Genomic DNA, 228,358 nt, shown 5'->3' on the forward strand with positions numbered 1-228,358 from the left:
TTCTTTTTTTTGTTGGTGGTTTTTTTTTTTTTTTTTTTTTTGGGGGGGGGGGGGGGGGGGGGGGGGGGGGGGGGGCGGCGCCCCCCCCCCCCCCCCCCCCCCCACCCCCGCGCACGCGCGGTGTCTACTTGTTCAGACCCGGGTACAGCGGGTGCTTGTCGGCCAGGGCCTTCACCCGGGCCTTGAGGGCTTCGGCGTCGTAGGACGGCTTCAGCGCCTCGGCGATCACGTCCGCGACCTCGGCGAAGTCCTCGGCCGTGAAGCCGCGGGTCGCCAGGGCCGGCGTACCGATGCGCAGACCGGAGGTCACCATCGGCGGACGCGGGTCGTTCGGGACGGCGTTGCGGTTGACCGTGATGCCGACCTCGTGGAGACGGTCCTCGGCCTGCTGGCCGTCCAGCTCGGAGTCGCGCAGGTCGACCAGGACCAGGTGGACGTCCGTGCCGCCGGTCAGGACGGAGACGCCCGCCGCCTTCGCGTCGTCCCGCACCAGGCGCTCGGCGAGGATGCGGGCACCCTCCAGCGTACGGCCCTGGCGCTCCTTGAAGTCCTCGCTCGCGGCGACCTTGAAGGCGACGGCCTTCGCGGCCACCACGTGCTCCAGCGGGCCACCCTGCTGACCGGGGAAGACGGCGGAGTTGATCTTCTTGGCGAGCTCGGCAGTGGAGAGGATCACACCGCCGCGCGGGCCGCCCAGCGTCTTGTGTGTGGTGGTGGTCACGACGTGGGCGTGCGGGACCGGGTTCGGGTGCAGGCCCGCCGCGACCAGACCGGCGAAGTGCGCCATGTCGACCATCAGGTACGCGCCGACCTCGTCCGCGACCTTGCGGAACGCGGCGAAGTCCAGCTGCCTCGGGTACGCCGACCAGCCGGCCACGATCAGCTTCGGCTTGGTCTCCTTGGCGAGGCGCTCCACCTCGGCCATGTCGACCTGGCCGTCCTCGCCCACGTGGTAGGGGACGACGTTGTAGAGCTTGCCGGAGAAGTTGATCTTCATGCCGTGGGTCAGGTGCCCGCCGTGGGCGAGGTTCAGACCCATGATCGTGTCGCCCGGCTTGAGCAGCGCGAACATCGCCGCCGCGTTGGCCTGGGCGCCCGAGTGCGGCTGCACGTTGGCGTGCTCGGCGCCGAAGAGCGCCTTGACCCGGTCGATGGCGATCTGCTCGACCACGTCGACGTGCTCGCAGCCGCCGTAGTAGCGGCGGCCCGGGTAGCCCTCGGCGTACTTGTTGGTGAGGACCGAGCCCTGGGCCTCCATGACCGCGACCGGAGCGAAGTTCTCCGAGGCGATCATCTCCAGGGTGGACTGCTGGCGGTCCAGCTCGGCGTCGACGGCGGCGGCGACGTCGGGGTCGAGCTCGTGCAGGGGTGTGTTCAGAAGCGACATGCGGTCCGTGTCTCCTCAGCCGGCGGTGAAGGCGGTGTACTCGTCGGCCGAGAGCAGGTCGGCCGGCTCGTCGGTGACCCGCACCTTGAACAGCCAGCCGCCCTCGAAGGGCGCGGAGTTCACCAGCGACGGGTCGTTGACGACGTCCTCGTTGACCTCGGTGATCTCGCCGGAGACGGGGGAGTACAGGTCGGAGACCGACTTGGTGGACTCCAGTTCGCCGCAGGTCTCGCCCGCGGTCACCGAGTCGCCGACCTCGGGGAGCTGGACGAAGACGACGTCACCGAGCGCGTTGGCCGCGTGCTCCGTGATGCCGACCGTCGAGGCGCCGTCCTCGGCGGCCGACAGCCACTCGTGCTCCTTGCTGTAACGCAGCTGCTGGGGGTTGCTCATGGCCTGAATTCTCCTGTACGCGGGGGAGTGCTGATGAAGGGGGGGACTACGGAAACCGCTGGTGATCAGCGAGAACGTGCGCGGGACGGCGAAGGTCCCGCCGCCCAGTGTCTACTTCTGGCGCTTGTAGAACGGCAGCGCCACGACCTCGTACGGCTCGTGGCTGCCCCGGATGTCCACGCCGACACCCTCGGTGCCCGGCGCCGCGTGCGCGGGGTCGACGTACGCCATGGCGATCGGCTTGCCCAGCGTCGGGGACGGCGCGCCGGAGGTGACCTCGCCGACGACCTCGCCGCCGGCGACGACCTGGTACCCGGCGCGCGGGACCCGGCGGCCCTCGGCGACCAGGCCGACCAGGACGCGGGGCGGGTTCTGCTCGGCCCGGGAAGCGGCCTCGGTCAGCGCGGCGCGCCCCACGAAGTCGCCCTCCTTCTCGAACTTCACCACCCGGCCGAGCCCGGCGTCGAAGGGCGTCAGCTCGGTCGTCAGCTCGTGCCCGTACAGCGGCATGCCCGCCTCCAGGCGGAGCGTGTCCCGGCAGGACAGACCGCAGGGGACCAGCCCGGCGCCCTCGCCCGCCTTGGTCAGCGCCTGCCACAGCTCCACGGCGTGCTCGGGCTTCACGAACAGCTCGAAGCCGTCCTCGCCGGTGTAGCCGGTGCGCGCGATGAGCGCCGGGACGCCCGCGACGGTGCCGGGCAGCCCGGCGTAGTACTTCAGGCCGTCCAGGTCGGCGTCGGTGAGCGAGGCGAGGATGCCCGGGGACTCGGGCCCCTGCACCGCCAGCAGCGCGTACGCGTCCCGGTCGTCGCGCACCTCGGCGTCGAAGCCGGCGGCCCGCTCGGTCAGCGCGCCGAGCACCACCTGGGCGTTGGAGGCGTTGGCGACGACCATGTACTCGGTCTCGCCCAGCCGGTAGACGATCAGGTCGTCCAGGATGCCGCCGTCCTCGCGGCAGATCATGGTGTAGCGGGCGCGGCCCGGCTTCACGCTGCCGATGTTGCCGACCAGCGCGAAGTTCAGCAGGTCGGCGGCCTGGGGGCCGGTGACCGTGATCTCGCCCATGTGCGAGAGGTCGAAGAGCCCGGCCCGGGTACGCACCGCGACGTGCTCGTCGCGCTCGGAGCCGTAGCGCAGGGGCATGTCCCAGCCGGCGAAGTCGGTCATCGTCGCGCCCAGCGCGCGATGCGTGGCATCGAGCGCGGTACGGCGGAGTTCTGTGCTGCTCATCGGTCGGTCGTCTCCCAGGACAGGACGGCACGGGCGAGGTCGTTCCTCCCCATCTGTCATCGGAACCTGAGAGGTTCGCCACGACCACCGGAGTACGGCGATCAGGGCTTGCACCTTGGGTGGGGCCGCCGTCGGGGGCGGCCCGCTTTTCAGATGTGCCTCGCCCGCGCGGTAACGGTGCCTGAGAGATTCAAGGGAGGGACTTGCTCCTTCGGCGCCCCGGCGCGGCCGGGGACTCTCCCGCGCGGATTCAAACGGCCGGTATGCAGTTGGCGCCGCCATCATTGCACGCCCCGCCGATCCGTGGCAGACCGTGATCTGTAACCGGCCTGTGGCAGTAAGCGCACGAAAACGCGAGACCTGCGCATTACCTTCTCTTTACACTCGACGGGGATGGGAACTCGTGAACCGCCCCAGGGGAGGACGATCACGGTGAACAGGACCACGGCGTACGCCACCACCTCGGGTCTCGCGCTGCCCAAACAGCCCGTCGCCCCGGCCCCGGAGGCGTGCGCCGAACTGCCCGCACCCGTCGTCCGCGACCTGAGGGACCGCGGCGGCCGCAGCCCGCACGCCCTGCTCTTCGGACCCCGGGACCTGGTGGTGATCACCGGCCTGCCCGGCAGCGGCAAGTCCACGCTGATGGAGCGCACCGTACGCGGCCGGCGCATCGACTCCCAGGACACCCGCGACCGCTGGGACCGCCGCATGCCGCGCTTCCTGCCCTACGCCCTCTACCGCCCCCTCGTCCGCCTCGCCCACTACGCCGGACTGCGCGAGGCGCTGCGCTCCGGCGAGGGCGTCGTCGTGCACGACTGCGGCACCCAGTCCTGGGTGCGTGCCTGGCTGGCCCGCGAGGCCCGCCGCCGCGAGGGCACCCTGCACCTGCTGCTCCTCGACGTCGACGCCGACGAGGCGCTGGCCGGCCAGCGGGAGCGCGGCCGGGGCGTGTCGCGGTACGCGTTCCGGCGGCACCGGGCGGCCAACACCCGTCTGCTGCGCGCGGTGACCGAGGGCACCCTGCCCGCGGGCTGTACCTCGGCCGTCCTGCTGGACCGGGCCGCGGCCGACACCCTGCACCGGATCGCGTTCACCGGGTGACGCACCACAGGGCGGCGCACCCGAAAGGGTTAGCCTTTTCAGCCACAGCAGCGGTACCAGGCAGGCGGTAGGCGGACAGATGGACTTCCCGGCACAGGCGCACCCCCACCCGCACGGCGGATGGCCCGGCAACGAGCTGGAGGAGGTGCTGTCCGCCTCCCTCGGCGTCCCGTCGGCCGGCGGACGGATCGTGGAGGTGCTCGGCCGCAGCTTCCTGTGGATACCCCTGCCGAACGGCGGCGGCCCGCACAGCGGCCCCCTCGACCTGCCCTCGCTGGAGATCGACGGCCAGGCCTACGTCCCGGTGTTCAGCTCCGAGGAGCAGTTCCGCCAGGTCGCCGGCGCGCAGATGGCGTACACCATCGCCCCGGCCGTGGAGTTCGCCCGGGGCCTGCCCCCGCAGGTCGGCATCGCCGTCAACCCGGACGGCATGGTCGGCATCCCGCTGCCGCCGCCCGCCGTGGCCGAGCTGTGCCGGGCCGGCCGCACCCCGCTGGACGGGCCCGCGTCCGGCGGCCGGGTCCGTCTCTTCGAGCCGGACTGGCAGGACGACCCGGTGGACTTCCTGGCCGCCGCCTCCGCCGAGTTCGCCGCGACCGGCGTCGTCCGCACCGCCCGCCGCTGCATGGCCGCCATCGAGACCGCCGACCCGGTGGTCTTCGTGGGCGTCGAACTCACCCACTGGGAGGGCGACGCCCGCGCCCTCCCCCTGGACGCCCTCGGCCGGGCCCTCACCAAGGCCCCCTTGAAGACCCAGGTCAACCTGGTCCTCCTGGAGGCGGCCCAGGACCCGGTCTGCGACTGGATGCGGGCGAACGTTCTTCCCTTCTACAACCGCGACTTGTCATCACCGGGCAGGGAAACGCACCCCAGGGGCGCGGGGCTGTGACATATGCGGCTCCGCCGCGCGGGCGCGCCCAGCCACAACGCACCCGCACCCGCCAACGCACACGGCACCCCGAGCTCATAGGCGCCCCCCGCCCGGCGGAGCCTTAAGCTGGTTTCACAACCCGGGAACTTTTCGAAGGGGCGATACGCGTGAGCGCCAGCGGCACCACGACCGGACAGGTCGAGCACATGCTGCGCCAGGTGACCCCCGGGCGCTACGACGCCTACGAGGCCTTGCTCCGCGCGCTCGCCACCCCCACCTCCGGCCAGGTCTGGATGCTGCTCTGGCACGGCCAGGCCGGCTCCCCGGACGCCCAGTACGGGAACATGGAGGTCGACGGCTACGGGTACGCGCCCTGCGTCACCTCCGCCCAGGAACTGTCGGCCAGTGGCTGGAACCGGTCGTACGAGGTGGTCGACGGTCTGGAGGCGGCCCGCGCCCTCTACCCCGACCACTACGGCCTGTGGCTCAACCCGCACGCCCCCGGCGGCGGCGTCGGCATCCCCTGGCTCGACCTGCGCCGCATCGCCTCCGGCCTGGACCGCCAGCCCGCCGGCCCCCTGCGGCTGTCCGAACCCGCCATCGAGATCCCGCAGTTCTACGCCCTGCTCGCGCAGAACGCCCACCGCACACCCGCGGTCCGCGCGCTCCGCCGCGCCTGGGTGCAGCCGGCGCTCGGGGCGCCCTACCTCGCCATCGGTCTCGACGTGTACGACACCTCCCCGCCGGCCGTCGACGCGGTGCGCGCCATGATGCAGCAGTCGGTCGGCGCGGTCCCGGACGGGCTGCCCGTGTCGACCGTCGCGATGACCGACGCCCACGACCCGGTCGCCATGTGGCTGCGTGCCAACGCCCGCCCGTTCTACGACCGCGAGGCCCACGCGGCCGCCCCCGCACAGGCACCGGTGGGCGGGTACGGATACCCTCCGGCGCAGGGCCGGTACTGACCGCCCGGCGGCTCCTCCCGTCCGCGGTGGGCGGACATCTTCGCGCGTAGACGAGGACGTATGGCACCACTGTGCCGCCGATGCCCCAACTCGTCCGCGTCCGGCCCCCGTTACCCACTGTCCGGATAACGGAACACCTCGAACAGCATCACGGTTGCGCATCCATTCCCCGTCAAGTCTGGCTACAGATCGCCAAAGCGTTGAAGACTCCCGCACCAAGGGGTGGTTGTTCGCCCTTGTGTACGACGGACTGATCACGCCGCTACAGCGGCAAGTGCGGGCCGGCTACCGCCGGTTGAGAGGGGTCCCTGCCAGATGACGGCACCATTGCACGAGCCGACCGCGGAGGCGGCCCCGAGCGCGGCCGAGGAAGCGGCGGTTGCCGGCACCGAGGCCAAGGCGGTTCAGGGGCGTTCCCTCGGCCGCATCGCCTGGGAGCGCCTGAAGCGGGACAAGCTGGCCCTCGCGGGCGGCATCGTCGTGCTCTTCCTCATCGTCGTCGCGATCCTCGCGCCCCTGATCACCTCGCTCTACGGCCAGGACCCCAACGAGTTCCACGAGGACCTGATCGACCCGCTGTTCGGTACGCCCACCGGCTCCCTGGGGGGCATGAGCGGTGAGCACTGGCTGGGCGTCGAGCCGGTCAACGGCCGCGACATCTTCGCCCGCATCGTCCACGGCGCCCGGATCTCGCTGCTCGTCGGCTTCCTGTCCGCGATCGTGGCCGTGATCATCGGTACCGTCCTCGGCGTCCTGGCCGGCTTCTTCGGCGGCTGGGTCGACGCCCTCATCAGCCGGATCATGGACGGCCTGCTGGCCTTCCCGCAGCTGCTCTTCATCATCGCCCTGGTCTCGGTCATGCCGGACAGCATGCTCGGCCTCAGCGGCACCGGCGTCCGCCTGCTCATGATGATCCTGGTCATCGGCTTCTTCGGCTGGCCCTACATCGGCCGTGTGGTCCGCGGCCAGACCCTCTCCATGCGCGAGCGGGAGTACGTCGAGGCCGCCCGGTCCCTGGGCGCCGGACGCTTCTACATCCTGTTCAAGGAACTGCTGCCCAACCTGGTGGCGCCGATCATCGTCTACACGACGATGATGATCCCGACCAACATCCTCACCGAGGCCGCACTCAGCTTCCTGGGCGTGGGCGTCAAGCCGCCCACCTCGTCCTGGGGGCAGATGCTGTCGAGCGCGATCGACTACTACAAGTCGGATCCCATGTACATGGTGATCCCGGGTGTGGCGATCTTCATCACCGTTCTTGCCTTCAACCTCTTCGGTGACGGCGTACGCGACGCGCTGGACCCGAAGGGCTCCCGCTGACCTGCCGTTCCCCAAAGCGACCCGTGGCACCTGCACGGGGTCTCTCATCTAATCCGGAGGATCCGAGATCGTGACTACCCAACGCACCAAAGGGCGGCGCAAGCAGGCTTTGGCCGCTGCCGCAGTGGTCGCCGCGCTGCTGACCACGGCGGCGTGCGGCGGCGGAGGCGACGACAGCAACGGCGGCTCGAAGAACGGCGCGCCCGGCTTCGACGCGGCCAACAACAAGGTCGCCCAGGCCTCCGCGGCCAAGAAGGGCGGCACCCTGAAGTTCGCGAGCACGCAGGACGCCGACTCGTGGGACACCACGCGCGGCTACTACGGCTTCATGTGGAACTTCTCCCGCTACTACAGCCGCCAGCTCGTCACGAACAAGACCGAGCCGGGTTCGGCGGGCGCCGAGGTCACCCCCGACCTCGCCACCGGTCTCGCCAAGGTCTCCGACGACGGCAAGACGTACACGTACACCCTGCGTGACGGCGTCACCTGGGAGGACGGCAAGCCGATCACCTCCAAGGACGTCAAGTACGGCATCGAGCGCGTCTGGGCGCAGGACGTGCTGTCGGGCGGTCCGACGTACCTCAAGGAGGTGCTCGACCCCAAGGACGAGTACCCGGGTCCGTACAAGGACAAGTCCGCGGACAAGCTGGGTCTGAAGGCGATCGAGACGCCGGACGACAAGACCATCGTCTTCAAGCTGCCGAAGGCCAACTCGGACTTCGAGGAGATGCTGGCGCTGACCTCTGCGTCCCCGGTCCGCCAGGACAAGGACACCAAGTCCAAGTACGGCCTGCGCCCGTTCTCCTCGGGCCCGTACAAGTTCGAGTCCTACAACCCCGGCAAGGACCTCACCCTGGTCCGCAACACCGAGTGGAACCAGGAGTCGGACCCGGTCCGCAAGGCGTACCCGGACAAGATCACGATCAAGTTCTTCTCCAACGCCAACGACCTGGACGCCCGTCTCGTCGCGGGTGACTACGACCTGGACCTCGCCCAGACCGGTCTGTCCCCGCAGGGCCGCACCACCGCCCTGAAGGAGCACAAGGAGAACCTGGACAACCCGGTCTCCGGCTACATCCGCTACGCGACCTTCGCGACGAACGTGAAGCCGTTCGACAACATCCACTGCCGCAAGGCCATGATCTACGGCGCCGACCACGTCTCGCTGCAGACCGCGCGCGGCGGCCCGGTGGCCGGCGGTGACATCGGCACCAACATGCTGCCGCCGTCCGTCCCGGGTTCCGAGGGCCAGAAGTACGACCCGTACGAGATCGCCGGTGCCAACAAGAAGGGCAACGTCGAGAAGGCCAAGGAAGAGCTGAAGGCCTGCGGCCAGCCCAACGGCTTCAAGAGCAAGATCGCCGTCCGCAACAACAAGCCGGTCGAGGTTGCCACGGCCGAGTCGATGCAGGCGTCGCTGAAGAAGGTCGGCATCGACCTGGAGATCGAGCAGTACGACGGCTCGCAGTACGCCAGCGTCGTCGGCAGCCCCTCGAACGTGGCCAAGAAGGGCTACGGCGTCATCATCATGGGCTGGGGCCCGGACTTCCCGTCCGTCCAGGGCTACGGTCTGCCGCTGTGGCACAGCGACTACATCCTCGAGAGCGCCAACAACAACTTCGCGCTGATCAAGGACAAGGAGATCGACGGCCTGTTCGCCGACTACCTGACCGAGCTGGACGACGCCGGCAAGGCCAAGATCGCCACGGAGATCAACCACAAGGTGATGGAGGGCGCGTACTACCTGCCCTTCGTCTTCGAGAAGTTCATCAACTGGCGCTCGGACAACCTGGCGAACGTGTACACCACCGACGGCTACAGCGGTATGTACGACTTCGTCAACCTCGGTCTGAAGAACCCGAAGAAGTAACCGGCACACCCGCCGTACGGCACGAAAGGCAGGTGAAGGCCGGCGCGGCGTGACCGCGGGCCCGGGACGATCTCCCGGGCCCGCGGTCCGCGGCGGGCCGCACGCTGTGCTCGCTTACCTCATCAGGCGGCTGTTCGCCGCCGCAGTGATGCTGGTGGTCATCATCCTGGTGGTCTTCTGCATCTTCTTCCTCGTCCCCAAGTGGGCGGGCGTCGACATCGCCCTGAACTACGTGGGCAAGCAGGCCGGCCCCGACGCCGTCGAGGCCGTGCGGCAGAAGCTGAGCCTCGACGATCCGGTCGTCGTCCAGGCCTGGGAGTTCATCAAGGGCATCTTCGTGGGGCGCACCTACGCCTCCGGCGGCGACGTGACCAACTGCACCGCGCCGTGCTTCGGGTACTCCTTCAAGACCGAGCAGGCCGTCTGGCCGGTGCTGACCGAGCGTTTCCCGGTGACCCTGGCCCTCGCTCTCGGTGCCGCCGTGCTCTGGCTGATCTTCGGCCTCGCCGCCGGTGTGCTCTCCGCGCTCAAGCGGGGCACCCTGTGGGACCGCGGCGCGATGATCGTCGCGCTCGCGGGCGTCTCCCTCCCCATCTACTTCACCGGTCTGCTCAGCCTGGCGATCTTCTCCTACGGCCTGGGCTGGATCGACGGTGAGTTCGTGCCCCTGGAGGACAGTCTCACCGGCTGGCTCGGCGGCATGATCCTGCCCTGGGTCACCCTGGCCTTCCTCTACGCCGCGATGTACGCCCGGATCACCCGGGCCACCATGATGGAGATCCTCGGCGAGGACTACATCCGCACCGCGCGCGCCAAGGGCCTGAGGGAACCGGTCGTCATCCGCAAGCACGCCATGCGGTCGACGCTGACCCCGCTGCTCACCATGCTCGGCATGGACCTCGGCGCCCTCATGGGCGGCGCGATCCTCACCGAGACGACGTTCAGCCTCCCCGGTCTCGGCCAGAAGGTCCTGGACGCGATCCAGAACAACGACCTGCCGTTTATCCTGGGCGTCACCCTGATCACTTCTCTCGCGGTGCTGATCGCCAACCTCGTGGTGGACGTCCTGTACGCCGTGATCGACCCCCGAGTGAGGCTCGCATGACCGAACTCAGCAAGAGCGGAGCAGCCGTGGGCGAGCCCACCGGCAGCTCGCCCGCGCCGAACGCCTTCCTGGAAGTACGCGACCTGAAGGTGCACTTCCCGACCGACGACGGCCTGGTCAAGTCCGTCGACGGGCTCAGCTTCCAGCTGGAGCGGGGCAAGACCCTCGGCATCGTCGGGGAGTCCGGCTCCGGCAAGTCGGTGACCTCGCTCGGCATCATGGGCCTGCACACCGCCGGCCAGTACGGCAAGCGCAAGGCGCAGATCTCCGGCGAGATCTGGCTGGACGGCACCGAGCTGCTCTCCGCCGACCCGGACCACGTGCGCAAGCTGCGCGGCCGCGAGATGGCGATGATCTTCCAGGACCCGCTGTCCGCGCTGCACCCGTACTACACGATCGGGCAGCAGATCGTGGAGGCGTACCGCATCCACCACGACGTGGACAAGAAGACCGCCAAGCGCCGGGCGGTGGAGATGCTCGACCGCGTCGGCATCCCGCAGCCGGACAAGCGGGTGGACAGCTACCCGCACGAGTTCTCCGGCGGTATGCGCCAGCGCGCGATGATCGCGATGTCGCTGGTCAACAACCCCGAGCTGCTCATCGCGGACGAGCCGACCACCGCCCTGGACGTGACCGTCCAGGCGCAGATCCTCGACCTCATCCGGGACCTGCAGAAGGAGTTCGGCTCCGCGGTCATCGTCATCACCCACGACCTGGGCGTCGTCGCCGAGCTGGCCGACGACCTCCTGGTGATGTACGGCGGCCGGTGCGTCGAGCGGGGACCGGCGGAGAAGGTGTTCTACGAGCCCCGGCACCCCTACACCTGGGGCCTGCTCGGCTCGATGCCGCGGCTCGACCGCGACCAGCAGGAGCGCCTCATCCCGGTCAAGGGCTCCCCGCCCTCCCTGATCAACCTCCCGTCCGGCTGCGCCTTCAATCCGCGCTGCCCGTACGCCGACGTGCCCAAGGACGACGTCACCCGCACGGTCCGCCCCGAGCTGACCGAGGTCGGCAGCAAGCACTGGGCCGCCTGCCACATGTCGCAGGAACAGCGGGAGCGGATCTGGACCGAAGAGATTGCGCCGAAGCTGTGAGCGACGAAGCAAAGGCAAAGGCAGAGGACGAAGCGGTGACCATCCCCGCACAGAGCGACGGCTCGGCAGGCACTGCCACCCTCACCAAGGGCGCCGCCCGCGGCGAGACCCTGCTGAAGGTGACCGGGCTGCAGAAGCACTTCCCGATCAAGAAGGGCCTGCTGCAGCGCCAGGTCGGCGCGGTGCGCGCCGTCGACGGCATCGACTTCGAGGTCCGCTCCGGAGAAACCCTCGGTGTCGTGGGCGAGTCGGGCTGCGGCAAGTCGACCATGGGCCGGCTGATCACCCGGCTGCTGGAGCCGACGGCCGGCAAGGTCGAGTTCGAGGGCAAGGACATCACCCACCTCGGGGTCGGCGGCATGCGCCCGCTGCGCCGCGACGTGCAGATGATCTTCCAGGACCCGTACTCGTCGCTGAACCCGCGCCACACCATCGGCACCATCGTCAGCGCGCCCTTCAAGCTGCAGGGCGTCCAGCCCGAGGGCGGGGTGAAGAAGGAGGTCCAGCGGCTGCTGTCGGTGGTCGGTCTCAACCCCGAGCACTACAACCGCTACCCGCACGAATTCTCCGGCGGTCAGCGCCAGCGCATCGGCATCGCCCGCGCGCTCGCGCTCAACCCCAAGCTGGTCGTCGCCGACGAGCCGGTCTCCGCGCTCGACGTGTCGATCCAGGCCCAGGTCGTCAACCTCCTCGACGACCTCCAGCAGGAGCTGGGCCTGACGTACGTGATCATCGCGCACGACCTGTCCGTGGTCCGGCACGTCTCGGACCGCATCGCGGTGATGTACCTCGGCAAGATCATGGAGCTGGCCGACCGCGACCTGCTCTACAAGTCGCCGATGCACCCGTACACCAAGGCGCTGATGTCGGCGGTCCCGATCCCGGACCCGGCGCGGCGCGGCGCCAAGAGCGAGCGCATCCTGCTCAAGGGCGACGTGCCCTCGCCGATCTCCCCGCCGAGCGGCTGCCGCTTCCACACCCGGTGCTGGAAGGCGACGGAGGTCTGCAGGACGACCGAACCGCCGCTGAAGGAACTGCGGCCCGGTCAGCAGGTCGCCTGCCACCACCCGGAGAACTTCGAGGACCAGGCCCCGCAGGACGTCGTCCTGCTCTCCGACGCCAAGGAGGCGGTGGAGCTGGTGGCCGAGGACGCGCTCGCGGAGTCGGCCCGGACCTCGGCGGCGGTGGCCGCGGAGGTGGAGGCTCCGGAGGCCGAGGCTCCCGAGGCCGGGGACCCGGAGGCCGAGGCCCCCGGGACGGACCCGAAGGACGCCAAGGCCGGCAAGGACGCCGGGGACGGCAAGGACGCCGAGGACGCCGACGAGGAGCCTCCCGCCAAGAAGAAGTGACCCCGCGGCCCCCTGCCGCACTGCCGGTGAGCCCCCGCCTTCGTTTGCAAGGCGGGGGCTCACCGGCAGGTGAGAATGGCAGGGTGTACGAGCAACTCTTCACCCCCACCGTCCAGCACACGCTCGACCTGGTCGGCATCTTCGTCTTCGCCATCTCCGGCGCGCTGCTGGCCGTACGCAAGAACTTCGACGTGTTCGGCATCGCGGTCCTCGCCGAGGTCACCGCGCTGGGCGGGGGACTGTTCCGGGACCTCGTCATCGGCGCCGTACCGCCCGCCGCCTTCACGGACCTGGGGTACTTCGTCACCCCGCTGTTCGCCACCGCGCTGGTCTTCTTCCTCCACCCGCACGTGGAGCGCCTCCAGACCGGCGTGAACGTCTTCGACGCGGCGGGCCTCGGCCTGTTCTGCGTCGCCGGCACCACCAAGGCCTATGACTACGGGCTGGGCCTGACCGCCTCCGCCTGCCTGGGCCTGGCCACCGCCGTGGGAGGCGGCGTGCTGCGGGACGTCCTCGCCAACGAGGTGCCCTCGCTGCTGCGCTGGGACCGCGACCTGTACGCCGTCCCCGCGATCGTCGGCGCCACCATGGTCGCCCTCTGCATCCGCTACGAGGCCCTCACCCCGTTCACCACCGGGCTCGCGGTGGTCACCGCCTTCGTCCTGCGCCTGCTCGCCCTGCGCTTCCACTGGCGGGCACCGCGCGCCTGGAACCGGCGGTCGGGTGTGGTGGAGGGGGAGTGAGTCACGGGCGGCGCGGGAGGTCCTTGCCCGGCAGGTCCTTGATGAAAACCACGCCGTCGATCGTGGGCAGGTGGTCCGGGGCGAGCGGCGCGTAGCCGAACCAGGGGGACTCGCGGGGAGCGGGCGCCGGGTCGCCGAGGGCGGCGGCCAGCCGGGCTGCGTCGACGAGGCAGCGGTCCTGAGGGAGCGCGTACAGGAGCCCTTCCAGGGTGTCCGGCGGCGGGGTGTCCACGCCCCGGTGCCGGATGGTGCCGAGGGCCGTGGCGACGAAGGCGTACTCCCCGCCGAGCCGCGCGCTCACCAGCGCACCGGCACCCCACCACTCCACCGGCCCCTGCCACATCCGCATGCCGCTCTTCTCCCGCTGGAGGTGGGCGTTCTGCGCGTGGACGAGCACCGGGCCCCGGTCCGCGAGCGCCAGCAGGTTGTCCGCCATCATCCGGTCGCGCAGGCTCAGCAGCCGGTTCATGCGGGCCGGCGAGGGGTCGGCCACCCAGGAGTGGTAACGCAGCAGGCCGGTGGCGGTACGTCCGTACAGGCGCGCCCGCTCCAGGCCCTCCCGCGAGTCCGCCGCGAGCAGCCGGGGCGTCTGCTCGTCGAGCAGCGACACCAGGTCGTCGGCGAGCAGTCGCAGCTCCCGGGCCTCGGCCGACCGCCCCACCGACCGGGCCGGGTCCGTCATCGCGGCGGGTTCCGTCCACTGTTCGTCCGTGCCCAGGAGACGGTCCAGCGTCTCCCGTGTGCAGGGGAGCAGGCCGGTGTCCACCCGGTCCGCGAGGCAGGCGTGCAGTGCGGTGAGGGCCCGCCTCGGGCTCTCGGCGTGGGTGATCTCCAGCGGGCCGTCGAAGCCGGCGAAGCGGACGCGTTCGGGGGCGGGCCGGTCCTCGTTGTACGCCCGCATCCAGCGCACCAGGTCGCGATTGGCCGCGGACGCGCCCCAACCGTGGCTGAAGCCGCGTTCCACGGCCTCGTCGAGCGTGCCCCTGCCCGAGGTGACGTAGCCGTCGACGACCAGTCCCGTCAGGCAGTCGCTCTCGATCGCGATCGTCCGGTAGCCCTCCTCCTCGACCAGTTGCCGGAACAGCTCGTTGCGCACCTCGAGCAGCAGCTCCTCGCCGTGGGTCGGCTCGCCCAGCGCGAGCATCCGGGGCCGGCCCGGCAGCAGCTCCATGAGGGCGGCGGCCTCGACGGCACGGGCGGTGTCCTTTATGCCGGTAATCATGCGCTCAACGGTATCGTTGAACTTTCGGTGGAAACTTTTCAGCGTTAGCGTCGGTCTCGTGGTGCGAAACCTTCAAACCGACGGACAGCTGAGGCCGGTGGACCTGGCGCGCGGCCACGGTCTGTCCACGCAGGCCGTCCGGAACTACGAGGAGGCCGGCATCCTCCCGGTCGCCGGTCGCACGGCCAGCGGATACCGGGCCTACACCCCGCTGCACGCGTGCGCCCTCGGCGCCTTCCTCGCCCTGGTGCCGGGGCACGGCCACCAGACCGCGGCGTCGATCATGCGGGCGGTGAACCGGGACGCGCAGGGGGAGGCGTTCCGGCTCATCGACGAGAGCCACGCCCAGCTGCTCGCCGACCGGCGGACCCTCCGGGCGGTGGAGCGCGCGCTGCGCGACCTGGCGTCCGCGCCCGTCGCGGAAGCGCCCGGCCGGGGTGGCGTGTTCGTGGGGCCGCTGGCACGGGAGCTCGGCATCCGGCCCGCGACGCTGCGGAAGTGGGAGAGCGCCGGTCTGGTGCACCCGCGCCGCGACCCGCTGACCGGGTACCGCGTGTACGGCGAGACGGACGTCCGGGACGCCCGGCTGGTCCACCAGCTGCGGCGGGGCGGCTATCTGCTGGAGCAGATCGCCCCCGTGATCGCCCAGGTGCGGGGGGCCGGCGGCCCGGAACCGCTGGAGGCCGCCCTGCGGGACTGGTACGGCAGGGTTTCCGCCCGTGGACGGGCGATGCTCACGGGCGCCGCCGAACTGGAGGCATACCTGCGGGAGCGCGCTCGGCGAATTCCGGGCCATCCCTAAAAGCTACCGCTTAGTAATTGCGTGTTGTACCGTACAGCCATGCCAGAAGCAGCCTCCGCAGCGGCCACGCGGGCCACCATCGGCGACAGCGAGTTCGACCGGGACACCGCCGTTTCCCGGCGCGCCCCCGGCGTCTACGACATCGACCTCTCCGCCGGCTGGACGATCATCAACGCGGTCAACGGCGGCTACCTGCTGGCCGTCCTGGGCCGCGCCCTAGGGGACGCCCTCCCCCACACCGACCCCTTCACCGTCTCGGCGCACTACCTCACCGCCTCCCAGCCGGGCCCGGCGGTCGTGCGGACCGAGACGGTACGGACCGGGCGCACCCTCTCCACCGGCCAGGCCTCCCTCTTCCAGTACGACGACGAGGGCAACGAGGTCGAGCGCATCCGGGTCCTCGCCTCCTACGGCGACCTCGACGCGCTGCCCGACGACGTCCGCACCTCGGCGAAGCCGCCCGCCATCCCGCCGGTGGACCAGTGCTTCGGCCCGGAGGACGGCCCCGCCCCCGTCGACGGCAGTTCGGCCATCGCCGACCGCCTGATGCTCAAGCTGGACCCCGCCACGCTGGGGTGGGCGCTCGGGCAGCCCTCCGGCCGGGGGGAGATGCGCGCCTGGTTCGGCCTCGCCGACGGCCGTGACGCCGACCCCCTCTCGCTGCTCCTCGCGGTGGACGCGCTGCCGCCCACCGCCTTCGAGCTCGGGCTGAAGGGCTGGGTGCCGACGGTCGAGCTGACCGTGCACGTGCGCTGCCGCCCGGCCCCGGGCCCGCTGCGCGTCTCCATCACCACCCGCAACCTCGCCGGCGGCTTCCTGGAGGAGGACGCCGAGGTCTGGGACAGCGCCGACCGCCTGGTCGCCCAGTCCCGCCAGCTCGCCCGGGTCCGCCTCGGCTGACCGGTTCCGCCTCGCCGTGCCGGGGCCGCCTCGCCGGGCCGAGACCGTCGCACGCCGCCGGCGCCGGGAGTCAGTCCAGCCAGTGCCGGCGGCCGACGCTGATCAGCCGCATCTGACGCGTCGCGGTGTCCGCCGCGTGCCGGCGCTCCCCCTCCGGCGCCTCCAGCGTCTCCAGGAACAACGAGGCCGTGGCCAGCATCTGGTCGACGTACAGGCCCGCGAGCATCAGCAGGTCGGCCTCGCTCCAGCCCGCCGACACCCGGTCCTTGGCCAGCTCGTCCTTCACCTCCCCGGAGAACCGGGCCAGTTGCTCCCGTATCGCCTCCCGTACCGGCCGCACCCCGCCGTGTCGCTCGCGCGCCACGAAACGCACGTGCGCGGGATGGGCGGCCACATGCCCGGCGATCAACTCCACCGCCCGCGCGATGCGTTCCTCGCTGCCCCCGTCCGGTGACACCGTGGCCCGGATCATCGGATGCAGGCTCCCCAGCGCCTCCTCGACCAGCGCCACGCCCAGGTCGGCCGTGGAGCGGAAGTGGCGGTAGAAGGCGGTCGGCGCGACGCCCACCGCGCGGGTGACCTCCCGCAGGCCCAGGCTGCTCAGGCTCTGGTCCTCCAGCAGCACGAGCGCCGCGTCCAGCAGTGCCTGCCGGGTCTTCTGCTTCTGGGCCTGACGAGCGCCGGAGGTGTGACTCATGCCATGCAGTTAACAACTGTTCTCTGTAATTGGAAAGCGGTGCGGCGCGCTAGACTGGGAAGTCAGTGAACAAGTGTAACTACAGTCGTTCACCGAAGGTTGGGAGATCCGCTCCATGCTGTTTCTCGTCGCCGCCCTCCTGCTCCTCGGCGTGGTCCTGGGCACCGTCGCCCACGCGCCGCTGACCTTCTCCGTCGCCGCCGGCCTGGTCATCGCCGTCTGGCTCGGCATCTTCGCGATCCGCGAACGGCACGGCCGCCGACGGAGCACCTCCGCCCACTGACGCACGGTTCACCGACGCACGGCAGGGAGAACACCATGCAGCTCACCGCACCGGCCACCCGCCGGACCGGCATCCGCGACACCGACGGCATGGCCGTCGCCTCCTTCGTCCTCGGCCTGCTCGGCCTGCTCGTCCTCAACGTCTTCCTCGGCCCGATCGCCATCGCCCTGGCGAGCGTCGCCCTCTGGCGCGGCACCGCGCGCCCCGGCCGGGCCTTCCTCGGCCTCGGCCTGGGCGTCGCCGACCTGCTCGTCCTGGCCGCGTTCATGTCCGCGGACGGCACGATGTCCTGGAGCCTGTGAGCCGCGGGGGTCCGACGAGGCCAACCTTGCTCTGAGGCCGGGCGGGACCGCCCCGTAGAATCGGCCACACCATGGCTTACCTCGACCACGCCGCGACGACCCCGATGCTTCCCGAGGCAGTCGAGGCACTCACCGCGCACCTGAGCGCCACCGGCAACGCCTCCTCCCTCCACGCGTCCGGCCGCCGCGCACGGCGCACCGTCGAGGAGGCCCGCGAGACCCTCGCCGAGGCCCTCGGTGCCCGGCCCAGCGAGGTGGTCCTCACCTCCGGCGGCACCGAGGCCGACAACCTCGCGGTCAAGGGCCTGTACTGGGCCCGCCGCGACGCCGACCCGACCCGCACCCGGGTCCTGGCCAGCCCCGTCGAGCACCACGCGGTCCTCGACGCCGTGCACTGGCTCGGCGAGCACGAGGGCGCCACCGTCGAGTACCTGCCCGTCGACACCCACGGCCGCGTCCACCCCGAGGCGCTGCGCGAGGCCATCGCCCGAAACCCCGGCGACGTGGCCCTCGCCACCGTCATGTGGGCCAACAACGAGATCGGCACGATCATGCCGGTCCGTGAACTCGCCGACGTGGCAGCCGAGTTCGGCGTGCCGCTGCACGCCGACGCGGTCCAGGCGGTCGGTCAGCTCCCGGTCGACTTCGCCGCCTCCGGGCTCGCCGCGATGACGGTTTCCGGCCACAAGATCGGCGGCCCCTACGGCATCGGCGCGCTGCTGCTGGGCCGCGAGTACAGCCCCGTACCGGTCCTGCACGGCGGTGGCCAGGAACGCCACGTCCGCTCCGGCACCCTCGACGTCCCCGCCATCGCCTCCTTCGCCGTCGCCGGGCGCCTCGCCGCCGGACAGCGCGAGTGGTTCGCCCGCGAGATCGGCGCCCTGCGCGACGACCTGGTCGACGCGGTCCGTACGGCTGTCCCGGACGCGATCCTCGGCGGCGACCCGGCACCGGAGGGCCGCCTGCCCGCCAACGCCCACTTCACCTTCCCGGGCTGCGAGGGCGACTCCCTCCTCCTCCTGCTCGACGCACAGGGCATCGAGTGCTCCACCGGCTCCGCCTGCACCGCGGGGGTCGCCCAGCCCAGCCACGTCCTGCTCGCCGCCGGCACCGACCCCGACCTGGCCCGGGGCACCCTGCGCTTCTCCCTCGGCCACACCTCCACCGAGGCGGACGTGGAGGCGCTCGCCAAGGCGATCGGCCCGGCGGTGGAGCGGGCACGGGCGGCCGGGCTGAGTTAGCCGGAGCCGGTGTCAGGCGCTCTGCGAGGCGCCGGGGGAGGGGGCACTCGTCGCCGCCCGCCGCACCAGCTCCATGTACCGGTCCCAGTCCCAGTGGGGCCCCGGATCGGTGTGGTCGGTGCCCGGCACCTCCACGTGACCGATGATGTGCTCACGGTCCAGCGGTATGTCGTACCGCGCGCAGATCCCCGCCGTCAGCCGCGCCGAGGCGGCGTACATCGCGTCGGTGAAGTCCTGCGGGCGGTCCACGAAACCCTCGTGCTCGATGCCGACACTGCGCTCGTTGTAGTCGCGGTCGCCCGCGTGGTAGGCCACGTCCAGCTCGCGGATCATCTGGGTGACGCGGCCGTCCTGCCCCACGATGTAGTGCGTGGCCGCCTTGTGCGCCGGGTCCTGGAAGGCCCGCACCGCGCTGGCGAAGCTGCCCTGCGTGACATGGACGATCACCATGTCGACGCCGAAGTCGTCCGGCCGGTCGGCACGCCGCCAGTTCTCGTCCGAGGCCGCCACCCAGCGGGCCGCCGCGTAGTCGACCGCACCCTCCTCGCGGGGCCGCTCCACGCCCGGAACGCGCCACCACAGGCGGGCCAGCTCGTCGCGCGCCAGCACGGCGGTGCCCACGGCCGCCGCGGTGCCGCCGACAAGCAGCGCCCGCCGGCCGATGCGCCGGTCCCCGTCCTTGGACCCGCCGCCGGATGCGCCTGTGGATTCGTGCTTCGCCCCCATGTGATCGTGAACGCATAGTCGCGCGCTCCGGTTCCCGCCTCCCCGTACCCTGGAAGGGTTATGACTGACACCCCGCAGCGCACCCGCCCCCTCCGCGTCCTCGCCGCCATGTCGGGCGGAGTCGACTCCGCCGTCGCCGCCGCCCGCGCCGCCGAGGCCGGGCACGACGTGACCGGCGTCCACCTCGCGCTCTCCGCGAACCCGCAGTCCTTCCGCACCGGCGCGCGGGGCTGTTGCACCATCGAGGACTCGAGGGACGCCCGCCGCGCCGCGGACGTCATCGGCATCCCCTTCTACGTGTGGGACCTCGCCGACCGCTTCCGGGAGGACGTGGTCGAGGACTTCGTCGCCGAGTACGAGGCCGGCCGCACCCCGAACCCGTGCCTGCGCTGCAACGAGAAGATCAAGTTCGCCGCGCTGCTCGACAAGGCGCTGGCGCTCGGCTTCGACGCCGTCTGCACCGGCCACTACGCCCAGGTGATCCTCCGCGAGGACGGCACCCGCGAGCTGCACCGCGCCTCCGACATGGCCAAGGACCAGAGCTACGTCCTCGGCGTGCTCGACGACCGCCAGCTCGCCCACGCGATGTTCCCCCTCGGCGACACGGTCACCACCAAGGAGGAGATCCGCGCGGAGGCCGAGCGCAGGGGGCTGGCTGTCGCCAAGAAGCCCGACTCGCACGACATCTGCTTCATCGCCGACGGCGACACCCAGGGCTTCCTGGCCGGCCGGCTGGGCAAGGCGGAGGGCGACATCGTCGACGAGGCGGGCAACCGGCTCGGCACCCACGAGGGCGCCTACGGGTACACCATCGGCCAGCGCAAGGGCCTCAGGATCGGCACCCCGGCCCCCGACGGCAAGCCCCGCTACGTCCTGGACATCTCCCCGGTCGACAACACCGTCACCGTGGGCCCCGCGGAGGCCCTGGACGTCGACGCCCTGCGCGCGGTCAAGCCCCGCTGGTGCGGCGCCGCCCCCGCAGGCCCCGGCACCTACACCGCCCAGCTGCGCGCCCACGGCGGCGAGACCGAGGTGCGCGCGGAACTGGTCGACGGCGCCCTTGAGGTGACGTTCACCGAGCCGGTGCGCGGCGTCGCCCCCGGCCAGGCGATCGTGCTGTACGACGGCACGCGCGTGGTGGGGTCGGCGACGATCGCGTCCACCACGCGCGCGCGGGCGGGCGCGGCCTGAGCGGGGGCGGCACCGGGCGGGCCCTGACCTCCGCCCCGGTCACCGCCCGAAGAACTCCGTCAGCACCGGCGCCAGCATCACCGGCTCCACCATGTGGGTCTGCCGCTCGACGGTGCCGTACGTGCCGTCGGCAGCCGCCTCGGCGACCGCGCGTGCCGCGTCGTGCCACCACGCGTCGCTCGCGCCGCCCGCCAGGGCCAGCACGGGACAGCCGACGGAGGCGATCGAGGACCGGGGCACCCGGTTGTCGCCCATCACCGCGGCGTCGTGGGCCAGACTCGGCGCGACCGACTCCATGCCCGCCCACATGGGTGACTCGCGGGCGCCCCGGATCATGTCCTCGCCCAGGCCGGCCAGCCGCAGGAACAGCTCCACCGCGTCCCCGCGCCGGCCCTGCCCGAGCGCCTCGGACAACCGCTCGCGGTACTCCGCGCCCGCCCGCACCGCCGCGTCGTCCATGGCGTACGGCACCTCGTACACGGCGACCCGGCGCACCGGAAGCCCGCTCGCCGCCGCCCGGAGCGCCAGCGCGCCGCCCGACGAGATGCCGTACAACGACGCCTCGCCACCCACCGCCTCGATCAGCGCCGCCAGGTCCTCGACCTCGCGCTCCACGGCGTAGGGCGCCGTGTCGCCGCTCTCGCCGCGCCCTCTGCGGTCGTAGACGGTGACGTCGAAGCGGCCCGACAGCTCGGCGGCCAGCGGCGCCATCGTGGCGCCCGTCGACATGGCGCCGCTGACGAGCACGACCGCCGGCCCCCGCCCCGAGCGTTCGTACGCGATCCGGGTGCCGTCACGTGAAACAGTCGTCTTCTCCATGCTGGTGCAGACTGCCGCACGGCACGCGATTCATCGGTCAGGACACCTCGACGTCGTAGAAGCAGAAGTGCCCCTTGATCTCCGCCACCTCCGGCTTCGGGTCCGGGTACGCCCAGACCAGGTCCGCCGCGTCCGGCAGCGACCAGTAGGACGCGTCGCCCTTGAAGGGGCAGTGAGTGGTCGTGGCGGACGGCGTCAGCAGGTCGGTCCGCACGTCCCCGACCGGGATGTAGTACCGGTCCGGACAGCCCGTCTCGTGCAGCACCAGCGCCGCGTCGCTCTCCGCCAGCACCTGCCCGCCGTGCACCACGCGCACGTGCCGGTCGCTGGGCTCGACGGTGATGCGGTGTCCCTTGAGTCCCTTGGTCACGATCGTCCTCCTGGTGGCAGTGGTGTCCGTCACTACAGCGTGCCGGGAGGCCGGGTTCTTCCCCTCCGGGCCGCGCCGTACGGTGGAGACCATGAACATCTGCGTCTTCCTCTCCGCCGCCGACCTCGACGAGCGCTACACGCGCCCCGCGCGGGAGTTCGCCGAACTGCTGGGCAAGGGCGGTCACACCCTCGTCTGGGGCGGTTCCGACGTCGGCCTGATGAAGGTCGTCGCCGACGGCGTGCAGGAGGCCGGAGGGCGCCTGCTCGGGGTCTCGGTCGACTTCCTGGCGGCCAAGGCGCGCGAGGGCGCCGACGAGATGGTCGTCACGCGGGACCTCGCCGAGCGCAAGCGGCTGCTGCTGGAGAAGGCCGACGCCGTGGTGATCATGGTGGGCGGCACCGGCACGCTGGACGAGGCGACCGAGATCCTGGAGCTCAAGAAGCACGGGCACACCGACAAGCCCGTCGTCCTGCTCAACACGGCGGGCTTCTACGACGGTCTCAAGGAGCAGTTCCGCCGCATGGAGGACGAGGGGTTCCTGCCCCGCCCCCTCACCGAGCTGGTGTTCTTCGCCGAGGAGCCGGTCGGCGCGCTCGCCTACCTGGAGGAGAGCCAGGGCATCGAGTGAGGCGCCGGTGATGCGAGCATGGCGGGCATGGCTACACATGTGATCACCGGAGCGGGCTCCGGCATCGGCGCGGCCGTCGCCCGCCGCCTGCACGAACGCGGCGACGAGATCGTGCTGCACGCGCGCGACGCGGGCCGCGCGAAGGAACTGGCGGCGGCGCTTCCCGGCGCGAGGACACTGGTCGGTGACCTGGCGGACCCGGACAAGCTCTCCTGGGCCTTCTCCCACCAGACGCTGCCCGACCGCGTGGACTCGCTGCTGCACATCGCCGGCGTCGTCGACCTCGGTGCGGTCGGCGACCTCACCCCGAAGACCTGGCGCAACCAGCTCAACGTCAACCTGGTCGCCCCGGCCGAGCTGACCCGCCTCTTCCTGCCCCAGCTCCGCGTCGCCCAGGGCCACGTGCTGTTCGTGAACTCCGGTTCCGGCCTCAACGCCCACGCCGGCTGGTCCGCGTACGCGGCCTCCAAGCACGGCCTGAAGGCCCTCGCCGACTCCCTCCGCCACGAGGAGCACGCCAACGGCGTCCGCGTCACCTCGGTCTACCCGGGCCGCACCGCCAGCCCCATGCAGGCCAAGGTCCACCGGCAGGAGGGCAAGGAGTACGACCCCGCGCGGTGGATCGACCCCGAGTCGGTGGCCACGACGATCCTGATGGCCCTGGACCTCCCGAGGGACGCGGAGGTCAACGACCTGACGGTGCGTCCGGGAAGGTAAGCAGCGGTTGTCCAGCCCGTCCGGCGGGGCGGGAAGGGCAGGGGGCGGCTGGGGCGAAACTCTTCTCACCACACTGCGTACGCTTCCCTCTGTGAACGACAACCTGCGCTTCGGCCCCGCCACCGGCATCGGCTCCCTGCCGGGCCAGGACGCCCGCGAGGCCGCCAAGACCGCCACCGGCACCTTCGAGGACTTCCCCTTCCTCCCCGAGCTGCCCGCCCGCGGCCCCGGCGCCGACATGATCGGCCGCACCGCCGGCCTGCTGGTCGAGCTGTACGCGCGCGTGGAGCCCAGCGGCTGGCGCCTCGGCGACCGCCCGGGCCGGGACACCAAACGGGCCCGTGCGTGGCTCGGGGAGGACCTCGACGCCCTGGAGGAGTTCACCCAGGGCCATGAAGGGCCGCTCAAGGTCCAGGCCGTCGGCCCCTGGACCCTCGCCGCCGCCCTGGAACTGCGCAACGGCGAGGCCGTCCTGTCCGACGCCGGCGCCTGTCGCGACCTCGCCGCCTCGCTGGCCGAGGGCCTGCGCCTCCACCTGGCCGAGGTGCGGCGCCGCGTGCCCGGCGCCCGCATCGTCCTCCAGCTCGACGAGCCGTCCCTCACCGCCGTCCTGCGCGGCCAGGTGCGCACCGCCAGCGGCTACCGCACCCACCGCGCCGTCGACCGGCAGGTCGCCGAGTCCGCCCTGCGCGACCTCGTCGCCGTCCACGCCGACGGCCCGGCCGTCGTCCACTCCTGCGCCCCCGACGTGCCCTTCGCCCTGCTGCGCCGGGCGGGCGTCGCCGGTGTCTCCTTCGACTTCTCGCTCCTCACCGAGCGTGACGACGAGGCGATCGGCGAAGCGGTCGAGGGCGGCACCCGCCTGTTCGCCGGTGTCGTCCCGGGCACGGACACCGCATTGTCAGACCCTGCCGGTAGCGTCATGGGTGTCAGAACGCTGTGGCGCAGGCTGGGGCTGCATCCGGGGCTTCTCGCGGAGGCGGTCACCGTCACGCCGTCGTGCGGACTCGCGGGCGCGTCCCCCGAGTACGCCCGCCGGGCCCTCGCCCACTGCGTCCGGGCGGCGAGATCCCTCGCGGACAACCCAGAGTAACGGGAGGACAACACGGTGGCCGGCGACAAGCAAGCGGAGACGACGAACGTGCCCGCCGAGGCGCGGGAGAAGCACGTGCAGCTCGCTGAGCAGATCGAGGAGCACCGCTTCCGGTACTACGTGAACGACGCCCCCGTCGTCAGCGACGCGGACTTCGACCGGCTGCTGCGCTCCCTGGAGGAGCTGGAGGAGCGGTACCCGGAACTGCGCACCCCGGACTCCCCGACCCAGAAGGTCGCCGGCTCCTACGAGACGGAGTTCACGGCCGTCGAGCACCGCTCCCGGATGCTCTCCCTCGACAACACCTTCAACGACGAGGAGATGGCCGCCTGGACCGAGCGCATCGCCAAGGAGCTGGGCGAGCAGGAGTACCACTTCCTGTGCGAGCTGAAGGTCGACGGACTCGCCGTCAACCTCACCTACGAGCGCGGCCGCCTCGTCCGCGCCGCCACCCGCGGCGACGGCCGCACCGGCGAGGACATCACCCCCAACGTCCGCACCATCGCCGAGATCCCGGACCGCCTGAAGGGCGACGAGGTCCCCGACCTCGTGGAGATCCGCGGTGAGGTCTACTTCCCGATGGAGAAGTTCCAGGAGCTCAACGCCCGGTTGAACGAGGCGGGGGACAAGCCCTTCGCCAACCCGCGCAACGCGGCGGCCGGTTCGCTGCGCCAGAAGGACCCGCGCGTCACCGCCACCCGCCCGCTGCACATGGTGGTCCACGGAATCGGCGTCCTGGAGGGGTACAAGGGCATGACCCGCCTCTCCCAGGCCTACGACCTGCTCAAGACCTGGGGCCTGCCCACCTCCCCGCACAACAGGGTGGTCGACGGCCTCGACGGCGTACGCCAGTTCATCGCCCACTACGGCGAGAACCGGCACTCGGTGGCCCACGAGATCGACGGCGTCGTCGTCAAGCTCGACGAGATCCGCCTCCAGGGACGGCTCGGCTCCACGGCCCGCGCGCCCCGCTGGGCCATCGCGTACAAGTACGCGCCGGAGGAGGTCAACACCAAGCTCATCGACATCAAGGTCGGTGTCGGCCGCACCGGCCGCGTCACGCCGTACGCGCAGGTCGAGCCGGTCACCGTGGCCGGCAGCGAGGTGGAGTTCGCCACGCTGCACAACCAGGAGGTCGTCAAGGCCAAGGGCGTCCTCATCGGCGACACCGTGGTGCTGCGCAAGGCCGGTGACGTCATCCCGGAGATCCTCGGCCCGGTCGCCGACCTGCGGGACGGCAGCGAGCGGGAGTTCGTGATGCCGGCCCAGTGCCCCGAGTGCGGGACGCCGCTGCGGGCCATGAAGGAGGGCGACATCGACCTCCGCTGCCCCAACGCCCGCACGTGCCCGGCCCAGTTGCGCGAGCGCGTCGCCTACCTCGCCGGCCGTGAGTGCCTGGACATCGAGCACTTCGGCGGTGTCGTGGCGGCCGCGCTGACCGGACCGCTGGAGCCGGCCGACCCGCCGCTGGTGGACGAGGGCGACCTCTTCGACCTCACCGTCGAGAAACTGCTGCCGATCAAGGCCTACGTCCTCGACCCGGACAGCGGACTGCCCAAGCGCGACCCCAGGACGGGCGAGGAGAAGATCGCCACGGTCTTCGCCAACAAGGAGGGCGAGCCGAAGAAGAACACCCTCGCCCTGCTCAAGTACATCGAGGAGGCCAAGACCCGCCCGCTGGCCCGCTTCATCAACGGCCTCTCCATCCGGTACGTGGGGCCGGTGGCCGCCCAGGCGCTGGCCCGGGAGTTCCGCTCCATCGACCGGATCGAGCAGGCCACCGAGGAGGAGCTGGCGCTCGCGGACGGAGTGGGCGGTACCATCGCCGCCGCCGTCAAGGAGTGGTTCGCCGAGGACTGGCACCGCGAGATCGTCCGCAAGTGGAAGGCGGCCGGAGTCCCGCTGGAGGAGCAGTCGACCGGCGAGGACGAGGGCCCGCGCCCGCTCGAAGGACTCACCGTCGTCGTCACCGGCACCCTGGAGAACTTCACCCGGGACGGAGCGAAGGACGCCCTGCAGAGCAGGGGCGCCAAGGTGACCGGATCGGTCTCCAAGAAGACCTCGTTCGTGGTGGTCGGTGACAACCCGGGGTCCAAATACGACAAGGCCGTGCAACTGAAGGTGCCGGTTCTGAACGAGGACGGTTTCACCGTCCTGCTCGACCGGGGACCCGAGGCGGCGGCCGAAGTCGCGCTTTCGGCCGAGGAATAGCGGTTGAAGGCCACCCGATCGGCGCATACCAGATGCATACGGGAGGCCGGGTCGCATTCGGGCAACCGTCGACGACCGGTGCCCCTGGAAGCCTTCCGCGGCCTACTGTTGAGGTGTGCGCCTGCCGTGCCCAGCTGCGGTCGGGGCATCCCCCTGCGCCTGAGGGGCGGAGGGAAGGGTTCTCCAACGCGGAACCGTTGAGGGTGGTCGAGGCGGGGGCCGCGTGGTGTGGGCACCGCCGGCTGTGAGAGGGACGGGAATGGAACCGACCGAGAGCGCCGCCGAGGGCTCACGGCTGCGCCTGCGCCGCATGGTGGGCGCGTGGCCCGTGAGCCGGTGGTTCGGGCAGCGGAGCGGTGGCGCACCGCGCCCCGCGGCGGACGCCCGTGCCTCCGCGCCGCCGCCCGGCCGCGGCCGGGCGTGGTCGGCCGACGGCCACGGCTCGGGAGGGACGGCCGACGTCCCCGGCCCGGCGTCCCATGTCCCCGGCCCCGGCCCCGGCTCCGCACCGTCGCGCCCCGGCCACGCCCCCGCGCTCACCGGCCCCGACCCGGACGGGGAACGGCACCTGTCCTGGCCCGCGTTGCCCTCGGCGGTCGTCGCGGCCGCCGCCTTCGTGCTGGGCGCCGGCTTCTACCGGGCGTTCACCGGCGGACACGCGCTCTTCCCGTCCGGCACCGCCGGCTGGGCGCTGGCCGTGCTGACCGGCGTCGTCGTCGGCCACCTGGTCATGCTCGGCCGCTCCCGCTGGTGGGGCGGCACCGGCTCCGGCGCCGCCCTCACCCTCGCCGTCCTGCTGCTGTACGGCTGGGTTCCGGCCGGCATGGTCAGCCTCACCGTCGTCGTCCTGGTCGGCATAGCCCGGCGGGGCCGCTGGCGGCACGGCGTCCTGCACGGCGCGGTGGACATCCTCGGCATCGCCGCGGGGGCGGTGCTGCTCGGTGTCTGCGGCTCCGTGCCGTCCGTGGAGGAACCCTGGGACCCGGACACCTGGGGGGTGTACGCGGCGCCCAAGGTGGTGCTCGTCGCCGTCGCGTACCTCGCCGTCACCCGGGCCCTGCTGTGGTACCTGCAGACACCGCGCGCCGGCCTGCCCACCGTCGCCCGCACCGCCCTGGTCAGACAGGGCCTGGTCGCCGTCGCGCTGCTCGGCATCGCCCCGCTGGTCTGCGTGGTGGCCGTCGCCAAGCCGCTGCTGCTGCCGCTGTTCGCCATTCCGCTGATCGCCCTCGACTACACCCTGTGGATCGCCCGCGCCCGCGCCGAGGAGCAGCTGCGCGACCCGCTCACCGGACTGCCCAACCGGCAGTGGCTGCTGGAGCGCACCTGGACCGCGCTGGACGACGCCGAGCGCATCGGCGCCCGCGCCGCCCTGATGCTGATCGACCTGGACCGCTTCCGTTCGGTCAACGACACCCTCGGACACCTCGCCGGCGACCGGCTGCTGCTGCAGACCGCCGACCGGCTGCGGCAGGCCCTGCCGCGCGGGGCGGAGGCCGCGCGGCTCGGCGGCGACGAGTTCGCCGTCTTACTGCCCGTCGCCGATTCGACCACGTCGGCGACCCGGATCGCCCGGGGACTGGTCGGCGCGCTCAGCTCCCCGATGGACCTGGACGGGCTCACCCTCGTCCTGGAGGCCAGCGCCGGTGTCGCCGTCTTCCCCGACCACGCGCTGGACGCCGAGGGGCTGCTGCGCCGCGCGGACGTGGCGATGTACCAGGCGAAGCGGGACCGCACGGGCGTGGAGGTCTACGAGTCCAAGCGGGACTCCAACACCCCGGACCGGCTCGGCCTGCTCGGCGACCTGCGCCGCGCCCTGGACGCCCACGAGGTGCAGCTGCACTACCAGCCCAAGGTCCGCTTCGACGGGCACGTGGCCGGTCTGGAGGCGCTGGTGCGGTGGGTGCACCCCGAGCGGGGCAAGGTGCCGCCGGACGAGTTCATAGCGATCGCCGAGTCGTCCGGGCTGATGCCCCACCTCACCGAGTACGTACTGGAGACGGCGCTCGAACAGGTCGCCCACTGGCGCTCCCAGGGCCTGTTCGTGCCCGTCGCGGTCAACGTCTCCCCGCGCGACGTGCACACCCCCGGCTTCGCCGGCTCGGTCGCCGCCCGGCTCGCCCGGCACGGCGTCCCGGCCGGAGCCCTCCAACTGGAGATCACCGAGCACGTCCTCCTGGAGGACCCGCAGCGCGCCGCCGACACCCTCAACGCCCTGACCGGACACGGCGTCAAGATGTCCCTGGACGACTTCGGCACCGGGTACTCCTCCCTGGTCCACCTGCGCCGCCTCCCTGTCAGCGAGCTGAAGATCGACCGCTCGTTCGTGGCCCGGCTGGCCATCGACAACGAGGACGCCGAGATCGTGCGCTGCACCGTCGACCTCGCGCACTCCCTCGGCCTGCTGGTCGTCGCCGAGGGCGTGGAGGACGACGAGACCTGGGAACGCCTGCGCGACCTCGGCTGCGACGCCGTACAGGGCTGGCTGGTCGCCGCCGCGATGCCGCCGGAGGAGACCACCGCCTGGCTGCTGGCCCGTGGCGCCCGCGGCTGGCAGCGGCCCGCCGCCGCGCTCCCCGCGGCGGCGGGGGACGACCCGGGCCGGGTCGGCTGACGCTCCGCACCGGGCCCGGGGCGCCCGGGGCACCCCCGCGGGACCCGGCACGCGCGGCGGGCCGAGCGGACGGCGGGGGAAACCGTTTCACGGGCACGGGGCGCCGCCCCATAGGATTGGGCCGAACCGACTTGCCAAAGCCGATTTGCCCCAACCACACACTCACCCCAGAGGAACGCTGCATGCCTGGCATCACGCGCGAGGAGGTCGCCCACCTCGCCCGGCTGGCGCGTCTGGAGCTGAAGCCCGAAGAGCTCGATCACTTCGCGGGACAGCTGGACGACATCATCGGCGCGGTCGCCCGCGTCAGTGAGGTCGCCGACCAAGACGTACCGCCGACCTCGCACCCGCTCCCGCTGACGAACGTCATGCGGCCGGACGAGGTCCGTCCGTCGCTCACGCCCGAGCAGGCGCTCTCCGGCGCCCCGGCCCAGGAGCAGCAGCGTTTCAAGGTGCCGCAGATCCTGGGGGAGGAGTAACGCCATGAGCGACATCATCAAGCTCACCGCGGCCGAGATCGCCGAGAAGATCGCCTCCGGCGAGCTGACCGCGGTCGAGGTCACCGAGGCCCACCTGGCCCGCATCGAGGCCGTCGACGAGAAGGTGCACGCCTTCCTGCACGTGGACCGCGAGGGCGCCCTGGCCCAGGCCCGCGCCGTGGACGCCAAGCGCGAGCGCGGCGAGAAGCTCGGCCCGCTGGCCGGCGTGCCGCTCGCGCTCAAGGACATCTTCACCACCGAGGGCGTGCCCACGACCGTCGGCTCGAAGATCCTCGAAGGCTGGATCCCGCCGTACGACGCGACCGTCACCAAGCGCCTCAAGGACGCCGACGTCGTCATCCTCGGCAAGACCAACATGGACGAGTTCGCCATGGGGTCCTCCACCGAGAACAGCGCCTACGGCCCGACCGGCAACCCCTGGGACCTCACCAAGATCCCCGGTGGCTCCGGCGGCGGCTCCTCCGCCGCCCTCGCGGCCTTCCAGGCCCCGCTCGCCATCGGCACCGACACCGGCGGCTCCATCCGCCAGCCCGCGGCCGTCACCGGCACGGTCGGCGTCAAGCCGACCTACGGCGGCGTCTCCCGCTACGGCATGGTGGCGTTCTCCTCCTCCCTCGACCAGGGCGGCCCCTGCGCCCGCACGGTCCTGGACGCGGCCCTGCTGCACGAGGTGATCGCCGGGCACGACCCGATGGACTCCACCTCCATCGACGCCCCGGTCCCCGCGGTCGTCGAGGCCGCCCGCAACGGCAGCGTCCAGGGCATGCGCGTCGGTGTCGTCAAGCAGTTCCGCGGCGAGGGCTACCAGGCCGGTGTCGTCCAGCGCTTCGACGAGTCCGTCGAGCTGCTGAAGGAGCTGGGCGCCGAGATCGTCGAGCTGGACTGCCCGTCCTTCGACCTCGCGCTCTCCGCGTACTACCTGATCGCGCCATCGGAGTGCTCCTCCAACCTCGCCCGCTTCGACGGCCTGCGCTACGGCCTCAGGACCGGCGACGACGGCACCCACTCCGCCGAGGAGGTCACCTCCCTGACCCGCGAGGCCGGCTTCGGTCCCGAGGTCAAGCGCCGCGTCATGCTCGGCACGTACGCCCTGTCGAGCGGCTACTACGACGCGTACTACGGCAGCGCCCAGAAGGTCCGCACCCTGATCAAGCAGGAGTTCGAGCAGGCCTTCGAGCAGGTCGACGTGATCGTCTCCCCGACGACGCCGACCACCGCCTTCCCGATCGGCGAGCGCGCCGACGACCCGATGGCGATGTACCTGGCCGACCTGTGCACCATCCCCACCAACCTGGCGGGCAACGCGGCCATGTCGCTGCCCTGCGGCCTCGCGCCGGAGGACAACCTGCCGGTGGGGCTGCAGATCATCGCCCCCGCCATGAAGGACGACCGGCTCTACAAGGTCGGCGCCGCCGTCGAGGCCGCCTTCGTGGAAAAGTGGGGCCACCCGCTGATCGAGGAGGCACCGTCGCTGTGAGCGCACTGTCCAAGGCCAAGGGCTTCAAGAAGTCCAAGTCCGGTACGTACATGTCCATGGCCGCCACCGCGTTCGGCGCGATCGGCGTGGCCAAGCAGATCAAGAAGGCCCGCGTGGAGAACGACACGCTGCGCCTCGCCGACGCCGTCGTCACCGCGGCCGGCGTCGTCACCGGCCTCGCCCTGCTCTACCGCGAGCTGAAGCGCCTGGGCGACGACGACGTCCTGCTGGGCTGAGAGGGAAGTTACACCGTGACCACCACGACCGACCTGGTGTCGTACGAGGACGCGCTGGCGTCGTACGACCCCGTCATGGGCCTCGAGGTCCATGTCGAACTCGGCACCAAGACCAAGATGTTCTGCGGCTGTTCGACCGCGCTCGGCGCCGACCCGAACACCCAGACCTGCCCCGTCTGCCTCGGCATGCCCGGCGCGCTCCCGGTCGTCAACGCGACCGGCGTCGAGTCGGCGATCAAGATCGGTCTCGCGCTGAACTGCGAGATCGCCGAATGGTGCCGCTTCGCCCGGAAGAACTACTTCTATCCGGACATGCCGAAGAACTTCCAGACCTCCCAGTACGACGAGCCGATCGCCTTCGACGGCTACCTCGACGTGCAGCTGGAGGACGGGGAGACCTTCCGCGTCCAGATCGAGCGCGCCCACATGGAGGAGGACACCGGCAAGTCGACGCACGTCGGTGGCGCGACGGGCCGTATCCACGGCGCCTCGCACTCCCTCCTCGACTACAACCGCGCCGGCATCCCGCTCATCGAGATCGTGACCAAGCCGATCGAGGGCGCGGGCGAGCGCGCCCCCGAGGTCGCCCGGGCCTACGTCCGTGAGCTGCGCGAGCTCATCCGTGCCCTCGGCGTCTCCGAGGCCCGCATGGAGATGGGCCAGATGCGCTGCGACGTGAACCTGTCGCTGCGCCCGCACGGCACCGAGAAGTTCGGCACCCGCAGCGAGACGAAGAACGTCAACTCGCTGCGCTCCGTCGAGCGCGCGGCCCGCTTCGAGATCCAGCGCCACGCGGCGGTGCTCAGCGGCGGCGGCACGATCATCCAGGAGACCCGCCACTTCCACGAGGACACGGGGTCCACGACCTCCGGCCGCGTGAAGGAGGAGGCGGAGGACTACCGGTACTTCCCGGAGCCCGACCTGGTGCCGGTCGCCCCGTCCCGCGAGTGGGTGGAGGAGATCCGTTCCGCCCTGCCCGAGCTGCCGCTGGTGCGCCGCAACCGGCTCCGCGAGGAGTGGGGGATCACCGGCACCGACATGCAGTCGATCCTCAACGCCGGCGCGCTGGACCCGATCGTCGCCACGATCGACGCCGGCGCCGACGCGGCCTCCGCCCGCAAGTGGTGGATGGGCGAGCTGGCCCGCGCCGCCAACGAGTCCGGCAAGGCGCTGGACGAGCTGGCGATCACGCCGGCCCAGGTGGCCCGGGTCGCCGAGCTGGTCACCAAGGGCGACCTGAACGACAAGCTGGCCCGCCAGGTCATCGAGGGCGTCCTCGCCGGTGAGGGCACCCCGGACGAGGTCGTCGACAAGCGCGGACTGAAGGTCGTCTCCGACGAGGGCGCGCTCACCACCGCCGTCGACGAGGCCATCGCCGGCAACCCGGCCATCGCCGACAAGATCCGCGGCGGCAAGGTGGCCGCGGCCGGTGCCCTGGTCGGCGCCGTCATGAAGGCGACCCGGGGACAGGCGGACGCGGCCCGCGTCAAGGAGCTGATCCTGGAGAAGCTGGGCGTGTCCGAGGGCTGAGCACCCGGCACTCCCGCCGCCCGGCACCGATGGCCCTGGGGAACGCGTCACCACGACGAGTTCCCCAGGGCCACTGTTGTGAATAAGCCCACTAAGTCGGCAAACGATCACTTTCGCCTGCAAGAGTGACTTCGCATTGCTCATGCGTTCTTTGCGGGCGGTTCACACCAAGGAAGACTGTTCCCGGTCAAAGATCCACAATCAGACACCTGGGAGCACGTTCGTGGCAGCCCTCGCACGCTGGTGTGTTCGACGTCGTCTCGTCACCGTCCTGCTCTGGCTCCTCGCCTTCGGCGGGGTCGCCGCGGCCGCCGGCGTCGCGGGATCGGCGTACTCCAACGACTACGGCGTGCCCGGCACCGACTCCGACCGTGCCTCCCGGCTGCTCACCTCCGGCTTCCCCGGCCTGGGTGGCGACAGTGACACGATCGTCTGGCACACGACGACCGACACCGTGCGCGCCACCGACGTCGAACAGACGATGACCCGCACCCTGGACCGCGTCGCGGACCTCCCGGGCGTGGCCTCGGTGACCAACCCCTACGACGACGCCGACTCGCCGCGGATCAGCGAGAACGCCCACACGGCCTACGCCTCGGTCACCTTCGAGGACGCCTCCCAGGACGTCGACCCGGCCGAGGCGCGGGCCGTCGTCGACACCGCGAAGGCGGCCGGGACCGACGGGCTCCAGGTCGAGCTGGGCGGCAGCGCCGTCGCGCTCACCGAGGCGCCGGACGGCCACCTCGCCGAGGCCGTCGGCGTGGCCGTCGCCGCCGTCGTCCTCTTCCTCGCCTTCGGCTCCCTTGCCGCCTCCCTGCTGCCCATCGCCACCGCGCTGGTCTCCGTCGGCACCGCCTACGCCGGCATCACCCTGCTCGGCCACGCCATGACCGTCGCCGACTTCGCGCCCATGCTGGGCACCCTCATCGGACTCGGCGTCGGCATCGACTACGCGCTCTTCATCGTCACCAGACACCGGCGCGGGCTGAAGCGCGGCCTCACGGTCGCCGAGGCCGCCGAGAACGCCGTCGCGACCACCGGACGGGCGGTCGCCTTCGCGGGTGCCACCGTTTGCATCGCGCTGCTGGGCATGCTGATCCTCCGGCTCAGCTTCCTGAACGGCGTGGCCATCGCCGCCTCGCTCACCGTCGTCCTCACCGTCGCCGCCTCCGTGACGCTGCTGCCGGCGCTGCTGTCGTACATCGGCCCGCGCGCCCTGAGCCGGCGGGAGCGGCGCCGGCTCGCGGAGCACGGGCCCGAGCCCGAGCTGCCGACCGGGTTCGCCGCCCGCTGGTCGGCGTTCGTGGAACGCCACCCCAAGCTGCTCGGCGCCCTCGCGCTCGTCGTCATCACCGTCCTCGCCCTGCCCACCCTCGGCCTGCGCCTGGGCACCTCCGACCAGGGCAACGACCCCCGGAGCAGCACGACCCGCCAGGCCTACGACCTCCTCGCCGAGGGCTTCGGCCCCGGTGTGAACGGCCCCCTCACCCTGGTCACCGAGGTCGGCGGCGCCGAGGACCGGCTCGCCCTGGACAACCTTGACGCCGGCCTGCGCACCACCGAGGGCGTCTCCTCGGTGACCCCGGTGTCGTACAACTCGGCCGGCGACACCGCGTACCTCACCGTCGTCCCCGAGTCCTCCCCGCAGTCCCCGGACACCAGCGAGCTGGTCGAGCGGCTGCGCTCCGAGGTGCTGCCGCGCGCGGAGAACGGCACCGCGCTCGACGTGCACGTCGGCGGCGTGACGGCCGGCTACGACGACTTCGCCGACGTCATCGTCGGCAAGCTGCCCCTCTTCGTCGGCGTCGTCGTGGGCCTCGGCTGCCTGCTGCTCCTGCTGGCCTTCCGCTCGATCGGCATCCCGGTCAAGGCCGCCGCGATGAACGTCGCCGCCGTCGCCGCGTCCTTCGGCGTCGTCGTGGCGATCTTCCAGTGGGGCTGGGGGAGCGAGCTGCTGGGCCTGGGCAGCGCCGGCCCGATCGAACCCTTCCTCCCCGTGATCATGGTGTCGGTGCTCTTCGGCCTCTCCATGGACTACCAGGTCTTCCTGGTCAGCCGGATGTACGAGGAGTGGCTGGAGACCGGCGACAACCGCCGCGCCGTCCGGGTCGGCCTCGCCGAGACCAGCCGGGTGATCAACTCCGCCGCGGTCATCATGATCTCGGTCTTCCTCGCCTTCGTCCTCAGCGGCGACCGGGTCATCGCCATGTTCGGCATCGCGCTGGCCGCAGCCGTGGCCCTGGACGCCTTCGTCCTGCGCACCCTCCTGGTACCGGCCCTGATGCACCTGCTCGGCGGCGCCAACTGGTGGCTGCCGCGCCGCCTGGACAAGCTCCTGCCCCGCATCAGCATCGAGCCGCCCGAGTGCCGCCTCGCCCATGAGAGGCTGGCCGCGGCGACGGACGCCGAGGTGGCGGACGTCCTTGCGGAGGAGGAGCGACACCGGGATGTACGCGATACCACTGGGTGACGACGGAGCCGAACTGCGCCCCCTGGAGACCTGGCACGCCGAGGAGTTCCTGGCCCACCTGGAGCGGGGCAGGGAGTTCATCACGCAGCACATCCCCTTCGGCGCCAAGGCCACCGACGTGGCCTCCGCCCGGGAGATCCTCCAGGCCTACGCCGACCGGCACGCCGCCGACAGCGGCTTCCTGCACGGACTGTGGCTGGACGGCAAGCTCGTCGGCGGACTGCTCTTCCGGGTCTTCGACGCCGCCACCGGCGTCTGCGAGATCGGCTGCTGGCTGGAGCCTGCTGGAACGGGCCGGGGCCTGGTCGCACGCGGTGCCCGGGTCCTGATCGACTGGGCGTTCGACGAGCGCGGCATGCACCGCGTGGAATGGCACGCCTCGTCCGCCAACACCCCGAGTGTCAACGCCGCCCGGCGACTCGGCATGATGCGTGAGGGCGTGCTGCGCGAAAGCTCCCTCCACCGGGGTGTCCGCCAGGACATCGAGGTGTGGGCCGTGCTCGCGCCCGAGTGGCGTGCGGCACGTGAGGCACGCGCGCGTGCCTCTCAGAAGGATCATTAAGGGACCTCTCAGACAGCGTCCGTACGGTGCGAGACATGGGAACGAAGACAGTGGACGAGACCGGCGTGAAGACCGACGAGCACAAGACGGACGAGGCGGCGGAGGCTCCCGAGACCACGGAGGTCGAGAAGGAGGAAGGCGCGGACGTCACGCCGGACGATGTCGAGTCGTCCACCTCGGAGAACGAGGGACCCACCGGCGTCGGCCAGGGAGCGGGTGCTGTCGTTTCCGCGGGGCTCGGCATTGTTTCGCTGACGGGAAGCTGGGTCGGCACCGTGGCCAACAGTCGTCAGTCGCTCATCGGGCAGTTGGAGGGAACCGCCTCCTCGAACGCGCAGACCGTGCTCGAGAAGGGTTACGGCGACGCCTGGCAGGCCACAGCTCTGTGGGGCGGGGGCTTCGCTTTGATCGCGCTGATCGTCGGCGTGGTGGTGCTGGTCCGGCCCGCGTTCGGCGCGCCCGGCAAGCCGCAGGCCGCGTGGATCAAGTCGGTTTCCTGGGCCGGCGTCGCGCTCGGCGTGCTCGGCCTGGTCCTGGCCGTGCTCAAGTACACCGACCTCATTCTGTCCCTGCCGTCCATGGGCTGACGTATCCGGGCCCGTGAGGGGTCTTAGGGCATCCACGCGCCCCGGGCGCACGCCCTAAGACCCCTCACGCACGTCTAAGGCCCCGCGCGGTGGCGAAGATGCGGAACTTACCCGATGTGGCGGACCCCCCTGGGAGACGAAGGTTGAGGCATCGCAGTCAGCGAAGCAGCAACCGGCCTCACCACAGGAGACACACCGTGTTCGAGTACGAGATCCAGCAGACCCGCGCCGCCGAACTGATCCGCCGCGCCGACGAGGCCCGGCTGGCCCGCGAGGCCGTCCGCGCCCACCGCGCGGCCCGCCGGGACGCCCGCCGCGCAGCCGCGCCGGAGGAGAGCCATAGCCGGCGCCCGCGCAGGCACCGGTTCGCCCGGGCGGCGTGAACGGGGGAAACGGGGAGGGCGGCCGCACGGCCGCCCTCCCCGCCGCCGTACCGCCCGCCGTCCACCTGCCGAAAACAGCTGCGCCGCTGTCGGACCCCCGTGCGATGCTCGCTTCCGTGGAGACCAGGTCCGTCAGTCCCGTGTTCGTCGGCCGCGCCGCCGAACTGGCCACCTTGAACGACGCGTTCGTCCGCGCCGCCGCCGCCGAGCCGCAGGCGCTGCTGCTCGGCGGCGAGGCAGGCGTGGGCAAGACCCGCCTCGTCGAGGAGTTCGCCGACGCCGCACGCCGGCGGGGCGCCGTCGTCGCGCTGGGCGGCTGCGTCGAGATCGGCGCCGACGGGCTGCCCTTCGCGCCCTTCTCCACCGCCCTGCGCGCCCTGCGCCGCCAACTGCCCGGGGAACTGGCGGACGCCGCCGCCGGACAGGAGGAGGAGCTGGCCCGGCTGCTGCCCGAACTGGGCGAGGGCACCCCGGTCACCGGCGGCGGCCGGCACGACGAGGAGAGCATGGCCCGCCTCTTCGAGCTCACCGCCCGCCTGCTGGAGCGCGTGGCCGCCCGGCACACCGTCGTCCTCGTCCTGGAGGACCTGCACTGGGCCGACGCCTCCACCCGCCACCTGATCGCCTACCTCGTCCGCACCCTGCGCACCGGCCGCCTCGTCGTCCTGGCCACCTACCGCTCCGACGACATCCACCGCCGCCACCCGCTGCGCCCCCTGCTCGCCGAACTCGACCGGCTGCGCACCGTCCGCCGCATCGAGCTGGGCCGCTTCACCCGCGACGAGGTGGGCCGGCAGATCGCCGGCATCCTCGCGTACGAACCCGACCCGCTCCAGGTCGACGAGATCTTCGAACGCTCCGACGGCAACGCCTTCTTCGTCGAGGAACTGGCCGTCGCCGCCCACGAGGGCTGCTGCACCGGCCTCACCGACTCCCTGCGCGACCTGCTCCTGGTCCGCGTCGAGGCCCTGTCGGAGAGTGCCCAGCGGGTCGCCCGGACCGTCGCCGAGGGCGGTTCCACCGTCGAGTACCGGCTGCTCGCCGCCGTCGCCTCCCTCGCCGAGGACGACCTCATCGAGGCGCTGCGCGCCGCCGTCGGCGCCAACATCCTGCTGCCCGCGCCCGACGGGGACGGCTACCGCTTCCGGCACTCCCTGGTCCGCGAGGCCGTCGCCGACGACCTGCTCCCCGGCGAGCGCTCCCGCCTCAACCGCCGCTACGCCGAGGCCCTGGACGCCGACCCCACGCTGGTGCCGGCGGCCGAGCGCGTGATGCGCCTGGCCAGCTACTGGTACCACGCCCACGACCCCGCCCGGGCCCTGCCCGCCGTACTGGACGCCTCCGTCGAGGCCCGCCGCCGTCACGCCTACTCCGAGCAACTGAGGCTCCTGGAACGCGCCATGGAGCTGTGGGACTCCGTCCCCGACGACGTCCGCGCCACCCTGCGCCCCGTCGACTACACCGAGGTCTACCCTCCCTGCGGCTGCGATCCGCAGACCACGCCCCTGCGCTACCTCGACCTCATGGCGGAGGCCGCCGTCGCCGGCCGGCTGTGCGGGGAGCGGGAACGCGCCCTGAAGATCACCAAGCGGGCGCTGCGGCTGCTGGAGGAGGAGCAGGAGGCGGGCGCGGGCATGCCCGAGAGCGGCCGGGACCCCCAGCGCGCCGCCTGGTTCTGGACGCAGCGCTCCCTGCTGGTCCAGGCCCAGGGACGCGGCGACGGCTGGCGGGAGCTCGGCATCGCCCAGGAACTGGTCCGCGGCCTGCCGCCCTCCCAGGTGCACGCCGAGGTGCTGGCCATGGCCGCGAACTGGTCGATGCTCCACGACCCGGGCCCCGACGCGGTCGTCGCCGCCGAACGGGCCGTCGAGTACGCGCGCATGGTCGGCGCCGACGACATCGAGCTCAACGCCCGGCTCACCCTGGGCGGCCTGATGGTCGACGCGGGCCACATCGACGCCGGGCTCGCCGAGATGTACCAGGTCAGGGACCTGGTGGTGGCGCAGGGGCGGTCTGCCGTGGTGGCCCGCAGCCACGTCAACCTGCCGTCCGTCCTGGAGAGCGTCGGCCGTTCCGAGGAGGCGCTCGGCATCCTGCGCGAGGGCGTCGAGCTGACCCGGCGGATGGGGCTGCTGGAGTCCGAGGCCTGGGTGTGGGGCAATCTCTCCGAGTCGCTGATCTCGCTCGGCCGCTGGGACGAGGCACTGGAGGCCGCGGCGCGGGCCTCGGCCCCGGGCCGCGGCCCCGCGCCACGCGGTGGCGCCGCCCTCAAGCGGGCCTTCGTCGCCCTCGCCCGCGGCGGGACGGCCGAGGCCGCCGGGCTGCTCGCCGAGGCCCGTGCCGCCTACGGCACGCACGACCCGATGCCGCAGTACCGCCTCCCGCTGGCCGCCCTCGCCATCGGCATCGCCGCCGCCGAGGGCCGCGTCGCGGACGTCCGCGCCGAACTCGGCCGGGCCCTGGACGCGGGCCTGCCGCCCGGCACCCAGCGCTACGGCTGGCCGCTGCTGCTGTCCGCCGCCCAGGCAGAGGCCGACGCCCGCGGACTGCCGGCCGCAGCGGAAGGACGGGCCGATGCCCTGGAACGGCTCGCCGGCACCGCCAAGTCGCTCACCACCGGCGCACCGGTCTGGCTCGCCCACGAGAAGTGGCTCCGTGCCGAACTCCACCGGGCCGAGGGCCGGGACACCCCGGCGCTCTGGACGGAGGCGGTCACCGCCTTCGAGCGCCTGGAGCGACCCTACGAACTCGCCCGGGTCCGGCACCGGCTCGCCGCCGCCCTCCTGGACACCGGCGGTGAGGACGAGCGCGCCCGCGCCACGGAGCTGCTCCGCCTGGCCGGCACCGTCGCCCGGCACCTCAGCGCCCGTCCGCTGGCCGACGCGGTCGACCTGCTCGGCCGGCGCGCCCGCCTCCCCCTGGGCCGCGCCGCCGGACCCGAGCGCGTCCCCGCCGACCCGGCCGAGGCCCTGGGACTCACCAGCCGGGAACGCGACGTGCTGCGCCTGGTCTCCGACGGCCGCACCAACCGCCAGATAGCGGAGGAACTCTTCATCTCCCCGAAGACCGCCAGCGTCCACGTCTCCAACATCCTGGCCAAACTCGGCGTCTCCGGCCGCGGCGAGGCGGCGGCGGTCGCCCACCGGCTGGCCCTCTTCCCGGCCGACCCGCTCATGTCCGGTTCGGCCGAGTGAGGCTTACGCTGTAAAGGACGCCGACGGACGGAGGCTTTGTGTTCAACGCATTCGAGGAACTGTTCTCCCCCGGCCGCAAGCACACCCGCGACGAGCAGAACCGACTGGAACTGACCCGCGAGGACGTCGGCGACGGCGATCCCGGCCACGGCCCGATAGACCTCTCGTCGGGGAAGGTCGTCGTCCACGTCCCGCGCCCCGCCGAGGCGGCCGACGACTGACGGCGCCCCGGGAGGTTCTAGCCGATCCGCAGCTCCAGGATCCGGTCGTCGTCCTCCTCGGCGTCGCCCCGGCCGTCCGTGTTGCTCGTCACCAGCCACAGCCGGTCACCGCCCGCCGCCACGACCGTGCGCAGCCGCCCGTACTCGCCCTCCAGGAAGGCCTGCGGGTCGGCCGCCGCCTCCGTCCCCTTCAACGGCACCCGCCACAGCCGCTCACCACGCAGGCCCGCCATCCACACCGAACCCTCGGCGAAGGCGACACCGCTCGGGGAGGCCTCGTCGGTGCTCCACTGGGCGAGCGGATCGTGGAAGCCGGAGCCGCCGCCCTTGCCCTCGGCCTCGGGCCAGCCGTAGTTGTCGCCCGGCTTGACCGCGTTCAGCTCGTCCCAGGTGTCCTGCCCGAACTCCGCGGCGAACAGCCGCTGCTCGTCGTCCCAGGCCAGCCCCTGCACGTTCCGGTGGCCGTACGAGTACACGACGGAGTCGGGGAAGGGATTGCCCGGCGCCGGCTCGCCGTCCGGCGTCATCCGCAGGATCTTGCCGCCGAGGGACTCCTTGTCCTGGGACAGGCCCGTGTCACCGCTCTCGCCGGTGCCCGCGTAGAGCATCTTGTCGGGGCCGAAGGCGATCCGCCCGCCGTTGTGGATCACACCCTTGGGGATGCCCCGGAAGACCGTGTCCGGCTCCCCCAGCTGCTCACCGGACGGCTTCTTCCCGTCGTACCGCATGCGCACGATCCGGTTGTCCGAGGCCGAGGTGAAGTACGCGTAGACCATCTGGTCCGAGGCGTAGTCGGGGGAGAGCGCGATGCCGAGCAGACCGCCCTCGCCGGACGCGGCCACCCCGGGCACCTCGCCCAGCTCCGTCTTCTCGCCGGTCTTCTCGTCGACCCGCGTGATCGTGGCCTCGTCCCGGGAGGAGACCAGCAGGCCGCCGCCGGGCAGCGGCGCCAGGCCCCAAGGGCTCTTCAGGCCGGTGGCGACCGTGCGGACCACCTCCACGGAGCCCTTCGCGGGCGGCGTCCGTTCGGCGGCCGGCCCCGAGGGCGACGACTGGGCCGCGGTAGGGCTCGCGGAGGGGCCGCCGTCCGCGCCCGACGGCTCCCCGTCGCCGGAGGAGCAGCCGGCCGTCAGCAGCAGGGCGGCGGCCAATACGGCCGGCACGGCTCGACGTTGCACGATCATGGTCGACGGGTCCCTTCGACGCGGCGGGTTCTCCTTGTCATACACCGCACGCGCCCTCCAAGTTCCCGATCGCCGAATCCCGAACCCGGCGATCGCGCGCGTCACTCCCACGAGCCCTGGGCCGCCGGCAGCCGGCGCACCTCCGCCAGGTCCTCCTCGGTCAGCCGCAGACCGGCCGCCCCCGCGTTCTCGCTCACCCAGCGTTCCCGTTTGGTGCCCGGCACCGGCACCACGTGCGGCCCTTGTGCCAGCACCCAGGCCAGCGCCACCTGCGCGGGTGTGACCGAGTCGCCGTGCCGGGCCGCGATCCTGCGCAGGCCCGCCACGATCGGCTGGTTGGCGGCCATCATCTCGGCGGTGAAGCGGGGGTGCCGGGCGCGCAGGTCCTCCGGTTCGAAGCCCTGCCCGGGCGTCAGCGTGCCGGTCAGGAAACCGTTGCCGAGCGGCATCGCGGCGAGGAAGCCGACGCCGCGCGTCACGCACCACGGCAGCAGCGTCCGCAGCGCCTCCGGCGACCACACCGACAGCTCGGCCTCGACCGCGCTCACCGGGAACACCTGCTGCACCCGCTCCAGCTGCCGGACCGTGGCGTCGTGCAGCCGCGCCCCCGGCCGACGGGCCGACCGCGCGCCGACCGCGCAGAGCCCGAGCGCCCGCACCTTCCCGGCCCGCACCAGCTCCGCCATCGCACCCCAGGTCTCCTCGACGGGCACCTCGGGGTCGGCACGGTGCAGCTGGTAGAGGTCGATGACGTCCGTCTGGAGCCGGCGCAGGGACGCGTCGCAGGCACGTTTCACATAGCCGGGGCGGCCGTTGGCCACGATGTGCTGGTCGCCCACCAGCAGGCCGACCTTGGTCGACACGAAGGCGTCCGACCGCCGCTCCTTCAACACCCGTCCCAGCAGCAGCTCGTTGGTGAACGGGCCGTACATGTCCGCCGTGTCCAGCAGCGAGACACCCAGGTCGAGGGCCCGGTGCACCGCCCTGACCGACTCCTCGCCGCGCTGCCGCGACGCGCTGTACGCCCAGTTCATCGGCATGCACCCCAGTCCGACGGCCCCCACCGCGAGTGCCGTCGCGCCGATCGTCCTGCGCTCCACCGGTCGTGACCCTCCCTCGTCAGGCCACCCAACCTAACCTCTGCCCTTCCGCACCCCTGACATAGCCTCCTGACCATGACTGCTGACGTGTGGCTGCCCATCCCGCCGGACGAGATCGAGGGCCTTCCCGAGGGCCCCGCCTACCGCTACTGGAACGGCGAGGACTCCTTCCCCGCCGACCCGGCCGACTGCGCGTACTACGTCGTCCCCTACATGAAGCCCAGCGGCGTCGGCACCCGCCCGCTGCCCCAGATGCGCTCCGTCCAGGTCGTCCAGACGCTCTCCGCCGGCATCGACCACGTGGAGCCCGGTCTGCGGCACCTGCCCGCGGGCGTCCGGCTGTGCAACGCGCGCGGTGTGCACGAGGCCAGCACCGCGGAACTCACGCTGACTTTGATCCTCTCCTCCCTGCGTGGCGTCCCCGACTTCGTCCGGGCGCAGGACCGCGGCGAGTGGCTGGGCGGTTTCCGGCCCGCGCTCGCCGACCGGAAGGTGCTCATCGTCGGGTACGGATCGATCGGCGCCGCGATCGAGGACCGGCTTGTGCCGTTCGAGGTCGCGCCGGTCGTGCGCGTCGCGCGCTCCGCCCGCACCACGGCACGCGGCCCGGTGCACCCGCTCACCGAACTGCCCTCCCTGCTCCCGGAGGCGGACGTCGTCGTCCTGTCGACGCCGCTCACCGAGGAGACCCGCGGGCTGGCGGACGCGGAGTTCCTGGGCCGCATGAAGGACGGCGCCCTGCTCGTCAACGTCGCCCGCGGACCCGTCGTCGACACGAAGGCGTTGCTCACCGAACTGGAGAGCGGACGCATCACCGCCGCCCTCGACGTGACCGACCCCGAACCGCTGCCGCCCGGTCACCCCCTGTGGCATGCTCCCGGCATACTCGTCAGCCCGCACGCCGGGGGCCCGACCTCCGCCTTCCTGCCGCGCGCCAAGCGGCTGCTGGTGGACCAGTTGAGCCGTTTCGTGAACCGGGAGCCGCTGCGCAACGTGATCCTGACGACGGGCGCGTAATCCGTTTCGGGTACCCTCCGCGACTCTCCGGACGCGGTGGGTGTGCGCATATCCGCTGGTCGTCACGGAGCGTAGAGAACCTATGTCCCTGAGTGACGATCCTGGTGTATCGTCCGACAGGGGACGCGCCGCGCACCGGTCGGCGCCGGGGATGGATCTCAGACTGTGAGGGGGGCGACGGGCGATGCACGGCCTATGGACGAACGACCCGACGCGGCGGAGCCGCCGCCGGCGACCCTGGCGCACGACCGCGACCGCGCGCGGGCGAGACCGGTCCGGCCACGACGGTCCGTCCTGCCCTCACCGGCACCGGCACCGCGGTCGCAGGAAGCAGGCACCGCCCCTCCCGCGGGGCGCGCGGGCCGCGGGACCGGCGCGGACCGGGAGGCCCCGGTGAGTCCGCCGACCCCCGTACCCACGCTGGACGGCGCGCCGAGGGCACAGCCCTCGCCCGGACCGCTGCCGTCCCGGCCGTCGGCCGCCACCGGCGGACCGACCCTCGTCCGCCAGCTCGTCCTGGCCCTGGTCTGCGCGGGATACGCCGTCGGTTCGGCGTTCGGCTGGGGCTCCGACCACGTCGCCAAGATCATGGGTGACTTCGGGCTGAGCGCGGCCGCGGCCGCCGCCGCGGTCTCCTGCTTCGTCTACGCCCGTGGACGCCGGGTCCGTTTCCGGCCCGCCTGGCTGCTGTTCGCCCTCTCGTCGGCGATGGCATCCCTGGGCAACGCCGTCTGGGGGTGGTACGAGGTCGTCCTGCGGCAGCCCGTGCCCAGCCCGAGCTACGCGGACCTGTTCTTCCTGTGCTTCGCGCCGCCCGCCATCGTGGGGCTGCTGGTGCTGGCCAAGCGGCCCGTGACGAAGGCGGGCTGGATCTGCCTGGGCCTGGACGCCTGGCTGATCGGCGGTTCGCTGCTGACCCTGGCGTGGAGCCTCGCGCTGGCCCAGGCGGCGAAGGCCGGGGGCGGTTCCAGTGTGGCGCACGGCGCGCTGTCCGTGGCGTACCCGCTGCTCGACATCGCCCTGGTCAGCATGGTGCTCGCGCTCCACTTCAGGCGGTCGCCCGTCTGCCGTTCCGCGGTCAACACCGCCATCGGCGGACTCGCCCTGACGGTGATGTGCGACGCCCTGTTCACCTCGCCGCTGCTGCACAACAACTACCGCTCCGGCCAACTGCTCGACGCCGGCTGGTTCGCCGGTTCGCTGCTGCTCGCCTACGCCCCCTGGGCCGCGTCCCGGCGCGGGGGGCCGGCGGACGAGGAGCCGACCGGCGGGCACACACGCGTGGTGCGTGAGCACGTGCCCGGCCAGCGCGGCACCACCGGCCACCACCCGGCGTCCGCGTCCGCAGCCGTGCCCGGACCCGGCCCGGGGGGCGAGCGCGGGCGCTATCCGGCCGCCCGGCCCATCGCCGGTTCCCTGGCCGCGCTCACGCCCTACCTCGCCGCCGCCGTCTGCACCCTGGGCATCCTCTACAACGTCCTCAACGGCCGCAGCGTCGACCGCGTGGTGCTGCTGACCGGCGGCACCGTGGTGCTCGCGCTCGTCGTGCGCCAGGGCATCATGCTGCTCGACAACATCACCCTCACCCAGGAACTGGCCCAGAAGGAGAACCACTTCCGCTCCCTGGTCCAGGGCTCCAGCGACGTCATCATGATCGCCGCGCCCAACGGCATCCTCCGCTACGTCTCCCCGGCCGCCGCCGGGGTCTACGGACGCCCGGCCGAAGAACTGGTCGGCAGCGAACTGGCCGGTCTCATCCACCCGGAGGACCTCGGCTGCGTGGTGCACGAGGTGCGCCGGTTCCTCGCCGCCAGCCCGGTGGAGGAGCCCACCACGCGCATCGAATGCCGCTTCCGTTCCGGGGAGGGCGGCTGGCTCAACGTGGAGTCCACCGTCAACCGCCACCACGGCGGCCTGATCTTCAACAGCCGGGACGTGACCGAGAGAGTGCGCCTGCAGGCGCAGCTCCAGCACAACGCCGAACACGACCCGCTCACCGACCTGCCCAACCGGGCCCTGTTCACCCGGCGGGTCCAGCAGGCCCTGTCCGGCCGCCGCGCCAGTGACCGGGGTGCCGCCCTGCGCGGCACGGCGGTGCTCTTCATCGACCTCGACGGCTTCAAGGCGGTCAACGACACCATCGGGCACCAGGCCGGCGACGAGCTGCTCGTCCAGGCCGCCCGCAGACTCCAGGAGACCGTCCGCAAGAGCGACACCGCCTCCCGGCTGGGTGGCGACGAGTTCGCGGCCCTCATCGTCGGGGACGGCGCCACCCGGGAGCGGGCGGCCCGCGAGCGGCACATCCTGGAACTCGCCGACCGTCTCAGGGTGACCCTCTCGCAGCCCTACCTCATCGACGGGAACGACGTCCGCGTCAACGCCTCCATCGGAGTCGCCTTCGCCGAAGCCGGCCTCGGGGCAGGTGAGTTGCTGCGCAACGCCGACCTCGCGATGTACCGGGCCAAGGCGGGCGGCAAGGGCCGCGTCGAGCTGTACAGACCGCAGATGCAGCAGGACGTCGTACGCAAGGCCGAGCTGGCCACGCGGTTGCGGGCCGCCCTCCAGGACGGAGAGTTCGCGCTGCTGCACCAGCCGGTGGTCTCCCTCACCGACGGCCGGATCGCGTCGGTCTGCGCCCAGCCGCGCTGGCGCTCCTCCCAGGGCGTGCTGTTCACCCCCGCGGAGTTCCTGCGCGTGAGCGAGGACGGCGACAAGACCGCCGAGCTGGACCGCTGGGTGCTCCAGGAGGCCGTGGAGCAGGCCGCCGAGCGCGCGGCGGCCGGGCTCCCGGCGGCCGTGGCCATACGCATCGGTGCCCGCCGGCTGCTGGACCGCTCCATGCCGCTGGGGACCGTGGAGGCCCTGCTGACCCGGCACGGACTTCCCCCCGGCGCCCTTGTGATCGAGCTGTCGGACATCGACCCACGGGTCGGCCTGGACGAGCTGGACCGCCGGCTGAACGCCCTGCGCAGGGTCGGCGTCCGCATCGCCCTGGACGGCTTCGGCAGCGGCTACGCGACGATCACCGCACTGCGGCGCCTGCCCGTGGACGTCCTCAAGCTCGAACGTGGCCTGGTCGAAGGCGTCGTGGAGTCGGCACGGCTGCACAAGATCACCAGCGGTCTGCTGCGCATCGCCACCGACCTCGGGCTGAAGTCCGTGGCGGACGGGGTCGACCTGCCCGAGCAGATCGTCGCCCTGCGCGCGATGGGCTGTACGCACGGACAGGGCATGGCGTTCTCCGGTCCGCTCGACGAGTACCGGCTGCGCAGAGCGCTCGGAACCGGCCACTACCCGGTGCCGCACGGACCGGCCGAACCCGCCTTCGCGGGCGGTGTCACGGCCGGGCTGCCCGCCGTCCTGCGTGGTGGCACGGCCCTCCGCTCACATAATGAGACTCCCGTCCCACCCACTTGACAGTGGGTGTGTGCCGGGTGGAGGGTCAGTGCCATGCGCACCCGAATTCTCGTACTTGGAAAGCGCGTCGGCTGAGCAGGTGACGTCCGGACCGTTCCGGACTCCCGGCGACCCACACCCGGCGCGCTCCCCTCGCTTGCCTTTTGGCACGAGGGGTTTTTTGTTGCACCAGCACCCCTGGGCAACAGCCGCACACCGCCTAAATCTCGCAAAAACCTCAGCATCAAAACCCTCAGCATCGAGAAGAGAATGCCGATGACCGAGCAGGCCACCGGGGCCCATCACCCGCAGCCCCGGCCCCGATCCGGAGGACAGTCCGCCCCCGAGCACGTCACGGGTGCGCAGTCCCTCATCCGCTCCCTCGAGGAGGTCGGAGTCGACACGGTATTCGGCATTCCCGGCGGCACCATCCTCCCGGCGTACGACCCGCTGATGGACTCCACCAAGGTGCGCCACGTCCTGGTCCGCCACGAGCAGGGCGCCGGCCACGCGGCCACCGGCTACGCGCAGGCCACCGGCAAGGTGGGCGTCTGCATGGCGACCTCGGGACCCGGCGCCACCAACCTGGTCACGCCGATCGCCGACGCGCACATGGACTCCGTGCCGCTGGTCGCGATCACCGGCCAGGTGGTGTCCTCCGCGATCGGTACGGACGCCTTCCAGGAGGCGGACATCGTCGGCATCACCATGCCGGTCACCAAGCACAGCTTCCTGGTCACCAAGGCCGAGGACATCCCCCGGGTGATCGCGCAGGCGTTCCACATCGCCTCCACCGGCCGCCCCGGCCCGGTTCTGGTCGACATCCCCAAGGACATCCTCCAGAAGAAGACCACCTTCGCCTGGCCCCCGGTCATGGACCTGCCCGGCTACCGCCCGGTCACCAAGCCGCACGCCAAGCAGATCCGCGAGGCCGCCAAGCTCATCACCGCCGCCAAGCGGCCGGTCCTCTACGTCGGCGGCGGCGTGCTCAAGGCGCAGGCCACCGCCGAGCTGAAGGTCCTCGCCGAACTCACCGGAGCGCCCGTCACCACCACCCTGATGGCGCTCGGCGCGTTCCCCGACAGCCACCCGCTGCACGTGGGGATGCCGGGCATGCACGGCGCGGTCACCGCTGTCACCGCGCTGCAGAAGGCCGACCTGATCGTCGCCCTCGGCGCCCGCTTCGACGACCGCGTCACCGGCAAGCTGGACAGCTTCGCCCCGTACGCCAAGATCGTCCACGCCGACATCGACCCGGCCGAGATCGGCAAGAACCGCGCCGCCGACGTGCCGATCGTGGGCGACGCCCGCGAGGTCATCGCCGACCTCGTGCAGGCCGTCCAGAAGGAGCACAGCGAGGGCAACACGGGCGACTACAGCGCCTGGTGGAAGGACCTCAGCCGCTGGCGCGACACCTACCCCCTGGGCTACGACCAGCCCGAGGACGGTTCGCTCTCCCCGCAGCAGGTCATCGAGCGCATCGGGCAGCTCGCGCCCGAGGGCACGGTCTTCGCGGCCGGCGTCGGCCAGCACCAGATGTGGGCCGCGCACTTCGTCCAGTACGAGCAGCCCGCCACCTGGCTGAACTCCGGCGGTGCCGGAACCATGGGCTACGCCGTGCCCGCCGCCATGGGTGCCAAGGCCGGCGTCCCCGACCGGACCGTCTGGGCGATCGACGGCGACGGCTGCTTCCAGATGACCAACCAGGAACTGACCACCTGCGCCCTGAACAACATCCCGATCAAGGTCGCCGTCATCAACAACGGCGCCCTCGGGATGGTCCGCCAGTGGCAGACGCTGTTCTACAACCAGCGGTACTCCAACACGGTGCTGCACTCCGGACCCGAGGACATCAACCCGCAGGCCCGCGGCACCCGCGTCCCCGACTTCGTGAAGCTGTCGGAGGCCATGGGCTGCTACGCCATCCGCTGCGAGGACCCGGCCGACCTCGACAAGGTCATCGAGGAGGCCAACTCCATCAACGACCGCCCGGTCGTCGTGGACTTCATCGTCCACGAGGACGCGATGGTCTGGCCGATGGTCGCCGCCGGCACCTCCAACGACGAGATCATGGCCGCCCGGGACGTCCGCCCCGACTTCGGCGACAACGAAGACGACTGAGCGAGAGAGACCGAAGAGACCATGTCCAAGCACACGCTCTCCGTCCTGGTGGAGAACACCCCCGGCGTCCTGGCGCGGATCACCGCCCTCTTCTCCCGCCGCGGCTTCAACATCGACTCCCTCGCCGTCGGCGTCACCGAGCACCCCGACATCTCCCGCATCACCATCGTGGTGAGCGTCGAGGACTTCCCGCTGGAGCAGGTCACCAAGCAGCTGAACAAGCTGGTGAACGTGCTCAAGATCGTCGAGCTGGAGCCGACCCAGGCCGTCCAGCGCGAACTCGTTCTGGTGAAGGTGCGCTCCGACAACGAGACGCGTTCCCAGATCGTCGAGATCGTCCAGCTCTTCCGCGCCAAGACCGTCGACGTCTCCCCGGAGGCCGTCACCATCGAGGCCACCGGCAGCAGCGACAAGCTGTCCGCCATGCTCCGGATGCTGGAACCGTACGGCATCAAGGAACTCGTCCAGTCCGGCACGATCGCCATCGGCCGCGGCGCCCGTTCGATCACGGACCGCTCGCTGCGCGCACTCGACCGGTCCGCATAACAACGGAACCCGCCGCACAACGACGGAAACGGGCGGCCGCGGACACCACCGGCCGCCCGCATTCCGAGACCCCGAGACTTCCCTTCCCCCCACCGGCATACGGTGGGACGCAACACCTGCACACAAGGAGAGAACCCAGTGGCCGAGCTGTTCTACGACGCCGACGCCGACCTGTCCATCATCCAGGGCCGCAAGGTCGCGGTCATCGGGTACGGCAGCCAGGGCCACGCCCACGCCCTGTCGCTGCGCGACTCCGGCGTCGACGTGCGCGTCGGTCTGCACGAGGGCTCCAAGTCCAAGGCCAAGGCCGAGGAACAGGGCCTGCGCGTGGTGAGCCCGTCCGAGGCCGCCGCCGAGGCCGACGTCATCATGATCCTGGTCCCGGACCCGATCCAGGCCGAGGTCTACGAGAAGCACATCAAGGACAACCTGAAGGACGGCGACGCCCTGTTCTTCGGCCACGGCCTGAACATCCGCTACGGCTTCATCAAGCCCCCGGCCGGCGTGGACGTCTGCATGGTCGCCCCCAAGGGCCCGGGCCACCTGGTGCGCCGTCAGTACGAGGAGGGCCGCGGCGTTCCCTGCATCGCCGCCGTCGAGCAGGACGCCTCCGGCAACGCCTTCGCGCTGGCCCTGTCGTACGCGAAGGGCATCGGCGGCACCCGCGCCGGCGTCATCAAGACGACGTTCACCGAGGAGACCGAGACCGACCTCTTCGGCGAGCAGGCCGTCCTCTGCGGTGGCACGGCCGCGCTGGTCAAGGCGGGCTTCGAGACCCTGACCGAGGCCGGCTACCAGCCGGAGATCGCCTACTTCGAGTGCCTGCACGAGCTGAAGCTGATCGTGGACCTCATGTACGAGGGCGGCCTGGAGAAGATGCGCTGGTCGATCTCCGAGACCGCCGAGTGGGGCGACTACGTCACCGGCCCGCGGATCATCACCGACGCCACCAAGGCCGAGATGAAGAAGGTCCTCGCCGAGATCCAGGACGGCACCTTCGCCAAGAACTGGATGGACGAGTACCACGGCGGCCTGAAGAAGTACAACGAGTACAAGCAGCAGGACTCCGAGCACCTGCTGGAGACCACCGGCAAGGAGCTGCGCAAGCTCATGAGCTGGGTCGACGAGGAGGCGTAAGCCTCACTGCCGGGGGCCGGGGCGACGCCGCTCCGGCCCCTTCGGCGAACCCGGGGTAACGTCGGAGGCACGGCGTTGTCCAACCCGTCCAGCCACGGACGGGTGATCCTTCCGCAGAGGCGCAGGACGACCCGCGTCACGCCACTAGACTGCTGCACAACATACGCGTCAGGCCCACAGCGTCGTGCGTCTTCCACGCGGCTCAGCGACACCGAATGCGGCCGTCGGGACGGCCGTCCGCATTGGACTTGTGAGGACTCACGTGAGCTCGAAACCCGTCGTACTCATCGCCGAAGAGCTGTCGCCCGCGACCGTGGACGCGCTCGGCCCCGACTTCGAGATCCGCCAGTGCAACGGCGCGGACCGGGCCGAACTGCTCCCCGCCATCGCCGACGTGGACGCCATCCTGGTCCGCTCCGCGACCAAGGTCGACGCCGAGGCCATCGCCGCCGCCAAGAAGCTGAAGGTCGTCGCCCGCGCCGGTGTCGGCCTGGACAACGTGGACGTCTCCGCCGCCACCAAGGCCGGCGTCATGGTGGTCAACGCCCCGACCTCCAACATCGTGACCGCCGCCGAGCTGGCCTGCGGCCTGATCGTCGCGACGGCCCGCAACATCCCGCAGGCCAACGCCGCGCTCAAGAACGGCGAGTGGAAGCGCAGCAAGTACACCGGTGTCGAGCTGGCCGAGAAGACCCTCGGCGTGGTCGGCCTCGGCCGCATCGGCGCCCTCGTCGCGCAGCGCATGTCGGCCTTCGGCATGAAGGTCGTCGCCTACGACCCCTACGTGCAGCCCGCGCGGGCCGCACAGATGGGCGTCAAGGTGCTGTCGCTGGACGAGCTGCTGGAGGTCTCCGACTTCATCACCGTCCACCTCCCGAAGACGCCCGAGACCCTCGGCCTGATCGGCGACGAGGCGCTGCGCAAGGTCAAGCCGAGCGTCCGCATCGTCAACGCCGCGCGCGGCGGCATCGTCGACGAGGAGGCGCTGTACGCGGCGCTCAAGGAGGGCCGCGTCGCCGGCGCCGGCCTCGACGTGTACGCCAAGGAGCCCTGCACCGACTCGCCGCTGTTCGAGTTCGACCAGGTCGTCTGCACCCCGCACCTCGGCGCCTCCACCGACGAGGCGCAGGAGAAGGCCGGCATCGCCGTCGCCAAGTCGGTCCGCCTCGCCCTCGCCGGCGAGCTGGTCCCCGACGCGGTCAACGTCCAGGGCGGCGTCATCGCCGAGGACGTCAAGCCGGGCCTGCCGCTCGCCGAGCGCCTCGGCCGCATCTTCACCGCGCTCGCCGGCGAGGTCGCCGTCCGCCTCGACGTCGAGGTCTACGGCGAGATCACCCAGCACGACGTGAAGGTGCTGGAGCTGTCCGCCCTCAAGGGCGTCTTCGAGGACGTCGTCGACGAGACCGTCTCCTACGTCAACGCCCCGCTGTTCGCCCAGGAGCGCGGCGTCGAGGTCCGCCTGACCACCAGCTCGGAGTCCCCGGAGCACCGCAACGTGGTCACCGTGCGCGGCACCCTCGCGGACGGCGAGGAGGTGTCGGTCTCCGGCACGCTGGCCGGCCCGAAGCACCTCCAGAAGATCGTCGCCGTCGGCGAGTACGACGTGGACCTGGCCCTCGCCGACCACATGCTCGTCCTGCGCTACGAGGACCGTCCCGGTGTCGTCGGCACCGTCGGCCGCGTGATCGGCGAGGCCGGCATCAACATCGCCGGCATGCAGGTCGCCCGCGCGACGGTCGGCGGTGAGGCGCTGGCCGTGCTGACCGTCGACGACACGGTGCCCTCCGGGGTGCTGGCGGAGGTCGCGGCGGAGATCGGCGCGACGTCGGCCCGGTCGGTGAACCTGGTCTGAGGCGACCGTCCCGGGGGCTGCCGCCCCCGGGACCCCCGCTTCGGCCCTGAACGGGCCTCGTCCTCAAACGCCGGACGGGCTGACTTGATCAGCCTGTCCGGCGTTTTCCGTGCAGGGCTCCTCGCGCACCCGCACCCTCCGCAGCGTCACCGACGCCAGGACCGCCGCCCCGGCCAGCACCACCGCGCCCGCGATCGCCGCCGCGTGCATCCCGCTGGTGAACGCCTCCCGCGCCGCCGTCGCCAGGGCGTCCCCCGCGCGCCCCGGCAACTGCCCGGCGACGGCCAGCGCCCCGCCCAGCGTCTCCTGCGCCACCGCCGGCACCGAGTCCGGCATCTCCTGCCGGTAGACCGCCGTGCCGATGGAACCGAGCACCGCCATCCCCAGCGCCCCGCCGAACTCCGCGCCGGTCTCCATCAACGAGGAAGCGGAGCCGGCCCGCTCCACCGGGGCGGCACTCAGCGCCAGGTCCATGATCTGGGACATCACCATGGTGACGCCGGAGGCGAGGACACCGCAGGCCACCAGCCCGAGCGCCAGCGCGTCCGTGTCCACCAGCGTCAGCAGCGCGTAGCCGCACGCGGCCAGACCGAAGCCCGCGGAGACCACGTGGGCGCGGTTGACGCCGCCCCGCACCAGACGGGCGGCGAGCGGGGCCGCGAAGCCGATCGGCACCGAGGGCAGCAGCGCCCACAGGGCGGCCTCCAGCGCGCTCTTGCCCAGCACCGACTGGATGTACTGCGTGGTGAAGAACGCCGAGCCCATCATCGCGAACATCGTGACCAGGTTGAGGACGACGGCGGGGGCGAAACCGTGCCCGCGGAAGAGGGCGGGGGAGACCATCGGCGAGGCGGTGGTCCGCTGCCGGTGCACGAACAGCGCCGCGAACAGCAGGCCCACGGTGACCGCCATGACGTAACGGACGTGCCAGCCCTCGGACGCGATCTCCTTGAGGCCGTAGACGACCGGGAGCACCGCGGCCGTCGACAGCGGGATGCTCACCCAGTCGAAGCGGCCCGGCGCCGGGTCCTTCGACTCCGGCAGCAGAAGCGGGCCCAGGAGCAGGAGCAGGGCCATCGCCGGCAGGTTCACCAGGAAGACCGACCCCCACCAGAAGAATTCCACCAGCACCCCGCTGAGCACCGAGCCCAGTGCCACGCCGGCCGTCATCACGCCGGACCAGATCGCGATGGCCTGCGCCCGCTGCCCGGGGTCGGTGAAGAGCGAGCGGACCAGGGCCAGCGTCGACGGCATCAGCGTGGCGCCGCCGATACCGAGCAGCGCGCGGGCCGCGATGAGCATCTCGGCGCTGTTCGCGTAGGCCGCCGCCAGCGAGGCGGCACCGAAGGCGACGGCGCCGATCAGCAGCAGCCTGCGGCGGCCGACGCGGTCGCCGAGCGAGCCCATGGTGATGAGCAGGCCGGCCACGGCGAAGGCGTAGACGTCGAAGATCCACAACTGCTGGGTGCCGCTCGGAGCCAGGTCGGCGTTGATCGCCGGGATCGCGAAGTACAGGACCGACACGTCCATGGAGACCAGCAGCAGCGGAAGCATCAGCACGGCGAGCGCGGACCACTCGCGGCGGCCGGCGCGGGGCGGGTTGGGTGTCATGCAGGTGACTATACGTCCGTCTTATACAGACGTCTATGACGGTCGTATAAGACGGACGTATGGACCCGGCGATAGGGTGGGGCCATGGGACACCGCGAAGACCTGCTCGAAGGTGCCAAGCGCAGCCTGCTGCGGAAGGGGTTCGCGCGGACGACCGCGCGGGACATCGTCAAGGAGTCGGGCACCAACCTGGCCTCGATCGGCTACCACTACGGCTCGAAGGACGCGCTGCTCGCACAGGCCTACATCGAGCTCATCGAGGCGATGTCCGGCGCCTTCGAGGGCGACGCCGGGGCCGACCTGCCCGGTGAGCCCGGCTCGATGGAGCGGTTCACGGCGGTGTACGCGAACATCATCGGCACGATGCGCGATCCGGGATCGCTGTGGCGGCTCAGCATGGAGATCGTGGCCCTGGGTGACGAACTCCCCGAGGTGCGGGATCACCTGGCACGTGCTCAGCGGGAGGGGGCGCGCGGCCTCGTGACGCTCTTCATGGGCGGCCGGGAGGAAGACGTTCCGGAGGAGACCGTCGACACGCTCGGCGGCTTCTACGTCACGCTGCTGATGGGCCTGATGGTCCAGTGGTCGTTCGGCCCGCAGTACGCCCCCGAGGCCGACCGGCTCGCCGAGGGGCTGCGCCAGGTGGTCGAGGGCGTCCGGAAGGGCTGAGCACGCTCACAGCCGTGCGGCCTTCAGGGCCATGTGCAGCAGCAGCCGGTCCTCCCCGTCGTCCAGATCCAGGCCCGTCAGCTGCTCCACGCGGGACAGGCGGTAGTACAGGGTCTGGCGGTGGACGCCCAGTTCGGCGGCGGTACGGCCGGCCTGGCCCGCGCAGTCCAGGTAGACCTCGGCGGTGCGGGCCAGTTCGCGGTGCGCGGGGGAGAGCAGCACCCGTACGGCGGGGTCGTCGGCCGACCGGGGCGGCAGCGCGGTCAGCAGCCGGAACGCCCCGATGGACGTCCACTCGGCGACCGGCCCGAACCGGCTCTCGGCGCGTGCCGCCCGGGCCGCCGCCGATGCCTCCTGCCAGGCTGCCCCGAGCTCCGCCAGGCCGGTGCGCGGGGCGGAGACCCCCGCCGCCGTCCCCGCGCCCGTCCGGGCCGCCGCCACCGCCCCGGCCGCCGGCCCGGTCGCCCCGGCCGCCGTGCCCCGCGCCCGTTCCAGCAGCCGTCCCGCCGCCGAGGCCGCCGGGGTCAGCACGTCCGCCGACCGCAGCCGCACCAGCAGCGCCAGCGACTGGGCCGAGGCGCCCCACGGCACGGTGCACAGCGCCGTCGCCCCCGGCACCGTACGGACCGACGGGGCGTCGTCGGGATCGGCCGACGGCCAGGGCGCCACGCACACCACCGCGTGCGGGGTGTCCGCGCGGGCGCCGAGCGCGGTGCGCAGTTCGGCCACCGCCATGTCCCGCTGCCAGTCGCGCTCGGCGGTCAGCACCGCCCGCAGCTCCCGGCTCAGGTCGGCGCCGTGCTGCGCCTCGTCCGCGAGCAGCGCGCCGATCCGGCCGGTCACCTCCATGGCGGCCGCCAGCTGCCGATCGGTCGGGACGGGGTCGGTGTCCAGCAGCCACACGTAGCCGAGGACGACACCCCGATGGCGTACCGGCAGGCAGGTGCGGCCGCGGTAGACCCCCGCCTCCGGGGTCGGCGGGATGCGGACCGGGCCCTTGGCGCGGGTGATGCCGAAGCCCTCGAACCAGGCCCGGACGGCGGCGGTGGAGCGCCGGGTCAGGATCGAGCGGGTGCGCACCGGGTCCAGGACGGAGGGATCGAGGTCGCCCTCGCTGTCGTAGGCGCCGAAGGCGATCAGCTCGAAGTCGCGGTTCTCCAGGGTCGCGGGGGCGCCCAGCAGCTCGGAGATCTCGTCGATCAGCTCCTGGTAGTCGCCACTGGTACCACCGGAGCCTGCGGAAGCTCTGGAATCCGACGTCACCCGGGCATTCTGCCGCATTTGTGCGCCGCCTTCATACATCTGTCTGAGATCCGCGGCACGGATGCGTGACAGCTGTCGATGGCCCACGATCGGGGTCATCCTTAGATTTCACGGTGGTTCTCCGTGCCGTTCCCGAAACGTCGGGTGGACGGCCCTGTGTTGGTTGGTAAGTGGAGGTGCCCCGTGCTGGGTCCCGTGATTCTCGCCGCGTCGCGCAGCGACCGGATGCGTCGGCTGGTTTCCGCCGCGCCCGTGACCAAGCCGGTCGTCGACCGGTTCATCCCCGGCGAGACGGTCGATCAGATCGTTCCGATCGTCCAGGAGCTGACCGATCGGGGCCTGGAGCTGACGATGGACGTCGTCGGCGAGGACATCACCACCCCCGCGCAGGCCGAGGCCGCCCGCGACGCGTACCTGGAGCTGGTCGACCGGCTCAAGCCGCTGGACCTCGGCACCCGCGCCGAGATGTCGGTGAAGCTGTCGATGTTCGGCCAGGCGCTGGACGGCGGCCACGAGCTGGCCCTCGCCAACGTCCGCCCGGTCGTCGAGGCCGCCGCCGAGATCGGCACCACCGTCACCCTCGACGCCGAGGACCACACCACCCTCGACTCGATGTTCGCCATCCACGAGGAGCTGCGGAAGGACTTCCCGCAGACCGGCTGCGTCATCCAGGCGTACCTCTTCCGCACCGAGGCCGACGCGCGCCGGCTCGCCGACAACGGCTCTCGCGTACGGTTGGTGAAGGGCGCCTACAAGGAGCCCGCCGAGGTCGCGTACCAGCAGCGCCACGAGATCGACAAGGCGTACGTGCGCATTCTGCGGACGCTGATGGAGGGCGAGGGCTACCCGATGATCGGGTCGCACGACCCGCGTCTGATCTCCATCGCGCAGGAGCTGGCCCGGACCGCCGGGCGCAAGCTCGACGAGTACGAGTTCCAGATGCTGTACGGCATCCGCGGCGACGAGCACCTGCGGCTCGCCGCCGAGGGCCACCGCATGCGCGTGTACACCGCCTACGGCACCGACTGGTACGGCTACTTCATGCGCCGTCTGGCGGAGAAGCCGGCCAACCTCCGGTTCTTCGCCCGCTCGATGGTCAGCAAGGGCTGAGCCCACCCGCTCGCAAGACCGCTCAGTTAAAGGAGTTACGGAACCCATGGACGCTGTGACCCAGGTCCCCACCCCCGTCAACGAGCCGGTGCACGGCTACGCCCCCGGCTCGCCCGAGCGTGCCCGTCTGGAGGCCAAGCTCAAGGAGCTGGCCGACAACCCGGTCGACCTGCCCTGCACCATCGGCGGCGTGAAGCGGATGGGCGGCGGCGAGCGCTTCGACGTCGTGCAGCCGCACAACCACAAGGCGCGCCTGGGCACGTACGCGAACGCCACCCAGCAGGACGCCCAGGACGCGATCGACGCCGCCCTGGCCGCCGCCCCGGCCTGGCGCGCGATGTCCTTCGACGACCGCGCGGCGATCATCCTGCGCGCCGCCGAGCTGCTGTCCGGCCCGTGGCGCGAGACCATCGCCGCCTCCACGATGCTCGGCCAGTCCAAGACGGCCCAGCAGGCCGAGATCGACAGCCCCTGCGAGCTGATCGACTTCTGGCGCTTCAACGTCCACTACGCCCGCAACATCCTGGCCGAGCAGCCCCCGGCCAACTCCCAGGGCGTGTGGAACCGCATGGACCACCGCCCGCTGGAGGGCTTCGTCTACGCGATCACGCCGTTCAACTTCAGCGCGATCGCGGCCAACCTGCCCACCGCCCCGGCCCTGATGGGCAACGTGGTGGTCTGGAAGCCGTCCCCGACCCAGACGCACGCCGCCGTGCTGCTGATGCAGCTCCTGGAGGAGGCCGGGCTGCCCAAGGGCGTCATCAACCTGGTCACCGGCGACGGCATCGCGGTCTCCGAGGTCGCCCTGGAGCACCGGGACCTCGCGGGCATCCACTTCACCGGCTCGACCAAGACCTTCCAGCACCTGTGGAAGACGGTCGGCAACAACATCGAGAAGTACCGCACCTACCCGCGCCTGGTCGGCGAGACCGGCGGCAAGGACTTCCTCGTCGCCCACCCGAGCGCCGACCGCGCCGTGCTGAAGACCGCCCTGACCCGCGGTGCCTTCGAGTACCAGGGCCAGAAGTGCAGCGCCACCTCCCGCGCGTACATCCCGGCGTCCATCTGGAACGACGGCTTCAAGGAGGAGTTCGCCGCCGAGGTCGACTACCTCACCATGGGCGACGTCACCGACCTGTCGAACTTCATCGGCGCCGTCATCGACGAGCGGTCCTTCGCCAAGAACAAGGCCGCCATCGACCGCGCCAAGGAGGACGACGCCTGCACGATCGTGGCGGGCGGCTCCTACGACGACTCGGTCGGCTACTTCGTCCGCCCGACCGTCATCGAGTGCACCGACCCGGAGAACGAGGTCTTCCGCACCGAGTACTTCGGCCCGATCCTCGCCGTGTACGTCTACGAGGACGACAAGTACGACGAGATGCTGACCCAGATGGAGTCGGTGTCCGACTACGCGCTCACCGGGTCGGTCATCTCCAACGACCGCGCCGCGGCGGCGTACACGATGGAGAAGCTGCGCTACGCGGCCGGCAACTTCTACATCAACGACAAGTCGACCGGCGCCGTCGTCGGCCAGCAGCCCTTCGGCGGCGGCCGTGCCTCCGGCACCAACGACAAGGCCGGTGCCCCGCAGAACCTGATGCGCTGGACCCTGACCCGCGCCATCAAGGAGACGCTGGTCGCCCCGACCGACTACGCGTACCCGCACATGGGCTGACGCCTCCTCGGTACGCCCGCCGACGGGCCAGGTCACGCGACCTGGCCCGTCGGCGTTTTCGCAGGTCAGCGCGGTGTGGTCGAGGCCACTGTCTCAGATAGTAGGAAGTCCGAGTAATTGTGGAGACAGACGCTCCGTGCTCCCTTAGCTTTGTAGGAGCCGAACGTCCCGCTCGATCGAGCGAAGGGCGGTCGTGAGCCGGGCCCCGTGCAGGCAACCCCTGCGGCGCCGCGCTCCCCGCCCCTTCCGGCCTCTCGCAATCCCCCTTTCTCCGCACCCCCGTGTGCTGTGCCGAAGGAGTCGATTCCCATGGCCGAGACCACCGTCCGCCGCCGAGTCCGCCACCTCTCCCGTACCAGCGACTCCGACCGCAAGAACGCAGCCGCCGCCCTCCAGCGCGCCCTCGACCGCCGTGACAACGGCGGCGCCACCGGTCACTGAGCCGCGCGGACGGCGCGCGGACGACAGCGGCGTCCGCATGCCGGACGCCTCATGTCATCCCGTGGGACGAGGAGTAGGGTGCCGTCATGTCTCCCAGCATCAAACTCGCAGTGATTCCCGGTGACGGCATCGGCCAGGAGGTCGTGGCCGAAGGTCTGAAGGTCCTCTCCGCCGTCCTTCCCCAGGATGTGAAGCTGGAGACCAAGGAGTTCGACTTCGGCGCCCGGCGCTACCACGCCACCGGTGAGACCCTCACCGACGCCGACCTCGACGCCCTCAAGGCACACGACGCCATCCTGCTCGGCGCGATCGGCGACCCCTCGGTGCCGTCCGGCGTCCTGGAGCGCGGCTTCCTGCTCAAGCTCCGCTTCGCCTTCGACCACCACGTCAACCTGCGGCCGAGCAAGCTCCTGCCCGGAGTCGCCACCCCGCTCGCCGGGCAGCCGGAGATCGACTTCGTCGTCGTCCGCGAGGGCACCGAGGGCCCGTACACCGGCAACGGCGGCACCATCCGCAAGGGCACCGAGCACGAGGTCGCCACCGAGGTCTCCGTCAACACGGCCTACGGTGTCGAGCGCGTCGTGCGCGACGCCTTCGCCCGCGCGCAGGCCCGCCCGCGCAAGAAGCTGGCGCTGATCCACAAGAACAACGTGCTGACCTTCGCCGGTCACCTGTGGACGAACGTCTTCAACAAGGTGGCCGAGGAGTACCCCGAGGTCACCACCGAGTACATGCACGTCGACGCGGCGACCATCTACCTGGTCACCCAGCCCGAACGCTTCGACGTCATCGTCACCGACAACCTCTTCGGCGACATCATCACCGACCTCGCCGCGGCCGTCTCCGGCGGCATCGGCGTCGCCGCGAGCGGGAACATCAACCCGTCCGGCGAGTTCCCCTCGATGTTCGAGCCGGTCCACGGTTCCGCGCCCGACATCGCCGGCCAGGGCAAGGCCGACCCCACCGCCACGGTGCTGTCCGTCGCCCTGCTGCTGCGCCACCTCGGCTACGAGGCCGAGGCCGCCCGCATCGAGGACGCGGTCTCGGCCGACCTCGGCGAGCGCGCGGACAAGCCCGGCCGCTCCACCTCGGAGATCGGCGACGCGCTCGCCGTACGAGTAGCCGGCTGACTCGGCGCACTCGAAAACCAACCTCTGGAAGCCGCCGGGTCCGAAAAACAAGGCACCCGGCGGCTTTCACCTGCGTCCGCCAGGTGCGACCATCGAACCCTGGGCCGCATTCACCCCGTTTCATCCGTCACGGGCCACGCGCGATAATCGAACGCGAAGCCGCGACATGAGGGAATGCTCGGACGTCCTAGCACCGGCCACCGGCCGTACGGGCGTGACAGCGGCCCGTCACAATCAAACCGGTGAAGGACATCAACCCATGACGACGCCCACGATCGAGCTCAAGCCCTCCGCCAACCCGCTCTCCGACGCAGAGCGCCAGGCGATCCTGGCCAACCCCGGGTTCGGCCGCCACTTCACCGATCACATGGTGACGATCAAGTGGACCGAGGGCCGCGGCTGGCACGACGGTCAGCTCGTGCCGTACGCCCCGCTCTCCCTCGACCCGGCCACCATGGTCCTGCACTACGCGCAGGAGATCTTCGAGGGACTGAAGGCCTACCGCCGGCCCGACGGCTCCGTCGCCACCTTCCGTCCGGAGAAGAACGGCGCCCGCTTCCAGGCCTCGTCGCGCCGCCTGGGCATGCCCGAGCTCCCGGTCGACACCTTCATCGAGGCGTGCGACGCGCTGGTGAAGCAGGACGAGAAGTGGGTCCCCGCGCACGGCGGTGAGGAGTCCCTCTACCTGCGTCCGTTCATGATCGCGACCGAGGTCGGCCTGGGCGTGAAGCCCGCCAACGAGTATCTCTTCCTCGTCATCGCCTCCCCGGCGGGCGCCTACTTCCCGGGCGGCGTCAAGCCGGTCTCCATCTGGGTCTCCGAGGACCGCGTCCGCGCCGTCCCCGGCGGCATGGGCGACGCCAAGACCGGCGGCAACTACGCGGCGTCGCTGCTCGCGCAGGCCGAGGCGGCGGCCAAGGGCTGCGACCAGGTCTGCTACCTCGACGCGGTCGAGCACAAGTGGGTCGAGGAACTGGGCGGCATGAACCTGTACTTCGTCTACGGCGACAAGATCGTCACGCCCACCCTCACCGGCTCCATCCTCGAGGGCGTCACCCGCGACTCCCTCCTCACCGTCGCCCGCGACCTCGGCTACGAGGCCGAGGAGGGCCGCGTCTCCGTCGACCAGTGGCAGCGCGACTCGGAGAACGGCACGCTCACCGAGGTCTTCGCCTGCGGTACGGCGGCCGTGATCACGCCGGTCGGCACGGTGAAGCGCGCCGGAGCGCAGTGGCAGCAGAGCGGGGGCGAGCCCGGTGAGGTGACGCGGCGGCTCCGCGACGCGCTGCTGGACATCCAGCGGGGTACCGCCGAGGACAAGCACGGCTGGATGCACCGGCTGGTCTGAGGCCCCGCTGCAGGGGCGGGCCGCACTGGGGGCTGCCGCCCCCAGACCCCCGCTTCGGCCTAAACGGCCTCGTCCTCGAGCTCCCCCAGAGGGGGCGCCCCCAAGCGGGCTGCTTCGGCCACCCCCGGGCTCTGCCGAGTGCGAGCCCGGGGCTGCGGCAGGAGCAGGTACACCACCCCGCCCACCAGCCCCGACAGCAGGAAGCTGCAATCCACCCCGCCGGTGAAGGCCAGCAGCGGACCCTCGTACGACGGCAGGGACACCGCCAGCACGCCGACCACCGCGCCCGCCGCCCAGGCCGCCGTGGCCGGGACGTTCCAGCCGGCGCGGTACCAGTAGGCCCCGCCCCGCGCCCGGCGGTTGAAGACCTGGAGCGCGTCGGCGTCGTACTCCCCGCCGCAGCGCACGAAGCCGATCATCGTGACGACCGCCCACGGGGTGCCGATCGCCGTCAGCAGCAGCACGAAGGACGTCATCGCCGACTGCGCGTCCCACGCGTAGTGCCCGGCGAAGACGCAGGCCGTGGCGACCACCGCGACCGCGCAGGTGGCCCGGGCGCGGGAGGCGCGCGGCAGGATGGCGTCCAGGTCCAGACCCATGGAGTACAGCATCAGCCCCGCGTTGCCGACCGAGCCGGCGGAGGCGGCGAGCAGCAGCGGCACCAGATACCAGGTGGGCGCCGCGTCGACCAGCGGGCCCGCGTAGTCCAGGGCGGCGCGGGCGGCGTACGAGGTGAAGGTGCCGAAGAGCTGCGGCACCAGCAGACCCAGCATCAGCCCGAGCCAGGTGGCGTGCAGCACCCGGCGGGAGGAGAAGCGGGCCGGGGAGATGTAGCGGGTGTAGTCGCCGAGCAGCGTGATGAAGGCGATCGGTCCGGACAGTCCCGCGGCCACGGCGGCCAGCAGCCAGGTCGGCCAGAACCCGCCCAGCAGGTAGCCGCCCGCCTCCGGCAGCGCGGCGGTGGTGAAGTCGGGGGCGTAGGCGATCACGCCGAGGACCAGCAGGGCGGTCATGGCGAACGCCAGCAGCCGGGACATGGCGAGCAGCACCCGGTAGCCGTAGACCGCGCCGGCGACGGTCGCCGCGGCGAGCAGCCCGTAGACGACGGCGTACGCGGCTTGGCCCTGCGGCAGGCCGAAGAGCCGGCCGAGCACACCCATCATCACGTCCCCGCCGATCCACACGGTCAGCGCGGTGTAGCCGAGGGCCAGGAGGAGCCCGACCACCGAGCCGACCAGCCGTCCGCGCACGCCGAACTGGGCGCCGGACGACGTGGACAGGTTGGTGCCGGTGCGCAGGGAGACCAGGGCCAGCGGTGCCGTGAACAGGGTGCCGACGACCGTGCCCGCCACCACCGAGGTGACCGACGCCCACCAGCCCAGGCCGAAGGACGGCGGCAGCCAGCCGAAGACGATCACGCCGAGGCAGAGATTGGAGCCCAGCAGGATCGAGACGAGGTCCCGCGGCCCGCTGGTGCGTTCCTCCTCGGGGATGGTGTCGACTCCGCGCTGTTCGATCGGCATGGCTGGTCTCCTTCGACGGCGGCCACGGTTTAGAGCGACGCTCAATGTGACGTCTGCCCCGACCGTCCGTCAATGGTTCCGTCGTGGGGAATCGATGTTTAGAGTGATGCTCTAATCTGTGGACGGCAAGGAGGTGCCACGTCGTGAGACTGACTCCCACGGAACGTGACCGGCTGCTGCTCTTCGGGGCGGCCGAGCTGGCCCGGGCCCGCCGTGCCCGTGGACTCCGGCTCAACGTGCCGGAGGCGACCGCGCTGATAGCGGACACCGTGTGCGAGGCCGCCCGGGACGGCGCCCGGCTCGCGGAGGCGATCGAGAGCGCCCGGTCGGTGCTGGGTCCGGACGACGTGCTGCCGGGCGTCGCGGACGTGGTCACCGAGGTGCACGTGGAGGCCGTCTTCGACGACGGGTCCCGGCTCGCCGTCGTCTCCGACCCCATCGGGGGCGGGCTGGGCCGGGAGGCGCCGGGTGCCCTGCTGCCCGGGCCCGACCACGCCGAGCCCGAGGCGGCGGTGCGCCTGCCCGTCACCAACACGGCGACCGTGCCCGTCTCCGTGACCTCCCACTTCCACTTCTTCGAGGCCAACCCGCGCCTCGACTTCGACCGCGAACGGGCCTACGGCATGCGTCTCGCCGTCCCCGCCGGGTCCTCGGTCCGCTTCGGGCCCGGTCAGAGCGCCGAGGTCGGTCTCGTGCCCATCGGCGGGCGGCGGATCGCGGTCGGCTTCGCCGGCCTGGTCGACGGTCCGCTGGACGCGCCGGGCGCGAAGGAGGAGGCGCTGCGGCGGGCCGCGGCCTGCGGCTACCTGGGGATCACCACACCGGAAGGAGGCGGGCGATGAGCCGCTCGAAGGGACGCGAGATCAGCGAGTCGGTCCACGTCGACCCGCACGCCTACGCCGCCACCCACGGCCCCCGCGCCGGCGACCGGGTCCGGCTCGGCGACTCGGGGCTGGTCATCCGCGTCGAGTCCGACAGCCAGCTGCCCGGCGACGAGTTCCTCGCCGGCTTCGGCAAGACCGCCCGCGACGGACTGCACCTCAAGGCCGCCGCCGTCCGCGAGACCTGCGACGTCGTGATCAGCAACGTCGTCGTGATCGACGCCGTCCAGGGCATCAGGAAGGTGTCGATCGGCATCCGCGAGGGGCGGATCAGCGGCATCGGACGGGCCGGCAACCCCGACACCCTCGACGGGGTCGACGTCGTGGTCGGCACCGGCACCACCATCGTGTCCGGCGAAGGGCTCATCGCCACCGCCGGAGCCGTCGACACCCACGTCCACCTGCTCTCCCCGCGCATCATGGAGGCGTCCCTCGCCTCCGGCGTGACGACGGTCATCGGGCAGGAGTTCGGCCCGGTGTGGGGCGTCGGCGTCAACTCGCCCTGGGCGCTGAAGCACGCGTTCGGCGCCTTCGACGCCTGGCCGGTCAACATCGGCTTCCTCGGCCGGGGTTCCTCGTCCCACGAGGCGCCGCTGATCGAGGCCCTCGCCGAGGGCGGGGCGAGCGGCTTCAAGGTGCACGAGGACATGGGCGCCCACACCCGGGCCCTCGACACCGCCCTGCGCGTCGCCGAGGAGCACGACGTCCAGGTCGCCCTGCACAGCGACGGACTGAACGAGTGCCTCTCCGTCGAGGACACCCTCCGCGTCCTGGAGGGCCGCACCATCCACGCCTTCCACATCGAGGGCTGCGGCGGCGGACACGTCCCGAACGTGCTGAAGATGGCCGGCGTGCCCAACGTCATCGGCTCCTCCACCAACCCCACACTGCCCTTCGGCCGGGACGCGGTCGCCGAGCACTACGGCATGATCGTCTCCGTCCACGACCTCAAGACCGACCTGCCCGGCGACGCCGCCATGGCCCGCGACCGCATCCGCGCCGGGACCATGGGCGCCGAGGACGTGCTGCACGACCTGGGCGCCATCGGCATCACGTCGTCGGACGCGCAGGGCATGGGGCGGGCCGGTGAGACGGTCCGCCGCACCTTCGCCATGGCCGGGAAGATGAAGGCCCAGTTCGGCGCCGACGGGGACGACGACAACGAGCGCGTCCTGCGTTACATGGCCAAGCTGACCGTCAACCCCGCCATCGCCCACGGCCTGTCCCACGAGGTCGGCTCGATCGAGGTGGGCAAGCTGGCCGACATCGTGCTCTGGCGCCCGGACCACTTCGGCGCCAAGCCCCAGCTCGTCCTCAAGTCGGGCTTCCCGGCGTACGGCGTGGTCGGCGACCCGAACGCGGCCACCGACACCTGCGAACCGCTCGTCCTGGGTCCGCAGTTCGGCGCCCACGGTGCCACGCCGGCCGAGATATCGGTGGCCTTCGTCGCGCAGGCCGCCCTCGACCAGGGCAACGACACCATGCCGACCCGGCGGCGCCGGGTCGCCGTGCGCGGCACGCGCGGCATCGGCCCGGCCGACCTGCGCCTGAACTCCCGTACCGGCGCGGTCGACGTCGACCAGCGCACCGGACTCGTCACCCTCGACGGGGACCCGCTGCGCTCGGAACCGGCCGATTCGGTCTCGCTCAACCGTCTCTACTTCCTCTGACGTACGTTCCTCCGACCTCCTGGGACACCTCCATGACCTTCCGCATGCCCGCCGAGTGGGCCCCGCACGAACGCACCTGGATGGCCTGGCCCGGCCCCAACCCGACGTTCACGAACGACGGGGAGCTGGCCGAGGCCCGTGCGGCCTGGGCCTCCGTCGCCCGCGCGGTGCGCCGTTTCGAGCCGGTGACGGTGGTGCACGGGCCCGGCCAGGGCGACGGGGCGCGCGAGCTGCTCGGCCCGGAGGTCGACCTGGTGGAGCGCGAGCTGGACGACGCCTGGATGCGGGACATCGGCCCGACCTTCGTGACGGACGGGAAGGGCGGGCTGGCCGCCGTCGACTGGGTGTTCAACGGCTGGGGCGCCCAGGACTGGGCCCGCTGGGAGCACGACTCCAAGATCGCCCGCCATGTCGCGGACCTCGTCGGCGCCCCCGTGCTGGGCAGCACGCTCGTCAACGAGGGCGGCGCGATCCACGTCGACGGGGAGGGCACGGTCCTGCTGACCGACACCGTCCAGCTCGGCCCCGGCCGCAACCCCGGCTGGAGTCGCGGGGAGGTCGAGGCGGAGATCCACGCCAAGCTCGGCACCACCAAGGCGATCTGGCTCCCGCACGGCCTGACCGGTGACTACGGCAGGTACGGCACCCAGGGCCACGTCGACATCGTCGCGGCCTTCGCCCGGCCGGGCACCGTCGTCGTGCACAGCCAGCGCGACCCCGGCCACCCCGACCACGCCCGCTCACAGATGTACCTGGAGATCCTCCGCGGCCAGACCGACGCCAGGGGCCGCCGCCTGGAGGTCGTCGAGGTTCCCGCCCCCACCGTCCTGAAGGACGAGGACGGCGACTGGGTCGACTACTCGTACATCAACCACTACCTGTGCAACGGCGGCGTCGTCCTGTGCGCCTTCGACGACCCGAACGACGAACTCGCGGCGGGCATCTTCCGCCGCCTGTTCCCCGAGCGCACGGTGACGCTCGTGGACGCGCGTACGATCTTCGCGGGCGGTGGAGGCATCCACTGCATCACACAGCAGCAGCCGAGGACCTAGGAGCGCGGACATGGCCGGTGGTGGGCGCAGACCGGCCCCGCCGCGCGAGGACGTGCTCGCCGCCGCCATGGAGATGATCGCCGAGCGCGGCCTGGAGAAACTGACCATGGCGGCCCTCGGGCGCGAGGTCGGCATGAGCAGCGGCCACCTCCTCTACTACTTCCACTCCAAGGACGAACTGCTGCTGCGCACCCTGGAGTGGAGCGAGGGCCGCCTCGGCGCCGAACGCGGGCGCCTGCTCACCCGCGCCGGCACCGCGCGCGAACGCCTCGACGCCTACGTCGACCTGTACGTCCCCGAGGGCCACCGCGACCCGCACTGGACACTGTGGCTCGAGGTCTGGAACCGCTCACAGAGCGCCGCCGGCGAGTCCGACGCCCGCGACCGGCAGGCCGCCATCGAGGGCGCCTGGCACCGCGACCTGGTCGCGCTGCTCGCCGAGGGCGTCTCACGCGGCGAGTTCCGGTCCGTCGACCCCGACCGCTTCGCCTCCCGGCTGCGCGCCCTCCTCGACGGCTTCGCCATCCACGTGGCGATCGGGCTGCGCGGCACGGACCGGGCACAGGTGCTCGGCCACGTGCGGGAGTTCCTGGTGGACGGTCTCTACGCCGAAGCCTGAGCGTCCGGTTCCGGACGGACGTTCTCGCATCCTGAGACGGGCGGTGAGCAGGGGGACGGACTGTGCCAGACTGCCACCGTGCTCTCGTTCGCCATGATTATTGGCAGCAGGCGCGCCGGTCCGCAGTGACCACCACGTACGACCAGGTACGGGTGGACACCGTCGTCCTCGACCCGCGCGCAGACCTCTCGCACCCGCGAGAGGTTTTTCGTTTTCCTGGCCCACCCCCAGCCGGGAAGAGAGCGCGAGGGATCATAGACGGACGGTGGAACCGGTCATTCCGGTAGACCGAGATCCCATACAGGAGCCTTCAGATCATGACCGCAACCAGCGAACTCGACGATTCGTTCCACGTCTTCGACACCACCCTGCGCGACGGCGCGCAGCGCGAGGGCATCAACCTCACCGTCGCGGACAAGCTGGCCATCGCACGGCACCTGGACGACTTCGGCGTGGGCTTCATCGAGGGGGGCTGGCCCGGCGCGAACCCGCGGGACACCGAGTTCTTCTCCCGCGCCCGCCAGGAGATCGACTTCAAGCACGCCCAGCTGGTCGCCTTCGGCTCCACGCGCCGCGCGGGCGCCACCGCCGCCGAGGACCACCAGGTCAGGGCGCTGCTGGAGTCCGGCGCCGAGGTGATCACCCTGGTCGCCAAGTCCCACGACCGGCACGTCGAACTGGCCCTGCGCACCACCCTCGACGAGAACCTCGCCATGGTCGCGGACACGGTCTCCCACCTCAAGGCCCAGGGCCGCCGGGTCTTCGTCGACTGCGAGCACTTCTTCGACGGCTACCGCGCCAACCCCGAGTACGCCAAGGCCGTCGTCCGTGCCGCCTCCGAGGCGGGCGCCGACGTGGTCGTCCTGTGCGACACCAACGGCGGCATGCTCCCGGCGCAGATCCAGGCCGTGGTCGCCACGGTGCTCGCCGACACCGGCGCCCGGCTCGGCATCCACGCCCAGGACGACACCGGCTGCGCGGTCGCCAACACCCTCGCCGCGGTCGACGCCGGCGCCACCCACGTGCAGTGCACGGCCAACGGCTACGGCGAGCGCGTCGGCAACGCCAACCTGTTCCCGGTCGTGGCCGCGCTGGAACTGAAGTACGGCAAGCAGGTGCTGCCCGAGGGCCGGCTGCGCGACATGACCCGCATCTCCCACGCCATCGCCGAGGTCGTCAACCTCACGCCCTCCACCCACCAGCCCTACGTGGGCGTCTCCGCCTTCGCGCACAAGGCCGGCCTGCACGCCTCCGCCATCAAGGTCGACCCGGACCTGTACCAGCACATCGACCCGGAGCTGGTCGGCAACACCATGCGGATGCTGGTCTCCGACATGGCCGGCCGCGCCTCCATCGAGCTCAAGGGCAAGGAGCTCGGCATCGACCTCGGCGGCGACCGCGAGCTGGTCGGCCGGGTCGTCGAGCGGGTCAAGGAGCGGGAGCTGGCGGGCTACACCTACGAGGCCGCGGACGCCAGCTTCGAGCTGCTGCTGCGGGCGGAGGCCGAGGGCAGGCCGCTGAAGTACTTCGACGTCGAGTCCTGGCGCGCGATCACCGAGGACCGTCCCGACGGCTCCCACGCCAACGAGGCGACGGTCAAGCTGTGGGCCAAGGGCGAGCGCATCGTCGCCACCGCCGAGGGCAACGGCCCGGTCAACGCCCTGGACCGCGCGCTGCGCGTCGCCCTGGAGAAGATCTACCCGGAGCTGGCCAAGCTCGACCTCGTCGACTACAAGGTCCGCATCCTGGAGGGCGTGCACGGCACCCAGTCCACCACCAGGGTCCTGATCTCGACGACCGACGGGACGGGGGAGTGGTCCACGGTGGGCGTCGCGGAGAACGTCATCGCCGCCTCGTGGCAGGCCCTGGAGGACGCGTACACGTACGGGCTGCTGCGGGCGGGGGTCGAGCCGGCGGAGTGAGCCGGTCCCCGGGGCGGTCTTCCGATCGGTTTCCCATCCGGTTTCCTCTTCCGCGCTGATGTCTTATTGAGGTCGATTCGGGTACTTTCGAACGTATGAAGGACGTACGCGTTCGAGTCCTCATACGCCTCCTGGTCGCGCCGGTCGTCGCCGCCCTGGCGGTGCTGATGGCCGGTGCGCCCGGCGCACAGGCGGCCACCGACGTCTCGGAGATCGGCGCGGCCCTGCGCGAGAGTCCCGTGTACGTGGACCCGGCCGCCACCGACCTGCTGTCGAAGTCGGACGCCGAGGCGCTCGCCGACAAGATCGAGGACGCGGACGAACCCGTCTTCGTCGCGGTCCTCCCGGCCGGCTACCCGACCGAGAACCTCTTCCGGAACCTGCGCACCGAGACCGGCATCACCGGCCTGTACGGCGTCCGGCTCGGCGACCGGTTCGACGCGCGCGCCGACAGCAGCGTGCTGAGCCGCCAGGGGGTGAACAACCTCGTCACGGCCGCGCAGGGCGCGGGCGACCCCAAGGCCCAGCTCAACGACTTCGTCGACGACGCGCTGCGCAGCGTCCGCGGCTCCGCCCCGGCGTCCTGGGACTCCGGCGGCGGCGGTGCCGTCTCTACGGGTGCCCTGATCACCGCGGGCGCGGTCGTGGTGGCCGGCGGCGCGGGCGTCTACGCGGTCTCGCGGCGCAACCGGCGCCGTCGCGAGGAGGAGCAGCGGGAGGCGCTGGAACGGCTGCGGGTGGTGGTCGACGAGGACATCACGGCGTTCGGCGAGGAACTGGACCGGCTGGACTTCCACCCCGGAGAGCCGGGCGCCGACGACGCGATGCGCACCGACTACGAACGTGCCCTCGACGCCTACGAGCAGGCCAAGACGTACATGGCGGACGCCCGCAAACCGGAGGACGTCCGCGCGGTCACCCAGGCTCTGGAGGACGGCCGCTTCTCGCTGGCCCAGCTCGCCGCCCGCCGCGAGGGCAGGCAGCTGCCCGAACGCCGCCCGCCCTGCTTCTTCGACCCGCGCCACGGTCCCTCGGTCGCCGACGTCACCTGGACGCCGCCGGGCGGCACCACCCGCCAGGTACCGGTCTGCGCGGCCGACCGGACCCGGTTGTCCGAGGGGCGGGACCCGGTGATCCGCGAGGTGGACACCGAGTACGGCCGCCGCCCCTACTGGGACGCGGGCCCGGCCTACGGCCCCTGGGCAGGCGGCTACTTCGGCGGTGGCATCCTGCCCGGCCTGCTCGTCGGCACGATGCTGGGCAGCATGATGGCCGGTCCGGCCTACGGGGCGGGGTACGGCGCCGGGTACGGGGACTTCGGCGGTTACGCGGGCGGCGACGTCTCCGGCGCCGACTTCGACCCCGGTGACTTCGGCGGCGGCTTCGGCGGCGGCGACTTCGGGGGTGGCGGCGGATTCGGCGGCGGCGGGGACTTCGGCGGAGGCTTCTGAGCTCAGGTGCGCCGGGACGGGACCGTGCGGGCCGGTCGCTTCAGCGGCCCGGGGCGAGGGGCGGGGGCGGTCTTGCGCCCGCGCCGTACGACGACGACGGCCGCGAGGCCCACGGCCAGGCCGAACGCGGTCTGCGGGCCGAAGTGCTCGCCGAACATCAGAGCACCCCACACGGCCGTGACCGGAGCCATCAGGAACATGAGCGTGTTGACCTCGGTGATGCCCGACCGGCGCAGGATCAGCCAGTACAGCCCGTAGCCGCCGAAGGTGGGCAGCACCACCAGCCAGGCGGTCGCCACCCAGAACGAGGAGTCGGCGGGCGGTGCCGCCGCCCCGGTGCCCACCGCCAGCGCCGAGAAGAGGACGGCACTGGTCAGGCAGTGGATCGTGAGCGCCGCCCGGGGAGCGACCGGCGCGCGGGAGCGGCCCTCCAGGAAGGTGGCCGCCACCAGGGACAGCATGCCGAGGAAGGGTATGAAGTACGCCCACCAGGCCACGTCCGCGCCCGCCGCCCCGGCGTCGGCCACGGTCACCGTGGCGACACCGGCCAGGCCCAGCCACAGTCCCAGCCACTGCCGGCGTGTCACGTACTGCCGCAGCACGGGCCCGGCGAGCGCACCGGCGACGAGCGGCTGGACGCCGTCGATCAGGGCGGTGGTGCCGCTGGAGACGCCGAGCTGGATGGCGTAGTAGACGCTGAGCAGGTAGCCGCTCTGGGACAGTGCTCCGATGGCGGCCTGCCGGCCGGTGTCCCGGAGCGTCAGCCCCCGCCACGCCGGCCGGGAGACGGCCGCGGCCGCGACGAGGGCCACGGCGAGCGGCAGGAAGCGCCACATGAGGAGCGTGCTCGCGTCCGCGGTCCCCGCGCCGAGCTTGGCGCCGATGAAACCTGAGCTCCAGCACAGTACGAAGGCGACCGAGAGCAGGGCGTTCACGTCGACCACATCCAAAGTAGACAGATCGGTTTACTGGTCCCGGGTGCCCACTATACAGATCGGTATACTCGTGGTCATGGGTGAAGAGGTGAAGCCGCACCGCGTCCGGATGACGCCGGGTGCGCGACGCGTACTGGAAGCCGCCGAGCGGCTGTTCTACGAGCGCGGCATCCACGCCGTGGGCGTGGACCTCATCGCCGCCGAGGCCGGGGTGACCAAGAAGACGCTGTACGACCGGTTCGGCTCCAAGGAGCAGATCGTCGTGGAGTACCTGGCCGGACGTGACGAGCGCTGGCGGGAGCTGCTCGCCGGGCGGCTGGACGCGGCGGGGGAGGGGGCGGCGGCCAGGATCGCGGCCGTCTTCGAGGCCTCGCGGGCGTGGGCGGCGGAGTACGGGTCGAGGGGGTGCAGCATGATCAACGCGCGGGCGGAGATCAACGACCCGGCGCATCCGGCGTACTCCGTCATCGCGGGGCAGAAGCGCTGGATGCTCGACCTGTTCACCGGCCTCGCCCGGGAGGCCGGGGCGGCCGGCGGGGACCGTCTCGCGCGCACCCTGATGCTGCTTCACGAGGGGGCGCTGGTCGGGTACGGGACGGGTGTGCCGCCCGACCCCTTCGCCGTGGCGCTGGACCACGTCCGGGAGCTGCTCGGAAAAGGGGCGGCACCGGGACGGGGTGCGCCACTACGGTGAGCCCATGCCGTCCGCCGCCGCGCTCCTCGTCATCGACATGCAGTACGCCACCGTCGCCATGGCGCACCGGGCCGCCGAGACGGTGGCCGCGATCGCCGGACTGAGCGAGCGGGCCAGGGCGGCCGGTGTGCCGGTCGTGACCGTCCGGCAGCGCGGCGAGGGCATGGAGCCCGGCACCGACGGGTGGCGGGTGGTTCCGGAGCTGGCGCCGCGGGAGGGTGAGCCGGTCGTCGACAAGACGACCCCGGACAGCTTCCTCGGCACCGGTCTCGACGCCCTCCTGAAGGCGCTCGGCGTCACCGAGGTGATCGTCACCGGGTTCGCCACGGAGATCTGCGTGGACACCACGGCACGGCAGGCACTGAGCCGGGGGTACGACCTGGTCGTCGTGGCCGACGGGCACACCACGTCACGCCGGACGGCCGCGGACGCGGGCCACCTGGTCCCGGCGGACGCCTCGGTCGCGCAGTACAACACGATCTACCGGACGATCGGCTGGCCCGGCCGGCGCATCCGGGTCCGGGCCGCCGACGACGTGGAACTCATGCCTGCTTGATCGCCGAGATGTCGAAGTTCAGCTTGATCTTGTCGGAGACCAGCACGCCGCCCGTCTCCAGGGCCGCGTTCCAGGTCAGACCCCACTCCGAGCGCTTGATCTCCGCCTTGCCCTCGAAGCCGACGCGCTCGTTGCCGAACGGGTCCTTGGCGGCGCCGTTGAACTCCAGGTCGATGCTGATCGGCCGGGTGGTGCCGAGGATCGTGAGGTCGCCGGTGATGCGGTAGTCGTCGCCTCCCAGCGACTCCGCCCTGGTGGAACGGAAGGTCATCTTCGGGAACTCGTCCGTCTTGAAGAAGTCCGAGCTCTTGAGGTGGCCGTCGCGGTCGGCGGAGCCCGTGTCGATGCTGTCCATCGTGACGTCGAGGGCCGCGGTGGACTTCGCGGGGTCGGTGCCGTCCAGGTGGAGCGTGCCGCTGAAGTCGAGGAACTTGCCCTTGACGTTGGTGACCATGGCGTGGCGCGCCGTGAAGCCGATCGTCGTGTGGGACGGGTCGATCGTGTACTCGCCGGTCAGGGTCGCGAGGTCGGGGGTGGTGGTCATGGCGTCCTCCAGAAAGGTCGGGGCGTGATGTTGAATGTTCAACCAATCCAACGGTCTCGACTGTAGACCTATTCCGTACAACCTTCAACGGTTACGGCCGGCGTGGCGGCGAAGTCTGCGGAGCCGGCCGGGTGTGCACGTACAGCTGCCGCCGGTCCCCGACGTCCACGGGCCGCGGCAGCGGGAGTTCGTACCGGACCGGCATACCGTGGTCCGCGAACTGCCGGCGCGGGTTGTAGACCTGGTTGAACTTCCACAGCATCCGCGCGAAGTTCGTCTGCCCGCGCAACAGGTTGCCGCCGAGGACGCGGGCCGCGCCCAGCGCCGTCCTCAGGCCGAGGTGCTTGCGGTTGATCACCGCCTGGGTGCGCACCAGCTCCTCGTAGAACCGCTCCAGCGGCAGTGTCGTCGGCACCACCGCGTGCTGGATGTCGAAGAGGCGGTAGTCCCGGGTGGTCAGGCGGCGGGACTCGGTGTGCCAGATCTCCGTGCCCGGGTACGGCGTCATCACCGTGAAGTGGACGATCTCCGGCACCGACAGCGCGAACTCCCGTACGACCCGGAAACGCTCCTCGTCCCAGGCCGGGTCCACGATCAGGTTGATGGCGACCTGGATGCCCATGCGGCGGGCCGCCTCCAGCGCCCGGAAGTTCTCGTCCGGGCTGATCCGCTTGCGGAACAGGTCCAGGCCCTCGGCGTCGATGGCCTCCATGCCCAGGAACATGTACCGCAGGCCGAGCCGCGCCCACCGTTCGAAGACCTCGGGGTGGCGCAGCAGCACGTCGCTGCGCGTCTCCAGGTAATACTGCTTGCGGATGCCGCGCCGCTCCACCTCGTCGGCGATGGCGTTGCCGTGCTCGGGCCGGATGAAGGCCACGTCGTCCACGATGAACACGTTGGGCTCGCGGACCCGCGCCAGGTCCTCGGCCGCCGCCTCGGGGGAGGCCTTGCGGTAGCTGCGGCCGTAGAACGTCCAGGCCGAGCAGAACGAGCAGTCCCAGGGGCAGCCCCGGGTGAACTCGATGGAGGCGCACGGGTCCAGTTCGCCGATGAAGTAGCGGCGCCGGTTGCGCATCAGGTCGCGGGCCGGGAGCGGGGAGTCGATGCCGTGCATCATCAGCGGCGCGGGCCCGCGCCCGGCGGCGGTGATGATGCCGGGGACGCCGTCCACGCCGCCGTCGCGCACCGCCTCCAGCAGCGGCGCGATCGCCGGCTCGCCCTCGCCCCGGACCACCGCGTCCACCGCCCCGGCCGCCTGCTCCAGCACGTCCTCGGCGACGAACGAGACGCTGTGCCCGCCGAAGAAGACGAAGCAGTCCGGGATCTCCCGCTTCACCTTCACCGCCAGCTCGATCGCCTCCGGGATGTTCGCCAGGTAGTTGAGCGAGATCCCGAGGGCCTCGGGCCGGAACGACCGCACCTCGTCGCGCAGCACCCGCTCGCTGAGCACCTGGCGGTCCACGACCCGCACCTCGTGCCCGGCCTCGCGGGCCGCGCCCGCCACCCGTTCGAGGCCGAGTGGTTCCAGGCGGAGGAAGATCTCGGAGTACATCAGGGCGCTGGGATGCACGAGCAGCAGACGCATGGTCACCTCGTCGCAGGTCGGAACGCCCCGGAACACGGGCGAACCGGAACGGCGGTAGGGCTCGGTGGGGCACGGGCAGGCCCACCTTTCGTAACCCGGTCCGCCCGCCACCGCAGCTCCCGTACCGCCGCCTGGCGGACCCCGGAACGGGGAAGGGTCATGAGCATGACCTCCATGTGGCCGCACGCCCGCCGGACCGCCGCCGGTCCCACCCGCCGCACCTTTCTCCTCGCCCCCGTCCTGGCCGCCACGCTCACCCCGGCCCTCGGCGGCCCCGCGCCCGCCGCGGCCCGCGCCGACCCCTACGACACCCTCCGCCGCCGCTGGCTCGACATCGCCCTCGGCACCGACTACGACCCGGCAGCCGAACCGTACGCCTCCCGCCTCGCCGAGACCGGCGCCCGCGCCCGCGACCACCGCGCCGCCATGACGCCCACCCCCACCTCCCTGTGGCCGGGCCACCCCTTCGACCCGCCCGCCGGCATCACCTTCGCCTACAGCCGCCTGTGGACCATGACCCAGGCCTACGTCCAGCAGGGAACCGGCTCCACCGGCGACCAGGCCCTCCTCGCCGACATCCTCCGAGGGTTCGACCACCTCTCGGCCACCGTCTACAACCCCTCCACCACCCGTTACGGCAACTGGTGGGAGTGGCAGATCGGCAGCCCCCGCCTCCTGACGGACATCACGGCCGCCCTCCACGACCACCTCGGCCCCGACCGCACCGCCGCCGCCTGCGCCGCCGTCGACCACTTCATCCCCGACGCCGTGCTCCGCGACTACTCCGGCACCTCCACCGGCGCCAACCGCGTCGACCTGTGCCGCTCCGTCGCCCTGCGCGGCATCCTGGGCCGGGCCCCCGACAAGATCGCCCTGGCCCGCGACGCCCTCTCACCGGTCTTCCCGTACGTCACGAAGGGCGACGGCCTCTACGCCGACGGCTCCTTCGTGCAGCACACCTGGGTCGCCTACTCCGGGACGTACGGCCAGGTCATGCTGGACGGCCTCGGCCGCCTCTTCACCCTGCTCGCGGAGTCGGACTGGGCGGTGACGGACCCCGGCAGGCAGATCATCCTGGACAGCGTCGAGCACGCCTACGCGCCCCTCGTCCACGACGGACTCGTCATGGACACCGTGAACGGGCGCGCCATCAGCCGGGGCTACCTCAAAAGCGACGACCTGCACGTCATGCGCGGCGACCACTTCCACGGGCAGCAGCTCATCGCGGCCATGGCGGTCCTCGCGGGCGGCGCGAGCGATGCCGAGCGCGAGCGCTGGCACGCCCGGATCAAGGGCTGGATCGAACGGGACACCGTCGCCCCGATCCTTGCGGCCCGGCAGTTCCCGGTCGCCGACCTGGCGCGGCTGCACGCGATCGCCGACGCGCCCGTCCAGGCCGCGCCCGAGCCCACGGAGCACCGCCTCTTCGCCGCCATGGACCGCGCCGTCCACCGCCGCCCCGCCTTCACCGCGGGCCTCGCCATGGCCAGCGACCGCATCGCGCACTACGAGTGCGGCAACGGCGAGAACCCGCGCGGCTGGCACACCGGCGCGGGCCTGCTCACCTGGTGGGCGAACGGCGCCGCGTCCGACCGGTCCGACCGGTCCGACCGGTCCGATCAATACACAGACTGGTTCTGGCCGACCGTCGACTGGTACCGGCTGCCCGGCACCACCGTCTCCACCAAGCGCCTGCCCGACCGGGCGGGCGGCGAATGGGGCGCGCCCAAGCCCGACGTGCGCTGGGTCGGCGGCACCACCGACGGCGAGTACGCGGCCGTCGGCCAGCACCTCAAGGGCCTCGGCTCCACCCTCGAAGCCCGCAAGTCCTGGTTCTTCCTCGACGACGAGGTGGTCTGCCTCGGCGCCGGCATCACCTGCGCGGACGGCGTCCCGGTCGAAACGGTCGTCGACAACCGCAACCTGGGCGGGGGCGGCACCCAGGCCCTCGTCCGCGGCCGGCACTGGGCCCACCTGGAGGGCCACGGCGGCTGGATCGTGCCCGACGGCGACCTGCGGACCCTGCGCGAGGACCGCACCGGCGCCTGGTCCGACATCAACACCACCAGCACCACCGAGCGCCGCACCCGCCGCTGGCAGACCCTCTGGCTCGACCACGGCACCGATCCGGAGGACGCCGGGTACCACTACGTCCTCTTGCCGGGCGCCTCCCGCGGGGCCGTCGCACGCCGCGCCGCCGACCGCCGCCGGCTCACCGTCCTCGCCAACGACGCCCGCCGCCAGGCCGTCACCGTTCACCCGCTCGGCCTCACGGCGGCCAACTTCTGGCAGGCCGGCACGGCGGGGCCGCTCACCGCCACCGCGGGGGCGAGTGTGCTGGTCCGGAGCCGGGGCCGCACCGCTACCCTCTGCGTGAGCGAACCGCCGCGCACCGGAGAGCCGCTGGAGATCATCTGGGACCGCCCGGTGCGAGGGGTGGTGCGGGCCGACGAGACGGTCGAGATCCTCGCCGCAGGCCGCCGACTGCGCCTCCGCGTCACTCCAGGGGTGGTATGTACCACCCATGAATGTGAGGTGACTCTCAGCTAGGGACTTTGTGCGACCCCTACAAGCAGCAGGCCCTCTGAGCAGTCGAAACGGCTGCATGTCATGGGGGTTCTGTTCAGTGCTACCAGGAAAACGCGCCGGAGACTGTACAGAGTCGACGGCTCGCAATCCTTGGTCGGGTTCGTAGAGTCGCTACATGACCGTTTTGGATGAGGCGCCGGGTGAGCCGACGGACGCGCGCGGGCGGGTCGCCGAGCTGCACGAGATCCGTGCGCAGGCACTGGCCGGACCGAGCGAGAAGGCGACGGCGGCGCAGCACGCCAAGGGCAAGCTGACCGCGCGGGAGCGCATCGAACTGCTCCTGGACCCCGGGTCCTTCCGGGAGGTCGAGCAGCTGCGCCGGCACCGGGCGACCGGTTTCGGCCTGGAGAGCAAGAAGCCCTACACGGACGGTGTCATCACCGGCTGGGGCACGGTCGAGGGCCGTACGGTCTTCGTCTACGCGCACGACTTCCGGATCTTCGGCGGTGCGCTGGGCGAGGCCCACGCCACGAAGATCCACAAGATCATGGACATGGCCATCGCGGCCGGTGCCCCGCTGGTGTCGTTGAACGACGGTGCCGGCGCCCGCATCCAGGAAGGCGTGTCCGCTCTCGCGGGCTACGGCGGCATCTTCCAGCGCAACACGAAGGCGTCCGGTGTCATCCCGCAGATCAGCGTGATGCTCGGCCCGTGCGCGGGCGGCGCGGCCTACAGCCCCGCCCTGACGGACTTCGTGTTCATGGTCCGCGACACCTCGCAGATGTTCATCACCGGCCCGGACGTGGTCAAGGCCGTCACCGGCGAGGAGATCACGCAGAACGGCCTCGGCGGCGCGGACGTGCACGCCGAGACCTCCGGCGTCGCCCACTTCGCCTACGACGACGAGGAGACGTGCCTCGCCGAGGTCCGCTACCTGCTGTCGTTGCTGCCGCAGAACAACCGGGAGAACCCGCCCCGCCACGAGTGCGGCGACCCCGCGGACCGCCGCGGCGACACCCTTCTCGACCTGGTCCCGGCCGACGGCAACCGCCCGTACGACATGGCCAAGGTCATCGAGGAGATCGTCGACGACGGCGAGTACCTCGAGGTCCACGAGCGCTGGGCGCGCAACATCATCTGCGCCCTGGCCCGCCTGGACGGCCAGGTCGTCGGCATCGTCGCCAACCAGCCGCGGGCCCTGGCAGGCGTCCTGGACATCGAGGCGTCCGAGAAGGCCGCCCGCTTCGTCCAGATGTGCGACGCCTTCAACATCCCGATCCTGACCCTCCTGGACGTCCCCGGCTTCCTCCCGGGCGTCGACCAGGAGCACGGCGGCATCATCCGCCACGGCGCCAAGCTGCTCTACGCCTACTGCAACGCGACCGTGCCCCGCATCTCCCTCATCCTCCGCAAGGCCTACGGCGGCGCCTACATCGTCATGGACTCCCAGTCGATCGGCGCGGACCTCACCTACGCCTGGCCGACCAACGAGATCGCCGTGATGGGCGCCGAGGGCGCCGCCAACGTCATCTTCCGCCGCCAGATCGCCGAGGCCGAGGACCCCGAGGCCATGCGGGCCCGCATGGTCAAGGAGTACAAGACCGAGCTGATGCACCCGTACTACGCGGCCGAGCGCGGTCTGGTCGACGACGTGATCGACCCCGCCGAGACCCGCGAGGTGCTGATCAAGTCGCTGGCGATGCTGCAGACCAAGCACGCCGACCTGCCCTCCCGCAAGCACGGCAACCCGCCGCAGTGACCCGAGGAGCCACGACCATGTCCCCTGCCGACATCCGCGTCGAGAAGGGCCACGCCGAGCCCGAGGAGGTCGCCGCCATCACGGCCCTCCTCCTCGCCCGCGCCGCCGCCCGCCCCGCCGAGATCGCCCCTACCCACGGCGGCGGCCGCGTCCGCGCCGGCTGGCGCCGCCTGGAACGCGAACCGGGTTTCCGCGCGCCCCACAGCTGGCGCTGACCTGTATGTATGTGTGAGCAGGGCCCCTCCTGAGGAGGGGCCCTGCTCGCGTTCTCAGGGGTGCGGGGAACTGCGCGACCAGCCACGACGCACCCGCACCCGGCAACGAAACCGCCCCCGGCAGCCCAGTGGCCGCAGGGGGCGATGCGCAACCCGGCGCGACGGGGTGCCGCCTGCGCGGCTAGCGCAGGCGCGCCATCAGCGCGTGCTCCACGAGCGTGATCAGCGCCGACTTCGCGTCGGCCCGATGCCGCGCGTCCGTCGTGATGATGGGCGTGTCCGGCCCGATCTGAAGAGCCTCCCGGACTTCGTCCGGGTTGTACGGCTGCTGCCCGTCGAAGCCGTTCAGCGCGATCACGAACGGCAGTCCGCTGTTCTCGAAGTAGTCGACGGCGGGGAAGCAGTCGGCGAGCCGCCTCGTGTCGACCAGCACGATCGCGCCGATCGCGCCGCGCACCAGGTCGTCCCACATGAACCAGAAGCGGTCCTGGCCGGGCGTACCGAAGAGGTACAGGATCAGGTCCTGGTCGAGCGTGATGCGTCCGAAGTCCATGGCGACCGTCGTGGTCGTCTTGTCCCCGGTGTGCGTGAGGTCGTCGATGCCCGCCGAAGCGGATGTCATCACGGCCTCGGTGCGCAGCGGATTGATCTCCGAGACAGCGCCGACGAACGTGGTCTTGCCCACGCCGAAGCCGCCCGCCACCACGATCTTCGCGGAAGTGGTGGAGCGGGAAGGACCGCCGCTAGAGCTTGCGAAGTCCACTGAGCACCCTTTCGAGCAGTGTCACGTCTGGCTGGCCGCCGGCGTTCTCGTCGCCGCCGGGCTGATGGATGGCGACCAGTCCCGCCTCCGCCAAGTCGGCGACGAGGATCCTGGCCACGCCGAGAGGGATCGTCAGGAGGGCCGAGACCTCGGCCACCGACTTGATCTCCCGGCAGAGGTTGCAGATCCGCTGATGCTCGGGCAGCTGGCCCTGCATCTGGTGCGGCTGCGCGGTGGTGTGCACCAGCGCCTCGATGGCGAGCTGGTACCGCGGCCTGGTGCGGCCGCCCGTCATGGCGTACGGGCGCACCAGGGGGTTGTTCGACGCCCCGGCGGGCGCCGGCTCAGGGGTGCGGCGCTGAGGCTGCACGGGCTGGATGCGCGGAGCTTGCGGCTGGTCGTACGGCGAAGGGCCGGGGCCCTGCGGGGCGTACGGCTGCCGGTGGTCCGGGACGGAGGGGTAGCCGTACCCGTTCGCCGAGCCGTCGTTCCGGCCCTGGCCAGGGCCGTACGACCAGTTGCCCGAAGACGGACCGCCTGGGGGTGTTGCCACTTTTTCCTCCTCCGACTGTGCCTGGCATCCATCACTGTGGAGCCGCGTCCCGAAACTTTACGGCCACGGGACGCCAAAACGCACCGTCTGTCCTTTAGTTGAGAAGGCTGCCTTGAAGCTCAGCCCGCAGGTCGGGCGTCAGGACCGTGCCGGCACGGTCCACCAGAAGGGCCATCTCGTACCCAATGAGACCGATGTCCGCCTCCGGGTGTGCGAGAACCGCGAGGGAGGATCCGTCGGAGATGGACATGATGAAGAGGAATCCCCGCTCCATCTCCACAACCGTCTGGTTCACGCTGCCGCCCTCGAAGATGCGCGAGGCACCGGCGGTCAGCGAGGTCAGGCCGGACGCGACGGCGGCGAGCTGGTCGGCGCGGTCGCGCGGGAACCCTTCGGACATCGCGAGAAGGAGTCCGTCGGCGGAGACCACCACCGTGTGGGACACCCCCGGGGTGTTGTCCACGAAGTTGGTGATCAACCAGTTCAGGTTCTGTGCCGCCTGGCTCATCGGGCTCACACTAACGCTCCTGGTTGTAGGTGCTGTCAGGACCACGGTGTTCATTCCTTGTGTCCTGGCCGTTCGTTTCACTGCCTGCGCTGCGGCCCCGTTCGACGCCGCGCCGCAGGTTGCTCAGCCTGCCCCGGACGTCCTCCGGAGCGCGGGAGACCTGTGGGCCTCCCTGTGGAGTGGATTCGGCGGTGCCCTCGACCAGGTTGGCCTTGGGTACCCGGCGCGGCAGCCCCGAGGAGGTCACCCCGCCCGCCTTGGGCCTGCGCAGCTGTGCGGCCTGCTGCCAGCGGTCGTCGTTGGCCGACCGCCAGTTGTCCGTGCCGTTCGCACCGGCCGTGTCGGCCGGCGTCTCCTGGCCCACGTGCCCCGCGCCCGCGCCGCCCGCGGCGGATCCGCGGCGGGGGAGACCGGCGTCGGTCATCTCGTGGGTGGCGGAGGCGCCCGGACCCGGACGGTCGAAGCCTACGCGGTCCGCCTCGTTCACGTCAGCGGCCTGCACGGATTCCGTCTCCGGTGCCCCGGAGGGGTACTGGTCCGGATAGCCGTTCTGGTAGCCGTCCTGCTGCGGCCAGTCGTCCTGGTGGCGCCGCTGCTCGAAGGCCGAGTAGCCCTCCTGCGCGCCCGAGCCGGCCGACTGGTGCCCGTTGCCGGCCGTTTCCCCGTACGAGGGCTCCGGGTAGCCGCCGCCCGCCGGGTAACCCTCGCCCTGCGGCAGGCCGCCGTTCGGCGCGAAGTACTGCTCGTCGTACGCCTGCTGCCGGTCCTGGTACGCCGTCTGCTGCTGGTCGGCGTACGCCTGCTGGTCGTACCCGCCGGTCTGCTGGTCCTGGTAGCCGCCCTGGCCCTGGTCGTAGACCGGCTGCCGGCCGGTGAACTGGTCCTGGTAGCCGGGTGCCTCGGTGTTCTCGCGGCCGCCGTGCTCCTCCGGGCCGCCGGCCTCGGGGTGCGACTGGGCCTCCAGCGCCGCGCGGCGCTCCTCGCGCATCAGCGAGCGGCCGACCGGGTCGAGCTCGCGTATGTCGTCGGGGACGTCGGAGTACCGGCTGTCGTCGAAGCCGAGTTCGGCGGCGGTCCGCATGGGCTGGCCGACCTGCGCGAAGTTCTCACCCTGGATGTTCTGCTCCGGGATGATCTGCGAGACGGTGAACTCGTCGCGCTGCTGGTGCTCGCCGCCGCCACCGTGGGTGATGGCGTCCGGGAGCATGACCAGCGAGGTGGTGCCCGCCTGCTCGCCGGAGGGGCGCAGCTGGACGCGGATGCCGTGCCGGTCGGACAGCCGGCCGACCACGAACAGGCCCATGCGCTGCGAGATCGCGGCGTCCACGGTCGGCGGGTTGGCCAGCTTGTGGTTGATGTCCGCGAAGTCCTCGGCGGTCAGGCCGATGCCCTTGTCGTGGATCTCGACCATCACGCGGCCGTCGGGGAGGCGGGTCGCGGTGACGCGGACCTTGGTCTGCGGGGAGGAGAACGTGGTGGCGTTCTCCAGCAGCTCGGCGAGCAGGTGCACGAGGTCGGTCACCGCACGGCCGTGGATCTCGGCCTCGGGCACACCGGACAGCTCGATGCGCTCGTACTGCTCCACCTCGGAGGAGGCGGCGCGCAGCACGTCGACCAGCGGGACCGGCTGGTCCCAGCGGCGGCCGGGCTCCTCGCCGGCGAGGACCAGGAGGTTCTCGCCGTTGCGGCGCATGCGGGTGGCCAGGTGGTCCAGCCGGAAGAGGTTCTCCAGCTGGTCGGGGTCGGCCTCGTTGTTCTCCAGGTCGGTGATCAGGGTCAGCTGGCCCTCGATCAGCGACTGGTTGCGGCGCGACAGGTTGGTGAAGATCGCGTTGATGTTGCCCCGCAGCAGGGCCTGCTCGGAGGCGAGCCGGACCGCCTCGCGGTGCACCTGGTCGAAGGCGCGGGCGACTTCGCCGATCTCGTCGGTCGAGGTGATCGGGATCGGCGCGACCCGGGTGTCGACCCGGCCGGGGTCGGTGCGGGAGAGCTGGTCGACCAGCATCGGCAGGCGCTGCTCGGCGATGCCGAAGGCGGCGGTGCGCAGCTGGCGCATGGAGCGGCTCATCTGGCGGGCCACCATGCCGGCCAGGATGAACGCGGCGAGCAGCGCGATCACGACCGCGGCACCCGTGATGTAGGCGTCCCGCTCGGCGTCGTCCGCGATCGTGGACGCCTCGGTCACCGCCTTGTCGGCCAGGTCCGACTCGATCTTCTGGTAGGCGTCGAACTTGAGGGTGTTGACCGCCCACCAGTTTTCCGGCGTGATGCCCTGCTCGGCCAGGTCGGCCCGCGCGCCGCTGTCCGTGGAGCTCAGCTGGGCCAGCTCCGAGACCATCGTGGTCGGGTTGGAGGGCGGTGGGACGTAGTCCGGGTCCTTGGCCTTGGCCTCCTTGGCCATGGCGGCGCCGTCCTCCTTGAGCCGCGCCTCGGCGTCCTCGAGCTTCTGCGCGTCCGCCTCGGTGCCGCCGCCGATGTACTCCTCGATCGCGATGCGCTCGAGGTAGGCGTACGAGGAGAGGGCGACGCGCTGGCTGGCGAGGTGGCTCGGCTCGGGACCCGGCTTGACCAGCATGTGCATGCCGATGGAACGCTCCAGGGAGAGCGCCGCCTTGGTCAGGGAGATCGCGTAGACGGTACGGCCGTAGGAGGTGATGTTGCCGGTGCCCAGACCGAGCTCGTTGGCGAACTCCATCAGGGGGTGGGCGACGCCGGTGTAGCCCTCCTCGGTCTCCACGCCCTTGAGCTTGGGGGTGTAGGCGGCCACGCGCAGCGACTGGAGCTTGGGCTCCTGCTCGCGGAAGACCTTCAGCCGGCGCTCCAGGCCGGGCTTGGACGGCATGCCCTGCGCCGCCTCGTCGAAGACGTCGGCCGCCTCGTCGGTGGCCTGGCGGGCCTTGACGACGGCGTCGTCCTTCTGTCCCTTGCCCTCAAGGAGCGGGGCGGCGGTGGTGTCGCGCTCGTTGTAGAGGGCGTTCGCGTAGTTCAGCGAGGCCTGCACCAGGCGCGCGGTGCTCTCGGCGTCCTCGGCGTCCTGCCAGGTGTCGATCGAGCCCTTCACCTGGAAGCCGCCCATGACGAGGCCGACCAGCACGGGAATGAGCAGGATCGCGTTCAGCCGGGTGGTCACCCGCCAGTTGCGCGGGGAGAAGCGGCCGCCGCTCGGGGCGGGCTCCTCCTTGGGTTCCGCAGCGGGCACGGGGGTGGGCGCCGCTGTACGCGGCGGCGGGGTGAAGTTGCCCCGGGCCGATGGCTCGGGACTGTTCTTGCTTCGCCTCACTCGACCAACAACCTCTCGGCGGTCGGCACCTACGTCGTGCCGCTGTGTCTCAGAGCCCAGTCCGTCGACGAGTACGTGCTACCGCTGAGTACGTCTCGTGCGTGGTTGACCATTGGGCAGTTCTGGCATTCCAGCACGGCGACCTGCGCTCTTCCAAACAGTGGAACGCGGGGGTTACACGTGATGTAAGCCCCAGATAAAACGGTCATAAAGAGCGAGGCCCGTCAAAAGACGGTGCGTTCGTGCGCGCAGCGAGACCAGTTGACCGCGACGCGTGTTGATACCACCCGATTCCTCTGCCGAAACGTTATGAACGGCCGGGCCGACCGTGTCAAAGGACACAGTCGGCTCCGTATCGTCTACGGCAACTGCCGTAGATCACTGCCGACTTGGCTGCTACGGCCTGCGTACTACCGCAGACGCGCCATCAGCGCGTGTTCCACCAGCGTGATCAGCGCGCTCTTCGCGTCGGCGCGGTGCCGGGCGTCGGTCGTGATGATCGGGGTGTCCGGCCCGATCTGCAGCGCCTCCCGCACCTCGTCCGGCGAGTACGGCTGCTGTCCGTCGAAGCCGTTCAGCGCCACGACGAAGGGCAGGCCGCTGTTCTCGAAGTAGTCCACTGCCGGGAAGCAGTCGGCCAGCCGGCGGGTGTCGCACAGCACGACCGCGCCGATCGCGCCGCGCACCAGGTCGTCCCACATGAACCAGAAGCGGTCCTGGCCGGGCGTGCCGAACAGGTAGAGGATCAGGTCCTGGTCGAGCGTGATGCGGCCGAAGTCCATGGCGACCGTGGTGGTCGTCTTGTCCCCGGCGTGCGTGAGGTCGTCGATCCCGGCGCTGGCGGAGGTCATCACGGCCTCCGTGCGCAGGGGGTTGATCTCGGAGACGGCGCCCACGAACGTGGTCTTGCCGACGCCGAAGCCGCCGGCCACCACGATCTTCGCGGAGGTGGTCGCCCGCCCTCCGTCAGAGCTTTCGAAGTCCACTGAGCACCCTTTCGAGCAGTGTCACGTCCGGCGCACCGCCGTTGTTCTCGTCGCCGCCCGGCTGGTGAACCGCGACCATCCCGGCCTCCGCGAGGTCCGCGACCAGGATCCGGGCCACGCCCAGCGGCATGGCCAGCAGGGCCGACACCTCGGCCACCGACTTCACCTCGCGGCACAGGTGGCAGATGCGCTGGTGCTCGGGCAGGAGCCCCATGAGCGCTGCCGGGTCGGCCGTCGTGCTGATCAGCGCCTCGATGGCGAGCTGATAGCGCGGCCTGGTCCGGCCGCCGGTCATCGCGTACGGACGTACCAGCGGCTGGTCGCCCTCGTCCTCGTACGGCTCCGCGTACGGATCATGAGAGGCGGTGGGCGGGGTCATGAATCCTCCGGGCGGGACAGCAGGTTGGTCAGTCGTGCCGTCTGACGAGGCCGGTGGGGGGATTGTGGCGGCCGGACGGTGATTTGGTAACACGGGTGGTGCCGGGGCCGATCAGTGGAGCAGACTTCCTTGTAGTTCAGCGCGCAGGTCGGGCGTGAGTACGGCGCCCGCGCGGTCGACCAGGAGCGCCATCTCGTAGCCGACGAGGCCGATGTCGCACTCCGGGTGGGCGAGGACGGCCAGGGACGAGCCGTCCGAGACGGACATGAGGAAGAGGAACCCGCGTTCCATCTCCACGACCGTCTGCGCCACGTTGCCGCCCTCGAAGATCCGGGACGCCCCCGCGGTCAGCGAGGTGAGCCCCGAGGCGACAGCCGCGAGCTGGTCCGCGCGGTCGCGCGGGAAGCCCTCCGACATCGCCAGGAGGAGTCCGTCGGCGGACACGACGACGGTGTGGGACACCCCCGGGGTGTTGTCCACGAAATTCGTGATCAACCAGTTGAGGTTCTGTGCCGCCTGGCTCATCGGGCTCAACTAACGCTCCTGCTGGTGAGTGGGCCGCGGGTAGCTGCCGGTCTGGTTGGTACCGGCCTGACGGCCCTGTGCGATTCCCCGACGGAGATTGGTCAGCCGGCCGCGCACGTCGTCGGGCGCACGCGAGACTGCCGGACCGCTCTGGTGCGACTGCTGCTGAGCCGTGCCCGGGACGAGGTTGGCCCGGGGCACCCGGCGCGGCAGGCCGGAGGTGGTGATCCCGCCCGCGGCCGGCTGCCGGACGCGCTCGGCCTGCCGGACGAGGTCGTCGTTCGGCGAGCTGCGCCAGGCGGAGGCGGCGGGCCGCTGGGGGGCCGCCGGGGTCTGGGGCTGGGCGGCCTGCGGCTCCGGCGACGCCGCCGGCGCGCTCTGCTGAGCCCGCGCCTCACGGTCGCCGTGGAACCAGTTGGTCTCCAGCGTGTCGAACAGCGGCGTACGTCCGTCACCCGGGCCGGAGGCCGGGGGCAGCGCCCACGCGTCTTCCGGCTGCGCGGCGGTCCCGATCTGGGGCGCCTGGGCGGTGGGACGCTGCTGCGGGACGGGCGGCCGCGGAGCGGCGAAGTCGTTCCCGCCGTGCGTGCCGTCCTGCGGGCGCTCGAACTGGCCGGTGACGGCCGGGTTCTCGCGCTCCGGCAGGCGGTGCTGGCCGGTCGCGCCGTTGTCGTGACCCTGGCCGGGCTGTCCGCCGAAGACGTCCGAGCGGACGAAGGCGCCGTTCTGCTGCGGGGCGGCCGGCTCGGGCCGCGCGAACCGGTCGCCCGGCTGGGTGTTCGCGCCGTACTGGTCCTGACCGAACGGGTCCTGGCCCGGCTGGGCGAACTGCCCGGTGTTCTGCGGGTCCTCCTGGCGCGGTGCCGGGGCGTCGAAGTCCGGACGGGCGAACTCGGCCGTGGCGCCGGGACCCTGGGCCTCGCCGTGGCGGGGGACCGCAGGCATCTCCGCGGTCGAGCCCGGGCCCTGCCGGTCGTCGTAGCGCGGCGTGCGGTCCGTACGGGAGCTGTCCGGCTCCTCGTGGCCGCGCGGGGCGTCCAGCGAGGCGCGCGGCACGGGCGGCTGCGCGTTCTCGTCGCTCCAGCTGGGCGTGCGGGGCTGCGGGTTGCCGCCGGGCAGCTCGGCCCGCGGCCCGCCGCGCGGCGGCAGCTGCGGACGACGGCCCTGTTCGGCGTCACCGTCACCGCCGCCCCGGCGCTTCCCGCGCGGCGAGGGTGCGGAGGGGCCGGGTCCGCCGCCGAACATGTCCTGGCCCTGCGAAGCGTTGCCCTGGGGCGCGTTGCCCTGCGGCGCGCTCATGCCCGCGGCCTGCAGGCCCTGCGGAGCACCGGGGGTCTGTCCGGCACCGGCGCCCGCGCCGGCCGTGGCCGGCCGGTTCTGCTGACCCGGGCCCGCGGGGGACTGGGGTCCGCGCGCGCCGCCCGGCGCACCCGGGCGCCCGCCCGCGTCCCGCCCGGGCAGCGCGGCCCGCGGCCCCTGACCGGCGGCGAGCCGGCCACCGCCCGGCGCACCGCCACCGAAGGCACCGCCGCCACCGCCGAGGGCACCGCCGCCCTGGCCGCCACCGCGCCGGGCCGCCGCGACACCCGCGGCCGCCTGGGCCGCGGCCGGGCCGCCGTTGCCGGCGCCCTGACCGGGCTTGGGCTGCGGCTTGCGGCCGCCCTGGGCGACGTCGACGGGCAGCATGACCAGCGCGGTCGTACCACCGGAGTCCGACGGACGCAGCTGGATGCGGATGCCGTGACGCTGCGAGAGGCGGCCGACCACGAACAGGCCCATGCGGCGGGAGACGGAGACGTCCACGGTGGGCGGCGAGGCGAGCCGCTCGTTGATCGCGGCGAGGTCCTCGGGGGAGAGGCCGATGCCGGTGTCGTGGATCTCGATCAGCACCCGGCCGTCGGGCAGCGCGTGACCGGTGACCTTGACCTTGGTCTGCGGGGAGGAGAACGAGGTCGCGTTCTCCAGCAGCTCGGCGAGCAGGTGCACGAGGTCGTTGACCACGCGGCCGGCGACCTCGGTGGTCGGCACGGAGGCCAGCTCGATGCGCTCGTACTGCTCCACCTCCGAGGCGGCGGCACGGAGCACGTCGACCAGCGGGACCGGGCGGGTCCAGCGGCGGCCGGGCTCCTCACCGGCGAGGACGAGCAGGTTCTCACCGTTACGGCGCATGCGCGTCGCGAGGTGGTCGAGCTTGAAGAGCGAGGACAGCTGGTCCGGGTCGGCCTCGCGGGACTCCAGTTCGGAGATGAGCGAGAGCTGGCGCTGGATGAGGCCCTGGGAACGGCGCGAGAGGTTGGTGAACATCGCGTTGACGTTGCCCCGCAGCAGGGCCTGCTCGGCGGCGAGGCGGACCGCCTCACGGTGCACGTCGTCGAAGGCCGCGGCCACGCGGCCGATCTCGTCCCGGGAGTGCACGCCGACCGACTCCACCGAGGTGTCGACGTCCTGCGGGTCGGTCTCGGAGAGCTGCTTGACCAGCTCGGGCAGACGGTCCTGGGCGACCCTGGTCGCGGTGTCCTCCAGGCGGCGCAGCGAGCGGATCATGGAGCGGGCCACGACGAAGGCGCCGACCAGGGAGACACCGAGCACCAGCAGGATCACGACACCCGAGATGATCGCCTCGCGCTCGGACTCGCTGCGCAGCTCACGGGCCTGCTGCTCCATGTCCTCCAGCAGCTTCAGCTCGATGTTCTTCATCTGCTGGATCTTGGTGGAGCTGTCGTCCAGCCAGTCCTGGTAGGAGCGCTTGTCCAGTCCGCCGAGGGCGCCCTGCTTGGCGAGCGCGCGGCCCGCGTACGCGTCGGAGGACTCGATGACCGGGTTGCCCTCGGAGATCGGCTTGAGGAGTTCCTCGGCGCCGTCGCCGTAGATGCTGGTGAAGCTGCGGATCTCGGACTTCTGGCTCTGCAGCGCGGACTCGGCGTACAGCCGGTCGTTCTCCGCGAGGTCGGGCTTGCCCGTGTTGCTCGCCGGGAGCGCCGCCGCGAGGACCGCGCGCTGGATGGACGCGTACTCCTTGGCGGAGGAGAAGGCCGCCAGGGTACGCGTGCGCTGGATCATCTCGGGGTTGCTGGTGGCTTCCGCCATGTCCTGCGAGAGGTCCAGCAGGTGGGTGATCAGGCGGTGGTACGCCTCGACGGTCTGCGTCGAGTTGTCCTCGGCCTGGTAGGCGGTGCTGCGGATCCGCTCCAGGTCGTTCAGGTCTCCGGCGAGACCGACGAGGCTGTCGCGGACGCCGACGAGGTTGCCGTCCTTGCTGGCGGCGTCGATCGCCTCGGAGCTGTCGAGGAAGTTCTTCCGGGCACGGTCGGTCTTCTCCCGGTCGCCCTTGACGGCGATCGCACCGGACGACGAGCCGTGCGCCAGCGGACCGGCGGACTGGTCGCGCTCCTCCTGCAGGGCGTGGGCCAGCTCGGTGGCCTGCTTGGTCATCTCGGTCAGCAGCTTCATGTTGTCGAGCTGCTGGATGTCCTCGACCGACTGGCTGATGCGCATCGCGCCCAGCGAGGTGGCCGCGACCACCGGGAGTGCGAGCAGCGACACCAGGCGGGTGGAGATCCGCCAGTTGCGCAGGGCTATTCGCGGGCCGGGGCCGGTCGAGCCCTTGGCCGGCTTCACGGGCGGCTGCTGGCCGGAAGCGGGGGCTGCCGTCCCCTGGCCCGGGCGCCCGGTGCCGTCCCCGCTGTCGCTCGGCCGGTCCTGGCCCGGGTTCTGGGCGTGCTGGGGCGAGGAGCTGACGGCCTTGGGGCCAGTCCCGCCGTGCTGCGGCTCCGGCTCCGCCGAAGCGCTGCCATCCCTCTTGAAACGTCCCTGCACTAGCGTCGCAACCTCTGGACCAGGCACCCGGCCGCGTGAACGGCTGGGCACGGTGTCGGCGTCATAGGGGCGCCCTGAATACGCCCCCGTGGTGGTCGTGAGTGACCGGCGCTGGTTCCCCCTTCTCGCCGCCGCTCGGCGCTGGTGTGCGCCCCCTGTGCGCCGGCTCGATCCCGCAGCGGTCCGTGGAATTCCAGCACAGTGCCGGATCTCCAACAAGGCCCGTGGGCCAGGCCGTGACATAGGTGACAGCACGTGAGGGGCGAGTCACCGGACGTAGAAAATGATCACCCTCAAAACGGACGTATGCCCGCGAGTCGTCGACGTCGGGTAGGTGTCCCAGTCGACATGATCAGGAGCGGAATGAGCGCTTCAGGTGGGCAATGTCGGTTTCGTCGGAGTGGAGTGGCGGTCGGAATTGACCGGTTTGACCCTTGATAAGTGAGCAAACTCACATGCAGATCGGGTGCCCCGACCAGGGTCGCGGGGAATCGCATGTTTAGCCTGACGCTTTACAGAGAAGGCAAAACCGACAACCCGCGCCCTCGCAGGGCTCCTTGCAGCCCGCCGGCGCCCGGACACGACAGGGTTCCGTACAACCGTGAAGACGACGATGATGTTCCACAAGATCGCCAACCCGCGACGCACGACGCTGGCGCACCTCGGCGGCGCCGACGAACTGCAGACGCCGGAGCAGCCGGAGCACGCCGTCGAGCTCCCCGCCCAGACCGCCAACCCCCGCCGCACGGTCCTCATGGAGGTCCCGGTCGCGGCCACCGCCGCAGAGTAGTACGCCGGCCGGCCGCCGCACGTTCAGCCGGCCACGGAACACCAGGGCGCCCGCGCCACGGCCACCCCTCCACCCGGGGCACGTCGGTAATGCGCGAGGCGCCCGCCCTTGAGGGCCTGCCCGCCGCGTTAGCCTGGAGCGTCAGACTCCAGCCAGCTCATCAAGGGGCCAAGCAACCCGTGCGCATCGCCAGGTTCTCCATCGACGGGAACGTCGCCTTCGGCGCGGTCGAGGGCGACCAGCCGGACCAGCTCGTCCTCGACATCATCAAGGGCATCCCGTTCGCGGACTTCGAGCTCTCCGGCACCAAGGTGCCCCTGAGCAAGGTCCGGCTGCTGCCGCCCGTCCTGCCCAACAAGGTCGTCGCCTTCGGCCGCAACTACGCCGAGCACGCCCGCGAACTCGGCAACGAGGTGCCCGACGCCCCGTTCGCCTTCTTCAAGCCGTCCACCTCGGTCATCGGCCCGGGCGATCCCATCCAGTACCCCTCCTTCTCCGAGGAGCTGCACCACGAGGCCGAGCTCGCCGTCGTCATCGGCCGCATGTGCCGCGAGGTCCCGCGCGACCGCGTCAAGGACGTGATCTTCGGCTACACCTGCGCCAACGACGTCACCGCCCGCGACGTGCAGCGCCGCGAGAAGCAGTGGGCCAGGGCCAAGGGCTTCGACTCCTCCTGCCCGCTGGGCCCCTGGGTGGAGACGGACATCGACATCGCGGCCGCGGCCGACCTGACCATCCAGCTGACGGTCAACGGCGAACAGCGCCAGCTCGGCCGTACCAGCGAGATGATCCACTCCATCGAGGACCTGGTCGTCAACGTCTCCGAGGCCATGACGCTGCTCCCCGGCGACGTGATCCTCACGGGCACCCCGGCTGGGGTCGGCCCCCTCAACGTCGGCGACGAGGTCGCCGTCACCATCGAAGGCATCGGCACTCTCACCAACAAGGTTGTCAAGCGTGGCTAGCGCACCCGGCTCCCCCGTACGCGTCCGTTTCTGTCCGTCCCCCACCGGCAACCCCCACGTGGGCCTGGTCCGCACCGCCCTGTTCAACTGGGCGTTCGCCCGGCACCACCAGGGCACCCTGGTCTTCCGCATCGAGGACACCGACGCGGCCCGCGACTCCGAGGAGTCGTACGAGCAGCTCCTGGACTCGATGCGCTGGCTGGGCTTCGACTGGGACGAGGGCCCCGAGATCGGCGGCCCGCACGCGCCGTACCGCCAGTCGCAGCGCATGGACATCTACAAGGACGTCGCCCAGAAGCTCCTGGACGCCGGCCACGCATACCGCTGCTACTGCTCCCAGGAGGAGCTGGACACCCGCCGCGAGGCCGCCCGCGCCGCCGGCAAGCCCTCCGGCTACGACGGCCACTGCCGTGACCTGAGCGACGCGCAGGTGGAGAAGTACGAGGCGCAGGGCCGCGAGCCCATCGTCCGCTTCCGGATGCCCGACGAGCCGATCACCTTCACGGACCTGGTCCGCGGCGAGATCACCTACCTCCCCGAGAACGTCCCGGACTACGGCATCGTCCGCGCCAACGGCGCCCCCCTCTACACGCTCGTCAACCCGGTCGACGACGCCCTGATGGAGATCACCCACGTCCTGCGCGGCGAGGACCTGCTCTCCTCCACCCCCCGCCAGATCGCCCTGTACAAGGCGCTGACCGAGCTGGGCATCGCCAAGGAGACCCCCGCCTTCGGCCACCTGCCGTACGTCATGGGCGAGGGCAACAAGAAGCTCTCCAAGCGTGACCCGCAGTCGAGCCTGAACCTGTACCGCGAGCGCGGTTTCCTCCCCGAGGGCCTGCTCAACTACCTCTCCCTGCTCGGCTGGTCCCTCTCCGCCGACCAGGACATCTTCACGGTCGAGGAGATGGTCGCGGCCTTCGACGTCACCGACGTCCAGCCCAACCCGGCCCGCTTCGACCTCAAGAAGTGCGAGGCGATCAACGGCGACCACATCCGCATGCTCGAGGTGAAGGACTTCACCGAGCGCTGCCGCCCGTGGCTGAAGGCTCCCGTCGCCCCCTGGGCCCCGGAGGACTTCGACGAGGCCAAGTGGCAGGCGATCGCGCCGCACGCGCAGACCCGCCTGAAGGTCCTCTCCGAGATCACCGACAACGTCGACTTCCTGTTCCTGCCGGAGCCGGTCTTCGACGAGGCCAGCTGGACGAAGGCCATGAAGGAGGGCTCGGACGCCCTGCTCGGCACCGCCCGCGAGAAGCTGGACGCGGCCGACTGGAGCTCCCCCGAGTCCCTGAAGGAGGCCGTCCTGGCCGCCGGCGAGGCCCACGGCCTCAAGCTCGGCAAGGCCCAGGCCCCGGTCCGCGTCGCCGTCACCGGCCGCACGGTCGGCCTGCCCCTCTTCGAGTCCCTGGAGGTCCTGGGCAAGGAGAAGGCGCTGGCCCGGATCGACGCGGCGCTGGCGAAGCTCGCGGCCTGATCGCATGTACACGCGCCTGAGGGGCGGCTCCCGGACTTCCGGGGCCGCCCCTTCGCCGTACGGCGGACGCGGCGGGCCCGGCGGCGCTACCGTCGGATCATGAGCATCCTCGCCGTGGTCTGGGACGTGGACGACACCCTCTTCGACTACACCACCGCCGACCGCGAGGGCATGCGCGCCCACCTGGTCGCCGAGGGCCTGCTCGCCGGATACGGGACGGCGGAGGACGCCCTTGTGCGCTGGCGGGAGATCACCGACCAGCAGTGGGCCCGTTTCGCGGCCGGTGAAGTCGACTTCGTCACACAGCGCCGCGACCGCACCCGGGTCTTCCTGGGCCGGCCGGAGCTGACCGACTCCGAGGCCGACGACTGGTTCCAGCGCTACGTCACGCACTACGAGGCCGCCTGGTCCCTCTTCGAGGACGTGATGCCCGTCCTCGACGCCCTCGCCGACAGCCACCGGCACGCGGTGCTCTCCAACTCCAGCCTCACCGTCCAGGACCGCAAGCTGCGCGTCCTCGGCGTGCACGATCGCTTCGAGGCCATCCTGTGCGCCGCCGAGCTGGGCGTCTCCAAGCCCGAGCCCGGCGCCTTCCTCGCCGCCTGCGACGCCCTGGGCCTCGCCCCGCACGAGGTCGCGTACGTCGGTGACCACCCGGAGATCGACGGACGCGGAGCCGCCGACGCCGGACTGCTGTCGGTGTGGATCGACCGCGGCGGCGCGTACGCGACCCTCGACCCGCCCGCCGGACCACGCCGTATCGCGTCCCTGTCCGAACTCCCGGCGCTCCTGGGTGCCGATACTCGTTTTGGAGCCCCGTCCACCTTCGGGTAATGTTCTTCCTGCGCCGCCGGGGAGCGGGCCGAAAGGTCGGGAACCGGAAGCGCAAAGCTAGAACAAAATCCCCCCAGGGGCTTGCGTTCCAGTGGCCTATGGTGTAATTGGCAGCACGACTGATTCTGGTTCAGTTAGTCTTGGTTCGAGTCCAGGTAGGCCAGCTCGCAGAGCTTATCTGCGCCGCGGAGAACATCCGCAAGGCCCCCGTTGTGTAGCGGCCTAGCACGCCGCCCTCTCAAGGCGGTAGCGCCGGTTCGAATCCGGTCGGGGGTACGGTGATCTCTCACGAGGTGATCGCTAGGGCCCCCGTTGTGTAGCGGCCTAGCACGCCGCCCTCTCAAGGCGGTAGCGCCGGTTCGAATCCGGTCGGGGGTACAAACTGGTCTAAACCACATTGGTCTATGGTGTAATTGGCAGCACGACTGATTCTGGTTCAGTTAGTCTAGGTTCGAGTCCTGGTAGACCAGCTCGGATCTGCGGAAACGTATGATCCTCGCCCCCGTTGTGTAGCGGCCTAGCACGCCGCCCTCTCAAGGCGGTAGCGCCGGTTCGAATCCGGTCGGGGGTACTCGAGTCCGAAGGGGCTCCCGCTCAGGCGGGATCCCCTTCGGCGTTCACTCGTGCCGGTGTTCATTCGATGCCGTACCGCCGCGCCGACTCCTCCTCCTGAGCCAGCCGGTGCAGGGCCCGCAGCACCGGCTGGAAGAGCACCGCCGCCGCGACCGCCATCTCGACCTTCTCCGCCTCCGATCCGTGGCTCTCCATGAAGTCCAGGTTCCTGCGGGCCACCTCGTGCATCAACTGCCCGTACGGCGCCATCAGTTCCGCGTCCCACGGGTAGTCCAGCCGGCGCAGCGCCGCCACCGCCGCCACCAGCGACCGGTGCACGGGGGAGAGGGAGGACAGCTCCCGGGCGGTCTCCCAGCCCAGCATGTCCAGCAGCCGGTCCACCTCCGCTCGCGCCGCGATCACGGACGGGTCGGCCTCGTCCGGCTCCGGCCCCTGCGGCAACTCGGAGGTCCAGCTCGCCAACGGGGAGGTCGAGATGACCGGCGATTCCGGCACCGGTGCCGCGGCCCGCACCACCGCCGCGGCCGAGGGCGACGTGGTCGTCCTGCTCATCGGCATGCGGATCAACCACTTCTGGGCGGTGCACCACTGGCTGCCGGTCCTGCTGGCCATGCCGCGCATGCTGCGCGAACTGGCGAAGGACCCGGACCGCGGACTCCTCGGGCACGTCCTGCTGACGGCCTCGCCGCGGACGTACTACGTGGTCCAGTACTGGGAGTCCAAGGAGAAGCTCTACCGGTACGCCCACTCGCCCGACATGTTCCATCACCGGGCGTGGGCGTTCATCAACCGCAAGGAGCGCGCGGAGAAGGTGCGGGGGCACGTGGGGCTGTGGCACGAGGCGTACGTGGTGCCGGAGGGGTCCTACGAATCGGTCTACGCGGACATGCCGCCCTTCGGGCTCGCCGCCGCGCACGGCCAGGTGCCGCTGGAGCGGCGGGGCAGGCGGGCCGAGGACCGGTTCGCGTACCGGTCGGGGAGGCGGGCGGGGGGCGAAAGGGCGTGAGCGCGTGGTGAGTACCGCATGACCGGGGCCGTGTGTCGGGGAAGGGCCCGCCGCGGCGTTGAGGCGGGCCCGTTCCCGGTCGCGTACCCGGGCCGGGTCAGCCCGTGCGGCGCAGGGCCTCGGAGAGGCGGCCGGCGGCGTCGATGACCGCCTGCGCGTGCATGCGGCCCGGGTGGCGGGTGAGGCGCTCGATGGGGCCGGAGACGGAGACGGCGGCCACCACGCGGTTCGACGGTCCGCGCACGGGCGCGGAGACGGACGCTACGCCCGGCTCGCGCTCGCCGATCGACTGCGCCCAGCCGCGGCGCCGTACGCCGGACAGCGCCGTCGCCGTGAAGCGGGCGCCCTGCAGGCCCCGGTGGAGGCGCTCGGGCTCCTCCCAGGCCATGAGGATCTGCGCCGAGGAACCGGCCTTCATCGTGAGCGTGGAGCCGACCGGGACCGTGTCCCTGAGGCCGGACAGGCGCTCGGCCGCCGCGACGCAGATGCGCATGTCGCCCTGGCGGCGGTAGAGCTGGGCGCTCTCGCCCGTCACGTCACGGAGGTGGGTGAGCACCGGGCCCGCCGTGGCGAGCAGACGGTCCTCGCCGGCCGCCGCGGCCAGTTCCGCCAGGCGCGGGCCGAGAATGAAACGGCCCTGCATGTCGCGCGCCACCATGCGGTGGTGTTCCAGTGCCACGGCCAGGCGGTGGGCCGTGGGTCGTGCCAGTCCGGTCGCCGCGACCAGTCCCGCGAGGGTGGCCGGGCCGGACTCCAGAGCGCTCAGAACGAGGGCCGCCTTGTCCAGAACGCCGACGCCGCTACTGTTGTCCATGAAACGATACTCCCGTCTCACTCTGTGAAACGCAAGTTCAATTTTCCGTGGAACCCGCCACTCTTGATGGCAGGAAGTCACAGCGGCCCGTGACGAAAGGGCCTGGTGGCGGTTGCCCGGAAACACAGGGGTGCGGGCACCGCTTCCCCAAGATCTCTAGTTGGGCCGTCGCGTTGTCGCCGGCCGGAGGGAAAGCGATGGGTAGGACACTCGCGGAGAAGGTCTGGGACGACCATGTCGTCCGGCGCGCCGAGGGCGAGCCCGACCTCCTCTTCATCGATCTGCACCTGCTGCACGAGGTGACCAGCCCGCAGGCCTTCGACGGCCTCCGCAAGAGCGGCCGCCCCGTGCGCCGGCTCGACCTGACCATCGCCACCGAGGACCACAACACCCCCACCCTCGACATCGACAAGCCCATCGCGGACCCGGTCTCCCGGGCCCAGCTGGAGACGCTGCGCAAGAACTGCGCGGACTTCGGCGTCCGGCTGCACCCGCTGGGCGACGTCGAGCAGGGCGTCGTGCACGTCGTCGGCCCGCAGCTGGGCCTCACCCAGCCCGGCACCACCGTGGTCTGCGGCGACTCGCACACCTCCACGCACGGCGCCTTCGGCGCGCTGGCGTTCGGCATCGGCACATCCCAGGTCGAGCACGTGCTGGCCACCCAGACGCTGCCCATGGCCCGCCCGAAGACCATGGCGGTCACCGTCAACGGGGAACTGCCCGAGGGTGTCACGGCCAAGGACCTGATCCTCGCGATCATCGCGAAGATCGGCACCGGCGGCGGCCAGGGCTACATCCTGGAGTACCGCGGCGAGGCCATCGAGAAGCTCTCGATGGAGGCCCGCATGACCATCTGCAACATGTCCATCGAGGCCGGCGCCCGCGCGGGCATGATCGCCCCCGACGAGACCACCTTCGCCTACCTCCAGGGCCGCCCGCACGCCCCCGAGGGCGCCGACTGGGACGCGGCCGTCGAGTACTGGAAGACGCTGCGCACCGACGACGACGCCGAGTTCGACGCGGAGGTGGTCATCGAGGCCGCCGAGCTGTCGCCGTTCGTCACCTGGGGGACCAATCCGGGCCAGGGCGCGCCGCTGTCCGCCGCCGTCCCCGACCCGGCTTCGTACGAGGACGCCTCGGAGCGCTACGCCGCCGAAAAGGCCCTGGAGTACATGGGGTTGGAGGCCGGTCAGCCGCTGCGCTCCATCAAGGTGGACACCGTCTTCGTAGGTTCCTGCACCAACGGCCGCATCGAGGACCTGCGCGCCGCCGCCGAGATCGTCCGGAGCCGCAAAGTCGCCGACGGCGTACGCATGCTGGTCGTCCCCGGCTCCGCGCGGGTGGGTCTGCAGGCCGTCTCCGAGGGTCTGGACGTGGTCTTCAAGGAGGCCGGCGCCGAATGGCGGCACGCGGGCTGCTCGATGTGCCTGGGCATGAACCCGGACCAGCTCGCCCCCGGTGAGCGCTCCGCGTCCACCTCCAACCGCAACTTCGAGGGACGGCAGGGCAAGGGCGGTCGCACCCATCTGGTGTCGCCGCAGGTCGCGGCCGCGACGGCGGTCCTGGGCCACCTGGCCTCCCCGGCCGACCTGTCCGCCGCCGACGTCCCCACGCCCGCTGGAGTCTGAGAGTCATGGAAGCATTCACCACCCACACCGGCCGGGCCGTCCCGCTGCGCCGCTCCAACGTTGACACCGACCAGATCATCCCCGCCCACTGGCTCAAGAAGGTGACGCGGGACGGCTTCGAGGACGGGCTTTTCGAGGCCTGGCGCAAGGACCCGGAGTTCGTGCTCAACCGGCCCGAGCGCGAGGGCGCCACGGTCCTGGTGGCCGGCCCCGACTTCGGCACCGGCTCCTCCCGCGAGCACGCCGTCTGGGCGCTGCAGAACTACGGCTTCAAGGCCGTGATCTCCTCCCGCTTCGCCGACATCTTCCGCGGCAACTCGCTGAAGAACGGGCTGCTCACCGTGGTCCTCGACCAGAAGGTCGTGGACGCGCTGTGGGAGCTGACGGAGAACGACCCGCAGGCCGAGGTCACGGTCGACCTCCAGGCCCGTGAGGTCCGCGCGGAGGGCGTCACCGCCTCCTTCGAGCTGGACGAGAACTCCCGCTGGCGGCTGCTGAACGGGCTGGACGACATCTCGATCACCCTCCAGAACGAGGCCGACATCGCCGCGTACGAGGCGAAGCGCCCGTTGTTCAAGCCGCAGACCCTCCAGGTCTGACACCGGGGCCTTCTCAAGGGCCCCGGCAAGGTCGAGTTTCGGCCACCCAACACCCCGGCTGTACCCCCGATCGGCCCGATCGGGGGTACAGCCTTTTCTGCGTTCGCGCGCGCGTGCGTGTCACGGCCGGGTCGGTCAACTTCCCACGTTAGAGGCGTGGTTGCAGGGGTAAGCGGGTCTTGGAGGCGCGGTTTCCGGACGTGGCCGGACGGCCGTCCGGGGCGGCAGTTGCCCCCTGCGCAGGCGACAACTCGCCCCAGATGGCACAATCTGTGCATGGAACACGACGGCCAACTCCAGCTCTATGCGGCGGTCGCGTCCCGGCTCAAGGAAGCGCACACAACAGTGCGCGCACTGCAAGTCCCGGAGGGCGTACGGATGGCGCTGACCCGGAAGCTGCTGGTCATTACGGCCGCGGCCAAACACGATCTCGCCGGTGCGGAACGGCGCCTGGAGCGGTTCATCGCGGACCTCGACGAGGGTCGGTTCCCCGAAGAGGACGGCTGAACAGGCCGGGGCGGCCCGAGTCCGTTGCGGCACAAGGGTGATTAGCCCGTTTCGTGTTTGATTTGCGGTATATATCTGCCTAACGTGCGAAAAAGCTTGAACAGATTCGTTCTGGCGATGTCTCCGAAGGGGAAGACGTGAACAAGGCGCAGCTCGTAGAAGCGATTGCCGACAAGCTGGGCGGTCGCCAGCAGGCCGCCGACGCTGTCGACGCGGTCCTGGACGCACTCGTCCGCGCAGTGGTCGCGGGCGACCGGGTCTCGGTCACCGGCTTCGGTTCCTTCGAGAAGGTCGACCGTCCGGCCCGTTACGCCCGCAACCCGCAGACGGGTGAGCGGGTACGGGTCAAGAAGACGTCCGTGCCGCGCTTCCGCGCGGGACAGGGCTTCAAGGACCTGGTGAGCGGCTCGAAGAAGCTTCCGAAGAACGACATCGCGGTCAAGAAGGCACCCAAGGGCAGCCTGTCCGGCCCGCCGCCCACCATCTCCAAGGCCGCGGGCAAGAAGGCCGCCGCCAAGAAGGCCACGGGCGCCGCGAAGAAGACCACGGGCGCGGCCAAGAAGACGACCGCGGCGGCGAAGAAGACGACCGCGAAGAAGACCACCGGGGCGGCGAAGACGGCGACGGCGAAGAAGGCCCCCGCCAAGAAGTCCACCGCCAAGACCACCGCGGCGGCGAAGAAGACCACGGCCAAGAAGGCCCCCGCCACCAAGAAGGCGACGGCGAAGAAGGCTCCGGCCAAGAAGTCGACCGCCCGCAAGACCACCGCCAAGAAGGCCACCGCCCGCAAGAAGTAGCAGCGGCACGCGGCACGCGGCAGGCCGCACGGGCACTCACGCGCCGGGCCGGACTCCCTCTCGGAGTCCGGCCCGCGGCGTGTGCGCGACCGGGTGCGGTGCCCGGCGGGGGAGGGGGAGGGGGCCTGCGGCGCCGCCCGGCCGGTCGGGCTGGCTTGCGGTGCCCGGCTGGTCGGGAGCGGCCTTGCGCCGCCCGGCCGTCATCGTGCCCGGCCCCCCCGGTCGTCATCACGTCTGTGCCCGGCGGGTGGACAGACGTCTGCCGTGCCGCCCGGCCGGTCAGGAAGGCTTGCGGCGCCCGGGTTGGTCGGGGCGCGCTCGCGGCGCCCGGCCGGTCGGAAAGGCCGGCGGTGCCCGACTGGCCGGAAGGGCTTGCGGCGCCCGGCTGTCATCACGTCTGCCGCGCCCGGCGTCGGAACTCTCCGGTGCCCGGCGTCAGAACTCTGCCCGTCCGGCCGGCAGAGCCCCGCACGTCCGGTCAGAACGTCTGCAACGTCACCAGCGTGATCCTGCGCTCCGCGCCCGAGCCCTCGGTCTCGATCCGCACCCGCTGCCCGGGCCGCAGCAGCCGCAGGCCCCCCGCGTCGAACGCCGCCGCGTCGAAGGGCACCGGTGTGCCGTCGTCGAGCAGCACCTGGCCGCTGCGCTCTTCCGGGTCGTACGTGTAAGCGGTCGCCTGCATGCCGGCAGCCTACTGCCCGGCGATCAGCAGCCGCGCGGCCACCGCGGCCGTACGGGGCCCCACTCCCAGGGCCAGCGCGGCGCGCAGATCACCGCCGGTGTCGACGTCCTGCCGTACGGAATCCACCTCGCCGAGCCGCAGTTCCACCGCCCCGGACGCGCGGTGCCGGTACCTGGAATCCGGCCCGAAAGCCGGAGTCAATTCACGGCCCGCCGCCGCGGCCAACAGAGTCGTGCCGATTCCGGCCGCGTCGGCGAGAAACGCACGCGGGAATTCGGAAGCCGCCGTCAGGACCCGCGCCAATTCGGCCGGCCGCAGTGCGGGGAGATCGGCGTTGAGTGCGGCCACCGGCCGGGCGGGACGCCCCGCCCGCACCACGGCCGCACCGTGTGCCAGGGCGGCGTTCAGACCGCCGCCCGGCTCGTCCGGAACGACCCCGGCGCCCAGCTTCGCCAGCTCCCGCCCCGCCCGGACGTCGTCCGTGACGACTGCCACATCCGCCACCTCCGGGCAGGCCAGTGCGGCTGTCACGGTGTCCTGTGCGAACGCCAGCGCGAGGCCCGGCCGCACCCCGTCGTGCACGGCGTCCGCCAGCCTGCTCTTGGCCCGGGCGAGGGGCTTCACGGGTACGACCAAGGTCCACTGCACGAGCGTTCCGTCCTTCTCTCGTCGCCGCCATTGTCACCTGGGAGATCCGCCGGTTCACTCTCCGGGGCGTACGGTGTTCTCGACAGACGGGCGGCCCGGGGCGACACTTGTCCGGCCCCAGGCCCTGGAGGAAAGGTGTCAGCGTGCCCCGCCGCAGAATCGGCTTCTGGTACCGCCTGGCCGCGGTGATCTGCAAACCGCCGCTCGTGGTTCTGATCAAGCGGGACTGGCGGGGAATGGAGAACATTCCGGCCGACGGTGGATTTATCACCGCTGTGAACCACAATTCGCACGTCGACCCCTTCGCGTACGCGCACTACCAGTACAACACCGGGCGCGTCCCGCGATTCCTGGCGAAGAGCGGTCTTTTCAAGAAGGGATTCGTCGGTGCCGCGATGCGGGGCACCGGACAGATCCCCGTCTACCGCGAGAGCACCGACGCGCTGAGCGCCTTCCGGGCCGCGATCGACGCCGTGGAACGCGGCGAGTGCGTCGCCTTCTACCCCGAGGGCACCCTCACCCGCGACCCGGACGGCTGGCCGATGACCGCCAAGACCGGTGCCGCGCGCGTCGCCCTGCAGACCAAGTGCCCGGTGATCCCGGTCGCCCAGTGGGGCTGCAACGAACTGCTGCCGCCCTACACCAAGAAGCCCCACCTCCTCCCGCGCAAGACCCACCAGGTGCTGGCGGGCCCGCCGGTCGACCTGTCGCGGTTCTACGACAAGGAGATGACCGCGGACCTGCTGAAGGAGGCCACCGAGGTCATCATGGCCGCCGTCACCCGCCAGCTGGAGGAGATCCGCGGCGAGAAGGCGCCCGAGACGCCCTACGACCCGCGCCGCGAGCGGATCGAGCAGCGGCGCCGCACGCAGGCCCAGAACCGCCGGAACGAGCACACGCACAACGAGCAGCCGCAGCAGGCGGAAGGGCAGAGCACGTGAGCGAGCCCGTCAAGGCGGCCGTCTTCGGCACCGGGTCGTGGGGCACGGCCTTCGGCATGGTCCTCGCCGACGCCGGCTGCGACGTCACCCTGTGGGGGCGCCGCGCCGAACTCGCCGACGCCGTCAACTCCGACCGGACCAACCCGGACTACCTGCCCGGCGTGGAACTCCCGGCGAACCTGCGCGCCACCACCGACGCCGCCGAGGCCGCAAGGGGCGCCGACTTCACCGTCCTCGCGATCCCCTCCCAGACCCTGCGCGCGGGCCTCGCCGACTGGGCGCCGCTGCTGGCGCCCGGCACGGTCCTGGTGTCGCTGATGAAGGGTGTCGAACTCGGCTCCGCGATGCGGATGAGCGAGGTCATCGAGGACGTCGCCAAGGTCGGCCCCGAACGCGTCGCCGTGGTCACCGGACCCAACCTGGCCCGGGAGATCGCCGCCCGCATGCCCGCCGCCGCCGTCGTCGCCTGCCCCGACGAGTCGGTGGCCCAGCGCCTCCAGGCCGCCTGCCACACGCCGTACTTCCGCCCGTACACCAACACCGACGTGGTCGGCTGCGAGCTGGGCGGCGCGGTGAAGAACGTGATCGGGCTGGCCGTCGGCATCGCGGACGGCATGGGCCTGGGCGACAACGCCAAGGGCTCCCTCATCACCCGCGGCCTCGCCGAGACCACCCGCCTCGGGGTCGCCCTCGGCGCCGACCCGCTGACCTTCTCCGGCCTCGCCGGACTCGGCGACCTGGTGGCGACCTGCTCCTCACCGCTGTCCCGCAACCACACCTTCGGCACCAACCTGGGCAAGGGCATGACCCTCCAGGAGACCATCGCGGTCACCAAGCAGACCGCCGAAGGCGTCAAGTCCTGCGAGTCCGTGCTGGATCTGGCCCGCAGGCACGGCGTCGACATGCCGATCACCGAGACGGTCGTCGCGATCGTCCACGAGGGCAAGGCACCGGTGGTGGCGGTCAAGGAGCTGATGTCGCGCAGCGCGAAGCCCGAACGACGCTGAGCGACGCCCGCCCGGCACCCCTGTCCCGCTCGCGCCACGCGGCCCCGCCGACGCTGTCTCGGGGCACCTCGGGCGGGTACTCTCAACGCGATATGAGCACCGAGAACCTCCCCCAGAGCCCCGAGCAGAGTCCGGAGCAGCCCCCTCGCAAGCCGCGTGTGGCCGTCGTGTTCGGCGGACGCAGCTCCGAACACGGGATCTCCGTGGTCACCGCCGGCGCCGTCCTCGCCGCCATCGACCGGACGAAGTACGACGTCCTGCCGATCGGCATCACCAGGGACGGCCGGTGGGCCCTGACCGCCGACGAACCGGAACGCATGGCGATCACCGACCGCCGTACGCCCGACGTCGAGGAACTGGCCGAGTCGACCGAGGGCGGCGTGGTGCTCCCCGTCGACCCCGCCAGCCGCGAGGTCGTCTACAGCGAACCCGGCTCGGTGCCCAAGGCCCTGGGCGAGGTCGACGTCGTCTTCCCCGTGCTGCACGGCCCCTACGGCGAGGACGGCACCCTCCAGGGCCTGCTGGAGCTGTCCGGCGTGCCCTACGTCGGCTCCGGCGTGCTCGCCTCGGCCGTCGGCCAGGACAAGGAGTACATGAAGGCGGTGTTCACCTCCTACGGGCTGAAGGTCGGCCCGTACGCGGTGATCCGCCCCCGCGAGTGGGAGCAGGACCGTTTTGCCGCCCGCAAGAAGGTCGTCGACTTCGCCGGCGAGCACGGCTGGCCGCTGTTCGTGAAGCCCGCGCGGGCGGGCTCCTCGATCGGCATCACCAAGGTCGACGACCTCTCCGGCCTCGATGAGGCGATCGAGGAGGCCCGGCGCCACGACCCGAAGATCCTCGTCGAGGCGGCGCTGCGCGGCCGGGAGATCGAGTGCGGGGTGCTGGAGTTCGAGGACGGCCCCCGGGCCTCCGTCCCCGCCGAGATCCCGCCGCCCTCGGAGCACGCGTACTACGACTTCGAGGCCAAGTACATCGACTCCACGCCCGGTGTCGTGCCCGCCCCGCTCACGCCCGAGGAGACCGCCGAGGTCCGGCGGCTCGCGGTCGCGGCGTTCGACGCGGCCTCCTGCGAAGGGCTGGTGCGCGCGGACTTCTTCCTCACCGAGGACGACGAGTTCGTGATCAACGAGATCAACACCATGCCGGGCTTCACGCCGATCTCCATGTACCCGCAGATGTGGCAGGCGACCGGAGTGAGCTACCCGGAGCTGGTGGACCGGCTGGTCCAGGCGGCGCTGCGGCGCTCCACGGGACTGCGCTGACGTCTCCGGCCCGCACACCGACGAGAAGGCGGCCCCCTCGGGGGTCGCCTTCTCGCAGTATGATCAGCGGGTTTCCCAGCCCGCTGCCCGCGGGCGGCGGTGCGTTGTCCCCGTTGTGCCACAGCTCGGTGACCAACGCGCCCGGGCCGGTGCCCGGGGGAACCGCCGCCGACTCGCTGTCGTCTGCTGAGGAGCAGCCTGCGGCGGCGATCAACAGTGGGAGAGCGAGCGGGCGGAAGGGGGCTAGAGATGAACGACCGGACAGGTCAGAGTACGAGTGATGCCGTCCACCTGCTGGACCTTGGCCACCACCATGCGACCCAGCTCGTCGACGGTGTCGGACTGGGCGCGGACAATGACGTCATAGGGTCCTGTCACGTCCTCCGCCTGGATCACTCCGGGGATCTTGCTGATCGTCTCGGCGACGGTCGACGCTTTGCCGACCTCCGTCTGGATCAGGATGTACGCCTGTACCACGAAACCTCCAGAGCGGCCACGAGGATCATGTGGGGAAAAGGAACGCCACGGTATCGCGTCGCCGCTCTTCGCGGGGAGACCCGCGGGGCACGGGCCGTTCGTGCCGTGGTGCCGCGATGACACGAGTTGACGAGCGCGCCGGCGAGTGGCGACGGTCATTTCGACCGTAACGAGGACAGAGATGACGCGCGACCGGGCACGGACAGGGACAGAAGGGGAGTCAAGGCAATGAAGGGCACTGTTGGTGAGCTCGGGGAGTTCGGGCTCATCAGGGAGCTCACCTCCCGTCTCACCACCACCCCGGCGGTCCGGGTCGGCCCCGGCGACGACGCCGCGGTGGTGGCCGCGCCCGACCGCAGGGTCGTGGCCAGCACCGACATCCTCGTCGAGGGGCGGCACTTCCGCCGCGACTGGTCCACCGCGTACGACGTGGGCCGCAAGGCGGCGGCGCAGAACCTGGCCGACATCGCCGCCATGGGCGCGGTGCCGACCGCGCTGCTGCTCGGCCTGGTGGTCCCCGCCGAACTGCCGGTGACCTGGCCGACCGAGCTGATGGACGGGCTGCGCGACGAGTGCCAGGTCGCGGGCGCCTCCGTGGTCGGCGGCGACGTGGTGCGCGGCGACACGATCACCGTCTCCATCACCGCCCTGGGCGACCTGCGCAACCAGGAGCCCGTCACCCGGGGCGGCGCCCAGCCCGGCGACCTCGTCGCGGTGACCGGCTGGCTCGGCTGGTCCGCGGCCGGGTTCGCCGTCCTCTCCCGGGGTTTCCGCTCGCCGCGCGCCTTCGTCGAGGCCCACCGGCGTCCCGAGCCGCCCTACCACGCCGGACCCGCTGCTGCCGGGCTCGGCGCCACCGCCATGTGCGACGTGAGCGACGGACTCATCGCCGACCTGGGCCACATCGCGGAGGCCAGCAAGGTCAGGATCGACATCCGCTCCGGCCAGATCGACATCCCGACCCAGATGAACGACATCGGCCAGGCCGTCGGCGTCGACCCGATGCAGTGGGTACTGACCGGGGGAGAGGACCACGCGATCGTGGCGACCTTCCCGCCGGACGTGAAGCTGCCCGCCCGCTGGAAGGTCATCGGCGAGGTGCTCAATCCCTCCGCGCTGCCCCAGGTGACCGTCGACGGCGCGCCCTGGACCAGCAAGGGCGGCTGGGACCACTTCGGCGGGGAGGTCGAGGCATGAGCCTGCCGAACGTGCTCACGGTGGCCGGCTCCGACTCCGGCGGCGGCGCCGGCATCCAGGCCGACCTGAAGACCATGCTCGCCCTCGGCACCCACGGCATGAGCGTGCTCACCGCGGTGACCGCGCAGAACTCGCTGGGCGTGCAGGGCGCCTGGGAGCTGCCCGTGGAGGCGGTGCGGGCCCAGTACCGCAGCGTCGTGGACGACATCGGCGTCCAGGCGGTCAAGACCGGGATGCTGTCCTCCGCCGAACTGGTCGAGACGGTCGCCGAATTGATCGCGGGAACCGACGCCCCGGCCGTCGTCGACCCGGTCGGTGTCTCCAAGCACGGGGACGCGCTGCTCGCCGCCTCCGCGCTGGACTCGGTCCGCACCAAGCTGCTCCCGGCCGCCACCGTCGCCACGCCCAACCTCGACGAGGTCGCCCAACTCACCGGCGTCCGGGTCGAGTCGGACACCGACCTGCGCCGGGCCGCGGCGGCCGTCCTTGAGTACGGGCCGCGCTGGGTGCTGGTCAAGGGCGGCCACCTGGCCGGGGACGCCGTGGACCTGCTCACCGACGGTTCTGAGGAGCACTGGCTGCGCGCCCCGCGCCTCGACAACCGGCACACCCACGGCACCGGCTGCACCCTCGCGTCGGCCGTCGCCTGCGGGCTCGCCAAGGGGAAGTCGGTGCCCGAGGCGGTCGCGGCCGCCAAGGACTACGTCACCGGGGCGATCGGGGCCGGGTTCGCGCTCGGCGGCGGCATCGGGCCCGTGGACCACGGCTGGGCGCTCGGACGGGACGTTCCCTGAGCGCGACGCCGGTGGCCGCCTCCTCGGCGGCGGGCGGCCACCGGGCGGAGAGGCTTTACGGCACGGCGAAAAGCCGGCCCACCCGAGGTGGACCGGCTTCGTGCAGCGGACCAGGCAGTGGCCGCGCGCTCAGCTGACGCGTCAGCGCGAGACCTTGCCGGCCTTGATGCACGAGGTGCAAGCGTTCACGCGCTTCGGCGTCCCGCCGACCACGGTACGCACGCGCTGGATGTTCGGGTTCCAGCGACGGGACGTACGGCGGTGCGAGTGCGAGATGTTGTTGCCGAAGCCCGGCCCCTTGCCGCAGACGTCGCAGTTGGCAGCCACGGGTCACTCCAAAGACTTCAGATGCACTTACGGTTGATCCCGGCATGCCGGGATCAAAGTCCCGGACGCGAGCGTCCGGGATCTGAGTGGCGGTGCCAGGGGGAGAGCCCGATCGGGATCGGGCAACCGGAGCAGCATACAACGGCTGCTCCCGTACAACGAAACTACCACGGCAGCTCAGGGGCCCGCCCCCGGCCCTCTTCCGGTGGGCGCCCTCCCGAGGTCTACGCTGCCAGCCACGTCCAGCAGCTCAGGGAGGCACAGGTGGCGCAGGTGCCGCAGAGGTTCTTCGACGCTCTGGCGGTGCGTACCTGGTGCGGTCTTTCGCTGCGTGCGCTCGGGCGGGCGCGCGAGGAGATCGACGCCATCAACGTCTATCCGGTCGCCGACGGGGACACCGGCACGAACCTGTACCTGACCGTCGAGTCGGCCGTCGCCGCCGTGGAGGCGGTGTTCGCGGCGCACGCGGTGGGCGCCGGGCAGCCGGGTCCCGGCCCGGGCGAGGGCCCCTCGCTGGCCGAGACCATCGGCGCCATGGCGCACGGCGCGCTGATCGGCGCCCGGGGCAACTCCGGCACGATCCTGGCGCAGCTGCTGCGCGGCCTGGCCCAGGTACTCACCGCCGACGCCGAAGGCGCCCACTCGGAGGGTGAGGGAGCCCACACCGACGGCCCGGGGCTGCGGGCGGCACTCCGGCACGCGGCCGAGTCCGCCCGGCAGGCCGTGGCCCACCCCGTCGAGGGCACCGTCCTGACCGTCGCCGCGGCCGCCGCCGACGCGGCCGACGGGGCGGGGGGCGACTGCGCCGACGTGGCCCGCGCGGCGTACGACGGCGCCCGCGCGGCGCTCGCCGCCACCCCGGACCAGCTGCCCGCCCTGGAACGCGCCGGAGTCGTCGACGCCGGCGGACACGGCCTCGTGACGGTCCTCGCGGCCCTCGTGGAGACGTTCACGGGCCGGGCACCGGAGCCGGTCACAGCGCCGCACGCGCGCGTGGCGCGCGGCCCGGCGGACCCTGTGGGCGAGTGCTCCGCGGACGGCGGCTCCGCGGACGGCGTCGACGGGAGCGACGGTCACGGGGGTGACGGTCCCGCCTTCGAGGTGATCTACCTCCTGGAGGCCGGGGACGAGGCCGTCGCGCGGCTGCGGAGACGGCTCGACGCCCTCGGGGACTCGCTCGTCGTCGTCGGCGGCGACGGACTGTGGAACGTCCACGTGCACGTCGACGACGCGGGCGCCGCCGTGGAGGCGGGCGTGGAGGCCGGACGGCCGTACCGGATCCGGATCACCCACTTCGGGATCGGCGACGCGCACACCACTCACTCCGAGCGCCCGCCCCGGGAGCGGACCCAGCGTGCCGTGGTGGCCGTCGTGCCGGGGGAGGGGCTGGCCGGGCTCTACGCCGAGGCCGGCGCGACGACCGTGCTCGCCCGCCCCGGGGAGCCGCCCGCGAGCGGCGAGCTGGTCCAGGCCGTACGCCGGGCGCACGCGCGCGAGGTGGTGCTGCTGCCCAACGACGCCGAGCTGCGCCACACCGCCGCCGCGGCGGCCGAGCAGGCCCGGACCGAGGGCGTCCGGGTCGCCCTGATTCCGACCCGCTCCGCGGTCCAGGGCATCGCCGCGCTGGCCGTGCACGAACCCGGGCGGCGCTTCGACGAGGACGTGGTGGCGATGACCTCGGCGGCGGGCGCCACCCGGTACGCCGAGGTCGTCGTCGCCGAACGTCAGGCCTGGACCACCGCCGGCATCTGCCAGGCCGGTGACGTGCTCGGCCTCATCGACGGCGACGTGGCCGTGATCGGCGCGGACGTCACCGAGGTGGCCGCGACCGTCCTGGACCGGATGCTCGCGGCCGGCGGCGAGCTGGTCACCCTCGTCCTCGGCGAGGAGGCCCCCGAGTCCGTCGCCGGCCGTCTGGAGGCCCGCGTCCGCCAGGCGTACCTGGCCGTCGACACGGTGGTCTACCGGGGCGGGCGGCAGGGCGCGCTGCTGCTGGTCGGCGTGGAGTAGCGCGGCGGGCACCGCCGTTTCGCCGGGCCGTACGGCGTCATTGTCAGTGGCGTGGTGTGCAATGGATCTCGTGCCCGCACTGCGAGAACCCCTGAAGAAGGTGCTCGGCCCCGCCACCGCGAAGGTGATGGCCGAGCACCTCGGCCTGCACACCGTCGGCGACCTCCTCCACCACTACCCCCGCAGATACGAGGAGCGCGGTCAGCTCACGCACCTGGCCGACCTCCCCATGGACGAGCACGTCACGGTGGTCGCCCAGGTCGCCGACGCCCGCCTGCACACCTTCGCCTCGTCGAAGGCGCCGCGCGGCAAGGGGCAGCGCCTGGAAGTGACCATCACCGACGGCAGCGGCCGCCTCCAGCTGGTCTTCTTCGGCGCCGGCGTGCACAAGCCCCACAAGGAGCTCCTGCCGGGCACCCGCGCGATGTTCGCGGGCAAGGTCTCCGTCTTCAACCGCCGACTTCAACTGGCCCACCCGGCCTACGAGCTGCTGCGCGGCGACCCCGACGGCCCAGAGACCGTGGAGTCCTGGGCGGGCGCGCTCATCCCCCTCTACCCGGCCACCGCCAAGCTGGAGTCCTGGAAGCTGGCCAAGGCCATCCAGACGGTCCTGCCCAGCGCCCAGGAGGCCGTCGACCCCCTGCCGGACTCCCTGCGCGAGGGCCGCGGCCTGGTCTCTCTCCCCGAGGCCCTGCTGAAGATCCACCGCCCGCACACCAAGGCGGACATCGAGGACGCCCGCGCCCGCCTGAAATGGGACGAGGCCTTCGTCCTCCAGGTCGCCCTCGCCAGGCGCCGCCACGCCGAGACCCAGCTCCCCGCGGTCCCGAGGCGGCCGAGCCCGGACGGCCTGCTGACGGCCTTCGACGACCGCCTCCCCTTCACCCTCACCGAAGGCCAGCAGAAGGTCTCCCGCGAGATCTTCGACGACCTCGCCACCGACCACCCGATGCACCGGCTGCTCCAGGGAGAGGTCGGATCGGGGAAGACGATGGTGGCCCTGCGCGCCATGCTCGCCGTCGTCGACGCGGGCGGGCAGGCCGTGATGCTGGCGCCCACCGAGGTGCTGGCCCAGCAGCACCACCGGTCGGTCGTGGAGATGATGGGGGAGCTGGCCGAGGGAGGCATGCTCGGCGGCGCCGAACACGCCACCAAGGTGGTGCTGCTGACCGGTTCGATGGGCGCCGCCGCCCGCCGGCACGCCCTGCTCGACCTGGCCACCGGCGAGGCGGGCATCGTCATCGGCACCCACGCGCTGATCGAGGACAAGGTCCAGTTCCACGACCTCGCACTGGTCGTCGTCGACGAACAGCACCGCTTCGGCGTCGAGCAGCGCGACGCCCTGCGCGGCAAGGGCAAGCAGCCTCCACACCTGCTCGTCATGACCGCCACGCCCATCCCGCGCACCGTCGCCATGACCGTCTTCGGCGACCTGGAGACCTCCGTCCTGGACCAGCTCCCGGCCGGCCGCTCCCCGATCGCCAGCCACGTCGTCCCGGCCGCCGACAAACCGCACTTCCTGGCGCGGGCCTGGGAACGGGTCCGCGAGGAGGTGTCGAACGGCCACCAGGCGTACGTCGTCTGCCCGCGCATCGGCGACGAGGACGACGGCACGAAGAAGGGCGCCAAGCAGTCCACCGAGGCAACCGGGGCGGACACGGAGAAACGGCCCCCGCTCGCCGTCCTCGACGTCGCCGAACAGCTCGCCAAGGGCCCGCTCCAGGGCCTGCGGGTCGAGGTGCTGCACGGCCGCATGCAGCCCGACGACAAGGACGCCGTCATGCGCCGCTTCGCGGCCGGCGAGACCGACGTCCTGGTCGCCACCACCGTCATCGAGGTCGGTGTCAACGTCCCCAACGCCACCGCGATGGTGATCATGGACGCCGACCGCTTCGGCGTCTCCCAGCTGCACCAGCTGCGCGGCCGCGTCGGCCGCGGCTCCGCCCCCGGTCTGTGCCTGCTGGTCACCGAGATGCCCGAGGCGAGCGCGGCCCGCCAGCGGCTGAACGCCGTCGCCGGCACCCTCGACGGCTTCGAGCTCTCCCGCATCGACCTCGAACAGCGCCGCGAGGGCGACGTCCTCGGCCAGGCCCAGTCCGGCGCCCGCACCTCCCTGAGGGTCCTCGCGGTGATCGAGGACGAGGAGATCATCGCCGAGGCGAGACAGGAGGCGGCGTCGGTGGTGGCCGCCGACCCGGAGCTGACCGCCCTGCCCGAGCTGCGGACGGCCCTGGACGCCCTCCTGGACGAGGAGAGGGAGCAGTATCTGGAGAAGGGCTGAGCAGCGCCTGCCCGGGGCGCGGGGCTGTGCCGACGTGCTCTCCACCGCGCGGGCACGACCAGCCACACTGAACGTAGAGCCGCTCACGACCAAGGACCCCAGATGACCCGAGTGATCGCCGGCAAAGCCGGCGGACGCCGCCTCGCCGTCCCGCAGGGAACCGGCACCCGCCCCACCTCCGACCGCGCCCGCGAGGGACTCTTCTCCACCTGGCAGTCCCTGCTCGGCGGCCCCCTGGACGGCGAGCGGGTCATCGACCTGTACGCCGGTTCCGGCGCCGTCGGGCTGGAGGCGCTGTCCCGGGGCGCCGGGCACGTCCTGCTCGTCGAGGCCGACGCCCGCGCCGCCCGCACCGTCCGGGAGAACGTCGAGGCCCTGGGGCTGCCCGGCGCCGAGGTCCGGGCGGGCAAGGCGGAACAGGTCGTCCGCGCCCCGGCGCCGGGCGAGCCGTACGACATCGTCTTCCTGGACCCGCCCTACGCCGTCTCCGACGACGATCTTCGGGAGATCCTGCTCACACTCCGCACGGAGGGGTGGCTCGCCGCGGATGCGCTCGTCACCGTGGAGCGCAGCACCAGGGGCGGCGAATTCCGCTGGCCGGACGGCTTCGAAGCGATCCGGGCCCGTCGCTACGGCGAGGGAACGTTTTGGTACGGTCGCGCCGCCTCTACGTGCGAAGACGCACGATGACCGGACCGGAGAGCGAGGGAACTCAAGTGCGCCGCGCCGTCTGTCCCGGGTCGTTCGACCCGATCACCAACGGACATCTCGACATCATCGCCCGTGCCTCCAGTCTCTACGACGAGGTCTACGTCGCGGTGATGATCAATCAGGCCAAGAAGGGCCTGTTCGAGATCGAGGAGCGGATCGACCTCATCCGCCAGGTCACCGCCGAGTACGGGAACGTACGCGTGGAATCCTTTCACGGCCTCCTCGTCGACTTCTGCAAGCAGCGCGAGATCCCGGCCATCGTCAAGGGCCTGCGCGCGGTCAGCGACTTCGACTACGAGCTGCAGATGGCCCAGATGAACAACGGCCTCTCCGGTGTGGAGACCCTCTTCATCCCCACCAACCCCACCTACAGCTTCCTGTCGTCCTCCCTGGTCAAGGAGGTCGCCACCTGGGGCGGCGACGTCTCCCACCTGGTGCCGCCGCTGGTCCTCGAAGCACTCTCCGGACGCCTGAAGAAGGGCTGACGCCCCCGCCGCACAGCTGCCGGAGGCTGACAATCCGTCACCCGGTGTCCCCCGGACACCCCAGGGTCGTACAGTCGTCCCGTCCGTCTCCAACACAGCTGTAGAGAGTGGCGAGCACACGGTGGACGTGCAGAAGAAGCTCGACGAGATCACCGCGATGGTCTCCGGCGCCCGAGCCATGCCCATGTCGGCCTCGTGCGTGGTCAACCGCGCCGAACTGCTCTCGCTGCTGGAGGAGCTGCGCGCCGAGCTGCCCGGCTCCCTCGCCCAGGCCCAGGAGCTGATCGGCGACCGGGAGCAGATGGTCGCGCAGGCCCGCCAGGAGGCCGACCGGATCATCGAGAGCGCGCACGCCGAGCGCGGCTCGCTGATCTCCGACACCGAGGTGGCCCGCCGTTCCCAGGCCGAGGCCGACCGCATCCTCGCCGAGGCCCGCCAGGAGGCCGAGGAGGTCCGCGCCGAGGCCGACGACTACGTCGACTCCAAGCTCGCCAACTTCGAGGTCGTCCTCACCAAGACCCTCGGCTCCGTCGGCCGGGGTCGCGAGAAGCTGCTCGGCACCGGCCCCGGCCTCGACGAGAACGGCTACGAGGACGAGGACGCCCCCGAGCGCAGCCACGACCCGGAGGTCCTGCGCCGCGACGCCGACGCCTACGTCGACACCAAGCTCGGCGCCTTCGAGGCGGTGCTGGCCAAGACCCTGGACGCGGTCGGCCGGGGCCGCCAGAAGCTGCACGGCCGGATCGCCACCGACGACCTCGGTGCCCTCGCCGACGACTCCACCACCGTCCAGCACTCCAGCGACGCCGACTACCTCGCCGGCCTGGCCGCCCTCTCCGACGCCCCGGCCCAGCAGTCCCGCCGGCACGAGTACGACGAGCGGCAGCCGGCGGCGGCCGGGGCACCGGCGCAGGCGGTGCCGGAGATGCCGTCGCAGCAGTCGGCGTACGGCTACGCCCAGCAGCAGCCCGACCCGTACGCGGGCTACCAGCAGCAGTACGGCGGCCAGGACCCGTACGGCTACCAGCAGCAGACGGCCGACCCCTACTCCACCGCCTCCGGCTACGCTCCGGCGGGAGGGGCCCCCATCCAGGGCTACGACGCGTCCCAGCAGACGTACGACGGGCAGCAGGCCTACCCCCAGGCTCAGCAGCCCCAGCAGCCCGCACAGCCCCCGCAGGCCCAGCCGCAGACCCTCGACGAGACCAGCCTCTTCGACACCAGCATGATCAGCGCCGAGCAGCTGAGGGCCTACGAACAGGGCCGCGGCCTCTAGGGCGGAAACCTCCGACCGGCCCGGATTGGGCCGTGAGCGAATGGTCCAGTATCCTGGCTCTTCGGTCGCGTGTACGTCCGCGATCGCCGCTGCCCGGGAACACCGAAGGGCGGCGCCCCCAGCTGTACCCCAGCCACGAAGACCGAAAGCAGGAATGGCTCTGAACGCGCGCCTCGACCACCGCAACCCCCTCGTGTTCGACACGCACGAGCTGGGACGGCGGCCCGGTGCGCTGCAGCGCCTGACCCGCACGGTCGACGCTCCCAAGGACTTCGGTATCCAGGGAGTCATCGCGGTGCCGGAAGGCGCCCCGGTGGAACTCGATCTCCGGCTCGAGTCGGTCATGGAAGGGGTGCTCGTCACAGGCACCGCCCGTGCCAAGGCCAAGGGGGAGTGCGTAAGGTGTCTGGAGCCGCTCGAGCAGGAGCTCGACGCGGACTTCCAGGAACTGTTCTCGTACCCTGACGCCGACGACCGGGGCCGCCCTGTGGCGGAACCGGGCGACGACGCCGAGGACGACGAGGACAGGTTCTTCGTCGAGGACGGACTGATCGGCCTCGAACCCGTGCTGCGCGACGCGGTGGTGCTCGCACTGCCGATGCAGCCGGTGTGCCGGGAAGACTGCCCGGGTCTGTGCTCCGAGTGCGGAGCACGCCTGGCGGACGATCCGGACCACCACCACGACGCCGTCGACATTCGTTGGGCGGCTTTGCAGGGACTCGCCGGTTCACTCGGAGACGGCGAGAAGGACGAGATGAGCGGCGCCGAACCTGGCGTCGACGAGAAGCAGGAGAAGTAGCCGTGGCTGTTCCGAAGCGGAAGATGTCGCGCAGCAACACGCGCCACCGCCGGTCGCAGTGGAAGGCTGCGGTCCCCACCCTGGTTGCGTGCGAGCGCTGCCACGAGCCCAAGCAGCAGCACATCGCGTGCCCGTCTTGCGGCACCTACAACAAGCGCCAGGTCCTCGAGGTCTGAGCGGCTGGTGAGAGGCACTGTGTCAGTCCCCAAGAAGGCGGATGACGCCAAGGCGGACCCACCCGCCAAGAAGAAGGCGGACAACAACCAGGCCTCGTCCCACACGCTTCTGGAAGGGCGGCTCGGCTACCAGCTCGAGTCCGCCCTTCTGGTGCGTGCACTGACCCACCGTTCCTACGCGTACGAGAACGGCGGCCTGCCGACGAACGAGCGGCTGGAGTTCCTCGGTGACTCCGTCCTCGGCCTCGTCGTCACGGACACGCTGTACCGCACCCACCCCGACCTGCCCGAAGGCCAGCTGGCCAAGCTGCGGGCCGCGGTGGTCAACTCACGTGCGCTGGCGGAGGTGGGCCGCGGGCTCGAACTCGGCTCCTTCATCCGGCTCGGCCGCGGTGAAGAGGGCACGGGGGGCCGGGACAAGGCGTCCATCCTCGCCGACACCCTCGAAGCGGTGATCGGCGCGGTCTATCTCGACCAGGGCCTCGACGCGGCCTCCGAACTGGTGCACCGCCTGTTCGACCCGCTGATCGAGAAGTCCTCCAACCTCGGTGCCGGCCTGGACTGGAAGACCAGCCTCCAGGAGCTCACCGCGACCGAAGGGCTCGGCGTCCCCGAGTACCTGGTCACGGAGACCGGCCCCGACCACGAGAAGACCTTCACTGCTGCCGCCCGCGTCGGAGGCGTCTCGTACGGCACCGGCACCGGCCGCAGCAAGAAGGAGGCGGAGCAGCAGGCCGCGGAATCCGCGTGGCGGTCGATCAAGACCGCGGCGGACGAGCGTGCCAAGGCGACGGCCGACCAGCCGTCCGACGAGGCCGACGAGGCCGCCGACACCTCGTCGGCCTCCGCCTGACCCACCCGCACCACCGCACGTTCCGAACGCCCGCCCCACTCCAGGGGCGGGCGTTCGGAACGTCCATTGGCCCACCCGAGGGGATGCCATGCCCGAGTTGCCCGAGGTCGAAGTCGTCCGGCGCGGCCTGGAGCGCTGGGTCGCGCACCGCACCGTCGCCGACGCCGAGGTGCTCCACCCACGCGCGGTACGGCGGCACATCGCCGGCCCCGACGACTTCGCCCACCGCCTGAAGGGCCACCGCATCGGCACGCCCGGCCGCCGCGGCAAGTACCTGTGGCTGCCCCTGGAGGACACCGGTCAGGCGGTCCTCGCCCATCTCGGCATGAGCGGCCAGCTCCTGGTCCAGCCCCACGAGGCACCCGCCGAGAAGCACCTGCGCGTCCGCGCCCGCTTCACCGACGCCCTCGGTACCGAACTCCGCTTCGTCGACCAGCGCACCTTCGGCGGCCTCTCCCTGCACGACACGTCCCCCGACGGGCTGCCCGACGTCATCGCGCACATCGCCCGCGACCCCCTGGACCCGCTCTTCGACGAAGAGGCCTTCCACCTCGCCCTGCGCCGCAAGCGCACCACCGTCAAACGGGCCCTGCTCGACCAGTCCCTGATCAGCGGCGTCGGCAATATCTACGCCGACGAGGCCCTGTGGCGCTCCCGCCTGCACTACGACCGCCCCACCGCGACCCTCACCCGCCCCCGCACCGCCGAACTCCTCGGCCACGTCCGGGACGTGCTGAACGCCGCCCTCGCCGTCGGCGGCACCAGCTTCGACAGCCTCTACGTCAACGTCAACGGCGAGTCCGGCTACTTCGACCGCTCCCTCGACGCTTACGGCCGGGAGGGTCTGCCCTGCCGCCGCTGCGCCACACCGATGCGCCGCCGCCCGTGGATGAACCGCTCCAGCTACTTCTGCCCGAAATGCCAGCGCCCGCCGAGGACCGCTCCGTAGTGATCGTCCCGCCAGGGGTCACACCGCAGGCGTCCGGCGCGCGTCGTCGTACCGCTCCCGCGACGCCAGGACCTCGTCCATCCGCCCCTCCAGGCACTGGATGAGCGCGATCAGCCGCCCGGCCACCTCACGCCCCAGCGGTGTGAGTTCGTAGTCCACGCGCGGGGGGTTGGTCGCCTGCGCCTCGCGGTGCACCAGGCCGTCGCGCTCCAGCGCGTGCAGCGTCTGGGCCAGCATCTTCTCGCTGACGCCGTCGACACGGCGCCGCAGCTCGTTGAAGCGGAAGGACCCTTCGTACAGCGCCCCGAGCGTCAGCGCGCCCCAGCGCCCCGTGACGTGCTCCAGGGTGCCGCGCGAAGGACAGGCCCGGGAGAACACGTCGTACGGCAGATCCTGCTCCGCCGTGCGCTCCTGCGTGGTCGACATACCGCCAGCGTACGTGAGCACCGCGCCGCGCCGCAGGGCGCGCGGAGCCGGGGAGAGTGCTGGGCGGAGGGGGTCAGTAGCCGAAGTTCTGCGTCCACCACGGCCCGCCGGAGCCGAAGTGGACGCCGACGCCCAAGGTCTGGAAGTCGCAGTTCAGGATGTTGGCGCGGTGGCCGGGGCTGTCCATCCAGGCGTCCATCACGGCCTGGGCGTCGGCCTGGCCGCGGGCTATGTTCTCGCCGCCGAGGGTGCTTATGCCGGCTGCCTCGGCACGGTCCCAGGGGGTCGCGCCGCTGGGGTCGGTGTGGTCGAAGAAGCCCTGCTCGGCCATGGACCGGCTGAAGTCCTCGGCGAGTCCGGTCAGGGCGCTGTTCGCGGCCAGCGGGCGACAGCCCGCCTTGGCGCGCTCGTCGTTGACCAGCTTGAGCACCTGGGCCTGGGCGACGGCCTGCTCCGAGGAGGCCGCGGGCGCGCTCGGCTTCGCCGGCTCCTTCGTGGCCGGCCGGGAGGGCGAGGGCTTCGGCTTCTTGCTGGGAGTCGTCGATTCCGGCTTCTGGGTCTTCGATGGGGTCTCGGCGGGGGCGGCGGGCTTCGACACCGGTGCCGAGGGAGAGGGCTTCCCGGACGGGGCCTTCTCGGTCGGAGACTTCGAGGACGGGGCCTTCGAGGGCGTGGACGCGTCCGAGGACGGTGCGGAGGAACGGTCGGTGCCGCGGCTCGTGGCGGTGTCGCCGCCCCGGCCCGCCTCGGCGCTGCCGGAGGTGCCGCCCTGCCCGGACGGGGTGTTGGTCGGCACGTCCTGGGCCTGCACCCGGTCGCCCCCGCCGCTGCCGCCGTCGAAACGGTAGTTGTCGAGGCCGGGCACCGTGCCCGTGGCCACCGCCACCGTGCCGATGGCGACCGCGGCGGAGACACCGAGGAGGCCGGTACGGACGGGAGTGACGGCCTTCTTCCGGCGCCGGCGGTGCGTTCCCGCGTGCTGGGTGCCTTTGTCGGGGCTGAACCCTTCGCTCGGGAAGGGGACCGTGCGGCCGGCCTGCGGGCGGCCGCCGCCCTCGCCGCCGTCGGCGTCGTCCGGGGCGAACAGGTAGGCGTCGCTCTTCGCGCGGACCTCGGCGTACGCCTCCGGGTTCAGGTAGGGCGCGATCCCCATCGTGGGGCGGTCGCCCGGCGCGGGCTGCTGCCCGGCCCGTCCCGTCGTACCGTCCGTCTGCCGGCCCCCCGCGGCGCGGCCCGTGGCGGCGCGGCCGGCGGCGGAGCGTCGGTGGCGTCCCATGTTCTGGCCTTCCTCGTCCTCGCGTTCCTGACGCGGGACGTGTCCTCGCGGTCGACGTGCCCTCACGATCAACACGGAACTCACACGTTCGAGTGAGTTTCAAGTGAGATTCATTGGGTGGGGACGGTACCGCATGGCGCAAGGGGGTGAAGTGTCCGGCGAGACATTGACTGGTTAGCTTGCACCCATGAGCGAGGATGTACGGCTGGTCGCGTGGGTGCGCGGACAGGTTCAGGGTGTGGGTTTCCGCTGGTTCACGCGGGCCAGAGCGCTGGAACTCGGCGGGATGAGTGGTTTTGCTCTCAATTTGGCCGACGGGCGGGTCCAGGTCGTCGCGGAGGGCCCGCGCGAGCGCTGTGAGGGGCTGCTCGAATGGCTGCACGGTGACGACACGCCCGGACGCGTGGACGGCGTGACCGAGATCTGGGACACACCCAGGGGCGGTTACGAGGGCTTCGCGATCCGCTGACCCGGCGCCGAGCCGGAGGCTTCCGGCACCCGGCGAAGTGCTCCCGGAAGAGCCTTCCGAAGCGGAAACGGGCAGGTGGTTGCCAAGAACGGCGTCCTCGTGGCAGGCTCCCCACGCAGGATGATCGCCACGCCCCCAGGGGCCCGCAGGAGTCGCCGCGTCGCCGTTTCCCGGCCGCGTGCCCCCGGGCGTCCGCCGATACGGGGCGTGATCGTGTTGACCGTCAAACTTTTTGGTGAGACGCTGAAAGCCCCGCGCACCTTAGCTGTTTGGCATGGTTGAACGGCAGAAAAAACTCCAAAGTGCCAAGCACCGCGGGTGCGATCCCTACACGACCCACACCGCATCGGTCGGTCACTCATTGTGGAGGACCATCCATCATGGCAAAGGCGCTTCTCGGTTACGTCGGCGGCTCCGACCCGCGACTCCTCGCCGAGATGCGACGGCTCCAGCAGCGCGTCCAGGACCTGGAATCCGAGCTCGGACGGATCCAGGCGGAGAACGACGCGCTGGCGGCTGCCGCTTCTCACGACAGGATCATGGAGAGCATGGAGAGCGTTGACGCACACCAGGCGGAGCCTGCGCTCACCTGATCACTGCTGATCACTGCATCGCTCCACTACGACACGGCAGTGGTCGGGCCCGCCCGTACCACCGCAGGTGTCAGAGTCTGCAAGGGACGCTTCGGCGTCCCTTCTTTCTTGCCCCCGTCCCGGCGCCCGTGCCGTCCGGCCCCCGCCGTTCCTGCCCCGCGCATCCTTTCACCCTCTTCAACGTCTGATGTGCCCTGCACGTTCACCCGTGAAACCGCGGTGGTTCACCGGTTCATGGAGTGAGACACCCGCGAAAGGTAGAGTCCGACGGCGTGCACCTGAAGGCCCTGACCCTGCGCGGGTTCAAGTCGTTCGCGTCGGCGACCACGCTCCGGTTCGAGCCCGGCATCACCTGCGTGGTCGGACCGAACGGCTCGGGCAAGTCCAACGTCGTGGACGCGCTCAGCTGGGTCATGGGCGAACAGGGGGCCAAGTCGCTGCGCGGCGGCAAGATGGAGGACGTCATCTTCGCCGGCACCACCGGCCGCCCGCCGCTCGGCCGGGCGGAGGTGTCGCTGACCATCGACAACTCCGACGGGGCCCTGCCCATCGAGTACGCCGAGGTCACCATCACGCGGATCATGTTCCGCAACGGCGGCAGCGAGTACCAGATCAACGGCGACACCTGCCGTCTCCTCGACATCCAGGAACTGCTCTCCGACTCCGGCATCGGCCGCGAGATGCACGTCATCGTCGGCCAGGGCCAGCTGGACTCCGTCCTGCACGCCGACCCGATGGGCCGCCGCGCCTTCATCGAAGAGGCCGCCGGTGTCCTCAAGCACCGCAAGCGCAAAGAGAAGGCGCTCCGGAAGCTCGACGCCATGCAGGCCAACCTCGCCCGCGTGCAGGACCTGACGGACGAGCTGCGCCGCCAGCTCAAACCCCTCGGCCGGCAGGCCGCCGTCGCCCGCCGGGCCGCCGTCATCCAGGCCGACCTGAGGGACGCGCGGCTCCGCCTCCTCGCCGACGACCTCGTACGGCTGCGCGAGGCGCTGCAGGCCGAGATCGCCGACGAGGCCGCGCTCAAGGAACGCAAGGAGGCCGCCGAGCGGGAGCTGGGCAAGGCGCTTCGCCGCGAGGCCGACCTGGAGGACGAGGTCCGCCGCCTCACCCCGCGCCTCCAGCGAGCCCAGCAGACCTGGTACGAGCTGTCCCAGCTCGCCGAGCGGGTGCGCGGCACGATCTCCCTGGCCGACGCCCGTGTGAAGAGCGCCACCTCCGCGCCCCCCGAGGAGCGCCGCGGCCGGGACCCGGAGGAACTGGAGCGCGAGGCCGCCCGCGTCCGCGAGCAGGAGGCCGAACTCGAAGCGGCCCTGGAGGCGGCCGAACGCGCCCTGGAGGACACCGTCGCCCACCGCGCCGACCTCGAACGCGAACTCGCCCTGGAGGAGCGCCGCCTCAAGGACGCCGCCCGCGCCATCGCCGACCGCCGTGAGGGACTGGCCCGGCTCAGCGGCCAGGTCGGTGCCGCCCGTTCCCGCGCCGCCTCAGCCCAGGCCGAGATCGAGCGGCTGGCCGAGGCCCGCGACGAGTCCCGGGAACGGGCCGCCGCCGCCCAGGAGGAGTACGAGGCGCTTCGGGCGGAGGTCGACGGACTCGACGCCGACGACCAGGAACTCGCCGAGCGGCACGAGAGCGCCAAGCACCGGCTCGCCGAGGCGGAGGCCGCCCTGAGCGCCGCCCGCGAGGCGGCCACCGCGGCGGAGCGCGAACGAGCGGCGACGCAGGCCCGCCACGAGGCCCTGGCCCTCGGGCTGCGCCGCAAGGACGGCACCGGCGCGGTGCTCGCGGCCAAGGACCGGCTCGCCGGACTGCTCGGCCCGGCCGCCGGACTCCTCACCGTGACGCCCGGTCACGAGGCCGCCCTGGCCACCGCCTTCGGCGCCGCCGCCGACGCCCTCGCCGTCACCTCCCCGGCGGCCGCCGCCGACGCCATCCGCCTGCTGCGGAAGCAGGACGCCGGCCGGGCCGCCCTGCTGCTCGCCGGCGTCTCCGACGACGTACCCGACCAGCGCCGGGGCGACGGACCGCCGTACGCCGCCGACCTGGTCCGGGGACCCGACGACCTGATGCCCGCCGTGCGGCGGCTGCTGCGCGGGATCGTCGTCGTCGGCACCCTGGAGGACGCCGAGGACCTCGTCTACGCCCACCCGGAGCTGACCGCCGTCACCGCCGAGGGCGACCTGCTGGGCGCCCACTTCGCGCAGGGCGGCTCCGCCGGGGCGCCCAGCCTGCTGGAGGTGCAGGCCTCCGTGGACCAGGCCGCGGCCGAGCTGGCCGAGCTGGGCGTGCGGTGCGAGGAGCTGGCCGGGGCGCAGGAGGCGGCCGTCGAACGGCGCCGGGAGTGCGCCGCGCTCGTCGAGGAGCTGGGGGAGCGGCGCCGGGCCGCCGACCGGGAGAAGTCGGCCGTCGCCCAGCAGCTCGGGCGGCTCGCGGGCCAGGCGCGGGGCGCCGCAGGAGAGGCGGAACGGTCCGCCGCCGCGGCGGACCGCGCCCAGGAGGCCCTGGACAAGGCGCTCATGGAGGTCGAGGAGCTGGCCGAGCGGCTGGCGGTCGCCGAGGAGATGCCGGTCGAGGAAGAGCCGGACACCTCCGTGCGCGACCGGCTCGCCGCAGACGGTGCCAACGCCCGCCAGACGGAGATGGAGGCCCGGCTCCAGGCCCGTACCCACGAGGAGCGGGTCAAGGGCCTCGCCGGACGCGCCGACTCCCTGGACCGCGCGGCCCGCGCCGAACGTGAGGCACGCGCGCGTGCCGAACAGCGCAGGGCCAGGCTCCGCCACGAGGCCGCCGTCGCCGAGGCGGTCGCCACCGGCGCCCGGCAGCTGCTCGCGCACGTCGAGGTCTCCCTGACCCGCGCCGACGAGGAGCGCACCGCCGCCGAGGCCGCCAAGGCCCGGCGCGAACAAGAGCTGGCCGCCGCGCGCACCGCCGGGCGCGACCTCAAGGCGGAGCTCGACAAGTTGACGGATTCAGTCCACCGGGGCGAGGTACTCGGCGCCGAGAAGCGGCTGCGCATCGAGCAGCTGGAGACCAAGGCGCTGGAGGAACTGGGTGTGGAACCGGAGGGGCTCGCGGCCGAGTACGGCCCCCATCAAGAGGTGCCGCCCTCGCCCCCCGCCGAGGGCGAAGAGCTCCCCGCCGACCCGGAGCACCCGCGAAACCGCCCCCGGCCCTTCGTCCGCGCCGAGCAGGAGAAGCGTCTGAAGGCCGCCGAGCGCGCCTACCAGCAGCTCGGCAAGGTGAATCCGCTGGCGCTGGAGGAGTTCGCGGCGCTGGAGGAACGGCACCAGTTCCTCAGTGAGCAGCTGGAGGACCTGAAGAAGACCCGTGCCGACCTGCTCCAGGTCGTCAAGGAGGTCGACGAGCGCGTCGAGCAGGTCTTCACCGAGGCCTTCCGGGACACTGCCCGGGAGTTCGAGGGCGTCTTCGGCCGGCTGTTCCCGGGCGGTGAGGGGCGGCTGATCCTGACCGACCCGGACAACATGCTCACCACGGGGGTGGACGTCGAGGCCCGGCCACCCGGCAAGAAGGTCAAGCGGTTGTCGCTGCTGTCGGGCGGGGAGCGGTCGCTGACCGCGGTGGCGATGCTCGTGTCGATCTTCAAGGCGCGGCCCAGCCCGTTCTACGTCATGGACGAGGTCGAGGCGGCGCTCGACGACACCAACCTCCAGCGGCTGATCCGGATCATGCAGGAGCTGCAGGAGGCCTCGCAGCTGATCGTGATCACGCACCAGAAGCGCACGATGGAGGTCGCCGACGCGCTCTACGGCGTGTCCATGCAGGGCGACGGTGTGTCGAAGGTCATCAGCCAGCGACTGCGCTAGTCGACTGGGCTTCACAGCAGCTACATAGCTTCAACTCTTGAATGAGTAGACCTGCAAGGCATCTCCAAACTCACACCTCTCGACCTATTGACTTCGAAACTTGAAGGCATAGTCTCTGCAACGTTGCTTTTACCTTCAGGTCCCTTCAGCTCTCTTCTGGCGGTATCTCGAAGGCGAACCACCCCGGCAGCGTTGCCGGTAGCCCGAGGAGTACACGTGGCCAGCACATCGCAGGCATCCACATCAGGAGCCAGGACGGCTCACCCCGATCATCTCGGGCACGTCATCTTCATCGCGGCGGCGGCCGCGATGGGCGGTTTCCTCTTCGGCTACGACAGTTCCGTGATCAACGGTGCGGTCGAGGCCATCCGGGACCGCTACGACGTCGGTTCCGCGGTGCTGGCCCAGGTCATCGCGATCGCCCTGATCGGCTGTGCCATCGGCGCGGCGACCGCGGGCCGCATCGCCGACCGCATCGGCCGCATCCGCTGCATGCAGATCGCGGCGGTCCTCTTCACCGTCAGCGCCGTCGGCTCCGCGCTGCCCTTCGCGCTGTGGGACCTCGCCATGTGGCGCGTCATCGGTGGCTTCGCCATCGGCATGGCCTCCGTGATCGGCCCCGCCTACATCGCCGAGGTCTCCCCGCCCGCCTACCGGGGCCGGCTCGGCTCCTTCCAGCAGGCCGCGATCGTCATCGGCATCGCCGTGTCGCAGCTCGTGAACTGGGGGATCCTCAACGCCGCCGGCGGTGACCAGCGCGGTGAGCTGATGGGCCTGGAGGCCTGGCAGGTCATGCTGGGCATCATGGTGATCCCGGCGGTCCTGTACGGCCTGCTCTCCTTCGCCATCCCGGAGTCCCCGCGCTTCCTGGTCTCCGTCGGCAAGCACGAGCGTGCCAAGAAGATCCTCGAAGAGGTCGAGGGCAAGGACGTCGACTTCGACGCCCGCATCGCCGAGATCGAGCACGCCATGCACCGCGAGGAGAAGTCCTCCTTCAAGGACCTGCTCGGCGGCAGCTTCCTCTTCAAGAAGATCGTCTGGATCGGTATCGGCCTGTCGGTCTTCCAGCAGTTCGTCGGTATCAACGTCGCCTTCTACTACTCCGCGACGCTGTGGCAGTCGGTCGGCGTCGACCCGACGCAGTCCTTCTTCTACTCGTTCACGACGTCGATCATCAACATCGTCGGCACCGTGATCGCGATGATCTTCGTGGACCGCATCGGCCGCAAGCCGCTCGCCCTGATCGGTTCGGTCGGCATGGTCATCGGCCTGGCACTGGAGGCCTGGGCCTTCTCCTTCGACCTGGTCGACGGCAAGCTCCCGGCCACGCAGGGCTGGGTCGCCCTGATCGCCGCCCACCTGTTCGTACTGTTCTTCGCCCTGTCCTGGGGCGTGGTCGTCTGGGTCTTCCTCGGCGAGATGTTCCCGAACCGGCTGCGTGCCGCCGCCCTGGGCGTGGCCGCCGCCGCGCAGTGGATCGCCAACTGGGCCATCACCGCGAGCTTCCCGTCGCTGGCCGAGTGGAACCTGTCCGGCACGTACGTGATCTACACGATCTTCGCCGCGCTCTCCATCCCCTTCGTTCTGAAGTTCGTCAAGGAGACGAAGGGCAAGGCCCTGGAGGAGATGGGCTGACCGCCCCGCCCCCGCACTCGGGGAGAAGGGCCAAGTCCCCGCTGCCCCTCTCCCCGTACCGTCCGCCGCCCCGCCCGGTCACCTACCGGGCGGGGCGGCGCCGTGCGCGCGGCAAGCCGCCAGCGCCCGCCGACCGACATGGCCACCTTGTCCCGGCGCCGTCGCGCAGCTGCCCGCGAGTGGGCACCACTCACCCGCGAGCGGTGCCGGCCGCGGTGGCACGCGGGCGTCTCGGGGCACTCCGCAGTCGAGCTGGTCGCGCCTGCCCGAGCACCCACCGCACGGTCGAGCCCTTCGACGCGCGCCCCACCCGCGTCCAAGGGTCCGGCAACCCGGGCGCCGAAGCCCTCGGCAGGCACGCGGAGACCGCGACCTCGGGGTGGCCCGAGGTATCCGCGTAGGACGGCCGACACCACTCCCGTCCCGCCACCGGGGGCAGCGCTCGGCGGCCCTGGGCACCCGCCCCCCGTACTAAGGAGCCGCCACCCCTGAGCCGTGGGTACCCATCGCGGCTCAGGGGGTCGCCTCGCCGCCGTACAGGCCGGCGGGCGCCCGTCGTCGCTGGGCGCCGCCCGCTCCGTGGCGGGAGGCCGTGGGCGCGCCGCGCGTCCCCGCCAGGGGTGTGCGCGCCGAGTACAAAGCGAACGTCCCCCCTCGCCGTAGGACGAGAGGGGACGGTGCACCGGACCGAACGCGGTCGGCTCAGACGGCCGCGTGCTCCTGCTCCGCCACCCGCTCGGCCGGCGTCGTCGCCGGCGCGACCAGCGTCGGCTTCGGCAGTACCGCGTACAGCAGGCCGGAGACCACGACCGTCGCCACCCAGCCCAGTCCGTACTCGCCGACGAAGTTGTTCGTGGCCAGCGGGCCGGTGAACCAGTCGGAGGTGGTGAACAGCAGGCCCGCGACCAGACCCACCGCCCAGGCGGCGACGGCGGCGGGGGAGAAGCCGCCCCGGTACCAGTACGCGCTGGTGCGCGTGGTGTCCGCCATCGCCTCGCCGTCGTACTCCCGCCCGCGTAGCATGTCCGCGCCGAAGACGCCGACCCACGCCGAGAAGGCGACCGCGAGCAGCGACAGGAAGGCGATGAAGGAACCCATGAAGCTGGTCGCCACCAGCATCAGCACGCCGCCGAAGATCAGCGAGATGACCGCGTTGACCGACACCGCCCAGTGACGCGGGATCTTGAAGCCCAGGGTCTGCGCGGTGAAACCGGCCGAGTACATGGACATCGAGTTGATCAGCAGCATGCCGATCAGGGCGATCAGCAGGTACGGCACGGCGATCCAGGTGGGCAGGATCTCACCGAGGAAGGACACCGGGTCGGCGGCCGAGGCCAGGTCCGGCGTGGACACGGCCATGATCATGCCCATCAGGACCATGGGCAGTACGACGATGCCGGCCCCGCCGACCGTGACGCCCACGATGCCCTTCGAGGAGGCCGTGCGCGGCAGGTACCGGGTGAAGTCCGGGGCGGACGGGATCCAGCTGACGCCGCCGGCCGCGATCAGGCCGACACCCGTGATCATCGCGGCCACCGAACCGGCGGACCGGTCGAAGACCGCGGACCAGTCGGTGTCGACGACCAGGTAGCCCAGCACCAGCACCGAGAAGGCGCCGAAGAGGTACGTCGCGTACTTGTTGCACTTCTGCACGGCGTTGATGCCCAGCCCGGAGATCGCGAACGTCGCCACCACGAAGGCGAGCAGCGTCACCATGTCCAGCGCGCTGTTGGCCTTGATGCCGAACACGATGTCCAGCACGGTGAGCACGGCATACGCGCCGGTCACCGCGTTGATCGTCTCCCAGCCCCAACGGGCGATCCAGATCAGCGAACCGGGCAGCAGGTTGCCCCGCTGGCCGAACACCGCGCGGGAGAGCGCCATGCCGGGCGCGCCACCGCGCTTGCCGGCGATGCCGATCAGCCCGACCAGGCCGTACGACACGACCGGGGCGGCGGCCGCGACGACCAGGGCCTGCCAGAAGTTGAGCTGGTACGCCACGACGAGGCTCGCGCCCATCGTGAGCAGCAGCACGCTGATGTTGGCGCCGACCCAGGTCGGGAAGAGCTCGCGGGTGCGGGCGGTGCGCTCGTGGTCGGGCACCTGCTCGATGCCGCGGGTTTCCAGTGCGCCTTCGGTCTCGGCGGTCTTGCTCATGTGGGGGGTCCGTGCCTCGATCGTGTGAGAAGAGGAGTCGGTCGGGACTCTACGCGCGTTGACGTGGCCTCTACCATCGTACTTTGATCCGACTCCTTCCTTCCAGTGGCCTTTGTCCTTTGTGGAAAGCCACAAACGGACGGTCCTCGGGGTCCATGGCTGATACTGGACGGGTTATGGAAATCGTCATCCTTGCTGTAGTCATCGCCGTGGTCGTGATCGGCGCGCTCGGCGGGCTGATCGTGGGCAGCCGCCGCAAGAAGCAGCTGCCTCCGCCGCCCCCGTCCACGCCCGACATCACCGCCCCTCCGACCGAGCCGCACGTCGGCGAAGAGGCCGAGACGCCGCGCGACGAACCGCGCCGGACGATAGAGGAGGTCGACCTCCCGGACGGTGGCACCGCCACCGTCGAGGAGCCGCCCGTCGTCGAAGAGCTCGAGGTCCCTCAGCTCGAGGTTCCCGAGCCCACCGCCGGCCGTCTGGTCCGGCTCCGTGCCCGCCTCTCCCGCTCGCAGAACGCCCTCGGCAAGGGCCTGCTCACCCTGCTCTCGCGGGAGCACCTCGACGACGACACCTGGGAGGAGATCGAGGACACGCTGCTCACCGCCGACGTCGGTGTGCAGCCCACGCAGGAGCTGGTCGAGCGGCTGCGCGAGCGCGTCAAGGTGCTCGGCACCCGTACCCCCGAGGAGCTGCGCGGTCTGCTGCGCGAGGAGCTGATCAATCTGGTCGGCCCCGACATGGACCGCGAGGTCAAGACCGAGCCGCCGAACAGCAAGCCCGGCATCGTCATGGTCGTCGGGGTCAACGGCACCGGCAAGACCACCACCACCGGCAAGCTCGCCCGCGTCCTGGTCGCCGACGGCCGCAGCGTCGTCCTCGGTGCCGCCGACACCTTCCGTGCCGCCGCCGCCGACCAGCTCCAGACCTGGGGCGAGCGGGTCGGCGCCCACACCGTGCGCGGCCCGGAGGGCGGCGACCCGGCCTCCGTCGCCTTCGACGCGGTCAAGGAGGGCAAGGAGCTGGGCTCGGACGTCGTGCTCATCGACACCGCCGGCCGCCTGCACACCAAGACCGGCCTCATGGACGAGCTCGGCAAGGTCAAGCGGGTCGTGGAGAAGCACGCGCCGCTGGACGAGGTGCTGCTCGTGCTCGACGCCACCACCGGTCAGAACGGCCTGATCCAGGCCCGCGTCTTCGCCGAGGTCGTCGACATCACCGGCATCGTGCTGACCAAGCTGGACGGCACGGCCAAGGGCGGCATCGTCGTCGCGGTGCAGCGCGAGCTGGGCGTGCCGGTCAAGCTGATCGGGCTCGGTGAGGGCGCGGACGACCTGGCGCCGTTCGAGCCGACGGCCTTCGTGGATGCCCTCATCGGCGAATGACGCCGCCGCGGCACCACGAGCGGAAGCGCCCGCTCCCGGATTTCGTCCGGGGGACGGGCGCTTCGCCGTGTGCGGCAGGGGAGGCCCGTCACGGAGGTTCGCGGACGGTCGGCTCGCACCGTGTCCCGGCGGACGCTTCCGGCCTCGGCGGGCGCGGGCCGCTTCGGTGACCAGCCGCGGCCGGGGACCGGCCCGGTCGGATCAGACCCGGACCGACAGCGGCTTCAGACCCGCGATCGATGGGCGACGTACGCCAGCGTCCCCAGCAGCAGCCGGGCCGCCGGCGGCTTCGTCGCCGAGTCGAGGGCCGGTGGGCGCAGCCAGCGCACCGCGCCCAGGCCGCCGCGGTCGGAGGGCGGGGCCGTGACGTACGCACCGGGGCCCAGGCCGCGCAGGTCCAGGGCCAAGGGGTCGTCCCAGCCCATGCGGTAGAGCAGCCGGGGCAGTTCGGCGGCGGCGCCGGGGGCGACGAAGAAGTGGGCGCGGCCCTGCGGGGTCGCCGTGACCGGTCCGAGGGGCAGGCCCATGCGCTCCAGCCGGGCCAGCGCCCGCACCCCTGCCGCCTCGGCCACCTCGATCACGTCGAACCGCCGCCCGACCGGCAGCATCAGCGCGGCGCCCGGGAACTGGGCCCAGGCCTCGCTCGCCTCGTCCAGGGTGGCCCCGGCGGGCACCTGGGGCGCGAAGTCCAGCGGGTGCGCGCCCGGCGCCGGACAGTCGCGTCGCCCGCAGGAGCAGGCGCCGGCGGCGGCCCGGGCCCCCGGCACCACGTCCCAGCCCCACAGCCCGGTGAACTCGGCCACCGCGGTGCACTCCGTCGCGCGACCGCGGCGGCGCGCGCCGGACCGGATGTCGCGCATGCCCCGGGTGCCGCCGATGCCGATCGTGAAGCCCATGCCCCCTCCAACGGGTCCGACCCGACGCGGTTACGCAGCGGACGCGAAACGTGACTCTCTGCTTCCAACTCCCCAGTGTGGCGCGGTTCAGACAGCGTCCTGATGTACTCCGGGTCGCGTGCGGACCCGCGCACGCCCCGGAGTGCACCGTTGCACCGACTCCCGGTTGGCCTATGTCAAGTGAATCGCGTGCAGGCCACCGCGAGTTCATTCGAAGGGGTGGCGAATGGTGGCGATTCCGCAATCGCCATGGCTGGACGGGTGATCGTAGGATTACTTTGTGTGCATGAAGCCGTGGGGCACATGCACTCGTGGGTATGCCGGAGGCAACTCGGCTTTCCGTTCGAAGGGTGGCAACCGTCGGACGGAGGGCCCCGACCACCGGCATTCTGATAGGGCTTGGCGCACTCGGCGACAGGTGGTTCCAGGGATGGGGGCGTTCCAGTGAGCGGCAACGGCGGAAGCGGTACGAGCGCGGGAGGCGCCTCGCACGCTGACAAGCGCCCCAACGAGCTGCTCACCTCCTGGTTCGCCCGCAGCGGCTGGTCCAAGGGCGAGCTGGCCCGCCAGGTCAACCGCCGGGCCCGCCAGCTCGGAGCCAACCACATCTCCACGGACACCTCACGCGTGCGCCGCTGGCTCGACGGCGAGAATCCGCGCGAGCCGATCCCGCGCATCCTCTCCGAGCTGTTCTCCGAACGCTTCGGTGTCGTCGTCTCCGTCGAGGACCTGGGCCTGCGCACCTCCCGCCCCGCCCCCTCGGCGACCGGCGTCGACCTGCCCTGGACGGGCCCGCAGACCGTGGCCCTGCTCAGCGAGTTCTCGCGCAGCGACCTGATGCTGGCGCGGCGCGGCTTCCTCGGGAGCTCGCTGGCCCTCTCCGCGGGCCCGTCCCTCATCGAGCCCATGCAGCGCTGGCTCGTCCCCTCGCCCCCGGCCGTCGGCGCCGGGCGCGAGTCCGTATCGGGCTCACGCGCGCGCGGGCGCCTGTCCAGGCCGGAGCTGGACCTGCTGGAGTCCACCGCGGTGATGTTCCGCCGCTGGGACGCCCAGTGCGGCGGCGGCCTGCGCCGCAAGGCGGTCGTCGGACAGCTGCACGAGGTGACCGACCTCCTCCAGGAGCCGCAGGCCGAGGCCACCCGGGCCAAGCTGTTCAAGGTCGCCGCCGAACTCGCGGAGCTGGCCGGCTGGATGTCGTACGACGTCGGGCTCCAGCCCACCGCGCAGAAGTACTTCGTCCTCGCCCTGCACGCCGCCAAGGAAGCCGGCGACCGGCCGCTCGGCTCGTACATCCTCTCCAGCATGAGCCGCCAGATGATCCACCTCGGCCGGCCCGACGACGCCCTGGAGCTGATCCACCTCGCGCAGTACGGCAGCCGGGACTGCGCGAGCCCCCGCACCCAGTCGATGCTGTACGCGATGGAGGCCCGCGCCTACGCCAACATGGGCCAGCCCGGCCGCTGCAAGCGCGCGGTGCGCATGGCAGAGGACACCTTCGCCGAGGCCGACGAGTGGGACGAGCCGGACCCCGACTGGATCCGCTTCTTCTCCGAGGCCGAGCTGTACGGCGAGAACAGCCACTCCTTCCGCGACCTCGCCTACGTCGCCGGCCGCAGCCCCACCTATGCCTCGCTGGCCGAGCCGCTGATGCGCCGCGCGGTCGAGCTGTTCGCCCAGGACGAGGAACACCAGCGCTCCTACGCGCTGAACCTGATCGGCATGGCCACCGTGCACCTGCTGCGCCGCGAGCCCGAGCAGAGCACCGGACTGGCCGTCGAGGCCATGGGCATCGCCAAGAAGGTCCGCTCCGAACGCGTCAACACCCGCATCCGCAAGACCGTCGACACGGCCGTACGCGATTTCGGCGACCTCGGCGAGGTCATCGACCTGACCGAACGGCTCGCGGTCGAGTTGCCGGAGACCGCCGAAGCGGTCTGAACCCACCAGCCCCGGCCGCGGCCGGCCCTCCCGAACTGCCCGACTCGGCTCCCCCATGCCAGGTCATTCGGAGGCCCGCCGCGGCCGGCTCACGTCCCGGCCGGGACACGGCGCCACGGCAACGACCGCCCGGCCCCGCACCCCGCAGTTCACCGACGCGTAACACCCGCAGCGCCTTCGTCACGGCGGCGAAACAACGAGGGGCGTCCACCGAAACCGCGCTGCGCCAATCTCTTGGCGCATAACCGGCCCACCCCTCATACCGCTCAGGCTTCGCCCGCACGGGGCCGTACCAACGACGAGGAGACGCCGATGGCTCCAGCCATCACGCTCGCCGCAGAGACGGAGCTCTCTGCCGCCAACACGGGCTTCATGCTCATCTGCTCCGCCCTGGTGATGCTCATGACGCCGGCCCTGGCCTTCTTCTACGGAGGCATGGTCCGCGTCAAAAGCACCCTGAACATGCTGATGATGAGCTTCATCAGCCTCGGCATCGTCACCGTCCTGTGGGTGCTGTACGGCTTCTCCATGGCGTTCGGCACGGACACCGGCAGCATCGTCGGCTGGAACTCCGACTGGGTGGGCCTGAGCGACATCGGCCTGACCGAGCTGTGGGACGGCTACACCATCCCCGTCTTCGTCTTCCTGGTCTTCCAGCTGATGTTCGCCGTCCTCACGCCCGCCCTGATCAGCGGCGCGCTCGCGGACCGGGTCAAGTTCACCGCCTGGGCGCTGTTCATCACCCTGTGGGCCACGATCGTCTACTTCCCGGTCGCCCACTGGGTGTGGGGCGCCGGTGGCTGGGCCTTCGAACTGGGCGTCATCGACTTCGCCGGCGGCACGGCCGTGCACATCAACGCGGGTGCCGCCGCGCTCGGCGTGATCCTGGTCATCGGCAAGCGGGTCGGCTTCAAGAAGGACCCGATGCGCCCGCACAGCCTGCCGCTGGTCATGCTCGGCGCCGGTCTGCTGTGGTTCGGCTGGTTCGGCTTCAACGCCGGCTCCTGGCTCGGCAACGACGACGGCGTCGGCGCGCTGATGTTCGTGAACACGCAGGTCGCCACGGGCGCCGCCGTCCTCGGCTGGCTCGCCTACGAGAAGATCCGCCACGGCGCCTTCACCACGCTCGGCGCCGCCTCCGGCGCCGTCTCCGGCCTGGTCGCCATCACCCCGGCGGGCGGCGCGGTCTCCCCGCTCGGCGCCATCGCCGTCGGCGTCGTCGCCGGCGTGCTGTGCGCCATGGCCGTCGGCCTGAAGTACCGCTTCGGCTACGACGACTCCCTCGACGTCGTCGGCGTCCACCTCGTCGGCGGCATCCTCGGCTCCCTCCTCGTGGGCCTCTTCGCCACCGGCAAGGGCCAGTCCGACGTCGAGGGCCTCTTCTACGGCGGCGGCCTGGACCAGTTCTGGAAGCAGTGCGCCGGTGTCTTCGGCGTCCTCGCCTACTCCCTGGTCGTCTCCGCGATCCTCGCCCTGATCCTGCACAAGACGATCGGCATGCGGGTCCCGGAGGACGACGAGGTGGCCGGCATCGACCAGGCCGAGCACGCCGAGACCGCGTACGACTTCAGCGGCGCCGGAGGCGGTGCCGCCTGGACGACCGCCCTCCCGGCGGCCCCCGCGACAGCGGCCCGAGCCGACAGCGAGAAGGCCGACAGCAAGCAGGCCGACAGCAAGAAGGTGGACGTATGAAGCTCATCACCGCCGTGGTCAAGCCGCACCGGCTCGACGAGATCAAGGAGGCTCTCCAGGCCTTCGGGGTGCACGGACTGACCGTGACGGAGGCCAGCGGCTACGGACGGCAGCGCGGCCACACCGAGGTCTACCGCGGTGCCGAGTACACCGTCGACCTGGTGCCCAAGATCCGCATCGAGGTGCTGGCCGAGGACGACGACGCCGAACAGCTCATCGAAGTCGTCGTCAAGGCGGCCCGCACCGGCAAGATCGGTGACGGAAAGGTCTGGTCGGTCCCCGTCGACACGGCCGTACGGGTCCGGACCGGCGAGCGCGGCCCGGACGCCCTCTGAGGCGCGACGAACAGAACAGGAGCCGCCGGGTGACGAGTACGGACGTGACGAAGGAAGCAGAGGACTCCGGACCCGGCGGCTACGCGGCGGCCCGGCTGCGCCTCCTCACCGAGGGGGCGCGGTCCGGGCCGCCGCGCCGTGCCGCCCTCGCCGAACTGACGGACGGGTGGCTGGCCGGTCTCTTCGCCGCGGGGGCCGGGGGAGCGAAGGGGGTCGCGCTCGTCGCCACCGGCGGGTACGGGCGGGGCGAGCTCTCCCCGCGCAGCGACCTGGACCTGCTCCTGCTGCACGAGGGCGGTGACGACAAGGCGGTCGCCGCCCTCGCCGACCGCCTCTGGTATCCCGTCTGGGACCTCGGCCTCGCCCTCGACCACTCCGTACGCACCCCCGCGGAGGCCCGGAAGACGGCCGGTGAGGACCTCAAGGTCCACCTCGGCCTCCTGGACGCCCGCCACCTCGCCGGCGACCCGGGGCTGACCGCCGCGCTGCGCACCACCGTCCTCGCCGACTGGCGCAACCAGGCGCCCAAGCGCCTCCCCGAACTGCGTGACCTGTGCGCCGAGCGCGCCGAACGCCAGGGCGAGCTGCGGTTCCTGCTCGAACCCGATCTCAAAGAGGCACGCGGCGGCCTGCGCGACGCCACCGCCCTGCGCGCCGTCGCCGCCTCCTGGCTGGCCGACGCCCCGCGCGAGGGCCTCGCCGCCGCCCGCCGCCGCCTGCTCGACGTACGGGACGCGCTGCACCTGGCGACGGGCCGGGCCACCGACCGGCTGGCGCTGCAGGAGCAGGACCAGGTGGCCGCCGAGCTGGGGCTGCTGGACGCCGACGCGCTGCTGCGGCAGGTGTACGAGGCGGCCCGCGTCATCTCCTACGCCGGGGACGTCACCTGGCGCGAGGTGGGCCGCGTACTGCGGGCACGCTCCGTACGGCCGAGGCTGCGCGCCCTGCTGGGCGGCGGCAAACCCGTCCCCGAGCGCTCTCCGCTCGCCGAGGGCGTCGTGGAGCAGGACGGCGAGGTGGTGCTCGCCCGCACCGCGCGCCCCGAACGCGACCCCGTCCTCCCGCTGCGCGCCGCTGCCGCCGCCGCCCAGGCCGGGCTCCCGCTCTCCCTGCACGCCGTACGGCGCCTCGCGGCCACCGCGGGCCCGCTGCCCACGCCCTGGCCCGCCGAAGCGAGGGAGCAGCTGGTGACGCTGCTGGGATCAGGCGGGCCCACGGTGCAGGTGTGGGAGGCGCTGGAGGCCGAAGGGCTGATCACCCGGCTGCTGCCGGACTGGGAGCGGGTGCGCTGCCGCCCGCAGCGCAACGCCGTCCACGTGTGGACCGTCGACCGGCACCTCATCGAGACCGCCGTCCGCGCCTCCGGGTTCGCCCGCCGGGTCCACCGGCCCGACCTGCTCCTGGTCGCCGCGCTGCTGCACGACATCGGAAAGGGGTGGCCCGGGGACCACTCGGTGGCCGGGGAGACCATCGCCCGGGACGTGGCGGCCCGCATCGGCTTCGACCGCGCCGACGCGGCCGTCCTGGCCACCCTCGTACGCCACCACCTGCTGCTCGTCGAGACGGCCACCCGGCGCGACCTCGACGACCCGGCCACCGTCCGTACGGTCGCCGAGGCGGTCGGCTCGGAGGGCACCCTGGAACTGCTGCACGCCCTGACCGAGGCGGACGCGCTGGCCACCGGACCGGCAGCCTGGTCGTCCTGGCGCGGCTCTCTCGTCGCCGACCTGGTCAAACGGGTCTCGGCGGTGCTGGCCGGGGACCCGCCCGCCGAGCCCGAGGCGGGCGCGCCCACCGCGGAGCAGGAACGGCTCGCCGTCGAGGCGTTCCGCACGGGCGCGCCGGTGCTCGCGCTGCGGGCGCAGACGGAGCCGTCGGCCGACGCCGCACCGGCTGGTCCCTCGCCGGCCGCCGGCCCCGAGCCGCTCGGCGTGGAGCTGCTGATCGCCGTACCCGACCAGCCGGGCGTGCTCCCCGCGGTCGCCGGGGTCCTGGCCCTGCACCGGCTGACCGTCCGCACCGCCGAGCTGCGGTCCCTGCCGCTGCCGGACGGCGTGGACGGCTCTGTGCTGCTGCTGGACTGGCGGGTCGCCGCCGAGTACGGCTCGCTGCCGCAGGCCACCCGGCTCCGTGCCGACCTGGTCCGGGCCCTGGACGGCACCCTGGACGTCGCCGCGCGGCTCGCCGAACGCGACGCCGCCTACCCGCGTCGCCGGGGCGTGGCGCCGCCCCCGCCCCGGGTGACGGTCGCCCCGGCCGCCTCCCGGCTGGCCACGGTGATCGAGGTCCGGGCGCAGGACGCACCCGGCCTGCTGTTCCGGCTCGGGCGGGCGCTGGAGGGGGCGGGGGTGCGGGTGCGGAGTGCGCATGTCAGCACCCTGGGGGCGAACGCGGTGGATGCCTTTTATGTGACCGGGGCTGAAGGGGCGCCGTTGCTGGGGGAGGAGGCGGTGTCCGTGGCCAGGGAGCTGGAGGAGTTGCTGCGGGCGTGACCTCATGGCCGGGGCGTGCGTCAACCGGATGTGCCCCCCGCGGTGCGGGGTGGTCCGGGCCGGTTTTCCCGAGGCCGACATGGACGCAAGCTGCTCCCCGCGGGCGCGGGGCTGCCGGTCCCTGCCCGCTCTCTGCAGCAGGCAGGGACGATTTGCTTGCCGGGCCGGATACCCTGGAGGGCGACCCACACCAACGCCGACGCGAGGACCTACGCCGCCGTGTTCGATACTCTCTCCGACCGCCTGTCAGCCACCTTCAAATCCCTCCGGGGCAAAGGACGGCTGACCGAGGCGGACATCGACGCCACGGCCCGCGAGATCCGCATCGCGCTCCTGGAAGCCGACGTCGCCCTGCCCGTCGTCCGTGCCTTCATCAAGAAGGTCAAGGAGCGCTCCCTGGGCGCCGAGGTCTCCAAGGCGCTCAATCCCGCCCAGCAGGTCCTCAAGATCGTCAACGAGGAGCTGGTCGGCATCCTCGGTGGCGAGACCCGCCGCCTGCGCTTCGCCAAGCAGCCGCCGACGGTGATCATGCTGGCCGGTCTCCAGGGTGCCGGTAAGACCACCCTCGCGGGCAAGCTGGGCCGCTGGCTCAAGGAGCAGGGGCACTCGCCGCTGCTGGTGGCCTGTGACCTCCAGCGCCCCAACGCCGTCAACCAGCTGAGCGTCGTCGCCGAGCGCGCCGGAGTCGCGGTCTACGCACCCGAGCCGGGCAACGGCGTGGGCGACCCGGTGAAGGTCGCCAAGGACTCCATCGAGTTCGCCAAGTCCAAGGTCCACGACCTGGTCATCGTCGACACCGCCGGCCGCCTGGGCATCGACCAGGAGCTGATGCAGCAGGCCGCGGACATCCGCGATGCCGTCAGCCCCGACGAGATCCTCTTCGTCGTCGACGCGATGATCGGTCAGGACGCGGTCAACACCGCCGAGGCCTTCCGCGACGGCGTCGGCTTCGACGGCGTGGTGCTGTCCAAGCTGGACGGTGACGCCCGCGGTGGCGCGGCCCTGTCGATCGCCTCGGTGACCGGCAAGCCGATCATGTTCGCGTCCAACGGCGAGAAGCTCGAGGACTTCGACGCCTTCCACCCCGACCGGATGGCCTCCCGCATCCTCGACATGGGTGACCTGCTCACCCTGATCGAGCAGGCGGAGAAGACGTTCAGTCAGGAAGAGGCCGAGAAGATGGCCTCCAAGCTGGCGTCCAAGAAGGGCCAGGACTTCACCCTGGACGACTTCCTGGCCCAGATGGAGCAGGTCCGGAAGATGGGCAGCATCAGCAAGCTGCTCGGCATGCTGCCCGGCATGGGCCAGATGAAGGACCAGATCAACAACCTCGACGAGCGCGACGTCGACCGCACGGCCGCCATCATCAAGTCGATGACCCCGGCCGAGCGCCAGGAGCCCACGATCATCAACGGCTCGCGCCGCGCCCGCATCGCTAAGGGCTCCGGCGTCGAGGTCAGCGCGGTGAAGAACCTGGTCGAGCGGTTCTTCGAGGCCCGCAAGATGATGTCGCGCATGGCCCAGGGCGGCGGCATGCCCGGGATGCCGGGGATGCCCGGCATGGGTGGCGGTCCCGGCCGGCAGAAGAAGCAGCAGAAGAAGTCCAAGGGCAAGCAGCGCTCCGGCAACCCGATGAAGCGCAAGCAGCAGGAGCAGGAGGAGGCCGCCCGCCGCGCCGCCGCCGCGCAGGGCGGGGGTGCCCTCGGGCTGCCGCAGCAGGGCGGCAAGGACTTCGAGCTCCCGGACGAGTTCAAGAAGTTCATGGGCTGACGCCCTCGTCCGTACGTCCCTGGGGGCGCCCCTTCCCGGAGGGGCGCCCCCAGCGTCGTACACCCGCATGCCCGCGCGGCTTTCCTGTCGTAACGTCCCGGTATGACCAACCCGTCCCCGCCGCGCAAGGCCCCCGAGCCGCCCTGGCGCACCGAGGGCACGCCCGACGAGCCCGAGAAGCCGCCCTCCGGTGGCAGGAGGATGCGGGGCGGCTGGTGGAACCTGGTCCTGGCCGCGCTGGTCGTCTACCTCATCGCCAACCTCGTGCTCTCCTTCTTCAACGAGGGCGACGAGCCGACGATCTCCTACACGGAGTTCAGCAAGCAGGTCGACGCGGGCAACGTCAGCAAGATCTACGCCAAGGGCGACGCCATCCAGGGCCAGCTGAAGAAGGCCCGGGACAATCCCGAGGGCGACGGGACGTACACCAAGTTCACGACGGAGCGGCCCACCTTCGCCGACGACCGGCTCTGGGGCGAGCTGACCGAGCACAACGTCACCGTCACCGCCGAACCCGTCGTCCAGCAGCGCAGCTTCCTGGTCAACCTGCTGATCGCGCTGGCGCCGATGCTGCTCCTGGTGGTGCTGTGGATCTTCATCGCCCGGCGGATGCGGGGTGCCCTCGGCGGCGGGGCGGGCGGCATGCTCGGCCGCAAGGCGCCGCCCAGGCCGGTCGAGCTGGAGCCCGGCAAGCAGCGCACCACGTTCGCGGACGTCGCCGGGATCGACGAGGTGGAGGGCGAGCTCAGCGACGTCGTCGACTTCCTGAAGAACCCCGGCGCCTACCGCCGCATGGGCGCCAAGATGCCCCGGGGCGTCCTGCTGTCCGGGCCGCCCGGCACCGGGAAGACGCTGCTCGCGCGCGCGGTGGCCGGCGAGGCCGGCGTGCCGTTCTTCTCCGCGTCCGCGTCCGAGTTCATCGAGATGATCGTGGGCGTGGGTGCCTCCCGGGTGCGGGAGCTGTTCGCCGAGGCCCGCAAGGTGGCGCCGTCGATCATCTTCATCGACGAGATCGACACCATCGGCCGGGCCCGTGGCGGCGGGTCCGGCATGGGCGGCCACGACGAGCGTGAGCAGACCCTGAACCAGATCCTCACGGAGATGGACGGCTTCTCGGGCGCCGAGGGCGTGATCGTCATCGCCGCCACCAACCGCGCCGACATCCTGGACGCCGCTCTGACCCGTCCCGGCCGCTTCGACCGGGTGGTCAGCGTCTCGCCGCCGGACCGGGGCGGCCGGAAGGCGATCCTGGAGATCCACACCCGCGAGATCCCGCTCGCCCCCGACGTCGACCTCGCCCAGGTCGCCCGCACGACCCCGGGCATGACCGGCGCCGAGCTGGCCAACCTCGCCAACGAGGCCGCGCTGATCGCCGTCAAGCGGAAGCAGGACCGGGTGACGCAGGCGAACCTCTCCGAGGCCCTGGAAAAGGTCCAGCTCGGCGCCGAACGTCCCCTGGTGATGCCCGAGGAGGAGCGGCGGCGCACCGCCTACCACGAGAGCGGGCACGCCCTGCTGGGGATGCTGCAGCCGGGCGCCGACCCCGTCCGCAAGATCACCATCGTGCCGCGCGGCCGGGCGCTGGGCGTGACGCTGTCGACGCCGGACGCGGACAAGTACGCGTACACCGAGGAGTACCTGCGCGGGCGGATCATCGGCGCGCTCGGCGGGATGGCGGCCGAGCAGGTGGTGTACGACGTGATCACGACCGGCTCGGAGAGCGACCTCGAACAGGTCACCCGGATCGCGCGCGGCATGGTCGGCCGCTGGGGGATGAGCCGGCAGGTCGGCCGGCTCTCCGCGCTGGCCCGGCGACGCCCAGCAGGCGTACGGGCTCGCCGCCGCCCCGGCGACGCTCGACGCGATCGACGGCGAGATGCGGCGGGTCGTCGACGAGTGCTACGCGGAGGCGGTGCACAAGCTGCGCGACCACCGGGGGCGGCTCGACGCCCTCGCCGAGGCGCTGCTCGCGAACGAGACGCTGGACGAGGCGGACGCCTACCGGATTGCCGGGATCACCCGGCTGACGAAGGAGGGGCCGGAGGCCTGATCACCGTCCGGCCCTCCTGATGCGCCTCCGCGCGGAGGTCCGCTTCCGTGAGCGCCTCCGCGCGGGGACCTACTTCTGCGGGAACTTCCAGACGTAGGGCTCGCCGTCCTCTTCCTCCCAGTGGACCTCGACGCTCGTGGCGCCCGCGGGGATCACGTAGGTCTCGCAGAAGACGTGGCTCTCGCCCTGCTTCCAGCTGTCCACGTCGTACGGGTCCTCGCAGCCCGGGGCGTCCTCGGAGGCGCCGATGAGGACGCCGCCGCGCTGCCCGTCGGCGAAGACCGTGGTGCCGTCGTGCACGCTGGAGCCGTCGGTGAGGGCCGGGCCGCCCTTGTGCGTGTACTTGACGTGCGCGGTGGCCAGCACCTTGCCCTTGGCGTCCGCGGCGTCCGCCACCGCCTTGGCGGCCTCGGCCTCGGTGCCGACGTCCACCTTCTGCGCCACGATCTCGTAGGTGACCTCGCCCGGGTCCTCCGCGACCTTCCCCGTCGCGCTCTCGCCGGTCGCCAGGTCGCCGCCCGAAGCCGCCTCGGACGGAGACGCGGGCGCCTCGGGGCTGGACGAGCCCTTCGCGTCGGCGTCGGTGTCGTCTCCGCCCCCGCACGCGGTGAGGGCCAGGGCGAGGACGGCGACGGGCGCGGCGAGGCGCAGCGCGGTCTTGTGGTGCGGCACTACAGGCTCCTGTATGCAGATGTGTCTTTCCCCCGAACGGTGGATCAGACTAAAGGGCCCGAGATCCGCCTGAAGGATGGAGCGAGTGCCTGAACCGGCATCTTCACACCATTCACACCTGCATCGCACCTGTGCTCGAAGGAGCTGTTCAGGTGCCGCGCCCGCCCGGTCGGAACCGGTCGTCAGGGAATCCGGGCGATCAGGTACCGGAACACGTTCGGCATCCACACGGTCCCGTCCGGCCGCTGGTGCGGATGCAGGGCCTCGGTCAGCTCCTTGTCGACCTGTTCCTGGCCGGTCGCCGCGATCGCCGCGTCGAACAGGCCGGTCGACAGCAGACCGCGCACCGCGCTGCCGGTGTCGGCGTAGCCGAAGGGGCACGCCACCCGTCCCGAGCCGTCCGGCCTGAGCCCGGCCCGCTGGGCGACCTCCTCCAGGTCGTCACGGAGAGCGGGGCGCCAGCTGCCCGCGCTGCGCAACGGGTCCGCGAGCTTGGTGGCCACCCGCAGCACCGACGTCGTGGCGCACCGCTCCGGCGGGCCCCAGCCGGCCAGCACGACGGCCGCGCCCCGCGCGGCGAGCGGCGTGGCCCGGGCGAGCAGTCCGGCGAGCCCGTCCGAGTCGCCCGCGAGGCACCCGATCGGCTCGAAGGCGGTCACCAGGTCGAACGCCGGCAACGACGGGTCCGCCGCGTCCCGCGGGGTCCCCTCGACGAGCCGTACCGCGTCCGCCCGTACCGATTGGGCACGCGCGGGTACGTCGTCGGCGCGCACGCGTACGTCCGACGCGCCGGGCGCCTCGGGAAGCAGCCGTCGCCGCGCCAGGTCCAGCCGCTCCGGGAAACGGGACTCCGCCCCGGTCACCGCGGCACCTCGCGAGGCGGCCATCAGCAGGGCCAGCCCGGAGCCGCAGCCCAGCCCCAGCACGCGTGTGCCGCCGCCCACGTCCAGTCGCTCGTAGACGGCCTCGTAGAGCGGTACGAGCATCCGCTCCTGTATCTCGGACCAGTCACGCGCGCGTGCACGCAGGTCCACGCCGGGCGTCGCCCCCGCGTGAGATGAGTGCTGCCGCACGAGCGTAGGTGTCATAGGAAAGCGCCCCAATCGCCGAGTGTTGCCGCCGTGCCCGATTCCATGGCCCCCGTGCAGTGCGCTCGCACTCCCCCCGTATGCCAGGAAACTCCGGGCTCGCCGTGGCGTCCAGTGGTAGCGGGGGCCGGTTTGCCCGATCCCCGCCGCAGTGGCGAGATTTCACTTCCCGGCAACGTGGGCCTGGCCGTGCGGTACTCCGGGTAGCCCCGGTCCGACGCCTCCGGCGGTTGGCCGGAACCCGTCCCTCGGTGATGACAGCGGGTGGTGGCCGTGCCGACGAGGCGGTTCCGGCCAAGGTCGGCGGGGCGGGGGAGCACCCCGGCGGGAGGTGGAGCGGCCCGGGGAGGGGCGGTGCCGCACGCCGGTGGCACACCCGGTAACCTCGCTCCCGTCGACGCGTCCCGCGATGCGCCCGATCGGGTGGCGCCCTTCCGGTTCGACCGCGGCCGAAAACGCCTCTTGCACATCCGCGAGTCTCACGCAACCCGGCGCGTGGACGGGGTCTACGCGCCGGCGCGTACGTCGGACTACGCACCAGCTTGTGACGAGCTGTGAGGCTTCTCCGCAGATCAGCGCACCCGCCCTCGTCGCGACGCATCAGCGGCAACTGACGGGTACGTGCAAATTATTTGGGATGCCCCGGAATAGGAACACAGGGGCACCCCGCCTCGTTGTCATTACGTGAGCACGACACCACCTGTTCTCGCCGCAGAGCTGGCGCAGGCGTGGGCCGACATTCAGCGGCACCACACCGAGCTGCCGGATCTTGCCGCGCCCGAGTCCCTGATCGGAGAGTCGTCGTCCGCCTGCGGGCACGAGCTCTCCTTCGAGCGACTGCTGCATGAGGCAGTCCACGGCATCGCCGCCGCGCGCGGAGTACGCGACACCTCCCGCGCGGGGCGCTATCACAACCGTCGATTCCTTGCGATCGCCGAGGAGCTGGGCCTCGACCACCCCGAGGAGCCGCATCCCAGCAGCGGCTTCTCGCTGGTCACGCTCTCCCCCGAGGCGAAGCGCCGCTACCGTCCGACGATCGAGCGCCTCCAGCGCGCGCTGAAGGCCCACACCGCCGCCACCGCGACCGACTCGGCCCGCAGCTTCCGCGGTCCGGCCGCCCGCCACGGCTCCTCCGGGGGAGGGGTGCGCGTGAAGGCGGTCTGCGACTGCGGACGCAATGTGCGGGTCGTCCCCTCGGTCCTGGCGCAGGCCCCGATCATGTGCGGCGGCTGCGGCAAGCCGTTCCGGATCCCGGAGGTGGTCGGCGCGGCGGCGGGCTGAGGATCCGGCTGCTCGTGGCAGCCGGATCCGGGCGCGGCGCCTCCGGTCCGCCCGGTCCGCCCTCGGTCCGAAGGGTCCGCCCGCGTGTGGCACAATGGCTAGCTGTACTCGACAGTCGCACAGGACCCCTCTCTCCTCCGGCTGACGCGTCCATCGGGCACTCGGGTACCGCAACCCCACGCGGCCTTCCCGCCGTGCCCACCCACGTCAAATCCAGGAGAACCCACTCCCGTGGCAGTCAAGATCAAGCTGAAGCGTCTGGGCAAGATCCGTTCGCCTCACTACCGCATCGTCGTCGCCGACTCCCGTACCCGCCGTGACGGCCGGGCCATCGAGGAGATCGGCAAGTACCACCCGACGTACAACCCGTCGGTGATGGAGGTCGACGCCGAGCGCGTGGCGTACTGGCTCTCCGTCGGCGCCCAGCCGACCGAGCCCGTGCTCGCCATCCTGAAGAAGACCGGCGACTGGCAGAAGTTCAAGGGCGAGCCCGCCCCGGCGCCGCTGCTGCAGCCGGCCGAGAAGTCGGCCCGTCCGTCCTTCGAGGCGCTCGGTGGCGACGACGAGGGCAAGGGTGAGGCGATCACCCAGAAGAAGAAGGCCGAGAAGAAGGACGAGGCTCCGGCCGAGTCCGAGTCGACCGAGGCCTGAGCATGCTCGAGGAGGCTCTCGAGCACCTCGTGAAGGGCATCGTCGACAACCCTGACGATGTGCAGGTCGCCTCGCGCAACCTGCGCCGCGGGCGGGTGCTCGAGGTCCGGGTCCACCCCGACGACCTCGGCAAGGTGATCGGTCGCAACGGCCGCACCGCACGCGCTCTGCGCACCGTCGTGGGCGCCATCGGCGGCCGGGGCGTCCGCGTCGACCTCGTCGACGTGGACCACGTCCGCTGACGCCGAACGCAGCACCGGCTCGGGCCGGGGAGGGCCACTGGGCCGTCCCCGGCCCGCAGTCGTTGTGAGCCCCGTACGGCAGTAGCCCCGTACGGCTCGCCGCAGTTCCGACAGGAGATCAAGCACAGTGCAGCTGGTAGTCGCGCGCATCGGCCGCGCCCACGGGATCAAGGGCGAGGTCACCGTCGAGGTCCGCACCGACGAGCCGGAGCTGCGGCTCGGGCCCGGCGCCGTCCTGGCCACCGACCCCGCCTCCGCCGGGCCGCTCACCATCGAGACCGGCCGGGTCCACAGCGGCCGCCTCCTGCTGCGCTTCGCCGGCGTCCACGACCGCACCGGCGCCGAGGCGCTGCGCAACACTCTCCTGATCGCCGACGTCGATCCGGACGAGCGTCCCGAGGACGAGGACGAGTACTACGACCACCAGCTGATCGACCTCGACGTGGTGACCAAGGACGGCGACGAGGTCGGCCGGATCACCGAGATCTCCCACCTGCCCACCCAGGACCTCTTCGTGGTGGAGCGCCCCGACGGCAGCGAGGTCTACGTCCCGTTCGTCTCGGAGATCGTCACCGAGATCGACCTGGACGAGCAGCGCGCGGTGATCGATCCGCCGCCCGGCCTGATCGACGACCGCGCGGAGATCGCTTCCTCGCGGGACGCCTCGGAGGACTCCTCCGGAGAAGAGGCGTAATGCGGCTCGACGTCGTCACGATCTTCCCCGAGTACCTGGAACCGCTGAACGTCTCCCTGGTCGGCAAGGCACGCGCGCGTGGACAGCTGGACGTCCACGTGCACGACCTGCGCGACTGGACGTACGACCGGCACAACACCGTCGACGACACTCCGTACGGCGGCGGGCCCGGCATGGTGATGAAGACCGAGCCCTGGGGCGACGCGCTGGACGCCGTCCTGGCCGACGGCTACGAGACGGGCTCCGGCGGACCCGCCCTCATCGTGCCCACGCCCAGTGGCCGGCCCTTCACCCAGGAACTCGCCGTCCACCTCTCCGAACGGCCCTGGCTGATCTTCACCCCGGCCCGCTACGAGGGCATCGACCGCCGCGTGATCGACGAGTACGCGACCCGGATGCCGGTCCACGAGGTGTCCATCGGCGACTACGTCCTGGCCGGCGGCGAGGCGGCCGTCCTCGTCGTCACCGAGGCCGTGGCGCGGCTGCTGCCCGGTGTCCTGGGCAACGCCGAGTCCCACCGCGACGACTCCTTCGCCCCCGGCGCCATGGCCAACCTGCTGGAGGGCCCCGTCCACACCAAGCCGCCGCAGTGGCGCGGGCGCGGTATCCCGGACGTACTGCTGAGCGGCCACCACGGGAAGATCGCCCGCTGGCGCCGGGACGAGGCCCTGCGGCGCACGACGGCCAACCGGCCCGACCTGATCGAGCGGTGCGAGCCCGGGGCCTTCGACAAGAAGGACCGCGAGATGCTCTCCATCCTGGGCTGGGAGCCGGATCCGGACGGGGAGCCGTACGGCCGATTTTGGCGCAGGACTCCCAGCATGGAAGAATAGGCGGCTGTTGTGCGTCCGTCCGGAGCGCGCCCCTGCCACAGGGGGAGACGACGCCCGTCCCGACCCGCACGACCCTGATTCCGAAACACCTAGTTTCCGCTGATGACCTGTGGCATCAGCGAAGAAAGCAGACGAAATGTCTCACCTGCTCGACTCCGTCGACGCCGCTTCGCTGCGCAGCGACGTCCCGGCCTTCCGCCCCGGCGACACCGTCAACGTCCACGTGCGCGTCATCGAGGGCAACCGCTCCCGTGTGCAGCAGTTCAAGGGCGTCGTCATCCGCCGTCAGGGCGCCGGCGTGCGCGAGACCTTCACGGTCCGCAAGGTCTCCTTCTCCGTCGGCGTCGAGCGCACCTTCCCGGTGCACACCCCGATCGTGGAGAAGATCGAGCTCGTCACCAAGGGTGACGTCCGCCGCGCCAAGCTGTACTACCTGCGCGAGCTGCGCGGCAAGGCCGCGAAGATCAAGGAGAAGCGCGAGAGCTGAGCGCCCTCCGAGGTCCATGCCGGGGCCGGATAGCATCTGGCCCCGATGGACACCGAAGCACAGCACACGGAGCGCGACCGCTCCTCCCACCCTTCCGACTCCGAGCAGCCCTCGGACCCGGAGGGCCCGGAGGGACGGTCGCGTTCCGCGTTGACGGGGTGGATCACGCAGTGGGTGCCGGGCGGCCGGATCACCGTGACCCTGCTGGGACTGCTGATGTTCCTGCTGCTGTTCAGTACCTTCGTGCTCCAGCCCTTCCAGATCCCCAGCGGATCCATGGAGCGCGGATTGAGGATCGGGGACCGGGTTCTCGTAAACAAGTTGGCGTACCGTTTCGGTGACGGGCCGCAGCGGGGCGATGTCGTCGTCTTCGACGGCACCGGGCTCTTCGGGCCCGGTGACTACATCAAACGCGTCGTCGGTGTGGGCGGGGACCACGTGGTGTGCTGTGACAGGGAGGGGAGGGTCCGGGTGAACGGCGAGTCGGTTGACGAATCGGCGTTCCTGTACCCCGGCGACCGTCCGTCCACGGTGCCCTTCGACGTCGTCGTCCCCGACGGCACCCTGTTCGTCCTGGGCGACCACCGCTCCGCCTCCAGCGACTCCCGCGACCACCTGGGCTCGCCGGGCGGCGGCATGATCCCGGTCGGCGAGGTGATCGGCCGCGCCGACTGGATCGTCTGGCCCTTCGGGCACGTCACCCACCTCGACCGCTCCGACGCCTACGCGCGCGTGCCGGACGCGGAAGCGGGGGAGGCGGCCGGTGGTGCGCGCCGGTCCGAGGGCGCCGATGGGTAGCCGGGGGAAACCACGCGGGGCGCCCAGCAGCCCCACGGAGAACCTGCTGCCCACCGGCTCGCGGCGGACCGGCCCACCGTCCGGCGGCCGGTCCCGCGCCGAGCGGCGCAAGCTGCAGCGCAAGGTCAAGCGTCGCCGCAGGCGCGGCGCGGTCAAGGAGGTACCCCTCCTCATCGGCGTGGCCGTCCTGATAGCGCTGGTGCTGAAGACCTTCCTCGTCCAGGCGTTCGTGATCCCGTCCGGCTCCATGGAGCAGACCATCCAAATCGGTGACCGGGTCCTGGTGGACAAGCTCACTCCCTGGTTCGGTTCCAGGCCGCAGCGCGGCGATGTCGTGGTCTTCCGTGATCCCGGCGGCTGGCTCCAGGGCGAGCAGACCACCAAGAAGGACGACCCCGTCGTCATCAAGCAGGTCAAGGAAGGCCTCGCCTTCATCGGCCTGTTGCCCTCGGACGACGAGAAGGACCTCATCAAGCGGGTCGTCGGCGTGGGCGGGGACCGGGTCAAGTGCTGTGACACCCAGGGACGCGTCACAGTGAACGGGGTCCCCCTGAACGAGGACTACCTGTACCCCGGCGACGTCCCCTCCAGAACACCCTTCGACGTCACGGTCCCCGAGGGCCGGCTGTGGGTGATGGGCGACCACCGGTCCAACTCGGCCGACTCCCGCGCGCACCAGGACACCGACTTCGGCACGGTGTCCGAGGACGAGGTGGTGGGGCGGGCCATGGTGATCGCCTGGCCGTTCGGTCACTGGACGACCCTGGACGAACCGAAAACATACGCGTCCGTGTCCGACTCGGCCGCCGCCTCGACCGTCGCCGCCGGGCTGTCGCATAGGGTTGCCCCCTACGATCCGAACGCGATGATTCAACTCCCGACCCCTGCGGAACTCCCGCTCGTTATGGGAGTGGTGGGCCTGCACCGTGTACGGCGCAGGCGGTGGCAGAGAGTGAGGAGTTGGCGTGGGGGATGTGGCGGTTGGCGCACGGTCCGGACACGACGGCGAGGAGAACCGCGGACGCCCCGTGGAAGCGGCCGGCCCGGCCCCGGACGGCGCCCCGGCCTCCGGGCACGACTCCGGGACCGAGGACGGCAGGGTGACGGACGAACAGAACGGGACCGAGGACGAGGGCGTGGGCGGAACGCCGCCCCCCAAGGCCAAGGCGGCCAAGAAGCAGCGCTCCTTCTGGAAGGAGCTGCCGATCCTGATCGGCATCGCGCTGGTGCTCGCGCTGCTGATCAAGACCTTCCTGGTGCAGGCGTTCTCCATCCCGTCCGCCTCGATGCAGAACACGCTCACGATCAATGACCGCGTCCTGGTCGACAAGCTCACCCCCTGGTTCGGCTCGGAACCCGAGCGCGGCGAGATCGTCGTCTTCCACGACCCGGACGACTGGCTGGCCGGCGAGCCGACGCCCGACCCGAACGCGCTGCAGACGGTCCTCAGCTGGATCGGCCTGATGCCGTCCGCCGACGAGAAGGACCTGATCAAGCGCGTCATCGGGGTCGGCGGCGACACCGTGGAGTGCGAGGGCACCGGCCCGGTCAAGGTCAACGGCGTGGCGCTGAACGAGGAGTCGTACGTCTACCCCGGCAACACGCCGTGCAGCGTCGACGACCAGGGCGGCCAGTTCAAGGTCAAGGTCCCCGAGGGCCACATCTGGGTCATGGGCGACCACCGGCAGAACTCCCGGGACTCCCGCTACAACCAGTCCGACGAGCACGGCGGCATGGTTCCGGTGAAGGAGGTCGTCGGCCGCGCCATCGTGATCGCCTGGCCGATGAACCGCTGGGACACCCTCCCGGTCCCGGACACCTTCGACCAGGTCGGCCTGCAGGCCGACGGTCCGCAGACCCGGTCGTCGGCCGCCGCCGCGCTGTCGGTCGCACCCCAGGGCCTGGCGGTCGCCGGGATCGTTCCGGTCGTCTGGTGGCGCCGCAGGCGCGTCGCCGCCGCCGAAACCCGCTGAGGCGCCTCGATCCCTACGCCCGTCACCGCGGCAGCCCGACGGCCGTCACCCCGCGAAGAGCGGCCCCTCCTGGGCTCCGGGAGGGGCTGCCCCGTTCCGGTACCGCCGGGTAAGGTGCGGCTTCATGGGTGGCGAGAGCACGACACGTATGGCCCCGCGAGGCGGCGGGAGCAAGGGCCCGGTGGGCAGCCGGACCGGGCAACGGCTGTCCGGCCTCGCCGTGGCGCTCGGTCTGGTGCTGTTCCTCGGAGGCTTCGCCTGGGGAGCGGTGGTCTACCGCCCCTACACCGTGCCGACCGGTTCCATGACGCCGACCATCGACGCCGGTGACCGGGTGCTGGCACAGCGCATCGACGGCGCCGACGTACGCCGTGGTGACGTCGTCGTCTTCAAGGACGCGACCTGGGCCAACGCCCCGATGGTCAAGCGGGTCGTCGCCGTCGGCGGGGACACGGTCTCCTGCTGCCAGGAGGGCAAGCTCAAGGTCAACGGCAAGGCGATCGACGAGCCGTACCTGCCCGCCGGTGCGCCGGCCGAGATCAGCGACTTCCCCACCGTGACCGTGCCCGAAGGCCGCCTGTTTCTGCTCGGCGACGAGCGCGACAACTCCGTGGACTCCACCGCCCACCTCACCGACGCCGCCGGCGGCACGGTGTCGCGCTCCACCGTGGACGCCCGCGTCGACGCCGTCGTCTGGCCCATGAACGGCATGCTGGAGCGTCCGGCCGGCTTCGAGACGCTGGGCGGCCTTTCCTCGCCCGGTCCGCTCAGGACAGTGGTCGCGCTGGTCGTCGCCGGCGCGGTACTGATCTTCGGCGGTGCCGCGTACGGGCCCTTCGCCAAGCGGGCCTCCCGCGCCCGGACGGGGACGGGGAGCGCCGGTGGCCGCTGAGTCGACACCGGCAGGTCAGGACACCTACGAGGGCGGGCTGCGCAGGGTCGCCCGAGTGGTGCTGCTCGACTCCGAGGACCGCATCCTGCTGCTGCACGGCCACGAACCGGACGATCCGGCCGACGACTGGTGGTTCACCCCGGGCGGCGGTGTGGAGGGCGAAGAGACCCGTGAGGAGGCCGCACGGCGGGAGCTCGCGGAGGAGACCGGCATCACCGACATCGAGCTCGGCCCGGTGCTGTGGCGGCGCAGATGCTCCTTCCCCTTCGCGGGCCGCCGCTGGGACCAGGACGAGTGGTACTACCTGGCCCGGACGAAGCAGACCGCGACCCGTGCCCTCGGGCTGACCGAACTGGAGCGGCGCAGCGTCGCCGGAGCACGCTGGTGGACGTGTCGGGAACTGACCCGGGCACATGAGACGGTGTATCCGACCAGACTCGCCGAACTGCTGCGCAAGCTGCTCGACGAAGGTCCCCCCGCCGGGCCGGTGACCCTGGACACCGAAATCGTCTAGGGGCGCACGGGACTGGCGCACAATGGTGGGACCGCACGGCTGAAGGGGAACATGCCATGAGCGCCGAGGACCTCGAGAAGTACGAGACCGAGATGGAGCTCAAGCTCTACCGGGAGTACCGCGATGTCGTCGGTCTGTTCAAATACGTGATCGAGACCGAGCGGCGTTTCTACCTCACCAACGACTACGAGATGCAGGTGCACTCGGTTCAGGGCGAGGTGTTCTTCGAGGTTTCCATGGCCGATGCCTGGGTGTGGGACATGTACCGCCCGGCCCGGTTCGTGAAGCAGGTGCGGGTCCTGACGTTCAAGGACGTGAACATCGAGGAGCTCAACAAGAGCGACCTCGAACTTCCCAGTGGCTGACGATCGGCACCTTGTCACCCGTGTGGGTGACAAGGTTGTCCACAGTCGTCCGACCGTCCACCAAGATCCAACAGCTTGCTGAGCTGCCCTCATCGTTGGCGCCGGAGGTGGTGCCGACATGAACGCACGAGGTGCGATGGGCAAGTACGGCGAGACGCTCGCCGCCCGCCGGCTGACCGGGGCCGGCCTGACGGTCCTGGAGCGCAACTGGCGCTGTGGCCGGACCGGTGAGATCGACATCGTCGCCCGGGACGGTGACGTCCTGGTCGTCTGCGAGGTCAAGACCCGCCGGGGCGGCTCCTTCGAGCACCCGATGGCCGCGGTGACCCCCGAGAAGGCGGAGCGGCTGCGGCGGCTCGCCGAACGCTGGATCCAGACCCACGGAGGGGCCCCGCCCGGCGGCGTCCGCATCGACCTGGTCGGGGTGCTCCTCCCGCAGCGCGGGGCCCCGGTGGTCGAGCACGCCCGGGGGGTGGCGTGATGGGATTCGCGCGTACGTGCTCCGTGGCGCTCGTCGGCGTCGAGGGCGTGGTCGTCGAGGTCCAGGCAGACCTGGAGCCGGGCGTGGCGGCGTTCACGCTGGTGGGACTGCCGGACAAGAGCCTGACCGAGAGCCGGGACCGGGTGCGGGCCGCGGTCGTGAACTCGGGCGCCGAGTGGCCGCAGAAGAAGCTGACGGTGGGACTCAGCCCGGCATCGGTGCCGAAGAGCGGCAGCGGCTTCGACATGGCGGTCGCCGCGGCCGTCCTCGGTGCCGCCGAGCGGATCGACCCCCGCGTGCTCGCCGACATCGTGATGATCGGCGAGCTGGGCCTGGACGGACGGGTACGGCCGGTGCGCGGCATCCTCCCGGCCGTCCTGGCCGCGGCGGAGGCCGGCTACGAGCAGGTCGTCGTGCCCGAGTGCGCCGCCGCCGAGGCGTCCCTGGTGCCCGGCGTCTCGGTGCTCGGCGTGCGCAGCCTGCGCCAGCTGATCGCCGTCCTCGCCGACGAGCCCGTGCCGGAGGAGGAACAGGACCACCAGGGCCGGCCCGACCCGCTCCTGGCGGGCCTGCGCATGCCCGGCACCGGCGCCGCCACGGGAATGCACAGCATGGGCACGGCGCAGTGCGAAAACGGTCGCGACCTCGCCGACGTCGTGGGCCAGGAGTCGGCGCGCACGGCGGTGGAGGTCGCCGCGGCCGGCGGACACAACCTGTTCCTGGAGGGGCCGCCCGGCGCCGGCAAGACCATGCTCGCCGAGCGGCTGCCGGCCATCCTGCCCCGGCTCCACCGGACGGAGTCGCTGGAGGTCACCGCCGTGCACTCGGTCGCGGGACTGCTGCCGCCGGGCAACCCCCTGATCGACGTGGCCCCCTACTGCGCACCGCACCATTCCGCCACGATGCAGGCCCTGGTCGGCGGCGGTCCCGGCATCGCGCGGCCGGGAGCCGTCTCCCTGGCCCACCGAGGCGTCCTGTTCCTGGATGAGACACCCGAATTCAGCAGCCAGGCCCTCGACGCCCTGCGGCAGCCGCTGGAGTCCGGGCACGTCGTCATCGCGCGCAGTGCGGGCGTGGTGAGGTTTCCGGCGCGGTTCCTGATGGTGCTCGCCGCCAATCCCTGCCCGTGCGGGCGGTTCTCGCGGAACGACGATCTGTGCGAGTGTCCGTCCTCGGCGATCCGCCGCTACCAGGCCCGGCTCTCCGGACCGCTGCTGGACCGCGTCGACCTCCGGGTCGAGGTGGACCGCCTCACGCGCGGCCAACTGGCCGGAGAGGGCTCCCGGGGCGACACCACCGTGACGGTCGCCGACCGGGTGCGGGCGGCCCGCGAACGGGCGGCCGTACGCCTCGACGGTACTCCGTGGCGGTCCAACAGCGAGGTGCCCGGGCGAGAACTGCGCAGCCGCTGGCCCGCCGCGCCGGGCGCGCTGGAGGAGGCCGAGCGCAGCCTGGAGCGCGGCGCGCTCACCGCCCGGGGCCTCGACCGGGTGCTGCGCGTCTCCTGGACCGTCGCCGACCTCGTGGGCCACGACCGGCCCGACGCACGGGACGTCGCATTGGCGCTGCAATTGCGCACGGGAGTGCCGCGGGGCGTGCCCATGACCCTGGGTGCGCTGACGTGAGCGGGGGCGGGGAGGTGCGTGACCCCGGGGACTCGCGCGGGCGTGAATACCTGCGGGGAGGCGATCTGCGGGGAGGGGAGGAACCGGGTGCACGCGAGGAAGCGCGTGGACGCGGAGATCTGCGGGGGAGTGCGGACCTAGGAGACTTCCAGGTTCCGCGAGAACGTGAGGAGCCACGCGGCGACGGCGGGGCGGCCGGAGCCTGGACGGAGGGCGACGAGCTGCTCGCCCGCGCCTTCCTCACCAGAGTCATCGAGCCCGGGGACGAGACCGGTGGCCGGTGGGTGCGTGAGCACGGTGTCGCCGACGTGGTACGGCGGTTGCGCGAGGGCGGGCGCCCCCTGCCGGGCGTGAGCCCAAAGCGGTGGGCCGGCCTCTGCGCCCGGGCGGTGCGCGCCGACCCCCGTCGGGATCTCGCGGTCGCGCGGGCGGCGGGGGTGCGGTTCGTGACGCCCGGGACGGTCGAATGGCCGGGCCCGCTCGACGACCTGGGGGACGCCCGGCCCCTCGGACTGTGGGTGCGTGGCAGGCCCAGTCTGCGGATGTGGGCGCTCAGGTCGGTGGCCGTCGTGGGCGCCCGAGCCTGCACCGAGTACGGAGCACACATGGCGGCCACCCTCGCCGCCGGACTGGCGGAACGCGGCTGGGTCGTGGTGTCCGGGGGTGCCTACGGGATCGACGGCGCCGCACACCGGGGCGCCCTCGGCGCGGGCGGAGCCACGGCGGCCGTGCTGGCCTGCGGCGTCGACCGCCCCTATCCGCCCGGGCACGCCAGGTTGATCACCCGGATCGCGGAGCAGGGCCTGGTCGTCGGGGAGCTGCCACCGGGCGACCATCCGACGCCGAGCAGATTCATCCTGCGCAACCGCGTGATCGCCGCGCTCACCCGGGGCACGGTGGTCGTCGAGGCCGCCTACCGCAGCGGCTCGCTGGTCACCGCACGCGCCGCCCAGCGTCTGGGCCGGCACACGATGGGCGTGCCCGGGCCGGCCACCAGCGCGCTGTCCGCGGGAGTGCACGAGCTGCTGCGCGGCGACGCGGTGCTCGTCGGCGACGCCGCCGAGGTCGTGGAACTGGTCGGGGACATGGGCGAGGTGCCTCCGGACCGGCGCGGGCCGGTCCTCCCAACCGACCTGCTGGAATCCCGCACCCGTCAGGTACTGGCCGGGCTCCCCGCGCGCGGAGCGGCGACGGCAGCGGAGGTCGCGTGCCGGGCCCAGACCACACAGGACGACGCCGTCGCGAGACTGTACGAGCTTCGAGCACTTGGTTACGTCGAACGACACGGCGACGGCTGGAAGTTGACACGCCAGGCAATGATCTCGGTCCGCGGTGGCCGGCCTCCGTCCTGACCCTGCGTGTTCGGCCGTCCGGGGGAACCCCGACGCCCTTGGGAATTCGGGCAGTTGAGGTATTCGAGTGATCACGCAGAGCGATCATCGTCCCCCCTGTAGAGCGTTCAGCGGAACGTATCTGCGTACCGCCCGCACTCCGCTCTTCGCGCACCGCGACAGTCCAGTCACGCTACGCTCACGAGGACCCCCACGCAGAACACGGACAACAGGCGACAACCAGACAGCAGACCGGCGGCCTCACCAGGCACACCAGATCACGGCAGAACGGCACTAGGCGACGAATGCCCCAGCACACCTCCGGGTCCGACCGGGCGGCGATCCCCCCAGCCGCCCGCGACGGTGGCAGCGTGCGACCGCCCGCCCCCTCGACGCTCGACGAGCTGTGGCGGTCGTACAAGGCGACGGGGGACGAGCGGCTGCGGGAACAGCTGATCCTGCACTACTCGCCCCTCGTGAAGTACGTGGCGGGCCGGGTGAGCGTGGGACTGCCGCCCAACGTCGAGCAGGCGGACTTCGTCTCCTCCGGTGTGTTCGGTCTGATCGACGCGATCGAGAAGTTCGACGTCGACCGGGAGATCAAGTTCGAGACGTACGCGATCACCCGCATCCGGGGCGCGATGATCGACGAGCTGCGGGCCCTGGACTGGATCCCGCGGTCGGTGCGGCAGAAGGCCCGCAACGTCGAGCGTGCCTACGCGACGCTGGAGGCACGGCTGCGCCGCACCCCGTCGGAGAGCGAGGTGGCCGTCGAGATGGGGATCGCGGTGGAGGACCTCCATGCCGTGTTCAGCCAGTTGTCGCTGGCCAACGTGGTGGCGCTGGAGGAATTGCTGCACGCGGGGGGCGAGGGCGGGGACCGGCTGAGCCTCATGGACACGCTGGAGGACACCGCTGCCGACAATCCGGTGGAGGTCGCCGAGGACCGGGAGCTGCGGCGGTTCCTGGCGCGCGCGATCAACACGCTGCCCGAGCGGGAGAAGACCGTCGTCACGCTGTACTACTACGAGGGACTCACGCTCGCCGAGATCGGGAACGTGCTGGGCGTGACGGAGAGCCGGGTCAGCCAGATCCACACCAAGTCGGTGTTGCAACTGCGGGCGAAGCTCGCCGGATTCGGCCGCTGAACCGCGCTCGTGCCCGGCGTCGGCGCCGTCCGTGACCGGGTCGGCGGTGGTGCGGGCGGGTGAGCGACTCCCGTACGCGGGCCCGCGTCCGTAAAGTGGTGACGTGCCAAGGATTCGAGCGGCCTCCGTGGCCGAGCACCGGTCGATGCAGCGTGCCGCCCTGCTGGACGCGGCCCGCTCCCTGCTGTCCGACGGCGGGACGGAGGCGCTGACCTTCCCCGCCCTCGCCGAGCGTACGGGCCTCGCCCGGTCGTCCGTCTACGAGTACTTCCGGTCGCGGGCCGCTGTCGTCGAGGAGCTGTGCGCCGTCGACTTCCCGGTCTGGGCCGCGGAGGTCGAGGCGGCGATGGAGCGCGAGACGAGCCCCGAGGGCAAGGTCGAGGCGTACGTCCGCAAGCAGCTCGACCTCGTCGGGGACCGGCGGCACCGGGCCGTCGTGGCGATCTCCGCGAGCGAGCTGGACGCCGGCGCGCGGGAGAAGATCCGCGCGGCACACGGCGGGCTGATCGCGATGATCGTCGAGGCGCTGGGGCAGATGGGGCACGACCACCCCCGGCTGGCGGCGATGCTGCTGCAGGGCGTCGTGGACGCGGCCGTACGCCGGATCGAGCTGGGAGCGGCGGAGGAACCGACGGCGATCACCGAGGCGGCGGTCTCCATGGCACTGCGCGGCGTACGGGGCTGACGGCCCCGTACGGAGGGCGGCGCCCGACGCCCCTCGGCGTGGGCGCGCGGCCTCACAGCCGCGGGGACCCGCGGCCGCGGGACGGCGCCCGCGTTCGCTACGCCCGCGGCCGGGCGGGCTCCGGCACTCCCAGGACCGGCAGCAGCACCGGAGGCCCTGCGTCGAGCAGCCAGGGCGGGAGCAGGGCGAGCGGGTTCAGGTAGACGTCGCCCCGCAGCAGGCCCCAGTGCAGGCAGCCCCTGCAGTGCGAGCCCGTCGGCTCCACCGTGCCGAGCACCTCCCCGGCCGCGACCTCGTCCCCCTTCTCCACCGCCACCGCCACCGGCTCGTACGTCGTCCGCAGCGGCGGGTCCCCCGTCCCCGTCAGCTCGACCGAGACGACGCCCCGCCTCGCCACCCGCCCCGCGAACGACACCGTCCCGGCCGCCACCGCCCGGACCGGTGCCCCGGCCGGCGCGGCGAGGTCCACGCCGCGGTGCCCCCGGCCGTACGGGGTCGCCGGAGGCTCCCAGCCCCGCAGCACCGCCGGCCGGTCACCGACCGGCCAGTTACGCGCCACGGCCGGCACCCCGGGGCCCGGGGGCCGGGCCTCGCCTGAGGCCGCCACCGTCGTCGCGGCCGGTCCCCTCACGGCGCCCCCGGCCGGTGCCGCCGCCCACGGCACCGGTCGCGGCGGCCCCGGAGCCACGACCGTCAGCAGCAGCGCCACCCACACTCCCGCACTCGCCCATCGCCTCGTTCGCATGCCGGAAACCGTCCCGCACTCCGGCCGGTCGCCGGTCCGTCCTGTGGACCGTTCCCCGGTTGTGGACAGCCGCGTCACCCGGTACCCCGCGGGTCCCGTACACTTCTGATGGCGATCCGGGTCACCGGGTCGACTTCGCACGCCCCGACACGAGGCCGGTCAAGGCTCGTGTCAGCGCCCCTCGGTCCCTTGTGGCAGGCGCGTCGCGGGCGTCAGGCGCGGGAGCCGTCCGGCTCGCGCGGCACAACCGAGAACACCAAGGAGATACGGCCATGGCCGTCGTCACGATGCGGGAGCTGCTGGAGAGCGGCGTCCACTTCGGTCACCAGACCCGTCGCTGGAACCCGAAGATGAAGCGCTTCATCTTCACGGAGCGCAACGGCATCTACATCATCGACCTGCTCCAGTCGCTGTCGTACATCGACCGCGCCTACGAGTTCGTCAAGGAGACCGTCGCCCACGGCGGCACGGTCATGTTCGTCGGCACGAAGAAGCAGGCGCAGGAGGCCATCGCCGAGCAGGCCACCCGCGTCGGCATGCCCTACGTCAACCAGCGCTGGCTGGGCGGCATGCTCACCAACTTCTCGACCGTCTACAAGCGTCTGCAGCGCCTGAAGGAGCTCGAGCAGATCGACTTCGAGGACGTGGCCGCCTCCGGCCTCACCAAGAAGGAGCTGCTGGTCCTCTCCCGCGAGAAGGCCAAGCTGGAGAAGACCCTCGGCGGTATCCGCGAGATGTCCAAGGTGCCCAGCGCCGTCTGGATCGTGGACACCAAGAAGGAGCACATCGCGGTCGGCGAGGCCCGGAAGCTCAACATCCCGGTCGTCGCCATCCTCGACACCAACTGCGACCCCGACGAGGTCGACTACAAGATCCCGGGCAACGACGACGCGATCCGCTCCGTCACCCTGCTCACCCGCGTGATCGCCGACGCCGTCGCCGAGGGCCTCATCGCCCGCTCCGGCGCCGCCACCGGCGACAAGGGCGAGAAGGCCGCCGGCGAGCCGCTGGCCGAGTGGGAGCGCGACCTGCTCGAGGGCGAGAAGAAGGCCGAGGAGGCGCCCGCCGCCGAGGCCGAGAAGCCCGCCGAGGCTCCGGCCGCCGAGGCTCCGGCCGCCGAGGCCGCCCCGGCCGCCGAGGCGCCCGCCGCCGAGGCTCCTGCCGCGGACGCCGAGCAGGCCTGACCCCTCACCACCTTCGGGTTCTGGACGGCGGGGGCCCACGAAGCCCCCGCCGTCCGACGCCCGTAGATCTTCAGACTTCGAGAGAGATTCCAGAATCATGGCGAACTACACCGCCGCCGACGTCAAGAAGCTCCGCGAGCTCACCGGCGCCGGCATGATGGACTGCAAGAAGGCGCTGGACGAGGCCGAGGGCAACGTCGAGAAGGCCGTCGAGGCGCTCCGTATCAAGGGCCAGAAGGGCGTCGCCAAGCGCGAGGGCCGCTCCGCCGAGAACGGCGCCGTCGTCTCGATCATCGCCGACGACAACACCTCGGGTGTCATCGTCGAGCTGAAGTGCGAGACGGACTTCGTCGCCAAGGGCGAGAAGTTCCAGAACGTCGCCACGGCCATCGCCGAGCACGTCGCCAAGGCCGCCCCGGCCGACATCGAGGCGCTCCTCGCCTCCGAGATCGAGCCCGGCAAGACCGTCCAGGCGTTCGTGGACGAGGCCAACGCCAACCTCGGCGAGAAGATCGTCCTGGACCGCTTCGCGCAGTTCTCCGGCGGCTTCGTGACCGCGTACATGCACCGCACGATGCCCGACCTGCCCCCGCAGATCGGTGTCCTCGTCGAGCTGGACAAGCCGAACGCCGAGATCGCCAAGGGCGTCGCCCAGCACATCGCCGCCTTCGCGCCGAAGTACCTCTCCAAGGACGACGTCCCGGCCGAGGTCGTCGAGTCCGAGCGCCGTGTCGCCGAGGAGACCACCCGCGCCGAGGGCAAGCCCGAGGCCGCCCTGCCGAAGATCGTCGAGGGTCGCCTCAACGGCTTCTTCAAGGACGCCACCCTGCTCGGCCAGCCTTACGCCCTGGACAACAAGAAGTCCGTCCAGAAGGTGCTGGAAGAGGCCGGTGTCACCCTGAAGCGCTTCTCGCGCATCAAGGTCGGCATCTGAGTCCGTACCGCGACGGACGCGCGACCCCGGTAGGGTCGACAGCAGTCGTCGGCGCCGTCCGCGCATGCCGAGGCGCACGCGCGCGCGGCGGCGGACGACAGCAGATCTGACGAGGAGGCCATTGCCGCGTATGGGATGCGAAACACGCCCCCACCGGCAGTGGCCTTCTTCGTGTGTGTGACCACGTAAAAGAGGCGAGATCTCCATGACCACCAATGCCGAGAAGAGCGACGACGGCAAAGTACGCGGCCGCTTCATGCTGAAGCTGTCCGGAGAGGCCTTCTCCGGCGGTGGGGGCCTGGGCGTCGACCCCGACGTGGTGCACGCCATCGCCCGCGAGATCGCGGCCGTCGTACGCGACGGCGCTCAGATCGCCGTCGTCATCGGCGGCGGCAACTTCTTCCGCGGCGCCGAACTGCAGGTGCGCGGCATGGACCGGGCACGCTCCGACTACATGGGCATGCTCGGCACCGTGATGAACTGCCTGGCCCTCCAGGACTTCCTGGAGAAGGAGGGCGTCGACTGCCGCGTGCAGACCGCCATCACCATGGGCCAGGTCGCCGAGCCGTACATCCCGCTGCGCGCCGTGCGCCACCTGGAGAAGGGCCGCGTGGTCATCTTCGGCGCCGGCATGGGCATGCCCTACTTCTCCACCGACACCACCGCCGCCCAGCGCGCCCTCGAGATCGACGCCGAGGCGCTGCTCATGGGCAAGAACGGCGTGGACGGGGTCTACGACTCCGACCCGAAGACCAACCCGGACGCCGTGAAGTTCGACGCGCTCGGCTACGGCGAGGTCATCACCCGCGACCTGAAGGTCGCCGACGCGACGGCCGTCACGCTCTGCCGCGACAACAGCCTTCCGATCGTGGTCTTCGAGCTGCTCAAGGAGGGCAATATCGCCCGCGCCGTCAAGGGTGAGAAGATCGGCACGCTTGTGGGTGACCAGGGCAGCCGGGACTGACCGGAGAAGCACCCCCTGTCCGTGGACGCCACCTGTCCGGGGGACGGACGGGACGGGACCGGGCCGGGGGATGGACAATGTCCCGCCGGTCGGGAACCGTGCAGGAAGAACGCGACGCAGCCGGCCGCAGCTCCGACAGGGGACGGCAGCCGGGCCTACTCAAGACACGCAGGAGCAAGTGGTGATCGAAGAGACCCTCCTCGAGGCCGAGGAGAAGATGGAGAAGGCCGTCGTGGTCGCCAAGGAGGACTTCGCCGCGATCCGCACCGGCCGTGCGCACCCGGCGATGTTCAACAAGATCGTGGCCGACTACTACGGCGCGCTGACGCCGATCAACCAGCTGGCCTCGTTCTCCGTGCCCGAGCCGCGCATGGCCGTGGTGACCCCCTTCGACAAGAGCGCCCTGCGCAACATCGAACAGGCGATCCGCGACTCCGACCTGGGCGTCAACCCGAGCAACGACGGCAACATCATCCGGGTGGTGTTCCCCGAACTCACCGAGGAGCGCCGCCGCGAGTACATCAAGGTCGCCAAGGCCAAGGGCGAGGACGCCAAGGTCTCGATCCGCTCCGTGCGCCGCAAGGCCAAGGACGCCATCGACAAGATGGTCAAGGACGGCGAGGTCGGTGAGGACGAGGGCCGCCGTGCGGAGAAGGAGCTCGACGACACCACCGCCAAGTACGTCGCCCAGGTGGACGAGCTCCTGAAGCACAAGGAAGCGGAGCTGCTCGAGGTCTGATGAACGACTCTTCCTGGGGAGCGCCGCCACAAGCCGGGTACTGGGGGCCGTCCGACAGGGGACCTGTCCAGGGGGCTGCCCCGGCGGGTCCCGCGTACGATGCGCACTACGCGCAGCAGACTCGCCCCATGCCCATCGTGCCCGACGTACCCGAACACGGCGGCGGAGACCAGGACGACGACCAGGGGGCCGCTCGGCTGAGCGGTCCCCTGTTCGACGAGAACCAGTCGGCGCAGCCGTATGCGGCGGCGCCGCGGAATCCGGAGCCCATGCCCGACGCCCCGCAGCCGGCGCAGCCCGAGCCGCAGCCGCAGAAGAAGAGCGCGGGGCGCGACCTGGGTGCCGCGATAGGGGTCGGCGTCGGACTCGGCGTGGTCATCATCGCGTCGCTGTTCGTCGTCAAGGCCGTCTTCGTCGGCGTGGTCGCGGTCGCCGTCGTGGTGGGCCTGTGGGAGCTGACCAAGCGGCTCGACGAGCGCAAGGGCGTCAAGGCGCCCCTCGTGCCGCTCGCCATCGGCGGCGCGGCGATGGTCGTCGCCGGCTACGTACGGGGCTCCGAGGGCGCGTGGGTCGCCATGGCGCTCACGGCTCTGGCGGTCCTCGTCTGGCGGATGACCGAGCCGCCGGAGGGCTATCTCAAGGACGTCACCGCGGGCCTGTTCGCCGCGTTCTACGTGCCGTTCCTCGCCACGTTCGTCGCCATGATGCTGATGGCGGACGACGGCGCGTGGCGCGTCCTGACCTTCCTGGTCCTCACCGTGGTCAGCGACACCGGCGCGTACGCCGTCGGCTGGCGCTTCGGCAAGACCAAGCTCGCCCCGCGCATCAGCCCCGGCAAGACTCGCGAGGGCCTGCTCGGTGCGGTCGCCTTCGCGATGGCGGCGGGCGCGCTCTGCATGCAGTTCGCGATCGACGGCGGCACCTGGTGGCAGGGCCTGCTCCTCGGCCTCGCGGTCGCCGTCAGCGCCACCCTCGGCGACCTCGGCGAGTCCATGATCAAGCGGGACCTCGGCATCAAGGACATGGGCACGCTGCTGCCCGGCCACGGGGGCATCATGGACCGCTTGGACTCCTTGCTGCCGACGGCGCCGGTGGTATGGCTGCTGCTGGTGGTCTTCGTCGGCTCGGGCTGACCGGCCGCCCGGCCGACCTGCTGTTTTTCCGGAGAGGGATCCGTTGTCCACAGGGCGGCGGGTCCCTCTCCGTATGTCTGCGACACTGGTAGAGCCATGCCTAAGCCCGGAGAACTCGCAGTAGCCGGGCAGCAATAAGCCCCCTACCAGCGCGTTCGGCGCGGATAGGGGGCCTTGTTCTGGCTACTGGGCCGTCTCTGGGCCGTCAGGCTCGCGAGGAGCCGGTAGAAGCACCCGATCCACGGCCTTCCTCGTACGCTCCTGGCTCGACGGCATGAGGTGCGCGTACACCCTCAGCGTCAGCCCGGGGTCGGCGTGTCCCAGGTACTCGCTCACTGCCTTGATGCTCTCGCCGGCGTCCAGGAGCACCGAGGCGTAGAAGTGCCTCAGGGCGTGCATGCCGTGCTCCCGAGCGGACTGGTACTTGCCGTCCGCCCCGGCCTCCGAGATCAGCCCGGCCGCCGCAAGAGCAGGCTTCCACTCCTGGACGTTGAAGTTGCTGCGCCAGACGAGACCGCTCGCGGTGTTCGTGAACAGCAGGCGTGCCGGCACCTTCGGGCCGTCCGGCTTGCGCCAGGGCAGCGTGATCTCCACCGGCTTGAAGGCGTCCATGTGAGCCCGCAGGGCCTCAGCGACCGAAGGCGGCAACGGCACGTCCCGCTCCTTGTTGCACTTCGGCGGAGCGAACACGGCCTTGCCCCGAATGAGCTTCACCTGCCGGACCACCCGGACGATGCCGCTCGCGAAGTCGACGGCGTCCTCGGCCAGGCCCACGATCTCGCCCTGACGAAGCCCGCACCCGGCACCCACATCGACCAAGGGCCGGTAGCGCTGGGGGAGCGCCGCACGGACGGCCTGAACCTGTTCGGGCTGCCACGGTACAACGCGACGTTGCTCGGCGGCCGGCGGGCGGACGGACTTCGCCGAGCACGGGTTGACGGGGAGGAGCCCGTCATCGACCGCCGCACTGAGCACGGCCCGCACGTCACCGTAGATGTTCCGCGCGTAGCCGCCGCTCACAGCGGGGTCATTCTCCAGGGCGCTCACCAGACCCCTGATGTGCTCCGGACGGAACGAATCCAATGGCCGGGAGCCGATCAGCCGGAAGGCGTGCAAGCGCAACCGCTGCTCGACGACGACCTGGCTGGCAGGGTCGATGCCGTGCGTCCTGAGCCACTTCTCCGCGTAGCTCTTGAAAGTGACACGAGCTGCGCGCGGGTCGATGTAGCGGCCGCGAGACATGTCCGATGCGATCTCGGTCAGCCACTGTTCGGCCATACGCTTCTGCCGGTCCGGAAAGCTCTTGGACTTCTCCGTGCCGTCGGGGCCGACGTAGCGGGCGCGGTAGCGCAGGCCGGTGCCGTAGCGGTCGGTCTTGACCTTGCGAGCCTTGCCGTCCTGGCCGGTCTCCGTCCGATACCAGCGGTCTTGGATGTGGCCGGCCATCAGGCAGCCTCCCCGAGTTGGGAGTCGACCCAGGCCCGCACGTCGTTCGGGTCGAAGCGGAGGTGCCGGCCGACGCGGAAGCCGCGGGGGCCGGTGCGCTTGCGTCGCCACTGGTAGACCGTCTCGACGCTGGGAAGCTCGAACATCTCGACCAGGTCCTCAGGGGTCAGGAACCGGTTCGGCAGCTCTGAGGCCATGGTCAGTACTTCCTTTCGTCAGTGAGTTGGTCGCGTAGGGCTTCGCGAGCTGTCTCGCGGTTGAGCTGGAGGTTCCGGGCGATGGTGGCGGCGAGGACGGATTCGCCGGGGGTGTGGCCGTGGCCGGCGTACTGCCAGTCGGCGAGGACGAGGACGGTGTCCGGCTCGCGGTCTTCCAGGCCAAGGGCGGCTTGTTCCTGTACGGCGCGGTAGTCGGCGCGGGCTTGGCGGAGGGCGCCGAGGGTGGTGGAGTAGCGGCGGCTCTTGCTGGAGAAGTGGCCTCGGAAGCCGAGCATGTGAGCCCACGCCCACAGGCGGCGTGCGGGGTACAGGGGGTCGAGCACCTTGCAGGCTTCGACTAGGCGGCGGGTGTGGTCGGGGACGCCGTGGCGGTCGAGTTCGGAGAGTTCGCCGATACGGCGGTCGAGGGCGCCGGTGGTCTCGGCGGCCTTGGTGGCGTACTTGGCGACGTAGGAGGCGACGGCCTGTTCGGTGATGTCCGAGCCGTCGCCGAACGCCTTGACCGGCCGGACGTCGAGTTGGGAACCCCAACGGAAGGTACGGGCCGGTTGGTCCTCAGTGGCCGGGACCGAGACCGAGGTGTAGGAGTGCGCGGCGGCGGCGCGGATCGCGTCCGAGAGGAGGTCGACGGTTGCCCAAGCCGGTGGTGTGGTGCCGGGTCCGTCCGGTCCGTCGAGCCTGATCACGGCATGAAAGTGCAGAGCGCCGCGTTTCTGGAACTCGGCGACCTTGCCGTAAGAGACGCGAAGGCGATCGGGGAGCTCCCGGCGGGAAAGGCCAGCGCGGGTGGCGATTTCGCGGCGCAGGCGTGTGGTGAAGCGCTGCCAGAGTTGTCCGGCGTGGTTGTTGAACAGCACGGCGCCCGCGTAGTCGTACGCCGTCGGGTCGAGAGCGGTGCCGAGCTCCGGGGCGTCCGGGGGGTGGCGGGTGCCGCAGCGGCAGGTGCCGTTGTCGGGGCGGTTGTGGACCGGGCCGAAGGAAGGGGCGGTGAGGGTGGCGAACACGCGCGGGTGATCCCGGACGGTGGCGGGAATGTCGCGGCGGTCGTCACCAGCGAGGCCCGCGCGGATGAGGTGATAGGTGTCGCCCGCGTAGGTCCAGGCGCAGGCAGGGCAACGGGAGGCGCGGCGGTTGCCGCAGGCGAGGCGGAGGCGTCCACCCGGTTCGTTGGCAGTGGTGTAGTGGTACAGGGTCTCGCCGGTGGTCTTGTCCTTGTGGATGGTCCAGCCGGTCAGGTGGATGGGGTTGGCGCAGCCGCCGGTGCGCCGGATCTGGTCTTCCCAGCGGGCGTAGTCAGAGGCCGAAGCCACCCTCAGCAGGTCGCCGAGGGTGGTCGGGTCGAGCAGCGTCTCAGGCACCAGCGCCCTCCCTGACGCGGCGGGCGGGCACGGTGCCGGTGCCGTGACAGGCAGGGCAGTCGATGGTGAGGGTGCGCAGGTGGCCGTGGGAGTCTCGGCCGCCGAGGGTGACGGCGACAGTGGCGAAGCCGTCGCAGGCCGGGCAGATTCGCGGCGCGGGCCGGGTGGGCTGGGCCATGATGGTGGTTCCTTTCGATTGCGGTTGGAAGGGACGGCCCCGGGTGGCGGCGTGCTTGGCGGCTTGTGCGCCACCCGGTGGCCCGTCAGCGAGCAGTGCGCGAGCCCCGGCGGCTGCGGCCCTTGGCGGCGTACATGGCCGCATCAGCGGCGGCGAGGGCATCGGTGAGCGCGGGCACCGGCAGCTCAGCGACCGGGCAGACCCCCACCGAGGCGGCCAGCGGCAGGATCGCGCCCTCGTAGTTCGTGGGCTGGCGCAATGCGGTGGTGAGGGCGTCGAGGTCGACGGCGTCCAGGTCTCGGATGACGGCGACGAATTCGTCTCCGCCGAGTCGGCCGGCGGTTCCGTGGCGTCCGCACCAGTTGCTCAGCCGATGGGCGGTGGCGATGAGGGCTGCGTCTCCGGCGGCGTGGCCGTGGGTGTCGTTGAGGGTCTTGAAGTGGTCGAGGTCGACCAGGAGCACAGCCGCGCGGGGGTGGCGGCGGATGCAGTGTTCGGCGCGGGCGGTCCATCCGGCGCGGGTGTGCAGGCCGGTAAGCGGGTCGCGGCGGGCGGAGGCGAGGCGGCGGGTGAGGACGCTTCCGTGCAGGGCCCAGCCGAGTAACGGCAGGAGGGTCGCGGCTGTCTGCGGGTCCACGGTGTTCTCCCTTCGGCGATGGCGGTTGGTTTGGCGGGACGGTCAGCCCGGGGGCGGCGGCGTGCTTGGCGGCTTGTGCGTCGCCCCGGTGATCCGTTCAGCGGCGGTGCTGGGCGTTGACGAGTGAGCGGATGACCAGGGCGCAGATGGCCAGCGAGGCGGCGGTGACGGCGACCGCGAGGAGCATGGAGACGAGGACGGCGCCGACGACCAGGACGACGGCGGTGCCGCCGCCGACGAGGGCAAGCGCGGTGCCCGGGGTGAGCTGTACGACCGGGCGAGACGGAGGAGCCGGGGCCGTGGGGGCCGGCGGCGGGGCCGGGGTGCCGGGCGTGATGGTCGTCGGCTCGACGACGGCGGGCGGGGTGACCGTGCCAGTGGGCAGAGGCATGGTCGGGAGCTTGGGCCGGAGCATGGGCGGATCTCCTTACTTGACGGCGGTGTCGATGACCGGGGCCAGGAGGCTGTCGGCGAGGAGGTAGCCGCCGAGGAGAAGTACGGCGATCAGCCACCAGGGCGGGCGGATGAGCTTGACGCCGAGGACTCCGACGCACAGCAGGGCGAACCAGAGCGGGACGTCCACGGGGGCCTCCTAGCTGACCTTGCAGCGGTGGGTGCGGGCGGCGAGCTGTGCGGCGGACTGAGCGGTGTAGTCGGCGGACCAACCGCAGCGGTCGTTGGTGCACACGGCGGCGTGCTTGGTGCGGCCGTGGCGGTCACGGTGGGTCCCGATCTGCACCGGGCCGATCCGCATCACGGAGTGGAAGTGGTCACGGGCAGGCATGAGGCGTCGTTCTCCTTTCGGGTCAGGCGAGCTGGGCGGCGATGGCGTCGGCGAGCTGGGGCGGGACGCCGAGGCGGGTGCGGAGGGTGTCGGTGTCGATAGGACTGCCGGTGCGGTGTTCGTGGTCGGCGGCGACCTTGCGGGCGTGGTCGACCAGCGCAGCCGGGACCGGCGGAGCGGGAACCGCGGGCGGAGCCGGGGCTTGCTCGGGTTCGGGCGCAGGGAGTTCCGGGGGCTCCTCCGTGTCGTCCACGCGCACGAGGTCGTGATCGTCCGCGAAGCCCGGAGATGCGGGCGCCGGTTGGGTGGGTGCTGGCGCTTCCGGCTCGTGGTGGGCGGCGGTGTGGGCGAGGAGGGTGCCGCCCATGAAGGCCAGGGCAGGCCAGGCGGCGACGAGGATGCGCAGCCAGGCCGGGACGTCGTTCAGGTCGAGGAGTCCGGCGGTGGCGACGTTGGCGCCGAGCGAGGCGACCAGGGCGATGACGAACCAGCACCAGGCCAGCCGGGACGGTCCGTCGGTGCGCAGCCGTCGCCACGCGGCGACCAGGAGCAGGTCCACCGAGACGGGGTAGGCCCAGGCTTTCCAGCCGTCCTGTCCGGCAGCGGCGGCCAGGTCGTGGAGGTGGGCGAAGGACAGTGCCCCGGCGATGACGGCCTGGACGAGCACGGCGTCGATGCGGAGAGCGGGGCGGGCCATCACAGCTCCTTCCTGTCTTCAGGCATGGGAGGGGTAGGGACCTGGCGCGAAGGGCGGTCGCGCCGACCGTGAATGCGGGGAGGGTCAGGCGGTGGCGGGGGCTGTCTTGGACAGCGGCACCCGGGCCTTGGGCAGCGGAGCGAGGGCAGGCCGGAAGGCAGCCAGCGCGGGCACGTCGGGGGTGCGATCGGCGTGCTTGTTGCAGATGTTCACGGCCTCGCGCAGCGTGATGTGCGGGGCGCGGATACGGGCCCAGCCGCCGGTCGAGTCACCCGTGACGGCGACGCCGGGGGTATCGGTCGGGATCTGGATGGCGGCCAGGACGGCGTCGGGTGACACGTCGCCGAAGGCCATGTTCGCGGACGTTTCGTCGTTGACGCGGTGGGCGGTGCGGCCGGTGAGCTGGGCACGGAGCATGGTGATTCCCTTGCCGAGTTCGGAGCCGAAGCGCTGCCCGCAGATTTCGAGGTAGATGCCGGCGGCGCGGCCGAGCTGGGCGAGGCGGACCAAGGCAGTGATGATGCGGTCGCGGCGCTTCTCTTCGTCCTTGGTGGCGAAGAGAGCGAGTTCGGCGACCTCGTCGACCAGGACCACGACCGGCACTGGCCGCAGGTCCTCGCGCAGGTCCCAGATATCGGCGGCGATCTCCGCATCCGGCACGGCGACGCTGATGCGCTGCTCAGCCCGGATGAGCTGGTAGACGTCCTCCATGTGTCCGACGAGCGCTTCGAGGAGATCGAGGGCGGTGTCGGGGTTGTCGGCGAGCGCGGAGAACCGGCGGGCCAGCGGGAACAGTTCCACGCCTTGCTTGCAGTCGATGCCGACCAGGGCGACATGGTGCGGAGCGAGCCCGGCGACCAGATTGCGCTGGTAGACGGACTTCCCGGACTCCGTGGCCCCCAGGGTCAGACCGTGCGGGACGGCACGGTAGTCGCGGTAGTGCACCGCACCGTCCTCCCGCAGCGCCACAGGGATGCGCATCGGCCGCGTCTCGGCAGTGGCGGGCATCTGCACCCGCTGGAGGACGTCGTAGCCGGTCATCCGCACCTCAACCACACCTGAGCGCAGCTCGCGGGAGGTGACGCCGTAGACGCCGAAGGAGTGGCGGAGCCGGTCGGTGGCGGCAGCCACGTCGAAGGCATCCTGTCCCGGCTGGAGCTTGAGCCGCAGGACCAGGCCGGTACGAGTGGGCCGTAACCGCAAGATGCGCGGCGGCCGGGACTCAGGCGCCGGCCGATTCGCCATCCGGGCCAGAGCCAGCCGCCAGCGTGAGGGCGGGACCGTCAGCCCGCACGCTTCCATGACCGAGGCGTAGCGGACCAGGACCCGCACCGTCGCGACCAGGGCCCCGAAGGTGAGCCAGTGCCAGGCGGGGCGCCGCCACCGCAGGAGACCCGCAGCAGCGACGACCACAACCACAGCGACCATGAACCACGTCATGATCAGGCAGCCTTCGAGCCCGCAGCGGCCAGCGACGTGACAGCGACCGCCCGGAACGCGATGCCGTGCCGCTTCTGGCCGTTGAACTCGTTCTCCCACGGCCGGGCGATGAGCCCCGTCAGCGCGACCGGGGTACCCATGGCCAGCTCACCGGAGATACCGGTCTCCGGGACGGTCACGGACAGGATCTCGACTTCGTCGTTGGCCGCGAACATCACGTTCACGGTCATGAGCTTGGCACCGGTCTCGGCGTCGACGGCCAGCTCACCGGTCCGGCGGTCCTTCACCTTCGGCTCCGGAGTCTTGGCGACCATCACGGTCGCGGCGGAGGTGTCGACGGGGATCTGACGCACAGCGGATCACTCCTCTATAGAGGCTGGACTCCGTCACTCATGTACATGAGTCACATGAAGCAGAGTGCATCACTCCTATACATGAGTCAACCCGCCGCGACAGAGAACTCGCGACGGGCTGTAAGGAGTTGAGTGGTTGTCAGTCGGCCGCTGGGATCCGGTACTCGAAAACGAACTGGTCAGCGGCCATGAGGGTGTCGCAGACCTCGACGACGAGCCCGGCCGTTGTGCGGGCTTCCCGGATCAGGTGAACGACCGGGGCGCCTGGGCTGAGAGCCAGTTCGGTGGCTTCCGCCTTAGAGGCCGGCCGCGCTTGCAGCGTCTCGACGAACTCGGCGAACTCGTGCCCGTGGTCTTCGAGTCGGGCGTAGATGCCACCGCCGCCGGGGTTCTCGGCGAACAACTCCGGGATGTCCTTAACGACGTCCCACGGGAGGTAGGAGGAGGCGGTCTCGACCGGGGTGCCGTTGCGGAAGTAGAGGCGCCGCCGGGCGAGCACCTGAGTGCCAGTCGGGACGCCCAGTCGCTGGGCGGCGTCCGCGGGGGCCTCCATGGGACCGATGTAGAGGACGCTCACCTTGGCCGTGGCGCCGGACTGCTCGGACTCGGCGAGGTAGGCGGCCTTGCCGCCCTGGCGGAGCGAGCGCCGGAAGCGGTCGGAGGAGCGGTGCCGTACCGGCGGCCGGTCCTTCACGATCGAGCCCTTGCCGTGCCGGGTCTCGACAAGCCCGCTCGCCCGCACCTCGACCATGGCCTTGCGGATCGTGCCGCCGGACACGCCGTAGCGATCGACGAGCTCCGATTCACTTGGCACCATGTCGCCGGGCTTGAGGACACCAGCCCGGATCTGCTGCACGATCTCGTCAGCGATCTGCACGTATCGAGGCCCCGACCTGCCCCCTTCTACCGTGGTTCCCATAGTCCTTCTCTGCCTCCTATGCTCCTGTACATGAGTCAACCACAGGAAGCCACGTCGCCGCCGCTGCACTCCGTATCCGTTGCGGGAGTGGTGGTGCGCGAAGACGGGCGCCTCCTGGCGATCCGCCGAGCCGACAACGGCACCTGGGAACTCCCAGGCGGTGTGCTCGAACTGGACGAGACCCCGGAGGCCGGCGTAGCCCGCGAAGTCTGGGAAGAGACAGGCATCCACGTCGAGGTCGACGAGCTCACCGGTGTCTACAAGAACACGACTCGAGGCATCGTGGCCTTGGTCTTCCGCTGCAAGCCGTCCGGCGGGGTCGAGCGCACGTCCAGTGAGTCGACGGCAGTCTCGTGGCTCACGCCCGACGAGGTCAGCGAGCGCATGGCCGAGGTCTACGCGATCAGGCTCTTGGACGCCCTAGACGGCGCTGGACCCCACGTGCGAAGCCACGACGGCAAGCGCCTCATCCCAGTGGGATAAGACTTTCCCTACTCCATCAAGCCCGCGCACGGCGCGGGTGCGCGCCGCCTGTACGGCGGGGCCGCCGCCCTGTCTTCGCCAGCGGCGGCCCCGCCCGGCGGCGCGCTGGCGGCAGCGGGCATGAAGTAGGGAGGACACCCTCTGTGGCTGGGGCGGTCGGCTCCACGGCTTTAGGCAGCCACTTTGGGGCGAGCCTCTAAGATCATGGCCCCAACGTCGTGCTTTAACGGGCAGGTCCACAGACTGCCCGACGCGCCGGAAGCTTACGGGGCCATGATCACTCGCCCCAAAGCAGCTCCAGCCCAAAGCCGCTCCGCCGCCCTTACTCCGGCGGCATCCCTATTCCTCACAAAAACCCTGTTGCCGTCCCTGCTCCAAGTAATCGCCCACGCTAAGACGCATGACGGCCTCTTCTCGCGACCTCAAAGCACGATAAAACCAGTCGGGAATGAGTGCATTTTTTCGCCGCCCGGCCAAGATGTCATCTTGGAGCTTTCTGCACTGCGCCTCGGAAGGTAGCTTCTTCTTCCGCACCACAGATTCCCACATCTCGCCTGCGCTATGATCGGCCTCCTCCTTGAGTTGTGCACTTCGGGAGTTAGAGCGCCACACTTCGATTAGTTCTTTAATGGCAGGTATGAGCGGGACGTACACGCCGATAATGGCAGCGAGAAGCGACAGGCTCCCTAGTATGGCCGCCACGGTAACTGCGGACAAAAGAAGAATGCCCAGAGAGAATGCACACGCTGCCCACGCTCGGTGCGTAGCCGCTCCCCACCCAAGATTAACTCGCTGGCAAATCAGCACATCGGCAGGTCGTGCGATCCGTGTAGTGATTCCGTACCAATCCCGGAGATTCCCACGCTTGTAGCGCATAGATGCACGAGCCACTTCAGATGCGCTAGGGCGGCGCACTTTTCCACCTCGCGCCCATGGCAACTGAAAGACGCTCGTGTCAAATTCCTCCTGCATGGCTGCCGCAGAATCGACCTTCTTCTTCTCGCGTGCGCTTCCTGCGAGGCTTAGAATGAGAAGTGTGACTCCTGAGGCTGCGCCAATTATAGGCTTGAACGGGTCCAGCATGAAAGTGGTTGCGACGGTCGCCAGTCCGCCGATAAGGACGATCGACAGCTTCGCGAAGTGAAGCAACTTGGCATCGGCGTATGTCTGACGCTGCGCAGCGAGCAGACGCAGGGAAGACTCCGTGTTCTGCGCCTCGTAAATTGGCGGCGTTGTAAAAGTGGGCATCGCCAACCTTAGAGAACGTACGGAAAGTCGGTGCCGAAAACGTCTTGGTACTCACTGGATGCTGCCCAGTCATCCACCGTCCACTTTGCATAACCCGCCTCAAGGTGAGGCAAGCACGCGTTCATGGCTCTGATGGTCGCCAGACGATTGACCTCCGAACTGCAGGGAGTGATTCTATTCACCAGGCCGGTCGGATCATTCATGGAACGGACACCGTGTTTGATCATCCGATCGACTATATCCGGCAGGGCTGATGGATACAGAATGCTGTCTACCCGCATCCCGTACTGTGCGGCACGCATCTCTAGATAGAAGGAAGAGACTGGGACACGGTGCTGGTACTTCCATGCCTTTAGCAGCCTAGCCAGGCCCTTAACTTTGCCGGAGTGTAGGCCGTCCGCATCTCGAACGTACTGCAAATGCGCTTTAGGGGCCGACTCTCTCCACGTGTCCCCGGGGCCCGGGATCAGGAATACTTCTTCACCATTCGGCCCTGAACGCTCGTAGAAGCCGGGTGTCACCTCGTACTGCGTCACCAGCTGCTTGAAGTCAATACTGACAGTGGGGCGTGAAACCCACACGTCGAAAGCCTCCCACAGCTCCTTCTTCAAAACGCTCTTCATCGAGGTCAAGAAGGAGACCGGTTTTATCGTTTTACGATCCAGCGGGATTCGAGCGAAGTAATCAACGTCACTAATTTGAGAAATCCCGGTGCCGTTGGAGAAAGATCCGCTTTGAAAAAAACTGTAAACGCCAAACTCGGCATCTAGAGTCTCGTAGATCCTTGTTCGGTATTTACTTACCTCCTCTTTCTCCCACTTCTTGGGTGTCTTCGTTTTTAGGAATTGCGCGAAAGCTTCTGAGATGGTCTCAGCCACCAGCGGCATGTCAGCCCCCCTGAGCAGCACTGTGGACTCCGGTTGTGCCGGGGTCAGTATGCAGCGTCCCACTGACATTGATCGTCGAACTAGGGCAAGTGAGACGACCGCAGGTCACGGCCGCCGATGATCAGTTGTGGCTGTTCCGAGGCGCAAGCGTGTGCGACCGAGTCCTGGCCAGATCGCCCCCTTGTGTGCCCTGCGTGTGCGTGCCACACAGTTCAGAGGCGGGGACCAGGGGGAGGAGGCGCTGCATGTTGGTGTTGGGTGGCTATTCGGTAGGGCCGTCGGCCTGGGCTGTCGAGCGGTTTGGGCGGAATGCCGGCGCGCTTGCTGCTGCGGTTCCGGTGCAGCTGGCCAAAGCGCACGCGAAGGCTCACGCCGCGCACCTCGCGGCAGGGCTCAAGAAGCGGAGCCCGTACGGGGTCGCCCTGGCGGGTCTCGTGCGCGAGCACCTGGCGGAGACGGCTCGGGAGCTGGGGGAGGCCGTACGAGACGTGCGCGGGTACGAGTACGCGGTGATCAATGATCACGCTCTCTTTCCCTTCCGGTTCGCGGACAGGCCCAGGCCGCTGGATCGGGCCCGGCTGCCGGCTAACGCTTCTCCCACCCGGCAGCGGCTGTTTCGGGCGCATGGGCCGCAGCCCCCCGACACCCTCTTCGACGTCGACGAGGACCTGGTGACCGAGGAGTACCTGGGGCTACACGAAGTGTTCGAGGAGCTGGGAGCTTCCACCCGGCTCGTCTGCGTGTTCTTCACGGCGGACGCCGAGAACGGCATCCATGCCATTCACTGGGGCGACGCCCATCTAGAGCCTGACCGCACATTCACGTGGCCGTACAAGGAACAGCTCCCGGTCGCTCCAGCGCAGATGGAATGACGGGCCGTGGGCGCCGGCACCTGTGCACCTACGGCGTCGGCTGACCGAGTCCTGGGCCGTCCCTGGGCCGTCCGAGGCCGACCAACGCTGACAGTCGGCACCCACGGGTGACCACCCCCACCCCGCTCAGGCCTGGGCGCCCGGGGATGATCTGCGACACTGGTACAGCCATGCCTAAGCCCGGAGAACTCACATTCGTCGCCCCCCGCGGAGCCAAGAAGCCGCCGCGGCACCTCGCCGACCTCACGCCCGCCGAGCGCAAGGAGGCCGTCGCCGCCATCGGTGAGAAGCCGTTCCGTGCGAAGCAGCTCTCGCAGCACTACTTCGCGCGGTACGCGCACGACCCCGAGCAGTGGACCGACATCCCGGCCGGTTCCCGCGAGGGACTCCGGGAGGCGCTGCTGCCCGAGCTGATGTCGGTCGTGCGGCACCTGTCGACCGACCAGGGCGCCACCCGCAAGACGCTGTGGAAGCTGTTCGACGGGACCCTCGTCGAGTCCGTCCTCATGCGCTACCCGGACCGGGTGACCATGTGCATCAGCTCCCAGGCGGGCTGCGGCATGAACTGCCCGTTCTGCGCCACCGGCCAGGCCGGCCTGGACCGCAACCTGTCGACGGCCGAGATCGTCCACCAGATCGTGGACGGCATGCGGGCGCTCAGGGACGGTGAGGTCCCCGGCGGGCCGGCCCGGCTCAGCAACATCGTGTTCATGGGCATGGGCGAGCCCCTCGCCAACTACAACCGCGTAGTGGGGGCCATCCGCCGGCTCACCGACCCCGAGCCCGACGGACTCGGCCTGTCGCAGCGCGGCATCACCGTCTCCACGGTCGGCCTCGTCCCGGCCATCCACCGCTTCACCGGCGAGGGCTTCAAGTGCCGCCTCGCCATCTCCCTGCACGCCCCCGACGACGAGCTGCGCGACACCCTCGTCCCCGTGAACACGCGGTGGAAGGTGCGCGAGGTGCTGGACGCCGGGTTCGATTACGCGGCGAAGTCGGGACGCCGGCTGTCCATCGAGTACGCCCTGATCCGCGACATCAACGACCAGGCCTGGCGCGGTGACCGCCTCGGACGGCTGCTCAAGGGCAGGCCCGTGCACGTCAACCTCATCCCGCTCAACCCGACACCCGGCTCCAAGTGGACCGCTTCCCGGCCCGAGGACGAGAAGGCGTTCGTGGAGGCGATCGCGGCGCACGGTGTGCCGGTGACCATCCGGGACACCCGTGGGCAGGAGATCGACGGGGCGTGCGGTCAGCTCGCCGCGAGCGAGCGGTAATCTGACCGGCGGAAGTACGACCTGACAGAAACCACATCTTCATATTCCGACAGGGGAGCGCCACAGCGCTGAGAGTGCGGCACCGGCCGCAGACCCTCCGAACCTGGCCCAGGTCATTCTGGGTAGGGAGATCGGTCACCACTCGAGCTGTTGCGCCCTGCCCGGGACCCGCGCCAGGGGTTCCGGGCGGGGCCGCGTCTTCTCCTGGTCACCCAGGAGGAATTCAGTGAGCATCACCAAGAAGGTCACCGCCCTCGCCGTCGGGCTGGGCATGGCCGGCGGCCTCGCCGCGTGCGGATCGTCGTCCGACGGGGACGGCGGGGGTTCCGGCGACTCCAAGACCGTGACCCTCGTCAGTCACAATTCGTGGGCCGTCTCGAAGGACGTCGTCGCCGCCTTCGAGAAGAGCTCCGGCTACAAGGTCGAGGTCCTGGAGGACGGGGACGCCGGGCAGGCCGTGAACAAGGCCATCCTCACCAAGGACAACCCGCAGGGCGACGTCTTCTTCGGCGTCGACAACACCCTGCTGTCGCGGGCGCTGGACAACGGGCTGTTCCAGCCGTACGAGGCGAAGGGCCTCGACCAGGTCGACGCCGCGTACCGGACCGGCACCGACCACCGGGTCACGCCCGTCGACACCGGCGACATCTGCGTCAACTACGACAAGGCCTACTTCAGCGAGCACGAGCTGACCCCGCCGGACTCCTTCGACGACCTGGTCAAGCCCGAGTACAAGGACCTGCTCGTCACCGAGAACGCGGCCGGCTCCTCGCCCGGCCTCGGCTTCCTGCTCGGCACCGCGGCCGAGTACGGCGACGAGGGCTGGCAGGACTACTGGAAGAAGCTCGAGGCGAACGGCGTCAAGGTCGTGGACAGCTGGGAGCAGGCGTACAACGAGGAGTTCTCCGGCTCGTCCGGCGGCAGGAAGGCCAAGGGCGACCGGCCGCTCGTCGTCTCCTACGCCTCCTCCCCGCCCGCCGAGGTGATCTACGCCGACCCGCAGCCGGACACCGCGCCGACGGGCGTCGCCCAGGGCACCTGCTTCCGCCAGATCGAGTACGCCGGTCTGCTGAGCAACGCCGGGAACCCGGAGGGCGGCAAGGCGCTCCTCGACTTCCTGCTGAGCAAGCAGTTCCAGGAGGACCTGCCGCTCAACATGTTCGTGTATCCGGTGCGCAAGGACGCCGCGATCCCCGAGTCCTTCCGGAAGTTCGGGCCGCCGGCCGAGGACCCGCGGACCATGGACCCGGCGAAGATCGCCGACAACCGCGACCAGTGGGTCAAGGCGTGGACCTCGCTCGTCGTGAGGTGAAGCGGGTGGAGCGGGTGGAGCGGGTGAGGAGCGCGCGCGGGAGCGCGGCGCGGCTCGGGCTGATGGCCGTGCCCGTCGCGTTCTTCGCGGCGTTCTTCGCCTACCCCGTCGCCGCGATCGTCGCGCGCGGGCTCAAGGCCGACGGAGCCTGGCAGTTCGGGCGGATCGGGGAGGTGCTCGGGCAGTCCGACGTCCGGCAGGTGCTGTGGTTCACAACCTGGCAGGCGCTGGCCTCCACCGCGCTCACCCTGCTGATCGCCCTGCCCGGCGCCTACGCCTTCGCCCGCCTCGACTTCCCCGGCAAGCAGGTGCTGCGGGCCGTGGTGACCGTGCCGTTCGTCCTGCCGACGGTCGTCGTCGGCACGGCGTTCCTGGCGCTGGTCGGCCGCGGCGGGCTGCTCGACGAGCTGTGGGGCGTACGCCTGGACACCACGGTGTGGGCGATCCTGCTCGCGCACGTCTTCTTCAACTACGCCGTCGTCGTCCGCACCGTCGGCGGCCTCTGGTCGCAGCTCGACCCGCGGCAGGAGGAGGCCGCGCGGATGCTCGGCGCCTCGCGGCCGAAGGCCTGGCGTCAGGTGACGCTGCCCGCGCTCGCGCCCGCCGTGGCCGCCGCCGCGCTGATGGTGTTCCTGTTCACGTTCACCTCCTTCGGCGTGGTCCAGATCCTCGGCGGGCCCGCCTTCTCCACCCTGGAGGTGGAGATCTACCGGCAGACCTCCCAGGTCTTCGACCTGTCCACGGCCGCGGTACTGACGCTGGTCCAGTTCGTGGCGGTCGCCGCCGTCCTCGCCGTGCACGCCTGGACGGTACGGCGGCGGGAGACGGCCCTGCGGCTGGTGGACGCGGCCACGACCGCGCGCCGCCCGCGCGGAGCCGGGCAGTGGGCGCTGCTGGCGGGGGTCCTGGTCACCGTCGCCGGACTGATCCTGTTGCCGCTGGCCGTACTGGTCCAGCGGTCGCTCGGCGCGTCCGGTCTCGGCTACTACCGGGCGCTGACCCGCGCGGACGGCGGCACCTTCCTGGTTCCGCCGATCGAGGCGATCGGCAACTCCCTCCAGTACGCCGTCGCCGCCACCGCCATCGCGGTGGTGATCGGCGCTCTGGCCGCCGCCGCTCTCACCCGCCGCGACGCGGGCCGTTTCGTGCGCGGTTTCGACGCCCTGCTGATGCTGCCGCTCGGGGTGTCCGCCGTGACCGTCGGCTTCGGGTTCCTGATCGCGCTGGACGAGCCCCCGCTGGACCTGCGCGCCTCCTGGATCCTGGTGCCGCTCGCGCAGGCGTTGGTCGGCGTCCCCTTCGTCGTACGGACCATGCTGCCGGTCCTGCGGGCGGTGGACGTACGGCTGCGGGAGGCGGCGGCGGTGCTCGGGGCGTCGCCGTGGCGGGTGTGGCGTGAGGTGGACCTGCCGATGGTGCGGCGGGCGCTGCTGGTGGCCGCCGGGTTCGCGTTCGCGGTGTCGCTCGGGGAGTTCGGGGCGACCGTGTTCATCGCGCGGCCCGACAACCCGACGCTGCCGGTGGCCGTGGCGCGGCTGCTGGGACGGCCCGGGGACATGAACTACGGCCAGGCGATGGCCCTTTCGACGATTCTGATGCTGGTGTGCGCCGTGGCCCTGGTGGTGCTGGAGCGGCTGCGGACCGACCGGACCGGGGAGTTCTAGAGATGCCGCCGAGCCTGCCGACGAGCCTGCTGGGCCTGGAGGGCGCGACCGTCCGCTTCGGCGGGCGGCCCGTGCTCGACGCCGTCGACCTGGAGGTCGCCGAGCACGAGGTGGTGTGCGTGCTCGGGCCCAGCGGCAGCGGCAAGTCGACGCTGCTGAGGGCGGTCGCCGGTCTCCAGCCGCTGGACGCCGGACGGGTGACGCTGGACGGGCACGACCAGGCCGGGGTGCCCGCGCACAAGCGCGAGGTCGGGCTGATGTTCCAGGACCACCAGCTGTTCCCGCAGCGGGACGTGGCCGGGAACGTCGCCTTCGGACCACGGATGCGGGGCGCGTCCCGTGCCGAACAGCACGAGCGGGTGGGGGAGTTGCTGGAGCTGGTCGGGCTGCCGGACGCCGCCCGCCGGTCCGTCGCCGCGCTCTCCGGGGGTGAGCAGCAGCGGGTGGCGCTGGCCCGTGCCCTCGCGGCCCGGCCCCGGCTGCTCATGCTGGACGAGCCTCTCGGTCAGCTGGACCGCTCGCTGCGGGAGCGGCTCGTGGTGGAACTGCGGGAGCTGTTCGGCCGGCTGGGCACCACGGTGCTCGCCGTGACGCACGACCAGGGCGAGGCTTTCGCGCTCGCCGACAGGGTCGTGGTGATGCGGGACGGGCGGATCGCCCAGTCGGGGACGCCGCTGCAGGTGTGGCAGCGGCCCGCCGACGCCTTCGTGGCCCGCTTCCTGGGCTTCGACAACGTGGTCGACGCGACCGTCACCGGGCAGGCCGCCGACACCCCGTGGGGCAAGGTGCCGGTTCCCGAGGACGCCCCGCAGGGCGCCCGGACGCTGCTCGTCCGCCCTGCCGGGGTGCGCCTGGTGCCCGCCGACACCGGTCTGCGCTGCACGGTGACCGCCCGCACCTTCCGCGGCACCCACGTGGCCGTCCACCTCCAGCCCGAGGATGCCCCGCGCCTGGAGGCGGCGTGCGCGCTGCGGGCGGCGCCGGAGGTGGGGGACACGGTCGGGGTGGAGTACGACGTGGCGGAGATCGTGGTGCTCGGGTAATCCTTCCGCTCGTAGGGTGACGGCCGAGTGGGTCGTCGAGCTGCCCGACGAGGGCGTCACCTTGGCGCCGCGGCCACGAGAGGGCGGACGTGGCGCTGCGCGGGCCGCTCGCGGACGTGCGGCCGGCCTTCTCCCGGCGACTGCCCCCGGACGCGCCGGGCCTCGAGGTGCTCGGTGACCGGAAGCTGCTGGACTTCTGGCTGGAGAAGGCGACGTTCGGATGATCCGGGGGAGCTGACACTGCGGGTGGCCCGCCCCCGCCCGGGGACGGGCCACTGCTGTCGCGTACGCCCTGTGGAACTGGGAGGGCGTCAGCCCTTGCCGTTGGCTCCGCGACGGCGCATGCCGAGGAAGACCGCGCCGCCACCGACGACGACCAGGGCCGCCGCGATGCCGACGATCACACCGGTGTTGGAGTTGGCGCCGGTCTCGGCGAGGTTGGACTCACCGGCCGCCGGGGACGGGGCGTTGCTCGGCACGGCCGCCGGAGCGGTGCTCTCGCTCGGGGCCGGAGCCGGGCTCGACGTGGAGGGCGCAGGCGTCTGTGTCTCGTCGGACGGGGTGTCGGACGGGAGGGGGGAGCTCTCCGACGGTGTCGGGGAAGGCGCTTGCGTCTCCTCCGTCTCGCAGGCGGTCGCCGGGGTCACGAGGTTCGGCTTGATGTCCTCGTCGACGTACTTGTCGGCCTTGACGTGGACGCGGTACTCGGCGTTCGGCTTCCAGTCCGCGGCGAAGGTGATGGTGGTGCCTTCGCGCGAGCCCTTGACCACCTGCTCGCCGATCTTCTCGGCGTCGGCGCCGTTGTTCTGCAGGTACACGCTGACGGTGGCGGGGATGCCGGCGGGGTCCACGTCGGTGACCGTGATGACGCCCTTGTCGCCCTCGCACTTGGCGGCGGCGGAGAACTCGCTGATGTCGCAGGCGAGAGCGTTGCCGGCGGCGCCGATCGCCAGCGCCACCGAGGCGGAGGCGACACCGAGGGCGCGAACACCACGGCGCGATGCCGTGCTTCTGAATATGGACAGGACTGCCACGTTTGTCCTTTACGGGAGCGCAGATGCGGGGGGTGGAGAGGGTGCTGGTGCCCGATGACGCGGCCCCAGCACACCCACGAGCCTCACTGGTCTATAAGCGGTGCATAAGCAGTGTCAACGCATGTGCCCGCCAAGGACGTTGGCTTTGCCCTCTTATTAACCGCCGAGACGTTTCAGCGCCTCGGGAGCCTCCTCGATCCGGTCGACCAGGGCGATCCGGGACTCCAAGGTCCGCCCCTCGGCGAGCGAGGTGAGGAGCTGCCACGCGGGCAGCTTCTCCGTCCAGTGCCGCCGGTCCACCAGGACCATCGGAGTGGGTTCGCCCCGTGACTCGTAGTAGTTCGGCGTCGCGTTGTCGAAGATCTCCTGCACGGTGCCGGCGGCGCCCGGCAGGAAGACCACGCCCGCGTTGGAACGGGCCAGCAGGCCGTCCTCGCGGGTGGCGTTGGCGAAGTACTTGGCGATGTGCGCCGCGAAGGCGTTGGGCGGCTCGTGGCCGTAGAACCAGGTCGGGATGCCGACCGAGGCACCGCCCTCGGGCCAGCGCTCGCGCACTTCGAACGCGGACCGCGCCCAGTCGGTGACCGACGGCGTGAACGAGGCGACCTTGGCGAGGAGCAGCAGGGCCTCCTCCAGCATCCCGTCGCCGAACGGGGCCGCGTACGCGCCGAGGTTGGCCGCCTCCATCGCACCCGGACCGCCGCCGGTGGCCACGGTGAAGCCGGCGCGGGCCAGCTCGCGGCCCAGGCGTGCGGCGCCCGCGTAAGCGCTCGTGCCGCGCGCCATGGCGTGACCGCCCATGACGCCGACCACGCGTGCGCCGGCGAGGAGTTCGTCGACCGCGTCGGAGACGGCGTCGTCGTGGATCGCGCGCAGCATGGAGGCGAACACGTCGCCGTCCGCCTTGGTCTGCTGGAACCAGTCGTAGGCGAGGGCGTCCGGGGTCGCCTCGTAGCCCTCGTCGAGGGAGGCGTACAGCGCGTCCGGGGTGTAGACGTGCGCCCGGTAGGGCTCGAAGGGCAGACCCGGTATGGGCGGGAAGACCAGTGCGCCGGCGGCACGCACCCGGGCGGCCGCCTCGGGAGCCATCCGGCAGCCGAGGAAGACGGCGCCCGTGGGGTCCGCGGACATCAGGGCGTCCGTACGCTCCGTCAGGTCGACGGCCTGGACGCGGTAGTGGGCGAGTGTGCCGTGCGCCGAGACGACGTGGTCGAACTCGGCGAGGCTCTCGATCTCCCGGTCGTGCGAGGCGTGGTGGGACTGCTGGAGGGACGGTGAGCCGGGCTGGGCGGGTGTCGTCGAATCCACCCGCCCATGCTAGGCGTGCGCGCGGGTCAGCCCTGGACCGCGGCCGGGTCCATCCAGACGACCTCGAAGGTGTGGCCGTCGACGTCGTCGAAGGCGCGGCCGTACATGAAGCCGTGGTCCTGGGTCTCGCCGGAGACGGAGCCGCCGGCCGCGACCGCCTTGTCGACCAGTTCGTCGACCTTCTCGCGGCTCTCGGCGCTCAGCGCGATCAGCACCTCGCTGGACTTCGTCGAGTCCACGATGTCCTTCTTCGTGAACTGGCGGTACTTCTCCGGGGTGTGCACCATCACGACGATGGTGTCGCTGAGCGGGATCGACGCGGTGGAGTCGTCGCTGAACTGGGCGTTGATCTCGTAGCCGAGCCCGGTGAAGAACTTCCTCGAGGCGTCGAGGTCGTTGGTGGCCAGGTTCACGAAGATCATCTGCTGGTACATGGGGCCTCTCCCGTCGGTGTCCTGCTGCTGTCGTGCCGTTCGAGAGGTTAGACGCGCGGGGAGTGCGGAACTCATCGCCGGATCGGAGATTTTTTCGAGAAGACTTGCCACGCCCCTCAGCGGGCCAGCGGCAGGGACGCCAACTGGGCGACGATCAGGGTCAGCGGGGCGAACAGGGTGAGCAGCGCACCGGCGCGTACGGCCGCCGCGGCGCGCAGCGTCGCCGGGGGCGCGCCCAGCCGGAGCAGGGCGTCAGTCGTGTCGGTGCGGGCGTGTTTTGCCTCGACGGCGGCGGTGAGCAGGGTGGCCACCGTGCAGCCGGCCACGACGAGGGTGCCGAGGGTGCTCAGCGGACCGAAGTCCGGGCCGCCGGTGTCGTAGAGGGTGGTGGCCGCGTAGGCGGCGCAGGCCACGGCGCAGACGACGCCGAGGGGGCGGCCGATGCGGTGCGACTCCTCCATGAGGACGCGGCCGGCGAGGAGGCGCAGGGCGCCGGGGCGGGCCGCCTGCAGCAGGCGGCCGCAGAGGTGGGTGAGGCCCGGGCCGGCGAGGGCGAGGCCGAGGACGGTGAGGGACCAGCCGAGGAGGACGGCGGCGGAGGGGGTTGTTCCGGGGGTGGCGGTGTCGCCGGCGTAGGTCTCGACCGCGAGGCCGGCGGTGAGTACGGCGATGCCCCAGGGGAGGGTGGTGGTGTGGGGGCGGGGGGCGGTGGGGCCGGGTACGGCGTCGGGGGTGGGCGCGTTGCCGTCCGGCGTGGCCGGGGGCTGGGTGTCACCGGCCTGCGTGAGCAGGGCGCCTTCCCCGGAGCCGGTCCCATCGGCGCCCGCCCGAGCTGCCCCAGCGGCAGGACTGTCCGCAGGCTGGGCCGCTGCCGAGGCCGATGCCAGGCGGGCGCCGTAGCGGCCGTAGGTGCCGAAGGTCTCGCGGGCCGCGCCCCAGCCGTACGCGCCGAAACGGCCGTAGCGGCGGGGGCCGGTGTCGGAGGCGGGCCTCGGGTCGCGGGGGCGGAGGTTGAGGGCGACGGCGGCCGACGCGGCGGCCGGTACCAGGGTCAGCAGGGTCACCACGGCCGGGGCGGGAAGGCGCTGGCCGAGCGCCAGCGCCTCGGTCACGGCGCCGTCGGCCGGCGTGCCCGTGAGGTCTCCGCGCAGGTACAGGAAGCCGAACAGGGCCGCCACCGAGCCGAGGGCCGCCGACAGGGCCGTGGTCGTCGCCGAGACCGCCATCAGCCGGCCGGGGCCCAGGCCGATCGCCGACAGTCCCGGGCGAGGACGCGTGCCGGGGTCCGTGCGGGCCACGGCGACGGCGAGGTACACCGTGGCGGCCAGCGGTGCCGCGCACCAGGCCAGGCGGAGGGTGGAGGAGCCGGGCGCGTCCGGATGGGTGAGCGCGTGGCCGAGGGCACACAGCAGCAGGAAGCCCGTGCCCGCCGACGCCACCGCGACCAGCAGGCGGCGCAGTTGGACGGCGAGGCGGGCGGCGCCGGTCAGGCGGAGAGCGAGCACGCCGCCCGGCCTTCCGTTCCGGGGGTGCCGGATGTCCCGCCGGCCCCGGTGGCCACCGCGGTCTCCGCGACCGGAGGCAGGTGCACGGTCCGCACCCGCCGTCCGTCGAGCAGGGACACCGTGCGGTCGGCGAGGGCGGCGGTCTGCGCGTCGCCGGTGGCGAGCAGGACGGTGATGCCGTGCGAGCGGGCCGCGGTGGTGAGCGTGCGCAGGACGTGCGCGCGGTCGACTCGGTGCAGCGGCGCCGTCGGCTCGTCCGCGAAGAGCACCGCGGGCGCGACGGCGAGCGCGCGGGCGATGCACACGCGCTGCCGCTCGGCCTGCTGGAGCTCGTGCGGGCGCCTGCGGGCCGTCCGGCCGCCGACGTCGAGGCGGTCCAGCCACTCCATGGCGGCGGTCTTGGCCCGGCGCCGGCCGGTGCCGCGCAGCATGAGGGGCAGGGCGGCGTTCTCCCAGGCGTTGAGTTCCGGGACGAGCACCGGGGCGGGGTCGATCCAGCCGAAGCGGTCCCGGCGCAGTCGCTCGCGCTTGAGCGGGCCCATGGTGTGCACCGGCAGGCTGTTGAACCAGACCTCGCCGTCCTGCGGCCGGACCATGCCGGACAGGCACCGCAGCAGCGTGGTCTTGCCGCTGCCGCGCGGGCCGCTCACGGCGAGGATCTCGCCCTCGCGGACGCCGACCGACACGCCTTGCAGCGCGGGGGAGCCGTCGTGGTGCGTGAAGTGCAGGGCGCGGGCCCACAGCACGTCGTTGTCCGGCGGAGCCTCCATGGGCGTACACCTCGGTTCTGATCCGTGTTTCCCCGTTCGCGTCCCCCGTACGGGCGAACGAAGGCGGGGCCGATCGGTCACTGGGCACCGTAGGCAGTCGCCGTGGGGAGGCCGGACAGCACGCGGCCCCGGGACGCCGTGTCTCACTCGAACGGGCGGCACCGGGGCCGGATGATGATCCTCTGGAAGGATGATCAGAGCTTCGTCCACGCCTCCGTCAGCGTGGCGCGCAGGATCTGCTCGATCTCGTCGAAGGTCTCCTGGTTGGAGATCAGCGGCGGGGCGAGCTGGATGACCGGGTCGCCGCGGTCGTCGGCACGGCAGTACAGGCCGTTGTCGAAGAGTGCCTTCGACAGGAAGCCGTACAGGACCCGCTCGGTCTCCTCCTCGTTGAACGACTCCTTGGTGTTCTTGTCCTTGACCAGCTCGATGCCGTAGAAGAAGCCGTTGCCGCGGACGTCGCCGACGATCGGCAGGTCGAGGAGCTTCTCCAGCGTCGCGCGGAAGTTGCCCTCGTTGTCGAGGACGTGCTGGTTGAGGCCTTCGCGCTCGAACAGGTCGAGGTTGGCGATGCCGACCGCGGCGGAGACCGGGTGGCCGCCGAAGGTGTAGCCGTGCAGGAAGGTGTTGTCACCCCGGTAGAACGGCTCGGCCAGGCGGTCGGAGATGATGCAGGCACCGATCGGGGAGTAGCCCGAGGTCATGCCCTTGGCGCAGGTGATCATGTCCGGGACGTAGCCGAACTTGTCGCAGGCGAACGTCGTGCCGAGGCGGCCGAAGGCGCAGATGACCTCGTCCGAGACGAGCAGCACGTCGTACTGGTCGCAGATCTCGCGCACCCGCTGGAAGTAGCCGGGCGGGGGCGGGAAGCAGCCGCCCGCGTTCTGCACCGGCTCCAGGAAGACGGCGGCGACCGTCTCCGGGCCCTCGAAGAGGATCTGCTGCTCGATCTGGTCGGCGGCCCAGCGGCCGAAGGCCTCCGGGTCGTCGCCGAAGAGCGGGGCGCGGTAGATGTTGGTGTTCGGGACCTTGTGCGCGCCCGGCACCAGCGGCTCGAAGGGGGCCTTCAGGCCCGGCAGGCCGGTGATGGACAGGGCGCCCTGCGGGGTGCCGTGGTAGGCCACCGCGCGGGAGATGACCTTGTACTTGGTCGGCTTGCCGGTCAGCTTGAAGTACTGCTTGGCGAGCTTCCAGGCGGTCTCGACCGCCTCGCCGCCGCCGGTGGTGAAGAAGACCTTGTTGAGGTCACCGGGGGCCTCGTTCGCCAGGCGCTCGGCCAGCTCGACGGCCTTGGGGTGGGCGTAGGACCACACCGGGAAGAAAGCGAGCTCCTGCGCCTGCTTCGAGGCGGTCTCGGCCAGCTCCTGGCGGCCGTGTCCGGCCTGGACCACGAACAGGCCGGCGAGACCGTCGAGGTAGCGCTTGCCCTTGTCGTCGTAGATGTGGGTGCCCTCACCGCGGACGATGGTGGGGACGGGGGCGTTCTCGTACGACGACATGCGGGTGAAGTGCATCCACAGGTGGTCGTATGCGGTCCTGCTGAGGTCCTTGGGGCTGTCGGTGCTCACGATTATCGGGTTCCCCACATATAGGTCTGCTTCTTGAGCTTGAGGTAGACGAAGCTCTCGGTGGAGCGCACTCCGGGGACGGCCCGGATGCGTTTGTTGATGACGTCCAGGAGGTGGTCGTCGTCCTCGCAGACGACCTCCACCATCAGGTCGAAGGAGCCCGCTGTCATCACCACGTACTCGCATTCGGACATGGCCGTCAGCGCGTCGGCGACGGACTCCACGTCGCCCTCGACGTTGACACCGACCATCGCCTGGCGGCGGAAGCCCACGGTGAGCGGGTCCGTCACGGCGACGATCTGCATCACGCCCTGGTCGAGCAGCTTCTGGACGCGCTGGCGCACGGCCGCCTCCGACAGGCCCACGGCCTTGCCGATGGCTGCGTACGGCCGGCGGCCGTCCTCCTGGAGCTGTTCGATGATGGCGAGGGAGACGGCGTCCAACTGGGGTCCGCCGCTCCTGGACTCGCGGGAGTCCTTCTGGTCTGCGCTTCGACTGGCCACGGCTTCACTGTGCACGACGTATCGACAGTTTCGCAAGCCCGGATCGATGAAATTCGTTGTCTGAGACGTCAGCATCGACGGATTTCGCAACCTGGAGGCGACCGGGGGTGTTGAAAACGTGGGGTCTGCGTCTAGGGTGGGTGTCTCAGTGTTTGGACACGCGCGACAGCGGCGAGGTCCGAACCGGAGAGACCGAAGAAGACACCGAACTTGGAGGGCCGGCAGTGAGCACCGAGCTGCGTCGTCTGCGCAACTACATCGACGGTGAGTTCCGGGACGCCGCCGACGGACGGACCACGGAGGTGGTCAACCCCGCCACGGGCGAGGCCTACGCGACCGCCCCCCTGTCCGGGCAGGCGGACGTCGACGCCGCCATGGCGGCCGCCGCCGCGGCCTTCCCGGCCTGGCGGGACCTGGTCCCGGCCGAGCGGCAGAAGGCCCTGCTCAAGATCGCGGACGCGTTCGAGGAGCGGGCCGAGGAGCTGATCGCGGCCGAGGTGGAGAACACGGGCAAGCCCGTCGGGCTGACCCGCTCCGAGGAGATCCCGCCGATGGTCGACCAGATCCGCTTCTTCGCGGGTGCGGCCCGGATGCTGGAGGGCCGCAGCGCCGGCGAGTACATGGAGGGCCTGACCTCCATGATCCGCCGCGAGCCGATCGGCGTCTGCGCGCAGGTCGCGCCGTGGAACTACCCGATGATGATGGCCGTGTGGAAGTTCGCCCCGGCGCTCGCCGCGGGGAACACGGTCGTCCTCAAGCCGTCCGACACGACCCCCGCCTCGACGGCCCTGATGGCCGACATCATCGGCTCGATCGTGCCCAAGGGCGTCTTCAACGTCGTCTGCGGCGACCGCGACACCGGCCGCCTGATGGTCGAGCACGAGACCCCGGCGATGGCCTCCATCACCGGCTCGGTGCGGGCCGGCATGTCGGTCGCCGAGTCGGCGTCGAAGGACCTCAAGCGGGTCCACCTGGAGCTCGGCGGCAAGGCGCCGGTCGTGGTCTTCGAGGACACCGACATCCCCAAGGCCGTCGAGGGCATCTCGGAGGCGGGTTACTTCAACGCCGGCCAGGACTGCACCGCCGCCACCCGCGTGCTGGTCCACGAGTCGATCCACGACGAGTTCGTGAGCGCGCTCGCCAAGGCCGCGTCGGAGATCAAGACCGGCCAGCCGGACGACGAGGACGTCCTGTACGGCCCGCTCAACAACCCGAACCAGCTCAAGCAGGTCTCCGGGTTCATCGAGCGGCTGCCCGCCCACGCCAAGGTCGAGGCGGGAGGCCACCGGGTCGGCGACAAGGGGTACTTCTACGCCCCGACCGTCGTCTCCGGCCTCAAGCAGGACGACGAGATCATCCAGAAGGAGGTCTTCGGCCCGGTCATCACCGTCCAGTCCTTCCGTGACGAGGACCAGGCGGTCGAGTGGGCCAACGGCGTCGAGTACGCGCTGGCCTCCTCTGTGTGGACCAAGGACCACGGCCGCGCCATGCGGATGTCCAAGCGGCTGGACTTCGGCTGCGTGTGGATCAACACCCACATCCCGCTGGTCGCCGAGATGCCGCACGGCGGCTTCAAGAAGTCCGGCTACGGCAAGGACCTGTCGGGTTACGGCTTCGAGGACTACACCCGGATCAAGCACGTGATGACGTCGCTGGACGCGTGACGGACCCGGCTCCACGTGTGCGGCCCCGGACGGGGGACCCCGTCCGGGGCCGCACACGTGGACCGCGGACTCGCCCCGGTCGACAGGGTGTCGGACCTGGCCGGACCCGCTCGACGCAGCGTCGATTGTCCCGGTGAGCGCGGGCGCGGGACCCTTCGTGCCATGCCCCTGCTCCCGAGGACGCCCTCGCTCTCCCGTCGTACCCTCCTGCGCGGTCTGGGCGGCTCCGCCGCGCTCGGCGCACTGGCCGGCTGCGGCGTACCGGCCGCCTACGTCGCACCGGGCGACCGCGCCGCCACCGACCGGTCCGCCACCGAGAAGCGGCTGACCTGGGCGAACTGGCCGCTGTACATCGACACCGACGACGAGCGTCCGAACCGGCGGCCCACGCTGGAGGCGTTCGAGAAGGAGTCGGGCATCTCCGTCGAGTACATCGAGGAGATCAACGACAACGACGAGTTCTTCGGCAAGATCAGCCCGTCCCTGATGAACCACCAGCCCACCGGCCGCGACCTGATCGTCATCAGCGACTGGATGTGCGGCCGGTTCGTACGGCTCGGCTGGGTGCAGGAGATGGACCGCTCCCGCCAGCCGAACGTCACCCAGTACCTGGACCCGCTGCTGCGTTCGCCCGCCTTCGACCCGGGCCGGAAGTTCACCGTGCCCTGGCAGTCCGGCATCACCGGCATCGCCTACAACCGCCGTCGGCTCGGCCGGGAGGTCCGGCACGTCTCCGACTTGTGGGCGGACGACCTCAAGGGCCGGGTGACCCTGCTCTCCGGCATGGACGAGGCGTTCGCGCTGCTGATGCAGGGCAACGGCGTCGACATCACGGACTGGACGGCGGACGACTTCCACGCGATGTGCGACCAGGTGGAGAAGCAGGTGGCCAAGGGCCAGGTCCGCCGCTTCACCGGCAACGACTACATCAAGGACCTCTCCAGCGGTGACGTCCTGGCCTGCCAGGCCTACTCCGGTGACGTGATCCAGCTCCAGGCGGACGACCCGGACATCGAGTTCGTCGTCCCCGAGGAGGGCGCCGAGCTGTGGTCGGAGTCCCTGATGATCCCCAACCTGGCCCGCCACAAGGCCAACGCCGAGCGGCTGATCGACTTCTACTGCCGGCCGGAGGTCGCCGCCGAGCTGGCCGCGTGGGTCAACTACGTCTGCCCCGTTCCCGCCGCCCAGGACGTACTCGCCTCCTCCGACGACGAGGAGACCGCCGCGCTGGCCGAGGACCCGCTGATCTTCCCGGACGCGGCGATGCGCGGACGGCTCGCCATCGCGAGGGACATCGCGGCGGGGGAGCGGTCGGAGTTCGCGAAGCGGTGGAACGGGATCGTCGGGGTGTAGCGGACTGGCCGCCGTGGCGAATTCACCGGACGATGAAAAAGTGGGTGCGGCGGTCTCGCCGGGGCTGCCGGCCGCCCGGGCGCCGCACGACGCCGGGGAACCGGCGACCGTGCCGGGCTGGTGGCGGCGTGAGCCGCCCGCCCTGCGCGAGCGGTTCCCCACCGTGCCGGAGGCCGTGCGGCGGCGGGCCGGGACGGTGGACCGGCGGGAGTTCGCGGTGGCGGCCGGGGCGATGGCCGCCGTCGTGGCCGCCGCGTCCGCCGCGGGAGGGGTCACCGGCGGCCGGTCGGCCGCGTACCAGACGGCGCTGAACGCCTTCGGCCTGCACGGCCTGGTCCACCTCGCCCAGGCCGGCACTGGTGCGCGGTTGCCCGCCCGGGGCCGCGACCTCGCCGCTCGTCGTCGTCTTGTTCACGCTCTGGGCCCGCCGCCGGCTGCGCCGTGCCGGTGTCCTGCGCGCCACGCGCCCGCGCGTCCTCGCCGTGGGGCTCGGCTCGGCGGGCGCGGCGACGGCAGGGGCGCGCGCGGTGGCGTGGCGGGTGGCGGGGCGCGGCGTCTGACGGACGCGGTGCCCGACGGGGGGCTACTTGAGCGCGGCCATGGTGATCCGGTCGAGGACCGGCTTCGGGTCCGCGCTCTTGGCGTCCGTGGAGTTGACCGAGCAGACGACGGTGCGGCTCAGGTCGCGGGTGCCGCCGATGAGCGCGCTGTATCCGTAGCGGGACCCCGACTTGCCCCAGAAGATCTCGCCGTCGACTTCCTTGTACTCCAGCCCCGCGCTGCGTCGCGCGCCCGGGACGCCCGCTGGGGTCGTGAACATCTCCTCCAGTTCCGGCTGCGGCACGATCCTTCCGCGGAACAGCTTGGTGAGCAGCTTCTCCAGGTCGGCAGTGGTGGAGATCATGTCGCCGGCCGCCCAGCGGTCCGCCTGGTTCCACTCGGTCACGTCGAGGAGCTTCACCGTGCCGTCCGGCTGCTCCACCGCCTGGTAGCCCCGGTTGTGCGGGCCCCGGATGCGGGGGTCGGTGCCGGGGAAGTACGTGTGGTGCATGCCGGCCGGGCGCAGGACCAGGCGTGTGGCCACGGAGGCGTACGACTGCCCCGTCACCTTCTCGATCAGCAGGCCGAGGACCGTGTAGTTGATGTTCAGGTACTGCTGCCGCGTCCCCGGAGTGAAGTCCTCCGGTCCCTTGGCGATCGCCGACGCCGCGACCTGGCGCGGGGTGAGGGTCTCGAAGCGGTGCGCGTACACCTCCGCGAAGTCGTCGCCGAGACCGTCGCCCGGCTTGATGCCGCTGGTGTGGTTCAGCAGTTGGCGCACGCTGATCGGCTGCTCGAACTCCGGCGTGAACAGCTCGGGGAGGTAGCCCTGCACCGGCGCGTCCAGGTCGATCTCGTCCTGGGCCGCGAGCCGCAGGACGGTGGCGGCGGTGACGACCTTCGTGACCGAACCGGCCCGGAAGCGGGCGTCGGGGTGTGCCGGCCGGTCACCGGCCAGGCCGCGCACGCCCGCGCTGCCGTGCCAGTCGCCGTCGGGGTCGCCGACCCGCACGAGGGCGGCGGTGGCGTACTGGTTCGGGACGACGGAGAGCGCGTCGCGCAGTGCCTTCTCGTCCGGCCCGTCCCGGTCCACGGACCCGGCGACCGCGGCGGGCGGCGCCGCGAACGCCGGGGCCGCCAGTGGCCCGGCGGCCAGGGCGAGGACCACGGCGGCGGCGAGGGCGGAGTGGGTGCGGACACGCATCGACTGCTCCAGGGGAAGACGGTTGCGGCGGAAGGATCGTCGATCATCCTTCTGCGCCGCGTCCCGCGGCGGATCGTCGGTGAGTAGGGCGCCCGCCCCATGGCCGGACTCAGGGAACTCCCGCATAAAACAGGGGAGTTGTGCGGGTCATCCCCTACGGGCCGGGACAGGTCCGGCACCGCCGCGCAGCGCGCACAGCGTGTCGATGCGGTTGGTGGTGATCGAGTCGACGCCCAGCGCGATCAGCCGGCGCATGGAGCGCCGGGTGTCGGGGGTCCACACCGACAGCAGGCAGCCGTCGCCGTGGACCCGCTCGGCCAGGGCCCGGGTCACCAGCCCGAACCGGTAGTTCAGCCACCGCGGCCGCACCGCCGCCAGCAGCGCGGGCCGCGGCGGCGCCGCCGTCGTCCAGGTCATCGCGATCTCGGCGGCGGGGTCGGCGGCGCGCACGGCGAGCATGGCCGCGGCGCCCGCCGTGTAGTACACGCGGTCCTGGGCCCCGCACTCCCGGACGACGTCCACGACGCGCCGCACCGCCCGCTCGCCCGGACCGCCCGGCAGGTCCAGCATCAGCCGGCTGCCGTCGGTCGCGGCCAGCGCCTCGGCGAGCGTCGGCACCCTGCCCGCCGTCAGCCCGCGCACCTCCTCGGCGGACAGGGACCGCAGCGGCCTGTCGTGCCCCCACAGCCGCTTCAGCGTCTCGTCGTGCAGCAGCACGGGCACGCCGTCGCGGGTGAGCCGTACGTCGGTCTCGACCGCGTCGGCGCCGCGGTCGAGCGCGGAGCGCAGCGAGTCGAGCGTGTTCTCGCGGTACCGGTACGGGTCGCCGCGGTGGGCCACGGCGGTCAGGTCGCGTGCGGGACTCATGGCGGCCACCCGGCTCAGGAGGTGAGCCAGGCGGAGGTGTACGTGTCGATCTCGTCCCTGATCCGGGCCTTGCCCGGCGCGTCCAGGAACGAGGCGTCGACCGCGTTCTTCGCCAGGTCGGCGAGGCCCCGTTCGCCGAGACCGAGGAGCCGGGCGGCGACGGCGTACTCGTTGTTGAGGTCGGTGCCGAACATCGGGGGGTCGTCGGAGTTGATCGTCACGATCACCCCGGCGCCTACGAACTCCTTGATGGGGTGCTCGTCCAGGGTGCGCACCGCGCGGGTGGCGATGTTGGAGGTCGGGCAGACCTCCAGGGGGATGCGGTGCTCGGCGAGGTGCGCCAGCAGCTTCGGGTCCTGGGCGGAGCTGGTGCCGTGCCCGATGCGCTCGGCGCGCAGGTCGGTGAGCGCGTCCCACACCGTCTGCGGACCGGTCGTCTCGCCGGCGTGCGGCACCGAGTGCAGCCCGGCGGCGATCGCGCGGTCGAAGTACGGCTTGAACTGCGGCCGGGCCACCCCGATCTCGGGTCCGCCGAGCCCGAAGGAGACCAGGCCCTCCGGGCGCAGCCGGTCGTCGGTGGCGAGCCGCGTCGTCTCCTCGGCGGACTCCAGACCGGCCTCGCCCGGGATGTCGAAGCACCAGCGCAGTACGGTCCCGAACTCGGACTCCGCCGCCTTGCGGGCGTCCTCGATCGCGTCCATGAAGGCGCCCTCGTCGATGCCGCGCCGGGTGGAGGAGAACGGGGTGATGGTCAGCTCGGCGTACCGCACCTGCTGCCGGGCCATGTCCCGGGCCACCTCGTACGTCAGCAGCCGGACGTCCTCGGGGGTGCGGATCAGGTCGACGACGGACAGGTACACGTCGATGAAGTGCGCGAAGTCCGTGAAGGTGAAGAAGTCGACCAGGGCCTCGGGGTCGGTGGGGACCTTGGAGTCGGGGTGGCGCGCGGCCAGTTCCGAGACGATGCGCGGGGAGGCGGAGCCGACGTGGTGGACGTGCAGTTCGGCCTTGGGCAGCCCGGCGATGAAGGCGTGCAGATCGCGCGGGACGGCGGGGTCGACGAGGTGCTCGGTCAAGGGTTCCTCCCCGGAACGGCGCCCCGGGCCGCGCGGGCGGCGGCGGGACGCGGGTGATCGGCTGATCGGCGGTACGGGGATCATCGTAGGCCGGTCTCACGCCGGACGGGCGGGGCCCGTAGCATGACGGGCACGATCGACCCAGGGGGACGGAAATGACGGACGCGACACGGCCGGGCGGGGACTCCAACGGCGCCAACGATCCTTGGGCGCCCCCGGAGAGCCGGCCCTCGCTGGACAAGAACCGTGACGCCGCGACGGGAGTGCCGCAGCAGCCGGCCCAGCCCGCCGCCGGCGACGTGCCGCCCTGGCAGCCGCCGCCGTCCGCGCAGCCGCCGTCCGTGCACGACCAGGCCACGGTCGTCTCGATGCCCGCCGCCGGGTTCCCCCCGCCCGAGTCCGCGGTGCCGCCACCGCCGATCGCGCCCGGCGGTCCTGGTGTCCCGGGCGGGTACGGCTACCCCGCCTACCCCCAGGGCGGTTACGGCTGGGGCGCCGCCCCGCTGCCCCCGCAGAACGGCATGGGCACGGCGGCGATGGTGCTCGGCATCCTGGCCTGCTGCATGTTCTGCGCGTACGGCATCGTCTCGTTGGTGCTCGGCATCCTCGCCGTGGTCTTCGGCGTCAAGGGGCGCCGCAAGGCCGAGCGCGGCGAGGCCAACAACCACGGACAGGCCCAGGCCGGCTTCATCATGGGCATCATCGGCATCGTCCTCGGCATCGCCGTGATGGCCCTGATCGCCGTCGGCATCATCGCCGCGATCAACGAGGACTCGGAGTACGAGGACCCCTACTACGGCGCCCCGCGCCCGGCGGCGGTCTCCGTGGCGGCGCAGGCGCAGAGCTGAGCAACTGAGGAGCAGGGCTGCTGAGCAGAGGCGGCCGGCGCCCGCGGGAGGGACCGCGGGCGTCAGCCGCCTTCACGCAGCCGCTCCCGCGCCGCCATCAGCGCGAACCCCAGCAGATTCGGCCCCCGCCACCGCTCCGGGTCCGTCGCCGCCTCGTCGTCCGCGGCCAGGCCGATGCCCCACACCCGGTCCACGGGACTCGCCTCCACCAGTACCCGGTCGCCCGTGCCCAGCAGGAACCCGCGCAGCGCGGGGTCCGAGGCGAACTTGTGGACGCTGCCCTCGACGACGACCGAGAAGCGCTCCCGCTCCCACACCGCCTCGTCGAAGCCGCGCACCAGCCGCCCCGTCTTCTTGGCCTCGGCGGGATGCTCCGCCGCCAGCACTCGGCGCTCCGCCTCCGCGTCGCCGAAAAGCCTGGCCTTGCCCGCCATCATCCAGTGCTCCGCGGTCGCGTACTCCACCCCGGCCACGGTGAACGGTGACGGCCACCACTGGCTCAGGCAGCTCGGGCCGATCCGGCCGTCGGGGCGCGGCCGGTGCCCCCAGAAGCAGAGGTACTTGATCCGCTCGCCGGCCCGGACCCGCCCGACCAGCGCTTCCCTGCCGTCGATGCTCTCCACTGCCGACTCGTGTCCCGCCGCCCCCGTGATCTTCTCCATGCACGCGAGTCTGGCACGCGCCACTGACACTCCGTCCGGCCTTTTCCGTGGCGACTCGACACCTGGTCGACAGATTCCGTCGCGTAACCAAATGGCAACAACGGAATCACTTGTTGGTGGCCTAGTGCTCTGTCAGGATCGGCACTCACATCGAGCCTGAGCCACGCCGGCCCCCGTACACGGGGAGACCGAGGAGAGCCGACATGCACAACCCGGGCAACGACACCCCGGACCGATTCCCGGCCCAGGACCGCTTCGCGGACGGGGCCCAGTACATCGCGGGCCGTCTCACGAGGGGCACCTCCGGACGCACGCACACCGTCGTCGACCCGGCGACCGGCGACGAGGTCCTCACCTACGAACTCGCCGGTCCCGACGACGTCGACGCGGCCGTCGCCGCCGCGCGGGAGGCGTTCCCCGGCTGGGCCGGCGCCACCCCGGGCGAGCGCTCCGACGCCCTGCACCGGTTCGCCGCCGTCCTCGCCGACCGCGCCGAGGACTTCGCCCGCGCGGAATCCCTGCAGTGCGGGAAGCCGCTGAAGCTGACCCGCGAGTTCGACGTGCCGGGCACGGTCGACAACGCGGCCTTCTTCGCGGGCGCCGCCCGGCACCTCCAGGGCCAGTCGGCGGGGGAGTACTCCGGCGACCACACCTCGTACGTGCGCCGAGAGCCGATCGGCGTCGTCGGGTCCATCGCGCCCTGGAACTACCCCCTCCAGATGGCCGCCTGGAAGATCCTCCCGGCGGTCGCCGCGGGCAACACCATCGTGCTCAAGCCCGCCGAGATCACCCCGCTGACCTCCCTGATGTTCGCCCGGGCCGCCACCGAGGCCGGCATCCCGGACGGCGTCATCAACATCGTCACCGGCACGGGGAGAGAGGCGGGCGAGCACCTGGTCGGCCACCCGGACGTCGCCATGACCTCCTTCACCGGCTCCACCGCCGTCGGCAAGCGGGTCGCCGAGGTCGCCACCGCCACCGTCAAGCGCCTCCACCTGGAGCTGGGCGGCAAGGCGCCGTTCCTCGTCTTCGACGACGCCGACCTCGACGCCGCCGTCCACGGCGCGGTCGCGGGCGCGCTCATCAACACCGGTCAGGACTGCACGGCCGCCACGCGCGCGTACGTACAGCGGCCCCTGTACGACGCGTTCGTCGAGAAGACCGCCGCCCTCATGGACACCGTCCGAGTCGGCGACCCCTTCGCCCCGGGCACCGACCTCGGTCCGCTGGTCAGCCACGTCCAGCGGGACCGTGTCGCCGGTTTCGTCGACCGGGCGCGCTCGTACGCACGCGTGGTGTGCGGCGGCGAGGCACCGCGGGGCGACCTGAAGGGCGGCGCCTACTACCGGCCCACCCTCATCGCCGACGCGGCGCAGGACAGCGAGGTCGTCCAGTCCGAGATCTTCGGGCCGGTCCTGGTCGTCCTGCCCTTCGACACCGACGACGAGGGCCTCCGGCTGGCCAACGACACGCCGTACGGGCTCGCCGCCTCCGCCTGGAGCCGGGACGTGTACCGGGCGAACCGCGCCACCCGCGAGATCAAGGCGGGCTGCGTTTGGGTCAACGACCACATCCCGATCATCAGCGAGATGCCGCACGGCGGGTACAAGGCGTCCGGCTTCGGCAAGGACATGTCCGCCTACTCCTTCGAGGAGTACACGCAGGTCAAACACGTCATGTTCGACAACACCGCGGTGGCGGCCAAGGACTGGCACCGCACCGTCTTCGGGGACCGATAGTCACGACGAGAGGCCGCCGACCACGGCCGACCCACCCGAAAGGGCAACCACGCGCATGGAGCAGTACGAGCCCGACCGCCTGTCACCGGCCCAAGTGGCCGCCATGCGGCGCAGTTTCACCAGCGGCAGGGCCGCCCTCACCCGCCGCTCACTGCTGCGCGCCTCCGCGGGCGGCGCGCTCGCGGCCGGCGGACTCGGCACGCTGAGCGCCTGCGGCATCCCGCCGGCCGGCAAGACCGAGGGCGGTGTTTCGTCCGACGACCGGTCCAAGGAGGAGAAGGAGGTCTCCTTCTCCAACTGGACCGAGTACATGGACGTGGACGAGAGCGGCCGGCGGCACCCGACGCTGGAGGCGTTCACCAAGCGCACCGGCGTCAAGGTCAAGTACACCGAGGACATCAACGACAACAGCGAGTTCTTCGGCAAGATCCAGCCGCAGCTCTCCGCGGGTCAAGAGACCGGGCGCGACATCATCGTGCTCACCGACTGGCTGGCCGCCCGGCTGATCCGCCTCGGCTGGGTCCAGAAACTGGACCCGGCCAACCTGCCGCACGCCTTCGCCAACCTGTCGCCGCAGTTCCGCAACCCCGACTGGGACCCGGGCCGCGCCTACTCGTACCCCTGGCAGGGCATCGCGACCGTCATCGCCTACAACAAGAAGGCGCTGGACGGCGTCGAGGTGAGGACGGTCTCCGACCTGCTCGACAATCCCAAGCTCAAGGGGCGGGTCGGGTTCCTCACCGAGATGCGCGACACCGTCGGCATGACGCTGCTCGACATGGGCAAGGACCCGGCGCGCTTCTCCGACGACGACTACGACGCGGCGATCGCCCGGCTCCAGAAGGGCGTCGACCGCGGCCAGATACGCCGCTTCACCGGCAACGACTACACCGCCGACATCAACAAGGGCGACTTCGCGGCCTGCCTGGCCTGGGCCGGGGACGTCGTCCAGCTCAAGGCGGACAACCCGGACATCGACTTCGTCATCCCGGACAGCGGCTACATCACGTCCAGCGACAACATGCTGGTCCCCAACAAGGCGCGCCACAAGACCAACGCCGAGCGGCTCATGGACTACTACTACGAGCCGGGGCCCGCCGCGCAGCTCGCCGCGTACATCAACTTCGTCTGTCCCGTGGACGGGGTGAAGGACGAGCTGGCGAAGATCGACGAGGACGCGGCGAACAACCCGCTGATCATTCCCGACAAGGCCATGCAGGCCCTCTCCCGTGCCTTCCGCTCACTGAGCCCGAAGGAAGAGACGGCCTACGAAGAGAAGTTCGCGAAGCTCACTGGGGCGTGACGACGATGAAGACCACAGACTCGACGGAGCACGGCGGGGACGTCCGCCTCTCCGGCATCAGCAAGACCTACGGCTCCTTCACCGCCGTGCACCCGCTCGACCTGACCGTGCCCCAGGGTTCCTTCTTCGCCCTGCTCGGCGCCTCCGGCTGCGGCAAGACCACCACCCTGCGCATGATCGCCGGACTGGAGGAGCCCAGCAGCGGCACCGTCCACCTCGGCGACCAGGACGTCACCGCGCTGCCGCCGTACAAACGGCCGGTCAACACGGTCTTCCAGTCCTACGCCCTCTTCCCGCACCTCGACATCTTCGAGAACGTCGCCTTCGGCCTGCGCCGGCGCGGCATCAAAAGCGTGAAGAAGCAGGTCGAGGAGATGCTCGGCCTGGTCCAGCTCGGCGAGCAGGCGCGCAAGAAGCCGCACCAGCTCTCCGGCGGCCAGCAGCAGCGCGTCGCGGTCGCCCGCGCCCTGATCAACCATCCCAGGGTGCTGCTCCTCGACGAGCCCCTCGGCGCCCTCGACCTCAAGCTGCGCCGCCAGATGCAGCTGGAGCTCAAGCGCATCCAGACCGAGGTCGGCATCACCTTCGTGCACGTCACGCACGACCAGGAGGAGGCCATGACGATGGCCGACCAGGTCGCCGTGATGAACGGGGGCCGGGTGGAGCAGCTGGGCGCCCCCGCCGACCTGTACGAGAACCCGCAGACCACGTTCGTCGCCAACTTCCTGGGCACCTCCAACCTCATCGAGGCCGAGGTCGACACCCGCAGCGGCGGCGACGTCGTGGTGAAGGCGGCCGGCGACAAGCTGGTCCTGCCCGGCGCCAGGTGTTCCGCGCCGGCCCGGACCGGCGGCAAGGTGCTGGTCGGAGTGCGCCCGGAGAAGATCAGCCTGACGCACGCGGACGACGCCGGCTCCATCCCCGAGGGCCGCAACCGCATCACCGGAAAGATCAGCAACACCAGTTTCATCGGCGTCTCCACGCAGTACGTCGTGGACTGCGCGGCCTGTCCCGAGTTCGAGGTGTACGCCCAGAACATCGACCGCGACGCCCGCCTCGCCCCCGGCGCCGACGTCGTCCTGCACTGGAACCCGGCGCACACCTTCGGCCTGGACGCCGACCAGGACATCGACGCGGGAGTCGCCGAGGGTGAGGCCGCCTGATGTCCACCCTCACCGAGGCGCCACCACCGCTCTCCCCGCCGGCCCCGGAACAGAAGCCCCCGCGCAAGCGGGGCCGCTGGACGCCGTACTGGCTGCTGCTGCCCGGCATCCTGTGGCTGGTCGTCTTCTTCGCCGCGCCGATGGTCTACCAGGCCTCCACCTCCGTGCAGACGGGCTCACTGGAGGAGGGCTACAAGGTCACCTGGCACTTCGTCACCTACTGGGACGCGGTGTCCGAGTACTGGCCGCAGTTCCTGCGATCGGTCGCCTACGCCGCCTCCGCCACCGTGCTGTGCCTGCTGCTCGGCTACCCGCTCGCCTACCTGATCGCCTTCCGCGCGGGCCGCTGGCGGAATCTGATCATGATCCTGGTGATCGCGCCGTTCTTCACCAGCTTCCTGATCCGCACCCTGGCCTGGAAGACGATCCTCGCGGACGGCGGCCCGGTCGTCGGCGTCCTGAACACGCTGCACGTACTGGACGTCACCAGCTGGCTCGGCTGGACGGCCGGCGACCGCGTGCTGGCCACACCGCTCGCGGTGGTCTGCGGCCTGACGTACAACTTCCTCCCCTTCATGATCCTGCCGCTGTACACGTCGCTGGAGCGCATCGACGGACGGCTGCACGAGGCGGCGGGCGACCTGTACGCCAAGCCGTCCACGGTCTTCCGCAAGGTCACCTTCCCGCTGTCGATGCCCGGCGTCGTCTCCGGGACGCTGCTGACCTTCATCCCGGCGACCGGTGACTACGTCAACGCGTCCCTGCTGGGATCGGCGGACACCGGAATGATCGGAAACGTGATCCAGTCCCAGTTCCTGCGGGTGCTGGACTATCCGACGGCGGCGGCGCTCTCCTTCGTCCTGATGGCCGCGATCCTCGCCATGGTCACCTTCTACATCCGCAAGTCCGGCACGGAGGATCTGGTTTAAATGACCTTCGTCAACTGGCTCAAGCGCAATCTGGTCGTCATCGCCGGACTGCTGACCCTCGCCTATCTCCTGCTGCCCAATGTCATCGTCACGGTTTTCTCGTTCAACAAACCGAACGGGCGCTTCAACTACGAATGGCAGCAGTTCTCCACGGACGCCTGGAAGGACCCCTGCGGCGTCTCCGGACTGTGCGGCTCCCTGTCGATCAGTCTCCAGATCGCCCTCTGGGCGACGCTGGGCGCCACCGCGCTGGGCACGGCGATCGCCTTCGCGCTGGTCCGCTACCGCTTCCGGGCGCGGGGCGCGATCAACTCGCTGATCTTCCTGCCGATGGCGATGCCCGAGGTCGTGATGGCGGCCTCGCTGCTCACCCTGTTCCTCAACATGGGCGCCCAGCTCGGCTTCTGGACGATCCTGATCGCCCACATCATGTTCTGCCTCAGCTTCGTCGTGACGGCGGTCAAGGCGCGCGTGATGTCGATGGACCCGAGGCTGGAGCAGGCCGCGCAGGACCTGTACGCCGGTCCCTTCCAGACCTTCGTCCGGGTCACGCTGCCCATCGCCGCCCCCGGGATCGCCGCCGGCGCGCTGCTCGCCTTCGCGCTCTCCTTCGACGATTTCATCATCACCAATTTCAACGCGGGCTCCACCGTCACCTTCCCCATGTTCGTGTGGGGATCGGCCCAGCGCGGCACGCCCGTCCAGATCAATGTCATCGGTACGGCCATGTTCGTGATCGCCGTACTGTTCGTCCTGGCCTCCATGGTCATCGGCAACCGCCGAAACCGCCGCAAGGCATAAAGCGCATCAGTGTATTCGTAGGGAGTTGAAATCATGGCCCCGAGCGCCATGAGCCGCAGCAACGACTGGACGAAATCCCTCTCCGACGCCCAGCCGGTCCCGTACTGGCTGGACGACCCCGGCCGCCCCCGCCCCCGGCCCGCGCTCACCGGCCCCGAGACCTGCGACCTGCTGGTCGTCGGCGGCGGGTACAGCGGACTGTGGACCGCGCTGATCGCCAAGGAGCGCGACCCGGGGCGGGACGTGGTGCTGCTGGAGGGCCGCGAGGTGGGCTGGGCCGCCTCCGGCCGCAACGGCGGCTTCTGCGCCGCCTCCCTCACCCACGGCCTCTCCAACGGCCTCACCCGCTGGCCCGACGAGATCCACAGGCTGGAGGAGCTGGGCGCCCGCAACCTCGACGCCATCGAGGAGGCGGTCGCCCGGTACTCCCTGGACTGCGAGTTCGAGCGGACCGGCGAGATCGACGTGGCGACCGAGGAGTACCAGGCCCGGGAGCTGAAGGACTGGTACGCGGAGATCGACGCCAAGGGCCTGGCCGACGGCGTCGAATACCTGGACGCCGAGGCCGTACGGGAACAGATCGACTCCCCGACCTTCCGGGCCGGCCTGTACGACCGCCGGGGCGTGGCCATGGTCAACCCCGCCAAGCTCGCCTGGGGCCTCAAACGGGCCTGCCTCGTCCTCGGCGTCCGCGTCTACGAGAACACCCCGGCGCTGACCCTGCGGCAGTACGGCGCCGGCATGGCCGTACGCACCCCGTACGGCGGCGTCCGCGCCCGCACGGTCGCGCTCGGCACCAACATCTTCCCGAACCTGGTCAAGCGGGTGCGCTCGTACACCGTCCCGGTCTACGACTACGCCCTGATGACCGAGCCGCTCACCGAGACGCAGCTCGCCTCGATCGGCTGGAAGAACCGGCAGGGCCTCGGCGACAGCGCCAACCAGTTCCACTACTTCCGGCTGTCCTCCGACAACCGGATCCTGTGGGGCGGCTACGACGCGATCTACCCGTACGGCGGCCGGGTGCGCGCCGAGTACGACGACCGCCCGGAGACGTACGCCAAGCTCGCCGGGCACTTCTTCACCTGCTTCCCGCAGCTGGAGGGCGTCCGCTTCACCCACGCCTGGGGCGGCGCGATCGACACCTGCTCCCGCTTCTCGGCGTTCTTCGGCACCGCCCACCAGGGGAAGGTGGCGTACGCGGCCGGGTACACCGGCCTCGGTGTGGGCGCGACCCGGTTCGGCGCCGAGGTGATGCTCGACCTGCTGTCGGGGGAGCGCACCGAGCGAACCGAACTGGAGATGGTCCGCAGGAAGCCGCTGCCGTTCCCGCCCGAGCCCTTCGCCTGGACCGGCATCGCGCTCACCAAGTGGTCGCTCGCCCGCGCGGACGCCCACGACGGGCGGCGCAACCTGTGGCTGCGGACGATGGACAGGCTGGGGCTCGGCTTCGACAGCTGAGCCCGGGGCGCGGGGTATGACCCGGTTCACCTCAACGAGGCGCCGCAACCCGCGTAATGCACGCCGGAGACCTCCCTCTCCCTCGTGACGCACCCCGCGTCCACGAGTGAAAGGGAGGTCTTCACATGCCTGGTGCGAAGACGGCGGTCGCGTGGCTGGCATCCGTCGCACCGGATCCCGAGTCCTGCCGGCGGGAGTGGGAGCGCAACCCCCTCGGGGTCGCGCTGCTGCCCGCCGGCAAGGCCTGGGACGTGCTCATCGTGCCGAGCCGGCTCGGCTATCCGACCCTCGACGTGCTCTCCCGCGTCCTGGACCAACCGGGCCCGGTGCTCGTCGACTTCGGCGACGCGCGCACGGGCTTCTTCGTGCCGGCCGGCACGGCGGCCCGCTGGCTGGGCACCGGAGTCCGGACGGCCGGGCTCGGCACCTGGATCGTGGTGCCGTACCCCGGAGGTCTGTCGTCGGGCGGCATCCGCTGGCTGATCCCGCCCGACGGGACGGGCACCCTCACCGATCCGTCGCTCCTCGAACTGGCCATGCACGAGGCGGCGGCTCTCGCGGTGGAGGACGGCGGCGGGTGAGGTGCGCGAGGGGTTGACAACGGAATTGGTCTGGACCAAGTTGGGCGCGCTCCACCCTCCCCATCTCCCCCATGTCCGGAGGCACTTGTGGAACGCTCCAGACCGTTCGCCCGTCGCCCCCTCGTCACCCTGCTCACGGCCGCCGCGCTCGCCGCGTCCGGCATGACCGCGCTCTCGTCGGCCGCCCGTGCGGCCGACGCGGACCTCGCCAGGAACGGCGGCTTCGAGTCCGGCCTCGACGGCTGGACCTGCACGGCGGGCACGACCGTGACCTCGCCCGTCCGCAGCGGCACCGCGGCCCTCAAGGCCACCCCGGCCGGCGCGGACAACGCCCGCTGCGCGCAGACGGTGACCGTGAAACCGGACTCCCAGTACACGCTGACCGGCCACGTGCGCGGCACCTACGTCTACCTCGGCGCGAGCGGCACCGGCACCACCGACGTCTCCACCTGGGCACAGTCCGCCCCCGACTGGCAGCGGCTCACGACCACCTTCCGCACCGGCCCGTCCACCACCCGGGTCACGGTCTACACCCACGGCTGGTACGGCACCGGCGCCTACCACGCCGACGACGTCTCGATGACCGGCCCGGGAGGCGAGACCGGTCAGCCCCCGGCGCCCCCCACCGGTCTGACGACCGGCTCCGCCACCTCCTCCAGCGTCGCCCTGTCCTGGTCGCCCGTCCCGGGCGCGACGAGCTACGCCGTCTACCGCGACGGCACCAAGGTCCGCACCCTCACCGGCACCTCCACCACCGTCACCGGCCTGGCCCCCTCGACGGCGTACGCGTTCCAGGTCACGGCGCTCAACGACGCGGGGGAGTCCGCCCGCTCGGCGACGGTCACCGCGACCACCGCCGAGCAGCCGGACGGCGGCGGCTCCGACCTGCCGGCCCATGCCCTGGTCGGCTACCTCCACGCCAGCTTCGCCAACGGCTCCGGATACACCCGCCTCGCCGACGTCCCCGACAGCTGGGACGTCATCGACCTGGCCTTCGGCGAGCCCACCTCGGTCACCTCCGGCGACATCCGCTTCGAGCGATGCCCGGTCACTCAGTGCCCGAACGTGGAGACCGACGCCGAGTTCAAGGCGGCGATCGAGGCCAAACAGGCGGCCGGCAAGAAGGTGCTGATCTCCATCGGCGGCCAGAACGGGCAGGTGCAGCTCACCACCGCCGCCGCCCGCGACAAGTTCGTCTCGTCCGTCTCCGCGATCATCGACGAGTACGGCCTCGACGGCCTCGACATCGACTTCGAGGGCCACTCGCTGTCGCTGAACGCCGACGACACCGACTTCAAGAACCCGACCACCCCGGTCATCGTCAACCTCATCTCGGCGCTGAAGACCCTGAAGGCGAAGTACGGCGACGACTTCGTGCTGACGATGGCCCCCGAGACCTTCTTCGTCCAGCTCGGCTACCAGTACTACGGCACCGGCAAGTGGGGCGGCCAGGACCCGAGGGCGGGCGCGTACCTGCCCGTGATCCACGCCCTGCGCGACGACCTGACCCTGCTGCACGTCCAGGACTACAACTCGGGCCCGATCATGGGCCTCGACAACCAGTACCACTCCATGGGCGGCGCCGACTTCCACATCGCCATGACGGACATGCTCCTCACCGGCTTCCCCGTCGCGGGCGACGCGGCCAACGTCTTCCCGCCCCTGCGCCCGGACCAGGTCGCCATCGGCATGCCCGCCTCCACCAACGCCGGGAACGGGTACGTCTCCCCGGCCGAGGTGGACAAGGCCCTGAACTGCCTGACCAAGAAGGCCGACTGCGGCTCGTACCAGACCCACGGCACCTGGCCCGCCCTGCGCGGCCTGATGACCTGGTCGATCAATTGGGACCGTTACTCGGACTGGGAGTTCCAGAGGAACTTCGACGCGTACTTCGGGTGACCGGCGGCGCGGTGCGGCCGGCCGACGCGACCCCGGCCAGCAGCACCGCGCCCAGACACCAGCTCGCCATCACGTCCAGCGGCCAGTGGTAGCCGCGGCGCACCAGCCCGTAGGAGGCGCCGAGAACGAGGACCGCGCACAGCGCCACCAGCACCCGGCGGGCGGCCGGCGAGCGCAGCAGCGGCAGGAGCAGCAGCGTCGCCGCGCCGTACGCGACGACCGCGGTCGCGGTGTGGCCGGAGGGGTAGTAGCCGACGGCCGGGGGCACCGCCGGGGTGCCGGGGCGGTCGGTCCACGCCTTGAGCGGGGCGACCAGCACCGGCACCAGTGCCATCGCCGCGGCCCCCGCCAGCGGAGGCAGCCACCAGCGGTGCACACCATCGGCCCGCCCGCGCCAAGCGACGTACACCAGTACGAGGGCGAGGACGGGCACGGCCACCGGCACGTTGCCGAGGTCGGACAGCAGCTCGGAGAACCGGTCGGGGTGGACGAGCGCCCTGCTCAGCCGCTCGTCCACGCCGATCAGCGGTCCGTCGGCGAGGACCTGCCAGGTGATCAGCGCGAAGAGGAGGACGGGCAGCGCGAGGAGGGCGGGCAGTGCGCGAAGTGGGGAGACCGGCATGGCGCCCAGCTTCGCAGGCCCGCCGGACGCACCGAAGGGCCGGCGCAAGGGGGGGAGTGTGCCGGCCCTTCGGTGAACCACCGTCCCGGGTGCCGAGGCGGCCGTCCTGATCGGAACGCCGCGCGCCCCGGGGGGTTTGGGGCGGGCGACCGTCCGATCGGTGAGGAGACCCGGAACCCACGGGTTCCGGTTGTGTGCGCGAGGCACGACCAGGTCGAAGCTGGGGAGGCCTCGGCCTGAGATCCGCCCACAGTCCCCTGTGGGCGGGTGTATCTCTCATCTGCGTAGAACCTACGGCAGGGGATGGGCCGAGGACAGGGCCATCGGCGTCCTGTCATCCACCCCCCACACGTTCTTCACACGCTCTGCGGTTCGCCGCGCCAGGCGTGCGAACCGCAGCTCAGATGCGCGTTCGGGTCCTCGCGCACGTGCTCGCCCGGCGTCCGTCCGCGGGCGCCCGCTCAGACGCGGGCGAAGGCCTGCTCGATGATGTCGAGGCCCTCGTTGAGCAGGTCCTCGCCGATCACCAGCGGGGGCAGGAAGCGCAGCACGTTGCCGTAGGTGCCACAGGTCAGGACCAGCAGGCCCTCGGCGTGGCAGGCCTTGGCGAGCGCGGCGGTCGCCTCCGGATTCGGCTCCTTGGTGGCGCGGTCCTTGACCAGCTCGATGGCGATCATCGCGCCGCGGCCCCGGACGTCGCCGATGACGTCGAACTTCTCGGCCATGGCGGACAGGCGTGCCTTCATGACCGCCTCGATGTCCTTCGCCCTGGCGTTGAGGTCCAGCTCCTTCATCGTCTCGATGGCGCCGAGCGCACCCGCGCAGGCCACCGGGTTGCCGCCGTAGGTGCCGCCGAGGCCACCCGCGTGCGCGGCGTCCATGATCTCGGCGCGGCCGGTGACGGCGGCGAGCGGCAGACCGCCCGCGATGCCCTTCGCCGTGGTGATCAGGTCCGGGACGATGCCCTCGTCCTCGCAGGCGAACCACTGGCCGGTGCGGCAGAAGCCGGACTGGATCTCGTCGGCGACGAAGACGATGCCGTTGTCGGCGGCGAACTGGCGGACCGCGGGCAGGAAGCCCTTGGCCGGCTCGATGAAGCCGCCCTCGCCGAGCACCGGCTCGATGATGATCGCGGCCACGTTCTCGGCGCCGACCTGCTTGCTGATCTGCTCGATCGCCTGGGCCGCGGCCTCCGGGCCGGCGTTCTCGGCGCCGGTCGGCCAGCGGTAGCCGTAGGCGACCGGGACGCGGTACACCTCGGGCGCGAAGGGGCCGAAGCCGTGCTTGTACGGCATGTTCTTCGCGGTCAGCGCCATGGTGAGGTTGGTGCGGCCGTGGTAGCCGTGGTCGAAGACGACCACGGCCTGCCGCTTGGTGTACGCACGCGCGATCTTGACGGCGTTCTCCACCGCCTCGGCGCCGCTGTTGAACAGCGCCGACTTCTTGGCGTGGTCGCCCGGGGTCAGCTCGGCCAGCGCCTCGGCGACGGCGACGTAGCCCTCGTACGGCGTCACCATGAAACAGGTGTGGGTGAAGTCCGCGAGCTGCGCGGACGCCTTGCGCACGACGGCCTCGGCGGAGGCGCCGACGGAGGTCACGGCGATGCCGGAGCCGAAGTCGATCAGGCGGTTTCCGTCGACGTCCTCGATGACGCCGCCGCCGGCGCGGGTGACGAACACCGGGAGCGTGGAGCCCACACCCTGCGCGACCACGGCCGTGCGGCGGGCCTGCAGCTCCTGCGACTTCGGGCCGGGGATGGCGGTGACGACGCGGCGCTCCTGCTCAAGTGCGGTCATGGGGGCTCCTGGGTCTTGCGCGATCTGCGGGATCTTACGGACGCTTGCCTTCTTTTCTCGCAGGCTAGGACCGGGACGGGGGAGCGGGCATGCTCCATGTGGGCGTTGTCCGCGGTGCCCGTTGTCCGTGATGGACATGTGGTGGATGCGGCGGTCTGTGGACACGACCACGCGGGCCCGGCCGCGTAAGCGGTGAACTCCCCCTGGGAGGGCGTTAGATTGGCTCGCTGATGGTGGACGGAGCGGCTGGTCAGGGGGCAAGGGCGATGGACAGCGACGGGATGCGGGACGCACGGGGTACGCATGCGAATCCTGTGCCGCGCCCGGCGGGGCCACCCGAGGTGCCGTCGGCGCCCTCCGTGCCACCGCGTCCCCCGGCGCCCCCGGGAGCGCCGCCCCTGCCGGACGGTTCCGCGTTCGTGGCGTGGCTGCGGACCGCCCGTCCCGAGGCGCTGCCCGGCGTGTGGCGGTTCGGGCACCGGGCCCGGCCGGACGAGGAACCGGAACAGATGCCCACCCGGCAGCTGCTGAGCGGGGCCCTGATCGCGTTCCTGGTCGGGTGGCTCATCTGGTCGCTGCTGGCCAACGGCTACCTGGGCGGCTGGTGGATCCTCCCCCTGGAACTGCTCACGCCGGACTCGTGGCGCACCAGCGACAGCCAGATCGTCAACCTCGTCGTCTGGGACGGCTACACCCTGCTCGTCGTACTCGCGATCATGATGGGGGTCGGCCGGCTGGGCCGCTGGGACGAGGTGTGGCGCCGCCTCGTCCGGCCCCGGCTGCGCCGCCCCGAGCAGCGGGCGCCGCAGTCGGCACCCGACGAGGACCCCGCCGAGTGGCCGGCCCTGCGCGCCGCCGGTGCCCACGACGCCGCCGAGCGGCTCGCCAGGGAAGCGCGCCAGGGCCTCATGCGGGACGTCGACCACGCCCGGATCACCCGCGCCTGGCAGGGCGTACGCAGCGGGCGGCACAGCCTCGCCACCTTCACGAACGCGGTGCTCACCCACGGCTCCGGTGCCTGCCCGCACCCCTCCGGCGCCCGTGACCTGCCCGTCCGCCGGGCCCGGCACGACCTGGTCACCGGACAGGTCCGCATCGGCACCGCCGCCGACGACCCCCGCAACCCCTACGCCTACCGAGGCGCCGGCCTGGCCCTCGGCCCCGACCTGCTCGGCACCTCCCTGCTCGCCGTCGGCCCGGCGGGCTCCGGCAAGACCGGCAGCCTCGTGCGGCCGCTCACCGAGTCGCTGTGCCTGCACGCGCTCGCCGGACGCGCCGCGGTCGTCGTGGTCGGTGCCGCGGGCGCGGACCACGGCCCCGCCGACGGCTACGACGTGGTCGTACGGATCGGCAAACCCGACTCCGTGTACGACCTCGACCTGTACGGCGGCACCACCGACCCGGACGAGGCCGCCGTCGTCCTCGCCGAAGCCCTGGTCGGTGACCTCGCCGACCCGCACGCAGGCGGCGACACCCGCCGCTCCGCCACCGTCCTCGCCCAGCTCCTCGGCCCCTTCCACGCCGTGCACGGACGCTTCCCCGGCGTCCCGGAGCTGCGGCAGCTGCTCGACGGCACCCCCGGGCCACTGGCCGAACTGCGCGAGAAGCTGCGGGCGGCCGGACAGGACTCCCTGCTGCGCGAGCTGGACGCCCGCGAGCGGCAGATCGGCCAGCCGGGGGACGTGGGCGGCGTGCTGGCCGACCGGGTGGCGCTGCTCGACCGGCCCGCCTTCGCCCCGTTCTTCGACACCTCGGGGCAGTCCCGCCCCTTCTCGCTCAAGGCCCTCGACCACCCCGTCCGGGTCCGCGTCGACCTGCCCGAGCGCGGGCACGCCGACGCCTCCCGGATCCTGGCCCGGCTGATCCTCGCCCAGTTCACGGCGAGCGTCACGGTGCGGGAGGACCGGTCGCTCTTCGCCTGCCTGGTGCTCGACGACGCGAGCGGCGTGGTGACGCCGGAGGCCGTACGGGGCGTGCAGCGGCTGCGTTCGGCGGGCGCCGGGGTCGTGCTGACGCTGCGCACCCTGGACGACGTACCGCGCCCCCTGCGCGGGCCGCTGCTCGGGGCGATCGGCTGCCGGATGGCGCTGTCCGGGCTCACCCCCTGGGACGGGCAGGACTTCGCCGAGGTGTGGGGCAAGGAGTGGACCGAGGCCCGGGACGTCACCGACCGGCAGATCATCGCCGAGACCCCGGCGGGCAAGGCCGTCCACATGCTCCGCCGGGTGATCACCGGGAAGGCGCCCACCGCGCGCGCGGTGACCGTGCGCCAGGTCGAGCGGGAACGCTGGTCGGCGTCCGAACTCGCGCACGCCGTGCCCGCCGGACACGCCGTGCTGTCACTGACCACCGTCAAGGGCGAGCACACACCGCCGCTCCTCGTGGACCTGCGCGGGTGATCCGTCCGGGGCGGGCACCCGGGACCGTACAGTGAGGCAGAATCGACACAGGTCGTTCATACGCGACGGCCAAAAGATCACAGACGCCTCACCGCTCGCCCACCCCGCCCCACCGACGCAGACCCGAAGGCCCAGGCACCCATGCCCCCCACGCTCGCCTCGCTCGTCCACCACTCCGCGCTCAAGCTGACCGTGCGCGCGGGCGAGGACCGCCTCGACGTGCCGGTGCGCTGGGCCCACGTCAGCGAGCTCGCCGACCCCGTGCCCTACATGGAGGGCGGGGAACTGCTGCTGATCACCGCGCTCAAGCTGGACGCCGGGGATCCCGAGGTGATGCACCGGTACGTGAAGCGGCTGGCCGGCGCCGGAGTGGTGGGGCTCGGGTTCGCCGTCGGCGTCAACTACGACGAGATCCCCGAGGCACTGGTCGAAGCGGCCCGGAAGGAAGGGCTGCCGCTGCTGGAGGTGCCCCGCCGCACTCCCTTTCTCGCCATCAGCAAGGCCGTGTCCGCCGCCATCGCCGCCGACCAGTACCGGGCCGTCACGGCGGGCTTCGCGGCCCAGCGCGAACTGACCAAGAAGGCGCTCACCGACGGCCCCGAAGGGCTGCTGGCCGCGCTCGCCGCCCAGGTCGACGGCTGGGCGGCGCTCTACGACGCCTCGGGCGCCGTCGTCGCCGCGGCCCCGGAGTGGGCCGGCCGCAGGGCCGCCCGCCTCACGGCGGACGTCCAGCGGCTGCGGGAGCGTCCGGCGCCCGCCTCCTCCGTCGTCGGCGGCGGCGAGCACCCGGACCACCCCGAGAACGCCGACCGCGTCGAACTCCACTCCCTCGGCACCTCCCGCAGGCCCCGCTCCGCCCTCGCCGTCGGCACCGCCGCCGCCCCCGGCACCGCCGAGCGGTACGCCGTCCACTCGGCCATCGCCCTGCTGACCCTGACCACCGAACGCTCGCGCTCCCTGCACGAGGCCGCGCAGCGCATCGACGCGGCGGTCCTGCGCATGCTGCTGGCCGGCGAGCCCGACCACGCGCGCACCGTCGCCGGTGACCTGTACGGCGGTCTGCTGGACGCCCCCTTCCGGATCATCGTCGCCGAGCCGGCCTCGGCGTCCGCCGCACGGGCGCACGCCGGTCCACAGGCACGGGTGCCCGCCGCCACCGCCCAGCCGTCCGCCGCGGCCCTGGCCGCCGCCGACACCGACGGCGATCCGCTCGGCGCGCTCGCCGAGGTCGTGGAGTCGGCGGCGGCCCGCTCCGGCGAGGCGGTCCTCGTCGTCCCCGAGGGCGAGCGGCTGGTGGTGCTGGCCACGGACCAGGGCGCGGCCGTCGCCGCCTGCGCCGAGTACGCGACGGCGCTGGAGACCGCCCGCCCGGCACCCGAACCGATGCCGAACGGCGACGCCGACGGCCTGGTCGTCGGTCTCTCGGCGCCCTCCGGGCCCATCGCCGCCTCCACCGCCTACAAACAGGCCGAACAGGCCCTCTCGGTGGCCCGCCGCCGGGGACGCGTCTGCGTGGAACACGAGCACCTGGCGGCCGGCTCGGTCCTCCCCCTCCTCGCCGACGACGCCGTACGCGCCTTCGCCGACGGACTCCTGCGGGCCCTGCGCGACCACGACGCGACCGGCCGCGGCGACCTGGTGGCCTCCCTGCGCGCCTGGCTCTCCCGCCACGGCCAGTGGGACGCGGCCGCCGCCGACCTCGGCGTCCACCGCCACACCCTGCGCTACCGCATGCGACGGGTCGAGGAGATCCTCGGCCGCTCCCTGGACGACCCGGACGTGCGGATGGAGCTGTGGCTCGCCCTGAAGGCGACGTCGACCGATTAAGCCCGTCCGGCGTTCGAGGACGAGGCCGTTCGGGCCGAAGCGGGGGTCTGGGGGCGCAGCCCCCAGGGACGGGACGGGAAGGGGCGGCGGGGGCGAGACTCCCACCGGCCACGACCCGCGCGCCCCGCCTCCCCCTCACCTGGCCACTCCGTCGAACAGGCCACGCTCACCACTACACCCCGGACAAACGCCCCCCACCGTCCCCCGCCCTACCGTGGACCCGCAGGACACGCACCCCGTACACACCCCCAACGCGGAAGGGCCGGGACTCCACAATGACTTCCACCCACGCCTTCTGGCTCGCCGGCCGCCAGGCCACCGGCGACGCCGCCTTCGACGTCACGTCCCCCTGGGACGGCAGCCACGTCGGCACGGTGAGCCTCCCGACCGACGCCCAGGTCGAAGAGGCCGTGGCCGCCGCGTACGCCGTACGGGACGAGTTCGCCGCCACCCCCGCCCACACCCGCGCCGCCGCCCTGGACCACGTCAGCCGCCGGCTGGCCGAGCGCACCGAGGAGATCGCCCGCCTGATCTCCGCCGAGAACGGCAAGCCGATCAAGTGGGCCCGCGGCGAGGTCGGCCGCGCGGTGTCCGTCTTCCGCTTCGCGGCCGAGGAGGCCCGCCGCTTCAACGGCGGCGAGGCCCAGCGCCTGGACACCGACGCCGGCGGCCAGGGCCGGCTCGCCCTCACCCGCCGCTTCCCCAAGGGCGTCGTCCTCGGCATCGCGCCCTTCAACTTCCCGCTCAACCTGTGCGCCCACAAGATCGCCCCCGCGATCGCGGCCGGCGCGCCGATCATCCTCAAGCCGGCCCCCGCCACCCCGCTCTCCGGCCTGATCCTCGGCGAGCTGCTCGCCGAGACCGAGCTGCCCGCCGGCTCGTGGAGCATCCTCCCGGTCCCGAACGACCGCATGCCCGCCCTCGTCCAGGACGAGCGCCTGCCGGTCATCTCCTTCACCGGCTCCGAGACCGTCGGTTACGCGATCATGGACTCGGTCCCGCGCAAGCACTGCACCCTGGAGCTGGGCGGCAACGGCGCGGCCGTCGTGCTCGGCGACTGGGCCGGCGACGCGGACCTGGACCGGGCCGCGCAGCGCATCGCGACCTTCTCCAACTACCAGGGCGGCCAGTCCTGCATCTCCGTGCAGCGCGTGATCGCCGACGCCGCCGTCTACGACCGCCTGCTGCCGCGCATCGTCGCCGCCGTCGAGGCCCAGGTCACCGGCGACCCGAACGACGACGCCACCGACGTCGGCCCGCTGGTCAGCGAGGCCGCCGCCCAGCGCGTGGAGTCCTGGGTCGACGAGGCCGTCGCCGCGGGCGCCACCCTCCACACCGGCGGCAAGCGCGACGGCGCCTCCTACGCGCCGACCGTCCTCACCGACCTCCCGGCCGGCACCACCCTCGCCTGCGAGGAGGTCTTCGGCCCGGTCCTCAGCGTGCAGAAGGTGAACGGCGAGGCCGAGGCGTTCGCGGCCGTCAACGACTCCAAGTACGGCCTCCAGGCGGGTGTGTTCACCCACGACCTGGAGACCGCCTTCCGCGCCCACCGCGCCCTCGAGGTCGGCGGCGTCGTCATCGGCGACGTCCCCTCCTACCGCGCCGACCAGATGCCGTACGGCGGTGCCAAGCAGTCCGGCGTGGGCCGCGAGGGCGTCAAGTACGCGATGGACGACTACACCTACGAGCGGGTGCTGGTCCTGACGGGCCTCGCCCTCTGACCCACCCCGAGAAGGCCGACGGCCCGAACCCACTGTGCGGGGGTTCGGGCCGCCGGCGCGTTCCGGTGAGGAACGGCGGGGTTCAGCCGGCGTCGAGCTGGTGGTCGGCCCAGACGTAGGTCTCGGGGAGCAGCTCGGCGACGGGAACGGCCCGGGCCCGGTCGCCGCCGCCGACGATCACCTTCAGGGCGGGGAAGTAGTCGAGGAGGACCTGTCGGCACCGGCCGCACGGCGGGACGACGCCCCGGTCGCGGTCGCCCACGGCGACGACCGTGTCCAGCTCGTAGGCGCCCTGGGCCGCCGCCGCACCGATGACGACCAGCTCGGCGCAGGGGCCGCCGGTGAAGTGGTAGGCGTTCACCGCCGTGACGATCCGGCCGTCCCGGGCGCGGGCCGCGGCCGCCACGGTGTGGTTGTCGCCCCGGCAACGGGTACGGGCCACGTGGGCCGCGGCTTCGACGAGTTCCCGGTCGACGGGGTGGTGCTGCGTGGTCATCGTCCTGCCTTCGTCAGGTGCGGCGCGGAGCCGTCAGTCGTCAGTCGTCAGTCGTCAGTCGTCAGCCGCCGGCCGGTGTGCGGGCGTGGGCGGAGGGCCAACTGTGCCGGAACGCGCCGGCTCCCCCGACAGCAGGTCCCGCAGCACCGCCCAGGAACGGTCCCAACTCCATTCCGAGCGCACCCAGTCGCGCCCCCTCGCGCCCATCGCACGGGCGAGTCCGGGGTCGCGCAGCAGCCGGATCAGCCGGTCCGCCGTCGCCGCCGGTGAGCGGCCGTCCACGACGTGCCCCGTCTCGCCCTCCCGCACGGTGTCCGGGGCACCGCCCGAGTGGCCCGCCACGACCGGGAGTCCGGAGGCGGCGGCCTCCAGGTAGACGATGCCCAGGCCTTCCACCTCCAGGCCGCCGCCCCGGGTCCGGCAGGGCATGGCGAAGACGTCGGCGGCGGCGTAGAACGGCGGGAGCGCGTGGTGGGGGTGGCCGCCGGCGAAGACGACCGAGTCCAGGACTCCCTCGTCCAGCGCGAGCCGGCGCAGCACGGGGGCGTACGGGCCGTCGCCGACCAGGAGGAGCACCGCGTCGGGGACCGCCCTGCGCACCCAGGGCAACGCCCTGATCAGAGTGTCCTGGCCCTTGCGCGGGACCAGCCGGGCCGCGCAGAGGATCACCGGGCGGTGGCCCAGGCCGAACCTGGTCCGGACCGGGGTGCCGGGCACTGAGGGGTGGAAGACCCGGGTGTCGACACCGGGGACCAGACGGGCGGTCCGGGTCCCCGGCGCCAGCGCCGCCTCGATCGGGCCCCGGGTGCTCGCGCCCAGCCAGGTCACCGTGTCCACCTCCGTGCCGACGCGGCGCAGCAGGGCCCGGGCCCCGGGTGTGCGGGCCCACCACACCTCGTGGCCGTGGGTGGTGGCGACGGCGGTGCGGATGCCCGCCGTGCGCCGGAGCCGTCCCGCCATCAGTCCGAGGGGCGCCGCCGCGCCGAACCACACCCGGTCGCAGCCGTACCGCCGGGCCACGGACACCGCGTGGGCGGTGGCGCGGGGCGTGGGGAGGAGGGTGCGGGCCCGGTGGCGGATCACGGGGTACGGGAAGGGGCCGCCGGGGTCCGGTCCCGCGGTGGCCGCCGCAGGCGTCGAGGTCAGGACGACCACCTCGCCGGGCGGGAAGCGGTCGGCCATTTCGCGGACGAAGGTCTCGATGCCGCCTTGCCGGGGCGGGAAGTCGTTGGTGACGATCAAGGTGCGGGCGCGGGCGGTCACGCGACCGCCGCCTTCGCCGCGGAACGGGTGACGGGTGTGCCGTGCCGTCGTCTCCGGCAGGCCAGAGCGCCCAGCACCAGCGGGTAGACCAGGTAGCCGAACCGGGTCGCGGGCATCAGGGCCGTCGCCAGTCCCAGACCGAGCGCGAGCCGGCCCGCCGCCTCCCGCACGGTCCCCGGGGGCCTCACCACCAGCGAGAGAGTGATCAGCAGCGCGCCGGCCACCAGGAGCGTGAGGGCGATCAGTGTGCCGCCGGGGACGTGCGCCGCGAGCAGGTGGCCGGGCAGCGGACTCGCGGCGGGGGACACGACGGAGGTGAGGCCGAGCGGGAAGGCGACCACGTTCCGCACGAAGCCGGCCGGGTCGGTGAGGGCGAAGGGCAGCACCGCGGCCGTCGCGGTGGCCAGCCCCGCGGCCGCACACCGCAGCGCGGGCCGGCCGCCCCCACGTGCGGCGACCAGGGCGAGCGCCACCGGAAGCGCGGGCCAGGCCGTCCACTTGAGGGCTGCGGCGGCGCCGAGCGCCAGACCGGCCCGTCCCGGACGTCCCCGACCGGCGAGTGCGAGGCCCAGGCACATCAGCCCCGCCACCGGCAGGTCTACCCCGCCCACCGCGAGGGGCAGCGCCACCGGCGGACAGGCGAGCAGCCAGGCACGGTGCAGGCCGGTGGTGGCGAGCGCGGCGACGAACGCGCCGCCCAGCCACCAGCGGGGGTCGCCGGGCAGCAGCCCGAAGAGTGCCATCCCCGGCAGGTACGGGTTGAAGTCGCCGACGGCCACCGGATCGGTGACGTACGGGCTCCCGGTCGTGAGCAGCAGGTGCCCCGAGCGCTCGACGACCCTGACCTCCGCCTGCCCGAGCCCCGCCGCCAGCAGAGCCACGAGCGGCACCACCACGGCCCCCGCCACCGCCACCGCGCGCGCCGCCGCACGGCGCCGTCCGGAACCGGACGCCAGGCACGCCGCCAACGCGTACCCCGCACCCGCGCCCAGCCCCCACACGCGGTGCGGCCCCACGTCGGACGCGAGCGCGAACACCGGCGCGACGACCGCGCACCCCGCCCACGCGTACCGTTCGGCGTGCGGCCCGGGAGGGCGTCCGGCGTACCGCGCGACATGTTCCCCAAGGGTCTTCCTCATGTCCGCCGACGCTAGGAAGCCCCAGGTCGGAGAACGTCAACCGAGGCTCCGCACCTGTGAGTCAACCCGTGGTACGACGTCCGCCCGCCACCTCCACCCGCGCGGTGACGCGCGTCCCCGCCCCGGCACGGATCATGGAGACATGAGTACGTCGCTTCGACAGCGGTACCGCGCCCGCGTCTCCGCGCCCGCCTACCCCTGGGTCACCGGCGGTCTGCTGAGCGTCGCGGCCGTCGTGGAGCTGATCGCCTTCCCGGGGTCCGTGACGACCACGGTGGGAGTGCTGGTGTCCTCCGCCTCGCTGATGTGGCGCCGGTCCCTCCCGCCCGTCGCGGTGCTCACGGTGGCCGCGGGGCTCATCGGGTTCGCCGGGGACGTCAACCTGTACCTCTCGATCATGGCGAGCGGGTTGATCGGCTGCTACACGCTGGGCCGCCACCGGGTGCTGCACCCCGCCGTGACCGTCGCGGGCGGCGCGCTCGGTGCCCTGTGCGTGAACCTGGTGCACATCAACACCTGGTCGCGGATGGAGCTGCCGGTGCCCGCGCTGTGGGAGAAGGGCTCGCCGAGCCTGTTCGCCGAGTCGTTCCTGCTGAGCGTGGTCATCTTCGGCGCGGTGATGATGGGTGACGCGGTCCGTGCCCGGGAGGAGACCCGCACCGAACGGCACCTGGCCCAGGCCCGGCTGATCGCCATGGAGCGGCAGCAGGCCGCCGAGGCGGAGCGGGCCGCGATCGCCCGCGAACTGCACGACATCGTCTCCCACTCGGTGTCGATGATCGCCGTCCAGGCCGAGAGCGCCACGTACACCACCCCGGGGCTCACGCCCGAGGCACGCGACGGCTTCCAGCAGATCGCCGGCACCGCCCGCTCCTCGATGGCCGAACTGCGGCGCCTGCTCGGTGTCCTGCGCACCTCCCGGGGCGACACGGCCCTCACCGCCCCGCAGCCGACCCTGGACCACCTCGCCGAACTGGTCGAGCAGCACCGGGCGGTGGGCGGGACGGCCGAGCTGAGGATCACGGGGGAGCGGGTCGCACTGCCCGCCGCATGGGAGCTGTCCGCCTACCGGATCGCCCAGGAGGCCCTGACCAACGCCCGCAAGCACGCGCCCGGCGCCCGTACGGTGGTGGAGGTGGACTACGGGGCGGACCGGCTGCTCACCCTCCGCGTCCGCGACGACGGCCCGGCCCCGGGCGCCCGCCCGGACACCGCTGCCGGCACCGACGCCGATGCCGCTCCCGGCCACGGTCTGACCGGGATGCGGGAACGGGCGGCGCTGGTCGGAGGCCGGCTCAGCGCGGGCGCGGCCGAGGGCGGCGGCTTCCTGGTGGAGGCGGAACTGCCCTGGGGGACCGCATGACGTACGGGCAGCGGGCGGGGGAGACACGGGTGATCAGGACGCTGGTCGCCGATGACCAGGCGGTCGTCCGCACCGGCTTCGTCAACCTCCTGGGCACCCAGGAGGACATCGAGGTCGTCGGTGAGGCGGAGGACGGGGCGCAGGCGGTGCGGGTCGCCGCCGAGACCCGGCCCGACCTCGCCCTCCTCGACATCCGGATGCCGCACAAGAACGGCATCGAGGCCGCCCGCGAGATCCTGGCCGCCTCCGGCGGTGCGACGAAGGTGCTGATGCTGACCACCTTCGGCCTCGACGAGTACGTGTACGACGCGCTCGCGGCCGGAGCGGGCGGCTTCCTGCTCAAGGACGCCACCTTCCCCGAACTGCTGCACGCCGTCCGGGTGGTGGCGGACGGCAGCGCACTGCTCTCGCCGGAGATCACCAAGCGGCTGATCGCCGAGTTCGTCCACGCGCGGGGCTCCCGGTTCCCCGCCCACCCGCCCGCCGACCTCACGGCCCGGGAGACGGAGGTGCTGGTCCTGATCGCGCGGGGGCTGTCCAACGCGGAGATCGCGGACCGCCTCACCATCACCGACCACACCGTGAAGACCCACATCAACCGGCTGTTCGCCAAGCTGGAACTGCGCGACCGGGCACAGGCGGTGATCGTGGCCTACGAGACGGGGCTGGTCCGGGCGTACGGCGAGTCCGGGGCCCGGCACCGGTAGCCACCGGCACCGGGCCCCTTCACCGCGTCGGCCTGCTCCGGACCCTCAACCGGAGAAGCCGACGTGCGCGAGCCGCAGAGCACCGCGCAGCCTGATGCGGAGGTCGTGCACGCCCTCGGCGGCCAGCGCGGCGCCGGCCTCCACGTAGTCGTACGGGCCCGTCGTCGGCGTGTCCGGGGACAGCACCGCCACCGACGGGCCGCCGTCGAGGGCGATCTCCACACTGCCCTCGCCCGCCACCGTCACGGTCACCCCCGTGATGCCTGAGCCGAAGTCGCAGGCTCGGTAGAGGAGTTCGCCGGAGCCGTCCGCCACCGGCGTCACCGCGTCGCCCGCCACCTTCGTGCGGTCCACGATCTCCGTGCCGCTCTGCTCGTCGAAGTCGGCCGCGTCGATGCCGTGTCCGCGTACCGGGCGGGCAGCGCCCGGGTCCCCGTCGAGCCGCACGGTCGCCGACAGCCGTACGTCCTCGCTGGAGGCGCCCGCCAGCAGCGCGTACGGACCCGGTTCCACCCGCCACCGGCCGTGTGCCACGTCCCAGAACGCGAACGCGGACAGCGGGACCTCGAAGGACACCTCCTCCGTCGCCCCCGGGGCCAGCGTGAGCCGCCGGTGGGCGAGCAGCTCCCGGCGCGGGCGCGGGACCGAGGGCTCCTCGGCGCGGGCGTAGAGCTGCGCCACCTCGTCGGCCGTGACGTCCCCCGTGTTGGTGACGGTGAAGGCGACGCGCACCGAGTCGTCGCCGACCCGGGCGGAGAGGTCCGTGTAGGCGAAGGACGCGTACGACAGGCCGTGCCCGAACGGGAACAGCACAGTCCCCTCGAAGTACAGGTAGGTCTGGCGGCTCCCGACCACGTCGTAGTCGAGCAGATCGGGCAGGTCGGCGTCGTCGGCGTACCAGGTCTGCGGGAGCCGCCCGGCGGGGGAGACATCACCGGCGAGGACCCGGGCCAGCGCGGTGCCGGCCGCCTGGCCGCCGTGCGCGGTCCACAGCACCGCCGGGAGCACGTCGGTGTCGACCGCGTACGGGTAGGCGGAGACCAGCGCCAGCACCGTGCGGTCGTTGGCGGCGCGGGCGGCACGCAGCAGCCGTTCCTGGTGGGCGGGCAGCCGCAGCGTCGTGCGGTCCTCGGTCTCCCGGCCGTTGATGTGCGGGTCGTTGCCCGCCACCACCAGGACCACGTCCGCCTCCGCCGCCACCCGCGCCACCGCGTCCTCGCCGCGCTCGGTGACGACCAGTTCGAAGACCTCGGCGGCCGGACCGTCCGCGTCGCCCGTGTCGTCGGCGGCAACCTTCACGCCGTCGGCGGCGACACAGACGGGACGACCTGTTCCCAAGTGCCGCAGGAGGTGACCGTTGCCATGGGGCTCCAGCCGGAAGGTCTCCTGCACGACCCAGCCGCCGGGCTGGTCGGCGGAGGCACGCACGAAGCCGTCCTCGGCGACGGACAGGTACCGGCCGTCCGGTGCGCGCAGGGTGAGGACACCCTCGCCCCAGTCGGCCAGCGCGAGTTCGGTGCCGTCGGCGTCGGTGGTGAGGGGCGGCAGGTCGGTGCGGCCGGCGAGCAGGGCCGGGTCGAGGGTGCCCTCGGCGCCCGGGGCCCCGGCGGGGGAGTCCGCCGAGTCCTCCGCCGGAAGGACGTGCAGGAACGTGCCGGCACTGGTGCGCAGCCGGACCCGGTCCATGCCCTCCGCGAAGCTCACGCGTTCGGCGCCGAACCGCTCGTACAGGCCCTCCAGCGGAGTGGAGCGGTGGATGAGCGTGCCGCTGTACCAGTCGAGCTTGCACTCGTCGGCGAGCAGGCCGACGACGGCGATCCGGGCGTCGGGGGCCAGCGGCAGCACACCGTCGTTCGCGAGCAGGACGACCGCCTGCTCGGCGGCCTCCAGGGCGAGCGCCCGGTGCTCCGGTGTGTCGAAGTCGTCCGTGCCCGCGTGCGGGTCCCGCGCCGGGTCGAACTCGCCGAGCCGGAACCGGACCGAGAGCTGCCGGCGTACCGCCGCGTCGATGTCGGCCTCGGTCAGCAGGCCCTGCTCCAGGGCGCCCCGGACCCGCGCGAGGATCTTCGAGGAGTCGGTGCCGTGGTCGGTGAAGCTGTCCACGCCGGCCCGCAGCGCGGCGGCGGTCGCCTCCTCGTGGGTGCCGAAGTAGTGCTCGGAGTCGACCAGGTTGGAGGGCGCGCCCGCGTCCGAGCAGACCAGGAGGTCCTCCTCGGTCCAGGTGCGCAGGTACCGGCCGAGGTACGGGGACACGTGGTTCGGCCGGCCGTTGACCAGGTTGTACGCCGGCATCACTCCGGCCACCGCGCCCGCCTGGACGGTCTCGCGGAAGGCGCGCAGGTCGTACTCGTTCAGGACGCGCGGGCGGACGGACGCCGAGGACGTGTCCCGGTCGGTCTCGTTGTTGTGCGCGAGCCAGTGCTTGAGGACCGGTGCGGTGCGCCAGTACACCGGATGGTCGCCGCGCAGGCCGCGGGTGTACGCGGTGGCGATGGCGGAGGTCAGCCTCGGGTCCTCGGAGTAGCCCTCCTCGTTGCGGCCCCACAGGGGGTGGCGCAGCAGGTTGACGGTCGGGGACCAGACGTTGAGGCCGACGCGCTCGTCCCGGGCGCGCATCGCGCGGGCCTCCTTGGACACCGCCTCGCCGACGCGGCGCACCAGGTCCTCGTTCCAGGTCGCGCCCAGGCCGACGGCCTGCGGGAACACGGTCGCCGGGCCCATCCAGGCCACTCCGTGCAGGGCCTCCTGGCCGGTGCGGAAGGCGGCGATGCCGAGGCGTTCGACGGCGGGGGCGAACTGGTGCAGGAAAGCGGTCTTCTCATCGAGCGTCAGCCGCGACAGCAGGTCGTCGACGCGCTTCCCGAACGGCAGGTGCGGATCGCGGAAAGGCGGCGTGGGCGGCGTGGAAGCGGTCACGTGAGGTTCCCCTTGCGATGGAGCGACGAACGCTTTCGAAGCGCTTCGATGCTCAATCGACACAGGGGTGAGTGTCAAGACGTAGGTTGAATCTTGGAAGCGACCCTTGTGCGCCCTCAGGGGTTCACTTAACCTCGCAGCAACATCGAAGCGCTTCGACTACAGGGCGGTGACCCAAGGGCGCACCCGCGGGTGCATCCGGAACCGCGTATTCCTCCGAGACCGCTTCAGCTCAGCCAGTTCCAGTGAAGACACCGCAGCCGACGGCCACCGCCGGGTGTCCTGGTGCGCCATGAAGGGTTGACGCAATGACGCCGAACGCCGCCTCCGGTCCCAGCCGGAGAAGATTCCTCGCCTCCTCCGCGGCCGTCACCGCAGCGGTGGCGGGAGGTGTGCCGCTGCTCTCCGCCTGCGGCGGGGGGTTCGACGGCGGTTCGCGCGACGGCACCACGTCGGGCAAGGACGCGAAGAAGCTGCTGCCGGCGTACGTGGCCAGCAACGTGGTCACCCCCGACATCCCCAGCAAGAACGGCTCCGCGGTCGGCTTCACCGGCAAGCTCGACCTCGCGGGCCTGAAGACCTCGGTGCCGAAGAAGCTCGGCAAGGGCGGCGAGGTCACCGTCATGTCGCCGTTCTGGGGCTCCCCGCCGAAGGACGGCAACGCCTACTACCGGGCGATGAACGACCTCATCGGCGTCGACGTGGTCTGGCAGAACCAGGACGGCAACACCTACGACCAGAAGCTCGGCGCGGTCCTCGCCTCCAGCGAGGTGCCCGACGTGGTGGTCGTGCCCGGCTGGAACATGACCGGCAAGATCCCCAGCGCCATCATCGGCAAGTTCGCCGACCTCGGCCCGTACCTGTCCGGGGACGCCGTCAAGGAGTACCCCAACCTCGCGGCGATCCCCACAGACGCCTGGCGGCGGTCCATCTTCGGCGGCAAGCTGCGCGGCCTGCCGATGCCGGCCTCGTACGTCACCGGCATCGTGCCGCTGTACCGGCGGGACGTCTTCGAGAAGGAGGGCTACGAAGTCCCCCGCTCCTGCGACGACTTCATGGCGTTCGCCAAGGACGCCACCAACGCGAAGGCCAAGCGCTGGGCCTGCCTGGACATGAAGTGGACCGCCTTCAACGCCTTCGGTGTGCTCTCCGGCAACGAGAAGTCGCTGGGCTGGAACGAGGCCGACGGCAAGCTGGTCTACCGCATCGAGACCGAGGAGTACCTCGAGGCCCTGGAGTGGACGCGCAAGCTGTTCGCCGCCGGCGTCGTGCACCCCGATGCCCGGCTCGGCAAGTCCAACGCCGCCGACCCCGGGCCCAAGTTCGCCGCCGGCGAGTTCCTCGTCTACAACCAGGACTCCTCGCAGTGGTGGAGCCGCACCGCCGAACAGGCCACCCAGAACCCCGAGTTCGAGATCTGGGGCATGGACATCTGGGGACACGACGGCGGCGACCCGACGCTGTGGGCGCAGAACCCGGCGGGCATCTTCGCCTTCGTCAACAAGGACGCCCCCGAGTCCGTGATCCGTGACGTGCTGGCCGTCGCCAACGTCACCGCCGCGCCGTACGGGACCACGGAGTACATGGCCACCAACTACGGCGTCGAGGGCACCCACTACACCGTCGAGAACGGCGTGCCCACCAAGACCGAGCAGGGCAACATCGACGTGATGAACGCCTACGTGATGATCGCGAGCCCCGCTCCGACCGTCGCCCACCCCGACTTCCCCGAGGTCGCCAAGGGGCAGGTGGAGTGGCAGCAGCGCATGGGCGCCTTCACGAAGAAGTCCGCCTTCTACGGCATGCAGATCGTCGAGCCCGCCCGCTGGACCAACCTCTCCAACGACTTCGAGCAGCTGGAGGACGACGTCGTCCGCGGCCGCAAGAAGATCAGCGACGTGCAGCAGGCCGTCTCCGACTGGCGGAGCAAGGGCGGCGACAAACTGCGCGACTGGTACAAGAAGCTGCTCGACGAGAACGGCACGGCGGCGGGCTGACCGGTACCGAGGCGAGGAGAACGGCCGTGTCGAACAGCACGGTGCCTCGGACCGGGACCGAGGCCGATACGACGAAGAAGACCCCGGTGGCGTCCGGCGACGCCACCGGCTCCCGGAAGGGCAGGCCGGCCACGGGCAGGCTCAGCCTGCGGCTGAGGTTCCGGCGCGACCGCGTACTGCTGCTGATGACACTGCCGGCCGTTCTGCTGGTGCTGCTCTTCAACTACGTACCGATCCTCGGCAACGTCGTCGCCTTCCAGGAGTACGACCCCTACATCAGCGACAACGGGATCGTCTCCATCCTGCACAGCCCCTGGGTGGGCCTGGAGAACTTCCAGCGGATCTTCGAGGACTCCGCCTTCTGGAACTCGGTGCGGAACACGCTGGTGCTCTTCGTGCTCCAGCTGGTCCTGTACTTCCCCGTCCCCATCCTGCTCGCGCTGCTCATCAACAGCGTGGTCCGGCCCCGCGTCCGGGCGATCTCGCAGGCCATCCTCTACCTGCCGCACTTCTTCTCCTGGGTGCTGGTCATCGCCGTCTTCCAGCAGCTGTTCGGCGGGGCGGGACTCCTCTCCCAGCTGCTGCGCGACCACGGGTACGACGGACTCAGCCTCATGACCGACCCGGACACCTTCAAGTTCCTGGTCACCGCGCAGAGCGTGTGGAAGGACGCCGGCTGGGGGATCATCGTCTTCCTCGCCGCGCTCGCCTCCGTCAGCCCCGACCTCTACGAGGCCGCCGCGATGGACGGCGCGAACCGCTGGCGCCGCATGTGGCACGTCACGCTGCCCGCGCTGCGCCCGGTCATCGCCCTGCTGCTGGTGCTGCGCGTCGGCGACGCCCTGACGGTCGGCTTCGAACAGATCCTGCTGCAACGCGACGCCGTCGGACCAGGGGCGGCCGAGGTCCTGGACACCTTCGTGTGGTGGAACGGCGTGCGCAACCAGGACTTCGGCTACGCCGCCGCCGCGGGGCTGGTGAAGGGCGTGATCAGTCTCGGCCTGGTCCTGATAGCGAACAAGGTGGCCCACCTCATGGGCGAGCAGGGGGTGTACAAGAAGTGACCGCCGTACGAGAAGCGACCGCCGCGCGGGACGCGACCGCCGCGAGCGGCGGGCCCGCGCGCAGGCCGAGCCGGTGGGCGGCCCCGCCCCGGCCCGTGTGGGAGGAGAAGCCGAGCCGGGCCGGACTCGCCGGCAAGGGCCTGGTCCTGCTCCTGGCCTGCCTGGGCATCCTGTTCCCGCTGTGGATCGTCGTCGTCACCAGCCTCTCCTCGCGCAAGGCCATCGACGAGGCCGGCGGACTGGTGATGATCCCCACGGACATCACCTTCGTCGCCTACCAGGAACTGCTCAGCGGCGGCCAGGTCACCCGGGCCGCGCTCGTCAGCGTCGGCATCACCCTCGTCGGCACCCTCTTCTCGATGGCGGTGTCGGTGCTGTGCGCCTACGGGCTGTCCCGCAGCGGCTCGCTGGGCCACCGCTGGATCCTCATGGTGCTGCTGGCCACGATGTTCTTCAGCGCGGGCCTGATCCCCACCTACCTGCTGGTGCAGTCCCTGGGGCTGACCGACAGCTACCTCGCGCTGATCCTGCCCAGCGCGATCAGCGTCTTCAACATCCTGGTGCTGCGCGGCTTCTTCATGGGCATCTCGCAGGAACTGATCGACAGCGCCCGCATCGACGGCGCCGGGGACCTGCGCATCCTGTGGCAGATCGTCCTGCCGCTGTCCCGCGCGGTCGTCGCGGTCATCACCCTGTTCTACGCCGTCGGCTACTGGAGCGCCTGGTTCAACGCCTCCCTGTACCTGAACGACCAGGACATGCTGCCCCTGCAGAACGTCATGATCCAGCTCGTGCAGAAGCAGGAGGCGCCGGTCGGCCTCGGCCAGGCGATCAAGACCGGTGAGCTGTCCGGCCTGGCCGTGCAGATGGCCGTCATGGTCATGGCCCTGCTGCCTGTCGCCGTGCTGTCGCCCTTCGTCCAGCGCCACTTCAAGAAGGGGATGCTGACCGGCGCGGTGAAGGGCTGACGTCCTCACCCACCGCCCCGGACCCGGTCGCCTCACCCGCCCCGCCCCCGAGCCGCACAGAACGAGGTATGTCATGCATGCGTCCGTGTCACGCAGCCCGAGCCGGCGCGCCGTACTCGCCGGGACCGCGGCCGCCGCCGCGCTCACCGCCGTTCCGTTCGCACCCGGGCGCGCGCACGCCGCCGAGGACGCGGCGGACACCCCCGCCTACCGCTGGCGCAACGTCGTCATCGGCGGCACCGGGTTCATCACCGGCGTCCTGTTCCACCCCCGCGTCCGCGGCCTCGCCTACGCCCGTACCGACATCGGCGGCGCCTACCGCTGGGACGACCGCGCCGACCGCTGGGTCCCGCTCCTGGACCACCTCGGCTGGGACGACTGGAACCTGCTCGGCGTCGAGGCGATGGCCGTCGACCCCGCCCACCCGGACCGGCTCTACCTGGCCTGCGGCACGTACTCCCAGGCGTGGTCGACCAACGGCGCGATCCTGCGCTCCGAGGACCGGGGCAGGACCTGGCAGCGCACCGACCTCACCGTGAAGCTCGGCGCCAACGAGGACGGCCGGGGCACCGGCGAGCGGCTCCTGGCCGACCCTCGCGACAGCGACACCCTGTGGCTGGGCACCCGGCACGACGGCCTGTGGAAATCGAAGGACCGGGGCGCCACCTGGGCCCCCGTCACCGGCTTCCCCGCCGCCGCGACCGCCACCGGTCAGGGCGTCACCCTCCTGGTGGCCGCGGGCCGCACCCTCTACGCCGGCTGGGGAGACACCGACGGCACCGCGCCGAACCTCTTCCGCACGCCCGACGGCACCACCTGGGAGCCCGTCCCCGGGCAGCCCTCCGGCACCGCGGCCAGGGTCCCGGTCCGCGCCGCGTACGACCGGCACACCCGCGAGCTGTACGTGACCTACGCCGACGCACCCGGCCCGAACGGCCAGTCCACCGGCGGCGTGCACAAGCTGCGCACGGCGAACGACCGCTGGACCGAGGTCACCCCCGTCGAGCCCGGCGGCACCACTGCCGACGGAGGCGCCGACACCTTCGGCTACGGCGGGGTCGCCGTCGACGCCCACCGCCCCGGCACCGCCGTCGTCTCCACCAACAACCGCTGGGCGGCCGTCGACACCCTGTACCGGACCACCGACGGCGGCCGCACCTGGACCTCCCTGAAAGAGTCGGCCGTCCTCGACGTCTCCGAGACGCCGTACCTGAAGTGGGGCGGGGAGCGGCCCAAATTCGGCTGGTGGATCCAGGCCGTCGCCCTCGACCCCTTCGACTCGAAGCACCTCGTGTACGGCACCGGCGCCACCCTCTACGGCACCCGCGACCTGCGCCACTGGGCCCCGCAGATCCGCGGCCTGGAGGAGGCGTCCGTGACCCAGCTGATCTCGCCCCCGCGCGGGCGGGCACACCTGCTCAGCGGCTCACGGGACATCGGCGTCATGTACCACGAGCGGCTCACCGCGTCCCCGGCGCGCGGCATGGCCACGAACCCCGTGTCCGGCTCGGCGACCGGACTCGCACAGGCCGCACACAGACCGGCGTACGTGGTCCGGGCGGGCTGGGGAGACCACGGCAACGGCGCGTACTCGCACGACGGCGGCGTCACCTGGGCACCCTTCGCCTCCCAGCCCGGCATCGCCAAGGAGGCGCCGGGACCGATCGCCACCAACGCCGACGGAAGCGTGCTCCTGTGGTCCTTCGTGCACTGGGACGGCACCAGGCACCCCGCCCACCGCTCGGCGGACAACGGCACGACCTGGACCGAGGTCCCCTCCTTCCCCAAGGGCGCCACGCCGGTCGCCGACCCGGTGGACCCGACGCTCCTCTACGCGTACGACACCGACGCGGGGACGCTGCTCGCCAGCACCGACGGCGGCCGTACCTTCACCGCCCGCGCCACCGGTCTGCCCGCCGGCGACGCCCAGTTCAAGCTGGCGGCGGCGCCCGGCCGCAGCGGCGACCTGTGGCTGAGCACCAAGTGGAACGGCCTCCACCGCTCCACCGACGGCGGCGCCACCTTCACGAAGATCGACAGCTGCTGGGCCTCGTACACCCTCGGCTTCGGCAAGGCCGCCGACGGCGCCGGTTACCCGGCGATCTACCAGGTCGGCTCCACCGAGGCCGGCACCGCCGTCCACCGCTCCGACGACGAGGCACGGACCTGGACGCGGATCAACGACGACCAGCACCAGTGGGGGTGGACCGGCGAGACGATCACCGGCGACCCCCGCGTGTACGGCCGTGTCTACCTCGCCACCAACGGACGCGGCATCCAGTACGGAGAGCCCCGCTGATGCCCAACCTGTCGGACACGACCCGCCACCGCATCCTCTACGGCGGCGACTACAACCCCGAGCAGTGGCCCGAGGAGACCTGGCACGAGGACGTCCACCTGATGAAGGACGCCGGAGTCAACTCCGTCACCCTCGGTGTCTTCTCCTGGGCCAGACTCGAACCACGCCCCGGCGTCCACGACTTCGGCTGGCTGGACCGCCTGATGGACCTGATGCACGCGAACGGCGTCGGCGTCGTCCTCGCCACCCCCACCGCCTCGCCCCCGCCCTGGCTGGGGCACCTGCACCCGGACACCCTGCCCCGCGACGAGGGCGGCAGCACCGAGTGGTGGGGCGGCCGGCAGCACTTCTCGCACTCCAGCGCCACCTACCGCCGCCACGCCGCCGCCATCACCGAGGCACTGGCCGCCCGCTACGCCGGCCACCCCGCCCTCACCATGTGGCACATCAACAACGAGTACTGCACCTACGACCACGGCGACGAGGCCGCCACCCGCTTCCGCCGCTGGCTCCAGACCAAGTACGGCACCCTCGACGCCCTGAACACCGCCTGGGGCACCGCCTTCTGGAGCCAGGGCTACGGCGACTGGGCCGAGATCCTGCCCGCCCGCCGGACCCACTACCTCAAGAACCCGGCCCAGGTCCTGGACTTCCGGCGCTTCACCTCCGACATGCTCCTGGAGTGCTACGTCGCCGAACGCGACATCGTCCGCCGTCACACCCCGCACGTCCCGGTCACCACCAACTTCATGCCGCTCTGGTCCGGCCTGGACGCCTGGCGCTGGGCCGAGGAGGAGGACGTCGTCTCCGTCGACCTCTACCCCGACCCGCGCGACCCCCTCGGCGCCCAGGAAGGCGCCCTGGTCCAGGACATGACCCGCTCGCAGGCACGCGGGCCGTGGATGCTCATGGAACAGGCGGCCGGACCCGTCAACTGGCGCGGCGCGAACCACCCCAAGCCGCGCGGCCTGAACCGCCTGTGGTCCCTCCAGGCCGTCGCCCGCGGCGCCGACGCCCTCTGCTACTTCCAGTGGCGCCAGTCGAGGCAGGGCGCCGAGAAGTTCCACTCCGCGATGGTCTCCCACGCGGGGGAGCGCGGCCGTACGTACCAGGAGGTCAAGCAGCTCGGCGCCGACCTGGCGAGGCTCGGCCCGCACGCGGTGGACGCCACGGTCACCGCCGACGTCGCCGTCCTGCACGACTGGCACTCCTGGTGGGCCGGCGCCCAGGACGGCCGCCCCTCCACCCGCTTCGACCACCCCGACGTCCTGCGCGCCTGGCACCGCGCGCTGTGGGAGGCCCACCTCACCACCGACTTCGCCCACCCGGAACACGACCTGACCCCCTACAAGGCGGTCCTCGTGCCCCAGCTCTACGCGCTCACGGACGCGGCGATCGACAACCTCCTCGCCTACGTCCGCGGCGGCGGAACCCTCGTCTGCGGCTTCCTGACCGGCGTCGCCGACGAGGACGACCGGGTCAGGCCCGGGGGCATGGACGTCCGGCTGCGCGAGCTGTTCGGCATCCGCGTCCTGCACGAGTGGTGGCCCCTGGAGAAGGACGAGACGGTCACCTGCGACGGCTTCAGCGGCACCCTGTGGTCGGAGGAGATCGAACCCGACGGCACCGCCACCGAGACGGTCCGCTACAAGGGCGGCGAGCTGGACGGACTGCCGGCCGTCCTCGGCAAGGACCGCGCCTGGTACCTCTCCACCCTCCCCGAGCCGGAG

General features: G+C 71.5%; 201 protein-coding genes, 5 tRNA genes, 5 pseudogenes and 2 riboswitches (1 of these 213 cut by a window edge). Of the genes and pseudogenes, 143 read left to right on the forward strand and 68 right to left on the reverse strand.

The annotated features are described in order from the left end of the window. Positions 1-124: 124 nt before the first annotated feature. The 3 genes from glyA to gcvT form a co-directional block, all read right to left on the reverse strand. The gene (glyA, locus tag ACFW47_RS27565) at positions 125-1,387 is read right to left on the reverse strand and encodes a serine hydroxymethyltransferase (protein WP_345633673.1); all 1,263 of its coding nucleotides are present in this window, start codon (positions 1,385-1,387) and stop codon (positions 125-127) included. A gap of 15 nt (positions 1,388-1,402) precedes the next feature. After that, the gene (gcvH, locus tag ACFW47_RS27570; RefSeq protein WP_345633676.1) at positions 1,403-1,780 is read right to left on the reverse strand and encodes a glycine cleavage system protein GcvH; all 378 of its coding nucleotides are present in this window, start codon (positions 1,778-1,780) and stop codon (positions 1,403-1,405) included. A 111-nt stretch (positions 1,781-1,891) separates the two neighbouring features. Continuing rightward, a complete protein-coding gene (gene gcvT, locus ACFW47_RS27575) occupies positions 1,892-3,010 on the reverse strand; it encodes a glycine cleavage system aminomethyltransferase GcvT (protein WP_386307452.1) in 1,119 nt (372 codons plus the stop codon). A 159-nt stretch (positions 3,011-3,169) separates the two neighbouring features. Further along, positions 3,170-3,263: riboswitch (glycine riboswitch) on the reverse strand. A gap of 179 nt (positions 3,264-3,442) precedes the next feature. On the opposite strand from gcvT, the gene ACFW47_RS27580 reads away from it, so the two are divergent. The 9 genes from ACFW47_RS27580 to ACFW47_RS27620 all read left to right on the forward strand — a co-directional run bounded on the left by ACFW47_RS27580 (position 3,443) and on the right by ACFW47_RS27620 (position 13,431). Next, the gene (locus tag ACFW47_RS27580; RefSeq protein ID WP_386284476.1) at positions 3,443-4,111 is read left to right on the forward strand and encodes an AAA family ATPase; all 669 of its coding nucleotides are present in this window, start codon (positions 3,443-3,445) and stop codon (positions 4,109-4,111) included. 79 nt (positions 4,112-4,190) lie between these two features. Beyond that, positions 4,191-5,000: an enhanced serine sensitivity protein SseB gene (locus tag ACFW47_RS27585; RefSeq protein WP_386284478.1), complete on the forward strand. Its 810-nt coding sequence runs from the start codon at positions 4,191-4,193 to the stop codon at positions 4,998-5,000. A 149-nt stretch (positions 5,001-5,149) separates the two neighbouring features. Then, positions 5,150-5,947 (forward strand): enhanced serine sensitivity protein SseB C-terminal domain-containing protein, encoded by a 798-nt coding sequence (locus ACFW47_RS27590; protein WP_382716051.1) that lies wholly within the window; start codon positions 5,150-5,152, stop codon positions 5,945-5,947. Positions 5,948-6,262: 315 nt separating this feature from the next. Next, entirely contained in the window at positions 6,263-7,270 is a 1,008-nt protein-coding gene (locus ACFW47_RS27595) for an ABC transporter permease (RefSeq protein ID WP_386284482.1), read from the forward strand. Positions 7,271-7,340: 70 nt separating this feature from the next. Further along, positions 7,341-9,140, forward strand: a complete 1,800-nt coding sequence (locus ACFW47_RS27600; RefSeq protein WP_386284484.1) for an ABC transporter substrate-binding protein — start codon at positions 7,341-7,343, stop codon at positions 9,138-9,140. Between the two features lie 106 nt (positions 9,141-9,246). Then, positions 9,247-10,245 carry an ABC transporter permease gene (locus tag ACFW47_RS27605; protein WP_073731677.1) on the forward strand — a complete coding sequence of 333 codons (999 nt, stop codon included), beginning with the start codon at positions 9,247-9,249 and terminating at the stop codon, positions 10,243-10,245. After that, a complete protein-coding gene (locus ACFW47_RS27610) occupies positions 10,242-11,339 on the forward strand; it encodes an ABC transporter ATP-binding protein (protein WP_386284487.1) in 1,098 nt (365 codons plus the stop codon). The genes ACFW47_RS27605 and ACFW47_RS27610 overlap by 4 nt, the downstream gene beginning before the upstream one ends. A gap of 35 nt (positions 11,340-11,374) precedes the next feature. Beyond that, the gene (locus ACFW47_RS27615) at positions 11,375-12,688 is read left to right on the forward strand and encodes an ABC transporter ATP-binding protein (RefSeq protein WP_386307453.1); all 1,314 of its coding nucleotides are present in this window, start codon (positions 11,375-11,377) and stop codon (positions 12,686-12,688) included. 83 nt (positions 12,689-12,771) lie between these two features. Beyond that, positions 12,772-13,431 carry a trimeric intracellular cation channel family protein gene (locus tag ACFW47_RS27620; RefSeq protein ID WP_073731674.1) on the forward strand — a complete coding sequence of 220 codons (660 nt, stop codon included), beginning with the start codon at positions 12,772-12,774 and terminating at the stop codon, positions 13,429-13,431. Between the two features lies 1 nt (position 13,432). Here ACFW47_RS27620 and ACFW47_RS27625 read toward each other — a convergent pair whose 3' ends face one another. Continuing rightward, complete coding sequence (locus ACFW47_RS27625; protein WP_386307454.1) at positions 13,433-14,653, reverse strand: erythromycin esterase family protein; 1,221 nt, start codon at positions 14,651-14,653, stop codon at positions 13,433-13,435. Between the two features lie 58 nt (positions 14,654-14,711). Between ACFW47_RS27625 and ACFW47_RS27630 the strand changes: the two genes are divergently transcribed. Then, positions 14,712-15,455: a TioE family transcriptional regulator gene (locus tag ACFW47_RS27630; protein WP_386284496.1), complete on the forward strand. Its 744-nt coding sequence runs from the start codon at positions 14,712-14,714 to the stop codon at positions 15,453-15,455. Between the two features lie 39 nt (positions 15,456-15,494). Further along, positions 15,495-16,355 (forward strand): thioesterase family protein, encoded by an 861-nt coding sequence (locus tag ACFW47_RS27635; RefSeq protein ID WP_386307455.1) that lies wholly within the window; start codon positions 15,495-15,497, stop codon positions 16,353-16,355. Positions 16,356-16,425: 70 nt separating this feature from the next. Here the strand turns inward: ACFW47_RS27635 and ACFW47_RS27640 are convergent, their stop codons facing one another. Beyond that, positions 16,426-17,052: a TetR family transcriptional regulator gene (locus ACFW47_RS27640; RefSeq protein ID WP_386307456.1), complete on the reverse strand. Its 627-nt coding sequence runs from the start codon at positions 17,050-17,052 to the stop codon at positions 16,426-16,428. 115 nt (positions 17,053-17,167) lie between these two features. Between ACFW47_RS27640 and ACFW47_RS27645 the strand changes: the two genes are divergently transcribed. The 3 genes from ACFW47_RS27645 (at position 17,168) to ACFW47_RS27655 (ending at position 18,878) form a co-directional block, all read left to right on the forward strand. Next, positions 17,168-17,335, forward strand: coding sequence for a hypothetical protein (locus ACFW47_RS27645; protein WP_217246808.1), 168 nt, complete (start codon positions 17,168-17,170; stop codon positions 17,333-17,335). Positions 17,336-17,370: 35 nt separating this feature from the next. After that, positions 17,371-17,637: a DUF4190 domain-containing protein gene (locus tag ACFW47_RS27650; protein ID WP_386284504.1), complete on the forward strand. Its 267-nt coding sequence runs from the start codon at positions 17,371-17,373 to the stop codon at positions 17,635-17,637. Between the two features lie 71 nt (positions 17,638-17,708). Then, positions 17,709-18,878 (forward strand): cysteine desulfurase family protein, encoded by a 1,170-nt coding sequence (locus tag ACFW47_RS27655; RefSeq protein ID WP_386307458.1) that lies wholly within the window; start codon positions 17,709-17,711, stop codon positions 18,876-18,878. Positions 18,879-18,890: 12 nt separating this feature from the next. Here the strand turns inward: ACFW47_RS27655 and ACFW47_RS27660 are convergent, their stop codons facing one another. Next, a complete protein-coding gene (locus ACFW47_RS27660; RefSeq protein WP_386284508.1) occupies positions 18,891-19,604 on the reverse strand; it encodes an N-acetylmuramoyl-L-alanine amidase in 714 nt (237 codons plus the stop codon). 60 nt (positions 19,605-19,664) lie between these two features. On the opposite strand from ACFW47_RS27660, the gene mnmA reads away from it, so the two are divergent. Beyond that, the gene (mnmA, locus tag ACFW47_RS27665; protein WP_386284510.1) at positions 19,665-20,795 is read left to right on the forward strand and encodes a tRNA 2-thiouridine(34) synthase MnmA; all 1,131 of its coding nucleotides are present in this window, start codon (positions 19,665-19,667) and stop codon (positions 20,793-20,795) included. 39 nt (positions 20,796-20,834) lie between these two features. Here mnmA and ACFW47_RS27670 read toward each other — a convergent pair whose 3' ends face one another. Both ACFW47_RS27670 and ACFW47_RS27675 read right to left on the reverse strand, forming a co-directional pair. Further along, positions 20,835-21,614, reverse strand: a complete 780-nt coding sequence (locus tag ACFW47_RS27670; protein WP_386284513.1) for an alpha/beta fold hydrolase — start codon at positions 21,612-21,614, stop codon at positions 20,835-20,837. 37 nt (positions 21,615-21,651) lie between these two features. After that, on the reverse strand, positions 21,652-21,984 hold the full coding sequence (locus tag ACFW47_RS27675; protein WP_386307459.1) for a DUF427 domain-containing protein: 333 nt from the start codon (positions 21,982-21,984) through the stop codon (positions 21,652-21,654). Between the two features lie 91 nt (positions 21,985-22,075). On the opposite strand from ACFW47_RS27675, the gene ACFW47_RS27680 reads away from it, so the two are divergent. From ACFW47_RS27680 to ACFW47_RS27750, 15 genes are all read left to right on the forward strand, one after another. Next, a complete protein-coding gene (locus ACFW47_RS27680) occupies positions 22,076-22,615 on the forward strand; it encodes a TIGR00730 family Rossman fold protein (RefSeq protein ID WP_386285069.1) in 540 nt (179 codons plus the stop codon). Between the two features lie 27 nt (positions 22,616-22,642). Continuing rightward, positions 22,643-23,332, forward strand: coding sequence for an SDR family oxidoreductase (locus ACFW47_RS27685; protein ID WP_386284518.1), 690 nt, complete (start codon positions 22,643-22,645; stop codon positions 23,330-23,332). A 91-nt stretch (positions 23,333-23,423) separates the two neighbouring features. Then, positions 23,424-24,425, forward strand: coding sequence for a methionine synthase (locus tag ACFW47_RS27690; RefSeq protein ID WP_386307461.1), 1,002 nt, complete (start codon positions 23,424-23,426; stop codon positions 24,423-24,425). A 15-nt stretch (positions 24,426-24,440) separates the two neighbouring features. Next, a complete protein-coding gene (gene ligA, locus ACFW47_RS27695; RefSeq protein ID WP_386307462.1) occupies positions 24,441-26,636 on the forward strand; it encodes an NAD-dependent DNA ligase LigA in 2,196 nt (731 codons plus the stop codon). Between the two features lie 259 nt (positions 26,637-26,895). Further along, positions 26,896-29,250, forward strand: coding sequence for a putative bifunctional diguanylate cyclase/phosphodiesterase (locus ACFW47_RS27700; RefSeq protein WP_386307463.1), 2,355 nt, complete (start codon positions 26,896-26,898; stop codon positions 29,248-29,250). A gap of 182 nt (positions 29,251-29,432) precedes the next feature. After that, the gene (gene gatC, locus ACFW47_RS27705) at positions 29,433-29,729 is read left to right on the forward strand and encodes an Asp-tRNA(Asn)/Glu-tRNA(Gln) amidotransferase subunit GatC (protein WP_004925108.1); all 297 of its coding nucleotides are present in this window, start codon (positions 29,433-29,435) and stop codon (positions 29,727-29,729) included. A 4-nt stretch (positions 29,730-29,733) separates the two neighbouring features. Continuing rightward, a complete protein-coding gene (gatA, locus tag ACFW47_RS27710; RefSeq protein ID WP_386307464.1) occupies positions 29,734-31,227 on the forward strand; it encodes an Asp-tRNA(Asn)/Glu-tRNA(Gln) amidotransferase subunit GatA in 1,494 nt (497 codons plus the stop codon). Continuing rightward, positions 31,224-31,463 (forward strand): hypothetical protein, encoded by a 240-nt coding sequence (locus ACFW47_RS27715; protein WP_073731658.1) that lies wholly within the window; start codon positions 31,224-31,226, stop codon positions 31,461-31,463. Before gatA ends, ACFW47_RS27715 begins: the two co-directional genes overlap by 4 nt. 15 nt (positions 31,464-31,478) lie before the next feature. Further along, positions 31,479-32,993 (forward strand): Asp-tRNA(Asn)/Glu-tRNA(Gln) amidotransferase subunit GatB, encoded by a 1,515-nt coding sequence (gene gatB / locus ACFW47_RS27720; RefSeq protein WP_386284531.1) that lies wholly within the window; start codon positions 31,479-31,481, stop codon positions 32,991-32,993. A 223-nt stretch (positions 32,994-33,216) separates the two neighbouring features. After that, complete coding sequence (locus ACFW47_RS27725; RefSeq protein ID WP_386307465.1) at positions 33,217-35,463, forward strand: MMPL family transporter; 2,247 nt, start codon at positions 33,217-33,219, stop codon at positions 35,461-35,463. Further along, positions 35,441-36,025, forward strand: coding sequence for a GNAT family N-acetyltransferase (locus tag ACFW47_RS27730; protein WP_386284536.1), 585 nt, complete (start codon positions 35,441-35,443; stop codon positions 36,023-36,025). Before ACFW47_RS27725 ends, ACFW47_RS27730 begins: the two co-directional genes overlap by 23 nt. 35 nt (positions 36,026-36,060) lie before the next feature. Then, positions 36,061-36,612, forward strand: coding sequence for a hypothetical protein (locus ACFW47_RS27735; protein ID WP_386307466.1), 552 nt, complete (start codon positions 36,061-36,063; stop codon positions 36,610-36,612). A 197-nt stretch (positions 36,613-36,809) separates the two neighbouring features. After that, positions 36,810-36,995, forward strand: a complete 186-nt coding sequence (locus tag ACFW47_RS27740) for a hypothetical protein (protein ID WP_386284540.1) — start codon at positions 36,810-36,812, stop codon at positions 36,993-36,995. A 104-nt stretch (positions 36,996-37,099) separates the two neighbouring features. Then, positions 37,100-40,189 carry an AAA family ATPase gene (locus tag ACFW47_RS27745; RefSeq protein WP_386307468.1) on the forward strand — a complete coding sequence of 1,030 codons (3,090 nt, stop codon included), beginning with the start codon at positions 37,100-37,102 and terminating at the stop codon, positions 40,187-40,189. Between the two features lie 38 nt (positions 40,190-40,227). Next, a complete protein-coding gene (locus ACFW47_RS27750) occupies positions 40,228-40,410 on the forward strand; it encodes a DUF6191 domain-containing protein (protein WP_386284545.1) in 183 nt (60 codons plus the stop codon). A gap of 17 nt (positions 40,411-40,427) precedes the next feature. On the opposite strand, the gene ACFW47_RS27755 is transcribed toward ACFW47_RS27750, so the two are convergent. Both ACFW47_RS27755 and ACFW47_RS27760 read right to left on the reverse strand, forming a co-directional pair. Further along, on the reverse strand, positions 40,428-41,594 hold the full coding sequence (locus ACFW47_RS27755) for a PQQ-dependent sugar dehydrogenase (protein ID WP_386307469.1): 1,167 nt from the start codon (positions 41,592-41,594) through the stop codon (positions 40,428-40,430). 101 nt (positions 41,595-41,695) lie between these two features. Continuing rightward, positions 41,696-42,694, reverse strand: coding sequence for an aldo/keto reductase (locus ACFW47_RS27760; RefSeq protein ID WP_386307471.1), 999 nt, complete (start codon positions 42,692-42,694; stop codon positions 41,696-41,698). 75 nt (positions 42,695-42,769) lie between these two features. Between ACFW47_RS27760 and ACFW47_RS27765 the strand changes: the two genes are divergently transcribed. The 6 genes from ACFW47_RS27765 to serA all read left to right on the forward strand — a co-directional run bounded on the left by ACFW47_RS27765 (position 42,770) and on the right by serA (position 52,763). Beyond that, positions 42,770-43,711: a 2-hydroxyacid dehydrogenase gene (locus ACFW47_RS27765; RefSeq protein WP_386284552.1), complete on the forward strand. Its 942-nt coding sequence runs from the start codon at positions 42,770-42,772 to the stop codon at positions 43,709-43,711. Between the two features lie 393 nt (positions 43,712-44,104). Further along, positions 44,105-47,128: a putative bifunctional diguanylate cyclase/phosphodiesterase gene (locus tag ACFW47_RS27770; RefSeq protein WP_386307472.1), complete on the forward strand. Its 3,024-nt coding sequence runs from the start codon at positions 44,105-44,107 to the stop codon at positions 47,126-47,128. A 255-nt stretch (positions 47,129-47,383) separates the two neighbouring features. Then, positions 47,384-49,228 carry an acetolactate synthase large subunit gene (locus tag ACFW47_RS27775; RefSeq protein ID WP_386284556.1) on the forward strand — a complete coding sequence of 615 codons (1,845 nt, stop codon included), beginning with the start codon at positions 47,384-47,386 and terminating at the stop codon, positions 49,226-49,228. Positions 49,229-49,249: 21 nt separating this feature from the next. Further along, on the forward strand, positions 49,250-49,774 hold the full coding sequence (gene ilvN, locus ACFW47_RS27780) for an acetolactate synthase small subunit (RefSeq protein WP_019329768.1): 525 nt from the start codon (positions 49,250-49,252) through the stop codon (positions 49,772-49,774). A 138-nt stretch (positions 49,775-49,912) separates the two neighbouring features. Continuing rightward, on the forward strand, positions 49,913-50,911 hold the full coding sequence (gene ilvC / locus ACFW47_RS27785) for a ketol-acid reductoisomerase (RefSeq protein ID WP_383283840.1): 999 nt from the start codon (positions 49,913-49,915) through the stop codon (positions 50,909-50,911). A gap of 262 nt (positions 50,912-51,173) precedes the next feature. Continuing rightward, entirely contained in the window at positions 51,174-52,763 is a 1,590-nt protein-coding gene (gene serA / locus ACFW47_RS27790; RefSeq protein WP_386284559.1) for a phosphoglycerate dehydrogenase, read from the forward strand. A 63-nt stretch (positions 52,764-52,826) separates the two neighbouring features. Here the strand turns inward: serA and ACFW47_RS27795 are convergent, their stop codons facing one another. Then, positions 52,827-54,374, reverse strand: a complete 1,548-nt coding sequence (locus ACFW47_RS27795) for an MFS transporter (RefSeq protein WP_386284561.1) — start codon at positions 54,372-54,374, stop codon at positions 52,827-52,829. Positions 54,375-54,458: 84 nt separating this feature from the next. Here ACFW47_RS27795 and ACFW47_RS27800 point away from each other — a divergent pair, with 84 nt between their 5' ends. Continuing rightward, the gene (locus ACFW47_RS27800) at positions 54,459-55,043 is read left to right on the forward strand and encodes a TetR/AcrR family transcriptional regulator (protein ID WP_383283831.1); all 585 of its coding nucleotides are present in this window, start codon (positions 54,459-54,461) and stop codon (positions 55,041-55,043) included. Between the two features lie 6 nt (positions 55,044-55,049). On the opposite strand, the gene ACFW47_RS27805 is transcribed toward ACFW47_RS27800, so the two are convergent. Further along, positions 55,050-56,324, reverse strand: coding sequence for a PucR family transcriptional regulator (locus ACFW47_RS27805; RefSeq protein ID WP_386307473.1), 1,275 nt, complete (start codon positions 56,322-56,324; stop codon positions 55,050-55,052). 165 nt (positions 56,325-56,489) lie between these two features. Between ACFW47_RS27805 and ACFW47_RS27810 the strand changes: the two genes are divergently transcribed. The 5 genes from ACFW47_RS27810 (at position 56,490) to ACFW47_RS27830 (ending at position 62,013) form a co-directional block, all read left to right on the forward strand. Then, positions 56,490-57,416 carry a proline dehydrogenase family protein gene (locus ACFW47_RS27810; RefSeq protein ID WP_386284565.1) on the forward strand — a complete coding sequence of 309 codons (927 nt, stop codon included), beginning with the start codon at positions 56,490-56,492 and terminating at the stop codon, positions 57,414-57,416. Positions 57,417-57,462: 46 nt separating this feature from the next. Beyond that, positions 57,463-59,094 (forward strand): L-glutamate gamma-semialdehyde dehydrogenase, encoded by a 1,632-nt coding sequence (pruA, locus tag ACFW47_RS27815; protein WP_386284567.1) that lies wholly within the window; start codon positions 57,463-57,465, stop codon positions 59,092-59,094. Between the two features lie 309 nt (positions 59,095-59,403). Continuing rightward, on the forward strand, positions 59,404-59,535 hold the full coding sequence (locus ACFW47_RS27820; RefSeq protein WP_007444772.1) for a hypothetical protein: 132 nt from the start codon (positions 59,404-59,406) through the stop codon (positions 59,533-59,535). Between the two features lie 86 nt (positions 59,536-59,621). After that, positions 59,622-60,665 carry a 3-isopropylmalate dehydrogenase gene (locus ACFW47_RS27825; protein ID WP_386307474.1) on the forward strand — a complete coding sequence of 348 codons (1,044 nt, stop codon included), beginning with the start codon at positions 59,622-59,624 and terminating at the stop codon, positions 60,663-60,665. A gap of 259 nt (positions 60,666-60,924) precedes the next feature. Beyond that, positions 60,925-62,013, forward strand: coding sequence for a branched-chain amino acid aminotransferase (locus ACFW47_RS27830; protein ID WP_386307475.1), 1,089 nt, complete (start codon positions 60,925-60,927; stop codon positions 62,011-62,013). A gap of 59 nt (positions 62,014-62,072) precedes the next feature. On the opposite strand, the gene ACFW47_RS27835 is transcribed toward ACFW47_RS27830, so the two are convergent. Continuing rightward, complete coding sequence (locus tag ACFW47_RS27835) at positions 62,073-63,536, reverse strand: cytosine permease (protein WP_386307476.1); 1,464 nt, start codon at positions 63,534-63,536, stop codon at positions 62,073-62,075. Positions 63,537-63,679: 143 nt separating this feature from the next. Here ACFW47_RS27835 and ureA point away from each other — a divergent pair, with 143 nt between their 5' ends. The 6 genes from ureA to ACFW47_RS27865 all read left to right on the forward strand — a co-directional run bounded on the left by ureA (position 63,680) and on the right by ACFW47_RS27865 (position 71,131). After that, positions 63,680-64,378, forward strand: coding sequence for an urease subunit gamma (gene ureA / locus ACFW47_RS27840; RefSeq protein ID WP_386284576.1), 699 nt, complete (start codon positions 63,680-63,682; stop codon positions 64,376-64,378). Continuing rightward, entirely contained in the window at positions 64,375-66,087 is a 1,713-nt protein-coding gene (locus ACFW47_RS27845; protein ID WP_386284578.1) for an urease subunit alpha, read from the forward strand. Before ureA ends, ACFW47_RS27845 begins: the two co-directional genes overlap by 4 nt. Before the next feature lie 32 nt (positions 66,088-66,119). Beyond that, positions 66,120-67,139, forward strand: a complete 1,020-nt coding sequence (locus tag ACFW47_RS27850) for an agmatine/peptidylarginine deiminase (protein WP_386307478.1) — start codon at positions 66,120-66,122, stop codon at positions 67,137-67,139. A gap of 10 nt (positions 67,140-67,149) precedes the next feature. Further along, a complete protein-coding gene (locus ACFW47_RS27855; RefSeq protein ID WP_386284752.1) occupies positions 67,150-67,758 on the forward strand; it encodes a TetR/AcrR family transcriptional regulator in 609 nt (202 codons plus the stop codon). Positions 67,759-68,075: 317 nt separating this feature from the next. Next, positions 68,076-69,680, forward strand: coding sequence for a citramalate synthase (gene cimA, locus ACFW47_RS27860; RefSeq protein WP_386284754.1), 1,605 nt, complete (start codon positions 68,076-68,078; stop codon positions 69,678-69,680). A gap of 95 nt (positions 69,681-69,775) precedes the next feature. Further along, complete coding sequence (locus tag ACFW47_RS27865; RefSeq protein ID WP_386307480.1) at positions 69,776-71,131, forward strand: hypothetical protein; 1,356 nt, start codon at positions 69,776-69,778, stop codon at positions 71,129-71,131. Between the two features lie 2 nt (positions 71,132-71,133). On the opposite strand, the gene ACFW47_RS27870 is transcribed toward ACFW47_RS27865, so the two are convergent. Beyond that, a complete protein-coding gene (locus ACFW47_RS27870; RefSeq protein ID WP_386285072.1) occupies positions 71,134-72,066 on the reverse strand; it encodes a DMT family transporter in 933 nt (310 codons plus the stop codon). Positions 72,067-72,142: 76 nt separating this feature from the next. Here ACFW47_RS27870 and ACFW47_RS27875 point away from each other — a divergent pair, with 76 nt between their 5' ends. Beyond that, on the forward strand, positions 72,143-72,760 hold the full coding sequence (locus ACFW47_RS27875; protein ID WP_386307481.1) for a TetR/AcrR family transcriptional regulator: 618 nt from the start codon (positions 72,143-72,145) through the stop codon (positions 72,758-72,760). A gap of 4 nt (positions 72,761-72,764) precedes the next feature. Beyond that, the gene (locus ACFW47_RS27880) at positions 72,765-73,316 is read left to right on the forward strand and encodes a cysteine hydrolase family protein (RefSeq protein ID WP_386284761.1); all 552 of its coding nucleotides are present in this window, start codon (positions 72,765-72,767) and stop codon (positions 73,314-73,316) included. Here ACFW47_RS27880 and ACFW47_RS27885 read toward each other — a convergent pair. Both ACFW47_RS27885 and hpnR read right to left on the reverse strand, forming a co-directional pair. Further along, entirely contained in the window at positions 73,303-73,860 is a 558-nt protein-coding gene (locus ACFW47_RS27885; RefSeq protein ID WP_386284763.1) for a YceI family protein, read from the reverse strand. The genes ACFW47_RS27880 and ACFW47_RS27885 overlap by 14 nt on opposite strands. Positions 73,861-73,951: 91 nt before the next feature. Continuing rightward, the gene (hpnR, locus tag ACFW47_RS27890; RefSeq protein ID WP_386284766.1) at positions 73,952-75,445 is read right to left on the reverse strand and encodes a hopanoid C-3 methylase HpnR; all 1,494 of its coding nucleotides are present in this window, start codon (positions 75,443-75,445) and stop codon (positions 73,952-73,954) included. A 159-nt stretch (positions 75,446-75,604) separates the two neighbouring features. Between hpnR and ACFW47_RS27895 the strand changes: the two genes are divergently transcribed. From ACFW47_RS27895 to ACFW47_RS27905, 3 genes are all read left to right on the forward strand, one after another. Beyond that, positions 75,605-77,995, forward strand: coding sequence for a polysaccharide lyase 8 family protein (locus ACFW47_RS27895; RefSeq protein WP_386284768.1), 2,391 nt, complete (start codon positions 75,605-75,607; stop codon positions 77,993-77,995). A 154-nt stretch (positions 77,996-78,149) separates the two neighbouring features. Then, on the forward strand, positions 78,150-79,733 hold the full coding sequence (locus tag ACFW47_RS27900) for an acyl-CoA carboxylase subunit beta (protein WP_386307482.1): 1,584 nt from the start codon (positions 78,150-78,152) through the stop codon (positions 79,731-79,733). A 17-nt stretch (positions 79,734-79,750) separates the two neighbouring features. Then, positions 79,751-79,948: an acyl-CoA carboxylase epsilon subunit gene (locus ACFW47_RS27905; RefSeq protein ID WP_019328726.1), complete on the forward strand. Its 198-nt coding sequence runs from the start codon at positions 79,751-79,753 to the stop codon at positions 79,946-79,948. Positions 79,949-80,129: 181 nt separating this feature from the next. On the opposite strand, the gene ACFW47_RS27910 is transcribed toward ACFW47_RS27905, so the two are convergent. From ACFW47_RS27910 to ACFW47_RS27945, 8 genes are all read right to left on the reverse strand, one after another. Further along, positions 80,130-80,711, reverse strand: coding sequence for an ATP/GTP-binding protein (locus tag ACFW47_RS27910; protein WP_009314218.1), 582 nt, complete (start codon positions 80,709-80,711; stop codon positions 80,130-80,132). Continuing rightward, positions 80,692-81,264 (reverse strand): DUF742 domain-containing protein, encoded by a 573-nt coding sequence (locus ACFW47_RS27915; protein ID WP_073731626.1) that lies wholly within the window; start codon positions 81,262-81,264, stop codon positions 80,692-80,694. The genes ACFW47_RS27910 and ACFW47_RS27915 overlap by 20 nt, the downstream gene beginning before the upstream one ends. A 94-nt stretch (positions 81,265-81,358) precedes the next feature. Next, the gene (locus ACFW47_RS27920; RefSeq protein ID WP_004983065.1) at positions 81,359-81,772 is read right to left on the reverse strand and encodes a roadblock/LC7 domain-containing protein; all 414 of its coding nucleotides are present in this window, start codon (positions 81,770-81,772) and stop codon (positions 81,359-81,361) included. Between the two features lie 10 nt (positions 81,773-81,782). Beyond that, on the reverse strand, positions 81,783-85,052 hold the full coding sequence (locus ACFW47_RS27925) for a nitrate- and nitrite sensing domain-containing protein (RefSeq protein ID WP_386284775.1): 3,270 nt from the start codon (positions 85,050-85,052) through the stop codon (positions 81,783-81,785). Positions 85,053-85,462: 410 nt separating this feature from the next. Beyond that, positions 85,463-86,038 (reverse strand): ATP/GTP-binding protein, encoded by a 576-nt coding sequence (locus ACFW47_RS27930; RefSeq protein ID WP_003973455.1) that lies wholly within the window; start codon positions 86,036-86,038, stop codon positions 85,463-85,465. Continuing rightward, on the reverse strand, positions 86,019-86,417 hold the full coding sequence (locus ACFW47_RS27935) for a DUF742 domain-containing protein (protein ID WP_007387727.1): 399 nt from the start codon (positions 86,415-86,417) through the stop codon (positions 86,019-86,021). The genes ACFW47_RS27930 and ACFW47_RS27935 overlap by 20 nt, the downstream gene beginning before the upstream one ends. Before the next feature lie 111 nt (positions 86,418-86,528). Continuing rightward, positions 86,529-86,942, reverse strand: coding sequence for a roadblock/LC7 domain-containing protein (locus ACFW47_RS27940; RefSeq protein ID WP_003973453.1), 414 nt, complete (start codon positions 86,940-86,942; stop codon positions 86,529-86,531). Positions 86,943-86,951: 9 nt separating this feature from the next. Next, positions 86,952-90,758 carry a nitrate- and nitrite sensing domain-containing protein gene (locus tag ACFW47_RS27945; protein ID WP_386284778.1) on the reverse strand — a complete coding sequence of 1,269 codons (3,807 nt, stop codon included), beginning with the start codon at positions 90,756-90,758 and terminating at the stop codon, positions 86,952-86,954. 601 nt (positions 90,759-91,359) lie between these two features. Here ACFW47_RS27945 and ACFW47_RS27950 point away from each other — a divergent pair. From ACFW47_RS27950 to ACFW47_RS27990, 9 genes are all read left to right on the forward strand, one after another. Then, positions 91,360-91,548, forward strand: coding sequence for a hypothetical protein (locus ACFW47_RS27950; RefSeq protein WP_386285092.1), 189 nt, complete (start codon positions 91,360-91,362; stop codon positions 91,546-91,548). Between the two features lie 179 nt (positions 91,549-91,727). Further along, positions 91,728-92,513: a fumarylacetoacetate hydrolase family protein gene (locus ACFW47_RS27955; RefSeq protein WP_386284781.1), complete on the forward strand. Its 786-nt coding sequence runs from the start codon at positions 91,728-91,730 to the stop codon at positions 92,511-92,513. Further along, a complete protein-coding gene (gltX, locus tag ACFW47_RS27960) occupies positions 92,506-93,990 on the forward strand; it encodes a glutamate--tRNA ligase (protein WP_386284784.1) in 1,485 nt (494 codons plus the stop codon). Before ACFW47_RS27955 ends, gltX begins: the two co-directional genes overlap by 8 nt. A gap of 99 nt (positions 93,991-94,089) precedes the next feature. Then, positions 94,090-94,824, forward strand: coding sequence for an HAD family hydrolase (locus ACFW47_RS27965; RefSeq protein ID WP_386284787.1), 735 nt, complete (start codon positions 94,090-94,092; stop codon positions 94,822-94,824). A gap of 92 nt (positions 94,825-94,916) precedes the next feature. Continuing rightward, positions 94,917-94,988, forward strand: a tRNA-Gln gene (locus ACFW47_RS27970). A gap of 39 nt (positions 94,989-95,027) precedes the next feature. Beyond that, positions 95,028-95,100 (forward strand) — tRNA-Glu (locus tag ACFW47_RS27975). 29 nt (positions 95,101-95,129) lie between these two features. Beyond that, positions 95,130-95,202 (forward strand) — tRNA-Glu (locus ACFW47_RS27980). A 20-nt stretch (positions 95,203-95,222) separates the two neighbouring features. Continuing rightward, positions 95,223-95,294 (forward strand) — tRNA-Gln (locus tag ACFW47_RS27985). Positions 95,295-95,322: 28 nt separating this feature from the next. Further along, a tRNA-Glu gene (locus ACFW47_RS27990) sits at positions 95,323-95,395 on the forward strand. A gap of 62 nt (positions 95,396-95,457) precedes the next feature. Here ACFW47_RS27990 and ACFW47_RS27995 read toward each other — a convergent pair. Then, positions 95,458-95,838: pseudogene (locus ACFW47_RS27995) on the reverse strand (transcriptional regulator); the annotation flags it as partial. A 34-nt stretch (positions 95,839-95,872) separates the two neighbouring features. On the opposite strand from ACFW47_RS27995, the gene ACFW47_RS28000 reads away from it, so the two are divergent. Next, positions 95,873-96,403 carry a DUF4188 domain-containing protein gene (locus tag ACFW47_RS28000; RefSeq protein ID WP_386307484.1) on the forward strand — a complete coding sequence of 177 codons (531 nt, stop codon included), beginning with the start codon at positions 95,873-95,875 and terminating at the stop codon, positions 96,401-96,403. 97 nt (positions 96,404-96,500) lie between these two features. On the opposite strand, the gene ndgR is transcribed toward ACFW47_RS28000, so the two are convergent. Continuing rightward, a complete protein-coding gene (ndgR, locus tag ACFW47_RS28005; protein ID WP_010984119.1) occupies positions 96,501-97,217 on the reverse strand; it encodes an IclR family transcriptional regulator NdgR in 717 nt (238 codons plus the stop codon). A gap of 197 nt (positions 97,218-97,414) precedes the next feature. On the opposite strand from ndgR, the gene leuC reads away from it, so the two are divergent. The 4 genes from leuC to ACFW47_RS28025 all read left to right on the forward strand — a co-directional run bounded on the left by leuC (position 97,415) and on the right by ACFW47_RS28025 (position 100,748). Then, a complete protein-coding gene (gene leuC / locus ACFW47_RS28010; protein ID WP_386307485.1) occupies positions 97,415-98,845 on the forward strand; it encodes a 3-isopropylmalate dehydratase large subunit in 1,431 nt (476 codons plus the stop codon). 5 nt (positions 98,846-98,850) lie between these two features. Further along, a complete protein-coding gene (leuD, locus tag ACFW47_RS28015) occupies positions 98,851-99,444 on the forward strand; it encodes a 3-isopropylmalate dehydratase small subunit (protein WP_386307487.1) in 594 nt (197 codons plus the stop codon). A gap of 276 nt (positions 99,445-99,720) precedes the next feature. Beyond that, entirely contained in the window at positions 99,721-99,951 is a 231-nt protein-coding gene (locus tag ACFW47_RS28020; protein WP_073731614.1) for a hypothetical protein, read from the forward strand. Positions 99,952-100,088: 137 nt separating this feature from the next. Continuing rightward, a complete protein-coding gene (locus tag ACFW47_RS28025) occupies positions 100,089-100,748 on the forward strand; it encodes an HU family DNA-binding protein (RefSeq protein ID WP_073731613.1) in 660 nt (219 codons plus the stop codon). 478 nt (positions 100,749-101,226) lie between these two features. Here ACFW47_RS28025 and ACFW47_RS28030 read toward each other — a convergent pair whose 3' ends face one another. Beyond that, positions 101,227-101,430 (reverse strand): hypothetical protein, encoded by a 204-nt coding sequence (locus tag ACFW47_RS28030; RefSeq protein WP_217246754.1) that lies wholly within the window; start codon positions 101,428-101,430, stop codon positions 101,227-101,229. A 9-nt stretch (positions 101,431-101,439) separates the two neighbouring features. Further along, a complete protein-coding gene (cofC, locus tag ACFW47_RS28035) occupies positions 101,440-102,078 on the reverse strand; it encodes a 2-phospho-L-lactate guanylyltransferase (protein WP_386284798.1) in 639 nt (212 codons plus the stop codon). A 143-nt stretch (positions 102,079-102,221) separates the two neighbouring features. On the opposite strand from cofC, the gene ACFW47_RS28040 reads away from it, so the two are divergent. The 3 genes from ACFW47_RS28040 to ACFW47_RS28050 all read left to right on the forward strand — a co-directional run bounded on the left by ACFW47_RS28040 (position 102,222) and on the right by ACFW47_RS28050 (position 105,288). After that, positions 102,222-103,019 (forward strand): lysophospholipid acyltransferase family protein, encoded by a 798-nt coding sequence (locus tag ACFW47_RS28040; protein ID WP_386284800.1) that lies wholly within the window; start codon positions 102,222-102,224, stop codon positions 103,017-103,019. Beyond that, complete coding sequence (locus tag ACFW47_RS28045; RefSeq protein ID WP_386284802.1) at positions 103,016-104,026, forward strand: NAD(P)H-dependent glycerol-3-phosphate dehydrogenase; 1,011 nt, start codon at positions 103,016-103,018, stop codon at positions 104,024-104,026. Before ACFW47_RS28040 ends, ACFW47_RS28045 begins: the two co-directional genes overlap by 4 nt. Positions 104,027-104,118: 92 nt before the next feature. Then, positions 104,119-105,288 (forward strand): D-alanine--D-alanine ligase family protein, encoded by a 1,170-nt coding sequence (locus ACFW47_RS28050; protein ID WP_386284804.1) that lies wholly within the window; start codon positions 104,119-104,121, stop codon positions 105,286-105,288. Between the two features lie 243 nt (positions 105,289-105,531). Here ACFW47_RS28050 and ACFW47_RS28055 read toward each other — a convergent pair whose 3' ends face one another. Continuing rightward, the gene (locus ACFW47_RS28055; RefSeq protein ID WP_019328745.1) at positions 105,532-105,765 is read right to left on the reverse strand and encodes an Lrp/AsnC family transcriptional regulator; all 234 of its coding nucleotides are present in this window, start codon (positions 105,763-105,765) and stop codon (positions 105,532-105,534) included. 228 nt (positions 105,766-105,993) lie between these two features. Between ACFW47_RS28055 and ACFW47_RS28060 the strand changes: the two genes are divergently transcribed. Beyond that, entirely contained in the window at positions 105,994-106,962 is a 969-nt protein-coding gene (locus tag ACFW47_RS28060; RefSeq protein WP_019328746.1) for a thiamine-phosphate kinase, read from the forward strand. Beyond that, complete coding sequence (thiD, locus tag ACFW47_RS28065) at positions 106,959-107,756, forward strand: bifunctional hydroxymethylpyrimidine kinase/phosphomethylpyrimidine kinase (protein ID WP_386284808.1); 798 nt, start codon at positions 106,959-106,961, stop codon at positions 107,754-107,756. Before ACFW47_RS28060 ends, thiD begins: the two co-directional genes overlap by 4 nt. A 141-nt stretch (positions 107,757-107,897) precedes the next feature. On the opposite strand, the gene rpmB is transcribed toward thiD, so the two are convergent. Further along, positions 107,898-108,083, reverse strand: coding sequence for a 50S ribosomal protein L28 (gene rpmB / locus ACFW47_RS28070; RefSeq protein ID WP_003993230.1), 186 nt, complete (start codon positions 108,081-108,083; stop codon positions 107,898-107,900). Positions 108,084-108,347: 264 nt separating this feature from the next. Between rpmB and ACFW47_RS28075 the strand changes: the two genes are divergently transcribed. From ACFW47_RS28075 to mutM, 9 genes are all read left to right on the forward strand, one after another. Then, positions 108,348-110,093: a DAK2 domain-containing protein gene (locus tag ACFW47_RS28075; RefSeq protein WP_386307488.1), complete on the forward strand. Its 1,746-nt coding sequence runs from the start codon at positions 108,348-108,350 to the stop codon at positions 110,091-110,093. 61 nt (positions 110,094-110,154) lie between these two features. Beyond that, positions 110,155-112,374 (forward strand): ATP-dependent DNA helicase RecG, encoded by a 2,220-nt coding sequence (gene recG / locus ACFW47_RS28080; RefSeq protein ID WP_386284813.1) that lies wholly within the window; start codon positions 110,155-110,157, stop codon positions 112,372-112,374. A gap of 102 nt (positions 112,375-112,476) precedes the next feature. After that, positions 112,477-113,064, forward strand: coding sequence for a 16S rRNA (guanine(966)-N(2))-methyltransferase RsmD (gene rsmD / locus ACFW47_RS28085; RefSeq protein ID WP_386284815.1), 588 nt, complete (start codon positions 112,477-112,479; stop codon positions 113,062-113,064). Positions 113,065-113,090: 26 nt separating this feature from the next. Next, a complete protein-coding gene (gene coaD, locus ACFW47_RS28090; RefSeq protein ID WP_386285075.1) occupies positions 113,091-113,570 on the forward strand; it encodes a pantetheine-phosphate adenylyltransferase in 480 nt (159 codons plus the stop codon). Positions 113,571-113,691: 121 nt separating this feature from the next. After that, positions 113,692-114,846, forward strand: a complete 1,155-nt coding sequence (locus tag ACFW47_RS28095) for a cell division initiation protein (RefSeq protein ID WP_386307489.1) — start codon at positions 113,692-113,694, stop codon at positions 114,844-114,846. 154 nt (positions 114,847-115,000) lie between these two features. After that, positions 115,001-115,645 (forward strand): YceD family protein, encoded by a 645-nt coding sequence (locus tag ACFW47_RS28100; RefSeq protein WP_386284821.1) that lies wholly within the window; start codon positions 115,001-115,003, stop codon positions 115,643-115,645. A 2-nt stretch (positions 115,646-115,647) separates the two neighbouring features. Next, positions 115,648-115,821, forward strand: coding sequence for a 50S ribosomal protein L32 (gene rpmF, locus ACFW47_RS28105; protein WP_003951102.1), 174 nt, complete (start codon positions 115,648-115,650; stop codon positions 115,819-115,821). 7 nt (positions 115,822-115,828) lie between these two features. Further along, positions 115,829-116,674 (forward strand): ribonuclease III, encoded by an 846-nt coding sequence (rnc, locus tag ACFW47_RS28110; RefSeq protein WP_386284824.1) that lies wholly within the window; start codon positions 115,829-115,831, stop codon positions 116,672-116,674. 88 nt (positions 116,675-116,762) lie between these two features. Next, a complete protein-coding gene (gene mutM, locus ACFW47_RS28115) occupies positions 116,763-117,623 on the forward strand; it encodes a bifunctional DNA-formamidopyrimidine glycosylase/DNA-(apurinic or apyrimidinic site) lyase (protein ID WP_386284826.1) in 861 nt (286 codons plus the stop codon). Positions 117,624-117,641: 18 nt separating this feature from the next. Here mutM and ACFW47_RS28120 read toward each other — a convergent pair whose 3' ends face one another. Together ACFW47_RS28120 and ACFW47_RS28125 are read right to left on the reverse strand one after the other, a co-directional pair. After that, positions 117,642-118,049 carry a winged helix-turn-helix transcriptional regulator gene (locus ACFW47_RS28120; protein WP_386284828.1) on the reverse strand — a complete coding sequence of 136 codons (408 nt, stop codon included), beginning with the start codon at positions 118,047-118,049 and terminating at the stop codon, positions 117,642-117,644. A gap of 73 nt (positions 118,050-118,122) precedes the next feature. Further along, positions 118,123-119,325: a CAP domain-containing protein gene (locus ACFW47_RS28125; RefSeq protein ID WP_386307491.1), complete on the reverse strand. Its 1,203-nt coding sequence runs from the start codon at positions 119,323-119,325 to the stop codon at positions 118,123-118,125. A gap of 187 nt (positions 119,326-119,512) precedes the next feature. On the opposite strand from ACFW47_RS28125, the gene ACFW47_RS28130 reads away from it, so the two are divergent. From ACFW47_RS28130 to ACFW47_RS28145, 4 genes are all read left to right on the forward strand, one after another. Continuing rightward, a complete protein-coding gene (locus ACFW47_RS28130; RefSeq protein WP_073731596.1) occupies positions 119,513-119,794 on the forward strand; it encodes an acylphosphatase in 282 nt (93 codons plus the stop codon). Positions 119,795-120,174: 380 nt separating this feature from the next. Continuing rightward, positions 120,175-120,387 (forward strand): hypothetical protein, encoded by a 213-nt coding sequence (locus tag ACFW47_RS28135; protein ID WP_003973418.1) that lies wholly within the window; start codon positions 120,175-120,177, stop codon positions 120,385-120,387. Positions 120,388-120,659: 272 nt separating this feature from the next. Then, complete coding sequence (gene smc, locus ACFW47_RS28140) at positions 120,660-124,214, forward strand: chromosome segregation protein SMC (RefSeq protein ID WP_386307493.1); 3,555 nt, start codon at positions 120,660-120,662, stop codon at positions 124,212-124,214. A gap of 216 nt (positions 124,215-124,430) precedes the next feature. Continuing rightward, positions 124,431-125,849 (forward strand): sugar porter family MFS transporter, encoded by a 1,419-nt coding sequence (locus ACFW47_RS28145; RefSeq protein WP_386284837.1) that lies wholly within the window; start codon positions 124,431-124,433, stop codon positions 125,847-125,849. A 702-nt stretch (positions 125,850-126,551) separates the two neighbouring features. Here ACFW47_RS28145 and ACFW47_RS28150 read toward each other — a convergent pair. Then, on the reverse strand, positions 126,552-128,006 hold the full coding sequence (locus ACFW47_RS28150) for a cytosine permease (RefSeq protein ID WP_386284839.1): 1,455 nt from the start codon (positions 128,004-128,006) through the stop codon (positions 126,552-126,554). A 176-nt stretch (positions 128,007-128,182) separates the two neighbouring features. Between ACFW47_RS28150 and ftsY the strand changes: the two genes are divergently transcribed. Next, positions 128,183-129,391 carry a signal recognition particle-docking protein FtsY gene (gene ftsY, locus ACFW47_RS28155; RefSeq protein WP_386284841.1) on the forward strand — a complete coding sequence of 403 codons (1,209 nt, stop codon included), beginning with the start codon at positions 128,183-128,185 and terminating at the stop codon, positions 129,389-129,391. A gap of 224 nt (positions 129,392-129,615) precedes the next feature. Here ftsY and ACFW47_RS28160 read toward each other — a convergent pair whose 3' ends face one another. After that, on the reverse strand, positions 129,616-130,287 hold the full coding sequence (locus tag ACFW47_RS28160; RefSeq protein ID WP_386284843.1) for a bifunctional DNA primase/polymerase: 672 nt from the start codon (positions 130,285-130,287) through the stop codon (positions 129,616-129,618). Between the two features lie 444 nt (positions 130,288-130,731). Here ACFW47_RS28160 and ACFW47_RS28165 point away from each other — a divergent pair, with 444 nt between their 5' ends. The 6 genes and pseudogenes from ACFW47_RS28165 to ftsH all read left to right on the forward strand — a co-directional run bounded on the left by ACFW47_RS28165 (position 130,732) and on the right by ftsH (position 140,564). Beyond that, the gene (locus ACFW47_RS28165; protein ID WP_386284845.1) at positions 130,732-132,225 is read left to right on the forward strand and encodes a hypothetical protein; all 1,494 of its coding nucleotides are present in this window, start codon (positions 130,732-130,734) and stop codon (positions 132,223-132,225) included. A 312-nt stretch (positions 132,226-132,537) separates the two neighbouring features. Beyond that, positions 132,538-133,917 carry an ammonium transporter gene (locus ACFW47_RS28170; protein ID WP_386307494.1) on the forward strand — a complete coding sequence of 460 codons (1,380 nt, stop codon included), beginning with the start codon at positions 132,538-132,540 and terminating at the stop codon, positions 133,915-133,917. Beyond that, positions 133,914-134,252 (forward strand): P-II family nitrogen regulator, encoded by a 339-nt coding sequence (locus ACFW47_RS28175; protein WP_006346309.1) that lies wholly within the window; start codon positions 133,914-133,916, stop codon positions 134,250-134,252. The genes ACFW47_RS28170 and ACFW47_RS28175 overlap by 4 nt, the downstream gene beginning before the upstream one ends. A 29-nt stretch (positions 134,253-134,281) precedes the next feature. Then, complete coding sequence (locus ACFW47_RS28180) at positions 134,282-136,744, forward strand: [protein-PII] uridylyltransferase (protein WP_386284850.1); 2,463 nt, start codon at positions 134,282-134,284, stop codon at positions 136,742-136,744. Positions 136,745-136,963: 219 nt separating this feature from the next. Beyond that, complete coding sequence (gene ffh / locus ACFW47_RS28185) at positions 136,964-138,514, forward strand: signal recognition particle protein (protein WP_386284853.1); 1,551 nt, start codon at positions 136,964-136,966, stop codon at positions 138,512-138,514. 102 nt (positions 138,515-138,616) lie between these two features. Continuing rightward, positions 138,617-140,564: pseudogene (ftsH, locus tag ACFW47_RS28190) on the forward strand (ATP-dependent zinc metalloprotease FtsH). A 69-nt stretch (positions 140,565-140,633) separates the two neighbouring features. Here ftsH and ACFW47_RS28195 read toward each other — a convergent pair. After that, positions 140,634-141,236, reverse strand: coding sequence for a hypothetical protein (locus tag ACFW47_RS28195; RefSeq protein WP_386284858.1), 603 nt, complete (start codon positions 141,234-141,236; stop codon positions 140,634-140,636). Positions 141,237-141,418: 182 nt separating this feature from the next. Then, positions 141,419-142,324, reverse strand: a complete 906-nt coding sequence (locus ACFW47_RS28200) for a class I SAM-dependent methyltransferase (RefSeq protein ID WP_386307496.1) — start codon at positions 142,322-142,324, stop codon at positions 141,419-141,421. A gap of 684 nt (positions 142,325-143,008) precedes the next feature. Here ACFW47_RS28200 and ACFW47_RS28205 point away from each other — a divergent pair. The 17 genes and pseudogenes from ACFW47_RS28205 (at position 143,009) to ACFW47_RS28285 (ending at position 156,324) form a co-directional block, all read left to right on the forward strand. Continuing rightward, complete coding sequence (locus ACFW47_RS28205) at positions 143,009-143,605, forward strand: hypothetical protein (protein WP_043379434.1); 597 nt, start codon at positions 143,009-143,011, stop codon at positions 143,603-143,605. A gap of 231 nt (positions 143,606-143,836) precedes the next feature. Continuing rightward, entirely contained in the window at positions 143,837-144,256 is a 420-nt protein-coding gene (gene rpsP / locus ACFW47_RS28210) for a 30S ribosomal protein S16 (protein ID WP_073731582.1), read from the forward strand. A 2-nt stretch (positions 144,257-144,258) separates the two neighbouring features. Further along, positions 144,259-144,498: an RNA-binding protein gene (locus tag ACFW47_RS28215; protein WP_003973401.1), complete on the forward strand. Its 240-nt coding sequence runs from the start codon at positions 144,259-144,261 to the stop codon at positions 144,496-144,498. A gap of 127 nt (positions 144,499-144,625) precedes the next feature. Continuing rightward, entirely contained in the window at positions 144,626-145,192 is a 567-nt protein-coding gene (rimM, locus tag ACFW47_RS28220; protein ID WP_386284864.1) for a ribosome maturation factor RimM, read from the forward strand. Continuing rightward, positions 145,192-146,025, forward strand: a complete 834-nt coding sequence (trmD, locus tag ACFW47_RS28225) for a tRNA (guanosine(37)-N1)-methyltransferase TrmD (protein ID WP_386307498.1) — start codon at positions 145,192-145,194, stop codon at positions 146,023-146,025. The genes rimM and trmD overlap by 1 nt, the downstream gene beginning before the upstream one ends. Positions 146,026-146,161: 136 nt before the next feature. Then, positions 146,162-146,512 carry a 50S ribosomal protein L19 gene (rplS, locus tag ACFW47_RS28230; RefSeq protein ID WP_007444857.1) on the forward strand — a complete coding sequence of 117 codons (351 nt, stop codon included), beginning with the start codon at positions 146,162-146,164 and terminating at the stop codon, positions 146,510-146,512. A gap of 45 nt (positions 146,513-146,557) precedes the next feature. Further along, positions 146,558-147,310: a signal peptidase I gene (gene lepB, locus ACFW47_RS28235; protein ID WP_386284870.1), complete on the forward strand. Its 753-nt coding sequence runs from the start codon at positions 146,558-146,560 to the stop codon at positions 147,308-147,310. Then, a pseudogene (gene lepB, locus ACFW47_RS28240) lies at positions 147,303-148,385 on the forward strand (signal peptidase I); the annotation flags it as partial. The gene lepB (ACFW47_RS28235) and the pseudogene lepB (ACFW47_RS28240), both read left to right, overlap by 8 nt. Further along, the gene (lepB, locus tag ACFW47_RS28245) at positions 148,276-149,283 is read left to right on the forward strand and encodes a signal peptidase I (RefSeq protein WP_386284872.1); all 1,008 of its coding nucleotides are present in this window, start codon (positions 148,276-148,278) and stop codon (positions 149,281-149,283) included. The pseudogene lepB (ACFW47_RS28240) and the gene lepB (ACFW47_RS28245), both read left to right, overlap by 110 nt. A 124-nt stretch (positions 149,284-149,407) precedes the next feature. Next, positions 149,408-150,175, forward strand: a complete 768-nt coding sequence (gene lepB / locus ACFW47_RS28250; RefSeq protein ID WP_386284874.1) for a signal peptidase I — start codon at positions 149,408-149,410, stop codon at positions 150,173-150,175. Further along, positions 150,165-150,689 carry an NUDIX hydrolase gene (locus ACFW47_RS28255; RefSeq protein WP_386284876.1) on the forward strand — a complete coding sequence of 175 codons (525 nt, stop codon included), beginning with the start codon at positions 150,165-150,167 and terminating at the stop codon, positions 150,687-150,689. The genes lepB (ACFW47_RS28250) and ACFW47_RS28255 overlap by 11 nt, the downstream gene beginning before the upstream one ends. Before the next feature lie 56 nt (positions 150,690-150,745). Further along, entirely contained in the window at positions 150,746-151,054 is a 309-nt protein-coding gene (locus ACFW47_RS28260; RefSeq protein WP_003993268.1) for a DUF2469 domain-containing protein, read from the forward strand. Positions 151,055-151,172: 118 nt separating this feature from the next. Further along, entirely contained in the window at positions 151,173-151,535 is a 363-nt protein-coding gene (locus ACFW47_RS28265) for a YraN family protein (RefSeq protein ID WP_386284879.1), read from the forward strand. After that, positions 151,535-153,160: a YifB family Mg chelatase-like AAA ATPase gene (locus ACFW47_RS28270; RefSeq protein WP_386284881.1), complete on the forward strand. Its 1,626-nt coding sequence runs from the start codon at positions 151,535-151,537 to the stop codon at positions 153,158-153,160. The genes ACFW47_RS28265 and ACFW47_RS28270 overlap by 1 nt, the downstream gene beginning before the upstream one ends. A gap of 221 nt (positions 153,161-153,381) precedes the next feature. After that, complete coding sequence (gene dprA / locus ACFW47_RS28275; protein WP_386285077.1) at positions 153,382-154,512, forward strand: DNA-processing protein DprA; 1,131 nt, start codon at positions 153,382-153,384, stop codon at positions 154,510-154,512. A 284-nt stretch (positions 154,513-154,796) separates the two neighbouring features. Then, positions 154,797-155,639, forward strand: coding sequence for an RNA polymerase sigma factor WhiG (gene whiG / locus ACFW47_RS28280; RefSeq protein WP_055421734.1), 843 nt, complete (start codon positions 154,797-154,799; stop codon positions 155,637-155,639). Positions 155,640-155,766: 127 nt separating this feature from the next. Next, positions 155,767-156,324: a TetR/AcrR family transcriptional regulator gene (locus tag ACFW47_RS28285; protein WP_386285079.1), complete on the forward strand. Its 558-nt coding sequence runs from the start codon at positions 155,767-155,769 to the stop codon at positions 156,322-156,324. A gap of 97 nt (positions 156,325-156,421) precedes the next feature. On the opposite strand, the gene ACFW47_RS28290 is transcribed toward ACFW47_RS28285, so the two are convergent. Beyond that, complete coding sequence (locus ACFW47_RS28290) at positions 156,422-157,069, reverse strand: murein hydrolase activator EnvC family protein (protein ID WP_386307500.1); 648 nt, start codon at positions 157,067-157,069, stop codon at positions 156,422-156,424. A 272-nt stretch (positions 157,070-157,341) separates the two neighbouring features. On the opposite strand from ACFW47_RS28290, the gene rpsB reads away from it, so the two are divergent. The 5 genes from rpsB (at position 157,342) to ACFW47_RS28315 (ending at position 162,023) form a co-directional block, all read left to right on the forward strand. Next, on the forward strand, positions 157,342-158,253 hold the full coding sequence (gene rpsB / locus ACFW47_RS28295; protein ID WP_386284886.1) for a 30S ribosomal protein S2: 912 nt from the start codon (positions 157,342-157,344) through the stop codon (positions 158,251-158,253). A gap of 97 nt (positions 158,254-158,350) precedes the next feature. Continuing rightward, positions 158,351-159,187, forward strand: coding sequence for a translation elongation factor Ts (gene tsf, locus ACFW47_RS28300; protein WP_100044569.1), 837 nt, complete (start codon positions 158,351-158,353; stop codon positions 159,185-159,187). Positions 159,188-159,392: 205 nt separating this feature from the next. Beyond that, a complete protein-coding gene (gene pyrH / locus ACFW47_RS28305; RefSeq protein ID WP_217246716.1) occupies positions 159,393-160,151 on the forward strand; it encodes a UMP kinase in 759 nt (252 codons plus the stop codon). Between the two features lie 181 nt (positions 160,152-160,332). After that, positions 160,333-160,890, forward strand: a complete 558-nt coding sequence (gene frr / locus ACFW47_RS28310; protein WP_043383156.1) for a ribosome recycling factor — start codon at positions 160,333-160,335, stop codon at positions 160,888-160,890. After that, on the forward strand, positions 160,890-162,023 hold the full coding sequence (locus tag ACFW47_RS28315; protein WP_386284889.1) for a phosphatidate cytidylyltransferase: 1,134 nt from the start codon (positions 160,890-160,892) through the stop codon (positions 162,021-162,023). Before frr ends, ACFW47_RS28315 begins: the two co-directional genes overlap by 1 nt. A gap of 183 nt (positions 162,024-162,206) precedes the next feature. Here the strand turns inward: ACFW47_RS28315 and ACFW47_RS28320 are convergent, their stop codons facing one another. From ACFW47_RS28320 to ACFW47_RS28375, 12 genes are all read right to left on the reverse strand, one after another. Beyond that, positions 162,207-163,469, reverse strand: a complete 1,263-nt coding sequence (locus ACFW47_RS28320; protein WP_386284891.1) for a tyrosine-type recombinase/integrase — start codon at positions 163,467-163,469, stop codon at positions 162,207-162,209. After that, positions 163,469-163,666, reverse strand: a complete 198-nt coding sequence (locus tag ACFW47_RS28325) for an AlpA family transcriptional regulator (protein ID WP_109202808.1) — start codon at positions 163,664-163,666, stop codon at positions 163,469-163,471. Before ACFW47_RS28325 ends, ACFW47_RS28320 begins: the two co-directional genes overlap by 1 nt. A gap of 2 nt (positions 163,667-163,668) precedes the next feature. Continuing rightward, positions 163,669-165,045, reverse strand: coding sequence for a replication initiator protein RepSA (gene repSA / locus ACFW47_RS28330; protein WP_386284894.1), 1,377 nt, complete (start codon positions 165,043-165,045; stop codon positions 163,669-163,671). After that, complete coding sequence (locus tag ACFW47_RS28335; protein WP_109202810.1) at positions 165,038-165,223, reverse strand: hypothetical protein; 186 nt, start codon at positions 165,221-165,223, stop codon at positions 165,038-165,040. The genes repSA and ACFW47_RS28335 overlap by 8 nt, the downstream gene beginning before the upstream one ends. An 85-nt stretch (positions 165,224-165,308) precedes the next feature. Beyond that, positions 165,309-165,860: a GGDEF domain-containing protein gene (locus ACFW47_RS28340; RefSeq protein ID WP_386284896.1), complete on the reverse strand. Its 552-nt coding sequence runs from the start codon at positions 165,858-165,860 to the stop codon at positions 165,309-165,311. A 97-nt stretch (positions 165,861-165,957) separates the two neighbouring features. Beyond that, complete coding sequence (locus ACFW47_RS28345; RefSeq protein ID WP_386284899.1) at positions 165,958-166,275, reverse strand: SpdD-like protein; 318 nt, start codon at positions 166,273-166,275, stop codon at positions 165,958-165,960. 12 nt (positions 166,276-166,287) lie between these two features. Beyond that, complete coding sequence (locus ACFW47_RS28350) at positions 166,288-166,443, reverse strand: hypothetical protein (RefSeq protein WP_011030192.1); 156 nt, start codon at positions 166,441-166,443, stop codon at positions 166,288-166,290. A 9-nt stretch (positions 166,444-166,452) separates the two neighbouring features. Continuing rightward, complete coding sequence (locus ACFW47_RS28355) at positions 166,453-166,644, reverse strand: mobile element transfer protein (protein WP_053134673.1); 192 nt, start codon at positions 166,642-166,644, stop codon at positions 166,453-166,455. Between the two features lie 22 nt (positions 166,645-166,666). Continuing rightward, complete coding sequence (locus ACFW47_RS28360; RefSeq protein WP_386284903.1) at positions 166,667-167,341, reverse strand: DUF2637 domain-containing protein; 675 nt, start codon at positions 167,339-167,341, stop codon at positions 166,667-166,669. Positions 167,342-167,425: 84 nt separating this feature from the next. Next, on the reverse strand, positions 167,426-168,769 hold the full coding sequence (locus ACFW47_RS28365) for an FtsK/SpoIIIE domain-containing protein (RefSeq protein ID WP_386284905.1): 1,344 nt from the start codon (positions 168,767-168,769) through the stop codon (positions 167,426-167,428). 14 nt (positions 168,770-168,783) lie between these two features. Then, positions 168,784-169,134 carry a hypothetical protein gene (locus ACFW47_RS28370; protein ID WP_107476561.1) on the reverse strand — a complete coding sequence of 117 codons (351 nt, stop codon included), beginning with the start codon at positions 169,132-169,134 and terminating at the stop codon, positions 168,784-168,786. A gap of 139 nt (positions 169,135-169,273) precedes the next feature. Beyond that, on the reverse strand, positions 169,274-170,053 hold the full coding sequence (locus ACFW47_RS28375) for a GntR family transcriptional regulator (protein ID WP_134655539.1): 780 nt from the start codon (positions 170,051-170,053) through the stop codon (positions 169,274-169,276). An 18-nt stretch (positions 170,054-170,071) separates the two neighbouring features. Between ACFW47_RS28375 and ACFW47_RS28380 the strand changes: the two genes are divergently transcribed. Beyond that, the gene (locus tag ACFW47_RS28380; RefSeq protein ID WP_162602018.1) at positions 170,072-170,536 is read left to right on the forward strand and encodes an NUDIX hydrolase; all 465 of its coding nucleotides are present in this window, start codon (positions 170,072-170,074) and stop codon (positions 170,534-170,536) included. A gap of 339 nt (positions 170,537-170,875) precedes the next feature. Here ACFW47_RS28380 and ACFW47_RS28385 read toward each other — a convergent pair whose 3' ends face one another. Then, positions 170,876-171,784: an S-4TM family putative pore-forming effector gene (locus ACFW47_RS28385; RefSeq protein ID WP_134655540.1), complete on the reverse strand. Its 909-nt coding sequence runs from the start codon at positions 171,782-171,784 to the stop codon at positions 170,876-170,878. Between the two features lie 8 nt (positions 171,785-171,792). Continuing rightward, positions 171,793-172,662: a nucleotidyltransferase gene (locus ACFW47_RS28390; protein ID WP_134655541.1), complete on the reverse strand. Its 870-nt coding sequence runs from the start codon at positions 172,660-172,662 to the stop codon at positions 171,793-171,795. Positions 172,663-172,916: 254 nt separating this feature from the next. Here ACFW47_RS28390 and ACFW47_RS28395 point away from each other — a divergent pair, with 254 nt between their 5' ends. The 6 genes and pseudogenes from ACFW47_RS28395 to ACFW47_RS28420 all read left to right on the forward strand — a co-directional run. Next, the gene (locus ACFW47_RS28395; RefSeq protein WP_355162217.1) at positions 172,917-173,543 is read left to right on the forward strand and encodes a hypothetical protein; all 627 of its coding nucleotides are present in this window, start codon (positions 172,917-172,919) and stop codon (positions 173,541-173,543) included. Positions 173,544-173,713: 170 nt separating this feature from the next. Beyond that, positions 173,714-174,820 carry a 23S rRNA (adenine(2503)-C(2))-methyltransferase RlmN gene (rlmN, locus tag ACFW47_RS28400; RefSeq protein ID WP_386284909.1) on the forward strand — a complete coding sequence of 369 codons (1,107 nt, stop codon included), beginning with the start codon at positions 173,714-173,716 and terminating at the stop codon, positions 174,818-174,820. Between the two features lie 41 nt (positions 174,821-174,861). After that, positions 174,862-174,967: riboswitch (TPP riboswitch) on the forward strand. A gap of 79 nt (positions 174,968-175,046) precedes the next feature. Then, the gene (locus ACFW47_RS28405; protein WP_386284911.1) at positions 175,047-176,132 is read left to right on the forward strand and encodes a thiamine ABC transporter substrate binding subunit; all 1,086 of its coding nucleotides are present in this window, start codon (positions 175,047-175,049) and stop codon (positions 176,130-176,132) included. After that, positions 176,108-177,796 carry an ABC transporter permease gene (locus ACFW47_RS28410; RefSeq protein ID WP_386284914.1) on the forward strand — a complete coding sequence of 563 codons (1,689 nt, stop codon included), beginning with the start codon at positions 176,108-176,110 and terminating at the stop codon, positions 177,794-177,796. Before ACFW47_RS28405 ends, ACFW47_RS28410 begins: the two co-directional genes overlap by 25 nt. Positions 177,797-177,810: 14 nt before the next feature. Beyond that, positions 177,811-178,839 (forward strand): ABC transporter ATP-binding protein, encoded by a 1,029-nt coding sequence (locus tag ACFW47_RS28415; protein WP_386285083.1) that lies wholly within the window; start codon positions 177,811-177,813, stop codon positions 178,837-178,839. 16 nt (positions 178,840-178,855) lie between these two features. Next, positions 178,856-179,063, forward strand: a pseudogene (locus ACFW47_RS28420) (hypothetical protein); the annotation flags it as partial. An 87-nt stretch (positions 179,064-179,150) separates the two neighbouring features. On the opposite strand, the gene ACFW47_RS28425 reads toward ACFW47_RS28420, so the two are convergent. The 7 genes from ACFW47_RS28425 to ACFW47_RS28455 all read right to left on the reverse strand — a co-directional run bounded on the left by ACFW47_RS28425 (position 179,151) and on the right by ACFW47_RS28455 (position 185,976). Beyond that, a complete protein-coding gene (locus tag ACFW47_RS28425; protein WP_386284917.1) occupies positions 179,151-179,873 on the reverse strand; it encodes an LAETG motif-containing sortase-dependent surface protein in 723 nt (240 codons plus the stop codon). A gap of 156 nt (positions 179,874-180,029) precedes the next feature. Beyond that, positions 180,030-181,181, reverse strand: a complete 1,152-nt coding sequence (locus tag ACFW47_RS28430; RefSeq protein ID WP_386284920.1) for an LOG family protein — start codon at positions 181,179-181,181, stop codon at positions 180,030-180,032. Positions 181,182-181,207: 26 nt separating this feature from the next. Next, positions 181,208-181,615, reverse strand: coding sequence for a VOC family protein (locus tag ACFW47_RS28435; RefSeq protein ID WP_386307501.1), 408 nt, complete (start codon positions 181,613-181,615; stop codon positions 181,208-181,210). Positions 181,616-181,731: 116 nt separating this feature from the next. Continuing rightward, the gene (locus ACFW47_RS28440) at positions 181,732-183,120 is read right to left on the reverse strand and encodes a hypothetical protein (RefSeq protein WP_386307502.1); all 1,389 of its coding nucleotides are present in this window, start codon (positions 183,118-183,120) and stop codon (positions 181,732-181,734) included. Further along, entirely contained in the window at positions 183,102-183,890 is a 789-nt protein-coding gene (locus ACFW47_RS28445) for an ABC transporter ATP-binding protein (protein ID WP_386284926.1), read from the reverse strand. The genes ACFW47_RS28440 and ACFW47_RS28445 overlap by 19 nt, the downstream gene beginning before the upstream one ends. A 194-nt stretch (positions 183,891-184,084) precedes the next feature. Continuing rightward, positions 184,085-185,458 carry an aspartate aminotransferase family protein gene (locus tag ACFW47_RS28450; RefSeq protein WP_386284928.1) on the reverse strand — a complete coding sequence of 458 codons (1,374 nt, stop codon included), beginning with the start codon at positions 185,456-185,458 and terminating at the stop codon, positions 184,085-184,087. Positions 185,459-185,460: 2 nt separating this feature from the next. Then, on the reverse strand, positions 185,461-185,976 hold the full coding sequence (locus tag ACFW47_RS28455) for an Lrp/AsnC family transcriptional regulator (protein ID WP_272587865.1): 516 nt from the start codon (positions 185,974-185,976) through the stop codon (positions 185,461-185,463). A gap of 209 nt (positions 185,977-186,185) precedes the next feature. Between ACFW47_RS28455 and ACFW47_RS28460 the strand changes: the two genes are divergently transcribed. The 3 genes and pseudogenes from ACFW47_RS28460 to ACFW47_RS28470 all read left to right on the forward strand — a co-directional run bounded on the left by ACFW47_RS28460 (position 186,186) and on the right by ACFW47_RS28470 (position 189,538). Continuing rightward, a complete protein-coding gene (locus ACFW47_RS28460; RefSeq protein ID WP_386307503.1) occupies positions 186,186-187,625 on the forward strand; it encodes a gamma-aminobutyraldehyde dehydrogenase in 1,440 nt (479 codons plus the stop codon). Between the two features lie 162 nt (positions 187,626-187,787). Next, entirely contained in the window at positions 187,788-188,978 is a 1,191-nt protein-coding gene (locus ACFW47_RS28465) for a PotD/PotF family extracellular solute-binding protein (protein ID WP_386307504.1), read from the forward strand. 13 nt (positions 188,979-188,991) lie between these two features. Then, positions 188,992-189,538 (forward strand): annotated as a pseudogene (locus tag ACFW47_RS28470) (HXXEE domain-containing protein). Between the two features lie 23 nt (positions 189,539-189,561). On the opposite strand, the gene ACFW47_RS28475 reads toward ACFW47_RS28470, so the two are convergent. From ACFW47_RS28475 to ACFW47_RS28485, 3 genes are all read right to left on the reverse strand, one after another. Then, complete coding sequence (locus ACFW47_RS28475; protein ID WP_386307505.1) at positions 189,562-190,722, reverse strand: serine hydrolase domain-containing protein; 1,161 nt, start codon at positions 190,720-190,722, stop codon at positions 189,562-189,564. Positions 190,723-190,869: 147 nt separating this feature from the next. Continuing rightward, entirely contained in the window at positions 190,870-191,589 is a 720-nt protein-coding gene (locus tag ACFW47_RS28480; protein ID WP_386284937.1) for a glycerophosphodiester phosphodiesterase, read from the reverse strand. A 14-nt stretch (positions 191,590-191,603) separates the two neighbouring features. Next, the gene (locus ACFW47_RS28485) at positions 191,604-192,665 is read right to left on the reverse strand and encodes an adenosine deaminase (RefSeq protein WP_386284939.1); all 1,062 of its coding nucleotides are present in this window, start codon (positions 192,663-192,665) and stop codon (positions 191,604-191,606) included. A 155-nt stretch (positions 192,666-192,820) separates the two neighbouring features. Between ACFW47_RS28485 and ACFW47_RS28490 the strand changes: the two genes are divergently transcribed. Next, complete coding sequence (locus tag ACFW47_RS28490; protein WP_386284942.1) at positions 192,821-193,513, forward strand: DUF4190 domain-containing protein; 693 nt, start codon at positions 192,821-192,823, stop codon at positions 193,511-193,513. Between the two features lie 62 nt (positions 193,514-193,575). On the opposite strand, the gene ACFW47_RS28495 is transcribed toward ACFW47_RS28490, so the two are convergent. Further along, entirely contained in the window at positions 193,576-194,175 is a 600-nt protein-coding gene (locus tag ACFW47_RS28495) for an NADAR family protein (protein ID WP_386307506.1), read from the reverse strand. A 203-nt stretch (positions 194,176-194,378) separates the two neighbouring features. Here ACFW47_RS28495 and ACFW47_RS28500 point away from each other — a divergent pair, with 203 nt between their 5' ends. The 8 genes from ACFW47_RS28500 to ACFW47_RS28535 all read left to right on the forward strand — a co-directional run bounded on the left by ACFW47_RS28500 (position 194,379) and on the right by ACFW47_RS28535 (position 204,051). Continuing rightward, a complete protein-coding gene (locus tag ACFW47_RS28500) occupies positions 194,379-195,914 on the forward strand; it encodes a gamma-aminobutyraldehyde dehydrogenase (protein ID WP_386284947.1) in 1,536 nt (511 codons plus the stop codon). A gap of 55 nt (positions 195,915-195,969) precedes the next feature. After that, positions 195,970-197,217, forward strand: a complete 1,248-nt coding sequence (locus tag ACFW47_RS28505; protein ID WP_386284949.1) for a spermidine/putrescine ABC transporter substrate-binding protein — start codon at positions 195,970-195,972, stop codon at positions 197,215-197,217. A gap of 5 nt (positions 197,218-197,222) precedes the next feature. After that, positions 197,223-198,380: an ABC transporter ATP-binding protein gene (locus tag ACFW47_RS28510; RefSeq protein ID WP_386284951.1), complete on the forward strand. Its 1,158-nt coding sequence runs from the start codon at positions 197,223-197,225 to the stop codon at positions 198,378-198,380. Beyond that, positions 198,380-199,309, forward strand: coding sequence for an ABC transporter permease (locus tag ACFW47_RS28515; RefSeq protein ID WP_073731546.1), 930 nt, complete (start codon positions 198,380-198,382; stop codon positions 199,307-199,309). Before ACFW47_RS28510 ends, ACFW47_RS28515 begins: the two co-directional genes overlap by 1 nt. Beyond that, positions 199,310-200,110, forward strand: coding sequence for an ABC transporter permease (locus tag ACFW47_RS28520; RefSeq protein WP_386284953.1), 801 nt, complete (start codon positions 199,310-199,312; stop codon positions 200,108-200,110). It begins immediately after the preceding gene. A 33-nt stretch (positions 200,111-200,143) separates the two neighbouring features. Further along, positions 200,144-201,571 (forward strand): NAD(P)/FAD-dependent oxidoreductase, encoded by a 1,428-nt coding sequence (locus ACFW47_RS28525; RefSeq protein ID WP_386307507.1) that lies wholly within the window; start codon positions 200,144-200,146, stop codon positions 201,569-201,571. Between the two features lie 125 nt (positions 201,572-201,696). Beyond that, the gene (locus ACFW47_RS28530; protein WP_386284959.1) at positions 201,697-202,152 is read left to right on the forward strand and encodes a hypothetical protein; all 456 of its coding nucleotides are present in this window, start codon (positions 201,697-201,699) and stop codon (positions 202,150-202,152) included. Positions 202,153-202,239: 87 nt separating this feature from the next. Further along, a complete protein-coding gene (locus tag ACFW47_RS28535) occupies positions 202,240-204,051 on the forward strand; it encodes a chitinase (protein ID WP_386307508.1) in 1,812 nt (603 codons plus the stop codon). On the opposite strand, the gene ACFW47_RS28540 is transcribed toward ACFW47_RS28535, so the two are convergent. Together ACFW47_RS28540 and gabT are read right to left on the reverse strand one after the other, a co-directional pair. Next, entirely contained in the window at positions 203,990-204,673 is a 684-nt protein-coding gene (locus tag ACFW47_RS28540) for a phosphatase PAP2 family protein (RefSeq protein ID WP_386284963.1), read from the reverse strand. The genes ACFW47_RS28535 and ACFW47_RS28540 overlap by 62 nt on opposite strands. A gap of 461 nt (positions 204,674-205,134) precedes the next feature. Then, complete coding sequence (gabT, locus tag ACFW47_RS28545) at positions 205,135-206,469, reverse strand: 4-aminobutyrate--2-oxoglutarate transaminase (RefSeq protein WP_386307509.1); 1,335 nt, start codon at positions 206,467-206,469, stop codon at positions 205,135-205,137. A gap of 266 nt (positions 206,470-206,735) precedes the next feature. Here gabT and ACFW47_RS28550 point away from each other — a divergent pair, with 266 nt between their 5' ends. The 3 genes from ACFW47_RS28550 to ACFW47_RS28560 all read left to right on the forward strand — a co-directional run bounded on the left by ACFW47_RS28550 (position 206,736) and on the right by ACFW47_RS28560 (position 212,416). After that, positions 206,736-208,868 carry an ATP-binding protein gene (locus ACFW47_RS28550; RefSeq protein WP_386284969.1) on the forward strand — a complete coding sequence of 711 codons (2,133 nt, stop codon included), beginning with the start codon at positions 206,736-206,738 and terminating at the stop codon, positions 208,866-208,868. A gap of 141 nt (positions 208,869-209,009) precedes the next feature. After that, a complete protein-coding gene (locus tag ACFW47_RS28555) occupies positions 209,010-210,695 on the forward strand; it encodes a PucR family transcriptional regulator (protein ID WP_386284971.1) in 1,686 nt (561 codons plus the stop codon). A 275-nt stretch (positions 210,696-210,970) separates the two neighbouring features. Next, positions 210,971-212,416 (forward strand): aldehyde dehydrogenase family protein, encoded by a 1,446-nt coding sequence (locus tag ACFW47_RS28560; protein WP_386284973.1) that lies wholly within the window; start codon positions 210,971-210,973, stop codon positions 212,414-212,416. Positions 212,417-212,498: 82 nt separating this feature from the next. Here the strand turns inward: ACFW47_RS28560 and ACFW47_RS28565 are convergent, their stop codons facing one another. The 3 genes from ACFW47_RS28565 to ACFW47_RS28575 are packed head-to-tail and all read right to left on the reverse strand — an operon-like array spanning position 212,499 to position 215,314. Further along, entirely contained in the window at positions 212,499-212,912 is a 414-nt protein-coding gene (locus tag ACFW47_RS28565) for a cytidine deaminase (RefSeq protein ID WP_386284976.1), read from the reverse strand. Between the two features lie 54 nt (positions 212,913-212,966). Next, entirely contained in the window at positions 212,967-214,175 is a 1,209-nt protein-coding gene (locus tag ACFW47_RS28570) for a glycosyltransferase family 4 protein (RefSeq protein WP_386307511.1), read from the reverse strand. Then, positions 214,172-215,314: a glycosyltransferase 87 family protein gene (locus ACFW47_RS28575; protein WP_386307512.1), complete on the reverse strand. Its 1,143-nt coding sequence runs from the start codon at positions 215,312-215,314 to the stop codon at positions 214,172-214,174. The genes ACFW47_RS28570 and ACFW47_RS28575 overlap by 4 nt, the downstream gene beginning before the upstream one ends. Positions 215,315-215,456: 142 nt before the next feature. On the opposite strand from ACFW47_RS28575, the gene ACFW47_RS28580 reads away from it, so the two are divergent. Continuing rightward, the gene (locus ACFW47_RS28580; protein ID WP_386307513.1) at positions 215,457-216,677 is read left to right on the forward strand and encodes a sensor histidine kinase; all 1,221 of its coding nucleotides are present in this window, start codon (positions 215,457-215,459) and stop codon (positions 216,675-216,677) included. Next, positions 216,674-217,384 (forward strand): response regulator, encoded by a 711-nt coding sequence (locus ACFW47_RS28585; protein ID WP_386307514.1) that lies wholly within the window; start codon positions 216,674-216,676, stop codon positions 217,382-217,384. Before ACFW47_RS28580 ends, ACFW47_RS28585 begins: the two co-directional genes overlap by 4 nt. Positions 217,385-217,429: 45 nt before the next feature. Here ACFW47_RS28585 and ACFW47_RS28590 read toward each other — a convergent pair whose 3' ends face one another. Beyond that, complete coding sequence (locus ACFW47_RS28590) at positions 217,430-220,300, reverse strand: glycoside hydrolase family 3 C-terminal domain-containing protein (RefSeq protein WP_386284990.1); 2,871 nt, start codon at positions 220,298-220,300, stop codon at positions 217,430-217,432. A gap of 308 nt (positions 220,301-220,608) precedes the next feature. Here ACFW47_RS28590 and ACFW47_RS28595 point away from each other — a divergent pair, with 308 nt between their 5' ends. From ACFW47_RS28595 to ACFW47_RS28615, 5 genes are all read left to right on the forward strand, one after another. Beyond that, positions 220,609-222,297 carry an extracellular solute-binding protein gene (locus ACFW47_RS28595; RefSeq protein ID WP_386307515.1) on the forward strand — a complete coding sequence of 563 codons (1,689 nt, stop codon included), beginning with the start codon at positions 220,609-220,611 and terminating at the stop codon, positions 222,295-222,297. Positions 222,298-222,323: 26 nt separating this feature from the next. Beyond that, positions 222,324-223,361 carry an ABC transporter permease gene (locus ACFW47_RS28600; RefSeq protein WP_386284994.1) on the forward strand — a complete coding sequence of 346 codons (1,038 nt, stop codon included), beginning with the start codon at positions 222,324-222,326 and terminating at the stop codon, positions 223,359-223,361. Continuing rightward, the gene (locus ACFW47_RS28605) at positions 223,358-224,329 is read left to right on the forward strand and encodes a carbohydrate ABC transporter permease (protein WP_386284996.1); all 972 of its coding nucleotides are present in this window, start codon (positions 223,358-223,360) and stop codon (positions 224,327-224,329) included. Before ACFW47_RS28600 ends, ACFW47_RS28605 begins: the two co-directional genes overlap by 4 nt. A gap of 73 nt (positions 224,330-224,402) precedes the next feature. Continuing rightward, on the forward strand, positions 224,403-226,628 hold the full coding sequence (locus tag ACFW47_RS28610) for a 1,4-beta-glucanase (protein ID WP_386307517.1): 2,226 nt from the start codon (positions 224,403-224,405) through the stop codon (positions 226,626-226,628). Next, a protein-coding gene (locus tag ACFW47_RS28615; protein WP_386307518.1) for a beta-galactosidase crosses the window boundary here: on the forward strand, positions 226,628-228,358 show its 5' portion. 246 nt of this gene lie beyond the right edge of the window; only the first 1,731 of its 1,977 coding nucleotides appear in the window; the start codon lies at positions 226,628-226,630; the stop codon falls past the right edge of the window. The genes ACFW47_RS28610 and ACFW47_RS28615 overlap by 1 nt, the downstream gene beginning before the upstream one ends.

It is taken from the genome of Streptomyces sp. NPDC058796 (assembly GCF_042745235.1).
Lineage (GTDB): Bacteria > Actinomycetota > Actinomycetes > Streptomycetales > Streptomycetaceae > Streptomyces.

What these genes read in the sequence shown, in the direction of transcription:
- whiG (WP_055421734.1), top strand. Translation starts at nt 154,797, where the DNA reads ATGCCCCAGCACACCTCCGGGTCCGACCGGGCGGCGATCCCCCCAGCC.
- ACFW47_RS28170 (WP_386307494.1), top strand. Translation starts at nt 132,538, where the DNA reads ATGGCTCCAGCCATCACGCTCGCCGCAGAGACGGAGCTCTCTGCCGCC.
- mutM (WP_386284826.1), top strand. Translation starts at nt 116,763, where the DNA reads ATGCCCGAGTTGCCCGAGGTCGAAGTCGTCCGGCGCGGCCTGGAGCGC.
- ACFW47_RS28360 (WP_386284903.1), bottom strand. Translation starts at nt 167,341, where the DNA reads ATGGCCCGCCCCGCTCTCCGCATCGACGCCGTGCTCGTCCAGGCCGTC.
- ACFW47_RS28215 (WP_003973401.1), top strand. Translation starts at nt 144,259, where the DNA reads ATGCTCGAGGAGGCTCTCGAGCACCTCGTGAAGGGCATCGTCGACAAC.
- ACFW47_RS27685 (WP_386284518.1), top strand. Translation starts at nt 22,643, where the DNA reads ATGGCTACACATGTGATCACCGGAGCGGGCTCCGGCATCGGCGCGGCC.
- mnmA (WP_386284510.1), top strand. Translation starts at nt 19,665, where the DNA reads ATGACTGACACCCCGCAGCGCACCCGCCCCCTCCGCGTCCTCGCCGCC.
- ACFW47_RS27755 (WP_386307469.1), bottom strand. Translation starts at nt 41,594, where the DNA reads ATGATCGTGCAACGTCGAGCCGTGCCGGCCGTATTGGCCGCCGCCCTG.
- ACFW47_RS27730 (WP_386284536.1), top strand. Translation starts at nt 35,441, where the DNA reads ATGTACGCGATACCACTGGGTGACGACGGAGCCGAACTGCGCCCCCTG.
- ACFW47_RS28530 (WP_386284959.1), top strand. Translation starts at nt 201,697, where the DNA reads ATGCCTGGTGCGAAGACGGCGGTCGCGTGGCTGGCATCCGTCGCACCG.
- ACFW47_RS28610 (WP_386307517.1), top strand. Translation starts at nt 224,403, where the DNA reads ATGCATGCGTCCGTGTCACGCAGCCCGAGCCGGCGCGCCGTACTCGCC.
- ACFW47_RS27610 (WP_386284487.1), top strand. Translation starts at nt 10,242, where the DNA reads ATGACCGAACTCAGCAAGAGCGGAGCAGCCGTGGGCGAGCCCACCGGC.
- ACFW47_RS27670 (WP_386284513.1), bottom strand. Translation starts at nt 21,614, where the DNA reads ATGGAGAAGACGACTGTTTCACGTGACGGCACCCGGATCGCGTACGAA.
- ACFW47_RS27640 (WP_386307456.1), bottom strand. Translation starts at nt 17,052, where the DNA reads ATGAGTCACACCTCCGGCGCTCGTCAGGCCCAGAAGCAGAAGACCCGG.
- ftsY (WP_386284841.1), top strand. Translation starts at nt 128,183, where the DNA reads ATGGAAATCGTCATCCTTGCTGTAGTCATCGCCGTGGTCGTGATCGGC.
- ACFW47_RS28315 (WP_386284889.1), top strand. Translation starts at nt 160,890, where the DNA reads ATGAACGACTCTTCCTGGGGAGCGCCGCCACAAGCCGGGTACTGGGGG.
- ACFW47_RS28030 (WP_217246754.1), bottom strand. Translation starts at nt 101,430, where the DNA reads ATGCAGGCGACCGCTTACACGTACGACCCGGAAGAGCGCAGCGGCCAG.
- ACFW47_RS28120 (WP_386284828.1), bottom strand. Translation starts at nt 118,049, where the DNA reads ATGTCGACCACGCAGGAGCGCACGGCGGAGCAGGATCTGCCGTACGAC.
- ACFW47_RS27825 (WP_386307474.1), top strand. Translation starts at nt 59,622, where the DNA reads ATGTCTCCCAGCATCAAACTCGCAGTGATTCCCGGTGACGGCATCGGC.
- ACFW47_RS28060 (WP_019328746.1), top strand. Translation starts at nt 105,994, where the DNA reads ATGAAGGGCACTGTTGGTGAGCTCGGGGAGTTCGGGCTCATCAGGGAG.
- ACFW47_RS28375 (WP_134655539.1), bottom strand. Translation starts at nt 170,053, where the DNA reads ATGGGAACCACGGTAGAAGGGGGCAGGTCGGGGCCTCGATACGTGCAG.
- gcvT (WP_386307452.1), bottom strand. Translation starts at nt 3,010, where the DNA reads ATGAGCAGCACAGAACTCCGCCGTACCGCGCTCGATGCCACGCATCGC.
- ACFW47_RS28175 (WP_006346309.1), top strand. Translation starts at nt 133,914, where the DNA reads ATGAAGCTCATCACCGCCGTGGTCAAGCCGCACCGGCTCGACGAGATC.
- ACFW47_RS28475 (WP_386307505.1), bottom strand. Translation starts at nt 190,722, where the DNA reads ATGCGTGTCCGCACCCACTCCGCCCTCGCCGCCGCCGTGGTCCTCGCC.
- ACFW47_RS28135 (WP_003973418.1), top strand. Translation starts at nt 120,175, where the DNA reads ATGGCAAAGGCGCTTCTCGGTTACGTCGGCGGCTCCGACCCGCGACTC.
- ACFW47_RS27900 (WP_386307482.1), top strand. Translation starts at nt 78,150, where the DNA reads ATGACCGTTTTGGATGAGGCGCCGGGTGAGCCGACGGACGCGCGCGGG.
- ACFW47_RS28320 (WP_386284891.1), bottom strand. Translation starts at nt 163,469, where the DNA reads ATGGCCGGCCACATCCAAGACCGCTGGTATCGGACGGAGACCGGCCAG.
- ACFW47_RS28580 (WP_386307513.1), top strand. Translation starts at nt 215,457, where the DNA reads ATGAGTACGTCGCTTCGACAGCGGTACCGCGCCCGCGTCTCCGCGCCC.
- rpsB (WP_386284886.1), top strand. Translation starts at nt 157,342, where the DNA reads ATGGCCGTCGTCACGATGCGGGAGCTGCTGGAGAGCGGCGTCCACTTC.
- ACFW47_RS28480 (WP_386284937.1), bottom strand. Translation starts at nt 191,589, where the DNA reads ATGAGTCCCGCACGCGACCTGACCGCCGTGGCCCACCGCGGCGACCCG.
- pruA (WP_386284567.1), top strand. Translation starts at nt 57,463, where the DNA reads ATGGACGCTGTGACCCAGGTCCCCACCCCCGTCAACGAGCCGGTGCAC.
- ACFW47_RS27850 (WP_386307478.1), top strand. Translation starts at nt 66,120, where the DNA reads ATGACCTTCCGCATGCCCGCCGAGTGGGCCCCGCACGAACGCACCTGG.
- ACFW47_RS28385 (WP_134655540.1), bottom strand. Translation starts at nt 171,784, where the DNA reads ATGCCCACTTTTACAACGCCGCCAATTTACGAGGCGCAGAACACGGAG.
- ACFW47_RS28500 (WP_386284947.1), top strand. Translation starts at nt 194,379, where the DNA reads ATGCACAACCCGGGCAACGACACCCCGGACCGATTCCCGGCCCAGGAC.
- ACFW47_RS28345 (WP_386284899.1), bottom strand. Translation starts at nt 166,275, where the DNA reads ATGCTCCGGCCCAAGCTCCCGACCATGCCTCTGCCCACTGGCACGGTC.
- ACFW47_RS28325 (WP_109202808.1), bottom strand. Translation starts at nt 163,666, where the DNA reads ATGGCCTCAGAGCTGCCGAACCGGTTCCTGACCCCTGAGGACCTGGTC.
- recG (WP_386284813.1), top strand. Translation starts at nt 110,155, where the DNA reads ATGGATCTCGTGCCCGCACTGCGAGAACCCCTGAAGAAGGTGCTCGGC.
- ndgR (WP_010984119.1), bottom strand. Translation starts at nt 97,217, where the DNA reads ATGGACAACAGTAGCGGCGTCGGCGTTCTGGACAAGGCGGCCCTCGTT.
- ACFW47_RS28100 (WP_386284821.1), top strand. Translation starts at nt 115,001, where the DNA reads ATGGCTCTGAACGCGCGCCTCGACCACCGCAACCCCCTCGTGTTCGAC.
- ACFW47_RS27820 (WP_007444772.1), top strand. Translation starts at nt 59,404, where the DNA reads ATGGCCGAGACCACCGTCCGCCGCCGAGTCCGCCACCTCTCCCGTACC.
- ACFW47_RS28395 (WP_355162217.1), top strand. Translation starts at nt 172,917, where the DNA reads ATGTTGGTGTTGGGTGGCTATTCGGTAGGGCCGTCGGCCTGGGCTGTC.
- ACFW47_RS27835 (WP_386307476.1), bottom strand. Translation starts at nt 63,536, where the DNA reads ATGCCGATCGAACAGCGCGGAGTCGACACCATCCCCGAGGAGGAACGC.
- leuC (WP_386307485.1), top strand. Translation starts at nt 97,415, where the DNA reads ATGGGTAGGACACTCGCGGAGAAGGTCTGGGACGACCATGTCGTCCGG.
- ACFW47_RS27700 (WP_386307463.1), top strand. Translation starts at nt 26,896, where the DNA reads ATGGAACCGACCGAGAGCGCCGCCGAGGGCTCACGGCTGCGCCTGCGC.
- ACFW47_RS28150 (WP_386284839.1), bottom strand. Translation starts at nt 128,006, where the DNA reads ATGAGCAAGACCGCCGAGACCGAAGGCGCACTGGAAACCCGCGGCATC.
- ACFW47_RS27875 (WP_386307481.1), top strand. Translation starts at nt 72,143, where the DNA reads ATGGGTGAAGAGGTGAAGCCGCACCGCGTCCGGATGACGCCGGGTGCG.
- ACFW47_RS27885 (WP_386284763.1), bottom strand. Translation starts at nt 73,860, where the DNA reads ATGACCACCACCCCCGACCTCGCGACCCTGACCGGCGAGTACACGATC.
- ACFW47_RS27920 (WP_004983065.1), bottom strand. Translation starts at nt 81,772, where the DNA reads ATGAGCCAGGCGGCACAGAACCTGAACTGGTTGATCACCAACTTCGTG.
- ACFW47_RS28585 (WP_386307514.1), top strand. Translation starts at nt 216,674, where the DNA reads ATGACGTACGGGCAGCGGGCGGGGGAGACACGGGTGATCAGGACGCTG.
- ACFW47_RS28335 (WP_109202810.1), bottom strand. Translation starts at nt 165,223, where the DNA reads ATGGCCCAGCCCACCCGGCCCGCGCCGCGAATCTGCCCGGCCTGCGAC.
- ACFW47_RS28540 (WP_386284963.1), bottom strand. Translation starts at nt 204,673, where the DNA reads ATGCCGGTCTCCCCACTTCGCGCACTGCCCGCCCTCCTCGCGCTGCCC.
- ACFW47_RS27830 (WP_386307475.1), top strand. Translation starts at nt 60,925, where the DNA reads ATGACGACGCCCACGATCGAGCTCAAGCCCTCCGCCAACCCGCTCTCC.
- ACFW47_RS28465 (WP_386307504.1), top strand. Translation starts at nt 187,788, where the DNA reads ATGCCCCTGCTCCCGAGGACGCCCTCGCTCTCCCGTCGTACCCTCCTG.
- tsf (WP_100044569.1), top strand. Translation starts at nt 158,351, where the DNA reads ATGGCGAACTACACCGCCGCCGACGTCAAGAAGCTCCGCGAGCTCACC.
- ACFW47_RS27595 (WP_386284482.1), top strand. Translation starts at nt 6,263, where the DNA reads ATGACGGCACCATTGCACGAGCCGACCGCGGAGGCGGCCCCGAGCGCG.
- ACFW47_RS28445 (WP_386284926.1), bottom strand. Translation starts at nt 183,890, where the DNA reads ATGGAGGCTCCGCCGGACAACGACGTGCTGTGGGCCCGCGCCCTGCAC.
- ACFW47_RS27625 (WP_386307454.1), bottom strand. Translation starts at nt 14,653, where the DNA reads ATGATTACCGGCATAAAGGACACCGCCCGTGCCGTCGAGGCCGCCGCC.
- ACFW47_RS28380 (WP_162602018.1), top strand. Translation starts at nt 170,072, where the DNA reads ATGCTCCTGTACATGAGTCAACCACAGGAAGCCACGTCGCCGCCGCTG.
- ACFW47_RS28550 (WP_386284969.1), top strand. Translation starts at nt 206,736, where the DNA reads ATGGACAGCGACGGGATGCGGGACGCACGGGGTACGCATGCGAATCCT.
- glyA (WP_345633673.1), bottom strand. Translation starts at nt 1,387, where the DNA reads ATGTCGCTTCTGAACACACCCCTGCACGAGCTCGACCCCGACGTCGCC.
- cimA (WP_386284754.1), top strand. Translation starts at nt 68,076, where the DNA reads ATGACCGCAACCAGCGAACTCGACGATTCGTTCCACGTCTTCGACACC.
- ACFW47_RS27845 (WP_386284578.1), top strand. Translation starts at nt 64,375, where the DNA reads ATGAGCCGCTCGAAGGGACGCGAGATCAGCGAGTCGGTCCACGTCGAC.
- ACFW47_RS28595 (WP_386307515.1), top strand. Translation starts at nt 220,609, where the DNA reads ATGACGCCGAACGCCGCCTCCGGTCCCAGCCGGAGAAGATTCCTCGCC.
- ACFW47_RS27935 (WP_007387727.1), bottom strand. Translation starts at nt 86,417, where the DNA reads ATGACCCCGCCCACCGCCTCTCATGATCCGTACGCGGAGCCGTACGAG.
- ACFW47_RS28125 (WP_386307491.1), bottom strand. Translation starts at nt 119,325, where the DNA reads ATGGGACGCCACCGACGCTCCGCCGCCGGCCGCGCCGCCACGGGCCGC.
- ACFW47_RS27800 (WP_383283831.1), top strand. Translation starts at nt 54,459, where the DNA reads ATGGGACACCGCGAAGACCTGCTCGAAGGTGCCAAGCGCAGCCTGCTG.
- lepB (WP_386284874.1), top strand. Translation starts at nt 149,408, where the DNA reads ATGGGTGGCGAGAGCACGACACGTATGGCCCCGCGAGGCGGCGGGAGC.
- ACFW47_RS28505 (WP_386284949.1), top strand. Translation starts at nt 195,970, where the DNA reads ATGGAGCAGTACGAGCCCGACCGCCTGTCACCGGCCCAAGTGGCCGCC.
- pyrH (WP_217246716.1), top strand. Translation starts at nt 159,393, where the DNA reads ATGACCACCAATGCCGAGAAGAGCGACGACGGCAAAGTACGCGGCCGC.
- ACFW47_RS27895 (WP_386284768.1), top strand. Translation starts at nt 75,605, where the DNA reads ATGAGCATGACCTCCATGTGGCCGCACGCCCGCCGGACCGCCGCCGGT.
- ACFW47_RS27865 (WP_386307480.1), top strand. Translation starts at nt 69,776, where the DNA reads ATGAAGGACGTACGCGTTCGAGTCCTCATACGCCTCCTGGTCGCGCCG.
- ACFW47_RS27655 (WP_386307458.1), top strand. Translation starts at nt 17,709, where the DNA reads ATGGCTTACCTCGACCACGCCGCGACGACCCCGATGCTTCCCGAGGCA.
- ACFW47_RS27795 (WP_386284561.1), bottom strand. Translation starts at nt 54,374, where the DNA reads ATGACACCCAACCCGCCCCGCGCCGGCCGCCGCGAGTGGTCCGCGCTC.
- ACFW47_RS28000 (WP_386307484.1), top strand. Translation starts at nt 95,873, where the DNA reads ATGACCGGCGATTCCGGCACCGGTGCCGCGGCCCGCACCACCGCCGCG.
- hpnR (WP_386284766.1), bottom strand. Translation starts at nt 75,445, where the DNA reads ATGCGTCTGCTGCTCGTGCATCCCAGCGCCCTGATGTACTCCGAGATC.
- ACFW47_RS27660 (WP_386284508.1), bottom strand. Translation starts at nt 19,604, where the DNA reads ATGGGGGCGAAGCACGAATCCACAGGCGCATCCGGCGGCGGGTCCAAG.
- gatC (WP_004925108.1), top strand. Translation starts at nt 29,433, where the DNA reads ATGCCTGGCATCACGCGCGAGGAGGTCGCCCACCTCGCCCGGCTGGCG.
- rsmD (WP_386284815.1), top strand. Translation starts at nt 112,477, where the DNA reads ATGACCCGAGTGATCGCCGGCAAAGCCGGCGGACGCCGCCTCGCCGTC.
- ACFW47_RS28490 (WP_386284942.1), top strand. Translation starts at nt 192,821, where the DNA reads ATGACGGACGCGACACGGCCGGGCGGGGACTCCAACGGCGCCAACGAT.
- rplS (WP_007444857.1), top strand. Translation starts at nt 146,162, where the DNA reads ATGTCTCACCTGCTCGACTCCGTCGACGCCGCTTCGCTGCGCAGCGAC.
- lepB (WP_386284870.1), top strand. Translation starts at nt 146,558, where the DNA reads ATGGACACCGAAGCACAGCACACGGAGCGCGACCGCTCCTCCCACCCT.
- gcvH (WP_345633676.1), bottom strand. Translation starts at nt 1,780, where the DNA reads ATGAGCAACCCCCAGCAGCTGCGTTACAGCAAGGAGCACGAGTGGCTG.
- ACFW47_RS27855 (WP_386284752.1), top strand. Translation starts at nt 67,150, where the DNA reads ATGGCCGGTGGTGGGCGCAGACCGGCCCCGCCGCGCGAGGACGTGCTC.
- ACFW47_RS27965 (WP_386284787.1), top strand. Translation starts at nt 94,090, where the DNA reads ATGAGCATCCTCGCCGTGGTCTGGGACGTGGACGACACCCTCTTCGAC.
- ACFW47_RS27880 (WP_386284761.1), top strand. Translation starts at nt 72,765, where the DNA reads ATGCCGTCCGCCGCCGCGCTCCTCGTCATCGACATGCAGTACGCCACC.
- ACFW47_RS28050 (WP_386284804.1), top strand. Translation starts at nt 104,119, where the DNA reads ATGAGCACCGAGAACCTCCCCCAGAGCCCCGAGCAGAGTCCGGAGCAG.
- ACFW47_RS27635 (WP_386307455.1), top strand. Translation starts at nt 15,495, where the DNA reads ATGCCAGAAGCAGCCTCCGCAGCGGCCACGCGGGCCACCATCGGCGAC.
- ACFW47_RS28565 (WP_386284976.1), bottom strand. Translation starts at nt 212,912, where the DNA reads ATGACCACGCAGCACCACCCCGTCGACCGGGAACTCGTCGAAGCCGCG.
- ACFW47_RS27645 (WP_217246808.1), top strand. Translation starts at nt 17,168, where the DNA reads ATGCTGTTTCTCGTCGCCGCCCTCCTGCTCCTCGGCGTGGTCCTGGGC.
- thiD (WP_386284808.1), top strand. Translation starts at nt 106,959, where the DNA reads ATGAGCCTGCCGAACGTGCTCACGGTGGCCGGCTCCGACTCCGGCGGC.
- ACFW47_RS27585 (WP_386284478.1), top strand. Translation starts at nt 4,191, where the DNA reads ATGGACTTCCCGGCACAGGCGCACCCCCACCCGCACGGCGGATGGCCC.
- ACFW47_RS28520 (WP_386284953.1), top strand. Translation starts at nt 199,310, where the DNA reads ATGACCTTCGTCAACTGGCTCAAGCGCAATCTGGTCGTCATCGCCGGA.
- gabT (WP_386307509.1), bottom strand. Translation starts at nt 206,469, where the DNA reads ATGACCGCACTTGAGCAGGAGCGCCGCGTCGTCACCGCCATCCCCGGC.
- ACFW47_RS28575 (WP_386307512.1), bottom strand. Translation starts at nt 215,314, where the DNA reads ATGAGGAAGACCCTTGGGGAACATGTCGCGCGGTACGCCGGACGCCCT.
- ACFW47_RS27905 (WP_019328726.1), top strand. Translation starts at nt 79,751, where the DNA reads ATGTCCCCTGCCGACATCCGCGTCGAGAAGGGCCACGCCGAGCCCGAG.
- ACFW47_RS27680 (WP_386285069.1), top strand. Translation starts at nt 22,076, where the DNA reads ATGAACATCTGCGTCTTCCTCTCCGCCGCCGACCTCGACGAGCGCTAC.
- ACFW47_RS28365 (WP_386284905.1), bottom strand. Translation starts at nt 168,769, where the DNA reads ATGGTCGCTGTGGTTGTGGTCGTCGCTGCTGCGGGTCTCCTGCGGTGG.
- leuD (WP_386307487.1), top strand. Translation starts at nt 98,851, where the DNA reads ATGGAAGCATTCACCACCCACACCGGCCGGGCCGTCCCGCTGCGCCGC.
- ACFW47_RS28270 (WP_386284881.1), top strand. Translation starts at nt 151,535, where the DNA reads ATGGGATTCGCGCGTACGTGCTCCGTGGCGCTCGTCGGCGTCGAGGGC.
- ACFW47_RS28260 (WP_003993268.1), top strand. Translation starts at nt 150,746, where the DNA reads ATGAGCGCCGAGGACCTCGAGAAGTACGAGACCGAGATGGAGCTCAAG.
- ilvN (WP_019329768.1), top strand. Translation starts at nt 49,250, where the DNA reads ATGTCCAAGCACACGCTCTCCGTCCTGGTGGAGAACACCCCCGGCGTC.
- ACFW47_RS28355 (WP_053134673.1), bottom strand. Translation starts at nt 166,644, where the DNA reads ATGCCTGCCCGTGACCACTTCCACTCCGTGATGCGGATCGGCCCGGTG.
- ACFW47_RS27765 (WP_386284552.1), top strand. Translation starts at nt 42,770, where the DNA reads ATGACTGCTGACGTGTGGCTGCCCATCCCGCCGGACGAGATCGAGGGC.
- ACFW47_RS27940 (WP_003973453.1), bottom strand. Translation starts at nt 86,942, where the DNA reads ATGAGCCAGGCGGCACAGAACCTCAACTGGTTGATCACGAATTTCGTG.
- ACFW47_RS28200 (WP_386307496.1), bottom strand. Translation starts at nt 142,324, where the DNA reads ATGACACCTACGCTCGTGCGGCAGCACTCATCTCACGCGGGGGCGACG.
- ACFW47_RS27775 (WP_386284556.1), top strand. Translation starts at nt 47,384, where the DNA reads ATGACCGAGCAGGCCACCGGGGCCCATCACCCGCAGCCCCGGCCCCGA.
- ACFW47_RS27745 (WP_386307468.1), top strand. Translation starts at nt 37,100, where the DNA reads ATGCTCGCTTCCGTGGAGACCAGGTCCGTCAGTCCCGTGTTCGTCGGC.
- ACFW47_RS28290 (WP_386307500.1), bottom strand. Translation starts at nt 157,069, where the DNA reads ATGCGAACGAGGCGATGGGCGAGTGCGGGAGTGTGGGTGGCGCTGCTG.
- ACFW47_RS28560 (WP_386284973.1), top strand. Translation starts at nt 210,971, where the DNA reads ATGACTTCCACCCACGCCTTCTGGCTCGCCGGCCGCCAGGCCACCGGC.
- gatA (WP_386307464.1), top strand. Translation starts at nt 29,734, where the DNA reads ATGAGCGACATCATCAAGCTCACCGCGGCCGAGATCGCCGAGAAGATC.
- trmD (WP_386307498.1), top strand. Translation starts at nt 145,192, where the DNA reads ATGCGGCTCGACGTCGTCACGATCTTCCCCGAGTACCTGGAACCGCTG.
- ACFW47_RS28160 (WP_386284843.1), bottom strand. Translation starts at nt 130,287, where the DNA reads ATGGGCTTCACGATCGGCATCGGCGGCACCCGGGGCATGCGCGACATC.
- ACFW47_RS28495 (WP_386307506.1), bottom strand. Translation starts at nt 194,175, where the DNA reads ATGGAGAAGATCACGGGGGCGGCGGGACACGAGTCGGCAGTGGAGAGC.
- ACFW47_RS28435 (WP_386307501.1), bottom strand. Translation starts at nt 181,615, where the DNA reads ATGTACCAGCAGATGATCTTCGTGAACCTGGCCACCAACGACCTCGAC.
- ACFW47_RS28555 (WP_386284971.1), top strand. Translation starts at nt 209,010, where the DNA reads ATGCCCCCCACGCTCGCCTCGCTCGTCCACCACTCCGCGCTCAAGCTG.
- ACFW47_RS28515 (WP_073731546.1), top strand. Translation starts at nt 198,380, where the DNA reads ATGTCCACCCTCACCGAGGCGCCACCACCGCTCTCCCCGCCGGCCCCG.
- ACFW47_RS27805 (WP_386307473.1), bottom strand. Translation starts at nt 56,324, where the DNA reads ATGCGGCAGAATGCCCGGGTGACGTCGGATTCCAGAGCTTCCGCAGGC.
- ACFW47_RS27735 (WP_386307466.1), top strand. Translation starts at nt 36,061, where the DNA reads ATGGGAACGAAGACAGTGGACGAGACCGGCGTGAAGACCGACGAGCAC.
- ACFW47_RS28020 (WP_073731614.1), top strand. Translation starts at nt 99,721, where the DNA reads ATGGAACACGACGGCCAACTCCAGCTCTATGCGGCGGTCGCGTCCCGG.
- ACFW47_RS28510 (WP_386284951.1), top strand. Translation starts at nt 197,223, where the DNA reads ATGAAGACCACAGACTCGACGGAGCACGGCGGGGACGTCCGCCTCTCC.
- rlmN (WP_386284909.1), top strand. Translation starts at nt 173,714, where the DNA reads ATGCCTAAGCCCGGAGAACTCACATTCGTCGCCCCCCGCGGAGCCAAG.
- ACFW47_RS28265 (WP_386284879.1), top strand. Translation starts at nt 151,173, where the DNA reads ATGAACGCACGAGGTGCGATGGGCAAGTACGGCGAGACGCTCGCCGCC.
- ACFW47_RS27650 (WP_386284504.1), top strand. Translation starts at nt 17,371, where the DNA reads ATGCAGCTCACCGCACCGGCCACCCGCCGGACCGGCATCCGCGACACC.
- ACFW47_RS28130 (WP_073731596.1), top strand. Translation starts at nt 119,513, where the DNA reads ATGAGCGAGGATGTACGGCTGGTCGCGTGGGTGCGCGGACAGGTTCAG.
- ACFW47_RS28525 (WP_386307507.1), top strand. Translation starts at nt 200,144, where the DNA reads ATGGCCCCGAGCGCCATGAGCCGCAGCAACGACTGGACGAAATCCCTC.